This is a genomic window from Bacillus sp. FSL K6-3154 (assembly GCF_040869395.1).
Lineage (GTDB): Bacteria > Bacillota > Bacilli > Bacillales > Bacillaceae > Bacillus > Bacillus safensis.
The window spans coordinates 2587670-2818355 of the sequence record NZ_CP152033.1 but is presented as its reverse complement, the minus strand read 5'-3'; the positions used below and the strand labels follow the sequence as shown (position 1 = coordinate 2818355).

Genomic DNA, 230686 nt, shown 5'->3' with positions numbered 1-230686 from the left:
CCATTTTCAAATAGATTCGATACATGCCAGACGTGGTCAAGCTGTTCCTTAATGGCTTGATTGACCTTTGGGTGATTGTGACCTAAATTTGTAACAGCAATGCCTTGTATAAAGTCTAAATATTTTTTTCCATTTGTATCGATTGCCCAAGAACCTGCTGCCTCTTTAATTTCAACATTCCACCGTCCATAGTTTTGAAAAAGATGACTCACAGGACCGCCTCCTTTTGTTTCACGATTCTTGTTCCTTTAAAGGTTTCTCCTGTAAAGATACTGCCTTTGCCATTTACGATCATCACTTCATCTACATCACCTGATAAAGCACTCAAAGCGGATTGTACTTTTGGAATCATTCCCCCGGAAATAATGCCTTCATCAATGAGTGAAAGGGCTTCTTGTTCTGTGACGACATCTAATAGTTCACCATTTTTTAAAATGCCTTCAACATCTGTGACAAACATGAGCTTATCAGCTTTCATAGCTCCGGCGACAGCTGATGCAGCTAAATCAGCATTCACATTTAAGGTTTGGCATTCTTCCGTCATAGACAGCGGCGCAATCACAGGAATGAATTGTTTCTCCATGAGTGCTTCTGCCATTTCTGGATGAACTTCTTTGATTTCACCAACGTACCCGTAAACGTCTTGATCAAGGAAATCGGCGACAAGCATCTGCCCATCTTTACCGGATACGCCGACAGATGATATATCATGCTTTGCGAGCTCTGACACAAAGTATTTATTGACTGTTCCTGAGAGAACCATTTCGGCTACCTCTAGCACAGGCTTCGTTGTTTTACGCTGACCGTCAACAAATTCTGTTTTCACTTCTAATTTTTGCAGCATGTCGGTGATTTCAGGTCCTCCGCCATGCACGATAGCCAGCTTAAATCCAGCAGCTTGAAGTGAGCGGACATTTTCATAAAATGTATCTGAAAGTTCTCGAATGACACTGCCTCCACACTTGAACACGATCGTTTTATTCATGTCTATCTCCTTCTTTATGTGCGATAGCTCGCGTTAATTTTCACATAATCATAGGTAAGATCACAGCCCCATGCTGCTGCTTCACCATTTCCCTCACTCATTTGAATGAAAATCGTAATCTCATCCTGCTCTAGATATGCTTTTGCTTCCTCTTCTGAGAATGGCTGCGGTTCATTGTGTTTGAATAAACATTGTCCGCCTAAATAAACTTCTACCTCTTCCGGAGTGACGGAAGCTGCGCTATGACCAATGGCTCCAACGATTCGACCCCAGTTAGCATCCGTACCATATACGGCGGTTTTGACAAGACTTGAACCAACGATTTTTTTCGCAATGATGCCGGCTTCCAAATTATTTTTAGCACCAGCGACTTTCGCTTCAATTAATTTCGTTGCACCTTCTCCATCTCTCGCAATCTCTTTGGCTAAATCCTCACAAGCTAGTTTTAATCCTTCTTTAAACAAAGGCCATTCTGGATGCTCTTCATTGAGTACATCGTTTTCTGCCATGCCATTTGCCATCACGAGCACCATATCGTTTGTCGACGTTTCTCCATCGACGGTAATTTGATTAAAGGTCACATCTGTAATGTCACGAAGCGCTTGCTGTAACGCTTCCTGTTCGACATTTGCATCTGTTGTGACAAAGCCAAGCATTGTGGCCATGTTCGGGTGAATCATGCCAGAGCCTTTTGCTGCGCCTGAAATGATGATCTCTTTTCCGTCTATCGTAAGGGTGTATGTTGTATTTTTAATGACAGTATCTGTCGTTAAGATCGCTTCTTCAAAATGGCCTTTTTCGGCTTTTGCTTCTTTTAACTCGGCGATGCCCTTTTTGATTTTATCCATCTCCAGACATTCCCCAATGACACCAGTAGAAGAAACAGCGATGTAATCAGGTGCTACACCTAACATATCTGCACAGGCTGCCTGCATGTCGTACGCGTCTTTTAATCCCTGCTCACCAGTACATGCATTGGCGATGGCACTATTGACAATGACACCTTTTAATTGTCCTGTCTTTTTTAAGCTTTGTTGTGTGACTTTGAGAGGCGCAGCTTGAAAATGACTTTGTGTGTAGACCGCTGCACTTGCTGCTGGTACTTCGCTGACGATGAGGCCAAGGTCTTTTTTTGAATAGCGCAAGCCAATGTGAATCCCCTTCGCTTCAAAGCCTTTTGGTGATGATACGTCACCGTCTATTTTGACAATGCTTTTTTCATTCAATTCGATCATGTTTGTTGTCTCCCCTGTTCTCTTATGGATAAAGAGGTGTCATTGTGAGGCCCGCCTCTTCATGTAAGCCTTTGATGATGTTGAAGTTTTGAACCGCTTGGCCGGCCGCGCCTTTCATGAGATTGTCTATGACCGACACGATTGTAAGTCTCCCTGTTCGCTCATCTAAATGAAAGCCAATGTCACAGAAGTTACTGCCATATACTTCTTTCGTTTGTGGATAAACGCCGTGATCTCTCACTCTGACAAAATAGGAATCTTCATAAAAGCCTTTCATTCGCTTCATCAATTCTTCTTTTGTGACATCGGTTTTTAATTGTGTATACATCGTCGCCATAATCCCTCTTGTCATCGGGACAAGATGCGTAGAAAATGTGACGTTCGCCGTCTGCGGATTCCATTCTCTTAATATTTGCTCTATTTCTGGCGTATGCTGATGCTCATTCACCTTATAAATTTTAAAGTTATCGTTTAGTTCTGAAAAATGCGTTCCAAGTGAGGCAGATCGTCCGGCACCGGACACCCCTGTTTTTGCATCTATTATAATCATAGATTCATCGATGACATTCTGTTTGATGAGTGGTGCTAAACCGAGAAGAACTGCGGTAGGAAAGCAGCCCGGATTGGCAATCACTTCAGCTTGTTGAATTTTGTCACGATTCAGTTCGGATAAACCGTACACCGCTTGTTGAACAGATGCTTCATCCGCTGCCCTTCGTTTATACCAAGCTTCATAGGTGGCTCCATCTTGAATGCGCAAATCACCTGATAAATCAATGATCGGCACTCCTTGATTCATAAGCTTTGGCGTCAGTTCACTTGATACGCCTGCTGGAGTCGCTAAAAACACAGCATCTGTCTCTTGCACAATAGCAGCCGGGTCAATGGCTTTTAATGTTTGGTCAGTAATCGTTGTTAGATGTGGATAAGATTGACTGTATGATTGCCCATCACCACTTGATGAATACAATATACATTCCTCCACATGCGGGTGATGCTTGAAGATACGAACCAATTCCGCACCACCGTACCCTGTAGCACCTATAATACCTATTTTCAACGTCAATACACCCTCTTGATCTTTGTGAAATTATTTAACATTATAACATGTATAAAAATTAATTCAATTGTATATTTAATATTTGTTTTCATTTTTTTTCAACAAAAAAACCGCATATCTTCACGAGACATGCGGATTTATCTTTCGTTTTTGATATAGATGACCATGAGCGCACTGCATAAATATAATATAGAGCTTGCATAAAAAATGAAGTAAACGGTAAAGAAATCAGCGAACAGACCTCCAAGCATAATAGCGATGGATGAAAAAAGGGCTGTCCAAAAATGATAGTGACCGACTTCTTTCATTCTTTTGTTCTCTGTTGTGAGGTCCGTGACGAGCAGTTTCTCTCCGTGCTTTTGAAAGCCGCCAAGCGCACCAAGTGCCAGCTGAATCATATACACTTGCTCCACTTCTGTTATATGCGGAAAAAGCAGCAAAAGAAACGCCATACCGAACGAATGAATGATTAAAAAGAGCCGCCTGTCGGTGGTTTCGGGCAGTTTCCCTAAGAGTAAATGAATAAATGCTCCGCTTAAACCAAACAGGCCGTAGGCAAGACCAAACTGTGAATAGCTTGACCCAACATTTTTAATAAAAAGAATGTAAAAAGGGAAAATCAAACTGCTGGCGAAAAACAGCAGACTTTGTGAGTAAACGAACCATTTCATTGCTTTTGCATTCATTGTGTATTGTACCTCTCATAAAAGTAGTTGGTGAACGTGCCATCTGGATCTGCTTGTTTTTTCTTTTGGAAGAATACATCGGTTTTAGGATACGCCCGCTTCATTTGCGCTTTCGTTTGATAAGGCATATACGGTAAGTAATAGCTTCCATCGTGCTGCAGCGTGATATCTGTCATTTTTCGAATGATTCGCTCGGCTTCCGCCTTCTCTTCTTTTTCGAACCCGTAATTCACTAAAAGCACAAGTGCAAACATATCTTGTTTCGCATAGGAGAGATCCGCTTTTTCATTTTTTTGTACATAACGTATTGTGATATTCATTAGATTCAAATCTTCTTGTTGTAAAAAGGATCTCATGTCATCAATGTACGCACGAAAACGGTCAACTGGGACGAAATATTCCTGCAGCACATCTGTGTCAGATTCATTTTCATATTCTAAAAAGGCAGAGTCAGAACGCATCACATTGTTTCTTGTGATCAGCTGATCATTTTGACTTAAGAAATACTTTTTTTGCAAATTCCAGAGCAGATCTTTTCCCATATCAAATCTTCTTGAAAGGCCGAGCATAAATTTCAAAGGCATGACGAGTTGGTCTTCTTTCAGCTCTTGATATGATGCGATCCCTTGTTGTGAAGTGAGTGAATAATTCGTCACATACATCTCTTTCAAAAAGTTTGATTTCGCTGTTGAGATTCTGGCAAGATGCATGCGTACTTCTTTATTGTGTTTGACATGCTTTTGAAAATAATCCGTATACTCATCGTAATCGAGAGAGGTTGTCTCCATTTTATATAGTTCATCTTTTGTTAAAGAAAGCTCCACATCTAAAATGACGCCGAATAAACCGTATCCCCCAATGACGGCAGTAAATAAATCATCGCCTGGCTTTACTGTGACAATCTCACCGTCTGCTTTTAACAGCCTGAATGAGCGAACTGTGTCAATGAGTGACCCGTAACGAATGTCACGTCCATGTGCGTTTGCACTTAAAGATCCGCCAATTGTAAAGATATTCTGCGATTGCATTACCTTCACAGCAAGACCATATGGATTCACATATTTTTGTATATCATCCCATGTAGCACCGCTTTGAACCCGAATCGTTTTCTTTTTAGGATCAAACGCTAAAATCTGGCGGAATTCCGTCATATCGAGCACGATGCCGTTTTCATAATATGTGTGGCCGCCCATACTATGCTGTTTACCGGCAATAGAAATCGGCAGGTGTTTTGCTTTTGCTTCTTTCAATACTTCTTTTAACGTGTCTATTTCTTTCCCTTGAACAACTTTTTTGATTTTGACAGGCATGAGATGACTAACATCAGTAAAAGCCTCAAGATCCTGTTTTTTGTGTGTTTGGCCTTCTCGTATAGTGATTGATACAAAAAATGCAGTAGCATATACGATCAAAAGAACGACCCATAGCCATTTTCGTTTCATAATAGGTACTCCGTTCTATAAAATTACATCCATTATATCAAGCCATTCTCTTCCTCCACCTTAATTTTTCATAAAAAAACCTGGCATGAGTTTATCTCATACCAGGCATTTTTCATTTTGTGCTTATTGAATACCGAGCGCGATTTTTGCGTATCTTGACATTTTGTCTCGTGTCCAAGGCGGATTCCATACGATGTGAACTTCTGTTTCTTTTACTTCTGGAAGATCACTTAATGCTTTTTTGACTTCATCCACGATAATTGGTGCAAGAGGACAACCCATTGATGTTAAGGTCATGGTGATATCCGCTTTTCCATTCTCATCAAGATCGACATCATAGACAAGTCCAAGGTTGACGATGTCAACATTCAGCTCAGGGTCAATCACCTGTTCTAGGGCACCTAAAATATTTTCTTTCAATGCTTCATCCATGATATCCACTCCTTTTTCCATTAGTATAACGTACTTTTTCTTATGACTAAACGTTTGTGCTTTTCAGATGAGTCACAAACCAGTCAATCGTTTCAAACATCGCTTGTCTTGAGACCTTATGGCCAGCTTGTCCATCAGTGATAAAGCGAATCAGGTGCGGATCCTGCTTATATTGTGTGGACGCTAACTCATCGTATAGGGATTTTGCGTGCCGGTAAGGGACTACAGGATCATTTTCTGCATGCCAGAATAACAGCGGTCTTTTGTTTAATCGATCCGTTTGCAGCGTTAAATCATATGGGCGCAGGGCGTCTAATTGCAGATGAACCTCTTCGTCTGTAATGTCTTTCATCAACCCTTTGTGACGCATGTCCATGATCTGTGCTTTTAGAAACGTCGTATAGTTCGGACTCCCCATCAAGCTGACAGCGGCTTTGATCCAATCATGCTTGGCAAGTGCGCCAAAGGTGGTGATGCCGCCCATGGAAGTACCTGCAACGCCTATCAAATCGGCTTCAATCAATTGTTTTTCTTGAAAGTATGTTTTGAGTATATCGATTTCACGAATTTCGTTCAGGACAATTTCCCAGAACTTTGATGCCAGTTCCTCTAAGTTGAGGTTTTCTGATCTTACACCATGATAAGCACAGTCAGGCAAAATGACTCTCATGCCTTTTTCCGCCAGATGGAAGGCGAAGTGTAAATTATGCTCTCGTGCACTTGTAAATCCGTGAATAAAAAATACAAGCGGCAGCGGTTTGTCTTTATTTTCAGCTTTTACGATATGTAAAAATGGAATATCGCGCGTAATTTGCTCATCAATGGTGATCACAGCCTATGAATCCTCCTTTATCATTCCCGTCTTTGTTTATTTTAACATGTAGACAACAAAGATGTGATAAAGATACACTATAGATAGAGGCGCTAACATGAAATTGCCTCCTATCACTTACAGATCAAAGGAGATTTTATGGAGACTAAACCTTATCTAATCGCACTTGACCTGGATGGCACATTATTAAAAGATGATAAAACCATTTCTGCGCACACACTTGACGTCATTCAAAAAGTGAGAGACAGCGGTCATCACGTCTGTATATCAACAGGCCGGCCATTTCGATCCAGCTCTCCTTATTATCAGCAATTACAGCTTGATTCACCCATTGTGAATTTTAACGGAGCGTTTGTCCATCATCCTCTTGATGAGAAATGGGGCAGATTTCATACGTCACTTGATCTTCAAGTGGTCAAACAGCTTGTAGACATTAGTGAAGAGTATAAAGTGCACAATGTGTTAGCTGAAGTGTTAGACGATTTGTATTTCCATTATCATGATGAAAAACTCATTGATATCTTTAATATGAATGCAAACAAAGTCACTGTTGGAGACCTAAGGGACAACCTTGGAGAAAATGTGACGAGCGTGTTAATTCATGCAAAAGAAGAGGACGTCGGAGCTATTCGAAGCTATTTATCAGATGTTCATGCAGAAGTGATTGATCACAGACGCTGGGCTGCCCCGTGGCACGTGATTGAAATCATTAAAACTGGCATGAATAAAGCTGTTGGATTGCAAAAGATCAGTGATTATTACGGTGTTCCTAAGGAGCGGATTGTGGCATTCGGAGATGAAGACAATGATTTAGAAATGCTTGAATTTGCTGGATGTGGTGTGGCAATGGGCAACGGAATTGATGCCGTGAAACGTGTCTCAAATAAAGTCACTGATACGAATGAACAAGACGGGATTGCTAAGTTTCTAACGAATTACTTCTCGCTTTAATTTTTCCATTCATACATAGCAGATGGAAGCGGGCATACTACCGTTAGACAGGTTGTCCTGTCAGCTTGTGTAAAGGGGCGGATTCCGAATGGGTAAAAGAAGCAAATCGAAACGCTTTATACAACAAGGTAAAGATTCAGTCAGTCTTCATGACGCACGTTTTCCTTACCGTTCGACACTTGAAGAAGCGTCAGACAGAGGAAATATGAAGACTGATGCTTCTGGAGGTTCATTGTGAGAAACGAACTTTTTGATCAAGCCAAATCATTTACTGAAGAAGCTCTTACTTCTTCATTTTCATCTGGGTTAGAGCGTCAACAGGCAGTCAAACGAGCGAAAAATGCCGTATCCTCTGCATTTGCCAATTCAACAGATGCAGAAAGAAACCAGCTGCATACCTTCCAAGACTTGCTTGATGATCTCTGACATAAAAAAGCTGTCCACATTTGATGGACAGCTTTTTCTAATTCCCATGCTTATTTGACTTGGAATGTTTTCTTCTCCGTGATTTGTTTCAGCCCTTCTGCTTTTCCTTTAAACGTTACAACCGCTTCGTATGTTCCGGGCTTTACACCGTTTGACCACGTGTCTTGAAAATCATAGGCCTCGCCTTTTTTCAGCACAAAAGTTTGGATGGCCTGTGTGAACATACGGTCTTTCGAATAGCGATATTGTTCGTTCCCGTTTTCGTCATACACACTGAGCTCGAATTTTTGGCTTGTGTTAAAGGTAAATTCAATATCTCGATCTGATTCATTTTTCAGTGACATGTTAAATTGAACTGAAGAACCTTTCTGGACGGGGTCTACTGTGAGTACAACCGTTTTTTCTCCCATTTGACCGGAAACCTCCTTGTCTGGTTCATCCTTTTTTTGTTGTCCACAAGCGGCTAAAAACAATAGAATGAGAAGAAGTACCAACCCTTTTTTCATCTGCTACCCACCTTTTAATCTCGTCTGAAAAATCCAAGAATATTGGTTGTCTGCACAATATTTGTAAAGGCTTTTGGATCGACTTCTTTAATAATTTGTTCAAGTTCATACAGCTCATACCTTGTAATGACGATCACCATCATTTCCTTTTGCTCGTTGGTGAATGCGCCTTTTGCAGGTACAGTCGTAATACCTCTGACCATTTTTCCGTAAATGGCTTCTTTGATTTCATCTGCTTTTTTCGTCACAATCATCGCGGTCAGCTTCTCATGTCTTGTATGGATGGCATCAATGACCCTTGTGGTCACATATAATGTGACAAGCGTATATAATGCTTTCTCCCAACCTTGTAATAATCCTGCTGTAAAAATGATGATTCCATTTAAAATGAAGAAATACGTGCCAACTGGTTTGTCTTTCCATTTCGCTAATACCATAGCAACGATGTCGAGTCCGCCTGTCGATGCCCCGTATTTGAGCGTGATCCCAATTCCTACTGCGGATATGACACCGCCAAACACAGCATTTAATAAAATATCATGGGAAACACTCGTTTCTGGTAAAACGCCAAGGAAAATGGTTGTCAGTGCAACACTGATGATGCTGTACAAAGTAAAGGAACGGCCAACTTTCATCCAGCCTAAAATGCCGACTGGAATGTTTAAAATAAATAATAGAATCCCTGTTGATACATAAAATGGCGCATATTGATCGATTAAGCTGGATAGCAGCTGGGCTACCCCTGTAAAACCGCTCGCATATACGTCAGCTGGGATTAAGAATAAATTCAGTCCAATCGCATTGAGTAATGCACCAATTACGACGACAATGAGTTTTTTTGCTTCTCCAATGAACATGTTGTCATTCCTCCACTTACCATTCTCTCTATGGTTTTCCCTAAAATTTAGAATTTGAACACGAAAAGATGATTTCTATGATATAGTTAGGCTAAAAAGATGTAAAATATGGCTTATTTTTTTAGAAAGAAGGGATTTATATGACTGTTCATATCATAGCAGACAGTGCTGCTGATCTGCCTCTTTCTTATTATGATGAACATAACATAACACTCATTCCGCTCCGCGTGTTGCTTGGCGAGCAGGAATTTGAGGATTTGATCACCATTGAACCAAAACAAGTATTTGATGCGATGAGACAAGGAGCCAGTCCAAAAACGTCACAGGCTTCACCAAACCGGATCAAGGAAGCCTTTGTTTCTGCCGCTCAAACCCATACATCTGCCATCTATGTCGCTTTTTCATCAGAGCTTTCAGGTACATATCAGACAGCTGTGATGATGGCAAATGAAGTGAAGGAAGAATATCCTGATTTTGATTTACGAATCATTGATTCTAAATGCGCTTCACTCGGCTATGGGCTTGCTGTCAAACACGCTCAATCACTTGCCATTGACGGAAATACAATACAAGAAATTGAAACGTCTGTAAAGCATTTTTGTGAATCTTTACAACATATTTTTACTGTAGACGATTTAACGTATTTAGCAAGAGGCGGAAGGATCAGTAAAGCGTCCGCATTTGTTGGCGGTTTGTTAAGCATTAAACCCATTTTACATGTCGAAGATGGAAAACTCATCCCACTAGAAAAAATCCGCGGACGTAAAAAGCTGCTGAAACGTATTATTGAACTAATGAAAGAACGCGGAACGGATTGGCCTAATCAAACGGTTGGCATTAGTCATGGTGATGATCCTGCACTTGCAGAAGACATGAAACAACTGATTGAAGACGAATTTCATCCTAAAGAAATTGATGTTCATATCATCGGCGCCGCTGTGGGGTCCCATTCAGGACCTAGCACGCTTGCGATCTTTTTTACAGGCAAATGATCATAAAAAGCACCCTTCCCTGATACAACACGGGAAGGGTGCTTTTCTTATGAAAGTTTAAATCGCTGGACAGTTTCATTTAACCTTGCCGTCATACTCATCAATTCTTCGACTTGTTTGTTCATTTGATGGAACGATTGCAGCTGTTCATTGGCTGAGGCAGAAATTTCTTCGCTGCCAGCTGCTGTTTCTTCTACTACTGCACTAATATTTTCAATCGAGTGCAGTACTTGTCCGCCAAGTTCTGTTGATTGGATAATTTGGTCATTTAAGACCGCCATTTCTTGTTTAATATGCTGCGCTTTTGTTTCTATATCTTCAAAGGAGTGTGAGGTTTTGTCCATCGCATCCTGCTGCTGAAGTGAAAGCTTGACCCCTTCTTGAACCGTTTGACTAATGGATTGAATCCCTCTTTCAATATGACTGACCATGTCAAAAATTTGTCTTGTTGCATTTGACGATTCATCGGCAAGCTTGCGAATTTCATCTGCTACAACGGCAAAGCCTTTTCCAGCTTCGCCTGCCCTTGCCGCTTCAATGGCTGCGTTTAAGGAAAGTAAGTTTGTTTGATCCGCAATGTCAGAAACCGTTTTGGCCATGGCCGAGATTCCGCTGGCGTATTGCGTGAATTCTCCTGCTGATTCTTCGATTTGTCTCGTGGCATGTGTATTTTTTTCAATCGCTGATTTTGTTTCTGTTAACGTGTGCTTTCCGCTTTCTACGGCTTCGATGGCATCCTCTGTACTGCGGATGACCGTTTGTGAGCGTTCGGAATTTTTACGTCCATGCTGGTCCATTTTCTCAATCAAGCTGACGCCATGCTGGAGATCTTCTGAAATCGCTTGTGACCCATTGGCCATTTCGTCTGTTGAGACAGATACTTGATTGGCAGATTCCATCATCTTTTTATTTTCATCATTCAGGTGGATCGAGAATGTCTCTACTCGGCTTGAGACATGGCTAATTTCTTTAATCAAACTAATCAACTGATCTGTCATTTGATTAAAGGATTCATTCAAGCCGCCGATTTCATCCTTACGCTGAATATCTGTCCGCTCCACAGCAAGATTCCCTTCTGCGATCTGCTTTGCTCTGTAGGATAGTGATTTGATAGGTGTCACGATGGATCGCGTTAACCCCATATTCAAAAAGACGGCAATGACAATCAGTGTGAGGGCTGAGACGAGTGCACTTGTAATAATCCATTGTACATTGTCTGCTGCATCCTCTAGATTTTGTTTATACGCTTCTTCTGCTCTTTTATTCATCGTATGCACATCGTTTAAAACGCCATCAATTCTTGCTGCCACACGTCTTGCATCCGAGGCGTTTTTTTCACCAATGGCATTGTTTGCTTCTTTGGTCCATGTGTCATATTTTGAATTTAACCTTGTTAATGCCTCTTTGTTCAAATTTCCTGCATACTTGTTTAACGTTTGCAGCTGTTTTTTTGCTGTAGAAATATCGTTTTGAACGATCTCTAGCTGTTCATCTGAAAGTGTCATCGAATAATTGGTCATCGCTTGCTCGACACTTTCAAAGCTTGCCTTCGTTTTTTGTACGTTTAATAAGGTTTGGACATCTGCTTCATTTGATGATTGGATCTTTGTCATGCTGACAATGATAAAGGCAATGACACCAACTGCTAAAAGAAGTGAGATAAGTGAGTTGAGTAAAATTTTGACGCGTAAACTCATGATGCGCCCCCCTCTTCTTTTAGAAGCGTCTGCTTCAGACCATTTAATTTATTGGTCAGTGTGTCAGCATTTTTTAAGATCCGAATTTTTGCCATATCGATTCCATCATTGCTTAAGTCATAGACAACATGTCCGCTTTTAATTTGATTGTTCTTAACGACCTGTTCGCTGAATTGATAAACCACTTCATCGACTTTTTTCACCATAGATGAAATCACAGCTTTTTCCGCAGTATAGTACTGATCGCTGTCAACACCAATGGCATATTTGCCTTGCGATTGCGCTTCTTTTAATACACCAACACCTGAATAACCGGCTGCAGCATATAAAACGTCTGCTTTCTTTTTGATCATATCTTTGGCTATTTTACCGCCCTTACCTGCATCACTAAATGTACCGGCATAGGTAGATAAGATTTTGATTTTTGGATTGACTGATTTGGCGCCTTTTTGAAACCCTTTTTCAAAACGATGAATGACGTCTGCATCAACACCGCCAACAAATCCAATGACATCGCTTTTCGTTGTCATCGCAGCAAGTGCACCTGCTAAATAGCTGCCTTCCTCTTCTTTAAACGTCACAGAGGTCACATTTTTCAGCTCAGATACGGCATCGATCAGAAGAAACTGCTTCTTCGGATATTTCTTTGCGACTTTTTCTAGGTCTTCTTGCATACTAAAACCTACACCGATAATGAGATCATTACCATCTTTTACGAGTTCTGTCAGCCCTTTTTCATATGTATCAGTTTCTGCAATTTCTCTATAATCAAATTCAATGCCAAGCTCATCACGTGCTTTTTCTAATCCTTTAAATGATGAATCGTTAAATGATTGATCACCAAGACCATCATCTGTGAGCATAACGCCAATATGCTTCGCAGTTGATTTTGGCGACCCCTCCTGTTGATTACCGCATGCGGCGAGCACCATAAGCATGGCTGCCATCAGAAGCAATGAAATCTTCACTTTCATCCAAAAACACACTCCTTTTATCATCCTTACTCCTTTTTTATCGGATTTGAGGGGCGTTGTTTCAATGATATAGTGAAGGTTTTCATGACTTTTTTCATAGAAAAAATCCATTATTTAAGACAAAAATAAAAAAGTGAGCAAATGCTCACTTTTAGATCATTGACAAAGGGCTAAAATAAACTTTATTTTAGAACTTTGTCTTCTTTTCAGCGTGACCTGAAAACCTTTGCAGCCCTAGGAGGGACGAGTACCGGAGCGGAGCGAATTTGACATTCGTGAGCACCGGCACGCAGGACTGACACCGAATGCGAGGGTTTGTCTGCACGCTGAAGTGAGCAAATGCTCACTTTTTCTCGTATGTCCAGCCTTCTTTTTGATAAACGAGATCATTTTTCATCAGATGACCTAGTGCTCGTTTAAAGGCTGCTTTGCTCATTTGAAATCTTTCGCGGATATCCTCTGGATCACTTTTGTCTCCGTAAGGCATGGCGCCGTTTCTTGTTCTCATATAGGTTAAAATTTCTTCTGCATCGACAGATAATGCATCCTGTTTTCTAGGAAGCAGAGAAACGTTCACGGTTCCATCCTCTTTCACTGCAATAACGCGTCCTGTAACGGTCGATCCTAGTCTTGGCTCTTCCTTTCGTTCCGTGCGGTGAATAAACCCTCGCACGCCTGTATCTGTCAGCATAAAAGAACCTGTCGCAATTAAACGATAGATTGTTCCAGTAATTTCTTTGTTCATTAAGGTTTCTGGTGCCTCAGTAAACAATTCACTGATCACGTCTTCTGTGGCTGGTTTTGCGAACATTCTGCCGTAACTTGTGACTTTCAGCATACAGTAGAGTTTGTCTCCTTTTTTAGGCCATGCTTCCTCAAATGGCGGGAGGTGTTCTGTTGCCACAAGTGCATCCTTTGACAGTCCAACATCGACAAATGCGCCCATGTCTTCTACCACGTCTACAACTTCTACCCAGCCATATGTATGTGCGTTAATTGTAGGAATTTTCATTGTGGCAGCGAGTCTTTCTTCATGATCTACATATAAATAGACCTCTACTTCATCTCGGTCATCAAGATCCTCTGTCATTTCACTGCGGTGTAAGAGGACCGAATCTTCACCATCTGTCAAAAAGTAGCCGTATTCCATTTCGTTCTCTATTTGCAAGGTCAGTTGCTCACCTGGTCTCATGTTCTCTTCCTTCCTATCTGCCCATAAAAGAGCGTTCGTTCATCTTTTGATTCACTTTATTCTACTATACTTCTCCCCGCATGAACATCTCTAGTTCTGTTAGCTAAAGTGGACAAACTGGTCACGATTTATACCGCAGCCGGCTGAACTCTTTGCCTCATCTCTTCGATAAAGTTTCTTCTTCGCCTATTGGCATGATAAAATAGACGCAATATCAATACTTGGAGGTCATGTGTGATGGCAAAAGAAAGCTCATTTGACATTGTATCGAAGGTCGAACTGCCTGAGGTGCAAAACGCTGTTCAAGCAGCGCTGAAAGAAATTAAAAACCGTTATGATTTTAAAGGAAGTAAAAGTGATATTTCTCTCGAAAAAGAAGAACTTGTTCTCATTTCTGATGATGACTTCAAGCTTGAGCAGCTAAAAGATGTACTTGTGACAAAGCTGATCAAACGAAATGTGCCAACTAAAAACATCGATTACGGAAAAACCGAGCATGCTCTTGGCGGTACAGTACGCCAGCGTGCGAAGCTGATCAGCGGGATTGATCAAGACAACGCTAAAAAGATCAACGCACTCATCAAGCAGTCTGGCATCAAAGTGAAATCACAATTTCAGGATGACCAAGTGCGTGTGACAGGGAAAAATAAAGATGATTTACAAGAGGTTATTTCTCTTATGCGTAAGGCTGATTTGCCGATTGATGTCCAATTTATAAATTTTCGATAAATTTCAAATTTTCCATTGATTATTTCTGCATTTTTCGTTACAGTTGATGGAAGTTCAATTCATTGAAATGTTCATATTGCTTTCTTATCAAGAGAGGCAGAGGGACTGGCCCTGTGAAGCCTCAGCAACCGGTGTAGTAGAAATCTATTTTCTATGACCAAGGTGCTAAATCCAGCAAGCAACTGCTTGGAAGATAAGGAGAAGAATTACGATACAGCCAAAAAGTCTTCTTCTTATCAGAAGGCTTTTTTTGTTACATAGAAATAAGGAGGAATACAATGGGCCTATTACAAGACTTACAAAATCGCGTGCTGATAGCTGATGGAGCGATGGGAACACTTTTATACTCTTACGGCATTGACCGCTGTTTTGAAGAATTAAATTTATCGAAAGAGGATGAAGTGAAACGCGTGCACGAAGCATATGTGCAGGCAGGCGCTGACATCATCCAAACGAACACATACGGTGCGAATTATATTAAACTATCCCGCTACGGCTTAGAGGAAGAAACGAAACGCATCAATACAAAAGCGGTACAAATTGCAAAAGCAGCCGCTGGCTCTGCTTATGTTCTCGGAACAATTGGCGGCATTCGAACGTTTAACAAAAATGCCTACTCTATAGAAGAAATCAAACGAAGCTTTAGAGAGCAGCTGTACATCCTATTAAATGAAGAGCCTGACGGATTATTGCTTGAAACGTATTATGACATAGAAGAAGCGAAGGCTGTTCTCCAAATTGCTCGCAAAGAAACGACTCTCCCGATTGTCATGAATGTCTCTATGCATGAACAAGGCGTTTTGCAGGATGGTACCCCGCTGAAGGATGGTTTATCTGAGTTATCATCTCTTGGTGCAGATGTCGTCGGCATCAACTGCAGGCTGGGCCCTTATCACATGATTCAGGCACTCGAAGGCGTTCCACTTTTAGAAAATTCGCATTTATCTGTCTATCCTAACAGCAGTCTCCCCTCTCTTGAAGAAGGCAGACTCGTCTATGATACAGATAACGATTATTTCCGGAAAAGTGCACTTGAATTTAGAAATCAGGGTGCACGCATTATCGGAGGCTGCTGTGGAACAACACCTCAGCATATTAGCGCAATGGCTGAAGCGGTCAAAGGTTTAGCACCGATCACTGAAAAAGAAGTGAAAGTGTTAAAAGAAGAAATCATTTCCATCCAAGATCAGCGCACTGAACCAGGTCTTGATGAGCTGGCTGTGAAAAAACGATCGATTATCGTAGAGCTCGATCCACCGAAGAAGCTGAACTTCGAAAAATTTCTCGTTGCTGCAAATGAATTAAAGAATGCTGGCATTGATGCGTTGACTTTAGCCGATAATTCTCTTGCGACTCCGCGCATTAGCAATGTCGCTTGCGGCGCATTATTAAAGCAGCAGCTTGATATGCGTTCTCTTGTTCATATCACATGCCGCGACCGTAATTTGATAGGGCTACAATCCCATTTAATGGGGCTCGACACTCTTGGATTAACCGATATTTTAGCGATCACAGGCGATCCATCTAAAATTGGAGACTTCCCAGGTGCAACATCTGTATATGATTTAACCTCCTTTGATTTGATTCGTCTCATCAAGCAATTTAATGAAGGCCTTTCTTTCTCAGGAAAACCTCTTGGCAAAAAGACCAATTTTTCAGTGGCTGGCGCGTTTAACCCAAATGTGCGTCATATTGATAAAGCGGTCAAACGTCTTGAGAAAAAAATCGAATACGGCGCTGATTATTTTATTTCACAGCCTGTTTATTCTGAAGAACAACTTGTGAAAATTCATGAGGAAAGCCGCCACTTGGATAAACCAATTTACATCGGCATTATGCCGTTAACAAGCAGCCGAAATGCAGAGTTTATTCATCATGAAATTCCCGGCATCAAATTATCTGATTCTATTCGTGACATTATGGCTAAGGCTGGCGAGGATAAAGAAAAGCAACGAGCAGAAGGTTTAGCGATTGCCCGCTCTTTATTAGATACAGCCTGCGAATTGTTTAATGGCATTTATTTAATTACTCCTTTCCTTCGATCAGATTTAACAGCAGAACTGACCACCTACATCCATCAGAAAGAAAAGGAGTCTAACATCCATGTCAACTATCACTGAACAGCTCAAGAAACGCATCCTCGTCCTTGATGGTGCAATGGGCACAATGATTCAAAACGCCAACCTGACAGCAGAGGACTTTGGCGGAGAAGAGTATGAGGGCTGTAACGAGTATTTGAATATGACAGCCCCTCACATCATCCGTGCGATCCATAGGGAATACCTCGAAGCAAGTGCCGATCTCATTGAAACAAATACGTTCGGTGCGACAAAGCTCGTTCTTGATGAATATGGGCTTGGCCACCTTGCTTATGAACTCAATGTTCGAGCTGCGCAGCTGGCAAAGGCAGAAGCTGACCGTTTCTCCACACCCGAAAAGCCTCGTTTTGTTGTAGGCGCAATGGGCCCAACAACGAAAACATTATCTGTAACAGGCGGCACAACCTTCAGTGAGCTCGTCAGAAACTATGAAGAACAAGCCCGCGCTCTAATTGACGGAAAGTGTGATGCCCTTCTTTTAGAAACAAGCCAAGACATGCTGAATGTAAAAGCTGGTTTCAAAGGAATTCAGGAAGCCTTTCAGAAGGCAGGCATTCAATTACCACTCATGGTATCAGGTACGATTGAACCAATGGGCACCACCCTTGCAGGTCAGGATATCGAAGCCTTTTATATCTCTCTTGAGCATATGAAACCCATCAGTGTGGGCCTGAACTGTGCGACTGGTCCAGAATTTATGACAGACCACATCCGCACGCTCTCCTCCATCGCAAAGTCAGCGGTGAGCTGCTATCCGAATGCTGGTCTCCCAGATGAAGAAGGCCAATATCATGAATCCCCTGCTTCTCTTGCTAAAAAAATCGCCGCCTTTGCTAAGGAAGGCTGGTTAAATATTGTCGGCGGCTGTTGCGGAACGACACCTGCACATATTCAAGCATTGTCAGATGAAGTACGCACGATTCAGCCGCGTCATATCACTCGCGAATCACCGCAGCATACCGTATCAGGAATTGAGCCCCTTATTTATGAGGATTCAATGCGTCCTCTTTTTGTAGGTGAACGGACCAATGTCATTGGTTCTCGCAAATTCAAACGGCTCATTGCGGAACAAAAGTTTGAAGAAGCAGCAGAAATTGCTCGTGCTCAGGTGAAAAATGGCGCTCACGTCGTTGATGTGTGTCTGGCTGATCCAGACCGTGATGAGGCAGCAGACATGGAAGGCTTTTTACAAGAAGCCATGAAAAAGGTGAAAGCTCCTTTTGTCATTGATTCAACGGATAAACACGTGATTGAAAAGGCACTCACCTATTCTCAAGGGAAAGCCATCATCAATTCTATTAATCTTGAGGATGGCGTGGAACGTTTTGAAGAGATTCTACCTCTTGTGAAGCTATATGGCGGTGCACTTGTTGTTGGCACAATTGATGAAATAGGAATGGCTGTGACAGCAGAACGAAAGCTTGAAATTGCTATACGTTCGCATGATTTGTTAACGAAGAGATATGGAATTCCTGCAAGTGACATCATTTTTGATCCGCTTGTCTTTCCCGTAGGCACTGGAGACGAGCAATATATTGGCGCCGCTGAAGAAACGATCAAAGGCATTAAAATGATCAAGGAAACCCTGCCTGAGTGCCTCACCATTTTAGGCATCAGCAACGTATCTTTCGGACTTCCGCCTGTTGGCAGAGAAATCTTAAACGCCGTCTATTTGTATCACTGCGTGCAAGCAGGGCTTGACTATGCCATCGTGAATACAGAAAAGCTTGAACGCTTCGCTTCCATTCCAAAGGAAGAAATCAAACTAGCTGAAACCTTGCTTTATGAAACAAATGATCAAACACTGGCTGAATTCACCCAATTTTATCGCGGTAAAAAGAAAACGGAGAAAAAACCAAAGGTGTCCTTATCACTTGATGAAAGGCTGGCGCTCTACGTCGTCGAGGGAACGAAAGAAGGTCTCATCGATGATCTATCCCTTGCTTTGGAGCATTATGAATCGCCGCTTCATATCATCAATGGCCCGTTAATGCAGGGAATGGCTGAAGTTGGTCGTCTTTTTAATCAAAACGAACTGATCGTAGCCGAGGTACTCCAATCGGCAGAGGTCATGAAAGCATCTGTTTCGTTTCTTGAGCAATATATGGAAAAGCAGCATGCAAGCGGGAAAGGAAAGATTCTGCTTGCGACTGTAAAAGGAGATGTCCATGATATCGGGAAAAACCTCGTTGACATCATTTTGAGCAATAATGGCTTTCAAGTGGTCGACCTCGGCATCAAGGTGACTCCTCAAACATTGATTGAAGCTGTGCAAAAGGAAAAACCAGATATGATTGGATTATCAGGATTACTTGTAAAGTCCGCACAGCAAATGGTACTAACCGCTCAGGATTTACAAAAAGCAAACATTTCTGTTCCTATTTTGGTCGGCGGTGCTGCCCTTTCTCGTAAATTTACAAAGATGAAAATTTCGCCTCATTATGATGGGCCTGTTCTTTATGCAAAAGATGCTATGGACGGACTGTCATTAGCCAATGAGTTAAAAGCAAATCCACTCCAATTTCAAACAAAGCCGCCAGAAGAGCCAGCGGCACCTATCAAGGAAAAAGAAGGAAAGCAGCCGAAAGCTGTCATTGAATTACTAGAAAAACGCGCATCTCTCCCGCAAGCACCGGTATTTACACCAGAAAATACCACACGCCATTATGTGAGGGACATCGATTTGCATCATATTATGCCATATGTGAATGAACAAATGCTCATTGGTCATCATCTCGGTTTAAAGGGAAAGGTCAAAACCTTATTAGCTGAACAGCACCCAAAAGCATTGGAATTAAAACAGCTTGTCACAGATCTTCTAAACGAAGGCAGAGAGAAAAACTGGTTTGCGCCAGCATTTGTGTATCAATTCTTCCCTGCCAGTTCAGACGGAAATGATTTGCATATTTATGATCCCGAAGAACCTGACCGCATCATTGAAACGTTCCAATTTCCAAGGCAGGAGAAGCTCCCGTACCGCTCTATTTCTGATTATGTACGGAAAAGTGATGAAAACGAGAAAGATTATATTGCCTTATTCGCCGTCACAGCCGGCGCGCGTATACGTGAAGTCGCGCAGCAATTTAAGCAGGAAGGAGATTATTTAAAAATGCATGCTGTCCAAGCTCTGGCACTTGAACTTGCAGAAGGATTAGCTGAAAGAACTCACCAAGTGATTCGTGACAAATGGGGATTCCCTGACCCTGTCGATTTTACAATGGAAAAGCGATTCCAAGCGAAATATCAAGGGCAGCGCTATTCCTTTGGTTATCCAGCGTGTCCAAATCTTGAGGACCAGGAAAAGCTATTCAAGCTGCTTCAGCCTGAAAAAATCGGCATCCATCTGACAGAAGGATTCATGATGGAACCTGAAGCATCTGTTTCTGCGATCGTCGTTTCCCACCCTGAAGCTCGATATTTTAATGTTCATTAAGACTAGAACCTCCGTCATTGGGGGTTCTTTTTTCATACACGCTGAGAGGAAAAGGATCTTCCTTTTCCTTTTTCTTATGTCTTCATATGGTACGATACATATAGATGAAATCAGCTAAGAAGGAGTTGCGTGTATTGGAAAACGTTGTACAACGAACTTTAACACTTGATGACATACCCGATCTTATCGCATTGTCAAAAGAGGTCGACTGGCCTGATTACAATGAGGATGAGCTTACATCTCTTTTAACAAACGGATATTTTACAGGTTTTTCAACAACAGATGGACAAGTGATCTCATGTGCGGGACTTTTCCAATATGATAAAGCAGCATCAATTGGTGCCGTTATTGTATCTGAGACGCATCGCGGCTTAGGCCTTGCGCGGAAAATGATTGACACCCTGCTTCGCCGGAGCGATCAAAGTGTTCCTGTCGTTTTAACTGCTACTGTACAAGGACAGCCCGTTTACGAAAAAATCGGATTTCAAACGGCCGGCTATATTCATACATACAAAGCACAGACTACGAATCCATCGGCTTTTCGTGTGTCAGGCGGGATTCACCTTTCTCCTGCTGATGAAGCGGACCTTCCGTCTATTGAAGCACTTGACGAAAAAGGTGCAGGCACCAATCGATCAAGCTTTATAAGAAAGCGAATGGAACGAGCATCGTTCCGGCTGATCGCAAAGAATGAGCATCATGAAACAACTGGATTTGCATTTGGCATCGAAACCCCTGCTAATCTAATGATTGGACCGCTTACAGCAAACGATGAACAAACCGCTCTCTCGCTCATCCAATCACTCATCTCGTCTTATTCAGGGGCAATTCGTTTAGATATGCAGGAAGAAACTGCTGAACGCCTGCATGAAACACTTGTTGAAGCAGGATTTACGAAAACAAACGTAGCCCATTTTATGATGATTCGCGGGAAAGAAAAACTAAATGATCCCGCCCTTTTCTATTTTCTTGCCTCTCAAGCATTTTCTTAAAAAACAAACAAGCTGTAGACACTTAATGTCTACAGCTTTTCTATTACTTCTCCCCAACTGACGAAAGAACATGAGCGAGTGCATTTGTGACCTTCCCATGCTCTGATGCATGCGGGCGGTCATCTCCATCTCCATAGCCATAATCAATCATTCGATTACGATTTAAGCAAAGCTTTGTCAGCTTCGGCTGGAATAGATCAAATAATTCAAAACGGTCTTTTAGCTGCGGAAATTGCTTTTGATACTGCTGAATTTCTTCCGCAAGCAAACGCCAAAGAGTCGTTTCATCTAACAGATTGTGATTGTCTAATACGTTGGATACATAACGCAGATTGCAAATAAATAATCCTGTAAAGATAAATTGTACTAGACCTTCTGGCGGCTCACTGCGCAGCACTTCTTTTAAATCTTCTTCTAATGAAGCTAATTCAGGCAGCGGCTGGTCACTTATATTCACATCATCAACGAAATCTTTGATCGCCAAACGATGCGGCTGATGATTTTTTAACACAAGAATTGTATTTTGCCCATGCGGTGAAAAGACTGTGCCGTATTGATACATAAAGTGCAGCAGCGGCGGCATCACGACATGGAAGAACTTCGCCATCCATTCTTTTGCTGAGAGACCTGATTTTTCAATCAGCTGCTTGATATACGGCTCACCTTCATGATCCTCGTAAGTAAGTGCCGCAAGTGTAACAGGGCTCTCCCCTTCTTCTAAGTACGTATAAATGCTTTCTCTAAAAATGACACCGAGCATCTCAAGATATTGATACGGCGCACCAGGCAGTTTGCTGTAGTATGGATGATCGACATTGATACTTGCATTTTCACCTGGTAAAATGACGCGGCACACATCAGATAAAAATGAGTCTTGATCGGCAATCCCTTTAATATGCGCTGTAATGCGCGGGGCAATGACCGTACGTTCTGATGGGAGTCCACGGTACACGAGCGTATTTAAAATACTCATTGGCAGTTTAATATGATGCTTGTCTTTATTTGAGATATTTGTAAAGGTTCTGATCGACTGCTGCGGGATATATTGATCCAGCCCCTCTCCCAAATACACAATCCGGCGCAAGGCCAAATCTTCAGGGAAATGCTGAATAATCATATGCGTCCACTGCCACTGATGAACAGGCATCATATAATAGTCAGCTGCATTCAGTCCTTCATCCTTTAACACACGCTGAAATTGACGAATCGTGACTTCATCTAATTCTTTGGCGATCACCTGCTCATAGTTTTCATGATCGACTGCATGGAATGTCGCAAGCTCTCTATGTACAGCAATCCAAGACAGCTGCACACATTCCTGCCGTTCTGGTGCATAGGCTAAGTAATCATCATAGCTGAATCCTATACGTCCTTTGTTATACACAATCCAAGGATGGCCTGTCATTTCTCCTTCAATCCATGCATAATCCGTATCTGTCAGTTCATCCGCACGAAGTGCTTTTTTCGACAGCAAATGGACATCAGCTAACAAAGTATGGTGAAGCTCTTTGATAAGATGGCCTGTTGTGTCAGAGGACATTGGGATGATCGGCTGAATGTCTAGTAAAAACACAATGGCACTGACATCCTTTGACCATTTTCCATCTTGACAGCACTCAATTGATTCAGCGATTGTATCAAAACTATCAAACAACCGAGGTTTTGCCAGATAACGATATTTCTTATGTTCGTGAATGGTTAATTCATACTGCGCGATGCCATCCTTACAATCCAGCTCAACAGGATGAAGCATGTCCTCATACATATATTCAGACAGCATTTTAGCCACCATTCGCTGGTTTGCCTTTTTCCAAGCAGCAGGATTCACCGCTTTTTTCAATTCATCTTGTACACTCATCGCTTCATCCTCCTTATCCTTTCATTTCTTCAAATGTGTGTGCGTTCTTGTGTGTACCGAATGTCTGGAAGACGTGCTTTTGATAAAGTGGATACACAGTTTGACGAGCAAGTTCATTGATGATCACACTGTTTCGATAAGCCCCCAGCCCCAAATCTGGTGCGCCGACCCCATGAGTATGAAGCTCTGCATTTTGTACAAAAATATCATTTTCACCCATCGTATTTGTTTTCAAACGATATTCACGTTCAACTTGGAATCTCCCTTGATCATCCCATTGAATGTGATGAGAAATAGGGTTGATAAATGGCGGCAGAACGGATTGGTAGCCAGTCGCCAATACGACAATATCCGTCTCATGTGTAAAGGATTCTTCCTTGACCCATTGCGTGCATGAAAGTGATAACCCGCCCGCTATTTCCTCAATTAAGTTGACCTCTGTCATGGCTTGAAGCACTGTGTTCAGCTGGTTTCCGCAGGCAGAACGTTCATAAAGCAAATGATAAATATCACGAATCATCGCCGAACTGATACCTTTATAAAGCAAGTCTTGCTGTTTTAATAACGCATCCTTTTTGGCTTGCGGAAGCTCATAAAAGAAATCAATGTAGTCAGGGGAGAAATACTCAAGTCCAAGGTTTGAATATTCCATTGGGAAAAATCCTTTTGATCGTGTAAACCAGTGAATATCCTTTGCCTCATCATCTGATAAAATGTCATAAAACACTTCTGCCGCACTTTGACCAGAGCCGATAACTGTGACAGATTTCCCTTTGAAACAGCCTTCTTTTTTTCGTTTTAAATAGTCAGCTGAGTGAAAAAGCTTCTCTCCTAAAGCTGGCTGGAGCGATGCGGGTACCGCCGGCTGCGTGCCAATTCCTAAGACAAGATGTTTGCTTTCAAACACCTCTACAGTTTGGTCCTTTACATGACGGACATGCACTTCATACCGCTTTTCCCCTGCCTTTTCAATCAGTGAGACAGATTCGACGTTCATGCCAAATCGGCAAGAGTCTAACTGGTCAGCGACCCAGCGGCAATAATGACTGTATTCCTTGCGCGGGATATGGAAGTCCTCTAGAAAGTAAAATGAATACAAACGGTTTTGTTCCTGCAAATAGTTGAGAAAGCTATATTTGCTTTTCACATCTGCCATGCTGACAAGGTCCGCTAAAAATGGGACTTGCAGTGTCGTCCCTTCAATGAGCATCCCTGGGTGCCAGTGAAAGGCTTCACTTCTTTCAAAAAACAAAGCGTCGATTTCATTTACCTCTTCAGATAATGCGGCAAGCCCCAGGTTAAACGGGCCAATGCCGATCCCAATTACATCCACTATATTATTTTGCTTGTTGAACCGCGTCATGGTTATACTTCCTTTCGAATCGTTCTCGATCACAAAACATCAAAAGACCTGTTTTATCCGGTAATGTGACTGGTTTTACACGTTCGAAGCCGCATTTTTCAAATACATGAATCATTTTTTCATTGCGAATATCCGGCTCAGCAACGATTTTTTCTGTTCGTTTGTTCTGCTCAAATTGAAATGCTGTCATTGCCTGAAGGAGCGGCGCAGCAAATCCTTTTCCCACATAATCCGGCTCCCCTATTAACAGGTGGATGCCTTGATCATGCGGAGAAGGCTCATAGTAGGATTCAATGATATCCCCTTTCACGTTGTAAGCCTCAAAATAACTCATTGGGGTCCCATCAATCGTGCCTAAATAAAGGGTTTGATGCGGATCATGTATGGCCTGATAAAAATGCTTTTCAAAAGCAGGAAACGGAATATTCAAATGCCAAAATGGGTGAACGTACTCTTCTTGCATCCACTTATGGACAAGCTGGACATCTCTTTCATATTCAGCACGAATAAACCTAATACGATGCCTCATCCAATCAGCGCCTCCTTATGTAAAAAGAGCGGATTCAAGACAGCCGTGTAACGAGATTGTGTTTCCAGAGATCCGGTCAGCTCATCCATATCTTCAAATCGTGTCAGCAAATTCGCTTTTGAAGGAAGTTCTTTTGAGCGGAGAAGGCTGTTAGTCAGATCAGATGCTCCGTATGTCTCCTCATGAGCGAGTAATGTATCTCTCACAAGTGCCAGCAAATCTTCTTCCTTTGCAAGGCCTTCCGTGCCAAAGCCATTAATGAGACCAAATAAATGATTAAAGAAGAAATAATAACGAAGTCTCTCAACGGCTACTTCATCCGCACAAATGGTTTCACTTCTTACGCTCAAGTTTTGAACTAGATTCGCGAGCTTATCCTTTTTCGATTCACTATAATAGTAGCCTTGGTTGTCACGGTAATAGAAGGTCTCTGGATAACCATCCTTCATTTGCACAACAGCATTTTGCTGATGGGCCTCTAGTGCAAGACCATACGTTTCAAACAGCCAGAGCATCGGCTTTAACGAAATAGTCAAATATTGTTTAAACCAATCTTGGCTGACCGCTTCTGTTGACCTGCCTTCTGCGCCTGCAAGTTTATGAATAATTCCTGCTAATCTCGATTTTCCTCCATACGCATGATCCTGACACAGCCCAGCAATTAAGCTTGCGCCTTTTTCACGATGCAAGAATGGATTTTGACGAATGACCACTTCAAAGCCAGATTCCGCTTCATCTCCTCGAATAGAGAGATATGCAGGATCTTCAATGACCCGGAATCCAGAGAATTTTTCATATAAAGAAACGCCTAATTCTGTTTTTAAGATGCGGGACATCTCTACTCCTCGATCCAGTTCCTTTTGTTTATTGATGCGTAACGAGTTTGTAATTTTCACAGGAACAGAGAATTTGAGCATGTAAGCAGAATCCTTTTGATAGACCGTTCTAAAGGATGAGGTCGCTGTGTATTCAGACCCGAGCGGTCCTAAATAAGTCAGTTTCCCCTCCTCTATATAACGCTTCACGAATGTCTTCTCCATGACCACTTTGACTTGCAGCGGATGAATCGGAATGAGCACATATTCTCCGTTTTCTGTTAACCTATTCAGCCTCTCTGTTTCTTCTGGCACCTGACGCGAAAGCTCTTCTAACATGAGGCTTGCCGCAGATTGTGAAATAGACGAATCCTGTAGCACAATCGAATGGTGCGCTTTAAAGTAATGAAGCTGGAAAGCTCCTTTCAGCTCAGGAGAATAGACGGCTTCCTCCTCTTCTGTCATCCCTTGTCTGCTTTTTGGTGTAGGATGTGTTAAATGTCCAAGGAGAAGTGACTGCTCAGCCTCGATGTACTCAAAATCAGCTTGAGATAAAGCAGCTTGATCACTTTCTCTCTCCCGTAAAAATCGTTCAATATTTCGGCAGCTTAAAATGATGCGAAGCATGAATTCATCCTCTGCATCTGTGCGGCCATATGCAATGAGAAGCTCCTTTGAACATAATGCAACAAGTGTCGTGTAATCGACGACCGTTCCCTCTTTTTCGCTGCCACTTGGACGAAAGCGAATCGGAAAATCAAAGAGATGGCGGCCTACAGATGAAAAATATCGGATCGGAATCACAAGCTCAAGGTCTTGCTTTGCTAGTTTTGCCACGAATACAAGCGAACCATCTGCTTTCGTCTCTTTTTTTGCAGATCGGTCGATTCCTGTTTCACGTAAAAAACAGTTTAAAAAGCTTTGCATAGTTGCATTTTCAGCCATTAGTTTATATTGACTCAACGTAGTACCCTCCCGGATTGAATATGAGCGATCCCGATATCAACGATGTCAGAAAGGATTTCCTCAATATGTGTGATTGTCGTTCTCGGATTTAACAAAGTGAATTTTAAGCATGTTTGACCATCCACCACTGTTTTCGCAATGACAGCAGTTCCTGATTTGAATAACGTTCGATGGATGATTTTATTGATGTCATCCGCCCCCTTAAATCGAAACACAACTGCATTGATTTCTGGTTCAGGATTGATCACTTCAAGGTGATCATTTCTCTCGATAAGCGCAGCCACATCCTTCGCAAAATCAATGGTATGGTCAATAATGTCACCAAACCCTTCCTCCCCAATCAGACGAAGAGAAAGAAGCAATTTCAGTGCGTCGAACCGGCGCGTCGTTTGGACAGATTTATGGACAAGATGTAGTATTCCATCCAGTTCATCTTCTTTTGGATTAAGATAATCTGCATGATAATTGATCAAGCCGAAATGTCTCTTATCCTTCAGCAAAAATGCCCCGCAAGAGATCGGCTGATAAAATTGTTTATGAAAGTCAATCGTGATGGAATCAGCAAGCTCAACACCGTCTAATTTATCTCGGTAGTTTTCACTTAATACAAGCGCTCCACCATAGGCAGCATCTGCATGAATCCACAGACCATATGGCTTGACGATGTCATACACCTCTCGAACCGGGTCAATACTGCCAAAATCAGTTGTCCCGCAAGTCGCCACTACCGCAAAAGGCAGGAGATCCTGTTCCTTTAACTCAACAAGTTTCTTCTTCAAATCGTTGAGGTCCATGCGGTGATGCTCATCTGTCTCTACTAGAACAACTGCCTGCTCCCCTAAGCCTAGCTGTGATGCAGATTTTTTCACAGTGAAGTGAGCATTCTTAGAGCAAAGAATTCTCATGCGGTGAGCCTCACTCGGCAAGCCTTTCTGCTGAACATTCCATTGCCATGTGTTTTCACAAAATGCATCTCTTGCAAGCAGCAGTCCCATGTAGTTAGATTGGGTGCCACCGCTCGTAAATGTCCCATCTGCTAGATTTCCATAAGAAAACTTCGCACATAGCCACTTTAAAGTTTCCTCCTCAACCAAAGATGCAATACCGCTTTGATCGAAGGAATCCATTGATTGGTTAAAGGAGCTTACCATCACCTCTGCGGCAAGAGCAGGTATGAGCGGCGGGCAATGCAAATGTGCCAAGCATTTAGGATGCGATACATCAACAAGATGCGGCAAAAGATGCTGCTTTATATCTTGAAAAACAGATTCCATTGATTCGCCAGACGGTTGAAACTGAAATAAGGATTCGACACTAGCCGCTAATTTCCCAGGCAATATTCCGCTGTATGGTCCTTGGTCTTTTTGCCACTGATCCAGTAAGCTGTCGATAGATGTATGAAGAGCCGCTCGGAAGGACTCTCTTCCAAGCTGGCTTTGATTGATAAATAATGAATCCACAGAAGCTTTAGTTGATTGCATCGTAAACGGCCTCTTTGAAAATGGCGATGACTTGTTCAAGCTGTTCTTCTGTCATGATCAATGGCGGTAAGAATCGAATGACGCTACCGAAACGGCCTCCTGTCTCTACAATTAAGCCTTTGTCGAAGCAATTCTTTTGAATGAGACTTGCTAGCTCAGGATTTGCTGGATAACTTCCATCCACATCCTGCTTTTCATTTGGATTGACAATTTCAGCACCAATCATTAATCCTCTTCCTCGAACATCACCGATAGCAGGTACATTTTTTTGAATGTCTTTTAAATAAGCCTGCATGCGATTCCCTAACTGGTCTACATGATCCAGCAGATTGGTTTCTTTTATAAATTTAAGCGTAGCAGTTCCTGCAGCCATCGCCATTTGATTTCCTCTAAATGTGCCAATGTGTGCACCTGGATTCCATTGATCCAAATCTTGATCATAAATCACAACTGAAAGCGGCAGGCTTCCACCAATGGCTTTAGATAATACAATAACGTCTGGCACAATTCCTGCATGTTCAAAGGCAAACATCTTACCTGTTCGACCAATGCCTGATTGAACCTCATCGATAATGAGCGGAATGCCTTTTTCTTTTGTGATTCTTCTCATTTCTTTTATCCATTCAATAGATGCTGGAATTGAGCCTCCCTCACCTTGCACAGCTTCAAAGATCATACCTGCTGGCGGAAGAATACCACTTTCAGGATCATTTAATACACGCTCAATATAAGAACTGGAAATACGGTGTGAATCTTTCCCGCCAATACCAAATGGGCAGCGATATTCATATGGATAAGGCATGAAATGCACATCTGGAATTAACCCTTGCACTCTTTCCTTTGGAGACAAATTTCCACTTAATGACATCGTGCCATGTGTCGCACCGTGATAAGCACCGTGGAAAGAAAGAATGGAACGATTACCTGTCGCTGTCTTGACTAATTTAATCGCAGCTTCTATGGCATCACCGCCAGTTGGTCCACAAAATTGAATTTTCGCTCTCTTTGCAAACTCTTCTGGCAGGTGAGAAAAAATTTCATTCACAAACTCTTCTTTAATTTCTGAGGTTATGTCCAACGTATGCAATGGTCTTTTTTCATGTAGCATACGTTCAATAGCTTCTATAACAACCGGATGATTGTGACCAAGTGCAAGTGTTCCTGCGCCTGCCAGACAGTCATAAAACTCTCTGCCATCTGCATCTGTCACGATCATACCCTCGGCTTTTTGCATGGCTAATGGGAACCGTCTCGGGTAAGACCTTGCATTAGATTCTCTTTGACTTTGCTGCTCTAAAAATTGCTGATTTTTAGAAACGGTTTTGATGGACATAATAAAACACTCCTCCAATTGATAAAGATTATCATTTTCATTTATTAGCCTAGAGGATGTGAGATAGGAAAGTCAATTGTATTCAAAAAGATGATTCAAAAAGCATATGAATGCAATTTTCTCTTTTTAATGAGTATTTTCGAGTAATTTTTACAAACCTTACTGCCATAAGGAGATGGAACGCATGAGACGATTTGATATTGAAAAAAATTACAAATCATTCTTCCTGGTTCATTTGTTCTATTCAATTCAAAGCACTCATTTTATGCAGAAATTTGGATGAAATGAAGGTAGAAAATTGAAGAAATCACACTATTTTTTCTTGATATAAATGGTTTGGATGGTATAATTTCTCTGAAACATAAGGGGATGGAGAGGGGAATTTTGATGATTTTAACAAAGCAAGATCTTCACCATTACTTAACGCAGGATAAGAAAGCATTAGCTATCACGCGCAGAAGGCCAAAATGGTTTGGGGACGATATATGGAAATATCAAAGGTATTTACGAAAATATGAATACTATTCTAATAGCGGTGCTACATTGCGCAAATGGTTTTACCGCTATTTACATAAAAAGAAAGGGATGCAGCTTGGCTTTGATATCCCGATTGGCGTCTTTGGCCCCGGCCTTAGAATCAATCATACTGGCCTCTTAATTGTGAATAAGCACGCAAAAATTGGGGCATTTTGTGATATTCATCAAGGGGTGAATATTGGTCAAAACCATTCCGAAAAGGATGTACCAACCATTGGAGATCACGTATGGATTGGGCCCGGTGCTAAGCTGTTTGGAGACATTTATATCGCAAATCATATCTCAATTGGAGCAAATGCCGTGGTGAATCATTCCTTTCATGAAGAGGAGATCGTTATTGCTGGTGTGCCGGCTCAAAAGGTAAAAGAAAAAGGCCCTTCTTCATGAAGGCGCCTGATAAAAAAGAATTACACCGATTAAAACAGAGATGAGCAGCATGAGATAAAACAAGATGGTTAAAATCAAGATCGTCCAGCCCAGCCCCTTCCTCTCTGTCTTGATCAAATAAATACCGAGTACGATGGTACTAAAAAGCACGCCTAAAATGGCCCACAGCCATTTGTCTTTGTGATGCTTTGGCGCATCAAACCATAAATAGATAGCAACAGCAAGTGAAACGAATAGACCCGTTATTCTCAAGATTAAACTCCCCCTTATTATGTATACGCGCTCTCTATGATGCGTTTGAGTATCCGATGATCAGCAACAGGAAGTAAAAAACATAGACTAGCATAACAATAGAATAGATGATGATGGACACGATCAGAACTGTCCAGCCCAATCCTTTTCTTCCTGTTTTGATGAGGTATATCCCAAATGCAAAGAGCCCGAATAAAAGACCTAAAATAGACCATAACCATTTATTTTTCCCATGTTTTGGTGCATCTATCAATAGATAGATTGCGACTAGAATAGAAACAAACCATCCAGTTATCCAGCCCACATTCTTCTGCCACCCTTCTTCAGTTTATTTCATTATATGATTCTTTTTTCCTAAAAAATAATGATTCAGAGGATATTGCGCGGGAGGCTTCGCCATTCTTCTCTCAGCATTCCGTAGCGCATCGAATCATAATACTCTCCTTGATAATAACGGACCTTTCTCAGTCTCCCCTCAAGGACAAATCCGCATTTCTCTGCGCACCGCATCATCCGTTCATTCCCTGACCAAGTGGTTAGACCAATTCGAGGGATATCAATATGCGTAAATAATACATCAATCCATAGATTTAATGCCTTTGTCCCAACGCCCCCGCTCCAAAAGCGTGAGTCATAAATGACAATGCCGCATTCAAGCCACCGTGTACGTTCATTCTCCCAATAATATGATACGGTACCTTTGATATCACCGTCTATTTCAATACCATATAGCTTTTGGGGAATGGATTCATCCTGTAAGTAACGTTTCTTAAATGCAGAAAGCGGGATTTCGTGTTCATAAAAATAAGGGGCATTCCATTTTCTATAGGACTGGTCTGATGCTTTAAATTTTAAATGCCACACCGTCTCTAAGTCCGTTTCGGTTAATGGACGTATGTTCACAAGCTCTTCCTTTTCACTTTTCATCTGTTCACGTTCCTTTACTTTGTCGTTCTTTTTGCTAAATGACGGTACTCGATCGGCGTCATGCCTTCATTTTGCCGAAACAGCTTAGAAAAATAAGTAGGGTCGTCAATCCCTACATGATCTGCAATAGCAGCGATTTTTTCATTCGTTGAGGCCAGCATGCTTTTGGCTTTTTCGATTTTGAGACGATGGCTGTACTGGTTTGGCGTCAATCCATATACCGTCTGCATACATCTTGTCATGTAGTCAGGATGATAGTGCAGTTTCTCTGCAAGCTGCTCCATGTGTAATTTCTCCATAAAATGATGCTCAAGATAATGAACCACTTCTGATGCGACGGTCTCCTTTGCACTTGGAATATGGAATGCTTCCTTTTGCAGGTGAATGAGCAGTTCCTCAAATAGAAGCTGTTTTTTCAGCGGAAGTTCAGATGCACCATGATTTAGTGCTCTCATCGCTGAAAGGTGTTTTTCTAACACACTTCGTCCTTTCACTTTTCCTAAACGGGGCAGACTAAATTCATAGGTTGCCGGCTTTTCAAAGGTAGCTTGATTTTGTTTCATATCAATCCAATGTTCTCTCAGCCGGTTCGTCAGCTCAAATCGATCAATTGAGAAATGCAGCCATTCATAGTGGGTTTCCTCTTCACATGGCAGATGTCCACCATGAGACAGGCCCGGTGAGAGAATCGTATATTCACCTTCTTTTACATGAAAAGCCTCCTCGCCCTCTGTCATCCATAGTTCACCTTTTGTGACATAGAGCAGATCAAATACAGTGAAGGTTCTTGAGATATGTCTTTCTCCTTGATGAAATACCCCTTTACCTGATGCAATATAAGTAGGAAACGGCGGTACAGTAAATGTAATAAATCGATCCATATTCATCCCCTTATGAAGTCGGATTTCTCCAATAAGTTTCGGTTTCGTCTCTTCTTATTATAGTCGATGCACGGTACACTATAAATCGGATTTATACGAAAGGGGGCTATGTGATGAAATCTCAAACCCTGTCATATGAAAAGGTTCAAGCAAAAGATGAGAAAACACACCCTTCATTATTTGCATTAACTTGGCCTATTTTTATCGAAATCTCTTTATATATGCTCATGGGGAGCGCTGATACACTTATGCTCAGCCAATACTCCGATAACAGTGTGGCCGCAGTAGGTGTAAGCAACCAGCTCCTGAATTTATTAATTGTCATGTTCAGCTTCATTACAACAGGAACGACCATTGTGATTGCGCAGCTTTTAGGAGCTGACCGCAAGCAGGAAGCGACTCAAGTCGCCTATGTCTCACTAGGAACCAACTTCTTGATCAGCTTTGTCATTAGTCTCCTTATGTTTGTGTTAGCTGTTCCAATCCTGCACATGATGGGCTTATCAAGTGAACTCATGCCGGATGCGGCGGTCTTTTTACAAATTGTCGGCCTGCTTTCTTTTATTCAAGCACTCATTATGACGTATAGTGCTATTTTAAAAAGCTACGGATATACAAGAGACACGATGTATGTCACCATCGGAATGAATTTGCTCAACGTTGCCGGGAATTATTTGGTCATTTTTGGTCCGTTTGGCTTTCCGGTATTAGGTGTCATGGGTGTTGCCTTTTCAACCTCGCTCGCTCGATTGATCGGATTGATGGCGATGATCCTCATTGTCCGCCGCCGCATTGGATTGCGCTTTTCGCTGAAGAGTATGTTTCACATTCAGCGGACGCATTTAAAAAAGCTGCTGAAAATTGGCATTCCTTCTGCTGGAGAGCAGCTTTCTTATAACGGCTCTCAAATGATCATTACCCTGTTTATTACATTTATGGGGACGCAGGCTTTAGCAGCAAAGGTCTACACTCAAAATTTGATGATGTTCATTATGTTGTTTGGTGCAGCGATTAGCCAAGGGACACAGATTTTAATCGGACGCCATATTGGAGCGAAAGAATTTGATGCTGCCTACCGCAGATGTATGAAAAGCTTATACTGGGCCATTGGGATCTCTCTTCTTTCTTCCACTGCTTTATCTTTATCATCGACGCATTTGCTTACCTTTTTCACTAGCAATCATGAAATCATTCAAATCGCCGCCACACTTCTCCTATTGACGATCATATTAGAGCCGGGACGCTCTTTTAATATGGTCATTATTAATTCATTGCGGGCGGCTGGTGACGCGAAGTTTCCAGTGTATATGGCGATGATATCAATGTGGGGAATCGGGCTTCCGATCGCTTACTTGTTAGGCATTCAGCTTGAAATGGGTCTCATTGGGGTTTGGATTTCTTTTATCGTGGATGAATGGGTCAGAGGCATCTTCATGTATAGGCGCTGGCATTCCAGAGTATGGACGGAGTATCGCTTTTCTTCCACATAAAAAAGGACTGGGTGCAGTCCTTTTTTACGTAATATCTTCTAAAATAAGTGCTTTTTCCTGTTTTGAAATAAATGCTCGCTCTGTAAAGACGCGGTATTCGTTTTCTCTTGTTTTATCTAAAATGGCTTTATAAAAGTGAGCTGCTGCTTTCACCGGTATTCGTGAATACAGCGGGAATTCATGAAGATGGTCAAAAAACTCCTCGTAGTATGCCTCTGCCTCAAAGGCAATGTACTCCCAGACGTGCTGGAAGGCTTGATTCACAACCCCTTCCTGCAATTCTTGCTCTGTGTACCCGAATTGATCCATCACCTGCTTTGGTAAATAAATGCGGTCTCTTTCAGCCTGATCTTCCCCAATATCTCGAAGGATGTTGGTGAGCTGCATAGCAATCCCTAACGAAATGGCTGCTTCTTTTAGCTGCTCTTTTTTACGCGGTGCAATAATGGGAAGGAGCATGAGTCCAACGGTACTAGCAACATGATAGGAATAGATGAGCAGTTCATCTAATGTTTCGTATCGCTGCTGCTCTATATCCATCTCTTGTCCTTGGAGCAGGTCACGGAACGGGGCTTCATCCATCCGAAACTCTTGAAATGTATGCTCTAGCGCCACCCATATTGGATCATTCCGGTCTACCTCACCATGTAAAAATCGATCAAACGTCTCCCGAAAGGATGCAAGGTCCTCTTTTGGCGAAGGGGACTCATCTACAATGTCATCTGCTCTACGGCAAAAGGAATATACGGCCCAGACGGCCTGTCTTTTCTTTTTAGGCAGCATGGAAAAGGCCCGGTAAAACGTTTTAGAATGGGTTTGAATGGTTTCCTCACACACTTTTAATGCTGTTTGTACATCAACCACTTAGCTTCACTTCCTTTCTATCATTCAAATCTTTTAGTAGTACAGAGGCCATGAGCTTCGCACTTTGCATCACGATTGGCACCCCGCCGCCCGGATGGGTGGAAGCACCTGCCGCATAAAGATTATCTGTCTCGCTGACCTTCACTTGCGGGCGGAAGACACCTGATTGAAACAAATTAGGGGCAAGTCCAAAGCTGCCGCCTTCAAACAATCCTTCTCGCAAGGAATCATTTGGTGTTCTGACCTTTTTCCAAACAATCGACTCTCGCAATCTCGGAAAGCCTCTTTTCTCAAGGACATCCACCATGTTCTCGGCGAAATCTGTCTCCTCTTCCCAGTTGATATGATCTCCTGAAGGAACGGGAACGAGCATGTATAGAACACTACAGCCCTCTGGGGCAAGAGATGGATCAATGATCGATGGATTAAATGTATAAAATGACGGGTCTTGAGGAATCGTTTTCGTTTGAAAAACCTCTTTCATATGCTGATCAAAGTGTTCTCCCATAAAAAATTGATGAACAGGTGCTTCATGATACATCTTGTTTAACCCGAGATACACCATCACACAACCAGAGGACGGCACGTATTTCCGGCGATCTTGTTCGTCTAAACCAAACTGTTTTAACGCAGCTGGATAATCTCCATTGATCACAAATGCATCAGCAGCTACATGTTCATCATTTACTTTTGCTTTGACTGCCTGTTTTCCCTCAAACACCAATTGGGTGACTTCTTCATTTTTTCTTACATGCACACCCATGTTGATAAGCTGCCCTTCCAATATATCTACTAAACTCGCATAGCCGCCTTTTAAATAGTAGATTCCATGTGCGTGCTCACTATAGGACACAAGCGAATAAATAGCCGATGCTTCATACGGGTTTCCCCCAACATAGAGGGTTTGAAGTGCGTATGCATCTCGCAGGCGTTCGTCAGAGAAATATTTTTTCAGAGCGCTTTGTACGGTTCGATACGCCTTTAATTTCAATAAAATCTTCATATTCGCTTTTGTAAAAAATGTACGTTTTTCGTGAAATGATTTTTCTAGAAAGGCTTTCTGCCCTTCTTGAAACCGGTCCGTCATTTCTTCCATAAACCTCTGGAACCCTTGATCTTCTTTTGGAAATACACGTCTGATTTCATCTAACTGACGGAGTGCATCAGAGTATTTCGTATAGGAGGTTCCATCTTGATATTGAATGGTATACAGCGGATCAAGCTGCACAAGATCAAGAGATGATTCGTCAATTCCTACCTCATGTAAAATGCCTTTTAACATGTCAGGAAGTAGGACAATGGTCGGACCTTCATCTACTTTATATCCTTTCTCACGTACAAAAGCAAGTCTCCCGCCAAGCCGTTCATTTTTTTCGACAAGGGTGACATCATGTCCCGCTTTTTTTAAATAAAGCGCTGAGATCATTCCGCCAATACCGCCTCCTGCAATCAATATATGTTGTTTCATGAGGCGCTCCCCTTTTCTTGATGCGGCATTGTTTTGTGTGAATGTTTCTCTTTTTTAAGAATGGCATTTGTCGTGATACGTGCTGATTCTAAAATGGTTGGCAGTCCACTTCCTGGATGTGTTCCTCCTCCAACAAGCCAGCAGTTCTTTAATTCATCAAATTCATTGTGCGGCCTTAGGACCATCATCTGCGTCAGCTGGTGGCCGAGGTTAAATGTAGCTCCGTCATATACGTAAAGGTCTTCCTCCCATTGCTTCGGTGTGATCATCCGCTCGACTTCTATATGCTGTCTCACATCTTGAAAGCCGGTTTTCCGCTCCAATGTATCCAGCACAAGCTCTCTAAATTCATCTTGATGCGCTTCCCAGTCAATACCGCTTTGGTTATTGGCAACTGGAGCCAGCACATAAAGAGCTGATTTTCCTTTTGGAGCAAGTGAGTCATCGGTTACACTTGCATTTTGAATATAAATAGACGGATCGTCTGGCAGCTCATATGTTTTCGTAATGCCTTTGACAAATCTAGCATAATCATCGGAAAAAACGATGGTATGATGCGGCTCATCATACATGGTATCCAGTCCTAAATAAAGCATAAAGGTAGAGCATGAGAATTTTTTCTTTTTTAATTTTTTCTCGCTGTATTTCTTTAAGAGTCCTGGTTCGACAAGCTTTGTCATTACATGTGCAAAGTCTCCATTGACGACAACCTCATCCGCTTGTATTTCTTCCCCAGATTCTAAACGAATGCCTTTTACTTTCCTTCCCTCCGTGAGCAGCTTTTCAACGCCTGCTGACAGATGAATCTCCGCTCCAGCTTCAAGCGCCGCCTTTGCCATCGCTTCTGACAGCTGATTGACACCGCCCTTCGGATGAAATACACCTGTGTCATGTTCCATAAACGAAAGGATCGAGAACGCACCAGGGCATTCCCACGGCGACATTCCTAAGTACTTTGATTGAAATGTAAAAGCATATTTCACTGATTCATTCGAAAAATAGTTTGACAGCACATCATACAAACTTTTATTTAGTGAAAGCTGTGGAAGTGCTTTGATCACCTTCAGGCGAAGGTAATGATGAAAGCGGTCCATTTTACTTTGTAAAATTGGTGTCAGACGATCCATTTTGCGCTTTGTATCATTCATAAATCGTAAATACCCTTCGCCCTCACCAGATGCAAAGGCTTCTAATCGTTTGTACATTTCATCGCGATCCCGGATCATATCCAGCTGATTGTCTTGAAATATTAATCTATACATCTCTTTTAATTCAATCACATCAATATAGTCATAAAGATTTTTACCAGCAAAGGTGAACAGCTCCTCTGCAATATGAATCATGCTGAGAAAGGTAGGACCTGTATCAAACGTGAAATCACCAAGCTGAAACTTAGCGTTACGCCCGCCGATAAAGGGCTGCTTTTCGTATACATGAACGTCATGTCCTTTGCTTTGAAGCATCATAGCTGCTGCAAGGCCCCCTGGTCCCGCTCCAATCACAATGATTTTCATTATCCTTTTTCCTCCAAAATAATTCACTTTAAGTTAATTATACAAATTGAAAAGATTACATCAACTTTTGATGTGCTCAAAAAGCCTCATGTTATGTATCAAAAAAGCCGGCTTCCTTTCAACATGTGCAAGAAAGCCGACTCTTTATTACGCTTCTATATCAATTCGATACGTTTCAAACCAATGATGAATCTGTGCTAGATGGGCAATCAACTGCGGGCCCTTCATGAGCTGGCCATACCATGGCACATGAAAGGAAGCCCCTTCCGTTTCAATCAGCTGCTTTAATTGATGTGGATCTAAAAATTCGTGAAGTACAGAGTCTTTTTGCGCGAGGCAGTCTGTGAGCATCTCTTTCACAGCCTGAGTATACGCTGGATGATGTGTTTTCGGGTAAGGACTCTTCTTTCGATAAAGCACTTCATTCGGTAAAATTCCCTCTAATGCTTTTCGTAAAACCCCTTTTTCACGATTTCCATGCATTTTCATTTCCCAAGGAATATTCCACACATATTCGACAAGGCGATGATCTGCAAATGGCACCCGTACCTCAAGACTAGCGCCCATACTCATTCGATCTTTTCGGTCAAGCAATGTTGTCATAAACCAGATCATATTTAAGTAAAAAAGTTCTCTCCGGGCTTTATCGACTCCAGTTTCTCCATCTAAAAGAGGCGTTTCAGCCACCGTTTCTTCATATTTGCTTTGCGCATATTCCTTAAGTGACAGCTTTTTTTGCCACGAGTCTTGCAGGAGCTGAGTTCTTGCTTCTGTCGATCTCATCCAAGGGAAACTATTTGTTTCATTTGCCATGTGAAACCAAGGATAGCCGCCAAAAATCTCATCAGCACACTCACCTGATAAACCAACAACGAAATCCTTTTTAATTTCTCGGCAGAATATAAGTAAAGAAGAATCGATATCTGCCATCCCAGGTAAATCTCGAACCTCAACCGCTTCCTTCAAATATGCAGCCAGCTCTTTTTGCCCGATGATACAGTTGTGATGATTCGTTTGAAACGCTTTGGTCATTTGATCAATCCATGGGCCGTCAGCATTTGGCTGGAATTGACTTGCTTCAAAGAATTGATCATTTTCTTCGTAGTCAATGGAATACGTATGAAGCGGTGCTTTCCCTATTTTCTCAAAGTGCTTAGCGGCAATGGCAGTAATGGCACTAGAATCGACGCCGCCAGATAAAAATGTACATACAGGCACATCAGAGACAAGCTGTCTTGTCACGGCATCTGTAAAGAGATGCTTAATGTGCTGTGCGGTGTCATCAAGTGAGTCAGTATGCTCCTTGCTTTTGACATTCCAGTATCTCCACACGCGCAGGCCGTCTTTTGAAAAGGTCAAGGCATGTGCAGGTCTCAGCTCTTTTATCCCTTTAAACACGCCTTGACCTGGTGTTCTTGACGGTCCTAAGCCAAAGATCTCCGACAGTCCTTCATGATCGACTTTTGCTTTGATATCAGGGTGAGCAAGAAGTGCTTTGATTTCTGAACCAAATAAGAAGGAATGATGACGTTCTGTATAGAAAAATGGCTTGACGCCTAGCCGGTCTCTCCCTGCAAATAACAATTCACGCTCACTATCCCAGATCACAAATGCAAAAATGCCATTAAAATGAGAGACACACTCTTCCTTCCATTCTGTATAGGCATGAAGAAGAACTTCTGTATCAGAATGCCCAAGAAAGCGGTGCCCCCTTTTTAACAATTCTTTTCTTATATCCTCCGTGTTATAGAGCTCTCCATTGTATACAATCGTATAAGCATGGTTTTGATGTGTATATGTCATCGGCTGCTTTCCGCCTTCTACATCTACCACCGCTAACCTTTTATGCCCGAAAAGAACGTGCTCACTTTTCCATGTATTTGTATCATCTGGCCCTCTTTTAGATAATGTATCTGTCATTTGATTGATTACATGATCCTGTTGGATGAGCTGCTTTTTAAAGTCTGCCCAGCCTGTAATTCCACACATCATCATCAGCTCCCATCCGTTTTTCCTCAAGTGTTCTCATTCAGCCTTTCTTAGTTTATGCATCGTCTCCTTGATAGTTGATTTGTCCTTTTTTCCCGGCGTATAGGACAAGCTTGATTTGGTAAGAAAAGAAAGAGGAAAGGAGCTTTTGCAAATGGAGAATCGAATGAGGCAGCTTGAACGCTGCAGCAGAAGATGGTGTAATGGGTATTTGCTCATTGAAAACGGGCATTGCCTGATTGAAGATGATGAAGGAGAGATCATGCTGCCAGAAAGTCTTCAAAGCACAATGATCTGTTTGAAGGAAAAAGACCAATGGACAAAAGGGGAATTGCTCGGTTCTATGATTCTTCATGAAAACGGGCAGCTAATAGAAGTACAGGGAGGAGAAAACATTCAATATACGGCGTCTCTTGCCAAAGGCTGGCTTGATCTTCTCATGTTCGTACCGGAAAACGTTTTTGATCACATCCTTGACCAGATAGAGCAGCTTGGTTTTTCCGTCTATGATTGTGTTTTCTCTTCCTTTCATTCATTGCAGCGCGTCTCTTTCTTTCAGTTTTCGGCAGATACGCAATCACTTGCACTTCAATGTCACCATGAGCCAGCCGCCAGTCACATTCGTTTTGAATGGACCACTTCAGACGGACAACGGATCGTTTCACAATTTGATGCCACATAAAAAGGACACTGCTTCGTATAAGCAATGTCCTTTTTATATTAAAAGATATGGAAACCGATCGGCAGACGTAAACCGAGAAGAATGGTCACAATCGCAAATACGATAAAACCAATCAACACACCAGTCACCGATTTTCCTTTTTTCTTGCGCACTAGGACCATTTCCATGAAACCGATCACGAGGATACCAAGAATCATTTTTCCAATATACTCGCCCCCGTAACCTGGAATTTTCATTCCTGTGCGAACATACAGCTCTACGCCTGTTGCAATGATGATCAAGTAGAATAAACGAACGATCATATGCACAATTTTAGCGCCTTTGTCATTTTTACCTGCTAGAGCAAAGGCTACGAAGAATAAAATAATCCCCAGCACCCATGCTGTGATATGTAAATGTGTTCCCATTTGTGATTTCCCCCTTTATCAGAACAAGTACCTTCTCATCGTACCACGAAATAAGTCGAACACAAAGCGACAATCCTGTGTCATCACGCGCTTTATTTGACGTGATTTGTCAGCGTTCCAATCGGTTCAATCGTGATGTCAATTCGATCTCCAGAAGCTAAAAACTTAGGCGGTTCAAAGCCCTTCCCTACCCCAGAAGGTGTACCTGTTGCAATGATGTCACCCGCTTCTAATGTCATCCCTTTTGAAAGAGTGGAGACAATGTCCTCAACAGTGAAGATCATTAATTCCGTACTGGCAGACTGACGAACCTCTCCGTTTACCTTTGTTTCCACATGGAGCGCACCATGATCCTCGATCATTGACTTATGAACGATATAAGGTCCTATCGGGCAGGTTGTATCTAAGCTTTTGCCAATGAAAAATTGTTTATGTTTTTTCTGCAAATCTCTTGCCGTCACATCATTTAAAATGGTGTAACCGAATAGATAATCTTGGACCTCTTCAGGAGCAATGTTTTTCCCTGATTTGCCCATCACGATGGCAAGCTCTCCTTCATAATCCAATTCATTTGTCACATCTTCATGAAGGAGAATGTCCGCTTCGTGTCCAATGACAGAAGTAGGTGCCTTTGTAAAAATCATCACGTCTTTAGGAATATCCGCCGCACTTCCCATCTCCATCACATGATCTTGATAATTCTTTCCGACACACATGATGTTTTTAGACGGCTTTGGAATCGGGGCATGGAGTTTCACGTCCGAAAGCGGATATACATAAGAACCGCGGTCTTCTTCTTTTTTCTCAGCCCAATCAAGAAGCTGCCCGACATGTTCAACAAACTTGTCCCCCATTTTGATACACTCAGATAAAGAGTTTGGCAGTGTCTCAAGCTCAAATAATTTGGCTTCTGCCTTTTTGACGTCCATTACCCATTCATCATCAATGACTACCCCAATAAACATGCTGCTATGTATCTCACCTGTAAAAAACTTCATGTCTTCCCCTCACAATCTTCATTTCGCTAAGTTATGATGTCTCATTTTATTTCTCTATGAAATAAAAAAAACCCTTTTTTATCATACTCTCTTTTAAAAAGGGTTTCAAAAATGATGATTGAATGCCTAGCGGAAACGGCGGTATTCCCACATATTCCCTTGATCCCATTTACGCTCAACATTTCCTCTATTTCGGGATCGATGCGTTTTCTTTCCACATCTTCGGCAAGAGCGGCTGCGTTTATGGTGATGAGAACGTTTAGATCGATGGCTGCGGCGAGATTTGCGGCTCTTCTTATTGTGGGATCTATATTTGCTGCGATGTGACTTGCGGCAGCTTTTCTTATGATGAGATCTGCGTTTACTGCGGTGTGATTTGCGGCAGCTTTTCTTATGATGAGATCTGCATTTGCTGCGGTGTGACTTTTTCGGTTCACTCTTTTTGCTTCTGTAAGATTTTTTGCTTTTACATGACTTTTTGCTCTTCATGCTTTTCTTCGAACGATAGCTTTTCTTAGAGCGATAACTTTTCTTTGAACGATAGCTTCTGTAGCTTTTTTTACTGCGGCGTGATTTACGGTGTCCACCACCGCCAAAGAACCAATGACCGCGACTTGAATGACGAGAACGAGCTGACTTGTGCGAACGTCTCGATTCTGGTTCACGATCTAAGTGATGATCACGTCCCTCACTTCGAAGTGAAGCCACTGCATGTTCAATGTGTGAATGATCAAATGTACTCACGAACAATTCCCCTCCCAGTCTATGCTTCGACAAAACAAACAGACAAAGCTGTTTATCTTCTCTGCTTTATGTTACGAGACTCGGTAGACAAGTGTTCGTGACGAATGCCTCTTTCCTTTAAAACTCCATGAATACCTACCAGCCGGTACAGGACATTCCTTCACTTTCATATTGTAAAGAAGAGCATATAGGAGGCTGATGAACGTATGAACACAGAACCTTTAAAACAACTTGATATGTGGATTCATCCAAAGGACCTGATTGAATTAAAAAGAGACATTTGGAACGATGAACCTGTTGAAGCTATTCTAAAAACAGGCCAAACCAAATCACATATTTATGCTTCATACCGCGGATCACACATTAGAAAGCTTAAGAAAAAGTCCTATCAAATTGAATATCGAAAGCCGAAACAAAGACAAGGCGAATCGATCTTTCATTTAAATGCAGAGTACAATGACCCTTCGTTTATCCGAAACAGGCTGTCCTTTTATTTCTTTGAGCAGATGGGGGTGCATAGCCCCGCTGCTTCTCATGTGTTTCTCACCATAAATGGAAGAAAAGAAGGGATTTATTTGAAAATAGAATCCGTCGATGAGTTCTTTCTTCAAAAACGGCAGCTTTCAGGAGGCGGCATTTATTATGCGGTTGATGATGACGCGAACTTCTCCCTTTTGAGTTCTTTTGATAAAAAACCAAAAAAGCACCTTCTTCTCGGATACGAGAAAAAAACGGGAACTTCTCAACATGATCAGCAGCTGAGTGAATTTATTTACTTTCTCAACACAGCGAAAGATGACACTTTTGCAGAAAAAATTGAACAATACCTAGATGTGACACAATATTTCCGCTGGCTCATCGGTGTGGTATGCACACAAAACTTTGATGGTTTTGTCCATAACTACGCTCTTTATGTAAATGAACAAGGGAGGTTTCAAGTACTTCCTTGGGATTATGATGCAACATGGGGTCGTGACATTCATGGAGAAGAAATGCCGTTTGATTATATCCCAGTAAACGGATTTAATACATTAACTGCTAGATTACTAGATATTCCTTCGTTTAAAAGAGCCTATTACACACTTTTCCAGCATGTACTCGATACACATTTTGTAGAAGACCGGCTCTGCCCAATCATCGAGAAATGGCATGAATCGATTGAGAATCGAATTGGAGATGATCCATATACGAAAGATCGAAAAGACATCTTGCAGTCTGAAAGAGACTTAATTCGGCAGTATATCAACAAAAGACGACGCTATTTACAGACTGAGATCAAAAAAGAGATATTTGGTACGTAAGAACACTTTCGAATTTTGTCACTTTATTACTCATATTGACGAAACAGCTTTTTTTATAGAAAAATAGGGTATACTAACCATATCCTTCTATTTGATAAAAAATGTGAGAGTTGGCGTCCGTTATGATCAATTATGAAATTGAACAAAAAAGATTACATTTAATTGAGACTGCGAAAAAATTCGGGATGAATGCCGAAGAAACGATCAGGTGCAGTCAAGAGCTTGACACACTCTTAAATAAAGGCATCAAATCCACCTCTAAAGATTGCTCAAAAAAAGGGTAAGCCATACATCTAATTCCTCTCATCAAAAGCTTTCAAAAAGACAATCACACATTAAAAGACCCATCATAAGCTATGGTGAAACGCCCAAAACAAGTGCCCTAATTTTATAAAGGATGTGCACCGCTATGCCGGCTATTGTGGGAGCCTTTAAAGTAAATGCCGTCGGAACGAGCGGAGTCGTTCATGTTGGAGACTGCATCACCATTTCTCCAAATAGTCAGGTTAAAACGTTTGCTGGCGCAGGCAGTTTTAATACAGGTGATCAATTACAAATTAGCAACTACAAAAGTGTGACAAATACGTACGACAGTGATGTCATTGATCAACCGCTTGTTGGTAACTTGTAAGGAGTGAGGATCCGTTGAACTTCTATATTAATCAAGCGATACAAATTAATTATTTACGTGTAGAGTCTGTGAGTAACTCCTCTGTTCTGCAAATTGGGAGTGCTGGATCCATCAAGGCCCTTTCCAACCTGTATAACACGGGAAGCTATGTAGAAGCAGCGCCTGCCGCAGCAGGTACACAAGGAATTGAAGAATCTCAAGGCGCAAGCACAGCACCTTTTGTACCGCTTCAGTCACCAACAACTTAAGCCATCTGCAATCCCCGGAGGTGTATGTAAATGTATGATTATCAGAGCAACGCTTCACAAGTATATGGCATCATTCAAAAACACTCGCAACAAATCATGATGCTTGAAAAAAGGCTTAACGAGCTTCAGCAGGAAATACAAATGATCAAAGATAAACCGACAACGAATATTGAACGGATTGATTATCAATTTGATCAACTGAAAATCGAACGGCTGGAAGGAACGCTGAATATCGGCCTCAATCCATCTGATCCAAACAGTGTTCAAAACTTTGAAGTGGGCCAAACAACAACCCCGGGAATTGGAATGATGCAGCAAGAAATGGCTGGTCAATTTTTCAATCAAACACGGCAGCTTGTCGATGCATTTTTAAATGAAGAAGCACCAGAACTTCTTGAAGAACTAGAACAGCGATACGAAGGGTCCCTCGATGAAAGCAACAAACACCATATCATTGAGGATATTCGCAAGCAAATTGACAGCAGGATCAAATACTATGCGGGACAGCTGCCACACCGGGAAGATATGACACCGCTGCAGCGTTCAGAGCAAATTGCTGAATATGTGAAGCATGATGTAAAGCGGGCGATTGAGCACTTTTTAGCCCATATTCCAAGTGAAACGAAAGGAGAGGAAAACGGATGAATTTCACAGTTGTCAACCGCAACATCGAGACTGGAAGCATTAAAGTAGTCGGGGTATCGTCTTCTTCCCTATTTATCATCGGGGACACAGACCATGTACAATTATCCTCGATTTTTGATACACCGCCAGAATCTCTGATTATTGGCCCGTTTGTTCCTCTGGCGCCTCGATAATGATCAAGCGCACATCTCAAGTGAAGTTCTCAAAGGTGAATTCTGTCGGGATTTCGAGTGTGGTTCAAATTGGTGATACTCAGGAGCTATGCCCGAAAGTCAAGGTATTAGCTGTTCAACGAACCATTAGTTTGTTTTATGGCTATGAAGCAGAAAATTTAGATGCGAAAGAATTTGAAGTGTATTATGAGCCCATTCCTTTGATGCTGCCAGAGCGATCAGTGAGAACAGCATTTTACCATGAAAAGCCTGTGATTAAAGTGTCTTCAATCCATGTAGAAGGGGTATCATCGTCCTCTGTCTATCAAATCGGCTCTACTTGTAGAATGAATGGCGTTGCGCGAGTGAAGCATATTAGAGAGCTGTTTAGCAATGATGAAAGTCCGCAAAACTCACAAATGGACCTACCTGCGCATATGATGGTGATATGACTTCGAATAAAGGATGTCGATTATGCCAGCAATTGTCGGACCCATTTACATTAACTCTATTTCTGGAGGCGTCGTAAACGTCGGTGACTCATTCTACCTGTCGCCTAAAAGTTCGTCAAAATCTGCTTTAGGCTCTGGAGCGGGGAATACCGGAGATTTCTTGATATTAAATAATGGCATTAGCGCCACCAACTATGTGGATCCTGACTTAAATGATCAGAATATGGTAGGCAATGCATAAAGCAGCTCCTCTACATCCATTTCAAATAGAGGAGCGCTTTTTTATGCTTATTTCTTTCTGCGCTGTCTCGATTTTTTTGTTTTGACCAGCTTGCTTGCCGGCTGTTTCCGAATCCATTTGATGTACGAAGCAAGCTTTTCATCCTGCCTCAGCGCATCAATTGTGTTCAAACGTGCGGCAAGCTCCTGGTTTGTATAGAGGGCATGTACTTGTTTATGACAAGGGATGCATAGGTAGGCAGTCGGTAAAAAAGCCCCGCCTTCTTCTCTTGGGGTTAAGTGATGTTCTGTAAGCAGGACATCTTGTCTTCCGCACATTTCACATAATCCAATTGTTTGCTTTGCCACCCGTGTCATCACCTCAATATTTACATTAATTCCATTGAGACTGTTGTCCCTTTCCCGCTTGGATCTGCCGGATGGACAATCAGTTTTTTCGGCAGCCGCATTTTCAATTCTTCCACATGGCTGATGACGCCAACAGCTAAGTTTTGAGACTGTAATTTCTCTAATGCAGTAATCACTGTATCAAGCAAGTCTTGATCAAGGGTACCAAAGCCTTCATCAAGGAAAAAGAATTGCAGCGGGAACTCACCTCTCAGCTGAATCTGCGCTGAAAGAGCTAGCGCAAGCGCAAGCGACGTCAGGAAGGTTTCCCCGCCGGACAAGCTGGACACTGGACGTCTGACACCGCCATTCGCATCATCACGCATGACAAAACCGCCTTCTGAATCAACCTCAATCGCATACCTTTGTCTTGTCAAAATACCAAGACGGGCAGATGCATCACGACTGACACTTTCCAGCTGTTCTTCTGCTAAAAACTCAACAAATGTATTTCCTTTAAACACGGTTTGCAGCTTATCGAGCCGATCAATTTCTTGCTGCAGCTCCGCCAAACGTTCATGAATACTTGTAAATCGCTGGTGATTTTCTTCCATTACACGCAGATGTTCATATGCAGAGCCGCTCATCACTGTTGCTTCTTCCAATGCCTTTTCTGCCGCTTCTTTCCTCAGTTGAATGTCAGTCCATTGCTTTTCATCTAGTGACTCATCTTTCAGCAGTTCAGAAATTCGCTTTAAGTTTGCGGCACATTGCTTTCTTTTATCCTCAAATTCGTCAATTTCTTGTTTAACAGTTTGACGTACTGATTGATTCATGAAAGCAGATTCAATCTCTTGAGGCTTATCAAAAGGAGAAGACTCCGATTCTTTAGTCCATGCTTCACTAGCTTCTTGTTTTCTCCGGTCAGCCTCTTGAAGCTGACGCTCACAGCTTGAAAAATGACTTTGTGCTTCACTAAAGAGCTCCTGCGCTTGCTGTAATTGCTTGTACGATTGCTGTTCCATTTCATTGAGACGAGCAAGCGTGTGTTCAACCTCGATCAATTCATCAGAAATGGAGACAGCTTTCAATGGATATCTCCCTAAATCTGTTTCATATTGATGAATGAGCTGCTGCTGGCTTTCTAGCTGATGCGCTAGTTTATCAAGTTCCTTCTCTACATCGTATATGGCTGTTTGCAGCTGTTCTTTTGCCTGCTGTTTTTCTTCCAAAAATGAAATACTTTTCTCAATACGCTCTTTATAGCCTTCCGCTTGCTGGTCCTTTTCGTCGATCTGCTTTTGCATCTCTTGTACTTGGTGCAATGGAAAGTGCGGGAAGGTCTGTTCAAATTGAGACGTTTGCTCTGCAAGCTCAGATTGAAGCTCCTTGATCAGCCCGTCTAATTCTTCGATACGCTGCTGATCAAATGTCATTTGATCTTTCGTCTTGCTTATCTCTGCTGCTTGATCATATGTTTCATCCATTAAACGAGCTCGTTTACGTTCAACTTCTTGAATATCTTGTTTCAAGCCTTTCCATTCTTGCATGAGATTCTGCAAGGACTCCGGCTTTTGCACTGCTTCTACTGCTGCTGCAACTTCCGCACCTGGAGCTTTCTGAGATAAAAAAGCAAACTGCTTTACTAATTGATTGGCGTGCGTTTCCAATAACTGCTTGGCAGCATACATGTCTCTTGTATATTCCTCTGCCTGCTTGAGCTCTGTGTCCATCCGTTGAATCACTTCATCGATTTGTGCCACTGTTTCTTCATGGTCATTGTTTTCCAGTGCTTTTGGGTCATGATGAATCGATCCACAAACAGGACATGGCTCACCATCTACAAGCTCTGCCGCTAATTCTTTTCTTAATTCTGCCGCCCTAACAGCATCACGCTGTTTTAATTTTTCGAGCTTCTGACTTTGTTCTCTTTTACTCCATTCTGTAAAAGCCCGTTCGAATTCACATACATAGAAATAAAGCTGTTCAATCGCTTGAAACGATTGGTCTATTTTTTCATGATGGTCTTTTTGCTGTTTTTGAAGCTTTTCATATGCTGCTGCGGTCTGTGTTGATCGCTTTTTGAGCTCCTCCATCTTTTGTTCTTCCTTGTGTATGCTTTGGTGTATTCTTTGAATATTTTCGCTTAAACGCAAAGCATCCTGTACACTTTTCCGTTCTTTTACAGAGACTTGTAATTGCTCCAGCTCACGCTTCAGCTGTGTTTGTTTTGCCAGTGCACGTTCTAACAAAGATTGGAGATTGTCTGCTTCTTCTTTCTTTTGTAATAATTGCTGCGCTGTATCGTTTTTTCGCTGTTCGATTGCCGTCTTTTCCTGAAGAGCCGCCTCTTTTTTCCGTTCAATTTCCTTTAGCTGAAGCAGCTGCTCTTTCTTTTGAAGAAGTTCTGGCTCAGTTTCTATTTTCTTTTGCCTTGCTTGCTCATAGTTCTGTGTCATTTGATCATAGATCGTTCGTTGATGCAGCAGCTGATTTTCTGCTTCCCGCTTCTCTTTTAATGCTTGAGAAAGCTGATTTTCAGCCTTTGTTAATGCATCCGCATAAGGCTTTAATGCCTCTGCCTGCTCAGCAATATGAAGCTTGGCCTTTTTCTCTTCCATTGATGGTGCCAGTTGATTCAGATGGTTTAGTTCCGTCTCATAAGCTTCTCGTTCCTTTTGATACTGCCAAATTGTTTGCGCCTTTGTAAAAGCAGTGAACGCTTCATCCCGCGCTTGTTTTTTCTCATGAAAAATAGCCTTTGCCTGCTCAGCCGCTTCCTTTGCCTTTGCGAGCGCCTCTGGGCCAGCATCTCCTAAGCCATTCAGCTCAGCAAGCAGTTCATTTTTTTGTCCATACTGATTCTGCGCCTTTGCGCGCAAACGTTTAACGAGCTGATCCCCATACTTCTCTAGGTTAAACAAACGCTGAAGCATTTGTCGTCTATCGGCTCCTTTTAAAGAAAGGAATTCTGCAAACTTCCCTTGGGGCAAGACAACCGCACGCGTAAAATCATCAATGGTTAACCCGAGTAATTCTTCTATTTTACGATTGACCTCACTCGCTTTATCTGCAAGAACTGTCTGCGTATCCCCAATTTCAATCAGACGGCATAGTGTCGTTCTGACTTTCATTTCATCTGCCCGCTTGAAAGCACGTTCGACTTTATAAGAAATGTGGTGTTCCTTTTGTAAAGCGAACGTAAAGGAAACTGACAGCTTCTCTTCCGCTTGGTTCAAAATACCATGTGTATTATTTAACGCACGTTCCACTTTTCCATAAAGCGCCAGGGTCATGGCGTCTAATATGGACGACTTTCCGCTTCCTGTCGGTCCAAAAATGCCAAACACACCTGCATCACATAATGAGCTAAAGTCAATTGTTTGTTCTTCTCTGAAGCTATGAAGTCCTTTAATGGTTAGCGTAATCGGCTTCAAGTCGCTTCCTCCTCTTGCATTTCATTGGCGAGCTCCAAAAACAGCTTGACTGTTTTTTCATCAGGAAGACCGCCGCCTGTCTGGCGCTCATAAAATTTCACGAACCGCTCTTCGATTGAGAGCTTTTCGGCTTGTTTTTGTTCTTCCATTTGCTGAAGTTCTTTAAATTTCGGTCTAATATGGACAAACCCGCTATGCTGCTTTCGGAGCTGATGAATCTCTTCTATGGAGAGCTGATCTGTTAAATGAATCTCTAAATCAATCCATGCCTGAAGATCCCGTTTTTCATCCAGCCACTCGTGTACTTGGCTCAATCCTTCAGTTGCCTTCCATTTCACAAGTGGTTTTCCGCTTGATAACAACACTTCCTTCCAGCTTGCTTTTTCATTAGGTTTTGCCTCTACAATCGTGACTGATTTGGCATATCCTGATTCAGAAAAGCTGTAAGCAAGAGGTGACCCGGAATAGCGAGCAGTCGTTTTGGCACGTTTGATGGTTTGCGGGCGGTGCAAATGACCAAGGGCCACATAGCAGGCTGCTTCTGGCAGACTTTCAGCCGCAACGGTATATGCACCGCCTACTTCAATCGGTCTTTCTGAATCTGTTTGACTTCCTCCTGCCACATAAATATGGCTTGTTGCGATATTGACCGTATCGGCTTGAAATTGAGCGCTTAAATGTTGGAACGCTTGCTGTATTTTTAAATTGTAATGATCACGAAGCAATTTCTCTTCAAATGTTTCAGCCAGCACCTCGTTAAGTCTCGCTTCAGACGGATAAGCGAGTGCTGCAATGGATAAACGTTCACTCGAAGAAGGAACATCGACGCGGATGATGTCATTTGTCGGATATCCAATTAAATGAATCCCCTGATCATTTGTTAAAGGCGATGCGGCAGATAGTCGATCCGGATTATCATGGTTGCCTGAGATGACCACGACCTGACGTTTTCCTTTATCAGATAAGGCGGATAGACTTTCATAAAAAAGCTGTTCTGCTCTAGCAGGTGGATTCACTGTATCAAAGGCGTCTCCAGCCATGACAATGACATCAATGTGTTCGTCTTTTACGATTTGATACAGCTCATCTAAAAACTGCGCTTGCTCATCAAGCCGGCTCCGGCCTTCAAGGGTTTTTCCTAAATGCCAATCTGCCGTATGCAAAATCCTCATGTGATTCACCTCTCATTCCGATACATTTATAATGAAATTTCTAAATTCCCATCAAAGAAATAAAGAATTTTCTCCTCTAATGTTCTGTTTGTTAAACGTTCCACCGCTTGTGCATACAACGCTATTTGAGTTTCATAGCGCTTTTTCAAAATAGGTACAGCTGCTTCAAGACCGCCTGTATATCTGCCTTGCACTCTATCTGTTTTATAATCTAGTAAATATAGTTTTCCATCCGTTTCAAATAAACAGTCAATCATCCCTTGAATTAGGACAGGCTCCCCCTCTGCATCAATATGGCTGTATACCTCTTTAACAGGTAACACCATACTAAATGACATTTCTCGTTTCACCCAGTCCGCTTTCAGCAGCTTTTGACCAATAGAAGTAGAGAAAAAAGCGGAAATTCCTTCTTGATCAATTGACTGAACTTGCTCATTTGTTAGCAAGTCTCGCTGCTGTAAGGAATCGAGCAGCTGATGTATATGGATTTCATCGAGGGGCTCGTCAGAAGAAAGCGGAATATGCTGCATGACTGTATGCATTGCGGTGCCTTGCTCTGCGGCAGTGAGTGCTTTTTTCTTCATGAAAGCCGGCCGGTCATACAACGTTGCATGAGCTCTTCTAAGAGAAGAAGGAACACTGTACTCATCCTGTATTTCTTTCATTCTCTTTATCTCTGAAACAGACTGCTTTGTCCCGACTTGTGAGGCCGCTAGATACGGGTATCTCCATGAAAGTCTCTCTGCTACTTTCTCATCAGCATCACCATATCCTTCAACAGGTAAGCCGTCCATCAATGCTTGTACCACCTCATCTTGCTGCTTCTTTTCAAGTGACATATCTTCTTTTAGAAGATCAGAAGCTTGAGTAAATGAGATTGTGAATACTGATGGATGCGACAGAACGACATTACCTGTTTCTTCTAAAATAGATGACATCGCTTGGTGACGGATAAGAGCAGGACCAATAAAATCTAAGTATGTTTTCGATTGATAACGTTCAAAATCAGGGATCAGCCAGTCCTCTCCGTTTGCAGCATTTTGCCATTTGCTTAATGCTTTCACCTGATTTTTGACAGAACCGACCAGAAATAATTTTTCCTTAGCCCTTGTGAGCGCCACATATAGAACTCTCAGCTCTTCAGATAATAGCTCTTTTCTCATCTTTTTTTTCATCGCCACAAGCGGTAATGTTGCATAACTAATTCTCAGCTCTGGATGAATATATTTGCTTCCAAATCCTAATTCTTTATCAAGCAAGTAGGACTGGTTTAAGTCCATCATATTAAAGTTCCTGCCGAGTCCTGCGGTAAAGACGATTGGAAATTCTAATCCTTTACTGCTGTGGATCGTCATCATGCGAACAACGTCCTCTGTTTCACTGAACGTTTTTGCCGCACCAAGATCATCTCCACGCTCCTGCATTCTTTCAATAAAGCGAAGAAAACGGAACAGCCCTCTAAAGGCCGCTTTTTCATACTGCTTCGCTCGATCATAAAGAGCACGGAGGTTCGCCTGTCTCTGTTTACCTCCAGGCATCCCGCCAACGTAATCTAGATACTGCGTATCGCGGTATACTTCCCAAATCAATTCCGCTACTGAATGATTCATGGAGAAATCACGCCACTTGCGCAGCAACCTGAAAAATCGTTCTAGTTTTTTGCATGTAGGGTGATCTGAATGAGTCACACTCATAAATGCCTTCACAGCATCATAATAAGTGCCTTTCTTATCACTCGTACGGATCAGTGCCATTTCATTTTCGTCTAAATGAACAATTGGTGATCTTAATACAGCTGCAAGAGGGATATCCTGATATGGATTATCGATGACTTTTAATAGAGAAAGAATGACAGACACCTCTGTTGCTTCAAAATAACCAGAGGAAAGATTCGCATACACAGGGATTCCCTGTTTCTTCAATTCCTCCATCATTTGCGGGGCCCACGGCATGGAGCGAAGCAAAATCACAATGTCCCGATACTGCAAGTTACGGGTCAATTGCTGTTTTGCATCGTACACTTGAAATGGCTGCTCTACCAATTCTCTTATTTTTTTAGCAATGACTCTCGCTTCAAGCTGTACGGTCTCTAGTTCTTCTCGCTCTTCGTCACTTTCTGCTTCTTGTTGATCTAAATGAACAAGGAGCATTTCTGTCGTTGTATCTTTACTTTCTGGATAACTCGCTCCAAGCTTTAATTCAGCTTGTTCATCATATTCAATTTCTCCAACTGTTTCCCCCATCAGCTGTTTGAACAAAAAGTTCGTACTGTCTAACACATCTGAACGGCTGCGGAAGTTTTTATTTAAATCAATTCTCTTCCCTGTTTCTTTGCCATCTGGTTTAAATTGTTTATATTTGTTTAAAAAGAGCATGGGTTCAGCCAGTCTAAAACGATAAATGGACTGCTTTACATCACCAACCATAAACAGGTTGCCCTCTGCAGCATGTTCCCCTTTAGATACAAGCTTTAAAATCGTTTCCTGTACAAGGTTTGTATCTTGATATTCATCAACGAGCACTTCTTCAAACTGCTGTTGATAGTATTTGGCCGCTTCTGTTTCGATCAAATTTCCTTCCGCGTCCTGCTCCGCTAAAATGCGTAAGCAATAATGCTCTAAATCCGAAAAGTCCACGATTGATTTTTCTTGCTTCGCTCTTTCGAATCGCTGTCCAAATTGGATGACAAGCTCCACAAGTGTTTCGACCACTGGCTTCATTTCAGCTAAGCTTTTCAGATGCTGAGCGGGACTTCGCATAAAGTATTCATCTTTGAGCTTTTCTAATTGTTTTTTTGCTTGATTGCGTGCATCTGTGGCTTTTTCTAACAGCACAGGGTCATATTCGTCCCCTTTACATGTTTTGAGCCTTTTAAAATTGATGTTTGGCAAAAGCTCGTAAAGCTTCTCAAAATCATCTTGATGCCTGATTAATTCATTGACTTGCTCTAAATCATCTATAAAATTTTCCGCTCTCGGTGCTGGGCCGCCCGGTTCTTTTGATAGAGCGAGAGCTCGTTCGAGCAGTTCTAGACAGCTTCGAAAAACGAGAGAAAGATCCTCTTTGATATATGGGTAAAACGGTAATTGTTCTACTTTTGTTTGAGCATCTACATCATAAAGAGAAAGGAATGCCCTCATCCATTGGTCAGGTGAAGGGTGAGATCTGGAAAACTCATAAATTCTCTTCACAAGCCATTGCAAATCTAAATCATGCCGGTCAGAAGTGTAACGATCAACCAGTTCAAAGAACGCTGGCTTTCCAGCCTTATATTCATCCTCAAACAGTTCATCTAACACTTCATCTCCTAATAATTCTCCCTCTGTTTGATCAGCCAAACGAAAGCCTGGATCTAGGTCAATCTCATAGTAAAAGGTGCGCAGAACCTGCAAGCAAAAGGAGTGCAGGGTAGAAATATTGGCACGATTCATGAGTGACAGCTGTCTTCTCATATGAAGGGACCCGGGGTTTTTGACTAATTCCTTTTCAAGTGCTTCTGTGATCCGATGCTTCATCTCTGCCGCAGATGCATTTGTGAAAGTCACAACGAGCAGACGATCCACATCAACTGGATCTTCTGGACGGGTCATTTTTCGAATCAGCCGTTCAACCAAAACAGCTGTTTTACCTGACCCTGCCGCCGCCGCAACAAGGATATCTTGTCCTTCTGAAACGATGGCTTCCCACTGGTCATCCGTCCAAGTACTGTTATTCGGTTTTGGTATTTGCATACTGATCCCCTTCTTTTTTAATCCGGTCTATCACGACATCATCCTTTTCAGATGAAAGCACTCTAAATTCATTGTCCTCTATCGATTCATCAAATTGGCAAATAGACTTAAATGAACAAAAGCGGCATGGTGTTTGATCCTTTAATTTATATGGATTAATGGCTACCTCGCCATTTGTAATTCTTTCGCCTACCTCTTCAAACGTGCGCCGAACATGCTGTGTGAGTATATGAAAATGATCTTCACTTAAAACAGCAGAGTCAGAACGGAAAGACCCATCCTTTTTCAAACCGGCTTGAATGACTTGTGATCTTCCTGATTCAAGCGTTTGATCCATTAGCTTTACCGCTTCTACATCTTCAAGCAATAGACCTTTCATTTTAAACTTCTTGAATATTTCCTGCTCAATTTCATCCTCTGCAAGCGGAATCGGTGCTTGAATGAGCGGATCATGAATATGGAAATATAAAATGCCAGCTGGTGTTGCTTCTACGCCGAGCCATTCCTTCGAATACGTAATGGTCAGGTCTAAGTAAGTGAGCATTTGCAGGGCCAGCCCATAGTATACTTCTGCTAGATCAAGACCTTTCTCACTCGATTTGTAGTCGACGATTCTCAACAGCAGCCCTTTTGAGCCTTCTGCTTTATCCACCCGGTCAATTCTTCCGACAAGCTCCATCGTGCAGCCATTTTTCAATTGAAAAGTAAACGGCGGCAAAGGTCCTTGACCGCCAAAGCCTAACTCAAGCCCAACGGGAGAAAATCCACTCACTTTTGCATGCTCACTTAAAATAGAAGAGACTCGAATCAAGATTTTCTGGAGCTTTTCTTTAATATAAGCATGCCGATTAGAGCTTAATAGAATTTCCTTTTGAAGACGCGGAGCAAGCTGTTCGATTGCATGTCTTGAATAAGTGACACAGTCTTCCTTCGTTAGGTTTTTCCAATCCTTTTTTTGTTCAACAAGCGTATCTGAAATATGCTTTAAAGCTGAGTGAAACAGCTGGCCGATATCAGGTGCTTCCAGTTTATAAAATTGCCGGTCTTTTAGTTTTAACCCGTGGGAAGCAAAGTGAGAAAACGCACACGCATTGAATTTCTCCATTCTTGAAACACTGCCTTGAATGTGATCACCGTAAAGTTCTTTTGTGACGTTTGGTTTTAAGTGCTTCGCTCGATTTGTAAAAAACAAACTCGACAAGATATTTTTTGAAACATCCCGATGAGATGACGTCATCAAATAATTATAGACACTCCACCATACACCACTGATGGGATATTGATTGAGCCATTGCTGCAGCTGCGAGACGGTATAAGATAACGAGACATGCTCATTCGCTACAAATTTTAATTGCTCCTCGTCATCCAGCTGTTCCGGGTCTAACACATACAAAGCATGCTGATGATTCGGCATAAGCTCCTGACAATACTTGATAAGAGTCGAAGGCAATAGAGAGCGCCCCTCTTCATCTGACACCGAATAAGACAGATACAAATGATGGGATGGACTCGAAAGCGCTTGGTAAATTAAAAATTGCTCATCTAGCAGCCGTTCCTTTCCTGTCTCTGCAAGCTCTGCTCCTGCTCGCTTTAACCATTCCCGGTCATCCTCAGACAAAACACTTTCGTCAGAAGGGCGTGCGGGAATAACGCCATCATTTACCCCAATGATAAACATGCACTTCACTTGATACATTCTCGATAAATCCATACTTCCGATAAATACTTGGTCGAGTGAAGGCGGAATTAAAGCGAATTTTAGAGAGGCCAGTCCTGTATCCATCATCTGTTGAAATAAAGGAAATGAGAGCTCCTCCTCACCGAGCATTTCAACAAATTCATCCATTAATTGAATTACAGCATCCCATACTTGTCCATGCTGCATGGCTTCAGCTAATCTACCTGCTTCCTCAGCCTCCAGCCTCGCCTTTTCAAGTTTTTCTGGCACTTGTATTTCCTCTAAAAAGACATAGACTGCCTCCACCATGTCTTTGACCTTTTGTGCTTTTTTCAGCCTTTTTTGCAACTGGAAAAGCGGAGGTGCGATCCATTCCTTTACATCATTCAGCATCTGTTCCATTTCAATTTCTTGATCTGTTTGTCCAAAATCCTCATCTAAGGATTGGAATCGTCTGTAATGGAAACGGGAGCCGTTTGTCCAGCGTTCTCCTTTTACACCATAAGCAATACAGTAGTTTTCAAGCTGATCTGCCTGTTCTCTCGCTTTGTTTTTGGCAAGTTCGAGCGGAAATAAGAACTCTGTCTTCACGCAGCGAAACACGGCCTCATACCGCCAGTTTCCTTTTATGACATCCAAGCTCGAACGAATCAATTCAATGAGCGGATGATACTGCATCGATTCATTTCCATCAATAAAAAATGGAATATCGTAATCTCGAAAAACCTCTTTTAACGTATCTTTATAGTCGTCTACATGCCGCGCTACAATCGAAATATCTCGCAGTCTAAGTCCTTCTTCTCTCACTAAATGAAGAATTTCTCTCGCTGCTCCCTCAATTTCAGCTCGTTTACTTGCACTTTTAGATACTGTGAGATGAGGGGTTACTTCCTGATATGGCTGCACCGGTCTCTGCTCATATTGGCGTTCTAAATAAGCAAGATCTGGCGTATGAAGATGACGGTTATTTCCCTCCAAAATGTGCTCAGAAATGGCCGCTCCGCACTCTCTTGCAAGCTGATAGAGCTGGAAATACGTTTTACCTGTCATACGAAATAAATCAAGTTCATTTGGCTGCTTATCATGATAGGAACGATCCACTGTGAAAGCAGCCGTTATTTTCTCAGCATGCAACAGAAGCTGTTCAATGACGAGGAGCTGCTGTGGTGTAAATTGATAAAAACCATCTATATAAATGTGTGCTCCTTTTATTTCTTCAGATAAAGGAATTTGCTGCGTGAGAAGCGTCAAATAGTCTTCTGAGTGTACATATTCATCTTGTAAATGCTGCTCCATCTGCTGATAAAGAACATGCAGATCATGCAATTTCTCAGCTGCCCGTCTTTCTTCTGTATACTCTGAATGCATGCTCGATAATGAAATTTTTTCAATATCCTCCGGCAGCATGCAGTATCTCTTGAACTCAGCCATCGTCTTTTCGATTTGCTCCACAAACCCTGGCTTATCACTCGCTTTTTTGAATACCTTAAACTTTTCTTTCTCCTCTTCAATCACTTTTCTTAAAAGCATTTGAATTCCTGTGCTTGTCACAAATTGCCGGTTCGCTCCGCAAGTCTGCTGTAAAATAGACCAAGCAAGACGCGTGAAACTAAATACTTTGGCCCTGATCATCCCGCCAGCTTCAGACGTTTTTGCAAGCTCGTATTCCATTAAGAATGTCATTTGATCCGGGACTAAAAAAATGATTGGCGGACCCAACGGATCAAGCCGAAGCTGTTCTTTGATTTCCTCTAAGATTGCAGTCGTTTTCCCACTCCCCGATCTGCCTGCTAAAAACTGAATCTCCACGCTCCACAACACCTTTCTTATGTACTCATATTCTAGCGAAAATAAAAATAAATAGCTATTTTCCCCTTCTCCTTCCTAAAAAGATATAGGCACCTTTCCTTACTCTTCTCATATCATAAACCATCATGAACTCAAAGGAGGCTGGCAATATCATGTATTACAGTTATTATGACTACTCGCCATATGACATGCGCCAAAACACAAGAATCATTTCAGATCTTGAAAAAGCAATCAATGGTGAATATTCTGCGATCCAATGCTACGAAAAACTTGCCCAAAGAGCAAAAACTCCTGAGGCAAAAAAAATCATTCAAGAAATACGCCAGGATGAAGTCAGACACTATCAACTATTTTCAAAGCTATATTATTCTTTAACAGGTAAAAACCACAAACCAAGCATAACAGAACCTTGTCCAGATCAATTTAGAGAAGGGCTTCTTTTCGCATTTAAAGATGAACAAAGAACGGTCGATTTTTACTTAACGATATCAGATTATGTCCGGGATCAAGGAACAAAAGAGCTGATGAAACGTATCGCTCAAGATGAACAGCAGCATGCTGTATGGTTTTTATATCTTTTAACGCACCATGTGTCTTAGATAGTCCTATTTTAATAGGAGATCGTATGTTCCGTCAAAAAATGAAATTGTCTTTTTATTCATTCAATCTATAAAATAAAGGAAGGATTCTCAGCAAACCTCTCATCTCTTTCACTTTTTCAAACATGAAAACGACAATTTGATAAAAAAAACTCCTTTGCCACAAATAGCAGAAGGAGTTTTTTTCATGATCGCTTAATGAAATTTTGCTTCATTGCTTTGCTGCTGATGTTTTAGCATCCCATCAATGGACAGCATCTTACTGCCGCTAAGTGTTAAATAAAGCGCCATGACAAGCAGCGATAGTTCAAATTCATAACCGCCCACAAATCCTTTAGAAAAACCAACCGTCATAATCGCCACAGCCATAATGGGTACAAATAAGGCTGCGAAAATACGTGTTCCTAGACCTAAAATCAAGGCGATACCACCGACCAGTTCAATTGTCTTCACAATATAGGCCATAAATTCCGGTATACCGATTTGTCCAAAGAATGCCGCTGTTCCTCCCAGACCTCCTTGATATGCCTGAAGTCCGTGTAGAAAGAAGATGATACCTAAAATAACACGTACGAAAAGTGTTCCTATTTCTTGATTTGTTTTCATATAGTGATTTCCTCCTGTTTTTACACTACATAATGTAATGTTAATAAGTAAAAAAAATTAGTAATTTAGATTAAGCATAATGATTAAGGCCACCATGAGAATCGTTGATGTGACAATGGGAATGATGGGTACATTGAAAGGAATATTGTATGTTGGGTTTAAGATCTTCTGTATTCTTAAATTCAATGCCCGATCTCCAAAGGATACCGCAAACTTCGTTTGTTTTTGAAACTGCGTTCTCTTTTTAATCAGTTTCACAAGGGCTTGCCCTACTCCAAGCTCAGTGCCTGTCTGCCGAATCGCGTAGTCATCTGCGATCACTTCACGAAAAACGGAATAGCTTTGTCTCATATGCTTTAACACTGGAATGTACCAAATCACTTTTGTAAGCATTGAGAATGTGAAGGCCTTTAAAGGATCGTAGCTGTATTTGTGGTGCAATTCATGATGAACAACAGCATCAATTTCCTCTTCATCCAGCATGTCCATGAGAGACGTTGATAAGTAGACCTTTGGGTGAAGCATCCCCATGGCAAAAGCAAGCGGTTCATGACAATGAAATACAATGATGTCGTTTGCATACTTCTCAGATAAAGATTCGGTCGACTGGTGATCGACTGCAAGCATCAGATTTTGCTTGAATTGAATGTACGTTTTGATTTGTTTCGTCATATAGAAAATCGCAAATCCCAACGTGTAGAGGACTAAAGCATCAAGGAAATATTTCAAAGGAGTGAATCCATAGAATTCGAGAACAGACTGGCATACATGAATCAGATTATATGCTTGATTCCAGCCAAAAAAGCTTGAAAGCACGTAATACCCCATCTGATAAAAAATCGTTAAACCAATCAATATACCGCCTAAAAATAGCAGACTCGATTTCATTTTATTCATTTTGCTGCTCCTCTTTTTTGGATGCCAGCCTTGCTTCAAGCACTTTGAGTAATTCAGGGTCAGCACTTTCAATTGCATCCACCATATGATTCACTGCCAGTGGACCAAAATCGTCCATCAGCCCTTGCGTAATCCATTTTGTCTGCTCATTTAGAAATTCTTCTTTTGTTAAAATGGGATTATAAATAGATGAACGCCCTTTTGTTTTCTTCTCCACAATTCCCTTTTCGGTTAAGCGGTTCAGCACAGTCATCACCGTGTTGAAATTAATCGGCTTTTCATCTGACAGCTTCTGCTGCACTTCTTTAATCGGCATATCCTCACCTTGATAAAGGATCTCCATAATTCTTCCCTCTAAAGGACCGAAAAAACGATTCAATCCCTTTTCATTATATTTAAATGAAGGAATTTTCATGTAATCACCTCACACTAAGGATTGTAGTGTAATTGAAAATGATAGTCAACTGATAACTAAAATAGGGGAAAATCGTTGTATATTGTTTTTGTTTTTGGTAAAAATTATATCTTCACTTTTATCAAGAAGCTATCTTGCTCTTGATAAGATAATCTTATGAAAAAGGTAAAAAAATTCGTATTTTATTTATAAAGACTTTTGTATTATAGTAGAGATAACAACATTTCACTTACTGAACAAATTTATAGGAAGAAGGTTTACATGTGATGAAACAAGGAAACAGCCTTCGAACCGATCTCATTTTGATCGCGATAAGCGGTTTAGGTGGATTTCTTTTGTCTTTAACAGGAATGTCTATTGGCTGGATGGTCGGTACATTAATCACAGCTGCCTTTATTGCCATGCGACGTCCCACCCTGTTTCAGCGTAAAGGAAACAACACCTTGCGTATTCACAGCAGATGGCTACTCCTTGGTCAATTCATTCTCGGAATCGAACTCGGACAGAAAATGAACATGAAAGTTCTTCATATTTTCGCTGAACATTGGCTCCCTGTGAGTTTCATGCTCGTTTTTTCTATTCTACTGGCGATGCTCTCTGGCTTTGCCTTATGGAAGCTGAGTAAAACAGATATGCTGACCAGCTTTGTCGGAACAGCCCCAGGCGGTTTATCTGCTATGCCAGGGATTGCCCAAGAGGTTGGAGCAAATACAGCCGTTGTCAGTCTCGTACAAACAACACGTGTATTAATGGTGGTACTCACCATCCCATTTACGGTGTTCTATTTAAATACAAAAAATCCAGCGGATGCAGCTGCAGGCGTGCAAGGGAGCGCCTTTTCATCAGGCGTTTTCACCCTGTCAAATATCTCGTGGACTGCTGCACTTATTTTAGGTGCCTGGCTTATATCACGCCTCGCGGTTCGGCTTCATTTCCCTGCCCCTTGGCTGATTGGCAGCATGTTAGGAGTTGCAGCTCTTCAAGTAGGTGCAGGTGCGCTCATAGGTCATGATTTGATTCCTTATTGGCCAGCACAAGCGAATATCGCATCACAGGTATTTCTCGGTGCAACCATCGGTTCAAAAATGAATAAACAGATGTTTGTCGGGCTAAAAAACACGTTAATTGTAGCCGTCGTCAGCTCAGCAGGATTGATTGCTGCAACGGTTCTCAGTTCAATTGCCATTGCAGAGGTCACAGGCATTTCTGTCATTACAGCCATTCTTGCCTTTTCGCCTGGCGGTATTGCAGAAATGGCAACAACAGCAGTCACACTCCATGAGGACTCAACCTTTGTAGTAGCTGTACAAGTCGTTAGAATCATTCTTGTCATTGCGATGCTGCCACCGTTTTTTCGATTCTTACATCATGTCTGGGCAAAAAGACATCCTGAATATAAAGCCGCAAAATAAAAAAAGAGACGCTTTGCATATGCAGAGCGTCTCTTCTTTTATTCATCCTGATTTCTTTTGACACCAACTACTTGATCCTTTGAAATCGTTCCAAAATGCCGGCTGTCGAAGCTATGTATTCGGTTATCTCCGATTACGAAGTAATGGTTTTTTTTGATTTTATCTTGTCCTGTGATGGCTTTCAGCTGAAAATCTCCTGTCAGGACATTCCCCATTTTATGTTTTTTCTGCTCTTTTAAATAGGGTTCTTTCCATTTTTCCCCATTAACAAATAACTGATCATCTACATACTTGATCGATTCTCCTGGGAGCCCAATGACCCTTTTGATCAAAATTTGATTTTTGGGGCCGTGAAATAACACATAATCAAACCGGCTAATTTTCGTGAGTTTTGGCGAGAACTTGTTGATTAATAATTCTGTTCCATCTGTAAATGTGGGGTCCATACTAACCCCTTCTACTTTATACTTCACAAACATGAAATTCTTTACCTGGAACAATAAGACGATGCATGTAATAATCATCAACCATAGCAATGGCTTCTTTTTCATTAAGAGCCTCCTTTGTCCTCACGCTTGCTCATTCGAATATTCAACCTATTTTCTACTCTCTTTCCAACATACCATAATAAAACGATAACTAGAACCGCAAAAACACTTCTTAACGGATTCTTTACTAAAGCAGAAAGATCATAACCGATAAAACTAATGATAAAGAGCATGACACACTTACCAGCTAAAGCAGCTAATGAAAATTGCCACATGCTAATTCTTGATAAGCCTGCGACAACATTGACAGCCGCAGAAGGTGTAAAAGGAAAGCAGAGTAAAATAAATAACGGACCAAATCCCCGCTTCTCCACCCAAAGCATTAATTTCTTAATGGAAGGGTGTCTGCTGATAAAGTTCAGCATTCTCATCTGTCCAAATTTTCTGATCAGTAAAAAGACAAGAATAGAACCTGCACTTGCACCGATCCAGGTTAATAAAAAGCCTTCCCAAAGGCCGAATGCATTCGCATTTGCCACCGCAAACGCCACGAGTGGTAAAAACGGAAGAAATGCTTCAATCAGAGGAAGCAATATAGCGACAATTGGTCCAAAGGCCTTGTAGCTTTCAAAAAATGATGTGATATTTTCATGAGTAAATAGAGAAAGAAATGATGTCAACTTGTTTGACTCCTTCAAGGTTTGTCTACATTTCATTTTACATGGAAAACATAAAAATATACAAATGAATACCACTCGCCCCCTTGAGATTGTTTGACTCATTCGATATAATAAATAAGAACGTTTGTTCTATTTTTAAAGAAAGCAGGCTTGGACATGACGAGACTATCAAGAATACAGCTTCAGATGATGGAACAGGCCATCTTTCTCCCAATGGTCATCTCCATCCTCAATCGTGATCTGACACACTTAAAACAACATCAAACATTTAAATTAAATGAACCATACATTCAGCTTGTGACCTCCGTGTTAAAGGAAGCACAGAAAGCACTTTACGAACTGAAGCAGCATTTACGTAAAGAAAACATGAAGGTACAGCAAATTGAACACGATGAAGGATTTACAACGTATCTATTTATCATAAATGGCTATGAAGAAAAGCATAAATACTTTAATCCGCGTATACGTCACCGGGTAGAGGAACTGCTGACTGGATATTTTCTGCATCAAGCAAATTAACTTCTTGCTGAAATGCGGCGTGGTACCCATTCAAAGAAAAAAGCCTGCCGCGGCGGCAGGCTCCTTCTTATTTATGATAATTCAAGCTGTTTTCTCAGCTCTGTTCTAACTTCTTCTAATCCTGGTCCATCTAACTCAAAGTAATACACATTCCCAGGCTGATAATCATGGCCCTTTAGCTGAATCGTATCCACTGATTTCAATGAGCTCAGTAATGGAAAAAGACCGATGAACTGCTTCATGGAAAGATTGGTTGAGACATTATCACCAAGCGTATCAATGATGTTGTCATATGACGGGATCGAAGAAATCGATTTAGATTTTTCGAAGATGGCTTGAAGTGCCTCCATTTGGCGTTTTCCGCGCATGAGGTCACTGTCTGCTTTTCTCGTTCTCACAAAGGCTAAAGCTTCTTCACCATTTAACGTATGTGTTCCTGTTTGCACATGAACTTTCCCTTTTGAATCCTTTTCCATTTGTTTTGCGATGCCTTCATCTTTAATCGTTACGTCAATTCCATTTAGCTCATCCACAATGTCTTGAAACGCCTTAAAGTTCCCTGAAATCACATAGTCTACAGGAATGTTCAACAAGTTTTCGACCGTTTTGACTGACAAATCTGCACTCCCAAACGCATGGGCGTGAGCAATTTTATCATATCCTCTCCCCGGTATATCCACATAAGCATCACGAGGAATACTGAGAAGTTTAATGGTTTTGTCTGTTCGATTCACCGCCGCCAGTAAGACCGCATCACTTCTTGCTTCGTCTACCGTTTCACCTGGACGGCTGTCAATTCCAAGCAGCAGCACCGAAAAGCTGTCCTTTCCTGGATCAAAAGCTTTCACACGCTTTTGCGAGGTGTCTCCTCTTTCTAATGATACTTGCGCCTTATTCGACGCTTTTGAAATTTTATAGTATGCGTATCCAGTCACGGACACCGCCATCACCATGACAAATGCCATGATAAACAGCACGGCTTTTACCCAAGGCCTTAGTCTTCTTTTTGATCTTTTTTCCTTCATCCTTTCCGAACCCTCACTCTATCTTAGTCTATCAATGTAGGTTCCACTATAACATATTTTGATGAAAGTTTCCTGCATGCAACATATTTTTATGAATCCACAATAAAAAAGCCGCTCAAGATGAGCAGCTTTCGTCCATTATTTTTGGCTAATTCCTTGTTTTACTTCATCAATCATGGCAGTGAATGATTCAAGACCGCCGCCAGATAAATACCACATGTCAGAGTTCAAATACACCACATGATTGTTTTTGACTGCTTTCACTGATTTCACATAATCATTTTCAACAAGCTGTTTCGCAGACGTTTCTTCTCCGATCGCTGCGCCTCGGTCAACGACAAATAGATAATCTGGGTTCGTTTTGACCATGTATTCATACGAAATGCTTTGTCCGTGTTTATCAGATGGCTCAAGCTTTTGATCTGCCGGTGTGATACCAAACACATCGTGGATGAGACCGTATCTTGACTTAGGACCAAAGGCTGTCATTTTGCTGTCGTTCGCCATGATTACCAGTCCATTTTTCTTTAACTCTTTTGCTTCTTTCTTTAAAGCATCCACTTTTTGATCAATAGCAGCAAGTTCTTCTTTGACTTTGTCTTCTTTATCAAAAATCTTGCCTAAAGTTGTGGCATTCTTTTTAAATGATTCCATATAATTGGCATTGTCTACATCCATATAAATCGTAGGGGCAATTTCAGAAAATTCATCGAATGCATCTGCTTGACGGTGCTGGATAATGATTAAATCCGGCTTGATTTCTGCAATTTTTTCAAAGTTCGGCTCTTTTAATCCGCCGACATTTTCATATTTGTCTCCTTCATATTTAGATAAATATTTAGGCACCACTTGTTTCGGTAAAGCTGTTACATTCACACCTAGTTTGTCTAGCGTATCAAGGCTTCCCATATCAAACACAACCACTTTTTTCGGGTTTTTCTTGATCTTTACACCATCTTTATTCAGCATGTCTTTTACCGTCACAGTTTCTTCTTTAATTCCTTCTGTTTTTCCTTGATTTCCGCAGGCAGCGAGTACCACGATCGCTGTTAATACAGTCATCATCCATATCCATTTTTTCATACGTGATCACCTCTTTATTTTTTAAGAAAAATATAAGCAAATACGCTCACCGCGAATAACTTCAATCGGTATGCGCATGTCATAAATTTGTTCAAGTGCATCTGTTTGAATCACTTCGTCCACTCCACCTTCTTTAATAACCTGTCCATCTTTTAAGGCGACGATATGATCGGAATACACAGAAGCAAAGTTAATATCATGAAGAACCACAACAATTGTTTTCCCAAGATCTTTGACGAGCTGCTGAAAGAGCTTCATCATCTCGACAGAATGATTCATATCCAAATTGTTTAAAGGCTCATCTAAGAAAATATAATCTGTATCCTGCGCCAGCACCATTGCAATAAAGGCTCTTTGTCTTTGTCCACCGCTCAGTTCATCTACATATTGATGCTGGATATCAGCAAGCTTCATGTATTGGAGGGACACATCGATCATCTTCTCATCCTCTTTAGTCAGACGGCCCTGTGAGTAAGGGAAACGGCCAAAACTGACAAGCTCCCGAACGGTCAGCCGCACATTCATATGATTGGCCTGCTTTAAAATACTCATCTTCTTCGCAAGTTCCTGCGGAGGGTATGCGCTATATGGGTTGTCTTCTAAATAAGCTGCACCTGAGTCTGGCTGAATCAGCCGGCTCATAATGGATAAAAGCGTGCTTTTCCCCGCACCATTCGGACCAATGAGAGAGGTCAGCTGTCCCTTTTTCACACTGATTGTTGTGTCGTGAAGCACTGTTTTTCCGTTATACGTCTTACTGACGCCCTTCATCAAGACCATGAACGACTCTCCTTTAACAGTAAATAAATAAAATACAGTCCGCCGACTAAATCAATCAACACACTAAGCGGCGTTTGAAAAGTAAATACCTTTTCTACAAGAAATTCCCCGCCTACAAGGGCAATCACACTAATAAAAAAAGAGCCTAATAGCAAGTATGTATGCCGGTATGTCCGAAAAAGCTCTCGTGCGACGTTTACGACGAGTAAGCCGAGGAACGTAATCGGTCCGACAAGTGCCGTTGCGATAGACACAAGGACAGCTATTACGATCAGCATCTTTTTTGTGACACTGTCGTAGTCAATGCCTAGATTCACCGCATGCTCCTTACCAAGAGACATGACATCTAATTTGGAGCGGAATGTCCAAATGTACACACACAGCGCCGTAAATAAAACAGAAGCAATCAGTAAGATGTCCGTGTTCATGTGATTAAAGCTTGCAAAGGATTTATCCTGTACGACTTGATATTCATTCGGATCGATCAGCATTTCCATAAACGAAGAAAGACTTTTGAACAATGTCCCAAACACAATTCCAACAAGCAGAAGCAAGAAAATATGTTTATTTTTGCGTTTGAACATGACTGTATACAGCAGCACAGAAAATAGAATCATCAGCCCAACGCAAAGGAAAAAATTAAAATTCTTATTGACGATCATTAAATGAGTCGACCCAAACACATAAATAATCGCTGTTTGCAAAAACAAGTACAGTGCGTCTAAACCCAATATGCTCGGCGTTAAGATTCGATTGTTGGTCAAAGTTTGGAAAACAACAGATGAAAAGGCAATCGCGCCTCCCGTTAATGTCATCGCAAGCACTTTCTTTAAACGACTTGGGACTGTGTACGGCCAGTACCCCATTTGAAAGGTAATAAAAATTACGATCAACACGGCTGCAATGGCTGCAATCAGGCATAATATACGTTTCTTATGCATAGCGTTTCCTCCTTAATAACATGTACAGGAAGATCGCACTTCCGATGATGCCTACCATGAGTCCAACTGATATTTCATATGGATAAATGATCACCCTTCCGAGCAAATCACAAATCAGAACAAAAATAGCTCCTAGTAAAGCTGTATGCGGGAGGCTTTTTTTCAAGTGATCGCCGCGGTAGATCGATACAATATTCGGAATGATTAATCCAAGGAATGGCAGCATTCCGACAGTTAAAATGGTGACAGACGTAATCATTGAAACGATCACCAAACCAACCGCCATCACACGTTTATACGTTAAACCTAAGTTAACGGCAAAGCTCTCGCCCATGCCTGCCACTGTAAAGCGGTCAGCATATAAATACGCAATGATCAATAGTGGAACGCTCACATAGAGCAGTTCATAACGCCCTTGGACAATAAGAGAAAAATCCCCTTGAAGCCATGCGGATACGTTTTGGATCAAATCATATTTATAGGCTATAAACGTAGATATTGAACTGACAATCCCCCCAAACATTAAGCCGACTAATGGTACATAAATCGTATCGTTCACCTTAATATGCCGCAGGATTTTTAAGAAAAGAAGATTCCCAGCTAAAGTAAATAGAAACGCAATCCCCATTTTCATAAGCGGATTCGCTTGTGTAAAAACAAGCATTGCTACTAAAATACCAAGCTTTGCCCAATCCATCGTTCCTGCAGTGGTTGGTGATACAAATTTATTCCTCGTCATGCTTTGCATAATAAAGCCGCATAAACTAAGGCTCATACCAGCAAGCACAATACTCACGAGACGCGGGAGGCGGCTTGAAACTAACGTGTGCACTTGTTCATCTGTTAAATGAAACAGCTGTAAAATGGACAGATCCTGTACACCGACAAACAGAGATATACATGCCAAACATACAAATAACAAACTTAATTGATACAATTTCATACAAGTTTCTCACTTTCTATCAAGCTCTATCCGCCACAAATGATTATCATTATCAATTAAGCGACAGTTCATATATTATCACATCTAGTGAAATATTCAATAGCGGTATGAAAAAGACGCAAACTCAAAAAAACAGCCTGCGGCAGCGGCTGCTTTTTTCATCATGATTGAATAGTCAATTGAAATTGTCCCTTCAATTCCTCTTCTGCTTCTTGAAATAACTGACGCAAGCTCTCAGCATAATCACCAAGAGCGTGTTTGCTCGTTTGAAAATTCACCCATGTCAGCTCTACTGGAAGAGTCACCTCTCCTGTCAAACAGTCCCAAAGGGCATCAAGATTTTTTCCGTAATAGTCAGGAAGGTGTAAAACTGTTTTTAGCTGGTCATGAAGCTCTTCTTGCGACCTGCATGCTGCACCGTCAAGCTGCACTTTTTTCATGTTCATCTTCCCCTCTCCTCTCTATATTTTAAACGAATTGGAGGAGAAAGAGAAAGATGGACATCTTACTTTTGTTACTGCCCGGCACCTGAGATTAATAGAATGAGACAGGCAGCAAAAGCAGCTGGTGTTGGCTTGAAAGCAATCGAAGGGATTACTGCTAGGATTCGCCTGTACGGACGAAAGCATGATTCAAGAAGGCGTTCGCCGTTTAAAGAAAATCCTTCACATCTAAAAAAGCCTGGAAGGTTGGGACTGACCCCCGTTTTTGAGACAGGGATCAAAACACCTTTATAAAACAGCCAGTTGCCGAAACTCTTTTGGTGACTGGCTGTTTAATTTCAATTGAATTCGGATATTGTTATAATAATCAATATACTCCCTGACCGTTTTTTCTACAATGGCTGTTGTAGTGTTTGTCAGGTGGTGGAGATAGAATCCTTCTGTTTTTAAACTGGAGTGGAAGGATTCTATGGGGGCATTATCAGCGGGCATTCCCTTCCGGGACATGCTCATGGTAATGCTTTTTTCCTTTATCTCCTTTTGATAAGCATAAGAAGTGTAGACCGAACCTTGATCACTATGAAGTACGCAGCCTTTAGGTAATGTCTGTAACTGCTTCAATGTATCTAAAACAAGAGAAACATCCTGTTTATCACCAATCGTATAAGCCACAATCTCACTAGTATACAAATCCTTTATGCTGGATAGATAAAGTGGTTTTTGACCAAATGGCAAATACGTTATATCTGTCACCAGTTTTTCAAGTGGCTTTGTCGCAGTAAAATCCTGTTTTAAGTGATTTTCTGCAATATAGTAAGGTTGACCAGTCTGTTTACGCTTTTTTATTTTCACACGACACTGTAAACCGTAGGTTTGCATAATGCGTTGTACTGTCTTATGATTTATTCTCCTTTCTTTTCGCAGTAGGGCCGTTATTTTACGATAACCGTACGTATATTGGTGTGACTCACAAAGCGACGATATGAGGTCAATTAACACTTGCTGTTTTGGCAGGAGATCTTGTTTTTTCCAACGATAAAATGTTGATCTTGCGAGCTCAAACATCTGACAGAATGCACTTACACTTACTGTGTCTTTTACCGCATCATAAATCGACACGAATGCTTCTTTTTTCACTTCCTTTCCCATTCTATATACTTTTTTAATAGGTCAATTTGTTGCTTTAAATAAAGATTTTCTGTTTTCAACTTCTCGTTCTCATTTTGATATTCTGGTCCTTTCCCGTAGGTATACTGCTTTCCAACTGGTTGATGAAATCGATGGATTTCACCCTCGCGATACCATTTCATCCACGTTTTCACTTGTGTTCTATTCTTAATTCCTAACTTGTCCATGATTTCTTTTGTCGGGATTCCAGCTAACCTCATTTGAACGGCCTCTTCTTTTACACTAATCGGATAACTAACTCTTTTTCCCATACAAAAAACACCTCCAAATTGTTTTCAGATATGCTATACCCGATTTTTCAATTTAAAGGTGTTTTTATTTGTCTCACTTTATGGGGTCAGTCCCGTTTACTTCCAAGCTTTTTTAGGATGATTGCTGAATTTGACCTACTTCTTCAATAAATGCGGCTGTTTGCTGCAAGCCATCCTGAAAATGATGGGTAGCGGAAATAAACAGCTTTTCTTGATCGGGATGCTTCAAGAGCTTTTCCACCTTACTGATCCCTTTTTCAAAGGAAGCAAGTCCTGTCTTTAATTGTTGATCGGCCTTTTGATAAGCGGCTGGAACTTCTTGATGATCCAGCCCTTTTTGAATCACACGATCAAATGCTTTCGTCGCTTCTGTCAATTTTTTATTTGTTTGGATCTTTCCATGTCCATCTGAGATAAACTGATCGGTCATATTTTCATATGCTTTATTTAACTCATCCATATAAGACTGCACCCATTGTTCATAAGCAGCTTCTTTTGTGTCTTGCTTTGAAGGCGGCTGACCTGCTTGCTGACAGGCTGCTAGTAATGTCAAAGTTAGGATAAATAGTAGCACCAAATGTGATTGTTTTTTCATACAGAGCCTCCATTTCTTCATCCCATTCGTTCATATCGGTCAAATATAAGCATCCTTTACCACATAAGATTTCTTTTATTGTAACAGACAAGCTCTTATCACTTCTGTGATTTATGAGTAAATAGATGAAAATACGTCAAAGGATCCACATTTCCCTGTCATTTCCCAATACAACCAATAGACGACGAGACATACGTATTTGGTTTCAATGAATTCATCTTTATGATGCAGCAGCGTCTTTTTACATTGCATTCATGCTTGATAAGAGATCCAGCGGCTGCTCTGCCGCTGGCTTTTGACTAATATTTGTTACGAAGCTCCCTTAATATAAAATCGTATACGAGATTGAGCTGCTGTTCCTTTGGATACAGCATAAATTCTTGTTTCTTCGGAAGACCGCCATCAAGACGATCTTGAAATTTCGTTCGGAGATATGCTGTCCGGTGCACCTGACTCTCAAATGATTTATATGAGACATCAAGTTTGACGGTTTGCTCATTTGTAAAGGTGACCACCGTGTCTCCGAGGGATGATTCTTGGAAGGTATGAATGTATTTGTGGGAGATCCAGCCGCACTGAGGACGGTTGGATGAATAAGTTGGGAAGAAATACAGATGATTGGATGAGTCAATCACAATTGGGGGTTTGTGAGAAATTCCTGTTACTTCGTATGTTCCCGCCTTTCTGCCTGCATAGCTTGAGCCGAAGAATCTGCAGCTGCGTTCAATAATTTGCAGGGGCTTTAATTCAACGTAAAAGCTTGTCTCTCTTTCTATGACTTTTGAATATACTCTTTTTCCTTCTTCAACTGGAAGGACCGCCATTGTTGCTTGATTAATGACGTATGAATCTAAAGGTGTTTCACTAATTCCTGACACTTCATTTCCTCCTGTGTTAATATTTGGTTATTTAAGATACTATTAATCTATCACCAACATATAAGAAACGACAGGATTTTTTCAAAATTTATTAAAAATCATCTTTTTATCATATTTTTTAGTCCATTCGATCTATCGAAAAGCCATTTTTAAAGATATATCACATCCTGTCGATTGGACAAGAGGTGTCGATTCTGCTCAAAAATAAATTGTCTAAAAATTATAAATTCTTGTTGATTTTTTCTCCGCCAATCCATATACTATAAAAAAGGCATCGGGGGGATTCTTTATGAAAGAGAAAAAAACGTATGCTGAGCTCATGAAGTCCCGCAACACCCAAAAAACCGAAGAAAACGGCGTCACCATTTTAGACATCTATATTCAAATGGTTTTAGATGAGGCGCTTTATAAACAGCGCTTAACCTTCCTAAGAGAAGAGATTGATAAGGCACTGGATCAGCGTGATGAAAAGCGATTCAATGACCTGTCAGCTCAATATGCAGAACACTGCTTACATCAATCATGATGATTTTACTTGCGGCAGAGAGACAGCAACTCGTCTCTTTACCGCAAGTTTTTTGTTTATCCATTTAAAATGGTCCCGCCATTCACATGCAGCATTTGTCCATTCATATAAGATGAGTCTTCGCTCGCTAAAAATAAATAACTTGGCGCAAGCTCTACTGGCTCACCAGGACGTTCCATTGGGACATCTCCGCCAAATTCAGAGACTTCTTTTTCCGTAAAGGTTGAGGGAATCAGCGGTGTCCAAATAGGACCGGGAGCTACTCCATTCACTCTAATCCCTTGTTTAATGAGCGATAAGGATAATGATCTCGTAAAGGTTACGACCGCCCCTTTTGTGGATGAATAATCGATCAATGTTTCATGCCCTTTATAGGCGGTGACAGAGGCTGTATTAATGATACTGCTTCCTTTTTTTAAATGAGGAAGAACAGCCTTTGTTAAATAAAACATGGCAAAAATATTCGTTTGAAACGTCCGAAGAAGCTGATGCGAGGTAATTTGCTCAATGCTTTTTTGCGGATGCTGTTCCCCGGCGTTATTCACCAAAATATCAATGGAACCGAAGGCATCTTTTGTTTTTTTGACGACCTCATTTGAAAAAGCCTCATCCCCTAAATCACCTGCAATTAAGATGACACGGCCTCCCGCTTTCTCAATATAGTCCTTCGTTTCCTCAGCGTCACGATGTTCACTTAAGTAAACAATGGCGACATTGGCACCTTCTTTCGCAAATAAAACAGAAACTGCTCTTCCAATCCCGCTGTCTCCACCTGTCACAATGGCTGTTTTTCCTGCTAACTTTTTATCCTGCACCTCACGATCAAAGACAGGTCTAGGATTCATTTTATATTCAAGACCCGGACGTTCATTTTGGTGCTGAGGCGGCAATGTTTTCTTCGGCTGCTTTGTTGACACGTTAGTCCACTCCTTCCTTTTATCTTGTTTATTTTTATGTGCTGGCGGCTTTTTTATGTATGGCGCCCTTGTTTCCTTTCAGATGTATGATTTTCAGCATTGTGGAAAAATTATACACAACAAGTCAAGTGGAGGCGACAACATGGAACAAGAACATAAAGGAATGGAACAGGCAAAATCGTTATGGCTGGCCGGCAGTCAGAAATATTCTTTCCCTGCTGTCAGTGAAGATCTCACAGCAGATGTGATCATTGTCGGCGGCGGTATTACCGGTATCGCTGCGGCGTTTGAAATGACAGAGCGAGGACTAGATGTGATCATCATTGATGCCGAACAATTGCTGCAAGGCACGACCGGACACACAACGGCTAAAATCACCTCACAGCATGATGTGTACTATTATGAGCTGATTCAACAAATTGGGATGCCAAAAGCACGTTTGTATGTAGAAGCAAATGAGAAAGCAAAAGACCTCATTCAAGCTCGTATCAAAGAGCACGACATTGATTGTCAGCTAGAGATAAAAGATGCTTACCTTTATACAAAAGAAGAAAGCGGTGTAAAAAAGTTAAAGAAGGAATTAGATGCCTACAAACAGCTTGGTATTGACCGGGAATGGAAAACAAAGCTTCCTTTTGACACTGACATTAAAGCAGCCCTTGCGATGACCAATCAGGCACAGTTTCATCCCCTTCATTATCTCAATGCGCTAATCGACAAGCTCCTAGAGCGAGGTGTACGTATCTTTGAACAAACAACCGCTGTTGATGTAAAAGAAGGGAACCGGCCTGCTGTCGTCACAAAAAGCGGACATCATCTGACAGGGCGCTATGTCATTTCATGCTCACACTTTCCTTTTTATGATGGAAAAGGACTTTATTTCACCCGAATTCATCCAGAGCAATCCTATGTCGTAGCAGCTAGAACAACCAAACCACTCCCAGACGGAATGTACCTAGGAATTGACCAGCCTGCTCACTCTTTAAGAACGGCAGAATGGCACGGTGAAGAAGTAGTCCTCATCGGAGGAGAAGGCCATAAAACAGGACAAGGCGGAGATGAATCCGCTCACTATGAAGGACTAGAAACGTTTGGAGATGCCACCCTTGGAATAGAAGAAGTGCTGTATCGCTGGTCGACACACGATATGGTCACAATGGATCAAATCCCTTACATTGGCCGCCTGACCAAAAACCACCAGAATATCTTTGTAGCAACCGGCTTTAGAAAATGGGGCATGACCACAAGCCACGTCGCAGCCACTCTTATCGGTGATTTAATTGAAGGAAAATCGAATCCATATGAATCAATCTTTACGCCATCAAGACCTGTTACTGACTCTTTCGTCAAAGATTTCGTTAAAGAAAATGCCAATGTCGCTGCCAAGCTGATCAGTGGTAAATTCAAACGAACTGATCAAACAATCGATGATTTAAAACCAGGCGAGGGCGGCATTATCTCGTATGAACATAAAAAGTGCGGCGCCTATAAATCAGAGGATGGGAATGTCTTTCTAGTCGATACAACGTGTACTCACCTAGGCTGTGAAGTGGCTTGGAATAATAGTGACCGCACTTGGGATTGCCCTTGTCACGGTTCACGTTTTTCCATTACTGGAGAAGTAGTAGAAGGCCCTGCTAAAAAACCACTAAAAAGGTCATATAAAGAACAGTGAAATTTCACTCGTCCCCCTTTAAAAAATCCAATATTATCCGATAAAAAACATAAAGTCTGATATTTTTGATGATTATGGGGGGACAAACACATTGTTATTTAAAAAAGAACCGAAAAGAAAAAACACTGCTTTTTTCACACAGCAGGATGATGGGATAAAACGAATCAACTTCTCGAACAATACGGACATCGCCAAACAAATCAAAATGATTGACCTGACGCAGCATGACCTATTGATATTAAAACAGCTCAATCCAATTGTTCAGAATGATATTGCACATATTGTTGATAAGTTTTATAAAAATTTAGAAGTCGAGTCTTCCTTGATGCATATCATTCAAGACAATAGTTCTGTCGATCGTTTGAAAAAAACACTCCGCATTCATATTAGTGAAATGTTTGCAGGTGTGATTGACGAAGCCTATGTGGCAAAACGCATTAAAATCGCGCAAGTTCATTTACGGATTGGGCTCCAGCCTAAATGGTACATGGCAGCATTCCAAGACCTTCTGCTATCCATTATGGATTTATTCGCTAACCATATCCAAGATTTCAAAGAATATCAGACAGCGGTCAAAGCGACGACGAAAATTTTAAATTTAGAGCAGCAGCTTGTCCTAGATACATTCCAAAATGAATATTCTAAAATTCGTGATGAAGCAGAAGAGCAGCAGCAGGAGCTTCATACAAAAATCACAGAGACTTCAAATTCACTTGCTTCGCTCTTCTCAAACACAACAAGTGCAGTCGACAAGCTTGTCTCAAAATCGGATGAGATGGCGGACATGTCACAAGCTGGAACACAAATTTCAGCCCAGGTCGAAGAAAAATCAATCGGCGGTAAAAAAGAATTAGAAATTCAGCAAACACAAATGAACCAAATTGATGGCAGCATGACAAAGATTGAAACAGAAATTAAACGCCTTGAAGAAATCGCCAAACAAATTGAACAAATCTTTGGGATTGTCACAGGCATTGCAGAGCAGACGAACTTGTTATCTTTAAATGCCTCAATCGAATCTGCACGAGCAGGTGAACACGGAAAAGGTTTTGCTGTCGTTGCAAACGAGGTACGCAAATTATCAGAGGACACCAAGAAAACGGTTTCAACTGTATCTGAACTTGTCAACAATACTAATTCACAAATCGCCATTGTTTCTCAGCACATTGCGGACGTGAATTTACTTGTGACAGACAGTAAAGAAAAAATGACACAAATCAATTCACTCTTTGATGATATCGTCAGCAGCATGAACTTAAGCAAAAACCAAAACGGAAAAATTGAAATTGACCTTCAGACCTTCCTAAACGAATTGAAGGAAGTCAAACAAACGGTGTCTCAAGTCGCAAGTTCTGTCGAATCCTTAACAAGCCTGACAAATCGCTAATACAGTCTTTTTTCTTCTGCTTTAGTATAATAGAAGAAAAGATAGAAAAGGCGGGATTTGATTGACAACAATTTGCCTAGTCAGACACGGGGAAACAGATTGGAATGCAGCGAAACGAATTCAAGGACGAACAGATATCCCTTTAAACGACACAGGGAAATGGCAGGCTGAACAAACTGGACTTTACTTAAAGGATGTCCATTGGGATGTTGTCATTTCCAGTCCACTAACAAGGGCAAAAGAAACGGCACACTTGATTTTAAATCATGTCCATGCCCCACTTGTCATCATGGATGATTTTATAGAACGAGATTATGGTGACGCTGAAGGCATGTCGTTTGAGGAGCGTCAAAAGCTGTTTCCAGATAAACAATATCCAAATATGGAACCAATTGAGACGATTCAAAACCGAATGCTAGAAGGTATTGAGAAAGTCAGAGCCGCCTATCCAGATCAACATGTCCTGATCGTGGCTCACGGCGCTGCTATCCATGCTTTACTCACCACTTTGGCTGATGAACATATGGGTTTACAGAACACGAGACTTGTTAATGCTTGCTTAAATTATGTGGAATGGTCAGATGGTAAATGGAAGGTCCGTGATTACAACGTGGTCAGCCATTTAACTCAATCCGCCCCTTCTTAAAGAGCCTGTTATCTTAGCAGGTTCTTTTTTATGGCAAAAACAATGATAAAATAATATTTTTTTATATCGAAATTCGAAATAGATGCTAGACGATTCTACCTATTTTATGGCTTTTCGGGTATCGAATATTTAACCGGAAATGGATCATGAGAAAAAAAGCACACTCCCTTTTTAATAGATCATCGCTGAAATGATAGAATAAACATATTTTACCACCAGTTCCAAGTGACTTAATTCCCCAATTTTCGCTAGGACTTTCACAAAAATTCGGGTCTACTCTTATTTGCCTACTTCCCTTAAACTGAATATACAGAATAATCAAACGGATCATTCTTATAGACTACGGATGATTATTCTGAAATAAGAAAAAGGGATGTGGAATGTGCGTGAAAAAGAAAAATGTGATGACAAGTGTTTTATTGGCTGTCCCTCTTCTGTTTTCAGCAGGGTTTGGAGGCTCTATGGCAAATGCCGAGAAGGTCTCCAAAACAGATAGTGAAAAAAGCTATATTGTTGGTTTTAAAGCCTCTGCCACCACAAACAGCTCTAAGAAACAAGCTGTCATTCAAAATGGTGGAAAACTAGAAAAACAATACCGCCTCATTAATGCTGCACAAGTGAAAATGTCCGAACAAGCCGCAAAAAAACTTGAACATGACCCTAGCATTGCTTACGTAGAAGAAGACCATAAAGCAGAAGCATATGCACAAACCGTCCCTTATGGAATCCCTCAAATCAAAGCTCCAGCTGTACACGCTCAAGGTTATAAAGGTGCTAATGTCAAAGTAGCTGTCCTTGATACTGGAATCCACGCTGCACACCCTGACTTAAATGTTGCAGGCGGTGCGAGCTTCGTCCCTTCAGAGCCAAATGCCACCCAAGACTTTCAATCACATGGAACTCACGTAGCTGGAACCATTGCTGCCCTTGATAACACAATTGGTGTTCTTGGGGTCGCTCCAAGCGCTTCCCTATATGCTGTGAAAGTATTAGACCGCAATGGCGACGGACAATACAGCTGGATTATTAGCGGTATTGAATGGGCTGTAGCCAATAACATGGATGTCATCAATATGAGTTTAGGCGGAGCAAGCGGTTCAACAGCACTTAAAAATGCCGTTGATACAGCAAACAGCCGCGGAGTCGTTGTTGTTGCCGCCGCAGGTAATTCAGGCTCTAGTGGCTCTAGAAGTACAGTTGGCTATCCAGCCAAATACGAGTCTACAATTGCTGTTGCCAATGTAAACAGTAACAATGTCAGAAACTCATCTTCTAGCGCAGGTCCTGAATTAGATGTTTCTGCACCTGGTACTTCTATTTTAAGTACAGTGCCAAGCAGTGGATACACTTCTTATACTGGAACATCTATGGCGTCTCCTCATGTAGCAGGAGCAGCAGCGCTTATTCTTTCTAAAAACCCGAACCTAACAAATTCACAGGTTCGCCAGCGCTTAGAAAATACAGCGACACCGCTTGGTGACTCATTCTATTATGGAAAAGGGTTAATCAACGTTCAAGCTGCTTCTAACTAACCAAGTGTGATAAAAAAATCCGGCTGATCCAGCCGGATTCAGCGCGTAAACAAAACCTCGCATTCGGTGTCAATCCTGTGTGCCGGTGCTCACGAATGCTCAATTCGCTCCGCTCCGGTACTCGTCCTTCCTAGACTTCAAAGGTTTTCTATCACGCTGAAAAGAAGACAAAGAGCTAAAATCAAGATCATTTTAGCCCTTTGTCAACAATCTAAATCCGGCTGATCCTGCCGGATTTTATTTATTACTGCTTTTTCGGCGTTTTCTCTTTTTCCGCCGCTTTTTCCATATCCATGATTCTCTCCATCATGGTTGGGTGTCCATAGCGGAAGATCTTCACTAAAAACGGTGGATTTACCTGGGACAGCCCTGATTTTGCAAGCTTTTGAAAAGACGTTACGCCTGCCTCCCCGTCTTTTGTCATGTTCACCGCATATTCGTCGGCTGCCCGTTCTTGATGCCTTGACACTGCATTTGTAAAAGGTGAAGCTGCAAATGACAGCATCGATACGATGATTAAAAGAATCGGAAGAGCAGCAATGTCGTGTGACACCTTGAGACGAAATGTGGCTGCGCCTTTTTGATAAAGATAAAAATAAAGACGATCGATCGCAAATAATCCGGCCAATGACAGCACTAAATATCCTGCTAATCCAATATAGACATGTTTCATAACGTAATGTCCCATTTCATGCGCCATGATAAATAAAATTTCTTGGTCTTTCAGCTTTTGCAGTGTTGTATCCCATAAGACAATACGCTTATTTTCACCAATTCCTGTGACATAAGCGTTCATCGTATTCGTTTTCTCAGACATATTGACCTCATATACATGATCTGCCGGAATATGCGCTTTGTCTGCCAGCGTTAATATTTTCTTCTCTAGAGCTTGATCCTTTAGTGGATAAAAATTGTTATATAACGGATCAATGACGACCGGCTGTATAAAGAAGAGAAACAGCGTAACTGGGACTGTTAAACACCACGCATACAGCCACCAGTGTTTTCTTCTCTTTTGAATCAGCCAAAAGAACACAATAGCACAAAGGGCAAGGAGCGGAAATTGAATCCAAAAATCCAGTGTTTGATCTTTCAACCAGCTTGCCGTACTTTGAGCAGATACTCCGTAGTGCAAAGACAGCTGATAGCCAATCCACTTAATTGGCAATGAAATGATCATTGTTAGAAGTGACAGCACAAACACATACACAAGTTTGCTTAAAAACTTGAAACGAGCTGCTGCCAGGCTCCAATCTGCTATTTTCCGTGAAAACCCTGAAATGAGCAAAAGGAAAAAGACATACCAATCTAATGGGATGGTTATGAAATACAGCAGATTCCGTATGTTCGAGAAATTCTCGCTGATCACAAGCTCATGACTTGTCATAAAGGTATGCGGATCTGCACTTGTCCCTTTTACACTTTCAGGTACCGATGAATCCCCCATTAGAAACAGATACGAATAAATAAAAAGACCGTACAATATGTATGCTACCGTTGCAAGAGCCATCCATTTACGTACTCGCACAGGTCAGCCTCCTTTCCATCCCTCTCTCTATTCTAGTCATGCATTTTTTCGTTTAGAACCTGTCTCATGTGGCTCCATCATAGCATGCCCCATCAGAAAAAGCTTTCGCGAAAAAAATGATTATGCGACTCAAAAATCGGAGAAGCTACATGTAAAACAGTAAGTTGGAGGATCAAAATGAAGAAAATCCTTGCAGGAGTTGTGATTTTTGGACTTTTATTAATCACCTTCTTTTATGTGTTCAGCCGGACGAGCGAAATCTTTGATGAGAATCGAGCTGAAAAATTGCTGCTCTCACCTGCGAATGAATCCATCTCTTATGAAATAGATGATAAGGACACAGTAGAAGATTTAATTGAAGAATTAAATAAAGGCAAACAAACAAGCAATCATCTGAAGAAAAATTTAAAAAAGCCCGATTATATTGCCAAGGTGATGTTCGGACGAACAAACGGCACCACCTTCCAGCTTTGGACCAACCGATCACAGGTCGTTTTTTTAGTTGATGGAACGTTTTATGAACTGAATCAAAAACAGTCGAATTCTTTTCAGAGACAGTTAAAAGAAGCCATTCAAAAGAGCTAAAATGATCTTTGAGAGAAAACTTTGAATTGCGAGGATTTGTCTACATGCGAAGGGAGTCTCTTCATCAGAGACCCCCTTTTTTTATTTACTTTCTTCTGCTTGATACTTTTCTCTTAGCGCTCTTCTTAAAATTTTACCTGTTGTGTTTTTAGGAATATCATCTATGAAATGGATCGTTTGGGGCTGCTTATATTTTGCTAAATAGCGTGAACAATGTGTGATGATGTCTTCTTGATTGATGTGAGCATGTTTCTTAGGGGAAATGTAACAGACGACTGCCTCTCCCGTGTTCGGATCTGGCACACCGATGACAACGGCTTCTGCTACAGCTTCATGTTGATAGAGTACTTCTTCTACTTCTCTTGGATAAACATTATAACCGCCAACAAGAATCATATCCTTTTTCCGATCGACAATATAAATATATCCTTCTTCATCTCTTCTCGCCAAATCGCCAGTATACAGCCAGCCGTCTCTTAGTGCAGCTTCTGTATCTTCTGGCATTTGATAATAGCCTTTCATGATGTTTGGCCCTTTTGCTATCAGCTCTCCGACTTCATTTGGACCGACTTCTTCTCCTAGTTCATTCACAATTTTATTCTTCACATTCATAATGTCAGTCCCGACAGAACCTGGTTTTCTTTTTCCGTCAAGAGGATTGAATGCAGTCACTGGAGATGCCTCTGATAGCCCATAGCCCTCAAGGACCGTAACACCGAATTTTTTCTCAAAGCCATGGAGTAAGGCAACAGGCATTGAGGCACCACCTGATATACAGATCCTCACGGATGACATCGCTTCCTCATGCCCCTCCTGGCGGTACAAATAGTTATACATGGTGGGCACTCCAACAAATAACGTTGGCTTCTCTTTTTCCATCATGCGCAAAAGCTCTGACGGGCTGAAATGCGGCAAGACATAAATCGTCGCACCATGAATCAACGGTGCATTCATACAGACTGTTAAACAAAATACATGGAACATTGGCAAAGCGGCAATAACCTTGTCCTTTTTATCAATCGATAAATACTCAGCGACATCTCTGGCATTTGAATAAAGGTTGAAATGAGTCAGCATGGCACCTTTTGGTTTTCCAGTCGTGCCAGATGTAAATAAAATAACAGCAGTATCATCTGGCTGAATGGAAGGATGTACGTTTTCATTCGCAGCACCTGACACAAGCTTTCCAAAGAAAACAAGTCGATCAGATACTTCCTTGAAGCTTGATCTGCACGCCGATTCATTTTCTGCACAAATAATGACTCTTTCAATCGACGGAAGCTGCTCATACACCTGCTCGTAAACTGGCAGAAGCTGTTCAGGCGCCACAATACCTTTCACATCGCCTGTGATGAGCATATATCCAATTTCACTAGGTGTATACGTTGGGTTAATAGGTACAACGACAAGCCCTGCCTTTAATGCGCCAAAAAAAGAAATGACAAAATGCGGTGAATTTCCTAAAATAAGCGCGATATGATCCCCAGCTTGAAACCCTTCGTTGACTAATCCATCTGCAAAACGCTCGATACTTGTCATCAGCTCTCGATAGGTCCACTTCTTTCCTTCAAAGATCAGTGCGATATTTTCTCCCTTCGTCATCGCCGTCTGCTGAAGATTTTTGATCAAATCCATTCTCCCACCCCTTACATGTCATCAATGAATGAATGACCATTCATTTTATGGCCGAACATTCCTCCTTTCTATTATAATAGACAATCGAAAAAATCCACAAGATCAAATGTAAATCGCTTTCATTTCCTTCAATCAAAAAAGCACTGCTATCTCTAGCCGTGCTTTCCCGCAATTAATAAATCAAATCAAGAAAATCCTCTTTTGATACGTTGCCGAAATAGTGGCGCATATCCATATCTTCTAAGACATCACTGATCGTTTTACGATCATATTGCTGTCCGATGAGCCGCTTCTCAATATCGGCAATATCCCCTACACCAAAGAAATCACCAAAGATTTTGCAATCCTGGATCATCCCTTTTTTCACTTCTAATCGCAAATCAATGGAGCCTGCAGGGAATCTCTTAGAATGCTGCAAATTAAATTTCGGTGAACGGCCGTAGTTCCATTCCCATTTTTGATAGCGATCTCTAGAAATTTCGTGAATCTTTTCCCAATCCTTTTCAGTCAGGCGATATTGAGGCACGTCCCCATTTGTATCAAAAATGTAGCTTAAAAGAATTTTTCTAAATTCTTCTGTTGTCATTTTTTGATCCATCAGTTCACTAATATTGGCAACCCTGCTTCTAATCGATTTGATGCCTTTTGATTCAATTTTTTCTTTTTTCACATTTAAAGCCGAAACGACATGTTCAATTTCTGAATCAAATAGAAGTGTGCCATGGCTGAAAATACGTCCTCTTGTTGCGAACTGGGCATTTCCAGAAATTTTACGTCCATCTGCCATGATGTCATTTCTGCCGCTCAATTCAGCTTTAACGCCCAGCTTTTCAAGCGCTTTGATGACTGGCTCTGTGAACTTTTTAAAGTTATGGAAGCTGTCTCCATCATCTTTTGTGATAAAGCTGAAGTTTAAGTTCCCTTTGTCATGGTAAACTGCACCACCGCCGGATAAGCGGCGCACGACTTTGATTCCGTTGTCTTCCACATACTTTGTGTTGATTTCTTCTATTGTATTTTGGTTCTTTCCGATAATGATCGACGGCTGATTAATGTAAAACAGCAAATACGTTTCTTCTGGATCTAAATATTTTAAGCAATATTCTTCAATTGCCAAATTAATCATTGGATCATAATGTTGTTCGTTATCGATAAACAGCATCTCTATCTTCCTTCCTTGTTCCATCTAAGCCCTGAATGGGCAAGCTGTATACTGCCAGTATATAACGCCTGTGCTTCATTGACTAGGTCTTTATGACGACCAAAATGGGGCAGATGGGTGATGATGAGTTCCCCAACATTTGCTTCCTTTGCAATCTTTCCTACTTCCGTACTGTTCATATGTCCAGCACCTGATCCATCTTGTCCAGCGTAAAAATTGCTTTCGGCAATGAGCAGATCTGCCCCCTTGCTAAATGGAATAAATGCCTCCTGATAGCTTGAGTCTGCTGTATACACGACCACAGCATCTTCTGCCTGAATTCTCATCGCATAGCATTCTGCTGGATGAACCGTTTTCAAAAAATCAATTTGAAAGGGTCCGAGTTGAATCCCTTCTTCCGGCTGATAAGGCTTTGCCTTTGTATGTACATCATCAGAAAGCCGTCCAAATGCTTCTTGATCACCAGTATGTCCATAGATCGGAAGCGGGCCGCTGCTTTTTCCTAAATGATATCCCACTAGCTTCGCATATTGGAGTGGTCCGATATCTGCAATATGATCGTGGTGATAATGAGAAAGGAGAACAGCATCTAGTTCTTCTATATCAATGTATTGCTGAAGCTTTGAAAGAACACCGCTTCCGCAGTCTACAAGAAGACGAAAGCCATTTGATTCAAAAAGGTAGCCTGATGTCGCTTCACCAGCTGCCGGAAACCCTCCATAGCATCCAATTATGGTTAATTTCATCGTCATTTTTCCCTCCTTTTCTAAAAATCCCCTTCTTACAATATACCCATTTTTCATGAAAAAAGCATTCTTCCTGCCTATTGTTACAAAACAGATTGACAATTATTAATCTGTTATAATACAATAATAGCAACAAAACGTATAGGAGGATGACAAATGCTAGGAAAAATCACAGAGTTTTTTAGAAATTTGCCCTCAAAAAAATGCACAAAATGTGGAAATGATTTAATGGAACAGCACGAGTGTTATGGTAATGAATGTGAGGAATGCTCACAAGTAAGTTATCTTAAATAAGGAAATAAATTGAATAAAAAAGCACTTTTTTCCTCCTTCGTCAGTTGGAGTCAAAAGTGCTTTTTATTTTTTCTGAAAAATAGGTAAAAAGGTAAAACCCCTGTCACAAAAGGGTTTTTTAGTATTTTCATATGATGAGTTTTAGTTCTGAAGACACTTTTTATTGACTAGAAGCAATGAAGGGGGTTCTAAATGTCTATTTTTTCTAACAATTTTGTATTTTCTTAATATAATTTTATCGTGGACGAACCTCTTTAATTTTAGTTATACTTTAATTCATATATTAAAACTTAATATGATGGGAATATTCCTTTAATGAATATGTTAGGGAGGAAATCTATGAAAAAATTAAAATTTGGATTGGCTACTCAAATCCTAATCGGTCTTATTCTCGGTGTCGTTGTTGGGGCAATCTTTTTCGGTAACCCAGGTGTCGAGACATACTTAAAACCAATTGGAGACTTCTTCTTAAGACTCATCAAGATGATTGTCATACCAATTGTCGTATCCAGCTTAATTTTAGGTGTTGCAGGTGCGGGTGATGGTAAAAAAGTAGGGAAACTAGGTTTTAGAACCATTCTTTATTTTGAAATTATCACAACATTTGCGATTGTCCTTGGTCTTGTCCTTGCAAACTTTGTACAACCTGGTGCAGGCGTTGACTTTGGACATGCAGAAAAACAAGATATTAGCCAGTATGTTGAAACGGAAAAAGAGCAAAGCAGCAAATCAGTTGCTGATACGTTCCTTCATATCGTTCCAACGAACTTCTTCCAATCATTGGCGGAAGGTGATTTGCTTGCGATTATTTTCTTCACTGTGCTATTTGCACTTGGCGTTTCAGCGATTGGGGAACGCGGTAAACCAGTGCTCGCCTTCTTCGAGGGTGTATCACATGCCATGTTCCATGTCGTCAATGTTGTGATGAAAGCTGCACCATTTGGTGTATTTGCACTCATTGGTGTGACCGTATCAAAATTTGGTCTTGAATCTCTTATTTCATTAGGTAAGCTTGTAGGTCTTGTTTATTTTGCGCTCGCTCTCTTCCTTATCGTTGTATTCGGAATTATCGGAAAGATGATTGGCGTCAATATTTTCAGATTTCTTGCTTACATGAAAGACGAAATGCTTCTTGCCTTTAGTACATCCAGCTCTGAAACAGTTTTACCAAGAGTCATGGATAAAATGGAGCGCATCGGATGTCCAAAAGGCATTGTTTCGTTCGTTATCCCAATCGGTTATACATTTAATCTGGACGGTTCCGTCTTGTATCAAGCCATTGCTGCGCTTTTCCTTGCACAGGTATATGGCATTGACCTTACGATCGTCCAGCAGCTTACACTAGTTCTTGTGCTGATGGTTACATCTAAAGGAATGGCTGCCGTTCCTGGTACTTCATTTGTTGTATTACTCGCGACATTAGGAACGATCGGTGTACCTGCTGAAGGTCTTGCATTTATTGCAGGTGTGGACCGTATCATGGATATGGCGCGGACAGTTGTAAACTTAACAGGAAATGCACTTGCAGCTGTTGTCATGTCTAAATGGGAAGGGCAGTATGACCCTGAAAAAGGACATCGTGTGATGACTGGACAAGAGGCACCTGAGCCAACACAGCTTTCAAGCTAATCAAAAAGAACCCCATCTATCAGGGGTTCTTTTTTTATGCTGTGATTAATGGTGATTGAACATAGTAGTAAAGGAGATCCGCTGTATGGATAAGTGAATCTTCATGTGTTCTTTCAAAAGCATGCGAGGAGTCTATACCAGGACCAATCAGTCCATGAATGATATCATGCCCTGCTCTAATGGCTGCTGATGCATCAGAGCCATAATAAGGGTAAATATCAAGGCGGTAATCAATGTTGTTCTCTTCTGCTAATGCAGCTAAATGCTTGCGTAATCCATAGTGATAAGGGCCACTCGAATCCTTTACACAAATCGATACACTATATTCATCTGTTGATTGACCGTCACCGATCGCACCCATATCTACAGCTAGATATTCCACTGTTTCTTCTGGAATATTCGAGTTGCCGCCGTAGCCAATCTCTTCATTATTGGAAATTAAGAAATGCGTCGTATGCGGCAATGTGATCTTTTCCTTTTGAATCCGGTGGATGAGACGCAAAAGCAGCGCAACACTTGCCTTATCATCAAGATGTCTTGATTTAATAAACCCTGAAGACGTCACTTCCACTCTCGGATCAAATGAAATAAAGTCCCCTACTTGAATGCCAAGTGCTTTGATATCGTCTGCATTTTTCACCTTTTCATCGAGACGAATCTCCATATTTTCTTGATTTCGTTTCGCTTTTCCAGCATCCGCATAGACGTGTACGGATGTTTGATGCATAAGAATGGTCCCTGTGTATGTATGGCCTGATGCTGTTTCAATTTCACAATATTCGCCTTCAATTGAGTTATATTGAAAGCCTCCAATGAGTGCAAGACGAAGCCGTCCATTTGATTTAATTTCCTTAACCATCGCACCGAGCGTATCAACATGCGCTGTCAGCATGCGGTGTTCTTTGTCATCTGTGCCTTTGATGGTGGCAATTAATCCGCCTTTTCGATTTCGTTTTGTCTCAATATTCAAATCTTGTAAAAAACGTTCAACAAAGCCGATCACTTTTTCTGTATTTCCTGATGGACTTGGAATTGATACGAGCTTTTGAATCAGCTGAACGGTTTCGTTTACTTCAGTTGTCATTCGGCATTTCCTCCTTTGTCTGAAAAGCAATTCCTTCCATGTATGCCTTTTTCAGCATCTCTTCTTAAAATATATCGCTTCAGGTTCGAGATGTCTAATTTCAAATGAAAAATCCTTCCTCTATAAAGAGAAAGGATTCATAGATTAAGCTTCGTCCTGTTTCATTTTTCTTACGTTCCAAGCAAAGTATGCTGTTGTTGCTGCCATCATGATGATCGCAACTGTTCCAAGGATCGCTGCTTGGTGCCATAAATAGCTGTCATCACCGCTTGCAATAATCGTTCTAAATCCGTTGATGGTATACGTCATTGGAAGCAGACTATGAATGACTTGGAAGAATTTCGGCACAAGCTCAAGCGGGAATGTACCAGCACTTGCTGCGAGCTGAAGAACCAAGATAATAACGGCAATGAAGCGTCCTGGATTCCCCATAGTCGTCGCCAGCAGCTGAATGATCGCTAAGAATGTCAGACTGACGATAATCGCAAAGAGATAGAAGCGCCAGAGGCTTTCCACCTCAAGACCAAGCCCAAAGATGAGCATGGAGCTTGCAATAACTGCTTGCAGGATACCGACAAAGAGAAGCACACTATATTTACTGAAAAACCATTCAAACGCGTTTCTAGGGCGTCCAGCAGGGTCTTTCATTGGGAATACAACGGTGAGCATGAGAGCCCCTACAAAGAGTCCCATCGATAAAATATAAGGTGTGAGCCCTGTACCATAATTATCGATCTTTTTCGCTGTATCATTTTCTGTTTTCACGGGACTCGCAATCATATTGTAATTGTCTTGACCCGCATCAATTTCTCCTGTTTCATCAGCGGCACTTTTTAATTTATCGGACAGCTTACCTGTACCGCTCTTTAAATCTCCCAATCCTTTATCGAGTGATTTTGAGCCTTCAGCAAGCTTAGATGTGTTGCTTTGGATATTCGTTGAACCACTTTCCAGCTTATTTAACGCTGCACTCAGCTGGCTTGAACCATTCGCAAGCTTATCTGCACCGCTTTTCGCTGTATTCAGCTTTCCATTTGCTGTTTGCAGACCATCTTGTAATTGGCCTTGACCTGTTTGAAGCTTAAGTGCACCTTGATACAATTTATTCGTTCCAGATGTCATTTGATCAATCGCATTTTGTATCGCGACTGTAGATGTGTACAGCTGTTCCGTTTTCTTTGGCAGCTGTTTGACTTGCTGCAGCTGAGCTTTTGCAGAAGCAACCGCAGATTGAACCTCACTTGCATCAGGCAGTTCCTGCAAGGCCGCTAAGCTTTGTTCAAGTCCAGACAGATCTGGCAGTTCGTTTTTAGGCAGACTGTCAAGCTGATCCATTGCCGCCTTTTTCTCTTCATCTGTCATTGAGCTGTTTTGGATGATGCTTTTTACTTTAGCATCTCGATTCGATAGCGCTTCTTTTAATGAAGCAAGTTTTGTACTAAACGTTTTTGCGTCTTTTTTCACCTGATCGAGTTTAGGCGCCATCTTTTCAAGATTCGCTAATTCTGGTGACGACAAGACTTTTTCTACTGCTTCAATTTTTTCTGAAAAAGATTGTGCTTTGTTGTTTAGCTGCTCAATACCCGCTGTGAATTGCGGCATTTTAGAAGCGAGCTGCTGATGACCTTCACGGCTTGTGTTTAACCCTTCAGTCAATGTATCAATTCCTGTGCCAAGCTCTCCAAATTTCTGATCGATGGTTTGATAGCCTGTTAAGAGCTGGCCAAGTCCGCTGTCAAGAGATTGTATCCCTGTGTTCAGTTCACCCATTTTACCAGCAAACTGATGAACACCTTCGCTATAGGTTAATGTTCCTTCAGCCAATTTTGCTAAATTGTCCTTTAACTTGTTACTGCCATCTTTTGCACTTTTTGTTCCGTCATCAATTTTCTTCGCACCATCGCTTGCTTGATCTAAACCTTTTGCAATCGTTTTGAAGTTATCAAAAATGACCTCTGCGTAATTTTTTGTGACTTCCTTTGAAACCGAATCTTTTAATTTGATAATGGCATTATTCGCAATTTGTGACGCCGCATAGTTGGCGCCTGGATTCGTATAATATTTCAGATTCGATTTTTTTGGATGTTTATCAAGGACTGTACTTGCATTTTTCGAGAAATCCTTTGGTATTTCCACGACGAGATAATAATCCTCATTATTTAATCCCTTCACTGCCTTTTCTTCACTATCGACAAAGTTCCATTTGAAATTATCGTTTTTCTTTAATTCCTTCACTAAATCATCGCCGACATGCAGTGTCTTCCCGTCATAATGACTGCCTTCATCCAAGTTGACAACCGCTACAGGCAACTGATCGACTGTACCATATGGATCCCAGTACGCTTTTAAAAATACACCGCTGTAAATCAGCGGAATAAATAAGACAGCTAAAATCGGGATCAGTAGTTTTTTGCTCGTCACAATGTCTTTCCATTGATTCCGAATTAAATTCATTGCTGTTTTCCTCCCATAGATGAATGACTAAATTTAGAATTTGGTCATTTGAACTTAAAAAAAATTATGGTGCTACTAAAAGTCCTTTGAGAACATAAAGTTCCAGCGACTCGGCCACCTCTTCTTTTGTTAAAGGCTCGTATCGCTTTTCCCAATCAAAAATAAGTGCAATATATAGTTTCACCATCACAAATGCAGTCAATTCAGGATCACATGGCTTAATGTCGCCTTTATCAATCGCTTCTTTTACTTTCGTTTTGATATAGCGAATGATCATTTGCTCCATCTTCTCAATCATTTCCTTGACCGCTGACGTGCCAAGCTCCGCACTTTCCTGAAAGATTTTGATTGTGAGCTGGTGGTTTTTTCGAAATTCCAATATTGCAAAGAGTGCTAAGTGAAGGTTTTCAGAGAAACTTTTTTCCTCATCCATTGCTTCATCCGCAATTTTCCTCATCTCCATTAAAAGGGATGTGAAAATTTCATCGAACAGCTCTTCTTTGTTTTTGAAAAAGGTATAAATGGTTCCTTTTCCGACGTTGGCAAGCTTCGCCACGAGGTCCATTGTGGTGGCTTTATACCCGAATTGAGTAAATGCCTTCGTAGCCCCGTCTAAAATCATTTGTCTCCTATCAACACTCATGATTTTCACTCCCAAAATGACTATTTGAACGTTTTGGTCATTAAGTACAGAAAGTAATATACCATATCCTTTTCTCCAGATGCAACAACTTTGTTCACTTTTATGATTCACAACTCTTTTTGAATTATTCGAGCATGAAAAACTCCCTTTCCTTGATAGAAAAGGGAGTTTGTTTTATGAAAATAGATAAGATACAGCCTCTGAAATGGCAGCTTTTCCTTGATCAATACAATCAGGGATTCCGACACCTTCAAAAGCAGCACCTGTGATATAAACACCAGGATATGATTGCTTAAACGTTTCTCGCATGTTCGAAATGGCTTTTTGATGACCGACGTGATATTGCGGCATGCTCGTCTTCCAGCGAGTCACTGTCGTCAGTTCTGGATCTGCTTTAATATCCATGATTTTTTTCAAATCCTCCAGCACGATGCTGACGATTTGATGGTCTGACTGTTCGACAATTGATTCGTCGCCAGCCTTCCCTACATAAGCACGCAATAATGTTTTTCCTTTAGGAGCTGTATGCGGCCATTTTTTGTTCGTCCATGTACAAGCTGTAATAGAGAAATCACTGTTTCTTGAGATGACAAAACCAGTACCGTCATATTCATTATGAACATCCTCTTCTTTAAAACCGAGTGCAACCGTTGCAACAGAAGTAGATGTCATATCATGCAAGTACTCAAGCCCCGCTTCTTTTGGAAACATGGAATAGATCGATTGATGCGGAGTTGTCACAATGGCTGAATCAGCAAAAAGCGTTTGACCGCTGTCTAACTGCACACCGTAGCCCCCATCTGTTTTTTCAATCTGCTTCACTTTTGTCCCTTTATAAATCGTTGTCAGCTTGAGCTTGCTTTCTACTGCTTCAACAAGCGCTTGAAGTCCTTGATTGATCGTTTGGAACTGCCCTTGTTTTTTCGCTGTCACTTGCTGCGCTTTCGCATGCTGCTGTGATTTTTTCATCCCAAGAATCAAACTGCGATGCTTTTGTTCTGTTTGATAAAACTGCGGGAAGGTGGACATTAAGCTGAGACGGTCAATGTCACCTGCATAAATGCCTGATAGAAGAGGTTCGATTAAATTCTCAACTACTTCATCACCGACACGTCTTCTAAAAAATTCACCGAGCGACTGATCTTCTGTTTGCTTGCTTTTTGGCAAGACGAAATCCATTGCGGCTCTCGCTTTTCCTGCAACTGAAAAAAGACCGGTTGTGATGAATGGGCTGATTTGAGTTGGAATACCCATGACAGCGCCTTTTGGCATCGGGTGAAGAGTTTCATTGACTAGTACATATGCCTGCCCTGTTTCATTATTGACGAGCTGATCTGCGAGACCCACATCCTTCGCCAGCTGCGGTCCACTGACCTTTCTTTCTAAAAATGAATCAGGTCCACGTTCAATGATGTAGCCGTCTTTATATAATGTTTGTATTTTTCCACCTAGCCTAGGGCTCGCTTCAATAAGAGATATTTGAATGGGAAGACCTTTTTCTTCGACTTCCTTTTCCAAATAGAAGGCGGCGGCTAAACCAGTGATGCCACCGCCAATGATGACAAGGTGTTTTTGATTGTCATGCATAGGATCGCCTTCTTTTATATAATTACTTGCTTTCGTCAAGCTTCTTTAATACGACAGTTGCGAGAGCATCAATAAATGCTGGTTTCGCATTTGGCATTTCTGGACGATAGTAGGCTGCACCGATTTCATCTGTCACGACTTTACATTCATAATCGTTGTCGTATAACACTTCAAGATGGTCAGCGACAAATCCAACAGGCACATATACGAACGTTTTATAGCCTTTTTGTTCGAATAGGTCACGTGTTAAGTCTTGAACGTCTGGTCCAAGCCATGGATCAGGCGTGTTGCCTTCACTTTGCCAGCCTATTTCATAATGTTCAATTCCTGCACCTTCTGCAATCATTTTGGCAGATTGTGCGAGCTGATCAGGATATGGATCTCCTGCTGCAATAATCTTTTCAGGAAGGCTGTGTGCAGACACAATGAGTACGGCTGATTCTCTTTCCTCTTCACTCATTGATGCATACGTATCCTTCACTTGTTTCACCCAATAGTCCACAAACTTCGGCTCATCGTACCAGCTTTCCACAGACGTAATCTTCAGATTGCCAAGCTTGTCTGCCTCATCTTGTGCACGCTTGTTATACGATTTCACGCTAAAGGTTGAAAAATGCGGCGCAAGAACAATACTCACTGCTTCTGTGATGCCGTCCTTGTGCATCTCTGCAACTGCATCCTCAATGAACGGCTCAATATGCTTTAAGCCAATGTAGACATGAAATTCAATGTCGTCTTGGATGTCGTTCAAATGATCACACAAACCATTTGCCTGCTGTTCGGTAATTTTTGATAAAGGAGAAATACCGCCGATTGCCTTGTAGCGATCCTTCAAATCTTGCAGCATCTCTGGCTCCGGCTTTCTGCCTCTGCGGATATGTGTATAATAACGCTCAATATCTTCTTCTTTATATGGGGTGCCATATGCCATGACAAGAAGTCCCATTTTCTTTTTCTCCACAACCAACACTCCTTCAGATCATTTGAAATAGTTTAGATGGATGATTTTTTATGTTTCGCTGAATAATCGTGAATAAAATCTGTCAGCTTCTTTAACGTATCTGGTGAAACATCTGGAAATACCCCATGACCTAAGTTAAAGATAAAGTGATCTGATTTCATTCCTTGATCTAAAATAGCTTTTGCTCTCTCTTCAATGACTTCCCAAGGAGCAAGTAAAATGGTTGGATCAAGGTTCCCCTGTAACGTTTTTGTGAGCCCTTCTTTTCTTGCTTCGTCTACACTCATACGCCAATCCAGTCCAACCACATCAAGCGGCAGGTCATGCCAGTCTTTCGCTAAATGGCTTGCTCCAACTCCATACATGATCATTGGGACGTTTTCAGACTTCAGCTCTGTGAAAATTCGCTGCATGACAGGCTTAATGAATGTCCGGTAATCTGCTGCATTTAAAGCACCAACCCATGAGTCGAAAATTTGAAATGCACTGACCCCGGCTTTTACCTGCGCGCGTATGTACGTAATCGTCATATCAGCTAACTTGTTCATAAGCAGCATCCACGCCTCAGGATCACTGTACATCAGTGCCTTTGTTTTATGATAATTTTTAGATGGGCCGCCTTCAATCATATAGCTTGCCATCGTAAATGGTGCGCCAGCAAAACCGATAAGCGGAACATTCAGCTGCTCCTTCGTTAAAAGCTGAATGGTATCAAGCACATATGGCAGGTCTTCTTCAGGATGAAGTTCCCCAAGACGTTCGATATCTGCTTTAGATCGAATCGGTGCATCAATCACAGGTCCAATTCCATTTTTAATTTCTACGTCCACTCCAATAGCCGGAAGCGGGGTCATAATATCTTTATATAAAATAGCGGCATCTACACCATATTGTTCTACAGGAAGTCTCGTTACATAAGCACATAGCTCTGGCTGATGCGTAATTTCAAATAGCCCGTATTTTTCTTTAAGGGCACGATATTCAGGCTGTGAGCGTCCTGCCTGTCTCATATACCAAACTGGTACATGGTCTGTTTTTTCCCCTTTACACGCCTTTAAGAACGTGTCATTAAAAACCTTCGTTTTTCCCATTACCTTTCATTCCACCTTTCGCCTTATACTCTCTTTTTGTACAAGGCTCAAACCTGCTTTTACTATACCGTTTTTTCAAGGCACGGTATACTAAAGCGGCTCAATGTTCAAAAAATCGCCGAATATTAACGTCCAAAAGCCTCTGGCTTGACATATGGACTGCCTTCGCCTTCTTCTTGCGTTTGAGTATTATATGGAACAACCTTATACTCTGCATTTGAAAATACATTGGCATACGGCATTGTATAGCTGCCCACGCCTGTCACTGTGTCGATCAGCGTCTCGCTTCCATTTCTCTTTTCATAGATACGGTATTCAACGCGTTTATCCTCTTGATTGTCCCAATACAGCTCTAATGTAAACAATCCTTTGATTTTAAACGCATAGCGGGCTTCAAATCCTGTAAGTCCCTCTAAATGGATAGGCGACTCGAGCTCTTTTATCCCCTCTGGTTTTTCAAACGTTTCATTGGTGATTTGAGCTGCTGTTAAAATATCTTTAAACAGCTGTACAGGGTATTGACTGCCCCCAGTTAAATAGTGGCTGTTATCGGTTTTGTCATACCCCATCCAAATTGCACCCGTTGTACTAGGCGTATAGCCGGCAAACCAAGCATCTTTTGTTGCACCTTTCACACCTGAATATGTGGTCGTACCTGTTTTACCTGCTAAATCTCCAGCGTATGAACCGCTCTGGGCTGTCCCGCCCTTGACGACTTGCTGGAGCATTCTTGTCATATTCCAAGCATTCTGCACACTAAATACTCGTTCTTGCTGACTACGATTCTTTTCTACAGTTTCTCCTTCATCATTGGTGATTTTTTGAATAAAGAAAGGCTTTTTATATACGCCTTCATTTGCAAAAGTATGAAAGGCTCCAGCGATTTGTAATGGAGAAACTCCTTTCTCTAAACCGCCAAGCGCAATAGCTAAGCCTTTATCCGAGATATCTATCCCCATTTTCTCGAGATATGATTTCGACATATCAATGCCCAGCTGGCTTAATGTCCACACAGCAGCGGTATTTTTACTTTTCATGAGGGCTTCCACCATTGTGACCCTGCCTTCATACTGCCCATCGTAATTCTTAGGTGAATAGCCGTCATAGCTTTTTTCTTTGTCTTCAAGCAGTGAATAAGGTCTGAATTTTTTCTCCTGCATTGCCGGACCGTAGACTGCGATCGGCTTAAAAACAGATCCCGGCTGCCTAACAGCTGTCACCCTGTTGTAGCCTCTTGCCTGATATTCTCGTCCACCGATGGCTGCTTTCACTCCACCAGACTCGTTATCAATGAATACGGCGCTGCCTTCCGGAGAACCGCTTTTTCCCGGGAAATAACGGTTGTTCTTCATCGCATCATAAGCGGTTTTTTGCAGATTCATATCAATCGGAACTGTAATGGTATAGCCGCCTTGAAGCAATTGTTCATGCGAAATGGCATACTCTGATTCTGCTTCTTTAATAATGAGATCAACATAGCTGTCCACCCAAGGCGTTTCTGATTTCTTTTTTAAATGAATGCCTAGTGTTCTCCCTTTTGCTTCTACTGTTTCTGTTGAAGACAAATATCCTTGTTCGTTCATTAAATTCAGGATGGTGTCCCGCCTCTGTTTATTTTTATCAGGGTGTAAAACAGGCGAGTAAGAAGATGGTGCCTTTGGCATCGCAGCGAGTGTGGCACCTTCGCTGACCGTTAAATCTTTCACATCCTTACTAAAATAATAATTGGCTGCTGCCTGAATACCATAAACACCATGGCCAAAGTAAAGCTGATTCAAATACATCTCTAGCAGCTTATCCTTTGAATAATCTCTCTCTAAATTAATGGCAATAATGACTTCTTTCGTTTTTCGAAGAAAGGTTTTGTCATTTGTGAGAAAAATATTTTTTGCGAGCTGCTGGGTAATTGTACTGCCGCCCTCTACCTTCCCTCCTGCTAATATATCTCGATAAACCGCCCTTGAAATAGACTGTGCATCAATTCCGTGATGCTCATAAAAACGCTTGTCCTCGACAGCCACAAAAGCTTTTGCTACTTTATCAGGCACCTCTTTTAATGACACAGGGTCCCGATTTTCTGAATACATGCTTGTGAGTTCTTTTCCATTCTGATCAATGATTTTGGAGGAAGCATGAAAAACAAGCTTCTTTTCATCTATGACATAATGTCCTAAAAATAAAATCGTCAGATAGCCAATGAATGAGAGTACGATTGTACTTCCTGCAATGACTAATGGAATGATTATCTTCTTTTTCTTCAAATTAGGTCACCTCATTCCTTTATACGGATAGTATGGGATGTATTGCTTCATAATATGTTTTATGGATTGACTGCCAAAGAATTATATATCATTCTTTTGTTATACTATCAAGCAGGAGGCGGTTTAGATGAATTTCTATATTACATATGGAACAGCAGATTTTTTGCATAAAATCGCAAAGAAACACCATCTGGAAAATCTGCTTTATATGGTCGGAAAAGAACAAGCAGCTCTTTTTCATGAAACGGAGGGTGAGACTGTATTTAAAGCCCCTCATGCCTATGATGTGATTTATGCGAAAGGCGAGCTTGTCCAATCTGGTTTCGTCACCTTGAATCATATCCCTGTTAAGCTTGAAAGCAGAGCACTGTTTGAATCCACCTTTCAGAAAAAAACGAACATCTCAGAACATCAGCGCGGCTTCCAGGCTATTCGCGTTTTAAGACCTAAAAAAGATGAAGAAGTTTATTTGATTTTGACACTTTGGGAATCAGAGGACTTATTTCAAGACTTTCAAGAATCAGAAGCATTCTTTCAGCCACACGAGGATACAGGCTCCATTTTCTCTCGTCCAGCTTACCTCACATCCTACCATGCCGTCACAGACAATTAAGGAAGTGCTGCTCTCAGCACTTCTTTTTTTCATTAAAAAAAGCCCAGTCGCCTGGGCTCTTCATTTTATGAACTTGATTTCAGCTCGTACCGATGAATGATCGGCTGAAGCACATAGAAATTCAGCAATATCCACCCTAATAAGACCGGCCACTTCAACATAGGTGAAGCACCTTTCAATTGAATCAGCAGCACCAATAGTGGAATCAAGCAGATCATAAAAAAACTCATTTTTGAGACAAAGGTTTCTTTGATTTGATGCCGGCAGCTTGGACACATCATCATTTTCGTATGTGATAAATGAAATTTTTCGACGAAAGAAAATGTTTTTGAACAATTTGGACAGCTTCCCAACGCTACTCCTCCCTTTCCCTGCTTCATATCAACTTCGACTTTTATGTAAAATGACCTTTTGATACTGACCACGAAATCCTCTTCTGTTGAAAGATTCTAACAATTACCATACAATCAGTAAAAGAGCATGAAGGAGGTTTTCGATTCAATGACAATATCCACTTTACAAAAAAGCATCAATGAACGTCTTGATGAACATTATGAGGAAATGGTTAAAATTAGACGCCATCTCCATATGAATCCTGAACTTTCTTTTCAGGAAGAAGAAACAGCCGCTTTCATCGCCAGCTACTATGATACATTACAAATACCTACGCGCACCAAGGTGGGCGGTCATGGCGTACTCGCTTATATTGAAGGAGCTTCTCCGGGACCAACCATTGCCCTCAGAGCTGATTTTGATGCACTTCCCATCCACGATGAAAAAGATGTACCTTACAAATCAACAAAGCCTGGTGTGATGCATGCATGCGGTCACGATGGGCATACTGCGACACTTCTTGTATTAGCAAAAGTCTTGCATACGCATCGTGATCAATTAAAAGGAAAGATCGTCCTCATTCATCAGCATGCCGAGGAATATGCTCCCGGCGGTGCAAAACCGATGATTGAAGACGGCTGTTTAGACGGGGTCGATGTGATATTTGGTACGCACCTTTGGTCTTCAGAGCCTTGTGGCACGATTCTTTATAAAAGCGGGAACTTTATGGCAGCGGCCGATCGTTTCTCCATTCAAGTCCAAGGGAAAGGCGGACATGGTGCCCAGCCTCATTTAACCAAAGATGCCGTACTCATCGGTTCACAAATCGTCGCAAACCTGCAGCAAGTCGTTGCACGTAAAGTCAATCCAATTGATTCTGCTGTTGTTTCTGTTGGAGGTTTTGTAGCAGAGAATGCCTTTAACGTTATTGCAGATTCAGCTGTTTTAACGGGTACAGCACGATCCTTTGAAGAAAGTGCACGGCTTATTATCGAACGAGAAATTGAACAGGTGGTAAAAGGGGTATGCCAGATGCATGATGCTGCCTACACATATGAATACGTAAGAGGATACCCTGCTGTCAAAAACCATCCAAAGCCGACTGAATATATTGCTGACATCGCAAACCAGACAGAAGGTGTCACAGAAGTAAAAGAAGCGGAAACACAAATGGGCGGAGAAGACTTTGCTTACTACCTTCAGCATGTCCCTGGTACCTTCTTCTACACAGGCGCCATGCCGGAAAACAGCAAAGACGTCTATCCACATCATCATCCAAAGTTTGATATCAACGAAAAAGCAATGCCTATCGCAGCAAAGGTTCTCGCTAACGCCGTTCTTTCCTACAATGAATAAAAAAAAGCCGCTGTCATCAGCGGTTTCAGCGTGTAGACAAACCCTCGCATTCGGTGTCAGGTCTGCGCTCCGGTGCTCACGAATGTCAAATTCGCTCCGCTGCTCGTCCTTCCTAGACTGCAAAGGTTTTCTATCACGCTGTGCTGAAAAGAAGACAAAGGGCTAAAATAAAGATTATTTTAGCCCTTTGTCAACAATCTGAAGCCGCTGTTATCAGCGGTTTTTCTATTTCATTTCTTTCAATATTCGCAAGTGGAACACATGGCGTGCAACCTCTCCGAGCTGTCCTGTCAGCTGATGATTTGCCACCCCGCCAACAGCGGCTCCGACGACCGGCATTAATTGAAACAGCTTTACAAGATCAATGTAATCTCGATACTCCTGCTGAAAGCTGTACCAATCCATTTCCTCGCAGCTCGTTTCCCAATCATCTATGATCTTCATCATTTTTTGACGATGTGCACTGCTGGAAAAGGCGAGTTGAAATATACAGAGCAAAAAGAGTCTTTCCTCCTTTTGAGATAAATCAAAGCCATAAATACACGCCAGCTCATAAAGGCATTTCATCTTTATGCTCAGCAGCAGCGGAAAGTCTGCCATTCCGAGGAATAAACCGCCTGCACCTGTTCCAACCCCTTCGATAGCAGCCGCCTTTTGGTAATACTTCACTTTATCCTTTGCCAGTTCATTTCGTTCAACAATAGATAATTGTTCATCAATCACTGAAAATGAAGTAAAGTGTGATCCTGATACGGTTGATTCAACCATTGTTTTGACTGCACTTGTGATGACTTGATGAAACCTGGCAGGAATTCGGCGGTTCACCTGCTGCTGAACTCCTTTTGAAAACCGTTCGATCTTTGAAGGTTTTCTTAAAAAACGTGTTTGAAAAAGAATGGCTTCTTCATACAACTCCCGTTCAGCTGCATTCATCCGGTCCCCTCCTTGATGTCATCATACGCTCGCTGTAATTCCACTTATCTCATCTTTTTTAATCTGCTTTGTACGTAAGGCTTAAAGAGGACAAGCACAAACGCTACAGAAATGAGAAAGGCAAGTCCGCTTCCCTGCCAGCCTCCTGCTGGAAGTACCGCACAGCTCAGCAATATCGATTGGATGATGAGCACATTACGGACGAGAACAAAAAAGCTTCGATCCTTTTCTTTTTGAGAAACTGGATAAAGTGCCTGTAATGAAAGATGAGCAAAGTGCTTCGTTAACGGCACAAGCTGTACACCTGTGATAAATACTGTGAACAAGACTAGTAACGCACCCACCCAGCCTGCTGCACCTGTATACAAAATAATCAGGACAAACACGGCAGTTAATCTAAACACCAGACCAAAATAGTCATTTGAGCGTACAAACGCCCTCACATACATATAAGAAAAAGTTTTACGCTGATCGTAAGGAACAAACTTCAACATCCAGTCCATGTATGCTCTTCTTTTCACCTGTTTCTTTAAGTGAGGCACATCTGTAAATAAGTTTGCCAAACGATAAAAGCGCTGCTTCCGTTTTAATTCATCAGAAATATGCATTTCCCATTGAAAGGGCTGTTTTTTCACTGCATTTGTTAAGTAGACAAGATAGACACCATAGATAAGATAAAAAACGATTGCAATCGCATAGGCTGCCTGTAAGATGGTGTAGATCAACATCATATTTAATAGAAAACGAAGGGCTGCATCGAGCCATCTCACGTGTTTTCCTTGAAAATAAGTCATTCTCCATTGAATGGCTGTATTCAGACCCTTTATTAAGATCATTTGCGCCAATATCAGCACATACTCCGTGATGCCTCCTGAAGACACCGCCGAATAAAGCGGAAGTGCGACAATCGATACAGCAATGAGAGGAAACAGCTGAGAAATGAAGCTAAAGTTAAACGCTTGTTTTAAGTAAGGCTCCATCTTTCCTTCCAAAGGAAGCAAAAACACGAGATCGGCTTCTTTAATCAACGTACGTACGTATGAGCTTGTAAGTACCAATGAGAAAACAACTGCCATCACCCAGTAGGATGGGAAGTGAGCTGGAATATGTTTGAGCCAGCTGCTGTACCAGCTTGCTCCGCCTGCAAGGAAAAAAATGAGCACAATGACAAGATGATCGTTGAACATGTATTTTAAGTATTTTCTTGTTTCTTGTATGTGTTCCTCTAATCTTGATTTCCAAATAGTAAGCGTTGTTTTACTCATAGCTTTCTTCCTTTGTTAATTCCAAATAAAGATCATCGAGTGTCGCATCTCTCATATCGAACTGTTCTCTCAGCTCTGCCAGTGTTCCTTTCGCTCTGATTTCCCCTTCGTGCAAAATAATGAAGGAATCACAATAGCGCTCAGCTGTCGCTAAAATATGCGTTGACATCAGGACACTAGCGCCGCTTTTCTTCGCTGCATTCATCCGTTCAAGCAGTGCATTGATTGCAAGAGGATCAAGCCCTAAAAACGGTTCATCGATGATATACAGCTCTGGTTCCACAAGGAATGCACACATAATCATGACCTTCTGCTTCATTCCTTTTGAAAAATGAGCAGGGAACCATTTCAGCCTTTTCTCCATTCGAAATTCTTTCAGCAATGATGGCAGGCGTTCGTCTAATTGTTCCTTTGATAGACCGTAAGCCATCGCTGTCAGCTCTAAATGCTCTTTTAACGTTAATTCTTCATATAAAACAGGTGTTTCAGGAATAAATGTAAATTGTGAACGATACGCCTCTTGGTCGTCTTGAAGAGTTCGTCCATTCAATTCAATGACACCTTTATGCGGTTTCATGAGCCCGATAATATGGCGGATGGTTGTACTTTTCCCCGCCCCGTTTAAGCCAATGAGACCGACGATTTGATTTCTTTCTAATTCAAATGAAATATTTTTTAGAACGGGATTCTTCGTATATCCGCCCGTTACATCTTTTACAGTGAGAAGGGACATGAATTCGTTCCTTTCTTTCTTTTTTCCTTTATAGTAACAAAAACGAATGATAATTTGAAATGTTTACCTATAGACGAGTCATGAATAAAAAATAGGCGCTTTGGTCATCATAATGTATGTAGAAGAAATGAACTTGATGACCAATAAGTAAATGAGGTGTTTGTTAAAGGCAAAGAACCGCATGACAAGTTGGTTTTTCATCTAAAAACCTTAGCTTCTGTTTTGCTTCACTGATTCTTGATTTTTGTGTCCTATACAATATGTATTCGACAAACCAAAACGTCAAATGAGGTGTTTACGGCAGAAATAGCAGGCACATGAATTCTTTATTTCAGTAAATAGAGAATTCAAAAGGCATTCGAATGAAAGCATCAGCATTTCTTCTGCAGGAGCAGGATGAGCGACCAAAGGAGTTCGCTTGTCCTGTTTTCTTTTTTGCTTCTTTTTATGATACGATAAAGGAAAAATAGTGAGGAGTGACATGGCGTGAGCGACTGCATTTTTTGCAAGATCATTGATGGAGACATTCCATGTGCAAAAGTATATGAAGACGAGCATGTATTGGCTTTTCTTGATATCAGCCAAGTAACAAAAGGACATACCCTTGTAATCCCGAAAATACATAAAGAAAACATCTATGAGATGACACCAGAAGTGTCTAACCACTACTTCCAAGCGATTCCGAAAATTGCAAGGGCGATCAAACAGGAGTTTGAACCAATTGGGTTAAACCTCCTGAACAACAACGGTGAAAAAGCCGGTCAATCGGTGTTCCATTACCATATGCATATCATTCCGCGCTACGGAAAAGGCGATGGCTTTGGTGCCGTATGGAAATCACACCAAGATCAATACACGTCAGAGGATTTAAAAGACATTTCTTCTGCCATCCACACGCGGCTTACCTCATCTTAACAGATGAGGTTTTTCTTATTTTTGCCCCTTTTCCTCGCTTCCATCTCCTAATAGTAAGATATTTTGAACGATTCAAATTTTTTGTCCAAATGCTTCAAATTTGTGATAGGATGGTTTTATCTTTTGATCCATTAACGCGAGAAATAGGGAGAGATTGTGATGAAGCGAACGACGAATTTTAATGCTGGTCCGGCGGCACTGCCGCTAGAAGTTCTTCAAAAAGCACAGGAAGAACTTGTTGATTTTAAACAAACTGGGATGTCTGTGATGGAGCTTTCTCATCGCAGCGGTGAATATGAAGAAGTCCACAATAAAGCAAAAGCGCTTTTGGGGGAACTGATGCACATTCCAGAAGATTATGAAGTCCTCTTTTTACAAGGCGGAGCTAGTCTTCAATTTGCGATGATTCCTATGAACTTCTTACATGAAGGCGAAACAGCTCATTTCATTCAAACAGGCGCTTGGTCAGAAAAAGCATTGTCAGAAGCAAAAGGGTTTGGTCAGACATCTGTGCTTGCTTCAAGTGAAGATGACAACTACTCGTATATTCCAGAAGTAGATACTTCTGGTTTAACAGATGGTGCTTACTTGCACATCACATCGAACAATACGATCTTCGGCACTCAGTGGAAAACGTTCCCGAACACGTCACTCCCGCTCATTGCGGATATGTCCAGTGATATTCTCAGCAAAAAAATAGACGTTTCTTCATTTGATCTCATCTATGCTGGGGCACAAAAAAACCTAGGGCCTTCAGGTATCACGATTGTGATTGCACGCAAACGTTTATTAGAGAAAGAGAAAAGCAGCACGCCGAAAATATTAAAATATTCAACACATGCAAAAGCTAACTCTCTTTATCATACACCACCGACTTTTGCGATTTATATGCTGTCGCTTGTCCTTGAGCATGTTAAACAAGCTGGCGGTGTAGAAGCAGCGGAAAAACGCAATGAACAAAAAGCAGGCATTCTCTACGATACAATTGATCAAAGCGGCGGTTTTTATCAAGGACATGCGCGTGCTGACAGCCGTTCGCATATGAATGTCACCTTTACTCTTCGCGATGATGCACTTACTTCTTCCTTTGTGGAAAAAGCAAAGCAAGAGCAAATGGTTGGACTTGCCGGCCACCGTTCTGTCGGTGGATGCAGAGCATCTATTTACAATGCGGTCTCAATTGAAGACTGCCAAAAGCTTGCGGACTTTATGAAAAAGTTCCAGCAAGAAAATGAGTAAAAAGGCTTTTCTATAGGGAAATAAATTTGTTATAATAACGAGAAATATAAAGTCATGACTCTTGCAATAAATGATGAGCCATATTATTGGAGAGTCCTATAAGAGCTTAGCAGAGGAGAGCATAGAAATGAAAACAAAAGAATTAGTGATTATGTCATTGCTTGCAGCAATGGGAGCTGTTTTGCATACGATTTTCCCGCCCATCTTCTTCGGAATGAAACCTGATATGATGCTGGTCATGATGTTTTTAAGCATCATCCTTTTCCCAAAGGTTCAGCATGTCGTCGTGATTGCGCTAGTGACTGGAGTCATTTCTGCATTAACAACGGGATTCCCAGGCGGACAAATTCCGAATATGATTGATAAGCCAGTGACAGCCTTTATCTTCCTAGCCCTTTTCTTATCTTGCTCGAAGATAAAGAACAAAGTGGTGCTGACCGCTGTGTTAACTGCGATTGGAACCATCGTATCCGGCGTGATTTTCTTATCTGCCGCTTTACTGATCACCGGACTGCCAGCTGCATTACCGGCACTTCTTGTGGGCGTCGTCCTGCCAGCAGCTGTGATTAATACCATCGCTATGGTATTTGTCTTCCCAATTGCTCAGTCCATTTTGAGACGTGCAAGAATGATAGAAGTTGCTTAACGAATAACCGAACCTCTTCATCATAGATGAAGAGGTTTTTTCATGCTTTTATAAAAGAAAAAGGGTCAGCAGTAAAATGAGGAGCGAAATCCCTGCACCTGCCGCACACACAAGTGCTTTTTGTTTTAAGACATGTTTTGGCGGATAAGACCCTGCATACCCAAGCTGTCTTGCATAATGAATAGAACCACCTGTAAAAACGATGACGATACACATAAAAACGAACAGAAAGACAGACAACCTTCTCCCCTCCCTTTTCTTCAAAAGTATGCTAAAATAAAGCAAGCTATGTATGGAAGTTCAATGAAGCTGATCGTCAGCTCAGAGAGAACATGCGAATGTGTAAAATTTGACTAGAGGTGATTTGAATGGCTAGTGGACGTTCTTTATTAACAGGATTATTTGTAGGCGGTCTCCTCGGAGGTGCGGCAGTGCTCCTGACGACTCCCTCTTCTGGCAGAGATGTGCGCGGAAAAGTGAAAGACGGCTATGACAAATTCGAAGATACGCTGACAAAATTAAAAAGAGATGGACAAGCTTTAAAAGAGCAAATTGTGGAAACAGCAAAAGAAAGCGCAGAGGTGATTAAAGAAGTCGGATCTGAATTGCAAACATCGATTCAGCAATGGCGCGAAGAAATCAAACCTCATCAGCAGGACTTACAAAAGGAAATTCAGGAAATTGAGGAAAAGCTCAAACAACTGGAGAAAACCTTACAAAACTAATATACTCACAAAAAAATATTCGTTTACAAAAGTGTGCGGGGTGCGTATCCCGCACTTTTTTTGTTGAAAAAAGGTTATTTTGTCAATGTTTTTCATGACTTTTAAAAATTCTTGAATTTTCAGCTTTATTAATCTTTATTTTATTGGCATAATAGAATTACAAGAAAAAGAGAAGTAGGTGAAATGGATGAATCATTCGGAACAGCCTTTCGATGTAAAAGAAGCACTTTTATTCAGTCAAAGAATGGCCCAATTGAGCAAAGCTCTTTGGAAATCCATTGAAAAGGACTGGCAGCAGTGGATCAAACCGTATAACCTAAATATCAATGAACATCATATTTTATGGATTGCGTATCAATTAAAAGGAGCTTCAATATCAGAAATTGCAAAGTTTGGCGTCATGCATGTATCAACGGCGTTTAACTTCTCCAAGAAACTGGAGGAACGAGGATTTTTAAAATTTTCTAAAAAGTTAAACGATAAACGCAATACGTATATTGAGCTAACGCCAAAAGGCGAAGAGACATTCCATAAACTACTCGAAGATTTTGACCCGGCACGAACTGGTATTGTCAAAGGCGCACAGCCGCTTCATGACATTTACGGAAAATTCCCTGAGATTTTAGAAATGATGTGCATCATCCGAAACATTTATGGTCAGGATTTCATGGAGATTTTTGAGAAATCGTTTTCAAACATTGAGAAGGACTTTTTGAATGAGCGAGGAAAAGTCACGAAAAAGACTGAGGAACTTGAAAACTCAGCTGAGGCAGCAGAAAAAGCGGCTAACACAAATCAAATTGTTTAATGATCTTTATAAATTCATTCATTAACGGCTGAAATAGTCCTTGATCATGCAAAGCAAATATGGTCTCATGAACATCCAGCTTTTCAATTAATTGTCCCGCAAAAAGCGCGAGGAGATCGTCAAACATGACGTAGCCTTGTGCTTTTTGCTTATCCATTTCCTCTGAAAGCTCAGCACAAATACGCTCAATTTCCTCTGCCTCTTCTTTCGATACACGCTGCCTGATCAATAACGCATAATATGGATAACGGCTCATATCGGTTGCCGTCAATAAAAGTTCCATATAATATTCAAGCTGGCTCATTCGTTCCTCAATACTCATGTACGTTCCCTCTTTCTCTTAGTCCTTCTATTTTAGCCGAAAATACTCATTGACGAAAGAGACGAACCTCCCCCTTCAGTTCTTTTTTCTTGAAAAATCCAAAGTTTCCTCTCTTTATTCCATATGAAGGCACCATTTTATTTTTTTTCATCAAAACCATTGATTTTTATCCTCAGGAAGAGTAAATTATCTTGAGATATTCAATTCGATTTTTAGATTGGAAGGATGAAAAATGAATTGTTGGAAGACCATTAATCTTGAAAAGGATTATGGTTATACGAGAATGATGATTTCTGCCATAAGTCTTGCTATCCTTTTTTTCATTATGGCATTTTTATGTTTTCAACTGACTCATCCTGAAACGAGGCTAAGCAGCCATAACGCACCGCTTTTTGCCGTGCTCTTACTTGTGACATTGCTTGTCCACCGTGTGGTTCACTTGATCCCAGTGATGAAAAATAAGAAAAAAATGACGTTATTAATGAAACGAAATTGCTGGCAGCGCGTACCTAAGAAAGTGATGCTTTTTTCACTTCTCAGCCCGTTTTGTGTCATCTCACCGGTTTACTTTGTGTTAGGCGTGGCGTTTCCTATGTACGCACACTATTTTATCATCATCGCAAGTATACATGCAGGCTATTGTTTGCCTGACTTTTTATTTGCATGGAAGCTGCTCAAAGCACCTAGATCCTGCATCATCGATCAAGCTCAAGACGAGTTTGATATTTTAGTTGACCAAACTTCCTCATCATGAGGTTTTTAAAGCCAACTTCTATCTTTTTCATAAAAAATTTGGTAATGTAGTATGGGAATAGCATAGAGAGGGGGGATCTCCGATAGTTTTATTTTACTTCATCGTCTTTGCCGCGTTTATTGTGTATTCAATAAACAGGCTTACTAATACATTATGCCTTGTCAGAGAGATTCCTGAAGAACGGCAAGATAAGGTGTTTCGCTTTATCAACGTATCAATACTGATCTTACTTATCTCATCATTTGTTCAAATTAACATTTCCATTTAAGATCAAAGCAAAAGCTGCCAGTTTGAGGGCAGCTTTTTGTGTATATTTGAATTAGCAAATCCAAGATGCACCGATGATGATCAATAAAATGAATAATACGACGACTAGTGCAAAACCGCCAGCAAAGACTTCTCCTCCCATGTGAAAACACCTCCTGCCAGTTCTTCCTCTGTTCTAAGCTCAGTGTATGCAGAAAAATAAAAAACGTTTAGGCACCTGTCATCGTTTGAAAAAAGAACCGCCCTCACGCACGGCAGGACGGCTCCCTTCTGTCACAGCGATTTAATTAGTAAAGATATGCTGCACCAACGATGATCAGCAAAATGAATAGCACGACCAATAAAGCAAACCCATTAGAATATCCTGCTCCCATATAATTCAGCCTCCTTTTTGTGATCACTATATGTGTATGTCGCGCGCAATTTTTTGACTAGACGAATGCCCTTCCATTTGCATTTCTTTTTACAGCGTGTCACAATATGTTATGATACAAGCAATGATAAATAAATTGGAAAGATTAGGAGTGTTTTTTGAATGAAAAAAATGGCTTTAGCAGCTGTAACAGCAGTAAGTGTTTTAACTCTTGGCGCATGCAGTAGCGGTGATAAAGATGTGATCGCCACAACGAAATCAGGAGATGTCACAAAAGGAGAACTTTATACAACTCTTAAGAAACAAGCAGGTGGAGATGCTCTAAACCTACTTGTTCAACAAAAGGTTCTTGCTGACAAATACAAAGTATCTGATAAAGAAATTGATAAGAAATTGGAAGAATATAAAAAGACACTTGGTGAAGATCGTTTAAAACAGCTTCAAGATGAATTCGGTAAAGATTACATCAAAGATCAAGTGAAATATGAGCTGCTGACTCAAAAGGCTGCCAAAGCTAACATCAAAATCACTGATAAAGAAGTAAAATCGTATTACGATGACCTTAAAGGAAAAATCCGTGCAAGCCACATTTTAGTAGCTGATAAGAAAACAGCTGACGAAGTGGAAAAGAAATTAGATAAAGGTGAAAAATGGGATTCCCTTGTCTCTGAATATTCAACTGATACTGCTTCAGCAGCACAAGGCGGAGATGTAGGCTGGTTCGCAAAAGAAGGCCAAATGGACGAGAACTTCAGCAAAGCTGCTTTCAAACTAAAAGTAAATGAAATCAGCAAGCCAGTAAAATCCCAATTCGGCTACCATATCATTAAAAAGACTGAAGAACGCGGTAAATATGATGACATGAAAGCAGACTTGAAAAAAGAACTGCTTGACCAAAAACAAGCAGACACAAATGAAATCCAAAACATCTTAAACAAATTAGTAAAAGATGCTGATGTGAAAGTAAAAGATAAAGAGCTTCAAAAAACGTTCAAAGAAAAATCTGAACAGCCTGCACAAAATCAGCAGACACAACAGAACCAGTAATCACAAAAAACCCCTCTGCCGTAATCGTGCAGAGGGGTTTTTGTATGACGAGATTAAGCAATTGAATGATCTTCATGTGCCGCAGTATCCTGTGATCTTTTCACCTGCTGATTCTGGCGTCTGCGCTCTCTTTCCTGTTCCATTCGCTCGATAAATATTTCTCCTTCCTTTTCAATAAAGGATTGATCAATTTCTTGCTCCTCTTTGGCTGTTGTCATTAATTTATACGCACAGAAAATAATGCCGATAATACATGCATACACCCACCACGGAAAAAACAACATTTTTTCATCGCCTCCTTTTCTTAAGGACATTCCTCTCTTCCTTTGTGTTACATGCTTATGCGAAAAGAAGACAAGTTATGAAAAAAACGCCCGCATAAACGGACGTTTTGACATGATTATTCGTGATGGAAGGTTGGTTTATAAAACGAACGATTCTCAAGTGCAAAAATACGTTCTGTATATTCTCCTGGCTTCACATGCTCAAGTGCACGATCCATCATGTTCATTTTCGCATCTAAATTATCAATATAGTGGAGAATTTCAGCTTCTTTCACCATTGGTGGTTTCGGGCTGCCCCATTCTCCTTTTCCGTGATGACTCAGGACTAAGTGCTGTAAAATGAGAATTTCCTCTGAATCAATGCTAAGCTCTTCCGCAGCTTTCGCAATTTCTGTCACCATAATGGAAATGTGGCCAATTAAATTCCCTTCCACAGTATATGTCGTGGAGACTGGACCCGAAAGCTCTTTGACTTTCCCTAAATCATGAAGAATGATGCCTGAATATAAAAGATCTCGATCTAGTGATGGATATAGGTCAACAATTGATTTTGCTAAATGCAGCATAGACACAACGTGGTAGGCGAGTCCAGAGACAAATTCGTGATGATTTTTTGTCGCTGCTGGATAATCAGCAAATTCCTGTCCATATTTCTTCAGCAAATGCCTTGTAACACGCTGAATATTAGGGTTTTTCATATCAAAAATATATTGCATAATCGTATCCATCATATCGTGTTTTGGAATAGGAGCTGTTTCGAGAAAGTCATCAATTCGAATTTGCTCGTTTTCAGCAACAGGGCGTATATTCCTAAGCTTCAGCTGATTCCTCCCGCGATAATGATGAATGTCGCCTACTACCTTCACGATGGTTTGCGGACCGTAGGTGATTTCATCATTCTGCTTTGCATCCCATAGTTTCGCCTCAATATCTCCACTTTGATCTTGAAGAATGAGCGTTAAAAATGGTTTGCCATTACTTGCAATCCCTTTAGTAGATGATTTAATTAATAAATGCAGGTCAACTTGTTCGCCGACATCATAGGTCATGATCCCTTTAGCCATTCAATAAAAGCTCCTTCCATGTTTCTGCTCATATAAGTATAACATAAGTCATTATTTGTCAATCATTCAACTGCTAAACTCGTAATCTGTCCATCTTCTGCTGCCTGCGTCATATGCTGATGACAGGTGAAATAAAACAGCTGTGTTTCAAAACGCGTGAATTCATTCATCAACTCCAGTACTCTTCCTAGACGAACATGATCAAAATGAACGAAGCTGTCATCCATCATAAACGGAAGCTGACATTCATGCTGATGAGACAAGGCGAGTGCAAAACGAATGGCCAGATAGACTTGTTCACAGGTTGCTTGTGAGAGCTCCTCTGGGCGGAATATTCGTCCGTCCATCCTTTTCACGATCAGCCGGTCATCCTCGGGTGAAAATAAAATGGCTTCATATCGATCATTCGTTAACGGCTGAATAAAGCGGGAGGCTGTTTGCAGCAGTGCTGGCAGCCTTTTTTCTTTATGTTCATTCAATTTTCCTCGAATGACGGAGCGAACAAGCTGAACCGCCGCCCATTTTTTCGCAAGATGCTTTGCATGCTCCTGCTCAGCTGAAAGCTGATGAGTCAAATCAGACACCGTACCTGAAGCTTCTATTTGCCGGATTTCCACTGCTCGTTCTGCCAGACGTTTTTCCATATTTGCCGCATTCGTTTGTATGTTATTCAGGTGCTGCTTTGCTTCCGCACACTCTTCTTCAAGAAGACGCAACCCTTTACGAACAATCGATTCTTCCTCATCAAAGCAGCCGCTTCTATGCAGCTCTTGATTCAGCTGCTGCAAATGGGAAAGCCGTTCCCGATATTCTTTCGATAGATGGGAAAGAATTTGGTAATCTTTTTTGGACTCTGCCTCTACTTGACGAAAAAGCGCGTCCATTTGTTTTTCGTAATAGTCAATTTCCCCTTCTAGCGCCGTGATCTGCTGTTTCACATGTTGAATCGATACATCCAATGTCTGACGTTCTTTTTCTCTTTTCGCCTCATCTTTCAAAATCTCTTGAAAGGCCGAGATGTTCTCTTGAATGGTGCCTTCCTTTCGTTGCAGAAGACTGCTTAACGCTTCCACCCTGTGCTCATAATTGGATTGCTGGCCGGCAAGCTCGTCTATTTCCCGGCTAAGCTCCTCATATTCCGCTGTATCCGTTTTTAATTGCTTCAGAATAAGAAAGGCTTCTACTAGGAAAGAAAGCTCTGAGGACAAGCCAAGCTGTCTTTTCTTTTCCTCTACTTGCTGCTGGACAGGTTCCAGCTCCTGCTCCCAGTCTTCATATTGCCTGATGATCCTTTCGTACAAAAGCTCCTTCTGCCTCACAAGCGTTTCAGCTGAAGCTGTCTGTACTTGGAAGGAATCGAATGCTCCCCTGCCGCTTCCCTGTTTCACCTGTGCCGATTTCAAAAATGGGTAAATAGCAAAGAAGACAAAAACAGAAAACCCTGCAAATAAGAAAGTAACCCACCACTCTGTTAAAAAGAAAAGGACAAGCAGAAATGCAGCATCAAATATCACCATCACAGGAAATAACCACGCCCGGGAATGAACCTGTTTCTCTTTTGTTCTAGTTTCCCCAGCTTCCACTGTACTGTGCGATTTGGCCTGCTGTTCCTTTAATCCTTTTAAAGCGGTTTCCGCTTCCTCCAGCTCATGTCTTGCATGATCAAACCGGTCATCCAGCTGTGCCTTTCTGTCCATTAAACGAACGTATTGGCTGACAGCCTCCTTTAATTCCCACTCAAATTCAAGGGAGTCGTCAATCTGATCAAGCTTGACTGAACGCTGCCACTTTAGCTTCGCTGCGGCTTCGTCCATTTTTTGTTTCAATGAATCACGTTCTGCTTTACATTCAGCTAAGCGGTTTTTGACACGTTCAGCATGAGAAGATTCATCAACGACACGCTTCATCTCCAGTAATGTATCCTTGTCATAAAGCAGTTGAACTTGTGCCAGCGAGGTTTGCAAATGATCTAATTTTTGCTTTAGTGCAGTCATTTGAGCCTTTTTCGGGTGAAGGTGTGATTCTAATTTATCCAATTCATGCTCTGTTTCTGCTCTAAAGCGTTTGACTCGTTCTGGATAACGGGCTAATTCTTTTTTTAACTCCATCTTCTTCTCTATCATGGGATAAAGTCGAATGTGTTCGTTTAACTGCTGAATCTGTTCTTCTGTCTGCTTCATTTCCTTTTGAAGCGCTGCGATATTCTCTATTAATTCAGAATGCTCCCGTTTTTTCTCTGTATAACGGCCTTCTGCCAATCTAGCTTGTTTCAGCTGGGCAGCCAGCTCTTTTAAACGATCAAGCTGCTGGTTTAATTCCGGCTTGCGTCCATTTGGTTTAAACAGCTGCTCCTGCTGCTTAAGCAGCCTGCTATCCATCTTAGAGGCAGCATCTGAGCCAAATAAACTTGAGAAAAGGAGAAATTCACCGATTTGATCTTCGTTTAAGGCTTGGACATTTTGCAGTCCAAACACATCAAATGAATAGATTGATTGGAATAATCTGCGATCTGTTCCCTTTAAAAGAGTTCGTAGAAATGCTTCATCTTTCACTTCACCATTCGGTAAAAACACCTGTGCTTGACCGCCTCGATCGGACGATCTCTCAATGTGAATGACACCTAATTCCTCATCTAAGCAAGTGAGGGAGCCGCCATAGAAAGATCCTTGTTTCGGCTTGTATATCTTGTTTTTTGAAAAACCAAATAACATCGACTCAATAAACGCCTTCAATGTCGTTTTCCCCGATTCATTCAGGCCGTAAACTAGCTGAAAACCGTCATCAGAAAAGTGAAAGGTTCGATTTGAAAATTTCCCGAAATTCGCTATATGGAGTGAACGTATTTTCATCATACCTCTCCTTTTCTCATAATTGCTTCAGCTGTTCCGTCAGCAGCCTTTGTGCTTCTTCTTTTATATCCAATTCATCCTCTTTTGTGAGCGCTTTTCCTGACTTTCTGTAGATTGGGTGACGCTTGATCGGTAGAAGCAGCTCTTCATATGACTCAAACTGTGCAATTTCTGCCGTTAGTTCCTTCAAAAAAGAATCCTCTGGATAGATCACATCCTCATTTGTTCGGCAGTCAATTGACATCACCCAAACGAACACGTCTTCGTCTTCCTCCTGCTCATGAAAAACAGTCAACAGCTCTTCGAGGACCTCAAGCTGCGTATGCTCAAAGTAAGAAGGTGCATCACCTGTCAATTCAATTCTCACAAAATGAGGAACGCCTTCCTCTTTCAGCTCATTGATTTTGCCTTCCACTAGTGTGACAAGATCCGTCATATGAACCGTTTCTGTGATGTCTATGGCCAGTTTCTCAAAGATGATATCTGCACAGCTGATAAAATCCACTGCCCGTGAATCTTCGGAGAGGTGAATCAAGTAACAGCCTTTTTCACCCGTTTCTTTAATATGTCTGCCCTGCACATTACCAGGGTAAATAATAAATGGGTCTTCATGCAGAAGGGCTCTTTTATGTATATGTCCGAGCGCCCAATAATCGAAATCCCGTGCTATGAGCTGCTGAAGCTGAAATGGGGCATATGCATCATGTCCTTCTTGTCCGGCTAATGTGCCGTGAAGCATTGCAATGTGATAGGCAGCATCTGTTGTTTTGACATAATGAGATGTCATATTTTCATAGACAGCCCGCTCTTTGTAGCTAAATCCATAAATACTCGCGACAAGCTGCTTCCCTCGATAATAGGAGTGCTCACTTGGTGTACTGCTCGAAAAGACATGTACATTCTCGGGCCACTCAATCGGTGTCCATTCACCGCCTAAATGATCATGATTCCCATAAATAATAAAGACTTCAATCCCGTGCGTTTGCAGTCTTACAAACTGATTTCTTAAAAACAGCTGTGCTTTTAAGCTGCGATTGGATTCATCAAATAAATCTCCGCTCAGCAGCACAAAGTCTACCGCCCGCGCAACGGCGAGATCAAAGATGTTCTTAGCACTTTGAAAGGTACTTTCTTTGAGCCGCTTAAATATAGAATTAGGTATAGTCGACATTCCTGCAAATGGACTGTCTAAATGTAAATCTGCGGCATGAATAAAGGTGAGCTTAGTCAAACGTCTATCTCCTTGTCCGATACTGTCATTGTCCATATTTTATCATGCCATTTTTACGAATGCACGTTCTATCACTCTCAATCTAAAAAACACATTTTTAAGAGCTAAAAAAGAGGTTTTGTCTTATTCCATGTTTAATTACATTAAAAAACAGAGGAAAGGAAGATGAGGCATGGAGAAGACATACTTTTTAACCGTATTTGACCGGTCGGGTGAGACTTTATTAAATGAAAAAATCACAGCGGATAGTGACAAGAAGGCAAAGGAATTAGGACGTCATCGCTTAATGGAACAGCAATACACAAAGCATTCTCATCGACTCGTTGATCAAGCAGGCAAGCTGCTTTTATTTGAACGTTAAAAAAGCCGGCTTTCGCCGGCCTCATGTTCATTTATGCTTTTTGAAAGACAGGACGTCTTTTTTCTAAAAAGGCTTGTATACCTTCCTTGTGATCATGACTTTTTCTCAGTCTTGCCTGTGCGGCTCTTTCTTTTTGAAGAACGGCTAAGAGCTTTGATTCTGACTGCTGGAAATAGATCATCTTCGTTTCGATAAAGGCTTGAAGCGGCATGTTCATAAATGGCTTCACACACACTTTTTGGTACGTATCGACCTCATCCTGAAACACCCCGTCTGCAAGGCGCAGCTTTAACGCTTCTTCAGCCGGCAGCTTTTGTCCGCTCCAAATCAATTGTTTAGCGGTTTGCTCACTCACTCTTTTTGTGAGGAAAAAATGCCCCCCGCCATCAGGAATTAATCCTACTCCATTAAAATTCATGGCGAGTTTTGCATCCTGATGCATAAACAAGTAGTCACAGCTTAGAGCAAAGCTAAAAGCGAGGCCTGCTGCTGACCCGTGGACAAGCGCAATCGTCACTTTTTTCATACCAGCTAGAGAAAGTGTAATTCCCTCGATCAAATCCATCACACGATGAAAATCTTCTTCACTTTCCTGCTTGAGCATCATCCCAATATCTCCGCCTGCTGAAAATCCTTTTCCCGCTCCCTTGATGACAACGACTTTTGCACTGCTTTCCTCCGCTGCATCACATGCTTCTTTGAATTCAGCAAACATGTCCACATGAAAAGAATTATAAGCTTCAGGCCTATTGAAAACGATTTCAAAAATATCCCCGTCTAACTGACAATTGATATATGTCATCATCCATCCCCCTCTTCTTTTAAAAGCTCATAACTTACTTCCATTTCCATCATGTAAAACCTTTTTCTCTAAACAAAAAATTTCAAGATCAATTGATACTAAAATAAGCATAATGATTGAAACAAGAAATATATTTTTATATAGTAAAAAAAGAAAGAAAATAAATTTGAAAGGAGGAGGATGATTGGTCAGATGTTCCATCATGATATTGGTTAGCTTCATCGTCATGTTTTCTCCTTTTTCAAATGTCGTTTTTGCTTCACAGGCAGAAGCGAGCACACCTAGCCTGATTTCTCCATCCATTTATGATGAAGAAATCAATGCTGTGAAGACACCTTCGTTTTCAAAAAAACACGCTTCATCCATTCTGTTGAAAGACAGATTATCAATGATGGATGCCAAGACTTTTCTGCCAAAGCCTGCCCCATCAGCTGCATTGTCCATTGATCTATGTTTTTTGGAAATGAAGTGTGCGATCCCCGTTATGTATCAATCTAATTACCTCTACTGATTCATTTTATTTCATCCGCATTTACTATATAAAAACACAGACTATCAAATTCGGAGGGATAAAATGAACATTAAAGAAAATGATCTTCCTGGGATCGGAAAGAAATTTGAAATTGAAACGAGAAATAGAGAAAAGATGACGATTGTGATTCATGATGATGGCAGACGGGAAATTTATCGTTTTGACGATGATGATCCAGATGAAGTGCTGTCTACCATTTCACTCGATGATGCTGAATCCCGGCAAATCGCTGCTATTATCGGCGGTATGGTGTATAAACCGCAGGCACTAGAAACCATTGAAATGGCCTTCAACGACTTGATCATTGAATGGTTTAAAGTGGAAAAAGGTGCAAAAGCGGTTGGACATACACTCGGTGATTTAGATGTGAGACAAAATTATGAAGTCACCGTGATTGCGATCATTAAACATACAAATGAAAAATTACTCAACCCTGGTGCCGATTCGATTATTCAAGCAAATGATACGATGGTCATTTCGGGCGAAAGAAAACACTTGAAACGATTGGTACGTGATTTTCTTTCTAGAGGGGGAGAGTGATGAATGGATCATTTAGTCTTTGAAGTTGGGACGGCGCTAATTCTTATCGCCATCGCCAGCTTAATCGCCAATAAAATTAAATTTTCTATCATCCCTTTTCTCATTGTCCTCGGAATGATTGTTGGGCCGCATGCTCCAACTATCGGGATCATTGATTTGAAATTTATCGAAAGCACGGAGATCATTTCGTTTTTTGGCAGAATGGGCGTCCTGTTCCTTCTTTTCTATCTTGGACTTGAGTTCTCTGTCGGAAAACTCATTAAATCGGGTAAATCTATTGCAGTCGGCGGATCTATTTATATTTTGATCAACTTCAGCTTAGGACTGCTCTACGGTTTTATCACAGGGTTTGGATTCCTTGAGATTCTCATTATGGCAGGTGTGATCACCATTTCATCCAGCGCCATTGTGGCCAAGGTCCTTGTCGATTTGAAACGGACGGCAAATCCTGAAACAGAGTTAATTCTAGGGATTATTATGTTTGAGGATATTTTCCTTGCCGTATATTTATCTGTCGTATCAGGTCTTGTCCTTGGAGATGCCACTACTGTTGGCGGTGCCTTATTATCGATTTTAATCGCTTTTGGTTATATGATGCTTTTCTTTATCATTGCGCGGAAGCTGCCAAAACTATTAAATAAGTTGTTTGATATCCGTTCGAACGAAGTGTTTATCATTGTGATTTTTGCCGCTTTGTTCTTTGTCGCTGGTTTTTCAGAAACAATTCATGTAGCAGAGGCTATTGGAGCTCTCTTACTTGGTCTTGTTTTCTCAGAAACAGAGCACTCAGACCGCATCGAGCATCTCGTGGTTCCGTTTAGAGATTTCTTTGGAGCGATGTTCTTTTTCAGCTTTGGTCTCAGTATCGATCCGTTTACATTGGGTGATGCCTTCTGGCTTGCGATCGGCGCTGTGATTCTTACCTTAATTGGGAACTTCACTGCCGGAATGTTCGCTGGACGGAGAGCTGGATTTTCTTATAAAGCCTCTTCTAATATTGGATTAACCATCGTATCGAGAGGAGAGTTTTCAATCATTGTTGCCGAGCTTGGCATCGCCGGCGGACTTGCCGCTACTTTGAAGCCCTTTGCTGCATTGTATGTCTTAATCCTTGCGATCTTAGGACCGCTCGTAACGAAAGAATCTAAGAAAATCTATCAAATCCTAAACAAAATGTTCAAATGGAAACCTGAAAAACCAAAAGTAAAAAAAGAAACGACGATCTAATGAAAAAGGGCCCTATGCTTGGGCCCTTTTCTATGTTTTATTCAAATTGCTGAAATGCAGTTTCTTGCTTAACTGGCGCTTCCTCGGCCCCGCGAATGGTTCGAATGACTTTCTGGTTGCGGTAAATCGATAGTTTCAAATTGGTTGCCGCTGTTCCATGAGAATGATCAAGATTCGTGAATGTAAATAAATGATTTGAGCGTTTGTCTTTGAACACAAGCCTGAAGTCGTCTGTCACTTTAAAATGCTCATCACTTTCCCATTCAATCAAAGGTTCATATGCACTAAACCATTCAGGAATATTCGGTGTGTATCCTGTAGCCAATACAGCATGATCTACAGTTATGCTTTTTTCTTTCTTCAGCTGCCACTGTTTGAGATGCAGCTCCAAAGGCTGATGCTCTCCTCTTTGAATCGCTTCAAGCTCTGTCATTGGCTGAATGAGCACAGATGGCTCTTCACCTGAAACAGAGCGATGATACAGCTCCTGATAAATGCGCGAAAGCGTTGATGCATCGATGCCATTTCTTAATCCTGTCAGCCTAGGCAATGTGTTCATACGTTCTTCATAAGGAAGCGAATGAAAATACTCGACATACTTTGGTGTAAAAAGTTCTTGGCCAAGCTCTGCCGTCTCCAGTTCTCTAAATTCACTAGAACGCGTAAACCATGAAAGCTGCTGTCCTTTCTTTTGATGCTGAAGCAGGTCTAAGAAAATTTCAGCTGCACTCTGCCCTGAGCCGATTACCGCCACCGACTCAGCTTCGTGAAGTGCTTTCTGCTGATCTAAATAACGGCTGCTATGGGTCACATATGGGTATGCTGCTTCAGGCACATCGACTGGAATCATTGGTTTGCTTCCTGTGCCTAACACGACATTCTTTGCACGATATTCAGAAAGCGAACCATCGTTCAGCCGTCTGACTTTCACAAGGTAGCCATCTTGGCAGTCCGTCACTTCTTCTACCTTCATCCCGAACTGACAGCTGTCTAATTCCCCTGCCACCCATGATAAATACTCATTGAATTCTCTCCGCGGGATATCAAACTGTTCAAATGTATAGAACCGGTGAAGTCTATTTGATTCATGTAAATAATTTAAAAATGTATACCTGCTCCTTGGATTCGCCATTGTGACAAGGTCTGCTAAAAAGGAAACTTGCAAATCCGTTCCTTTGATCAGCATACCAGGATGCCAAGCAAACTCAGACTCTTGTTCAAAAAAACAGCATGAGACATCCTCATACTCCTCTAACAAAGCGGCCAATCCTAAATTGGCGGGCCCAATCCCAATTCCGATCACATCTATCATATGTACACCTGCTTTAACTTTTTATCACTTATATACCCTTTTACAAATGAAAAAAACACTGCGTCATCGCAGTGTTTAAACGTGAGAAACAAATAATGATTCAAGGAATTGAATTTTCTCTTCTGTATAGTGTTCATACCGGTCATTATACGATTTTGGATCTTTTGGATTGGCATACTGCGTAATTTTTCCTGTCCGTGGATCAATGAATTTACTCGCTGCACCGCACCCAATGCCAATGATTGTCTGTACTTCTTCCATGATAATGATATTATACAAACTTTCCTGTCCATCTAATGAATACCCGACATTTTCGAGATTTCCCAAAATATTTTTTTGTCTATATAAATAATACGGGTGATATTGATGTGCTTTCGTCCAAGAGACCGCTTCATCCATCATACGTGTGATTTCTTCTCGGTCTGCTACTTGGTATTTCTCCTTATTGCGCGTCATTTCAGATGCTCTTTTAAAGGAGAGTGTATGCACGGTTAAAGATTCAGGCTTGAGCTCTTCAGTCTGCTGCAAGGAGTGCTGAAATTCTTTGAGCCCTTCTCCCGGCAATCCAATGATTAAGTCCATATTGATATTATTCATGCCGTACTGTCTTGATAAGTGATACTTTTCAATCGTTTCTTCCACACTATGATGCCTGCCAATAGCCTTTAGTGTTTCATTCTCATACGATTGCGGGTTAATGCTAATCCGGTCAATATTGTAGCGGTTTAGCACCTCTAGCTTATCAGGCGAAATCGTATCAGGACGCCCTGCTTCGACAGTCACTTCCCGTATATGCTTCACATCAGGGAACGAGCGATACATTTCTTCATACAGCAAGTCCATTTCTTCCGCTGTGATGCTCGTTGGCGTGCCTCCGCCAAAGTAAACAGTCGTCACTTTGATCCCATGTTCTTTAAGCCATGCGCCCATTTTTTGCATTTCATAATGCAGACCAAACAAAAACGTTCCCACTCTGCCAGCTTGTCCTTTAATGGCGTAAGCAGGGAACGTGCAGTAAGCACATTTTGTGGGACAGAAAGGAATGCCAATATAAATACTCACTTCCTGCTGAAGGTCATACAGATCTGGAATGGCTTTAAGCTGACGATCGACAATCTCCTGCATCAAATTGATTTTTTCATCATGAATCAAGTAATCACGCTTTAACGCCTCATGTGCATCTTCCTTTGACATGCCCTCTCTCAGCATCTTATGAAGTAATTTCGTCGGACGTATTCCTGTGAGAATCCCCCACTTTTGTGTCATTCCTGTGTGCTCCTGAAGCAAGTGTAAATAAACAGACAGCACTGTGTTTTTGATTTGTTTCCAGCGCTCCTTATCGTTCAAGCTCTCTGGGACATCCCGCGAAAAACGACTGGTGATGTCTGATCCATCGATATGACCAGATGCTTCCACCATGCCATTTTCTTCCTTCCAGCTAAATTCCATGATCAAACCATCATCCAGTTCACTTGGTTCAAACATCACTTCACTATCTTCTTCAAATAAATTGGCTATATTGACAAGCGGGCGATGAAATCGTTCATCTGACAGCCCTTTAATTAAAATTCGCATCATATCACCTTTATCTTCAAACTTGTTTCATTTTACAAAATTCATGTAGGAAAAGCAATGAAGGGAACAGACGAAGGCCCTGTCATTTCTTGATTGACAGGGCCTTCACTGTATTATCTCTTAATATCAAATTGATGTAAAAATCCTTCTCTTTGCTGCATTCTAAAGTATTCCTTGATCATATAAGCCACACCCTGTTCATCATGCGAGCGCGTCACCCAATCGGCTTTACGCTTGACATCATTGGGGGCATTTCCCATAGCAACGCCTAAACCAGCCAATTCAAGCATTGGAATGTCATCTGTTCCATGACCAATGACAACCGTATCTTCTAAAGTAAAACCGAGTGCAGAGGTTAAAAGAGAAAGTCCCGCTTCCTTCGAAACCCCTTTGCATACAATATTCATTTTCTCATCACTGATCCTAATAAGATCAACAGATGGGAATGCTTGTTGAATGGTCCTGTGAATCTCGGGCTGAAGCTCCGCGGTCGAATATACTTCAATCACTGGAGTACTGACTGGTTCATCCATCAGCATATCACTTAACGATTCAACAAATTGGACAGGATAGAAAATTGGATCAGACGGATGAATGAGCGTCTTTCCCATCAGCTGAGACTGCGTTTTTTTCCGGTTGCCGATCGAGAATTTTTCATGCAGCAAGCGGACATTACAATCGAAGCTTTCAAGGATTTGCACAAGATTAAATGTCTTTTCTTCCGTTAATTTTTTCACATGAAGCGGCTCATCGAGTTTATCGGCGATAAATGCACCACTATGCGTCACAAGGGTTGATGTTGGAATCTTCAACGCCTTGGCAATTTTTTGAGCGGAACGAAAATGCCGGTTGGTGACAATCGTCACGTAAACCCCTTTTTTCTTTACATATTCCACAGCTTCTTTTGTAGCGGAATGGATTTTACCATTGGAACGAAGTAACGTCCCATCTATATTGAGTGCAAGTAGTTTTTTTGACACTGAGGCATCCCCCTTCTTGATGACTGTACTTACGATGAGGATATGCCCTAGCTTGGCGCTTTAGAACATGCAGTTGAAAGAGCCCAAAGTTATGAATGATTGATATAAATAAAAAAAGCCTACCCCTAGGCTTTTTTTTATGTATGGTTTGGATGCGTTACAATGGAGTGATGAAGCTCCCCATGATCCCCTTATCATTTACACACCAAAGCATTGCTTATATCAGATCCCCTTATGATGCTTTGCGTTTCTCCCAGAAGCGCTTCTCTCTCGTTTGGCTCACCGCCATAAATCCCAAGTGAAACGCACCCAATTGTCCCTTGAGAGTGCCTTTTTGAAAGCACTTTCAATATAAGTATTATCGCAGAATTTATGAGCTTCGACAACCTTTTTTTAAAAGATATAGAGGAGAAAAGATAAAACAAAAAAGGGCGAATGACATCGCCCTTTCCATTAGTTTTCTTCTGGATTCCCATAAAGCTCTTCAAGTGGCTTCATGATAATTTTATTTAACTCACCGATAAGAACACTCACACGTTGTTCTGCTTCCATCAACTGAGAGATTTTGTCGTGCTGCTGAACAAGAGCAACTGTTTTTTGAGCTTGCTCCACTTCTTCTTGTGTGATCTCTTGACCAGTCATTTGTTTTTGTTGAAGGTTTACTTGAATGTCACGGAAGTTCTCAAACATTCTTTTAGAGGACTCATCCGCGTTTACCTCATCATAAAGATTTCTTAAAGTTGAATATTCTTCGCTATGACGCAATGCTTTTTCAAGGTCATATGCAACATCATAAAGATTTACAGACATGTTATGTCTCCTTTCTATCCGTTATCACCGATATGATCGGCGGACACCACTCCACTATAACAAACTATGGCTTTCGTTTCACATATATACAATGAATTCATTAAAATTTCTATAGCTTGTCTTAGAATAGCGCCACAAAAACAGCCTGGATAGCACCAATCATCCCGCCTAAAAGACCGCCTAGAAATGTTATCATCTTCAGCTCCTTATTAGAGATGCTGACTACAAGCTCTTCCATTTTTTCAAGCGGGAAAAGTTCAATTTGTTCACGAATGATATCTTCAAATTGCAGCTTTGCAAGCAGACTCTCTAAAGCATTTGAAGCCGCTTCGATCCCCTTATCAATCAACACTGGCGCAAAATGTGTTTTAAGGTCATCCGCTACAGCACTGACATATGTTCCAACTGGTTTGTCTAATATCAGCTTTGTAGAGAAATGAGAAAGCAATTGATTTTTCACACTAAAAATAAGTTCCTTCACATTCCATTTTTCATCAAGCTCATGAAGAGAAAATAGCTTCACCTTGTCCCATTCTTGAACAAGTAAATCTGATAAAAATCTTTTTGTTTCTGCGTTTCTTAAAAACTTGATGATTTCGGGATGTACACGATCAATTAAGCTTGAATTCCCTAGAAACATTTGGACCATACTGCCAAGCATTCCCCGTTCTTTTAAGAAATCATCAATCATATTGCCAAGCCTGGCTTTGCCTTCATCACTTTCAAAATAATGAATGCCTCTCTTTAAAATATAATCTGCTGCATCTGGAATTTTTGATGATATTTTGGTTTCCACTTCTACCGGGAGCAATTCAGATAAAGTTTGCTCGTTATATGTTTCAAGCAGTGATTTGAGCTTCTGATCAGACCACTGATGGAGCCATTCATCTGCTTTGACATCAGCCTGTGAAACGCCGAATTTTTCTAGCAGGGAGAATACGGTGATCTCCATATTTGCGCCTTTGTCAATATATTGATGGACTGTACGCAGGATCTCCTGCTTTGCCTCCGATGATTCAAATCGCTTTTGAATACCTTCTGGCGTGAGCAAATGCTCCATAACCATGACACCAACCTGCTTGGCTACTTCGTCTCTTCTTTTAGGGATAAGCCCTGGTGTAAATGGAAGCTGTTTTCCGAATAAGTAATATGGCTTATAAGGCCGGAAAAGCATTTTAATTGCAAGATGGTTTGTCGCTGCTCCTATGACTGCGCCGATAACAATCATAAAGATAAACGTTGTGAATATATTCAAAGTCGTCATCTACCTTTCAAACAACACCCGAGGTTTATTGTTTTGATCTATACGTATTATAGTTGTTGTCAAGTTCCCAAGCAAATGAAGCATGCAGCGAGACATATGATCAAGCGATCTGTCGTAATGATAAAGGAGCGTAAGCTTTATGTAAAATCATAAAAAAATGTTTTTTGATGGTAAAAAAAGAAGTTGAAAAGAAGGTGTTTTTTAATGACAACATTAGGTATTGCGAGCCTTTCTCCGCAGTATGAAGAGGCATTCACACGGCAGCTCGCCAAAGCTGCCTCTTCTTATCGTTTAGAGGTTGTTCGTTTTACACCATTTGATTTAAAGCCGGCTTCAAATATGATACAAGGCCAAACATATACGAATGGCCAAGGGTTTGCCGACGCACAATTTCCGATTCCCGACTTGATTTATGACCGATGTCTTTACCGGCATGACGCACAATCTAAAAAAGCAAAACCCATCATGGAATGGCTAAAAAAATATCCAAAAACAGATTTTTTGAATACCGGCATTTCAAATAAAATGGTGCTATTTGAGCAGCTCCGTCTCCTCTCTGCTTCACAGCCATATTTACCTGGCTGCTTTTTATTAAAAGAGCCCTCAGACCTGATCAATATGGTAAGGGAGTACGGGGCTGGCGGTTATTGTAGAATGCAGCCTCTCTCCCATCAGCATGCAGCATCTATTTACTTCATTTCCTTTGATGGCAAATCAACATTTACTGTTCAACTAAGTTCCAATCAAACCATTACATTTTCTCGTACGTCAGAGCTGGAGCGCTGGTGCAAAAAATATGCAGGCCGGTATTTCCTTCAATTTTTCAACACGAATGATCAAAAAGAAATTTTATTCAATGAAATCAAGATTTTCCTTATGAAAGATTCACAAAATCAATGGAAACGCATGGGAATTCACACAAAATCACCTGCAGAAAATAGTCTTTTAAGTCATACACAAAAATCAGCTCCTGTGATAGGCTTTGAACACTATCTAAATACATTGCAGCCACACATCAAGGAACTCCTTTTAGATGATATGGCATCCATTCAGGCATCAATCCCAGCTTATATAGATAAAACTTACTCTCCTTGCTTTGAATTCGCAGTAGACTTACTTCATTCAAGTGAAGGCAGACTTTTCATATCAAATATCAGATCAAAGCCAGGGCGGTCCGCTTTTTTAAAAGTTTATCCTGAGAAGGAACACGAATTGATTCGTATCATTCTTGAACATGCGCAATCGATAAAGTCTCAACCGAAGGAGGTTTCTTATGAACAGAAAGCACTGCATCATCGCCCCACACCTCACAAGTGAAAAAACAATTCATCTTCCCGTCCATTATAAACAGAAAGATGCCATCTATTCTCTTGCTCTAGGGTCTCGTTTAGTAGATGGCTTCAACATTTCCTATCATCAGCATCCAAATAAAATTTTATTATCTGAAGATTTATACAGAGGTTTACTGATTCCTTACCAATCAAAAGCTGATGTGATCATCATTGACCATACACTTTTTATAGGGCCGTTGATGGGCATTTTCACTGCAGGTTTTGAGCAAAGTACACAGCCATTAGGAACGAGATCAGAATTTTTTATCAAACTGCTGCACTCTTTCAGGCAGCATCCTGGTTTTGCCTATCTTTTTGGGTCACATTCTATTGATTGGGAAAAAGGAATTGTAGAAGGACTGTTGTACCACGAAGATTCATGGGTTAAAAAACAGCTTCCCCTTCCGTCAGTCATTTATGACCGGCTTCCAAATAGAAAAGCTGCTCAGTCGGCACTCATTCAAGAAACGAAGCGAAAACTCACCCAAGACTATGATATCCCTTGGTTCAATCCTTACTTTTTTAATAAATGGGAGATTCATGAACAGCTATTAACAGATGAAAAAACATGGTCCTTTCTCCCACATTCTGTACAATTAGATCCCGTGGACGCTCTAAGTAAAATTGAAACACTTCTCCATCTGCATCAAGTTATATACTTAAAACCGACAAACGGAAGTCATGGAGACGGGATTTATCAGTTAAAAAAGGAAAACGACGGAATCACTGTATCCTCAAATTTCGGAAATTCTATTCCATATGATTCAATAGATCAGTTTGTTCAAAGGCTGCGAAAGGATCATGCAATTCATGATTTTATTGCACAACAAGGCATTGAGCTTCTTCAAATAGACAATCAACCGATGGATTTCAGAGTTCATACGAATAAAAATAAAGAAGGTGATTGGACAGTCACAGCAGCAGCAGCAAAGGTTTCTGGAGATCATACCATCACGACTCACCAGTTACACGGGGGAACGGTGAAAACACTTTATGCTGTCTTTCCAGAAGAAAAGAAACGTTTGCAGATTTTACAGCAGCTTTCTCATACTGCCATCATGCTTAGCCAGGTGATAGATAAAAAAATGACCGGGCATATTGGTGAAATCGGTTTTGACTTAGGCATTGATCAAACAGGTGCAATTTGGATGTTCGAAGCCAATTCTCGCCCTGGCCGAGAGATTTTCCAGCATGTCTCTTTGAAAAAATCAGAATGGCTGATTGGGAAAAGAATCATGGATTACGCATCTTACCTTTCAAAAACGGCACTCACCACTTCAGATCACGCGAACGTCTACTGACGCTTTTTTGTCACATGTCAGTGCTCTTAAATCTATGCTTTTTCTATGCTCTTTTCATGAGATGAGATACAATAAAATCAAGTTCAAGGTTGTTTCCGTGTTGTCGTGTTTGTTTATTGTTTCATCAATAAAAGCAAGGAGGCAATGATGATATGATTTCTCATTTTCAATGGAAACCCCTTTTTAAGAAAGCACAATTGCCAGGCTGGAAAATATCCTTTTTCCACAATGGTGCACACTATGAAGGCATCTACCACAAAACAGGTGACATTGAATGGGGCTCTCAGCTTCCGCCCCATGAAGTAGAACCAACTTTAAAAGAAGAAATCCACGAATTAATGCTGTTCCATGTCTATGATTAAACTGTTTAAGGAGCCCCGCCATGTTAGAAAAATTAAAACTTGTTTACGGAGACCATATCATCAGCACACCTACTCATGACAAACAAATTCTTTGGTATCAAACAGACGAAGGTGAAATATTTGGAGTAAACAAATCGGAGCTTTCAGAAAGAGAAACACTTCTTCTCAACTCTTTTCTTACACCAATTGATCTATTTCAAAAAGCGCAGACCGAGGATGAACAAAAATGGTTCAGCTATCTTTTTGAAAACAAACCACTAACTGTTCAACATCCCGTCCGTGTTTATTATTTTCAAATGATCCATCAAGAAGAACAAAGACAGCAAATAAAAGAGGCTGTGAATAACAGCCTCGAACATACTCATTTCATATGGACAGGCCCTGAAACAGCTATGCTGATTCAACCAAATGCCACATCAGAAAACAGTCAATTAGATCAGTTAAATGATTTGTCTCTGGCTATTACAAGTGATTTTTTAACAGACTCAGTCTTTATACAAGGACAGCTGCATTTGCCAAATGACCATTTACAGATGAGGTTATTAAATGAACAACAGCTATTTTTATACCATATGCAGCGAGAAAAGCTTAGATCAGGGGCTGCCACATTTTATCAATGCCTGCCTTCGTTCATTTGTTATGATGCATCCGCACTCTCTCATGCTATTTCAGATGCTTTTAAAGAAGCGGTCTTTGACCGGGATGTTTACCGAACTCTCATGACCTATATGCAATGTAATTTAAACGCATCCAAGGCAGCAAAAGCGTTATATGTTCACAGAAACAGTCTTCAATATCGAATTGATAAATTTATTGAGCGCACTGGGCTAGATATACGACATTTTCCAGAAGCATCCGCTGCTTATTTGATGATGACTCTACTCGATCTTTCATAAAGAATGAAGACTTGAGCACCCTGCCCAAAAATGAAAATAGGATGTTGTGCACGTTGTCCATTTACAGACTCTTCCTCATTTTATACACTTTATTTACTAGTAAAGCGCTTTCAAAAACAGAGGGACTGGGGAGGCTGACATCTAATGGCTGAAATGATGCTCAATCAAATTTATAAAGTATACGATAACAAGGTAACAGCAGTAGACAACTTTAATCTACATATAGAAGATAAAGAATTTATTGTGTTTGTTGGTCCATCAGGCTGCGGAAAATCAACAACCCTTCGCATGATTGCAGGTCTAGAAGAAATATCACAAGGAGACTTTCTGTTAGATGGAAAACGGATGAATGATGTAGCGCCGAAAGACCGGGATATCGCAATGGTTTTCCAAAACTATGCATTATATCCTCATATGAATGTATACGATAATATGGCTTTTGGATTAAAGCTTCGGAAGTTTCCAAAAGCAGAAATTGATGAGCGGGTTCGAAATGCCGCTAAAATATTAGGGCTTGAGCAATATTTAGACAGAAAACCAAAAGCACTGTCTGGCGGTCAAAGACAGCGTGTTGCACTTGGCAGAGCGATTGTACGTGATGCAAAGGTTTTCCTTTTGGATGAGCCGCTTTCTAATTTAGATGCAAAACTCCGTGTTCAGATGCGTGCTGAAATTTCTAAGCTTCATCAGCGTCTGCAAACAACATTTATCTATGTGACACATGATCAGACTGAAGCCATGACAATGGCAACACGCCTTGTTGTCATGAAAGATGGTTTTATTCAGCAGGTAGGAGCGCCGAAAGATGTATATGAAAACCCAGAGAATGTGTTTGTAGGTGGATTTATCGGCTCACCTGCGATGAACTTTTTTACAGGAAAGCTCTCTGACGGTGCGATTGCGGTTGGAAAAACTCATATTCGTGTACCAGAAGGAAAAATGAAAGTATTACGCAGCCAAGGCTATATTGGAAAGGATGTCATTTTAGGCATCAGACCAGAAGATTTTCACGATGAACCAGTATTTATAGAGGCGTCTGAAGGCACAAAAATTCATGCTGACGTAGAAGTAGCTGAATTAATGGGGGCAGAAACGATGCTTTATTCTTCTATTGATGGTCAATCGTTTATTGCACGTGTTGATTCTCGTACCGATGTACAAGCCGGACAGTCTATCCCTCTTGCGATTAATATGAACAAAGCCCATTTCTTTGATTCGGATACGGAGCTGCGCATTCGCTCAGCAGAATAAAAAGATATATAAGCAGCACCATCACTCATCATTGGGTGATGGTTTTTTGTATGTTAACACAACATTTACCATGTTCTTTTTTCGTATGTTTTTTTCGGAAATAACCATAATACTTAGTACAAAGCAGTTACTTCATTGGGTTTCGCCAAGTGGCAAATGACTTGATCATTTCGCTGGTGCGATTCCAGCAAACCCAACCAAAAAAACAAATCATATACAAAAAGGAGAATCACATCATGGCTAATTCTAATAGTTCAAACCAATTACTAGTTCCTGGAGCAGAGCAAGCGATCGATCAAATGAAATACGAAATCGCTTCTGAATTTGGTGTAAATCTTGGAGCAGAAACAACATCTCGTGCTAACGGTTCAGTTGGTGGAGAAATTACAAAACGTCTTGTGTCTTTCGCTCAACAAAACCTTGGCGGAACAAAAGCTTAATTTCATATCTGGATCATAGAAGGCACCTCTTATGGTGTCTTCTTTTTTTGTTTTTATCCCTCACCAAACTCCTTTCAGCTCATATCATGTAGTAGAAAGGAGCGGATCTTCATGGACATTTTTTCTGGTATGAACTTTGAACTTTTACAATTTGTAGGGATCTCTCTATTATGCGAATATGCTCATAGTATTCGGTCCTTTCATCTTTATAAAAAAAGCATCACATAAAAGTTGTACCAATTTGGGTTCTTTTCACTTATAGTATGTAGTGGAGGGATCGAACAGATGAAAATAGCTCTTTTCGGTGCTCATGGACGTGTAGGACAAGCATTTCTTCGTTTCGTTCAAGTAGATGAGCGTTACATGGTTCGTTCATTGATTCGGACAAACCGAGAAGAAATGCTTGCGGGTATGTTTCAAGTCACCGGCAATTCAAGAAATCGAGAAGATGTGCTTGAGACAATCAAAGGAGCAGATATTGTTGTGAGCTGTCTATCAACAGATGGTGATGATACATTATCTGTTTCAATGGAGCATATCGTACAAGCCATGAAGCAAACGAATACATCAAGAATTATTACAATTGGTACAGCAGGCATTTTAAAAGCAAGGCAGCAGCCGGAGCTCTACCGTTTTGAAACAAATGAATCAAGACGGACCACTTCCCGAGCAGCTAAAGAGCATGCGAAAGCGTTTGAAATCCTTCAATCGACTGATCTAGATTGGACCATTATTTGTCCAACCTATTTACCAGATGGAGAAGTGACACGGTCATATCGCTATGAGAAAGATTTTCTCCCTATAGATGGAAAGAAAATTTCAGTTGAAGATACCGCACACTTTTTATATCAGCAGTTAAATTCGAAGGAGTTTGTACATCAACGCGTCGGCATCGCTTATTGATGATGATGCCTGTCCAAACAATATAACCAGTAAAAGTCGAGGACAGAACCCTCGACTTTTTCATGCAAAGGAAAGAGCCTCTTCCAATTGAATGAGGCTCTTTTTTCTACTATTCATCAGCTGTTTGCAACAGCACCTTTTTGCAGTTCATACATTTGTGCATACAGCCCTTCTTGCTGCATGAGTTGTTCATGACTGCCACGCTCGACGATTTCACCTTTTTCTAACACCAAGATCATATCGGCTTTTTTAATAGTGGATAATCGGTGAGCGATCACAAAAGTCGTTCGTCCTTCTTTAACTACATCAAGCGCCCGCTGAATGATCGCTTCTGTTTCTGTATCAATGTTCGCGGTGGCTTCATCTAAAATTAAAATCGCTGGATCGTACGCCAATGCGCGCGCAAATGAAATCAACTGACGTTCCCCTGAGGAAAGGGTGCTTCCCTTTTCAACGACTGGTTCATCAAAGCCTTCTGGCAGGTGCTTCAATAACTCTGCGGCACCTACTTGCTTTAATGAGGATTCAATCGTTTCTCTTTTGATGTCTTCATTCCCTAAGCTCACATTGGAAGCAATCGTTCCAGAAAATAAATACGGGTCTTGCAGCACAATGCCCATTTGTTTACGGAGCGTTTGGCGCGACTGATCATAAATGCTTTCGCCATCTATGAGAATGTCTCCTTGCTGAACGTCATAAAAACGCAGCAGCAAGTTCATGATCGAGCTTTTCCCAGAACCAGTATGCCCCACAAGTGCAACCGTTTGACCTTTCTTCGCTTCAAACGTAATGTTCTTTAAGACATTTTTCCCTTCATTATAAGCAAAGGTGACATCTTTGAACTGAACGTGTCCCTCCAGCTTCTTCTGAACAGGTTCTTCCACTTCTGTTCCTGGTTCATCTAATAATCGGAAAACCCTTTCTGATGAAACCCTTGCTAATTCCAACCTAGAGAACTGATTCACAATGCCTGTAATCGGCTGGAACAATCGATTTAAATAATCGACAAACGCATAGAGCACACCAATGGACACAATGCCTGTCGCACTTAGCGACGCACCGCCAAAATACCAAATGAGTGCCACATATGCTAAATTTCGCAGCAAGTTAACCAAGTTATGTGAAAGAAGTGAATTTAAATGCAGCATCTTTCGCTGATATCGAAAGTGATTGTTGTTCAGCTCATCAAATTCCTCTTGCGTCGCTTTTTCATGACGAAAGGCTTGAATGATTGTCATCCCTTGAATGGCTTCATTTAGTTTGGCATTGATTTCACTGATGATCGAACGAATGCGGTGATTGTACACTGATGCAAACTTTCTATAAGTCATCGACCATAAGAAAATAATCGGTACAGCGACCAAACAGATGAGTGCCAGCTTCACATTTAATAAAAACATGGCAATGTAAATCCCGATCATGTAAATAGCACTCGTCACGAAATTTGCAAGGACTGTTACATATAAATCACGAATGGTTTCCGTATCATTGGTAATCCTCGCGACAACTTTTCCAGCCGGTAAATTATCAAAATATCGGATCGGCAGCGTTTGGATGTGCTCAAATACGTCTACCCTCATTTTTTGAATAATTCGATTTGCAATCCTTTGGAGCAAATAATGCTGCCCATACTGAAAGAAAATCGCAACGATGAGCAGTCCTAGATAAAATAGAACAAGCTGCACCAAACCACTGATTTCCGGCTGATAAAAAGCGAAAATCTCCTCTTTTGATAAACGCTTTACCTCATAGGTTTCACGCTCGTTCCCATTATCAATGGTAAGCTGATCTCCCGATATTTTTCTGTTTCCATCAAAACGAATCGGCTCATTCACAAAATAGTAACCGAACCCGACTTGCACTACATTGATTTGCTTTCCAGAATCCATTTCATTATTTAATCGATCGCTTCGTATATAGTTATTTCCCTGGTAATAAACGGTTTTGTCTGTCTTTTCATTGACCTCGACATACGGTTTTTCTACACCTAAAATATGATCATCAATCATTTTCTTCCCAATAAACGGCCCTGTCAGCTCAGCACCAACTGCAATCATTAGAAAGATTAAGGCAACAGACAATACTTTCTTATATAGGAGTGCGTAGGCAAGGAGTCTTCTTCCTGTTGTCATGCCTCATCCCCTCCTTCCAGCTGATTTGTTAGCTGCTGACGCAAAAATTGTTCTTTGTACCACCCATCCTGCTGGATGAGCTCGTTGTGGGTGCCCTTTTGGACAATGCGTCCTTCTTCCATGACAAGAATGAGATCGGCATGTTCAACAGCTGATAGGCGATGAGTTGTAATAAACGTCGTTTTGCCATGACGGTTTTGTCTTAGATTTTCTAGGATAGCGGTTTCTGTTTTTGCATCTACCGCAGACAATGAGTCATCCAGAATTAAAATGTCTGGATCAATTAATAAAGCACGTGCGATGGATATTCGCTGTTTTTGTCCGCCTGACAGCGCCACACCTTTTTCCCCAACCATGGTTTCCAGACCCTCTGGCAAAAGGCGTAAATCCTTTTCAAAGTAAGCATCTTTGATTGCTTGTGCTAACTCATCTTGTTTCGCGTCACGATAACCAAAGCGCATATTCTGTTCCACGCTTTTTGAGAAAAGTATATGATCCTGCGGTACATATCCGATCCATTGAAATAACTGATCTAATTCAATGTCTTGGATCGGAACACCTGATAGCAATATTTGCCCATCACCTGCCGGGTACTGGCGCAGAAGCTGTTTGACAATGGTCGTTTTGCCGCTTCCCGTTTTGCCTGTAATCCCAATTGTCTGCCCTTTTCGAACGGTAAAGGACACATCAATGAGATTATCTTTAGATGAGGTTGGATATCTGAATGTCACATGATCAAACTCAATATCTCCAGGCTCTTGTAACGTTTTCGGCTGAGCAGCATCTGTTACGTCCGGCTTGTAGCTGAGTGTATGATTTAACCGGTCTAACGACGCATTTCCTCTTTGCATAATATTAATCAATTCGCCGATCGCAAACATTGGCCAGATCATCATGCCAAGATAGACGTTAAATGCAACAAGCTCCCCAATGGTTAAATCACTTTGGAACACGAGATAGGCTCCGTAGCCGATTCCGATTAAGTAGCTGATCCCCACAAGTAATTTCACTGTCGGCTCAAACAAAGAATCAATGATCGCCACTCGCATATTTTTTTGAAATACATCATCTGTCATTTCTCGAAAGCGTTCGACATCTTGTTTCTCCTGCACAAAAGACCGAATGACCCGGACACCCGCCACTGATTCAAGAACGCGATCGTTCATATCACCAAATGCATCTTGAGCGACTGTAAAGCGCTCATGGATTTTGCTTCCATAAAACGCAATCAAGAGCGCCATCAGCGGCATAGGAATAATCGCCATTAAGGTTAATTTCCAGCTAATCGTCAGCCCCATCGTAAAGAAGATCATCAGCATATAAGCAGTGGAATCAACCAAGGTCAGAACGCCAAAGCCTGTTGTTAAGGCCACAGCATTCAAGTCGTTTGTACCTAATGCCATTAAGTTACCCGTTTTTTTCTTTTCATAAAAAGTAGGCGTCATCTTAAGCAAGTGACGCATCAGTTTCCCACGCATCACACGCTCCATGACATTTGCGCCGCCAAATAACTGATACATCCAAAAATATGTAAGTGTATAGACGACGACACCTAGTAAGCAAAAAATGGTCATATAAAACACAATACTGGATGTTGTAAATTGACCAGAACGAATGTCATCAACTGCCTGGCCAAGGTATCTTGGCGGCAGCATTTCAAGCACATTCACAATGAGCAGGAGCGTAATAGCAATCGTATAACGCCTCCACTCTTGTTTAAAGAACCAGCCTAATTTCGCAAATACTGAAAACATGTTTGTCTCTCCTTTTCAAGCTAGCCGCTTTCTAAATTTTCCTGCAAGTCACCTTGTTTCGTTTTTTGAGCTTTTGTCATTTGTCTTGATTTTGGCATGTTCACATGCTTTCACTCCTCTTCATTTACTTGTTGTTTTTCATCCCTTTATTTCGAAATGCGAAATGAATTCAACAAAAAAAGAGGCCACCAGCTGGCTGGTACGCCTCTTTTCGTCATGTAAAAAGGCGCATGTTGACAAATACGCAACATACGCCTTGATTCATCCGATCAATTGGAACAGACGAGTTCCTTTTCCATGACCAATGAAGGTGTAATTGTCACGTGAATCAACCCATTCATGCAGTTTGATTTCATTCTTCCAATGTTGCACATGACATTTCCTCCTTTTGGCTCTTGAATCTTTTTTTATCTTATAGTGGCTGTCACTATTTTGTCAATAAATATTTTTCAATAAATGAAATTTTCTAACAAAAATCATTCTCCTTCATGTGTATCTTTTTCTATTAACGGGTATACCATGAGTGTAAAGACTCCTTTTGAAAGGAATGAGGACATTGTTTCAAGCTGATCGGATGGTCGTAGCGTTTGATGGACATGAAGACAGTAAGAAAGCATTAAAAAAGGCAATCGCTTTAGCTAAAACCTTACATGCCAAGCTGACCGTTACCTATGCACATGATGGCAAAACAGACAGACAGGTGTTTGATGTGCCGCGCCCAATGACTGGCGGAGCTTATATCGGCGGCGGTACGGCAGATCTTCAAACACCCCCTGTATATGTACCTCATGATGAACAGCAAAGTCCCTTGATTTTTGAAGACCATACAGAAGAGGTCGTTGCGGAAGCAAGAATGCTTTTAAATGAGGAGCAGTTTGAGGCTGCCATTGAAATTGTAGAGGGAGAACCAGCGGAAGCGATTATCGAATATGCGGAGGAAATATCAGCAGACCTCATCGTCATGGGAGCACGTGACCAAAGCAGATTGAAAAAAATGCTGTTTGGCAGTGTGAGTGAAAAGTTATCAGCAAAATCAGATATACCTGTGCTTATTGTGAAATAAATGCATCACAAAAGGCTGTAAACATTAGTTTACAGCCTTTTTTATTTATGAAGAGATCGATGCTTCACTTTCATGTTTAATTTTTTGCTGGAAGCCTTCCTGTACGCGCTTTGTCAGCTTGCCCGGAACGCCTTCCCCTACTGGCTCGCCATCTATTTCAACAATCGGAATGACTTCAGCTGTCGTCGAGCTGATGAAAATTTCCTGAGCGCGCAGCAGTTCTTCTTTGCTTATACGAGTTTCTTCAACAGTACACCCTTCTTCCTCACATACCTCCAGCAGCTTTCTACGAGTAATGCCGTTTAAAATGAGATTGTTTGCAGGGTGAGTACGAATCACGCCATTAATCACGGCATATACATTCGAGGAGGTTCCCTCGGTCACAAAACCGTCTCTCACAAGGATTGCTTCAAACGCACCAGCTTCAGATGCTTTCTGCTTTTCCATGATGTTATATAAAAGGTTTAAGCTTTTGATATCACACCTTAACCAGCGAAGATCCTCAGATAAAATGGCCTTTGCCCCAGCTTTCTGCTCTTGAACAGGCTTTTTCACCTGGAACGTATATGCCGTGATTTGAGGAGTAAGAGAATCACTATATTGATGTTTACGAGGGGCGACACCCCGCGTGACTTGAATATACACACCGCCATCTGTTAATTGATTGTGAGCGACGAGCTGTTGTAACTTTTCTTCCATATCAGATACTGTACCTTGCAGATGAATGCCAATTTCCTTTGCACTCTTGAACAGACGCTCTGTATGCTCTTTTAACGTAAACAAAGTACCATTGTATACACGGATGACCTCATAGACTCCGTCACCAAATTGATAGCCTCTGTCCTCAATATCAACATGTGCATCCTTTTTTTCAATGAAATCTCCATTGTACAATACTTTCATATGGAATCTCCCCTTCGCTTTGCATTAATGGTTGAATCTGATGCTATCTTAGCGGATAAATGGGTACGTTTCAATGATTATTCAGAATTATTTCACATCATAAGAAATGGATAACCTTCTATTGTAACAAATATAGATTCATAACCAAAAAGATTCCAATTTTTTAGCAACTTCTATATTCATAGGCTCTTTTTTCCTGTATACTGACACCATATAAACATGACAAAAAACAGCGGAAAAAGACAGAATCTACTACATGATTCGACACAAATTTTTGATTTATTGGAGCGATTGTAATGCAACGGGTTAAAAAAAAACAGACACCTTCAAACACAATGCTGCTCTCAAAGGCGATTGGTTTTGTCATCCTGACACTAATCCTCTTTTTTATTTGGGATATGTCCAAAACCAATATGCAGGCAGCAGATCAGCCGGCGAAATTGTCTGCGAGCAGTCAATTTAGGGACACAAGTACTAGTATGAAAGCAAAAGATGCTTCTCGGAAAACATTAGATGCACATTTTAAGATCCATTCAAATAAACATGTAACGGATCAAACGATCTTTTTAACCTTCGATGATGGTCCATCAGCGACTTCAAATCAGCTGTTAGATGTGCTAAAAGCGCATCAAGTGAAAGCCACATTCTTTATGCTCGGACCGCAGATTAAAGAACACCCGGCAGCTGTGAAAAGACTCCATCAAGAAGGTCATCAATTAGGGCTTCATGGTATTACCCATGATGTGAAACGCTTTTATCAAAAAAGTGATTCTCCTGTTAACGAGATGAAGGAAGATCAGCGCATTTTGGCTTCTGTCACAGGTGAGTATACCCATCTTGTAAGAACACCTTATGGCAGCACCCCAAATTTAACCGATCAGCAAAAAGCACGTTTAAAACAAAAAGGCTTTGTCTACTGGGACTGGACCATTGACAGTCTTGACTGGAAATATAAAAGCTCAAAATATGTACCAGAGGTATTAAATCAGCTGCAAGTGCTGGAGACAAAATATCCAAAAGAACCAAAAATCATCTTAATGCATGATCAGCCGGCGACGGCAAAATACTTAAGCAGCTTAATCACGCAGCTAAAGGCAAAGGGCTATACATTTGAAGTCCTTGATGAAACAATGAAGCCGCTGCAGCAATAAAGTAAAACCCGCACCTTTAGGATGCGGGTTTTTTAATGATTTATAAAGCTTTCACGAGATCGCCAATTCGCTCATGAAAGACAAGATCAAAAAGCGGATCGAATTCTGTTTCACTCAAATTCGTCATCACCATGAAGATGGAAGGATCATGAGCTGCATCTTCTGGAATATATCTTGCTGGCGCTACTTCTAGGGAAGTCCCCATGACGAGCAGCATGTCCGTTTTCTGAAGTGATGTCTCCACTTGATCAAGATGTTTGACCATATCTCCAAAAAGAACAACATCTGTTTTTAGCACACGTCCACACGTACTGCCGTCTGGGGAAACCCTTTGACAGACCGGCACCTCTTCTTTTAATAAATAAGGCAGATCATATACCGCCTGACACGATGGACAAGTGGCCGTTTGAATGGAGCCATGGAGTTCATATACATGCTGGCTTCCCGCCTTTTTATGAAGACCGTCAATATTTTGGGTAAAAATATCCACATGCTTCCCTTGTTGCTCAAGGCTGGCTAAAAAGGTGTGCCCGCTATTTGGCTCATATTCTCCACTCATTTTCATTTGAAACAATTCTTTAAATTTTGGCCAGAATTGATGAGGGTTTGATAAAAAGTAGGACCGGCTCATCGCCTCCATGCGGGAAGTATCTTCTGTCCACAGACCACCCGTTGATCTAAAATCAGGAATACCCGATTCTGTACTCATACCTGCACCTGAGAGTACTGTGATATGTGAAGCCTGCGATAATTTCTCTCTTAACACATCCACCTTTGTTTGGTCCACTCACCATTCCTCCTTTATTCACCCAGCTGCTTCTCACCTTTTTGTTTCATATAAATGGCCTGACCAGGGAAAGCAAATTCTACGCCTTCCTCGTGGAAAATATCTATGATGCGATAGTTAATATCCTGCTTAATATCAAGGTTTTCAGACCAAGCTGTCGTGTTTGTGTAAAAGTTGAAAAACAAGTTCAAATAGCTGTCTGCCAGTACATCGAGATTTACCATGATTGTCTCCTTATGCACACCATCATGCTCGTGAAGCATCTGTTTGAGACGCTTAATACACTGATCAATATTTTCCTTTGGTGTATTGTAAGAAACGCGAACAGAGAACGTGATCTGACGTTTATTCATTCTTGTCCAGTTTGTGATTGGCTCCTTTGAAAGCGTAGAATTCGGAACGGTCACGACGGCTTCAGCAGGTGTTCGAAACCTTGTACTTCGAAATGTAATGTCCTCCACAGTCCCAAGAACACTTGGTGTCTCCACAAAGTCGCCCATCGTAAAAGGCTTCTCTGTAATGATAACAATCCCTCCAAAAAAGTTAGCCACTGTATCCTGCGCGGCGAGCGCAAAGGCTAGACCACCTAGACCGAGACCTGCCACAAGTCCATTTACGTCATAATTAAATTCTTGTGCAATGACACTAATACTCAGTGCAATAATAATGAAGCGAAGTACCTTTGATAAAAATGGTGCTAAAATATCATCCATATCTAATTCAAATTTCGAATTGACCTTTTGAAACAAGAAAGAAGATGCAGCGGTTAAATTACAAAGCCCCCACGTCAGCATCAATATAATAGAAGATCTATACAATTTAATGATGACATCCATATGATGCTCAAAGTATGGCGCTTGTCTTAACGCAAAATATAAACCAAGTGCCACGAAAAACAGCCTGGCTGGTTTTTCAAATGCCACAACAATTTGGTTAATGACCTCTGTTTTAGACCGATTCGTCAGCCTAAACAGAAGCTGAAATAAATACTTCGTAAATACTTTCCGAAGCAATAAAAAAAGCAATAAAATACAAAGGCTAATACCAATTTGGATCGCAATATCTACTGTAAAATATGTATCCATCCATTTTTGTGTAAACATGTCTGTCTCTCTCCTTTAAAACAATCCTCTCTAGTTTATAATATAACCTTCGTTCATGTCCTCTCTTAAATGTCTGACCTCTACATAAAAAGCCTCGGGACTGATCCCGAGGCATGAAGTTCAAATATGAAATTTTGGCTAGAGACATATCGACGGGCAGCAAACTACTTTTTCTTCTGTGCCTGATCAAGGAGAGTCGCTTTAAACATTTCAGCATCCGTTTCGGCCTTAATACGTTCTTCCACTCTAATTCTCCCTTTACCCAATCATCTCGCCTCCTTTTCATCATTATAAAACATCAGAATTTTCAGTCAACATGACGAAAGCACTAATATTTTGACGAACGCTGACGATTTGGACAAAATTGATCGAAGAAAAAATGATGTAGTTCAGATTTACTCAATAAGAGCTTGGGATATTCCTGCAACTTTTCACCTTTCATACACGATGCTTTCTCACCATATGCCATGTTCCATTACATACAGCTCTCCCTCGTACCATATAGTAAAGAAGGAAAAACAGCAAAAATTTGATATGATAAGACCAGAACTTATGTCAGGAGCTGGAGCATGTGTATATTATCGCGCATAGAGGGTCTTCAAGCGCTGCCCCAGAAAATACAATCGCCGCATTTGATTTAGCTGTTCAGCAGGGTGCGGATTATATTGAGTTAGACGTCCAGCTGACAATGGATCAGCACGTAGCCGTCATCCATGATGATACTGTTGATCGAACGAGTAACGGAAGCGGCTTAGTGAAAGGTTATACACTTGATCGGCTGAAGAAATTGGATGCAGGAAGCTGGTTTCATTCTCAGTACGCCAACGAACGAATTCCCACCTTACAGGAAATTCTTGAAAGATACAGTCAGCGTGTCGGGATACTGATTGAGATCAAGCATCCAAAACGGCAGATTGGGATTGAAAAGGCAGTTGTCGACATCATCAACCGGTTTGCCTATTCCCGTCACATCATGGTTCAATCTTTTGATGCCAATGCACTTCAAAGAGTCAAAGCTTACGCCCCTTCTCTTCGAACAGCTTTTATTATAAAACCCTCTGCCTTTAAACTGACGAAAAGGAAATTAGCGGAGTACAGCTCCTTTGCGGATTGTCTTAATATGAAGAAAACGATGATCAGCAGATGGTGGATTGATCGCATCCACTCATTTGGAATGGATGTCTTTATATGGACAGTGAAAGATCAAAAAACAGCCGACAGGATGAAAACATACCACATTGATGGAGTGGTGACGGATCACCCGCCATTTTTTCTAAAGGAGAAATGATGTAAATGAAAGCATATCTCGCCGTATTTATCGGTGGATTGGTTGGTACTCTTTGCAGATATGAACTTAGCCAATCCGTTGTCAGCCAGACATTCCCCTATGCAACACTGATTGAAAACATGACAGGCAGTCTGCTTCTTGGCTTTTCAACAGGGTATTTTATGTTTCGGAAAGGAAAAAAATATCTTGCTGCTTTGATCGGAACAGGATTTTGCGGTGGTTTTACGACAATGTCCACTTTTTCTAAAGAAACGGTTCTCTTATTACAGGATGGACTGTTCACATCAAGTATCATGTACATTCTACTCTCAGTGATTGCTGGAGTGGGCGCTGCCTTATGTGGACTGATCACCGCTCAGCGCCTCTTTCAACAAGATGAGCAGCCGAAAGGAAGCAGATAAATGATTGTATTTTATACAGCTGTTGCCGGCGGGATAGGCAGTGCCCTTCGTTTTTTCCTCAGTCAATCGATTCAGAAAACCAAGTTTCATACTCGTTTCCCGTATAGTATTATTCTCATCAACTTACTCGGCGCTGCCGGTTTAGGTTTACTGACAGGTGCAGTAACTGATAATGATCCGCTGCTAATGATCATTGGTACTGGGTTTTTCGGTGGTTTTACAACCTTCTCTACATTTAGTGTAGAGGCTGCGTCCATGCTGCATGAGCGGCAAATTGGACAACTTGTTGTCTACTTATTGGTCACAATCATCGGGTCTTTATGTCTCTTTGCTACGTTTTATCAAATAGGACAGCATCTTTAAATATTGGTAATAGCAGCTAAGCTGATGAGCAGCTGATCCATCAGCTGGCGCTTCATCAAAAAGAGTGTTTTTTCACTATAGCCAATTTCCATTGCACACTTTGCCATCCGCCAATCTCGAAAATATTTGTAATCGATGAGCTGCTGCTCTATTTCGTCCAACTCTTTTAATGCCGTTTCAATACAAGCAACGATGAGTTCATACTGATTTTTTTGCTCTTCTAACTTTTTCCGTGTCATGTGGTCGAGATGATGCGGGCTTCTTTTTTCAAGCTGCCTTTCGATATTTAAGATTGCTGCTTGATAATTTTTGAAATTCTTTAAATGAAACTCAATTCGTTTCATTGAGGTTTTTTTCTCCGTGATACTTGCTGTTTCATACCAAAGCATGTCCATCCCCCTCTATCGAACGTTTGTTCTTATTATATACCGAACGTACATTCGTAAAAAAGAGACTAAATACCTAAAAAAACCTTGAGCTTATTTTTCGCTCAAGGTCATTTCGTTTACTAGCAGCGGCTCCTTTATATCAAGCCCAGTGCGTGCACTGCCTTTTTCTGCCGATGTGACGCCTTTTTTCAAATCAATCTTTTTAACGTAGCGTCCATCCATTTCCAGCACTTTCATTCGAATATCATCAAGATAGACGGATTGTCCTTCTCTGATATCAATATTCTCTTTTAAGATGAGTCCCCCGATTGTATCAATTTCCTCATCATGATAAGAGATCTCGATCAAATCTTGAACTTCATCTAATCTCACTTTGCCATCTAAAACATAATGATGATCGGCTCTTTTTTGAATCACTGGCTGTTCATCTTCATCGAATTCATCTCGAATATCTCCGACAATCTCTTCTAAAATATCCTCCGTTGTGACAAGTCCAGACGTTCCGCCATATTCGTCAGTTAAGATCGCCATATGCATTCTATCACGCTGCATCTTGACGAGAAGCTCTTGAATAGGAATCGTGTCGATAACCTCAATCACTGGATATATATAATCTTGAATTTTCAGTTGATCTTTTTCACCTTGATACACAAGATCTGCAAAGAGCTGCTTTTTGTTCAGCATGCCGATGACATGGTCTTTATCTCCTGAAAACACAGGGAAACGTGTATACTTTTCCTGCGTCATGATGGCGAGGATATCATCTAACGGCATATCTTCTGGAATCGCACAAATTTCTCGCCGCGGTACCATGATCTCTCTGGCAATTCGATTATCGAAATCGAAAATCTTGTTCATATAATTATATTCTGAAGGGTTGATTTCCCCATTTTTTAAGCTCTCAGATAATAAAATCTTCAGTTCCTCTTCAGAATGGGAATGTTCTTTTTCAGACCCCATATCGATGCCCATCATTTTAGTTAGCAGACGTGCTGACCCGTTTAACACATAAATGAAAGGGAACATAAGGATATAAAATGCATGCAGCGGGCCTGACAGCCATAGTGTCATTTTTTCCGCCTTTTGAATGGCAAGCGTTTTTGGTGCAAGCTCACCTACAACTACATGCAAAAAGGTAATAATAGAGAACGCAAGTGTTGCTGAGATCAGGCTGATTGCTGAATCAGGAATGTTTGTCAAACCAAAACCTCGAACCAAAAGTTCTTTCACAGCCGGCTTACCAATCCACCCTAAACCAAGGGATGTCACTGTAATACCGAGCTGACAGGCTGACAAATATTCATCTAGCCTTGATGTCACCTTTTTCGCCATGATGGCCTTTTTGGACCCTTCGGCAACAAGCTGATTAATTCTTGAACTTCTCACCTTTACTATGGCAAATTCAGATGCAACAAAGAAAGCTGTTAAAGCAATCAAAACACCGACTATACTCAGATTAACAATATCGTCCATTTAACCTTGCTCTTTCTTAGAAGAACAAGGAGTCACCTCCTGATTGATGATGTTATGTTTTGCAAAACGGTTAACTGATTAAATAAGACTACATTGAGGGCCCCACTTAACCACCTCCGGTTCACGTAAAATTCCGCCTCTCTACATATATATGAAACGGTATTCATTTTATCTTACCATAAATAATCTGAAAATTCCTGTATCATCATGCTGTTTTTGACATGACTGACTAAATTGAGGGAAATCCTCCTCTGTTTCTTCTTATTGGCAGGAAATATGAACAATTAACTTGTGTTTCAGACTAGAATTATATTAAACTATTTTCATAAACTATAACGTGACGGTTAGGAGGAGATGTTCAGATGGGGCTGAGAAAAAGTATCGTATTGGTGAACTAGCACAGATTGCACAGGTGACGAAACGAACTGTAGATTATTATACAAATCTAGGTTTGCTTGCGCCTGTTAGATCTTGCTCAAATTATCGTTATTACGATGAATATGCTTTAAAACGATTACAATTAATCGTTCTTTGCAAACAGCAGAGATTGGCTCTTTCTGACATCAAATCCAGATTAGATGAACAATTCCCTTCTCAAAAGGAAGATCATGATGAACTTGTCCATTTAACCTCTGATATCGATCGGATGAATGAGCATATGGACCGCATTTTGGCACGTTGTAAGCAGCTTCAGCCAGAACAACGTGAAAAACTAAAAGAGCAGCTTACTCCTGAAAAAATGACGGCTGTCCAATCATTTTTACTGCTGTTAAGTTAAAATTTTTACTAAACAGGAGGTGTTACCTTCGTTCTCAAAGTCAGAACGAAGGCCTTAATTGGACATAGTTAATTTACTCATAGTTGCTTTACTTATAGCTTTAACCGCGTTTTTCGTTGCATCAGAGTTTGCGATCATTCGCTTAAGAAGCTCAAGAATTGATCAGTTAATCGCAGAAGGTAATAAAACAGCAGTTGCTGTCAAGCATGTAACGACTCACCTTGATGAGTACCTATCAGCCTGTCAGCTTGGTATTACCATTACCGCCCTTGGTATTGGTTGGTTAGGGGAAGAAACAATTGCGCATATGCTTGCGCCGCTCTTTGCAGAGTTGTCCATTCCTCAATCAGCTAGTTCTATTGTCACTTTTATTATTGCGTTTAGTATCATGACGTTTTTACACGTTGTCGTTGGAGAACTTGCACCGAAAACACTCGCCATTCAAAAGGCTGAGCAAGTATCCCTTCTTTTTGCTAGACCACTGATGATCTTTTACAAAGTGATGTTCCCGTTCATTTGGGTATTAAATGGATCTGCTCGTTTGTTAACGAAAGCGTTCGGTCTTCAGCAAGTATCTGAGCATGACATGGCGCACTCTGAGGAAGAATTGCGGATTATTTTATCAGAGAGCTATAAGAGCGGCGAGATTAACCAGTCTGAATTCAAATATGTAAATAAAATTTTCGAATTTGATGACCGTCTGGCGAAAGAAATTATGATTCCTCGTACCGAAGTTGTCAGCTTCCCTCATGATATTACCATTGAGGAAATGCTGAAGGTAACAAAGGTAGAGAAATATACACGTTATCCAATTGAAGATGGCGACAAAGACAACATTATCGGTGTTCTTAACATTAAAGAGGTTCTCACTGCCTGCATTAGCGGTGAGTGCTCTACAAGCGATACGATCGAAAAGTTTGTAAATCCGATTATTCATGTGATTGAAACGGTTCCTGTTCATGATTTACTGCTCAAGATGCAGCGTGAACGTGTACACATGGCCATTTTATCAGATGAATATGGCGGTACAGCAGGTCTTGTGACCGTTGAAGACATCCTTGAAGAAATCGTTGGTGAAATTCGTGATGAGTTCGACATTGATGAAATCAACGAAGTGCGTAAACTTGGAGAAGACCATTACATCTTTGATGGCAAGGTTCTTGTTGATCAAGTCAACCTGCTATTAGGTACACAGCTTGATAATGAAGAGGTCGACACAATCGGCGGCTGGTTCCTTACTCAGAAATATGAAGTAGAGAAAAATGACGCCATTCGTGAACAAGGCTATGAATTTATTATTAATGAAGTCGATGGACACCATGTGGCATACATCGAAGTAAAAAAGTTAAATGAACAATTATTAGAAGCAGCTGAAGAAGGCGCTTCGTAACAAAAAACGCCCACTTGCTTAAGCAAGTGGGCGTTTCACATTGTGGACAAAGGGCTAAAATGATTTTTATTTTAGCCCTTTGTCTTCTTTTTCAGCGTGATAGAAAACCTTTGAAGTCTAGGAAGGACGAGTACCAGAGCGGAGCGAATTGAGCATTCGTGAGCACCGGCACGCAGGACTGACACCGAAAGCGAGGGTTTGTCTACACGCTGAAACGACCCTTGCCTAAGCAAGCGGTCGTTTTTCTTATGCCTTTTCCATTAATTGAGCTTCTAGCTCTTTGATTCTTGTGTTTAATACTTCTGTCATGGCACCTAATCTTTCTTTTGGCGGCAGATGGTCAAATTCAGACAGCTCAATCGGTTCACCGATGATTAAGCGCATTTTCCCTTTTTTGAAAAGACTTTTCGCATTTGAAGGTCCTTTGTATGCGGCTGGAACAATTGGCGCTTTACCGAGCTGCGCAATGGTAACCGCCCCTCTTTTTAGAGGAACATCCTCTGTTGTACGTGTTCCGCTTGGAAAAATCCCAACGATCTTTCCCTCTTTTAATAATTTAATGGGCGTTTTAATACTACTTGGCCCAGGATTCTCTCGATCAACAGGAAAGGCATGAATCTTTTTTAAAAATCCACCGATCCATTTATTTGCAAACAATTCTTTTTTCGCCATGTAATGGATCTCAAACGGAAGAATTCCTGCGCCTAATGCAAGAACATCCACAAAACCCTCATGTGTACAAGCAATGACAAAACCCCGATCAGTTGGCAGATTCTCTTTTTGATATACTTTGATTCCACCTCGGAGACCAAATAATAGTTTGACGGTATAGCCTGAAAATTTATACATAGTGCACTTCCTTTGTTTGAAGAATGAAGGATTTGTCTCTATTATAACAAATTTTTTATTACCTGGTACTAAAAATTTGTACACAGTCCAATCCTCCCTATTTTTTTCGTTTAAAAATGAACGTTCTGCCTGTATTCAAGCACAAGGTTTTAGGGGAGAATAGAATAGGAATTGTGTCCAATTTTGTCGTTTTTCGATGTTTTTTCCTGATTTGTTCTATTGAAAATACTTTATAAATGATGCAAATTTCGCTATGATAAGGAGAAATGATTTTGATTCGGCGAAAGAAATGAGTAATGTACGGTAATGAGAAGTTTCGTGCAACTTTATGCCTTTCTTATGCGTGTATAACATAGAGGGGAGAAAAATCAGTGACGATCGATGAAATTTATCAAATGTATATGAACGATGTTTACAGGTTTCTGCTCTCCATGACAAAAGACAAACATTTGGCAGAAGACTTATTGCAGGAAACCTTTATGCGTGCGTATATACATATTCATTCCTACGACCATAGCAAAGTGAAACCTTGGTTATTTCAGGTGGCACGAAATGCTTTTATTGATTATGTCAGGAAACATAAAAAAGAAGTGACCATATCGGATGACCTCATTGGCGGTCTTTTACAAACGTCTGTACAAAGCCCTGCTGAACAGGTTGAAATAAAGGAAGTCCTCACCATGTATTTAGAGCAGCTTCCAGATAACTACAAGGAAGCGTTGACATTGTATTATTTAAAAGAACTAAATTACAAGGAAGCATCCAAGGTCATGAATATTACTGAAGCAAATTTCAAAAGTGTTTTATTTCGTGCAAGGCAGCGCCTAAAAGCACTTTACAACAGAGGTGTTAATGATGAATGAAGAGTTTAACAAGCGATGGGAACAATATAATAATGGTGAGATGAATGAGGAAGAAATGATAGCGTTTGAGGAAGAGCTTGAAGAAAACGAAAAACGCTTAAGCCAGGAACTGAACGACTCGGATTGGACAGATTTTTCCATCAGTCCTGAGAAGCAAAAAGCCATTCTACAATACGGAAAAAGAAAGTCATATTTACGTATTTCCGTACTTGCTGTCATATCAACACTCATTATTTTACCGCTTTGTACATTAGGAAGTTATTTATACTACGGCGTTGGCGGAGCCGAGAGCAAAGGCAATCACTTCATGGAAACAGCGGCTGTCACCGTCGCTTTGACCAAACCAAACGTGGCCATTGATATGAAGGATTTAAAAGGTCAGGTCAAGCTTTTTGGAATGAACACCGAATTGAAGCTGCAAAAGCAAATTGGCAATAAAACAGAAGCCATTGGCAGTGAACAAATCGAGATGTTTTTCGATAAATTAAAGCAGCCTACTATCTCTTATTATGGTGACAGCGCACGCGAAACGGAGGGTTTCTTTACCCATCCTTCGGCGCAGGCAGATGCCTCAAAAAAACAAACACTCACTACGTTAGACAAGCTTCCTGAAGGAACAGTAAGTGAAGTGTATGTATCCTATGACAGAGCTTACACACCAAAGGATATTTATTCCTTTGCTAAAAAATATGATATGAAAGTGCTGTGGAATGCGATTAAAACAGAGGATTCATTAAGTGGAAATCAGCGGCCAATCGGCTTTCCTGGGAAGGACTCTGAATTTTTAAAAGAGCTTCAGCACACATCAAAAACTGAGGTAGATCAATTCAAAGATGCCCTTGCTTATGTTAATCAGCACCCGACATGGGCAACAACGATCTCTGGCAGACCTGATCTTGATCTGTCTAATCGTATACGCTATATCGATCAAAATGGCGTCACCGTTTATGGCTCTGTGGTCACTGGACCTTCTAAAGAAATTGAGAAATTTGTAAAGACAAAACGCATTAAAACGGCAAAAGTGAGCGAGGTGGAATTATGGAATTGGTAAGAATTTTTAAAGAGCATAATGTATTTGGCTGGATTTCTGTCGGCACAGCGATATTATCCCTGCTCATGCTAAACCTCGCCATTATCAGCAACGTGACATTTTATTCTTTTCAAATGCTTCCTTTTGCAATGGCCGCAGTTCCATTTGGCATTATTGAACTGTTCATTAAAAAAGGCCGTACGGGTCCAGGTTTCCTCGGTGTCGTACTGAATATCTTTGTCATTGTTTGTGTCTATGCCATCGTATCAATCGATGTCGATCTTCAATTAGGTTTTTAATCAGCACTCAAAAGCAAAAGCCCATGTTACTTGACTAATGCCAAGCAGCATGGGCTTTTTTCATTTACTTTTTATTCAATTCTGAATGCTTTCTTGAATATAAGAAATACACAACCAGCCCAATGGCAAGCCAGATTAAGAAACGAACAAAGGTGATTGCACCAAGCTTATAAATGAGCAATCCGCAAGATAGAATAGCCAAGATCGGAATAAGCGGAACTGCTGGGCATCTGAAAGCTCGTGGTAAGTCCGGCTGCGTTTTTCTCATCACAATGACCGCCACTGAAATCAAAATAAATGCTGAAAGTGTCCCGATATTCACTAGGCTTGCCAGCTCATCAAGTGGAATAAATCCACCCATTAATGCTGACAATGTACCGAAGAACAGTGTATTGATGTAAGGTGTTTTATGCTTTGGGTGAACTTTTGATAATACCTTTGGCACTAAGCCATCACGAGACATAGCAAACATCACGCGTGTCTGGCCGTACAGCATGACAAGCATTACGGTTGTCATCCCTAGAATCGCTCCGACATCCACAATACCAGCCACCCAGTTTTGTCCGGCTACTTGTAAAACGAGAGACACTGGATGTGATACTCCTTCAAAATTCATGAAAGGAACGATGCCCGTCATAATCGCACTGACAACGACATAAAGCAGTGTACAAATCAATAAGGAAGTAATAATCCCTCTAGGCAGGTTGCGTGATGGATTTTTTGTCTCCTCTGCCGCAGAAGCAACTGCATCAAACCCGATAAATGCAAAGAATACGAGGGCTGCTGCACTTAAAACCCCTGATGTCCCAAATGGAACAAATGGTGTCCAGTTTTCAGGTTTTACATATTTCACAGCGACTAAAATAAAGAGCAGAATCACAGCAATTTTCATAATAACCATGATGTTATTGACTCGTTTTGATTCTTTAATACCAAAGTACAGCAGGAAGGTGATGACCATTAAAATAATAAATGCTGGAAGATTAAAATATGTCACTTGCCCTTTTAAACCACCTGGTGCTGCTGTTAACTCAACTGGTATATGAATCCCTATCCCATTTAAAAAAGACACAAAATAGCCTGACCAGCCCGCTGAAACGGCACTAGCGGCCAGCATATATTCTAATATTAAATCCCATCCAATGATGAATGCTAGAAATTCCCCCATTGATGCGTACGTAAATGTATACACAGACCCTGATACAGGCACTGTGGAAGCAAATTCCGCATATGACAGTGCTGCAAACAAACAAGCAAGACCTGCGATGACAAATGATAGCACAAGTCCTGGCCCCGCAGTGACGGCTCCTGTACCTGTTAGAACAAATATCCCTGTCCCGATAATGGCTCCAATGCCCAGCATGGTTAAATCAAATGAACCCAATTCCTTTTTTAATGCTTTTTCCCCTTGTGTTGCCGCAATGAGCTCTGAAATGCTCTTTTTTCTAAACAATGAATTGCTCATACCATCACTCCCAAAACTTAGTATCAGTCTAAAGACGCCACATTCATATAATTCACAATATTTTCTGAATATTTAGATTAAATTTAGCGCAATAAATTGGTGGCGTAAAATTATTATATATGAAAATTAAAAAATGAAAACACTTTTTTTAAAAATAGAGTGAAAATTCTTATATATCAACGAAAATATTGTCAATAAAACGGTTAGATTTTCTTCAATCCTTATTCAATTGATAGTTTGTCTCCCGCTATTTATTATACAACATGGAAGATTATATTTTTTTCATATACTTATTATTCAACAAAAATAAGACCCTTTTTTTAAAAGCGGGTCCACAATTATGTTATTTTAAAGCCTTTAGACTGATAGTGATCTATGAGAAAAAGACCAGTTCTGCGGCATAAATGATATATGAAAAAAGAGACTGCTTCATAGCAGTCTCTTAAAATGAATTAGTTTACAAATGTTTTCGCTCCAAGATAAATAGGCTTCCAATAGCTTGATGTCATATCACTGATCGTTACACCGTCAGAAGCAGCATGGATAAACTTATTGTTCCCAAGGTAGACACCCATGTGAGATGGACCCGATTTATACGTTGTAAAGAAGACAAAATCTCCAGCCTTTGGTTTGGATACACTTTTCATCGATCCCCAGAAACCTTCAGTTGTTTGTCTTGAAATCTTTTTTTGTTTGTTAATGATATACCACATAAATCCGCTGCAATCAAAGCCCTTCGGTGTCGTTCCACCCCATCTATATGGAGTACCGTTTTGCGCTTTAGCATCTGCTATAAGCTTAGACGTGTTTAAGGAAGAAGTAGAGACTGTTTTTTCTTTCACAGGTTTCGTCTTTACTTTAGACGTCTTTTTCACCTTTAGCTTTTGCCCGATTTTAATGAGGTCTGTTTTAAGTTTATTTAACGATTTCAACTCTTTCACAGTCATCCCGTATTTTTTGCCAATCTTAGATAATGTATCACCTTTGACAACTTTATGAGTGGCAGTTGCTGAAGCCGTTTTTACTTTTGTTGTTGTTTTTGATGTCTTCACTGCTTTTTTCGAAGAAGTGCCATTCACTTTTAAGGTTTGTCCAACATAAATCACGTTAGATTTCAGCTTATTGTCTGATTTAATTTTGCTCACGCTTGTTTTGTATCTTTTCGCTAGAACAGAAAGAGAGTCACCTTTTTGAACTTTTACTGATTGTGCTGAGGCAGCTCCGGCAAATAATGTCGTCCCAAGTAGAACTGCACTTGCAGCTGTGATCAATTGTTTTTTCATTTGTTCCTCCTGTATGTATCTATCTGATCCGAATTTTTATCTACTCCCTATTATAAGGATCAAATACCAGAAGAAATAGTCTTGACTTCCTACGACATTATGCTTATTAATTCGGCAAAATTTATTTTTTTTTAGGGTTCTTTTTATTTCATTTTTATTACACAATCATGACAAAATAATCGCATCTTGTCATGGATAAATGATACATTCATTTCTCTTTTTGGTTCATTCTATGTAAAGTGGACCTTTACAATTTTAAAGTGAACTTTACGGTGCTGTAAAAAGGAATCCACACTTCTGCTCTACCATTGTAAACGTAAGAGCGATACATAAACAATGAGGAGGCAAAATGAATGAGTGTGTTGAAAAGCTCGAAAACGAAAATCGCTGCAGTGGCAGTAGCATCTGTGCTATCGATTGGCATTTTTTCAGGGATTGAATTTGGACAAGCTGACAAAGCTGAGGCTAAAAAGAAGCCGAAAAATGACGTGCAAAATGTGATCGTGCTGATTGGAGATGGCATGGGAACACCTTATCTTTCAACTTACCGCTCATTTAAACACAACGGTGACCTTTCAAAGCAAACAGCGTTTGACCCTTACCTCACTGGCATGCACAAAACATACCCTGACGACTCTAAAAATAACATTACCGATTCAGCAGCAGCTGGTACAGCCATGGCAACTGGTAAAAAGACATACAACAATGCCATTGGTGTAAACAAAAACGGCAAAAAACTAAAAACCGTTTTAGAAGAAGCCAAACGAAAAGGAAAATCGACGGGTCTTGTCGTGACATCTGAATTAACAAATGCTACGCCTGCTGCGTATGCCGCTCACGATGTGTCTAGGAAAAACACTGCAGCCATCGCTGATGACTTCTTCGATGAGAAAATCGGAAAACAGCATACAGTCGATGTCATGCTGGGCGGAGGACTTGTCGACTTTGTCCGAAAGGATCGTGATCTGACGAAGGAATTCAGACAAGCCGGTTATGATTATGTCACCAATAAAGCCGCCTTACAAAAAAACAAAAATGAAAAAGTGTTAGGCATTTTTGCCGATGGAGGTCTCGATAAAGCCATTGATCGTGATCAAACGACCCCTTCCCTGCAAGACATGACATCCTCAGCCATCAAACAGCTGTCTAAAAACAAAAAAGGATTTTTCCTTATGGTCGAAGGCAGTCAAATTGACTGGGCTGGACATGATCATGATATTGTCAGTGCGATGAGTGAAATGAAGGATTTTGAAAAAGCATTTGAAGAAGCGATTCGTTTTGCGAAAAAGGATAAAAACACGTTAGTCATCACGACCGCGGATCATTCAACTGGCGGACTTTCCTTCGGAGCAGACGGTTCAGGGAGCTGGGATTACAAACCGGTAAAAGCAGCGAAAAAAACGCCTGACTTTATCGCAAACAAAATTGTCAGCGGCATGCCTGTCGAGTCAGCCCTGAAACAATATATCAATCTTGATTTCACAAAAGAAGAAATAGCATCTATTCAAAAGGCCGCTGAAACAAAGGATACTGTTAAAATTGATGATGCGATTGAAGAAGTGATCAATACAAGATCCCATACAGGCTGGACAACATCTGGCCATACCGGTGATGAAGTTCCATTCTTTGCGTATGGCCCAACAAGCCAGCAGCTAAAAGGTCTAATGGAAAATACCGATCAAGCAAAACACATTTTCAAACTGCTGAAAAACCAATAAAATGGACAAAAAAGATGTCTGCTAAGAGACATCTTTTTTGGTCTTTTTCATGCAAGATATTTCCTATGAACCCCTTTTCCATCATAAGAAAACATCACTTCTTTTCCTTCAAGAACGGACTCGATATGCACACTTCTTCCCCACAGCTGATATAAATACGGAAGGACTTTTTCTAAGTATTTCAGATCAAGTTCAATGCCTTCATACCAATGCTTGATATAAAGTTCGTTATTTTTTAAATAGTCGCCATCGATCACGGTCAAATACGGAAAGCCGCCATTCACTCTCATACTGACTAACTGATCACGAACCGCCTTCCATTCTTTATCAATGACTTTATAGTCTCTCCCCTGCTTTTGAAACAAGTACAAATCTTCTCTCATCACAAGGTCTTTCGTTAAGTAGTTTCGAATAAAGGAAATATCTGACTCAATTTCTCTGACTTCAAACATTTTACTGCGGCCAGATCCTTCTGTGACCCCTGCTTTTTTTAATTCTTCACACGGGTTGTTATAGCGCTCTTCGATATCTTCAAAAATCTTCAGCCCTAAATAGTAAGGATTGATGCCTGTTTTAGATGGCTGCACCACACCTGCATTTAATTTCGCAAACTCTATCGATTCACTTGAATCCAAATCAAGCTCCCGCATAATTCGCTGGTGCCAATACGATGCCCAGCCTTCATTCATAATCTTTGTTTCCAGCTGCGGCCAAAAATAGAGCATTTCTTCTCTCAGCATGGTAAGGACATCCCGCTGCCACGGCTCCAGCTCGCGGGAATGCGCCTCAATAAAGAGTAAAAGATCCTTTTCCGGCTTTGGCGGAAACTGCTTTACGGTTTTCTTTTTCTCACGCGTTTTCGGCTCATCCATTCCCCACAAATCATCATATGGCGTTTGACGTTTTGGTTTATCATCTTCACTTTCTTCATCGTCCATATTCCAGCTTAATTTTGATCGAACAAGGGACGGATCAATATGCTCTTGGATAGCCAATACGGCATCTAAAAAGGACTCGACTTCTTTTGTCCCGTGGATATGCTCATATTCTTTGATCCGCTCTGCCGCTGCTGACATGCTTTCGACCATATCTCGTTTTGTGTTTTGGAAACGGCAATTATTTTTGAAGAAATCACAGTGTGCCAATACATGAGCCACAATTAATTTATTTTGAACAAGCGTATTGTTATCAAGTAGAAAGGCGTAGCAAGGATTTGAATTGATGACAAGTTCATAAATTTTACTTAACCCTAGATCATAATGAAGCTTCATTTTATGAAATTGCTTCCCAAAGCTCCAGTGGCTGAATCGTGTTGGCATTCCATATGCACCGAACGTATAAATAATTTCCGCGGGACAGATTTCATATCTCATCGGATAAAAATCTAGACCAAATCCTTCTGCAATTTCTGTAATTTCATCAATCGCTCTTTGTAAAAGACGTTTTTCAGATACGCTCAAGGAAACCATCCCTCCTCATCGGACTTATCCCTACTATATGAGCGTATGTAAAAAAACATGATGTTCCTCCAACCGTTTAGACGACTTCCATTTCTTTCGTGGATTGCCCGCCAAATGCTTCGAAATGAATATGGTCTGTTGGAATTCCCAGCTCTTTTAAAATATGAATGATCTCCTGTGTAAACACCGGGGAACCGCATAGATAAAATTGGCCTTTCCCTTCTCCGATCACCGATTGAAGAAATGGACGATCAATGCGGGAAACCGCTTTCTCAACAAGCTCACCCTTTCCAGACTGCGCAAATTGTTCATTACATAGAATGATGCGCCCATAGGAAGCTGAAGCTAGAACGCGTTCAAACTCATTTTCAAAAGCGTTTACATCCTCTAATCGATCTGCATGAATCATCGTGAATGTCTGGCTGTTTTGTGCGGCAGTTTTCACTAAACCAATCATTGGTGTAACACCAGACCCAGCACTGATGAAATAAACAGGCTCTTTTATGTCATCTTGCAAACAGAACATTCCCTGCGGCATACTCACTTGAAGAACGTCCCCTTCTTCCATTTCATCATGCAAAAATGTAGACACATGACCGTCACGCTTCACTGTAATACGGTAATAAGATGGATGATGCTCGTCTGATAAGCTGTATTGTCTGCTGCACATATAGGCTTCTCCTGGCATATCTGCCTGAACCGTAATGTATTGACCTGCTTTATACATTGGCAGCTCTGATTCATCTTCTGGTACTAAATAAAAAGAGATAAGGGATGGAGATTCTTGCTTCTTTTTCTTAATCACAAACGGCTTCACATCTGCCCATCCGCCTGTCTGTTTCACATTTTCATCCATCATTTCTGCTTCTATGGTCATGAAAATATTCGCAATGATGTCATATGCAGCTTTCCAAGCTAATAAAGTGGCATCTTCTTCTCTTAAGCCAAACACCTCTTTCATCGCTTCAATCAGGTGATATCCGACAATTGGGTATTGTTCTTTTTTGACCATGACACTGACATGCTTATGGGCAATTTGTTTGACCGCAGAAAGTAATTCCTCTAACCGATCAATGTGCAGTGCAGCTTGATATAGTGTCGCAGCAAGTGCCTCTGGCTGACTTCCGTTCATCAGATTTGTTTTATTAAATTGATTGAGCAGCTCCGGGTGCTGGCGAATCATATTTTGATAAAAAACAGTGACAAGTTTGGTTCCCTCGGCTTTTAGTAGAGGAGCTGATTGCTTTATTGCATTCATTTGATCTTTAGATAACATCGTCATTCCTTCTTTCAAAAGAAGTATTTTAAATACATCTTTATCGTAATAGATGACAGTCTCTAAAAGCAATATTTATAATACATGTTTTAAATGTTGTCACATTTTACACTTTCTCGAACAGTTTTTGTCTAAAATGTGTTACGATGATACAAAACTCTATTAGGTTTAGAGGTCGTCAAAATGAAACTTACGAATTACACAGATTTCTCATTAAGGGTACTCATTTATTTAGCTTCGAGAGAAAATAATGAACTGTCAAATATTCAGCAGATCGCCGATGTTTATGGCATTTCTAAAAATCATCTGACGAAGGTGATTTATCATCTTGGAAAACGCGGGTATGTGGAAACGATTCGCGGAAGAAATGGCGGGATCAGGCTTGGAAAAAGCCCAGAAAGCATTAATATTGGAGAGGTTGTCCGTTATACAGAGGATGATTTAGTCATGGTTGAATGCTTTGATCCAAAGAAAAACAGCTGCATCATCTCCCCAATTTGTTCATTAAAGCATGTACTTCATGAAGCACTCACTGCTTATTTAAGCGTTCTAGACCGATACACACTAAACGATTTAACACAAAACAAAGATGCTCTTAGAGAGCTCCTGCTTTAAGGCGAAAGAATTTATTCTTTCGTCTTTTTCTTTACCTTCTTGTAATAATAATTTATTTAAAATTATTATAAATAAATATTGACTATCATGTTTGATTCAATATAATTAGGGTATATAGATTGCTAGAAAACACTTTTTTGTTTACAGGAGGAGAAAAGAATGACAAATTCAAATCATAAAAATTTGACAACGAACCAAGGCGTGCCTGTTGGCGATAACCAAAACTCAAGAACAGCTGGTCACCGCGGACCTACCTTTCTTGATGATTACCATTTGATTGAAAAACTTGCACACTTTGACCGTGAACGTATTCCAGAGCGCGTCGTTCATGCAAGAGGCGCCGGCGCTTACGGTGTGTTTGAAGTAGAAAACAGCATGGAGAAACATACAAAAGCAGCCTTCTTAAGTGAAGAAGGAAAACAAACAGACGTTTTTGTTCGCTTCTCTACCGTTATTCATCCGAAAGGTTCACCTGAAACATTGCGTGACCCGCGCGGCTTTGCTGTCAAATTTTATACAGAAGAAGGAAACTATGATCTCGTTGGTAACAACTTGCCGATCTTCTTTATTCGTGATGCATTGAAATTCCCTGATATGGTTCACTCTCTCAAGCCAGATCCTGTAACCAATATTCAAGATCCTGACCGTTATTGGGATTTTATGACCTTAACGCCTGAATCCACTCATATGCTCACATGGCTTTTCTCTGACGAAGGAATCCCTGCAAGCTACGCTGAAATGCGCGGTTCTGGTGTGCATACATTTAGATGGGTGAACAAATACGGCGAAGCAAAATATGTGAAATATCACTGGAGACCTTCTGAAGGTATTCGCAACTTATCTATGGAAGAAGCAGCGGAAATTCAAGCAAACGATTTCCAGCATGCGACAAGAGATTTATATGACCGCATTGAAAAAGGCAACTTCCCAGCATGGGACTTATATGTTCAGCTTATGCCGCTTAGCGATTATGATGACCTTGATTATGATCCATGTGACCCAACAAAAACGTGGAGCGAGGAAGATTACCCGCTTCAAAAAGTAGGACGCATGACACTCAACCGCAATCCTGAGAACTTCTTTGCTGAAACAGAACAGTCTGCTTTCACGCCAAGTGCATTTGTTCCAGGAATTGAGGCATCTGAAGATAAACTACTTCAAGGCCGTCTGTTCTCATATCCTGATACTCAGCGCCACCGTCTTGGTGCGAACTACATGCGCATTCCGGTTAACTGCCCTTATGCACCTGTACACAATAACCAGCAGGATGGCTTTATGACAACGACTCGTCCAAGCGGTCATATTAACTATGAACCAAACCGTTATGCCGATCAGCCAAAAGAAAACCCTCACTACAAAGAAAGTGAGCCAGTTCTTCACGGTGACCGTATGGTGAGACAAAAAATTGAAAAACCGAACGATTTGAAACAAGCTGGAGAAAAATATCGAAGCTACTCTGAAGAAGAGAAACAAGCATTGATTAAAAACCTAACAGCTGATTTGAAAGATGTGAATGACCAAACAAAATTACTTGCAATCTGCAACTTCTATCGTGCCGATGAAGATTACGGCCAGCGATTAGCAGATTCACTTGGTGTGGATATTCGCGCTTATCTTCAAGGTAGCATGAAGTAATTCCATTTCGAAATAAATTGTTGGACAAAGGGCTAAAATGATCTTAATTTTGGCCCTTTGTCTTTTTTTGAGCGTGCTAGTAAAGGCAGTTATTGAGGGTTTGTCAGAACACCTCAAGCACCTTTTACAAAAAAAGGTGCTTCTTTATAGTCGAAACACGTTAATACTAATCAAATGACCGGTCACCGGATGAAAATAAATTTCTGCATGTGCGGCAAAGCGAGTTGAGCCTTCCTTAACAGTTACGCGAAACACATCTTTTGTCTGCTCATCATTTACTTCTGTCCGGCCAATGTAATGATAATCGTTTAAAGCGGCACCTTTATATTCATCTTGCAACGCTGTGTACGCGAGTCTTTCCCAATTTTCAAACGGCTGCACCGCTGCTTTTGATGCAGGATGAATCATCAAACTGCCAAGCAAAACGATTCCTGCTGCAATAAGCATCCACCATTTCGACTGCATGATATCATTGATCTCACTTTCATATATGTTTTGTTTAGCTTTAGCTGGCTGATCCTTTTTCATACATGAAGCAATTATTCAGCCTATAATTCCCGGTACGCAATTCATGCGGACACCAACTTTTCCCCTGAAAAAGTCGATATGTTCCGAGCAAACTAATGAGGACTTCTCAAGGGAAAGGAGAAGGTTTAATGAATGTGGCGGATTATGATAAAGCACTTTATTATACGCATCGCTCGCAATGGGATAATTTACTTATTCTTATGGTACGTACGCAAGATGATTTGCTCTCGAAACGTATTGAGCATTTCTTACATGCGTATCAATTTAACCGGAACGATGCAGATGTTGAAAAATGTTTATATGGGCTCCTGCAGTACATTGACCACGCTTCAGAGGCTGCTGCTGCTGAAGTTTATTCACAACCGATGTACACATAAAGAAAAAGGGCTAAAATGAATTTTTTTAGCCCTTCCCTTTTCCATACAATTAGCAGTGCTCAGTGCTGGGAACATAAAGTGGCTGATATGAAATAGACGGAAGCGTTAGAGATAATGTATGGATCACAAGCTTATTAAAGCTCTAATTTGTCATCACTTACTAATTCATATGCCTCCACTTGATCCCCTCAGATTTTACATTCACCTTTGATTGACCAGCTCATCACCTCCTTTAGAATAAAAAAAGACTTGATGAGCATACTCTCATCAAGTCTTTTATTTGTTTTTCTATTAGAAATTAGGCTGTTCATACTTCTCTTTTTACGCAAAAGGGCACGTCAAATAACCAACTCTTTATTCAATTCACTGAATTGAATGTGCGCTTAAAAGTTTTAGTCTGTCATAGCAGCTCTTTTGGCTGATTTTTTTGATAATCCACTGCATACAGAGCCGCTTGGGTTCGATCTGCCAGCTCTAATTTTGATAATACATGGGATACGTGCGTTTTGACAGTCTTTTCAGAAATAAACAGCGATGAGGCAATTTCTTTGTTGCTTTTGCCCTTTGCAATCTCAAATAAAACATCTCGCTCTCTATTGGTAAGCTCTTTCATCAATGCCCATTTCTGTTCTTTTGGCTCTGTCAGATGCTGCACAAGAAAAGTCGTGATATGACCATCTAACTGATAGGTGCCATTTTGTACTTCAATCATGGTCGAAAGCAGCTTTTCTGGTGCTACATCTTTTAATTGATAGGCTTTCGCCCCTGCTTGAATGGCGGGAATCACATAATCTTTGTCCGCATAGCTTGTCAGGATCACAATGCGGGTGTCCGGCATTTCCAGCGTCATTTGTTTCGTTGCCTCAATGCCATTCATGACAGGCATAGACAAATCCATTAAGACAATGTCAGGCTGAGTATCTCTGACAACCTCTAATGCCTCTTGCCCATTGGACGCCTCACCAACGATGTCCACATCAGGCTGTGTCTGTAAGAAAAACACCAGGCCCTTTCTCACAATATGATGATCATCTGCAATGACAACTCTCATGACGATCCCTTCCTTTCTTGTGAAAATGGCACTTTTACATGAATCGTTGTTCCTTTTCCTAACTCTGAATGGATACAAAATGTACCACCTGCTCTTTGGATGCGGTCAGACATCCCTTTCAGCCCAAGTGAAGGAAGGCTCATCTGCTCGTCATATTGAAAACCTTTTCCGTGGTCAATGATTTTCATCTCCAACGTGTCTTTTGATTGCTCAAGCTTGACCTCGACTTCTTCTACTTCCGCATGTTTTTGACAGTTATTCAGTGCTTCTTGACATACCCGAAACAAAGTTTCATTGTGTGAATGATCCATTTCTATACAGCCTAATAAAGATAAGTTGCAGCGTAATCCTAAAAGCTGTGCATACTCTTCAATTGCTGTCGTAAACCCCTTTTCAAGGCCTCTTGGTCTCAGCTGCCAAATGAGTGACCGCATTTCAATCAGAGCGTCTTGTGACAAATGCTGAATAAAATCAATCATTTCTCCTAAATTCTGATCGCTTGTCATTTGCCGTGCAGCCTTTGCCGTCAGACTCACAGAGAACAGCATTTGGTTGACAGAATCATGCAAGTCCTGTGCGAGCCGGTTTCTTTCTTCCAAAAGTGCGTGCTGCTGTTCATTTTGCACAAGCTTCATCCGCTGAATGGCAGTGCCAATTTGAAGTGCAATGCTTTCAAGCAAATTCAGCTCTTCTTGCGTAAACGTAACTTTTCCTTTTGCTGCCACATTTAATAAGCCGAACGTACGCTTACACGCTTGTAGCGGTACGGTCGCATGATGAGTAATTCCTTCTGTATCCCCAAGCTTTTCTTCAATCGCCGTTTCAATCCGTTTGCAATTAATAATATTGGTGGCTGATTGCAGTGTGCCTTTTGTGTAACGGTTGATGCAATAACAATCATTTTGACACATGAGCTGCTTTTGATGCTTTGCGAGTGCTTCAGGTAAGGAAACCTCTGCCATCAGTTCATATGACCCGTCTTTTTCTATAAAATAAATCCATGCTGAATGAAAGCCTGTGACATCCATCAGCATGTGGAGTACTTCATGGAGCGTTTCTTTCATTTCCATGCCTTCATTTAGCTTTTCAGCAATTTCTTTTAACGTTTTTAATGTTTCAACCTTCTCTTGGTATTCTCCCATAATGTTTACCCCCGGCATTTGCAGCCTTCACTTCTCATTACGCTCATTATACCATGAGCCCTCTCGTCGCTCTTTCTCCAAAAGAATGATTTCTTCTCATCCTTTTGGCTGAGAAAAAGCCATCATGTATTCATACACGATGGCCTTGTCTTTCGTTATTTCGCTGTTTCTTCCACAATATCATAAACGACTTTCATCACTTCTTCTGACAAATGCTTTAACTTTTCTTCACTATCTGTTAAAGACGTGCCTTTGACTGCAATATAAAATTTCACTTTAGGCTCAGTGCCGGAAGGTCTTAAGCAGAACCACGAACCATCCTCAAGGAAGTATTTCAGCACATTTGATGCTGGCAGGTGAATGGTTTCCTCTTTCTTTTCAGCCACAAGTTGTCTTTGACTTGATTGATAATCCTCAATCACTGTGATGCGCTGCCCTGCGATGGCAGCTGGCGGGTTTGTTCTAAAGGTATGAAGGATCGCTGAAATCTGCTCTGCTCCTTCTTTTCCTTTTAAGGTTAACGACTTTAATCCTTCCCGGTAAAATCCAAACTGCTTGAAAATATCAACAAGCGCTTCGTACAAGGACTTGCCCTGCTTTTTATAGAAAGCAGCGACTTCAACGGCTAAAAGTGCCGCTTGCACCGCATCTTTATCTCGGGCAAAGTCACCGATCAAATAGCCATAGCTCTCTTCATAACCGAATTGAAACGTGTATTCTCCGCTCTTTTCAAACTGCTTAATTTTTTCTCCAATAAATTTAAAGCCTGTGAGTGTGTCTATCGTGTCGGCACCAAAAGCTGATGCTACAGCGCGCCCAAGCTCACTTGTAACAATGGTTTTCATCACAACGGGACGAGGCGGCAGCTGACCCAGCTTTTGTTTTTCAGATAATAAATAATGGAGCAGCAGAGCGCCTGTTTGGTTGCCTGTTAAGACGGTAAATTCTCCTTCGTGATCTCTGACCGCAATGCCTAACCTGTCAGCATCTGGGTCTGTGGCAATAAGGATATCTGCATTTTGTTTTTCACCAAGCTTGATGGCGTACTCAAATGCTGCATGCTCCTCTGGATTCGGCGAGGTCACTGTTGAGAATTGTGGATCTGGTTTTTCCTGCTCAGGCACAACAGTGACATGCTGATATCCAAGAGCCTGCAGCCCGTTTCTGACAGGGTGATTGGCTGTCCCATGAAGCGGAGTAAACACGACTTTGACATCGACCTCATGTGCCAGCTCAGGGTGCACACTAATGGTTTTTAATTTTTCAATATAAGCATGGTCGATTTCTTCTCCGATTATTTTGATCAGCCCTTGCTGTTTCAACGTTTCTTCAGAGTCAACTGAAATCGACAGTTCATTTTCAATTGCATCTACTTCTTGAATGACTTGATCTGCTTCAAATGGAGGCAGCTGCCCGCCATCTTCACCATACACTTTATAGCCATTATATTCTGGTGGATTATGACTTGCTGTCACGACGATTCCAGCAAATGCATGCAGCTCACGAACCGCAAAGGAGAGCTCTGGTGTCGGACGCAATTCATCAAATACGTACGTTTGAATGCCTTGTGAAGCAAGTGTTTTAGCTGCTTCCATCGCAAATTCAGGCGATTTATGGCGTGAATCATATGCAATGGCGACGCCTCTATTTTTTGCATCCTCTCCATGTTTCGCAATATACGCAGCAAGACCTGCTGATGCTTTACGAACAGTGTACACATTCATTCGGTTCGTGCCTGCACCAATCTCACCGCGCATTCCTCCAGTGCCGAACTCAAGGTTTTTGTAGAAACAGTCTTCAAGTGCCTGGTGGTCATCTTGATGCGTCTCCAGCCATTCCTTTAGTTCAGTATCCAGGTGCTTCTCATTGATCCATCGCTCATAATTCGTCTTCCAACTCATGGTCGTCCTCCTATTTATTGCCATCATTATAAATAATATCTACTTATATTTTATATCGAATCATCCTTAATGTCATGCTATATCCAAAATTACGATGGACAATTAAAAAAGCCGATGCATGATCGGCTTTTCTTTTTATTCAGCATCAAGCGGTACGACTGCTTCATGGAATAGTTGATCTAATTCTGTTTGATGTTTCTGTTTTGCTGCTTCATCCCAGCCAAAACGCTCTGCCATGTAGTCAACAACAGGCTGTGCGTATTTTTTTGCCCAATTGATATTAAATAATAGGCTTCCTGTTCTTCTTAAGAAGAAATCGACAGGTGTTACAGCTAGTTCTTCTTCGATCGCATAGACAAGCTCTGCCAGCACATATGCTGGAATGTTTCGTTTGTCTGCTTCCCCTTGAAGCTGCTCTACTCGTTTGTAGACACTGCTGACGTTTGAACCATATTTTTCAGCTAGTTTTTGTGCAATCGGTTCTGTTAAACCAACAGATGCGCCTTCTGCTGTTTTCGCTTGAACAAAGGCTGCCATGTTTTTAGATCCGCCTACATGGCCGCCTGAGATTGGCATATGCTTTGTTTTACATGGTCCGTAATCTTTGCCCGTTTCCTGTTTCAATCCATCACGTACTAGATCGACAATATGCTCAGCCATTTTACGGTAGCCTGTTAATTTACCGCCAGCAATGGTGATTAAGCCTGAAGATGATGTCCACACTTCATCTTTACGAGAAATTTCTGAAGGATCTTTGCCCTCTTCATGAATGAGCGGACGAAGACCGGCCCAGTTGGATTCTACATCTTTTTCTGTAATATTGAGGTCAGGGAACATGTACTGAATCGCTTGGATGACATAGTCACGATCGGCTTTTGTCATACGCGGGTGCTCCAGCTGTTTTTTGTACACTGTATCTGTTGTTCCAACGTACGTTTTGCCTTCTCTTGGAATGGCAAAGACCATACGTTTATCAGGCGTGTCAAAGTAAATCGCTTGTTTTAATGGGAAGACCGATTGGTCAAATACTAAGTGAATTCCTTTTGTATGCTGTAAGTGTTTTCCTTCTTTTGAGTGGTCCTTGTCTCTCAGCTGATCTACCCATGGACCTGTCGCGTTGACGATCTTCTTCGCATACACATCGTATGTTTTCTGCGTCATGACATCTTCAATGACAACACCAACCACTTTGCCTTTATCATAAATAAATTCTTTTACTTTCGCATAGTTGACCGCTTCCGCTCCGAATTTCACAGCCTCTTTCATGACTTCAATTGTGAGGCGTGCATCATCTGTACGGTATTCAACATAGTAGCCGCCGCCTTTTAAGCCGTCCTTTTTGACAAGCGGTTCTTTTTCAAGTGTTTCTTTCGCACTTAGCATGCTTCTGCGTTCGCTATGCTTTACGCCAGCTAAAAAGTCATACACTCTCAGTCCAATAGAGGTTGAAAACTTACCAAATGTCCCGCCTTTATGCATCGGAAGAAGCATCCATTCTGGCGTTGTCACATGAGGACCATTTTCGTATACAATGGCACGCTCTTTACCGACCTCTGCGACCATTTTTACTTCAAATTGTTTTAAATAACGAAGTCCGCCGTGCACTAGTTTCGTTGAGCGGCTGGAAGTACCTGCTGCGAAATCCTGCATTTCTGCAAGACCGACACGCATTCCGCGTGAAGCCGCGTCAAGTGCTGTACCAGCGCCTGTTATACCCCCACCAATGATAAACACATCATATGGTTTTTTTGTCATTTCCTGAAGCATTTGTTCTCTTTCTAAGCTAGAAAAAGTCATCTCTTGTTCCTCCCATGTTGTACGGTAAAGAAAAAGAGACCGCAAACACCCAAAGCGTATTTCTACACTTCGGTGCCTGCGGTCTCTCCAGTTCTCCAACCGTTCTATTAACTTACTTGAAGTATACCATACTTTTGGTTTATTTGAAAGCTTGAGCTGCTTTTACAGCCTTTTTCCACCCGCTGTATAACGAGTCACGGCTGTCCTCTTCCATTTTAGGGTCAAAGCGCTTGTCAAGGTTCCATTGTTTTGCAATGTCTGAACGGTCGTTCCAGAAGCCAACTGCTATTCCCGCAAGATAGGCCGCACCGAGTGCCGTCGTTTCATTAATTTCTGGACGCTCTACTGGTACATCCAGCAAATCACTTTGGAAGCCCATTAAGAAATCATTCTTTACAGCTCCGCCATCCACACGCAAAGTTTTTAATGAGATGTTTGAATCCTTTTCCATCGCATCTAAAACATCCTTCGTTTGATAAGCAAGTGATTCTAACGTTGCACGGACAAAGTGCTCTTTAGAAGTACCGCGTGTTAATCCGAATACAGCGCCTCTGACATCACTGTCCCAGTATGGTGTGCCTAGACCAACAAATGCTGGAACGACATATACGCCATCTGTTGACTCAACGCGCTCCGCATAGGCTTCGCTGTCTTTTGAGTCTTTAAACATTCTCAGTCCGTCGCGCAGCCACTGAATCGCTGAACCAGCTACGAAAATACTTCCTTCTAAAGCATATTCAACTTTACCGTCAATGCCCCATGCAATTGTCGTTAATAAACCATGATCCGACTTAATTGCTTTTTCCCCTGTATTCATCAACATGAAACATCCTGTGCCATACGTGTTCTTCGCCATTCCTTCTTCAAAGCAAGCCTGACCGAATAGTGCAGACTGCTGGTCTCCCGCCGCTCCTGCAATCGGGATATTTCTGCCGAAGAAGTGATAGTCTGTTGTTTCACCATAGATGTGTGAAGATGGTTTCACCTCTGGAAGCATAGAAGCAGGTACGCCAAGGATCTCAAGTAATTCTTCATCCCATTTCAGATCGTAAATGTTGAACATTAACGTTCTTGACGCGTTGGAGTAATCTGTGACGTGTGATTGACCGCCTGTCATCTTCCAGATGAGCCATGTATCAATTGTGCCAAACAGCAAGTCGCCATTTTCTGCTTTCTCACGAGCACCTTCTACATTGTCTAAAATCCATTTTACTTTTGTCCCTGAGAAATAAGCATCAATGAGAAGACCTGTTTTATTTCTAAACGTTTCATTGTGTCCTTGCGCTTTTAACTCTTCACAAATGCCAGACGTTTGTCTAGACTGCCAAACAATTGCATTATAAACGGGTGCGCCTGTATGTTTATCCCAAACAACAGCTGTCTCACGCTGGTTCGTAATTCCGATACCGGCGATTTGATCTGCTTCAATGCCTGATTCAATTAAAGCAGTTGAAATGACGGATAGAACAGAACTCCAAATTTCATTTGCATTATGTTCTACCCAGCCTGGGTTCGGAAAATATTGATTAAATTCCTTCTGAGCTGTATGTGCAATTTTGCCTTCTTGATCAAATAAGATCGCTCTTGAGCTTGTTGTCCCTTGATCTAAAGCGAGAATATATTTTTCTTTTGCCATGGTGTTTTCCTCCCCTTACATACTTTCATTTACAGCATTTGTTTGATTTTTCGTAGAGACATAGAGTCCTAACAATACCACAACTAAAATAACGCTTACAATCCAAAAGGCTGGTGTGATGTTCGCTTTAAAAGCTGCATTGTAGAAAACACCGCCAAATGCGCCGCCTAAAATTGGACCAACGACTGGCACCCAAGCATACTTCCAATTCGATGGACCTTTACCTGGAATCGGCAGAATCGCATGTGCAATTCTCGGACCTAAATCACGTGCAGGATTGATTGCATAACCAGTTGTTCCACCTAAAGAAAGACCAATTGCGACAATTAAGAATCCAACAATCAGCGGATTGATTCCGTCTGCGAATTTATTTGCACCAATCGCTAAGATTCCTAGAACCAATACAAATGTACCGATGACTTCACTAAGTACGTTTGCAAAAGTATGCGGAATCGCAGGACCAGTTGAGAATACACCCAGCTTTGCACCTGGATCGTCTGTTGCTTTCCAGTGCGGTAAGTAATGTAAAAAGACAATAATAGCTCCTATTAATGCGCCAAGCATTTGACCGGCAATATACATTGGTACATCAGCCCAAGGAAAACTTCCTTCTAGTGCAAGCCCAATTGTTAGTGCTGGATTCAAATGTGCTCCGCTGATTCCACCTGTTGCATAAGCTGCTATGGCTACTGCAAATCCCCATCCGAAAGCGATTACAATCCAGCCGGACTGATATGCGAGCGATTTCTTTAAATTGACTGCCGCACATACACCGCCTCCAAAAATAATGAGAAGCATTGTACCTACTACTTCACCCCAAAATGGTGTCATGAAAATTCCTCCTCTGGTTCAGTTGCCATCCCCTATGAATGTGTAAAAAAAGATAAAGAAAAAAGATCCACAACAAACATACTTTACATCAGGGTCATTTGTCACCTAGTAAAGCGCTGTTGTGGATCTCCGTTTCTCCATCACATGATATTAACTTAGTGCTATAGTATCAGAGGATGAAAACGTTGTCAATCAATTTTCACATTTTATCTTTTTCACTTTTGGAACGCTTTCCAAAGGGCTGTATTCGATGTTGTCACAGCTGTAGCTCCCGCTTCAAGCGCTCTTTCTACATCTTCTTTTGTACGGATAAACCCGCCTGCAAATATTGGAATTCCAGCTCGCTCGCGCACTTCTGTAATTAAATCCGGTACGACCCCTGGCAATACTTCAATAAAATCTGGGCGGTGTTTTCCTACGAACTCCATGCTTTTTTCCATCGCACTTGTATCAAGTAAAAACATTCGCTGAATGGCATATACCTTTTTTTGCTTGGCTTTTACTATGACAGAAGACCTAGTAGAAATAATTCCTGCCGGCTTCATTTCCTGACAAATAAATTCCGTTCCATACTCATCATGTTTGATCCCATGAATGAGATCGACATGGACAAACATTTTTTTATGATGGGCATTTGCCTCATTCATGATGCCCTTTAGCCGGCCTAAATGCACATCAAGTAAGACCCCATATGTAAATGGACTTTTTAAAAATTCCTCAAATTGCTTCATATTGCGAACAGCAGGTAGAATGGGTTGATCATGAAAACTCATATGCCGTCTCCTTCTAAAGTGTATTGGTTCAGTCTTCTCCTAACAGTAATAGAATCTCTTCTATTTTTCAATACACCTAGTGTATCCAATGCCGATTTCACCTAGCAGATCTTAATGTATGTGCTCTTCCCATAGAAAAAAGCAGAGAAATCTCTCTGCTATAACTGTGCCATGCTTTCTTTTAGCGTGTTGATAATAAATGAAGCGTCTTCGGCTGTTATATTTAGCGGCGGTGCAAGCTGGGCAACGTTATTATAGCCGGCAACCGTATCACCATTTTTCCCGATGATCAGTCCGCGTTTTTTACATTCTGCAATCAATTGACCGACCACCTGTGGATCAGCCGGTTTTTTAGACTGTTGATCCTGAACAAGTTCAATACCAAACAGCAGGCCTTTCCCTCTGACATCACCGACAAATGGATGCTCTTTTAACTCTTGCAAACGTTCAAGCATGTCTTGCCCAAGTGTGTCAGACCGTTCTACTAATTTCTCGGTTTCCATGATCTCTAGGTTGGCAAGGGCCACCGCACAAGAAGCAGGGTGACCGCCAAATGTATTTACATGGCGCAGCCTGTCATACGTATCTTCCCCTGCATAGGCTTCATAGATTTCTCGTTTCACGCACGTTGCAGAAAGAGGTAAATAGCCGCTTGTGATCCCTTTTGCCATTGTGATGATGTCCGGCTTTACATCTTCATGCATAAAACCAAACCGCTTCCCTGTCCGGCCAAAGCCGCAGATGACTTCATCCACAATGAGAAGCGCTCCATGAGCCTCACAGATGTCTTTGACCTTCTTCAAATACCCTTTTGGCGGCATTAAGATACCGCCGCCTGTAATAATCGGTTCCATAATGACCCCAGCAATGGTCTCACTTAGTTCCCACGTCATGGCTTGATCGATTGCCGTTGCACTTGCCAAAGTCTCTTGATCCTCAGGATGACGATACATATCAGGCGGTGCGACATGGATAAAGCCTTGACCTAATGGCTCATATTTATATTTACGCTGCGCCTGCCCCGTTGCAGCAAGAGCTGCTGCGGTATTACCGTGATACGACCGATACCTGGAGATGAACTTTGTTCTTGTGCTCTCTCCTTTTTGCGCATGATATTGTTTGGCGATCTTAAAAGCGGCTTCATTGGCTTCAGAACCGCTGTTAGAAAAGAAGATGACATAGTCCCCGCCAAGCCATTCATTTAGCTTTTCAGCCAGCTGAATCGCTGGCACATGGCTTTGCGTCAGCGGATAGTAAGGCATTGTATTTAGCTGCTCATATGCCGCTTCTGCAAGCTCTTTTCTGCCATAACCGGCATTTACACACCAAAGACCTGACATCCCGTCTAAATAGCGATTCCCATGAATATCAGTCACCCATGCGCCTTCTGCCTTGTGAATGACCATGCTTTCATTTTCCTTGTTTGTCCCTTTCATATGATGCCAGATCAACTGATCATCTTTCGCCTGAAGATTTTGAGCCTGCTCATGTATTTTCATCTTCCCGACCCCCATGTATCCGTTTTCATCATTAAAGAAGCTTAAACCGGTTCAGCAGCACATTGCCCCTCTATTCATTATATGGCTGAAAAGGGAGGCATATGAAACTGAAACTAGGCCGCCCGTAAGAGAGAACCAACCATTACTTTCATTATAAAAAAGGGGCCGGGCCCATTACATTAGACAGATCGTCAACTGATTGAAAAGAACCGTAAGACACTCTACTAGGATGCTTAGCAAATCTAACATACCTCGTTAACGGTCATTTCCTTGCAGGAATTCATATGCAAGAATCGCAAATTCAAGCGCCTGTCGTTTCGGTGCCTGCATCATATCCTCGCCAAGCAATGCTTGCAGTTTATCTAGTCTATGATAAAGCGTCTGCCTGACAATATAGAGCTGGCTTGCAGTTTCCTTTTTAGAACCGTTTGTCTGTAAAAAGATATTCAGCGTTTGATAAAGTCTGCCGCTATTTTGCTTATCATATAAAATGACAGGCTCCAAATACTCTTTCACCATACATTCAAGCAGTCCGCTTTCCTTCATGACAGGCATGAGACGGAGCATATGCAAATCTTGATAAAATGGGCTTTCCACACGCTGGGGCATCACTTTCTTTAAATGCAGCACTTCTTTGGCTGCTTGAAAGCTTTTTCTCATATGCTGAAACTGTTCACAATATGGACCGATGCCAAAATTGATCACAGTTCCGCGGGGCTGCTCGCGCTCATACAATTGTTTGATATCGCTCGCAGCCCTCTCTGCACGCTCTTTCCAATCCTCCTTCTTTCTCGTGTTCAATAAAATAAACAAGGTTTGTCCTTGATGCTCATAAGGAATCAAATGGAAACCCGCTCGCTGAAAGATAGAGCGGCAAGATACGAGAAAATAAAGATTTCCTGCGATTTCTTCGATTTGATGATGCTTTTGAAAGAGCATCACCACACAGCCGGTTGGCTTTTTCAATCCTTCTGTTTCTTCAAGATGCTCTAAAATATCTCTTTCTGTATGCTCTTCTTGGAACCATTTTTGCAGCCATTCGTTCTCTTTTGTCTTCTTCAGCTCTTCTGTATAAAGCTCTCTTAGCGTTTGCTGGGCAAGAGCATTTGCCCCTTTATCCATTACGAGCAGTTCGAATTCTGAGAGTGTGTTTGTTTGATGAATGAGCACAAGGTCTGCAAATGTCTGCTTGAGTGCAAGCACTTCTTTTTTGGTCACTTCGTATCCTTTTGGCAAGGAAGCAAACTGTAAATAATTCATGACCAGCTCTTCGGTTTGTTTGGAGGAATCACATAAAATAATCGGCTCCCCCTGAACAGGAATGAGTAAAAGAATGCCCCTTACGTGCTGATACACTTGATCCAAAATATCCATCTGCGGATGCGGAGTCAGCAAAAGCTCATTCAGTTTTGATGACAGTGCTTCTAAATCAGCCATCATTTGATACTGGCGTTCAATCATCATCGTATGGAGATGCTGTGTGATGTTGACGAATTTCACTTCTTTTGTAAACAAAATCAGCGGAAAATCTCTTTCTTCTGCATACGCAATCAGTTCTTCCGGCACATCGAATCTGAGCGGAACAAATTCAATACATAAGCCTGCCGCACCAGAATCGATCAGCTGTTTTAAAAATGCTTGAAACACATCCAATTGATCATGAAAGCCTGCGGCTGTGGTTAATATGAGCTCTCCCCCATTTAACAAATCTTCTACAGCAGGCACTTCTAGCACATGGACCCATTTGACCTGCCGAAACAATCCCTTTTCTCCTGCTAACACTTTTGCATGGGCAAAATACTTTGTTTTCAACACATCACTCACTTGAAAATGAACATCTGCATTCATTGATATGTCCCCCTTTGTTTGCCGCCTATCCCCTATCCCAGAGGGTGCATAGATAAAATCCATAATAAAACTGGTAATGTCACAATGCTTAAAACGGTACTGAGAAATGTCGTGCTTGAGACAAACTCAGGCTTCGTTCGAAATTGTACAGCCATCAGCGTGGTATTTGCTGCTGTCGGCATGGCTGCAACTAAGATCATAATTTGTTTCACTAGATCATCTACCGGTAAAATGAGTGTAAAGCCAAATGCGATGAGTGGTGAAATAAACAGCTTCAGCAATACAGCATAAGAAATATTGCGATAATCCACTTGCTTAAAAGAAATGACGGCAAGCTGCATGCCTAAAATAAGCATAATCGTCGGTATGGCGGCATCTCCCACAAGCTGGATACCCGTCATCACCTCTTTAGGTAGTGTAAGATCCATCAGCTGAAATAATAGACCGAGGAGTGCCCCATATGCAACCGGCATACGCAGCACTTTTTTCAGCACGACCTTCCCATCCCCTGCATCCTCTCCGCCCTTTGCTGCATAATACATACCGATCGTACTCATGACAAGCTGCTGCAGCACCATTAAGACGATGGCAATATCTAAACCTGCCGCTCCGAAGACAAGCAGGACAACAGGCGTGCCGTAATTCCCATTGTTCATAAATGCTGACGACAGAATCATGGCACAATACATTTCCTTCGAATAACCATAAATACGAGATAAAATAAAGACACATAAAACAAGTGAAAGACAAAGTCCGACGACAAAAATAGATAGGTACACATAGTCCATCGACACTTTGTTTTGATAAAAGGTTTCAAACGCAAGAAATGGTGACATTAAATATAAAGACATTGATGAGAGCGTATGTATGTCAAAACCAATGGCCTTCTGCCCAATATACCCGATAAGGAAAATACCGAACACTGGCAGTAAGACAAGTAAAAACTCCATGCTGCACCTACTTTTCTCTAGATGAATTCCTATTCTTCCTCATAATCATACCACTGTTAAACAATAAAAAAGAAGCACCCTTATGAAAGGCCGCTTCTCTCCTCATCCAAATAGAACACTTCCCACAAATGACCATCAAGATCCTGAAAGCTCCAACCGTACATGAACCCATGATCCTGCTTTTCCTTAAACGGTGACCCGCCTGCTGCCATCGCCTGCTCCACCAGCTCATCGACCTCTTTTCGTGAATCAACCCGCATAGAGACAATGACCTCTGATCCCTGCCTTGCATCCACCAATTGTTTTTCTGAGATGGTTTGAAAATGCTTATGGGTTAACAGCATGACCGTAATGGTGTCACCAATGACCAAACAAGCTGCCTGATCATTCGTCAGCTGCTCTTGAAAGTCAAAACCCAGCTGCTCAAAAAAAGCCTTTGATTCCTTGACATGCTTTACCGGTAAATTGATATACAAATGTTTAGCTTGTCGTCCCATGTTCCTCTCCTTTTTGAACACATGATCTCCTTTCAGTATATTCAGATTTTGCTCCGGCATCCCTTTATCGCATGAAAAAATAAGCTCTCCATCTTATTTAAGCAAAAAATGATGATGAATCTTGAACAGGTAGCAGCGCTCGTGCTGCTACTGTGTCTCTTAATCAAAAAAAAGCGCCTTGTGACAGGCGCTTCTTTTCAGCGTGATAGAAAACCTTTGCAGTCTAGGAAGGTCGAGCACCGGAGCGGAGCGAATGAAACATTCGTGAGCACTGGAGCGCAGATCTGACACCGAATGCGAGGGTTTGTCTGTGCGCTGGAGCGCCTTGTGACAGGCGCTTCCTTTCATTATTTCTTATATTCAATATGGTACACGTCTCTTCTTCGGTCTTTGAGCTGACGTACCGTTCCATCTTGCCGCTGTCTTCTTAAAATTTCTAAATCGACATCGCCAACGACGACCATTTCTATATTCGGATTACATTCTCCTACAATCCCATCTCTTGCAAATTCAAAGTCAGATGGGGCAAAAATCGCTGACTGTGCATATTGGACATCCATATTTTCGGTTTGCGGAAGGTTTCCGACAGTTCCTGAGATAACGGTATAAATCTGGTTTTCAACCGCTCTAGCCTGTGCACAGTAACGCACTCTTAAATAGCCTTGGCGGTCTTCTGTACAGAACGGAGTAAAAATAATTTTCGCTCCTTTATCAGCTGCAATTCGAGCAAGCTCAGGAAATTCAATATCGTAGCAAATTTGGATTGCAATTTTACCACAGTCTGTATCAAATACCCGAACCTGATCACCTGCTGAAATCCCCCACCATTTTCTTTCATTCGGTGTGATATGGAGCTTATATTGCTTTTCAATTGTTCCATCACGTCTAAATAAATAAGCGATATTGTAGATTTTCCCTTCCTCTTCAACGAAATGGGATCCGCCAATGATGTTAATGTTGTACTTCACAGAAAGGTCTGTGAACAAATTAATGTAGTCCTCGGTATATTCTGTGATCCTTTGCACTGCAAGACTTGGGGAGCGCTCCTCTAAGTAAGACATGAGCTGCGTTGTAAAAATTTCTGGGAATACGGCAAAGTCAGCTGACGCATCTGATGCGACATCAACATAATACTCCACCTGATTCATGAATTCCTCGAAGGAATGAATTTGTTTCATCGCATATTGAATGACGCAAATACGAACTGGGAATGCCGATTTATAATATCTCTTCGATTGCGGACGATAATCGACGTTGTTCCATTCCATTAACGTGGCATATGTGCTCGATGCCTTATCATCCGGCAAGTAATTCGGATTGATCCGCATGAGGCTGAATTCATTTAACAGCTGAAAAGATAAAACAGGATCATAAATTTGGTGAAGCATGACCTGCTCCACATATTGACGAGGCGTCATTTCCTCTTGGTATTTATGATAATTCGGGATGCGTCCGCCAATGATGATGCTTTTTAAATTTAATCTTCTCGCTAAGTCTTTTCTTGCTTCATATAAACGATGGCCAATTTTCATGCGGCGGTATTCAGGACTAACCATCACTTCAATTCCATACATATTCATCCCATCTGGATTATGGTTAGTGATGTACCCATCATCTGTGATGTCCTGCCAAGTATGACGGTCATCGTATTCATCAAAGTTAATTAATAAACTTGAACAAGAGCCAATGATTTCTCCCTCAAATTCAGCACAAAACTGACCTTCTGGGAAATGCTCAAGATGGCTTTCAAGGTGCTCTCGTTTCCAAGGGTCCATGCCCGGAAAGCATACCTCCTGCAAGGCGATGATTCGGTCAATATCTTCTTCCCGGATATTACGGATCACCATTCTTTTTTCAAACCGCGTTAAATCGAGTTTTTCTGCCATGATGTTTTTGCCCCCTTACTGATCCTCTTTTTCAAGCTGATGGAATAGCTGGAGCAATTCGATTTCAGCCATGGATTCTAATCTGACATCATATTCTTCAAACTGCAGCGTGCTCGTCACTTTGTTTGGGACGATGACGCATTTCATGCCTGCGCGTTTGGCAGCAATTGATCCATTCACTGAATCCTCAAATGCCACACAATCCTTTGGCTCTACACCTAAGCAGCTTGCGGTTTGCAAATAAAGCTCTGGATGAGGTTTGACTTCTTCCACATCATCTGACGTGCGGATACATTCAAAGTAATCGAAAAGACCAATTTGCTTCAGGTGATCAGACACCCATTTATAGTCTGAGCTGGAAGCAAGTCCAATCTTGATTCCAAGCTCCTTCGCTGCCTGTAAATAAGCTTCTACGCCAGGTCGTGCTGATTCATCCTTCATTCTCTTTTGAAAACGAGAACGCCGGTCCGCTGTGAGTGCCTCATGATCGAGCGTCTTTCCTAGCTGCTTTTCTAAGTATTCAAAAGGCTTAAAGCCTGCCTGCGTCCCGATGACGTTGCCCCATACAGAAAGAGGCAGCTCCGACTCATGCTCTGCAAACATTTCTTGTAAAACTTCATATTCATGTGTTTCTGTATCTAAAATTAATCCGTCAAAATCAAATATAATCGCCTTTACCAACGAGGCCACTCCTTTTTTACGAAAGTCTTTAATATGATACTCAATGCTATCATATCGTGAATAAAATTGACTTTCAAAGATGAATGTCTGCTAAAATCATTATGTATAAAAGGAGCCTGTACCATTTTGTCAGGCTCCTACCCGTGTTCGGTTATTCTGCAAGAGATCCAAGCGCTCCGATTCGTGGAGAAATAGGCAATGTTGAAAAAGAGCGGGTTTGGTATTACAGATCTTAAGGTTTCTCCGTTCCCTTAAAAATAGTATGTGCGGCAGCCTTGTAAGTTAACAAGGAAGTTCACACCAACTTTTACGCATTTTGAAGACGGCGGCTGGCAAAATCGTCTAAATCAAACGGAAAAGAAAAGCCGCATGCATTGACCTGATCACGATTTCGCTCGAATAGCTCACGATCACGCTTTGTAATATGGCGTTTAGGTTTTACAATAATGGTATGTAATAGCTGAAGTCCCGATAAAATACGAAAAGCATCGTCCATCGTTCCGTTATAAACCCCTTCAACAAAGGTCAGCGGGCGTTCTTGTTGACGCGCAGCTGGGTTTTCACCGACAGCATGGGATAGAAGATCTTCAACATCCTTTGATATTTCTTCAATTGCCTGCTCTTGCATGTCTGTAGCAGCTTTCATTATTCTCACGTGGCATCTACCTCTCTGTCGTTATTTCTCCATTCAGAATAGCACAGAAAAAAAGGCGTTCGCCAAGGTAAGTGTTTCCTATATATACCCAAAGAAAGGAACGGATATCATGAACATTAACGGACACACGCTCTCGCTAAAAGCAGGTGAGCACGATCATGACACTTCACTGAGTCAGTTTTTAAAAACAGCCGTGTCGGCCTCAAAACCGATTATCCATTTTTGGATGGAGCATCAAAAAATACGTTTAAATCAAAAGCCTGCCCATCACGCGGCAAAGGTTAGTACAGGCGATCACATCCTGATCGATTTATTTGAAACGGAAGAAAGTGATGTGACGCCAGAATATGGTGAATTAGAGGTGCTCTTTGAGGACGAGCACTTATTGATTGTGCAAAAGCCCGCTGGACGACCAACGCACCCGAATGAAAAGGGACAAACGGGCACACTGGCAAACCTTGTGGCCTTTCATTTTCAAGCAAATGGCGAGGAAAAGCGAGTGAGACATATCCACAGACTCGATCAAGACACAAGCGGCACGGTCATTTTTGCCAAACACAGATTAGCTCATGCTGTGCTTGATCAAATGCTTTCTAAAAAAACGATCAGCCGAACCTACATCGCTATCGCAGAAGGACTTTTCAAGAAAAAGAAAGGCACTATCGAGGCAGCGATCGGCCGTGACAAGCATCATGCCGTCAGACGAAGAATCTCTCCTACTGGTCAAAGTGCTGTCACTCACTTTCAGGTTATGGACACTAATAAACGTCTGCAAATGACAGCTGTTAAGCTGCAACTTGAGACCGGAAGAACACATCAAATTCGTGTCCATCTTAGCAGTCTCGGGCATCCTTTAGCCGGGGATTCACTTTATGGCGGCGCTCGCGCTTATATCAACAGATGCGCTCTTCACGCCAAACAAGTAGACATGACACATCCTTTTACAGGTGAGCAACTGAGCATAGAAGCACCGCTTCCACTAGATATGGCTCAGCTCATGGACGAGATCATTCATTAAAAATGAGCCTGCTTTTGATAAGCAGGCTCTTTCTTCATTAGACAGATGCTCTTTTGGCATAAATAATGTACCGCTCTGGTGCATTGCCGACGAAATGAAATGGATAGCATGTCGTTAACACGAGCTCTTCCTTTTTATTCTGCAAAGTAATAATGGATGTATCATGCTGATCCACGATTTTCGTATGTGTGATTTCATAAACAAACTCACCATACGGCACAGTGATTTTCAGCTGATCGCCAATATTCAATTCACCTGTTCGGCGAAATACCGTGTCACGATGGCCAGATAGGACGATTTGTCCCTTTTGATCAGGGTAATAACTGCCTTTGTAATGCCCGACTCCTTTGGCAAGATCATCCGCATCTGTCCCTTCGACAATGGGTAGGTCTGCTTTTAATTTCGGAATCGTCAGGATGCCAGAGGCTTTCCCCACTTCAGGAGAAAACTGCTTCTTTGACATCCTTTGATCGTCCGCTACCGCTTTCTTCGCGTCTTCTAATGATTGTGCTGTTTGAAGGTGCGTAGAGGCGATTTGCCAAATTCCCCAGCCAAGCAAGAAAATTCCTGCTGTCATCACAGTAAGTGCAAGCCACTTTTTCATGCTTAAACTCCTTTACCTGTTACATTTCTCTTAGATGATACGCTTTTAGCTTGCTGCTTTTTCTTCTTGTTTTGCTTTTTGAATGCGTCCCTCTTTTTGATACACAATGGAAGCTCCTTCAAAGCTCTTCACAAAAGCGACAGTGGCTTCTAAATCCTCTGGGCCTGTTTCAGGATTTTTCCCCAGCCTTCCTATCGGTGCATACTTACTGCCAGTTGCAGTTGCCATAAAGTTATTCACCGTGAGTGTATATGTTTGATCAAGCGCAACGGCTGATCCATCTGGCAGCTTTAAGTCGACTACTTTATATGTTACCGGATCATAGGAATATGAAAAGCCCGAAATGCTATAATCTGGTCCAAATTGAGGAGAAATTTGCGCTTCAATGATCTCAGCCAAGTCTTTTCCCTTAATCTCAAGTTTAACTAATACGTTGCCGAAAGGCTGAATATTAAACAGATCTCCCCACGTAATCGACCCTTTTTCAAGGTTTTGTCTGATGCCGCCGCCATTCATCATAGCAAAATCACTTTTCATAGAATACCTCATGCCATCAGCTATCAAATTACCGAGCGGCGTGTCTCCATCATTTGAATAGCCGCCTTCCATTTTGATACCAGCTTCTCCAACTACCTCACTAATAATCGGCTCAACTTTTTTCCCGTAATGAGCCAAGATGCCGGCTGCTTCCTTGTCCTTTTCAATACCAGACTGGTCTACGTACTGGATATTTGCACTCTTTTTGACAATATCCTTCGTTATGCGGTCAAGTGTTACATTGACCTCACCAATGGCCTTCCCATATTCAAAGGCTTGAACAATTAATTTCCCATTGACCTCTCCGTTTACGACTTCGTGATTATGCCCTGCAAAGATGACATCAATTTCATCATCGCCTTCTTTGGCAAGCTTCGCACTTTCTCCAGTGATGGTGTCTCCATTTTGTGAGGCTGTCATATGAGCTAAAACCGCTATGGCCTTGATCCCTTTTTGTTTTAGTTCCTTAGCGGCTTCATTTACGGCTTTGACTTCATCTGTAAACTGAATGTCTTTAATCCCTTCTGGCATGACCATTCCTGCGGCTGACTTTGTCACAACACCGATAAATGCTACAGGAATTCCTTCGACATCCATGATTTCATAAGCAGGTAAAAGTGGTTTGCCTGTATCCTTGTATTCACAGTTTGCACAAACGAGCGGAAAATTCTGCCCGTCATATCCCTTTGTGCCTTTAGGATGATCTCCGCCATTTATGATACGTAATAGCTCGTCCACCCCTTCATCAAATTCATGGTTGCCGACCGTGCCAACATCAAAGCCAATGTTCTCCATGAGTTCAACTGTTGGTTCATCTTGCAGAAGAGACGATATTGGAGAGCTGCCGCCTATCATATCTCCAGCATGGACTGTGATCGTATTTTTGTTTGCTGCTTGTTTCTGTTTCATATAAGCCGCCACATAATCCATCCGCCCGTACGTTCCTTTATTACCATCACCTTTTAGATCCAGCTCGTATTGTTGATCAATTTTTCCGTGTAAATCATTCATGCTTAAAATGGTTAACGGGACTTCCCCAGCTTCCTCTGCCGGCTGATAGCCAGCCTGTTCTGCTTCTTCTTTTGAAGCAAAAAAGATGCGTTTATCTACAGCGATTTCTTTCCAGCTGTCAGGCGATACGTACGTTTTCGCTGATGAATCACCGACGTAGCGTGTCAGTCCTTTTTTCTGTTCACGTGCTCTAAATTCAAACGGTTGTTCCAGCAGCGGATCCGCTTCATTCCAAATACCCAGCCCTTTTTCTTTTGCCTCTTTGACCGCTTTTTGGAACGTCTGATAGTCCTTTTCATCTCCAACCGGCCAGATGAAATACGTAGGGGCATATCCTTTTTTCACAAGCTCTAAATTCGTATTGACCCCTTTTTTAGTTTTCACTTGAGCTAAAAGACGTCCATAGGCGTCCTTCGCTTCAGGACCAATCTTTAATGTGACTTTATCTCCGCTTGAAAGAAGCGTATTTAAATAGTCCGCCGCCTTTTGTCCAAAACGCAGCTGGTTTTGATCTAATTCATTTTTTGGCTTATGGTACGTTTCCGGCGTGTCCATATTCACAAAGCGCACCTTTGTTGTACCAAGCACAGGCTTCTTTAAATGAATCGTATCTCCATCTACCACCCGGTCAACCGTTGCCTCGTATTCTTTCTTCATTTTTGGCGGCTTCGGCTGGCGTTTCAGCAGACTGACATCACCTTTGTGTCTTGGAAGCACCTGCAGCGTATCATATCTGCTTAACACTCCTGTAAACTCATACCATTTCCCTGTCTTTACTTCATCAATGGCACTAGTATCCACCATCACTCTAAGGATGGTGCTGTGATATTTTTTATCAATGACTACTACATTGTATCCACCGCCAGCCGGCTGCTCTGGTTTTGATTCAACATAGCCTTTGACCTTCACAAGTTTTCCTTCATGTTTACGTGCCTGATCCGTTTCTAGTTGTTTCACGGAGACTCGCTTCGGTTTTGGCAAAGTTTGATTCACACCATCGATCTTTAGACGGTCTCGATCCGGCACAATTTCAATCAGTCCTTTATAAGACGTGATCTTCCCCGTTACTGTCACCTTCATGCCTGCTTTTAGTTCTGGGAAATTGCTTTGCTGTGCTGAATAAATATTGATTCCAGCTGATTTGTCTTGAATGTACGTTGACAGTTTCCCATTGCCTATAGCCGATTGGTCTGCTGTCACAATTCCACTCACCGTCACCGTCTCTCCGATCAGCTGACGGGCTTTCTTGATTTTCATTGGCTTCTTTTGGTTCCAAACCGTTTCCTTCTTTTCAGACGCAATGGCTTGTTCTGCTGTGATCATGCCAGGCAGTAAGGATTGCAGACTAAAGATCACTAAAACCAGACAGCAGATCATTCGAATGGATCGAACACGTTTCATTAGACCCTCCCCTTCCGAGCTTTTTCTCTCATAGTGTACTAAGTAAATATTGATGGTAGATGGATTTCTTGTAAATCTTATGTCTGTCAGCTCATTGGAAACGTAATAATCACTCGTGTCCCCTCAAAGCTTTTGCTTTCAAAACGAATGCTGCCGCCATGGCTTTCAATGATTTTAATCGTCATCATTAAACCAAGGCCAGTCCCTTTTTCTTTCGTTGTATAAAAAGGTTCACCCAGTTTCCCTATTTCGTCTTCTGGTATGCCCTTTCCCTGGTCTTCAAAAATCAGCATCATCTGATTATGTTCCAATACGGATGTGACTTGAATGACACCTGTCACACCATCCATCGCTTCAATACCGTTTTTAAGAATGTTTAAGAAAACTTGTTTCAGCTCATTTGGTATACCTTGAATGTTTGGCAGCGACGGAGATAAATTCTTCTGAATAGACACGCCTTTTAAAACCGCCTGTGATTCAACGACCATGATCACTTCTTCGAGCAGAAGATTGACATGTACCGGCTCAAATTTCACCGATTTGCTTCTAGAGAGCACAAGGAATTCATTAATAATCGCTTCAAGCCGATTAAATTCAGACATCATCACATCTGCATAATCCTTCTGATATTTCTTACTTTGAATCATCAGCTGTAAAAATCCCTTTAACGACGTCAGCGGGTTCCGTATCTCATGGGCGATGCCGGCTGCAAGTTGACCAACTGCGGACAGCATCTCTGACTTCATCAGCATTTTCTCTGACTGCTTTTGATTGGTAATGTCCTCTGAAATCCGCATCACGGTTGACTGCATTTTGTCAGGATCATCAATTCGGTGTAAAGAGACTCTCTCCCATCGTTCACGGCCTGATAAATCCTGAAAGTACAGCTCACCAGTCCAGCTGCCTTCTTTTAAACAAACGTCCCATTGCTTTTCTAAATCATCACATTGACACAGCGAATGATAGACAGAAAAAATATCTTTGCCGATCAGGTCATATTCATGCTGCTGTACAAACTGGCAAAAGCGCTGATTCACGCATTGGATGACCCCTTCCTCAGTTGCAACAACAATATGGATATGGCTATTATCCAGTGCTGTTACCGCTAGATGGAGTGACTGTTTGATTTTTGTCATTTCCGTCATTTTAATCCACGTCATCACCGCTCCCTCATGATCTTGATCAAAGATAGGTGTGATGTGAACAGTGAATTGTTCTCCTTCATTCGTTTCAATTTCTCGTTCGATGACGCGCCTGTCCGAGATAACCGATTGTATGTCATGATAGAGCGTTTCCTGCGTAAGCTTCTTAGCCATCGCCTGAAAGGATTGCTGTTGCCTTATTTGAGCTGAAGTAAATAAAGAGGCGGCTGTAGGAGTGTAATAGCGAATATTCATGTCCCGGTCCACAAACAACGTCGCAAGCTGGGGCTTAACAGAAGGTCTATACAGTTCTTCCCTTGTTACCCTTAAGTTGTTTATGATATTAATAAAATGTTCATGTTTTTTCTCAAGCTCCGCTATTTGCGTGTTTTTCACTTTTAATTGAGCCCTTGCCTCCTGCTCTTTTTGTTTAATTTCATTGAGTTCATTTTCTAAATCGACAATACGCTGTTGATAAACTGAATTCTGATCTGGCATCCCTTTTTCCCTGCTGTTCTTTTGAATTTTCCCTCTCTCATTCATTCGAATGAGAATGACGTATACCCCTTTAAAACGGTGATCAAAACTCTTTACAATAAAATCCGCATACTGCTTTTTTCCTTTTTCCGAAATGAGGACATGCTGAAACACAACCTCTGTCTCGTCCGTCCATACCTTTTGAAAGGTTTGACTCAACATCTCTTTCAAATAATCAGGTGTCACATATTCACATGATTGATCTGACACTTCTGTACGGTCTAAGAAGGAATAGGCCCCATTTGACATCGCCAGAATTTTGTCACAATCATTGATCACCATGCATGCGTCATATTCTTCGCTCACTTCTTCCATATATTGAGCAGCTCGCTTTTTTAACTCGGCATCACGAGCGTCACATACCCAAGGGACACTAGATGCAGGAACATTTGAATAGGTGTAAATGTTCCACTTCTCATTGAATAATTGAAACAATCGAGGAATATTGGGAACAGTTTCATTTGGCCCTAAGATTAACACCCCTTGATCTTTTAAAGCATATTGGAATCGGGATAATACTCGTTTTTGTACTTCTGGCTCAAAGTACATCAGAACATTTCGGCAACTGATAAAATCGAGGTGGATAAAAGGTGAATCAATCAATAAATTGTGAGGAGCAAAAACAATATGTTTTCTAAGCGACTGCTTCACAATAAAAGCGTCACCTTTTTTTTCGAAATATCGCGCCCGCCATTTTTCCGGTATGCTTGCCATAGACTCTATCGAATAAAGACCTTTACTAGCTATTTGAATGGCTTTTCGGTTGATATCTGTCGCAAAGACTTGAAGTTCAATGGACACATCTCTTCGCTTCATTTCTTCTAAAAATAAAATCGTAAAAGAATAAGCTTCTTCCCCTGTCGAACATCCCGCAGTCCAAATTCGGCATCGAGATTTCCCGTTGTTCATCGAATGGTCAATGATTGACGGGATCACCTTCTGTTCACATACTCGAAAAGCCTCCATATCTCTAAAGAAAGCAGTCGTGCCGCTTAGGAGCTGGGCATGCAGGCGGTCAAGCTCATCTGGTTCTCTTTCTAATAGACGATCGTACTCTGTTAATAATGACATCGGTTCGTCTGCGGTGCGCATGCGTTTTTGAATAACAGAAAGCAGCCTTTTCTTTTCATAGGTTGAAAAGGCAATCCCTTTATACATTTCGAGACGTTCAATGATTCTTAGTAAAGCTGGATCCGTCTCATCCGCATGCGGGACATTGATGATATTGGCCATATAAGCTGCAAGGGTGGATGGATTTTTGAATGTGTGATGATACATGCTGTCAAAACCACTCTCTACCTCACTGCATGATAAAGCTGTACCGCCTTGCTCAACCAACCGAAGCAATCCACTCCCCACACAATGACCTTTTTGAAAAAAGATCGCAAACGCCTCTTCCTTTTGAACACTGGCAAGTGACTTAAAAAGCGAGTCGACAGAGCATGCCTTGTTTGTTGGCAGCTGTTCTGATACATGAAGCCGATGATCTTCTGTTAACGTCACAGCCGCATGCTGCGGACAAAAATAGATGGTCTTCTTCATGACTTTCTCACCATGTTTAATCGTTTTTGCCCGGTAGCCAATCGGTAAAACAAGTGCTTCTAAATCTGTTATACAATCGCCTGTCACATGATTTTGCACAACAATAAAAGAGGCATTTAATTCATGTGGCAACGATTGAAAAAAAGCCTCAAGATGATGCTGTTCAAACGGCGAAACACCGATGCCGATCACTGGTGCCTGCACATGTTCGTCTTCTATCAAACGATTAATGATTTTGTCCTGCATCTGGTACCCCCATGTTCATTCGTCTGATACTTTTTTTCGACAAAAAGAAAGAAAACCCTCTAATTGTAAATAATGTTTTTTGCATGAAAACGTGAAAACATCCTCACATTAAAACAGATTGTATAAACAAAAGGAGGAATCTCAATGCAAAACGATCAGCAGCCAATGTTTCAAGGAAACGCTGAGCAGCCTGAACTCAACCATGGCGGGCATGAGTTATTCGATTTACATGAAATTTTAGCCGGCACGATTAATATTTTGGATCAATATATGATCCTGCGGCAATTTATTCAAGATCCTGCATTATCCGACATCCTGGATCGACAATATCAATTCGTTTTATCCCAGTACAATGTCACTGTAGATTGTTTTTCTACAGGCCAAAAGCCTAGTGAAGAAACCGCTACTTATATGATGAAAGAACACACACAAGTGACATACGGAATCAAACCTACTCAGCCGAAGAAGCCGAATCAGTCCTTACAGGATGTAAAAGACTTAGGCATCACAGGACATATGCTCAGCCTAGTCAAATCACACGCTGGGTTACTTTCCATGTCCGCATTAGAAGTTACAAACCCTGTTGTCAGACGTGTGCTTGCTGCGCAGATCCCGAACTTTATCGAAATGGCCTATGAAATTTTCTTGTATCAAAACAAGCATGGCTACTATCAAGTTCCTCAGCTTTCCAAACAAGACATGACAGCCATGACGACAGCTTTTGCACCGCTTCAAGGGCAGGTTCAAATGCCTCCTAGTAAGGCCGATCAACAAAGGCCTCTTCATTAAAAAAACGGCTGACCCCTTCTCTGGTCAGCCGTTTTTTCTTTGGTACATCACTTTGAACTGTTCTTCAAAATCTGTGAGCCTCTCCCCAGTCGCCTGTTCAAAGCCGCTAGCAAATTGGCCCGTTTTCGCAGTTTCCTCCATGATCTCATGTATGACATCTCGTCCGTAAAGCTGCACCAGCTCATAGATCATATAATAGCTTTGTAAATAAACATCTGTCTCATACGTTACCCGGGAGTTCTGCCAGTCCTGATCAGAATGAAGAGAGTGAAATGGAATCACGTCGAAGCGTTCAGACGTAGCATTTAACACGTCATAGGCCGTCCACTCTGCTGTTCCCTCGTGGAACCAAAGCGGAAAAATGCCTGGAGATACTTCATATGAATGGACCTTTTCATAGAAAACAAAATGAGCATACTCATGAATAAAAAGCGAATTGAAAAAGTATAAAGGCAGTGTCTCTTTCTTCAATAATGCTTCCCGTTTATCTGGATATAAACCAATCATTTGATCATGATCAGAGTAAAATCCGGTTATATGCTTAATTCCAGCCATTTGTTCGATCGTCTCTTTATCATCAAAATAAATAACGTCTAAAGGTCTGTCAGCTTCAAACTGAAACACTGACGCTGTTCTCTTCTCTGCCTGTTTCATGGCCTCTATGGTTATATCAACAAAAGCATCCTCTTCCTCTGCATAGTAGATTCGAATATGTTCATAGACTTGCTTATTGAGTCCCTCCGTAATAACCGTTTTAGGAGAAGACTGCTCCAAATATTGTCCTGTCAGCTGAAACGCAACATAAATCAAGTACGCGGTGAAAGCATAAAAAATCAGACCTGCTGCAATCATCCCGCTTACAAGTTTTTTATGAATCAATGACGGCCTTGCTTTCATTTGCTCCCCACCTGAATTCATCCTGCACCCTCTTTCTCTCTCTATGAAGAAACAAAGATCAACAAGAGGTGATATATTTTTTACTTTATGCAGTCAGGTGCGCGAGGTGCGGTTCCAAACAAAAAAGCCGCATATGACATACGGCTTTTGTCGTAGCTATTTTGATTCAGGGAAGACACGTCTAACCGTTTCAGTAAATTCATCGAAAAATCCTGAAATCGGCTCTCCGCTTTTAATACGTTTTCCATAACCTTGCATACGATCGACAAAGTCTGGATTAGCAGATACATACACGTTGTCGATTTGTTGATCGGTTGATTTGACTTTGTCTGAAATTTTCTTTTTCAGATCGTCCGTCACATCACCGCTTTTATTGCCTTCAAGTACAACGGCAACAAATGCATTTTTTCCTGTGACAAGTACGTTCGCTGTTTTCACTTCAGACATATTGGCTACGAGCTCTGACGCCTTATCTGACACTTTGACCTTCTGAGGTGTTTGAACATCTGGCTGATCCTGCCTCATGTTGTCATTCTTATATGTGACATTTTCATACTGCCGTTTCATTGTTCCTCTACGCTCATCGCCTTGGTTGTTCATTCCACACCCAGCAGTGATTAAGGTTGGCACGAGCAGTAAAGATAGCATCCATTTCTTATTCATCAATTATTCCCTCCTTTTGCTCATAGGTTTTTCATCCAGCCGGCTTTTTATGCACATATCCTCTCTTTCCGCAAAATGAATTCATAATTCAGCTGTGATTGGTCATCCTAAACTTGATGAAAGATCATCACGATCAAATGGAGGGATTCGTTTGTTTAAAAAAAGAAAAGGTATGAGCACTGGCGCAATGATCGCAGTATCAACAGCTATCATTGCATTATTCTCCCCGGTTTTACGAAGAAGGCTGAAAAGCATGACACAAATGAATATGTCTTCAATGATGAAAGGCGCAAACCATCAGCACCAAGATTCATCTCGTCATGAGTCCCGCTCACATAAGGAATCAAAAGGAACAGGTGAAGTTGGCCAAATGATCAAGCAGGCATTCACAGCTGTCCAGCCAAATCAAACGAACCAGCACCAATCACCATCAAGAACTCATCAGCCAAGAGAGTCTTATGCGCAATCTCTACACATTGATGAAAGTGTGATGAATGTGATGGATGATGAATCGATCCAGCAAGTCATCAATGACATCGAGCACAAATAATAAAACAGGAGCCTTCATAAAAAGAGGCTCCTGTTTATTCTCCTGAAAAATGTTCTTTGACCATAAGACAAAAGGAAGGTAGAAATGTGATTTCGATTGTTGTAATGAAGTCGTCATGATGCTCTAATATCAGCAAAAGCTCCTTTTCTTCCTTCCGATCTTTTTTAATCTCTACATGCTGCACTGTTTTAAAATCATATATTCCTAAAACGGATTCGGTCTTTTTTCGAACGACGTTTAAGCTAAACTCCTTCATAGCAAGCGACATGTTCACAACAAATTGCTCCTCTTGATTCTCGAACCGAAAAGTCAAATCTTGATATTCAACCGGCATTTCTTTTTCAAATCCGGCATCTGGCATTTTTTCAAAAAAAGAAAGCCAGTCCGTTTGATCTGGAAAGCGTTTTCCTCGCATTTTCTTCAATTCCTCATCATTAAAATTTTTATTAATTATCTTTTTTCCCCTTTTCTTTTGCAACAAATTTTAGTAATTTTAAAAAGGTGATTCTATTTGCTAAGAGACCTCTTTATTAATTTAACAATTCTTGTTACTTTCCATTACTTATTTATACTTGTGTTTAAAGAGAATTTTCTAAAGAAAGAAGATACCTTGCTCAGACAAATATGCAAAGGCATGCTTTCTGGGTTACTCGGTGTCCTTTTAATGTTCTTCTCTATTAAAACAGGGCCAGCGATCATCGATTTAAGACATATTCCCCTTATTTTAACAGCCTTTTATGGAGGCATCGCTCAAACAATGATTGCGGCCTTTGTTGTCATCATTGGCCGATTATTAATTGAAGCCAACATCGCTTCTTCCATCAATATTTTTTCCATGATGTTTATCGCAGCCGCTTCTTTTTTGATTGCAGAGCGTCATATGAATCATGTTGTGAAAATGCTGTTATCCATTACGATTGGTAATGTGGTTGCCACAAGCCTGTTCATCTTGATCGTGCATGAGACATCATTTCAACTGCATTTTACTTATTGGGTTTTCTCATATATTGCTGGGTTGTTTAATTTTTATATCATTGAGCATCAAACAAAAGCATATCAGCTGTTAAATTTGTATAAATTCCAAGCTCATTATGACTTTTTAACAGGTGTTTTAAATAAACGGAAGTTCGATGAGGTATTAAGTGATGCTTTTACTAAGAAGTTGAAGCAGCCTATCCATCAAATGTCCCTTATTTACCTAGACATCGATTACTTCAAAACCATCAATGATCAATATGGGCATCATGAGGGAGATATTGTTTTAAAAGAAATCGGTACAAGACTGATTAAAAACACAAGAAGCTCTGATTATATTGGTCGGATTGGCGGTGAAGAATTCGCTGTCCTTCTACCAAATTGTACAATTGAAAAAACATGGCAGATTGCAGAACGCTTGCGAAAAAAAATAGCCGATCAGCCGATTTATTTAAAAAACGGTCTGTCCATTCACACTACGGTATCAATTGGATGTGCTTATTCTCATGGAACTGGTGCAGACATCAAGCAATTACCGATTATAGCTGATCAGGAGCTCTATAAAGCGAAGGAGTCCGGCCGAAATCAAGTGAGCTTTTCAGAGAGAAAAAAAGACCATTTGACATAGGCATTTTCCTCAATTTGTTAGCACTAATTATTTTTAAAAAAGTTTTCGTATAACAGTTGTTTTTTCCCGCAAACACTGGTAAAGTAAAGGTAATTATTTTTGTTCGTATCATCTTTAAGAAGAAAGTTTTGAAAGAGTTTTCGTCTTTGAAGTTTGTGTAAGAGCAAGAATAGTGAATTTAAGCGTTAAGATCGCTTTAGGAGGAAATTTCATGTTAGAAGGTAAAGTAAAATGGTTCAACTCTGAAAAAGGTTTCGGATTCATCGAAGTAGAAGGTCAAGACGATGTATTCGTTCACTTCTCTGCTATCCAAGGCGAAGGCTTCAAAACTTTAGAAGAAGGTCAATCAGTTTCTTTCGAAATCGTTGAAGGTAACCGTGGACCACAAGCTGCTAACGTTAACAAAGCGTAATTTAAGAGCATCTGCTCTTTTAGCACTTTATAGAGTGAAGGAAAACCGCCCGGCTTCTGCCGGCGGTTTTTTTGTACCATAAAAAAAGAGAACCTGATGAGAGGTTCTCTTTTTTATTTGTCCTTCTGCTTTAGCTTCTGCAAAGCAGAACGATACATATCATCATTCATTTTTGTCTCTGGTTCTTCTTCTTTGACAGGTGGTTCTGGCTGCTTAAACTTTTGAAGCGCCTGTCTATAGAAATCGTCGCCAGACGCAGCATCATCCGTTTGAGAAGGCTCTGACGCTTTTTTTTCAACTTCAGGCTCTACATGTCTCGCCACAGCTTCTGGCTCGCTATGCGGCACGTCAGGCTGTTTGGAGACATCTTCTTTGATCTCTTCCTTATCGGCTGATGCGTGTCTGACATTGAACGCTACTAATCCAATAATGACTAGAACAGCAGCTACTAACGCTACAATAATCGTCGCCAAAAGAACCCTCTCCTTATCGCTTAAATGATGCAGTGACTGATGCTACACGTCTTCCTAGTGCTTTTCCAAGTTCAATGCCTTCAGTCGAAATCAATTCATCTGAATCGATCGGACATGTCACACCAGCTCCATAGTAAGAGCCGTATAAAGCATTCTCTGGAACATTTCCAGGAAGGCCGACAACAAGCATTCCTTGGTGGAACATTGGTGTGATCAAATTATGCATTGTCATTTCTAAACCGCCGTGTGTTGTAGCAGTTGTACAGAAAACAGCACCGACTTTATCGATTAGTTTTCCTTCTGCCCATAAGTAGCCGAGACGGTCAATCCATGTCTTTAACCCAGAACTAATGGTACCAAAGTGGCCAGGGCAGCCCCAAATGATCGCATCCATTTGATCAAGCTTGCGAATATCCGCATCTTTCACGTGATCAATGAATACTTCAGCTTGCTCTGTTTCACCCGCGCCTGCTGCAATCGCTTCTGCAAGTGCTTTTGTATGGTCACCTTCACTATCGTATACAACATAAATTTTCATGTACGGTCCCTCCACACTTATCTTGCATCTTGGTTTGCTTCCTTAGGTGCTGGAAGCAGTGATATTTCTTGTTTCTTATGCTGCTGTTCTTTTCGCTTTTTATCCTTACGAACATCTCGCAGGAACAAGCTGAGAATGACACCAGCCGCACAGAATAATGTCACCCACATATAAGCATCATTGATACCCATCACGTTTGAATCGATCTGTGCTTTCGTAAAGAGCTGGGTGGATACATATTTTTGAGCAGCTTCTGCTGTCATACCCATATGATGCATCACATTCGATACAGCCGCCTGGAATGAATTCATAAAGAACGGGTCCGCTGTATTTGTTTGATCCGCCATATTGGAATAATGGAATGTCGTCCGATTCGTATAAATCGTTGTGATCAAACTCGTACCGATGGAACCGCTAATTTGTCTTAATGTATTAGACATCGCTGTACCATGGCTGTTTAAGTGCTGCGGTAATTGGTTCATCCCTGCTGTCATAACTGGCATCATCAAGAGTGACATACCAAATGCACGTACTGCATACATGAGCACTATGTGACTATAGGAAGTATCAATGGTCAGCTTTGTAAACTCATATGTCGTGACAACGGTAATGAGCATCCCCACTATGGCAAGCGGACGAGGTCCAAATTTATCAAACAAGATTCCTGAAATCGGGGACATAATGAGCATCGCAAGTGCCCCTGGAAGCATTAATAGCCCAGATTGCAATGCCGTAAACCCAACGAGGTTTTGCAGATAAATCGGAAGTAAGAACATCCCTGTATATAAAGCAACCGTAATAATGATGTTAATGACACTTGATAATGAGAAAATGCTGTATTTAAATACGCGGAAATCAAGCATCGGATTATCAACTTTCAACTGTTGGAAAATAAAGAGAATGATCGCAATCGCACCAATAATAATCGTAGATAAGACGATCGGATCTGTCCAACCATCACTTCCTGCTTCACTCACTCCGTATAGAAGGGAAGCAAAACCAACGATTGAAAGAATCGCACCAAGACTGTCCAGCTTGATTTTTTTAGGCTCTACAATATTTCTAAACATAAAGAAAGCCGCGATAATGACAATCGCACCGATTGGCACAAGTCCATAAAACATAATACGCCAAGAATAATGTTCAATAATGTAACCAGATAATGTTGGTCCTACTGCAGGAGCAAACATCATCGCAAGACCAAAAATCCCCATTCCTTTCCCTCTGTTTTCCGGAGGGAAAATAAAAAGGATTGTTGTCATGACAAGCGGCTGTAAGATACCGCCGCCGACAGCCTGAATCAAACGGCCGATAAGCATCGTTGAAAAGTTTGGCGCAATGCCGCAAATAAATGTACCTAGTGTAAACGAGATCATAGCCACTAGGAATAAGCTGCGCTGTCCAAAACGTGTGATTAAAAACGCAGACAACGGAATCAGCACACCGTTGACAAGCATGTAGCCTGTTGTCAGCCACTGAATCGTCGTTGCACTCACATTAAATTCTGTCATTAAATGGGGCATGGCTACGTTCAAAAGCGTTTGGTTTAAAATCGCTACGAACAAACCGGCCATTAAAATGATCAGTAAAGACAAGGAGCCTGTTCCCTGTTTTGTCGCTGCAGGTTGATTTGCCATCTCAGACAACCTCCTTTCATTTTTTGATATCAATCATCATTAAGATGAAATTTTGACAGAAGCATTCATACCTGGAAGTACTTTGTCTGATGGGTTTTTAATTGAAATTTTCACTGCTACTTTTTGTGTTACTTTTGTATAGTTGCCACTTGAATTAGTTGCTGGCAGCATATTGAATGTTGAGTTTGTCGCATAACCAATTTGTTCAACAGTTCCTTCAAATGTTGTATCAGGATCTCCATCTACAACGATGTCGACTTTGTCGCCTTTTTCAATGTTTTTAATATCTGTTTCTTTAATATTTGCTGTGATGTAAAGCTTGCTTAAATCGATTGTTTCACCAAGAACTGTACCAGGCTGCACTTGTTGGTTGTTTTGGATTTCTTTTTTGACTAATGTGCCATCAGCCACTGCTTTAATGTTTGTTTTTGTTTGTCCTTCAACTTTTGCAACTGTGCTGTCTTTATCCACTTCGTCACCTTCGTTGATATCCCAGCCTTTGATTTGTCCAGCTGCTGGTGCTGTAATTTGATACATGTCACCTGTCACTTTTGCCTCATCTGTTTTAACAAAGTTTGTGCTTTCGTAGTAGTAATAAGCACCTCCGGCAATAATGGCAAGAATCACAATAAGGCCAATAATGTTCGTTAGCAATAAACGCCCTCTGTTCATGTTTTGTTTCTCCTTTCATGTATAAAGATATAGTGTCATCTGCTTTAGCAAACTTAGAATGCCCATCATCTGACAGAATATGAAACAAGCTCAACAATCTGTCCTTTTCCCTTCATCTACTCCCGCCCCTATCATGGTGTGCAGCCCATTTATATTTATTGTTCACTTATGAGCAAAGAGCAGAAAAAGAAGAAAAGACGATCGGCATCTTTTTTGAAAAACTTATATTTAACAAGATTAAATATTAATAAATGAAAATTGAAATGTCAAAGAGAAAGTTTTACTTTTTTTCTGGCGATCCTTTCCTTCTCCACACAAAAAACCTTTCAGCCCTTATGCTGAAAGGTTTTTTCAAATGTGCTCGTTATGAATGAACTTCTTCCTGCTGAAAAAATTTTTTTAGTGCGAGAAAAACGTCTGATTTTTGCTTCAAAATATAATGCTTAAATTTCTCATCCTGAATATGCTTATATGCTGACATTAACGTAGAATGGCGGTTGTATTGATTCACTTCACCATAGCAGAATAAATTGGCTTTTTTCATGATCTCAGAAACAAGTTTCACACACCGGGCGTTGTCTGAGGTCAAATTGTCACCATCAGAAAAATGAAAAGGATAAATATTATATCGCGACGGCGGGTATCGTTCGTCTATGAGCTCTAGTGCCTTTCGATAGACAGACGAGCAAATGGTCCCCCCGCTCTCACCCCGTGAGAAGAAATGTTCTTCGTCTACCACCTTCGCCTCTGTATGGTGGGCAATAAATTCAATATCGACCGTCTCATACTTTGTCCGTAAGAAACGTGTCATCCAAAAGAAAAAACTTCGCGCCATATATTTTTCCCAAAGTCCCATACTTCCACTCGTATCCATCATTGCCAAAACGACGGCTTTCGACTCTGGTTTGGTCACTTCATTCCACGTTTTATACTTGATATCCTCTGGGTAGATTGGATAAAAGGAAGGACTGCCTGTCATCGCATTTCGTTTAAATGCCGACAGCATCGTTCGTTTTTTGTGGATATTTCCTGTTAACCCGGTTTTGCGAATATCGTTAAACTCAATTTGTTCGACAATGATGTCGTCAAGCTCCTTTTGCTTGAGGTTTGGCAGCTCCAGTTCACGAAACAGTGCTTCCTCGAGATCCATTAATGAGACTTCTGCTTCGTAATAATCCTCACCAGCTTGATCTCCAGCGCCCTGGCCCTTTCCTTGGCCCTGCTTACTGTCTGAGCCGTCGCGCGCAACAACATCTCCAACCTCACTGTCTCCATCGCCTTGACCTACATGCTTATTTTTGTCGTAGTTATACCGAATTTTATATTCATCTAATGAACGGATCGGAATTTTCACAACATCTTTTCCATTCGACATGATGATGCTTTCTTCTGTGACAAGATCCGGCAAATTGTTTTTAATCGCCTCTTTGACTTTTTTCTGATGACGCTGCTGGTCGTCATAGCCTTTTCGATGGAGGGACCAGTCTTCCTGTGACACAATAAACTGACTTTTTTCTTGCCGGGACATCCATCCCCCTCCTCACCTATTTGCACAATTCTTCTAACCATCGATTCCTTTATTCTATGCTGCTTGTCATCCAAGTTGACGATCATTTCTAAAAAAGACATTACCGGTGCTGATGCGCCAATAATGCCTCCTTCATTTATTAACGGTTCAGAAGACTGCCTACATATTTTAAAAGTTCATTTGCACTTGTTGAATTATAGCCATGCTCATCAATCAATCTAGCCACTACTTCATTGACCTTCTTCAGCTGCTGTTCATCCGGTGTCTTCGTCGATGTCGTGATTTTCACCACATCTTTTAGATCAGCAAACAGCTTCTTCTGAATGGCCTCCCGCAATCTCTCATGCGAATTATAATCAAAGCGTTTTCCCTTTCTCGCATAAGCCGAAATACGAATCAGAATTTCTTCTCTAAATGCCTTTTTGGCGTTTTCAGAAATACCGATCTGCTCTTCAATTGAACGCATGAGCTTTTCATCAGGATTCATTTCTTCACCAGTTAACGGATCACGCAGCTTGTTTTTATTGCAGTATGCCTCGACATTATCTAAGTAATTATCCATCAGCGTTTTCGCAGACTCCTCATAGGAATACACAAAGGCCTTTTGCACTTCCTTCTTCGCAATATCATCATACTCTTTTCGCGCGACTGAAATGAAATTCAAATAACGCTCCCGGTCCTCGCTGGAGATAGACGGATGCTGATCAAGCCCTTCTTTTAAGGAGCGAAGAACATCCAGTGCATTGATCGATTCCATATTCTTTCGAATAATGGTAGATGAAATTCGGTTAATCACATACCGCGGATCAATTCCGCTCATCCCTTCGTCATGAAATTCCTTTTTCATCTCATCAATGTCGACTGATTGGAAGCCTTCGACACTTTCTCCGTCATACAGACGCATTTTTTTCACCAAATCAATATCAGAACGCTTCGGCTCTTTTAATCTCGTCAAAATGGAGAACATTGCTGCTACCTTCAGCGTATGCGGGGCAATATGCACATCTGAGACATCACTTTCTGAAATCATTTTATGATAAATGCGTTCTTCTTCTGTGACCTTTAAGTTATAAGGAATTGGCATCACAATAATTCTTGAATGGAGCGCCTCGTTCTTTTTATTTGAAATAAACGACCGGTACTCGGTTTCATTCGTATGGGCGACGATCAATTCATCTGCACTAATCAAGGCGAATCTTCCTGCCTTAAAATTCCCTTCCTGCGTTAATGACAGGAGGTGCCAGAGAAATTTCTCATCACACTTTAACATCTCCTGAAACTCCATCATCCCTCGGTTTGCTTTATTGAGTTCTCCATCAAAGCGGTAGGCGCGGGGATCTGACTCTGATCCAAATTCAGCAATGGTTGAAAAATCGATGCTGCCTGTTAAATCGGCAATGTCCTGAGATTTCGGATCAGACGGACTAAAGGTACCAATGCCGGTCCGTTTATCTTCAGAGAAAAAGATCCGCTCGACCCTTACATCCTCAATTCTGCCGCCATATTCCTCTTCCAGTCTCATCATGTTCAGAGGCGACAAATTCCCCTGCACACGAACCCCATATTCTCTATAGAAATCCTCCCGCAGATTTTGCGGAATGAGATGAAGCGGATCTTCATGCATAGGGCAGCCTTTGATCGCATAAACTGCGCCATGATCTGTCAATGAATATTCTTCAAGTCCTCTTTTCAATCTAGTGACAAGCGTCGATTTCCCCCCGCTTACTGGTCCCATCAGTAATAAAATACGCTTCCTGACGTCTAGCCGCTTTGCAGCAGGGTGAAAATATTCCTCTACTAATCTTTCGAGTGATTCCTCTAACCCAAACAGCTCCTGATCAAAAAATTTGTAGGTTCTGACCCCATTCTCCTCTTCAATCCCGCTGTCTTTAATCATATGATAAACGCGAGAATGAGCAGATTGAGCGACAAGTGGATTTTCCTTAATAATGTCTAAATAATCGCTGAATGTGCCTTCCCATTTGAGACGCTGCTCTTCTTCTCTGTGCTGTTCGATTTTCTTTAAAATATCCATATGAACCTCCTCTTTCAAGATTGAAGCTAGAAATCAGATACTGTTTTACAATCTATGCGGAGGCGTCCTATTACATGCTTTCGTTCTTCAAAATGACGAATTGGCAAACTGAATTGACAACCATCCGCAAGACCCTTCATAATAAAGGAAAAATAGGAGAAAAATGATTTTCTTCTCCTGCTTTTCAAGGTGAACTTCACATCATATGAAACAGGCAGCGAACGGAACAAAGGGATAAGGGGGAGCTTATATGAGAACGGTCATTATGATGGGCGTCATCATTACGTTTTTAGTATCCATTTTCACTGCTGGCTACGAAGGCAAGCCTGGTAAATGAAAAAAAGGATGTTCCATTTGCGGAACATCCTTTTCATTTTCAACATGTCAAAAAAAGTGATTTCACATAAAAAAGCCGAGTTCAGTATCTCGGCTTTTATCATGATCTTATGTGAGATCGCGATATTGCTGCTGGCGAAGTGCCTCATATACAAGAATGGCTGCCGTATTCGACAGATTCAGAGAACGAACATGCTCTGTCATCGGTAAACGAAGACAACGGTCCATATTTTGTTCAATCAAATCTTTCGGCAATCCACTTGTCTCTCTTCCAAACACAAAGAAATAGTCTTCATCCAGCTGAGAGTAATCAAATGTTGTGTGCGGCTTTTGGCCAAATTTAGTGATATAGAAAAATTGCCCCTTCGGATGTGCCTCAAACAATTCATCAAGTGAATCATGATAGACCACATTGGCAAATTTCCAATAATCGAGTCCTGCACGCTTCAGCATTTTGTCATCTGTCGAAAAACCAAGCGGACGAATCAGATGAAGGGTTGTATTTGTTGCTGCACATGTACGCGCAATATTTCCAGTATTAGCTGGAATCTCTGGTTGATATAAAACGACATGAAGTCCCAAAAAAGTTCACCTCTAATTTTCTTTTCCGCTCAACATTATACCACTAACTATCCTTCGCGGCATCGTCCAAAATGTGAAAAAACATATATCGAATAGCAGGTGTATAGGCAGTCGAATCCTCATATGACCAATAACGCATGCGGCAGTCATACGTCTGTGCATTCACAAGAGGCATTCCGCCTTTGTCATGATCAACGACAATGGTTGTATGATTATACCTTCCATCACCTTCAAAATCGTAGCAAATGACATCACCAATTTGAAGCTCGTGCGCTTCTTTAAGTTTCTTTGCTCTCAAACCCGCTTTTGAATTCGCTAAATAATTTTTCATCGAATGAGCCACCGTCCAGCTATAGCTCCACGTATGCGGACGCACCCACCAGCCAGACCCGCGGTTCGGATACCCTCTCGTTGGCGCATTCCCTGCTTTCAAACATTGTGAAATAAAATTTGTACAGTTATCTTCAAAGTTTTTATAGGCTGGATTCCGTTTATTCCAATATGTCTCCGCATACTTCACGGCAGCCCGCCGGTCATAATGAAAGGCTCTCCCAAATTGATCTTCGGTCTGAAAGCGCTCATCCAAATGCTCTTCCCATTGCCGTTCTTCTAACATCATCCGATCTTTGACAAGCATGTTGTTATAAAGAAATGCTTCTCTTTTTTCCACCTGTTCCTCTAAATAAAAAGAATCGTCTACATCCTTGCATACATATGTGAGATGAGCAAGGTACTGCACATGCTGAGCCCCATCATCTTGAATGGCTGAATCGAGAAGTTTTGTTTTTGCTTTTGCCTTCACAATCTCAACCTGTCTTCTAGCAAAAAGCTCTTTTTTCCGCTCTACTGCTTCCACATCAGACATAAGCTGCGGCTGTTTGATTGCACGGTCATTGATTAAATACGCCAGCCTGTCTTCTAAAGTTTTCTCTAATAATTGTTTCACACAGACACCACCAAACATTTTTTAAAATCTTTGTTTGGTTCATTCTATGTTCACAGGGATGTTATTTAGTATTTAAAGGTGTCTGTAAAAGCTCAATCCCTTTCACAATCTCCTCTTTCGCTTCTTCATCACTTTCCCGCTCAAGGGCCTTTTCCAGCTCTGGGAGCTGCTGATCATCACCAATTTTGCCAATTGCCCATGCAGCCGTTCCTCGAATGACCGGCCTTGGATCCTTGTGCATCAACTCAATTAATACTGGTAAGGCAGATGTATCTTTAAAATGAGCGAGTGCCAAAATTGCATTCCGCTGAATGGGCTTTTTCCCCCGCCATGAACCTGAAACATGACCGTATTTTTCCTTAAACTCACGATTGCTGATCGTCAGAAGCGGCTTTAACAGCGGCTTCGCAATTTCAGGGTCTGGCTCCATTTCAGGATGCAGATGAAAGTCTTTTCCTTTATTGATCGGGCAGACAGTTTGACATGTATCACACCCGTACAATCGATTCCCTATTTTCGAACGAAACTCATCAGGTAAAAAGCCTTTTGTCTGCGTTAAAAATGAAATACACCGCTGAGAATTCAGCTGTCCTGGATTCACCAGCGCACCCGTTGGACACGAATCCACACATTTATTGCAAGTTCCGCACTGGTCTTCAATTTTCTCATCCGGTTCAAATGGGACATTTGTGATCATTTCAGCCAAATACACATAAGATCCAAACTCTGGCGTGATAATCATACAGTTTTTTGCACTAAAACCAATGCCAGCACGTTCCGCTACAGCACGATCAGACAATTCTCCTGTATCCACCATTGATTTTGTCCGTATATCAACATGTTTGCTTCGCAAAAATTCTTCGAGCATATCAAGCTTTTTTTTCAGCACAACATGATAATCCGTTCCCCATGAAGCCCGGCAAAAAATCCCCCGTCTCGCATCCTTTGTACTTCGAGGAGCATCTTTCATTTTGGAAGGATACGCGAGCGCTATCGCAACAATTGATTTGGCCTTCGGAAGCAGCAAAGAAGGGTTTGTCCTTTTTTCAATATCAGGCTCTTCAAAGCCTGACAAATACCCTAACGATTCATGTAAGATGAGGCGGTCCTTTAATGAATCAAATGTGTCGGCACTTGCAAATCGAATTTTATCGACACCAATTTCTTTCGCATATTGAATCAATTCTTCTTTTAATTCTCCAACATGAATCACCTTGCAAACCTCCTTTCTTTGTTTCTTCTGTTGTTTTCAGTATAATACGAGTGTATCATGACCGATTGGAGTGAGTCACTGTGAAGATACATATGGAAATTTCTCATCCTCAAAACCCGTCTATCCATGTTGGACAGATTGAATATTCGCATATTGAAGTGGGTACATCACCTCAAATGTTAAAAGGCCGATTACGCCTGTTTCAAGAATCCCTATTTTTTGAATACGAAGATAAAGTTTTAGAAGAAGTATCAGCCATCAAAGAATGGACGGATATTTTAAAAGACGTTCCTTTCCTTCCACTTCTTTCTAACATCCAAAAGGAACAATTTATTGACTCGACCAATTCCGTACAGGATTTGTCGATATTTTTCTCACTAAAATATTTCTTACCTATCCTGACTTTAGATGCCGATCGCATCAAAGGACCGCTTTCAGTGGCAAAACATGAGGCTGGTCACATCGAATGGCAGGACAGCGCAGGACTGAATGGATTATTTTCTCAAGCAAGTAAAGCACAAATTTCTCAAGACACAAAGAACATTCTTCAAATCATCCTTTTCCCGCCATCTATTTCCCGGGAAAAGAGTGAAGCTCTTATTCAATCCTTGACGAAGATGTTTGTACAAATACATGGCGGAGAAAGCAAATATGAACTCATTGAAAAAGCACTGTAGCCTGACAGTGCTTTTTCACATTATACTGACATAATAAAAAACGCAACACTTCGTTTATCTAAGAAACGAAATACTGCGTTATAAACAAAGTTATGTATTGGAGCGGGTGATGAGAATCGAACTCACGACATCAGCTTGGAAGGCTGAGGTTTTACCACTAAACTACACCCGCATCAATCTTTTAAAAGCAACGTCATCGCGTTGACTTTTATTATGTTACAACTTTCTTAACAATTCGTCAAGAGAATATGAAGATTTTTCGTCAAAAAACTTCATATTCTCCGTATATATTACGATAGTTATTTATCTAGCTGGATATAAAATAAGTATGCATGTGACTTATTTTTCAGCGCTTGCTTTGGATTCTTCTGAATTTCCTCAAGCATTGGTGAATTTCCATCCTTCCCCATTGCCGCTGTATACGCAATCAGTGCCTTTCCTCCAGAAGCAACTTTGACAGTTTCAGATTGTGCAGAAAATACATAGTCACTTACTTTGAACGGAAAGCTTGATGTCGCTTTCGTCATCCCATCATTCTTTTTATTTGACCAAATACTAAATTGTGATTCATATGTATCTTTCTCATGATGTAATTGAAGAAGTACATTCACCGTTTGGTCGGTTCCATCCTGGTGTAAAGTAAAGGTAGCAGATGATGCTTCCTTATCCACTAATCGTCCATTTTTGTAATGACTCCCCATAAACGTAATACTCTTATTCTTCTTCGTTAATCCTTTCAGTGTCAGAGCCACCTTTTCATTAGTCGTTGCTGCTTCTAGTAAGTTTTTTTCTTTTTTTGAGAGTTTCATTTGTTCGATGGTTACTTGGTTTTTAGTGGCAGGCTCTGTTTTTATTGTCGAAACCGTCTTTTCGGTTGTCGTGGTTTCTTCGGCCTTCTCGCCGCATCCTGCTAATAGAAAAACTGTGAATAAAAGAATGCTCCATTTTTTAAACATTGTGATCCCCTTTGATGTTTTTTATTTCTTATTATACTAAAATTTGGTCGTAACACAAAAAAAGGTTAGGAGAATTCTCCTAACCTTTTGCTTTTTTCTGTTTCATGGCTGATAGGAATGCCACAATGAGAAAACTCACAGCAAAAATCACCATCATATAAATAAAAAAGTTTGGCTTGATCTGAAAAGTAAATGCGGAAGAGCCTTCCATCTCAAAAGCGAGACTGTTAAATAATAAAGCATCATTCGTTTTTGATTGAAATAAATGATAGAACAGTACACCGATTGTCAGCATCGGAAAGCCTAAGAATCCTAGAAAACTACCAACTATCGCGCCTTGTTTCATCGCCTGTACGTTCATGATCGTTGTCCTCCCATTCCCCCAAGCAATAGCTGCTTCATAATGGACTTACCATCCCCCATAAACGGAAGAAGATAGAGTAATTGAATAAAATACGTGATTGAAAAGATGAAAAAAGCTGTCGAAACCGGGTTTTCTTTTAGAAATAAAATGGTGACAATAATGCCTGCTGCGCCAATCACACCGGGAACAAGCGGTCCAAGCAGCGTAATCCATACCTGCTTTTTCTGAAATGGGTCTAATACAGGCCTTACAAACTTCACTGACATCATGTCACTCGCAAAAAAGCCTTGAGGACCATCCCGTCCTGCAAATTTTCGATGCGCATAGCCATGTGCCGCCTCATGTAAGGCGGTTCCGGTAATTAACCCGAAATAAATAATCGTAAAATAAATCGCAATGGCTGCAATCGACGGATCAGGAATGAATAAAAAAGCGATCCCTGCCATGACCATAAAAAGCATCCAGAAAAAGATGATTTTACGCGTCACCATGAGCAAAGCCGTCCCAAAAATGTGAAGGAACGAGTGACCAGTACAATCAAATCGTTCCTTCATTTTGACTTGATACTGCTTGAAAAATTGACAGCAGGCTGTCACAATCCGATATGGTGAATGATAATGAATAGACAGCAAGTGATGCTGATTCAATCCCATCATCAGCTGATAAAAATCACGAGCAATCACCGACTCATCGACCTGAAACAAATCGGCGAGCTCTGCGGTAATACTCGCTTCAGTTCTTTTACCGTCCACTTTCGTTAACATATGATAGGCACTTTCATTGATCGGGAGTGTGCTTCCATACTGCGTATCCGTGAGATGCCTTTTTTGTAAGGTCACATACGGCGCTAGTGCCGGTACCCGCTCAATCTTTAGCTTATTGTTAAGAAGTTGAATCATGTGAATACCTCCATGAAAAACCTTTGTATATGGCAAAGATGAGCAGACCCTCAAATGCAGCCACAAGCAGCCATTGAAGCGTTTGACTCGACGCCCCTATGACATAGTTTCCAATAAAAACAATCGGAATCATGAGTAAAATAAGCGCTCCAAATGAAAAAATGCCTGTATAGGGATTGTTTCGATCAAGAGGAAGTAAAATACCTACCATATAAAAGAGCGCAGTCGCATTGCATAACACAGCGGCACCAATCAATGCGTGCCAAATCTGATCAGGAAGCGTCAGCGTTGTCAGCATGAATAAAACAATTTGCAGTACACCTACGAGCAGAAGGCCGATAAACTTATACAAAGCCACTTCCCACGATCTCAGACCAAATGTTTTATACATGCCCAGCATTCGTTTATCATTGCCAAACGAATTGAAGGCTGTTAATCCAGCAAGAGCGCATAGAACAAAAAATGCTTCCTCTTCAAAGCGGAATCCAAACTGATAACGAACGAATAAGATCACAATAAGAAGAATAAGAAAGTTTAAAATGTTTTCTTCATTCCGTACCTGTGACTTCATTTCCTTCATAATAAGTGACCACTTTTTTGAAGAAGAGAATGGTAGCTTGTGTAAAAAGGTTAACGCTTTTTTCTCTGCCATAATCGGCATCATCGCAAGAGAAACAAATGCGCCGCCTGCCGATAAGAGGATGAGCAGAATCAAGATCCCATAATTTACCCCTTCAGGAGGCATTCCTTGTGCGGCTAAGAAAAACGGTGCTGTCAAATACATCAAATGATAATCAAACTGAATATATGATTGCTGAATTTGGCTAATATCAAAGTGCGTCAATCCATACGTGACAACGAGTGCCAATAAAACAAAGATCGCTGCAAATTTTTGCAACGGTAATCTTAATTTCAAAACGAGCAAATAAGTGATATTGTAAATAAACTGCAGCAGCATTAAGACAAAAAGCGACTGCAAAAGCACCATCAAAAAGAAAGTAAAGATAAAGAAAATACCTATTCCCTGGGCAATAAAATTAGGTAAAAGCAGGATGCCGATAAAAAATAAAACAAGCCCTGCCACCACTGTCACCATCGGAATGAAGTATCCAAAACTTTTCTGAAAGGTAGAGAGCGGGAACCAGCTGAGCTGCATAGAAAACCGGTCTTGTTCAGGTGTTCTGACCTTGATCAAAACGAATAACAAGCTTGTAAAAATAGAGGCATTGATCGCCATTGACACGACAAGTAATCCAAGTGAACGTTCATCTCCATTTAAGAAAGCCTTCATAAAGACACCTGTAAAGCTGTATCCGATAATGGCTCCCATTGTGACGGCAAACAAAAAGAATAAGACCACAATGATTCGCTTCGTTTGAGTATCAAAGAGCTTATACATCTCCTGCTGCCACATTTTAAGCATCATTTTAGAAATGATTAATGATTTCATCAAAATGTGCACCCCTATCACTTAACATTGAAGCTTTCAGAAACACCTGTTCCAGTGTGCTTGATTGATACTTCTCCTTTAAGGCTGAGACCGTCCCTTCATCCATTTTATTTCCTTTAGAAATAATGGCGATTTTGTGGCACAGCTCTTCCGCTGAAAGCATATCATGCGTTGAAAGCAAGATCGCACCATGGTGCTCGGCATACCGCTTCATCAGTTTCTTTGTGTTTATAACCGCTTCAATATCAAGTCCTCTAAAGGGCTCATCCATGATCACCAATTGACTATCAAGCATAAATGCAGCAATCAACTGTGTCTTTTTTTTCATTCCATGTGAATAGGTTTCGATCGGTCTTGATAAAGCCGAGTCCATATCAAACAGTTCAATTAGTTGATTTCTTCTGTGAATTGTTTTACATTCATACATAGAAGAAACAAAATCTAAATATTCAGCACCAGTCAATGCTTCAGGGAGCAGCAGGTCATCTGGAACATAGGCTACTTGTTTTTTAAAGGATGGTTCATCATTTGGGACGTCCTGCAAGTGAATCCTTCCTTCTGTATGCTTAATAATGCCGAGTATACAGTTAATCATCGTTGTTTTACCCGAACCATTCGGTCCAGCAACAGCAACGATTTGATGAGGGTCGATCTTTAAATGAAAATCATTGACAGCAGTCACGTTATTTTTATACGTCTTGGTTAAATTCTCGATCGTAAACATATAACCTCCAAGTGTCTGCATATTCTTTAAAAACAGATTAGGCTAAACCGCCCGCCACAGACGGTTTAGCCCTGGTGTCTTATCTAAGAAGCAAAAAGATGAATCCTAAGTATAGCTACTTACATTCAATTTTGACTTTTAAGCCACTTTCCCACTGAACGGCTCCTGTAAAGCTACCCTTGCCGTTTGCGATACACCAAACTGCTGCTCCTAGAACGACTGTTGCTCCCAATCCAAGAAGGACAGCAACAAATACTAAGAACCAAGCTTGGTCCATAATAGCAGGTTCCATAGTGGAATAGTCAACTTGCGGCGCTGCATAAGTCATACTTTTCACCTCCCAGCTTATGATGATCGTATCATAGGCGTTACACTCCAAACATCTACAGAACATCCCATTTTTGACCGAACATACATTTGATTAAAATGTGACTTTTTATTCAATTATTCCCTTTCATCTGTTTAAACCCTCTCTTATTTACTAGATTTTGACACCCCATAAGAACCACAAAACCCATTTAATGTCATTTGCACCATCTTTTTTCTCCTTTTTTTCAAATAGTCCATATTTATCATCTATCATATTTATTCTTTCTTTTTTGTGAGATAGAAAGAATTCCCCCGATATATCAGATAAAAAAGTCCTGATTTTATGTCGCAATAATGCCAATTATGAAATATTTACTGATCATTCTGATAAAAGAGTGGGCATATTTCCCTTCTTTTCTTGACTCTATAAATGTGTATATACAAGAAAAGCGATTGGGAAAAAAGCCCTTACTTTGTTCAGCAGTACACAACATAAGACTCCCGCTATTCTATGAAAAAAAGCAAAGCAGCCATCGCAGACTGCTTTGCTTTTTCATATTTATGAGGAACTAGCAGCAGAGGGAGCATCTGGGAAATGATTGTTCCCAATAATTTCACCAGCTGGCACAGAGAGTCCTGTAGCCCCTGATCTCTTGAATGGAAGGAGCGGGAAAACAAGCTCTGCTAAATAATAAGCTTCTTCTAGATGCGGGTATCCAGAAAAGATAAATGTATCAATGCCTAGAGACTGGTATTCTATGATACGATCTGCTACTGTTTGCGGGTCTCCGACGAGTGCTGTTCCTGCACCGCCGCGTACTAAACCAATGCCTGCCCAAAGATTTGGGCTGATTTCAAGTTTGTCTTTCCTCCCTTGATGCAATTCCACCATCCGTTTTTGACCTACTGAGTCCATCCCCTGTAAAACTTTTTGCGCCTCCTCAATTGTTTTCTGATCTAAATGACGAATCAGATGTTCCGCTGCCTGCCATGCCTCCTCTTCGGTATCTCGCACAATCACATGAAGACGAATGCCAAACTTCACCGTTCTTCCTTCCTTTTCAGCCTGTTTCTTCACTTGAGCAATTTTCTCTTTTACTTGTGCAGGCGGTTCGCCCCAAGTTAAATAGACATCTGTATGCTTGGCGGCTGCTTGAATTCCTGCTGCTGATGATCCGCCAAAAAAGACTGGTGGATGGGGTGTTTGAGCTGGTGGGAATAACAGACGGCCATTCTCCGCTTGTAGATGTTTGCCATGAAATTGTACATTTTCTCCATTCAATAACCGCTTCCAAATTGTCAAAAATTCTTCTGTTGCCTCATAGCGTTCATCATGAGAAATGAACAGCCCATCTCCTTCAAGCTCCTCTTTACTTCCCCCTGCTACCACATTAATCAACAGTCTCCCGCCTGAAAGACGATCTAATGTAGAAGTCATTCTAGCAGCAACAGACGGCTGCATCAGCCCTGGTCTAAGAGCCACGAGGAACTTTAAATGAGTGGTTTCCGCAGCTAAAGCAGCTGCCGTCAGCCATGGATCTTCACATGATCTCCCAGTAGGCAGCAAGACCCCTGTATACCCAAGCTGATCAGCTGCTTGAGCAATCTGTTTAAAATATGGATAGTCTGCCTGTCTTGCCCCTTTTGCTGATCCTAAATAACGGCCGTCTCCATGCGTTGGAATAAACCATAAAATATTCATAACATCGCCCCCTGTTATTATTCACCTTGATAACTAGTGCGCCACTTGAGCAGACGCTTTTCTAACAGACGTACAAATGAATCTGTCAGCTTACCAACTACTGCAAAGATGATAATTCCTACAAACACTTTATCCGTTTGAGAGAATTGCCTTGCATCCATAATCATATAGCCTACCCCGCTGCTTGAACCCATCAACTCAGCTACCACTAAACCAAGCCAAGCAATTCCTAATGACAGTCTCACGCCCAGAAGAATATGAGGAAGAGCAGCCGGTAAAATTAGCTTTGTGATGCTTTGATACACATTAAACTCTAAGGCGCGAGCCACATCAAACAGCTTATTGTCTACACTGCGAATACCTAGAAAAGTATTAATATAAATCGGAAAAAAAGCCCCAAGTGCAATCAATAAAATTTTCGCCGTTTCATCAAAGCCAAACCAGAGGATGAATAAAGGAGTGACCGCTAAATGTGGAACGGTTCTCAACATTTGCAATGTCGGATCTACATACTGCTCTGTTTTTTTAGAAAACCCTACGCATACGCCCAGCAAAAGACCTAAGCCTCCCCCTAGTAAAAATCCACATATCGCTCGATAAAGGCTGATGTATAGATGGCCAAACAGTTCACCAGAACGAATCAACTCTCGAAAGGATTCTGCAATCAAGACAGGCGAAGGCAAGACAGTGGAAGAAACGATTTGAGAACCAGCTATGATCTGCCAAATTGCAATAAGTAGGACAGGTAATACCAGTCCCTTTAACTTATATAAAGAAGAAGCTTTTCTCCTTTTTTTGTTAGACCGCTCAATTTTAGATGCTAAAGCCGGGTTCGAAATAGCTTTCATTTATTCATCTCCTCTTTTAGCATTTTTTCAATAAACGAATTATCTACAACCTGATTGACATCAATTTTCCGCTTGATCGCTTTTGTTTGATATTGAAAATCAGCGGTATGCTGCTGAGCATTGATGATCTTCTTCGAAATGGGCTTATTGAGTGGTTCCGTATTGTTTAATACTTGTGTGACGACCTTCTTATCTAAATTTTTTACACGCGCATATAGAGTAACAGCCTCTTTTCGATGTGCCTTCTGCCATTTCACCGCTTGGTCATAAACCTTTAAAAATTTCACTACTAGTTCAGGATGCTGATCAGCAAACTGAGTTCGAACAAGTGTGAAACCTGGAGAATATAAATCGGTCGCTTCCCCATTCACTAGCAGCTTTGCTCCCTTCTTTATCGTTTCAAGTGATAAGAACGGCTCCCAGATCGACCAAGCATCAACGGACCCATTTTCAAATGCTGATATCGCTTCATCTGGCTGAAGCTGAATGATCTGAACATCCTTCGCAGATAAACCTGCCTGATCTAATACTTTGTATAAAAAGTCAAAGCCACTGCTCCCTTTAGCGACAGCAATTTTTTTCCCTTTTAAGTCTTCTACTTTTTGAATCTTACTGTTCTTATTCACTAAAATACCGTTCGCTTTCAGCCCATCCTGAGATAAACCAATTTCCTTAAAATCAATACCTGCTGCCTGACCTCCTATGACAGGTGAGTTTCCAACTTGCGAGAAATCTAATTGATTTGCAGCAAGTCCTTCAAATTGGGGAGGACCACTTTGAAACTCCACCCACTTTACCTTCACTCCTTCTTTTTCAAATGATTGTTCAAACCACCCTTTTTCCTTTGCTAAAAGCAGCGGGCTCAAACTTTGCTGAATCCCAATCCTAATTTCTTTCACCTTGTTTTCTGAGCCATCTGCTGCTTGATCACACCCTGCTAAAACAAGCAGAAGAGTCAAAAAGATAACGATCATCTGTTTCTTTTTCATGCGATTTCCCCTCCCTAAATCCCTGATCCATCAGTTAGTAACAATTCATCTGTTTTCTCAAATTCTGAAAGCACCTTTTGTCTTAAGCTTTGAAAATCGGTTGACGTTCTATCACGCGGAAAAGGCAGGTTCACAGGAAGAATTTTATGGATTCGGCCAGGTCTCGCTTGCATTAGCACAATTTCATTTCCTAAATAAATCGATTCATCAATATCATGAGTAACGAGAATCATTGTTGTTTTTTTCTCCTGCCAAATGTCCAGCAGCACATCCTGCAAGTGCTTTCGTGTGAATGCATCCAGCGCACCAAATGGTTCATCCAGCAATAAGATTTCCGGATCACGAAGGAGTGCTCTCGCAATGGCAACCCGTTGCGACATTCCTCCGGAGAGCTCATGTGGATAAGCGTGTGCAAATCCTTTTAAACGAACAATTTCAATCAGTTCATCCACTTTGCGGCGTACATCCTGTTGTTTTAAATTGAAATTGGCCGCTATATTTTCTTCGACTGTCAGCCATGGAAACAGGCGGTGTTCCTGAAAGATAAAGCCCTGTTTCATTCCTGGTTCTGTGACCTGTCTGTCTCCTATCAAAATTTGCCCATCATACGCTGTGTCGAGCCCGCCTATGATTTTTAGCAACGTACTTTTCCCGCATCCGCTCGGACCTATTACTGTTATAAATTCACCAGGAATGATGCTCAATCTTAAGTTTTCAAGTACCCGAATGGACTGTTTGTTTTTCCAAAAGGATTTATCCACAATATCAATTGAAATCGTCATTGAAACCTTCACTCCTCTTGCGATCAGATAAATACACAGAAAGGCCCTTATCCCAAAAAGAGATAAGAGCCTTCGCGTTGTCCGATCAGCTAATTATATTGATTTGTTAGCACCATCCTAAATCATATTAATCCCATAAATCAACTCAAATTTATAAAATGGTTATTTTGTCCTTGTATGTTTTTCATCGATCCGATCGTAAATCGCTTCTATTCGTTCCTTGCTGCTGTAAATCTCATATTTGTTCCGCTCAATCAATATGTCTAGTGTGAGATCCATGTGTTTTCTGTATTTTTTTCGTTTTTTCTTTTTTTCCATCTTCATCATCCTTTCTTTTTTCAAATAAAAAAAGGCTCTTCACTCATGCTTGAGTGATAGAGCCTTCGGTTGACCGATCAGCCATTCTTGTTCGTGTTTTCAGTATGCTCATGTTAATACACACTATTCCTACCTGTCAACTATATTTATTGTTTTTTCAGATTTATCTAAAAAATGATTGACCGAGCAGGGAACAAGATTTATAGTCTTATTAAATATTTCTTATCAAAACAGTTGGTTTTATCTAACAAAAGGAGGATTTACACATGTCAGAGGAACGTCCATTTCGTTTAGAAACAAAAGCCATTCACGCAGGTCAGGAGCTTGATTCAGCGACCTATTCAAGAGCCGTGCCTATTTACCAAACGAGCTCATTTGGTTTTAGAGACAGTGAGCATGCAGCGAATTTATTTGGTCTTCAGGAACCGGGAAATATTTATTCACGTATTATGAACCCTACAAATGACGTATTTGAAAAGCGTATCGCTGAGCTTGAAGGTGGAATTGGTGCACTTGCTGTTTCTTCTGGACAAGCAGCGACGACTTATTCTATTTTAAACATTGCAGGAGCCGGAGATGAAATCGTTTCCTCAAGCAGCCTTTATGGCGGCACCTACAATTTATTTGCCCATACACTCAAAAAACTCGGAATTACTGTAAAATTTGTCGATTCATCCAACCTTGAAGAACTCGAAGCAGCGATTACAGACAAAACAAAGGCAGTGTATGCAGAGAGCATTGGGAATCCAAAAGGCGACATTTTACATATTGAAGCCATCTCAGCCATTGCACACAAGCATCATATCCCGCTTATTGTGGACAATACACTCGCCAGCCCTTATTTATTAAGACCTATTGAGTTCGGTGCTGACATTGTCGTCCACTCAGCGACAAAATTTATTGGTGGTCACGGTACATCAATTGGCGGCGTCATCGTTGATAGCGGCCGATTCCCTTGGGCTGACAGCGATAAGTTCAAAGGACTGACTGAACCAGATCCAAGCTATCACGGTCTGACATATACAGAAGCGATTGGAGAAGCGGCTTATATCACAAAAGCACGAGTACAGCTATTACGTGATTTAGGGGCAGCTCTGTCACCATTCAACTCATTTTTACTTCTGCAAGGCTTAGAAACATTACATCTTCGTCTTGAGCGGCATAGTGAAAATGCCTTGAAAACAGCACAATTCTTACAGGATCACCCTCTTGTCGATTGGGTAAGCTATCCGGGTCTTGAAAGTCACGAATCCTATGAGCTTGCTCAAACCTATTTACCAAAAGGACAAGGCGCAATCCTCACATTCGGTATTAAAGGTGGACGCGAAGCAGGTAAAAGGCTCATTGATTCTGTGCAGCTTTTCTCCCACCTCGCAAACGTGGGCGATTCTAAATCCCTCATCATTCACCCTGCCAGCACAACGCATCAGCAATTAAGCGAAGCAGAACAAAAAGCGACAGGTGTCACACCAGAGCTCATTCGTTTATCTGTTGGAACAGAAGCGATTGAAGATATTCTTGCAGATCTTGAACAGGCGATTACAAAAAGTCAGTCTGAATGACATAGAAAAAAGCACACGGCTGTGTGCTTTTTTATTGTTTCTTAATGATTGAGTAATCGAATGTCTTGGAAAGGATAAAATACAAATGAGGTAGTTCCTTGAATATCACGCTTTGTAAAAAGACCTAAGCCGTTGCGGCTGTCCATTGAATTTTGGCGATTGTCCCCCATGACAAAGTACTTTCCTTTTGGAACAGTCAGAGGGCCAAAATCAGGTGTCAGCAAAGTGCCATCTGCAGCTGCTTTCTTTTTGTTTGATGCTAAGTAAGGCTCCGCCACTTTTTTTCCATTAACATATAGCTGATCATTTTTCATTTCAATTTTATCACCAGGTAAACCAATCAATCGTTTGACATAATGAGTGCTGCGGTCTTCCCCATCAAGAACAATGATCTGTCCTCGTTTATAATCACCGAAATAATCAACCGTTTTATTCACAAACACCCGCTCTGTATCATGCAATGTCGGATACATGGAAGATCCTTTGACAATGTATGGCGCGAATAAAAAGTTTCGAATGATAAAAACAGCAATAAATGCGATTAAGATGGCTTTGATCCAGCCCCATAATTCTGATTTCTTTTTTTGTGTTTTTGTATTTGTTGTCATAAGCTCCTCCTGAATTCCCCAAGGACGAAATGTGTGTCACCAGCTGCCAGCCGGCGTCACGCTTGTTTCTCCCTAAATATAAACATATTTTGCCAACAAATCAAGCGAAGAGAGAGAAAAAGGCAAGCACCTTTCTGTGCTTGCCCAAAACTCAGTTAGTTAGCAGAAGAATCCGCTTCTTTTTCTTTGTTTGCTTTACCATAGAAATAATCCGATGGATTCACTGGTTTGAAATCAGATAACTTATGGAATCGAAGAAGATCCCTATAGAGCACTTTATCTGAAAGACTTAACTGATTATCAACACGGGCTTTAATCGCCTCTGTCTTTTTATTTTGTTTCACCACTTTACCCGTTTTCGTATCATAAACGGTATTATCGACAAGTGTATATTTCGGTGTCACATAGTTTCCATTACGGAAGGCAACAGTCTCATCATGCTTTTTAGAGAATAAGTCTGTTCCAAAATTCACGAATTCATTTGAATCGATACCTTGTAAGTGAAGAAGTGTTGGCATAACGTCGACTTCACCACCATACGTATGGTTCACGCCGCCCTTCTTACCAGGAATACGAATCATGAGCGGAACACGCTGGTTTTGTGCATTTTGATAAGGAGTGATTTCTTTCCCTTGAATTTCACTCATTGCACGGTTATGGTTCTCAGAAATACCGTTATGGTCACCATATAATAAAATGACTGAGTCTTTATACATACCTGATTTTTTCAAGTCTTTGAAGAATTGCTCTAATGACTCATCTAAATATCTTGCTGTTTGGAAATAGTTATCGACTGTTTTATCGCCAGTTGTTGCCTTAGCGATTGTCGCATCTTTTTCATCTAAATTAAATGGATAGTGATTTGTCAGTGTCATTAAATGTGCATAAAATGGCTTTTTCATTGATTCTAGCATTGGAATTGATTCTTTGAAGAACGGTTTATCCTTCAGACCCATATTCACAAGGTTTTCTTCATCCATGTTGTAATAGGAAGCATCAAAGAATTGATCAATTCCCATATGTTTATAAATCGTGTCACGGTTCCAGAAAGATTTATAGTCCCCATGAAGTACTGCACTCGTATAGCCTGCTTTTTGATCTAGGATGGCAGGTAGTGATTGGAAGGTATTTTCACCCTTTGTCACAAATGCTGCTCCCTCTGGCAAGCCAAACATACTATTATCCATCATCAGCTCAGCATCTGATGTCTTCCCTTGACCTGTCTGATGGAAGAAGTTATCGAAATACGTAAAGTCGTCTTTCCCATGAGCCAGTTTGTTTAAGAATGGAGTCACTTCTTCTCCATTTAATTTGTAGTCAATTAAGAAAGACTGGAAGCTTTCTAAATGAATTTTAATAATGTTTTTGCCTTTTGCTTTACCAAAATACTCTGCATTTGGCTTCGCATAGTGAGATGACGTATAGTTCACAACATCCGTTAAATCTTCACTGCTTGCATTTGCTACCTGTGTTGCGTTTTGTGCTGCTTGTACCCCATCATAAATCGTATAGTTATAAACACCTAAGTATTTGACAACATACTTATGATCAAAGGTTCTCGTTAATAATTCTGGACGATCCTTTTCAGCCAAATGAAGGTTTACAAAGAACAGTCCAATACCTGCAGCTACAATCAGCAGTGCAAACGTCTTTTTCATTTGGAACTTCTTCACTTCTGGTCTCCAAATGACAATCGCAATCAAAATGATAATATCAAGGAAGTATAAAAGGTCATGCGGCTTAATGCTTGCTAGCACACCGCCAGTCATGCCTCCCCCAAGATTTCCTGCCTGCTTCATTGTTGAGAAAGTCAAAAAGTCATCAAAGAAACGGTAATACGCTACATTTGCATATAAAAGTGCGGTCATAATAAAATCAATAACAATTAAAACAATGGCAGATTTACGCCCCTTCAAAAAGAGAGCAAGTCCAAAAAACACGATGGCTGAACTAAATGGATTCAATAAGAGAAGCCCCTCTTGAAAAGAACCTTTTACTCCTAAATTAAAGTCCATTTTGTAGGCTGTGTACGATTTAGCCCAGAATAAAAGGACAGCCAAAACAAAAAAGCTATATTTGTTTGCAAATATTTTTTTCATAAAACCTCTTCTTTCTTATCATCGTTCTGATATAAATGAAATCATAAAAAATTTACATTCATTTTGCAAATGTAAATCTTCTTCGCCAAGCATGCCGATGCTCTGTCTCCGCCGGATACATGCGCTCCTTTAATATAACGAATGAGAAGCATCATAAGTTTCAAAAAAAATACGAGTAAATAAAAGGAAAAATATCCATTTACATTAAATTTACGCACACTTCATGTTTTAGTGGATGAAGAAGGTTTTGTAAATCACTCAGTATTACTTTACTTTTTTCATCTATTCGTGTCAAAGTAATTATAAAGAAAAGGAAGAATCACCTAGGCTTTTCGACTCATTTACCCAAATTTATACAAAATTCGATCCTTGCTTCTTTTATTGTGACTCAACCTCCATTAATCCATGTACCTCCCTAAAAAACAGTTTTAAACAAAAAAAGCTTGATTTCCCCTACTGATGTGCGGTGTGATAAAGAGGTAGAACTTGATCACAACACTTATATGTTCATGACAAAAAAATCAGGCTGGAGGACATCACATGAAGATTAACAAACAAATCAACACTTTTGAAGAGAGATTTTCAGAAGATGTAGTCACTATCATTGCTGTTACAGGACCTTCTGGCGTAGGGGCAGGAAAAGCAGGCCAGGCACCTCTTTGGACCGCTTCTATTCCACTGATTGCTTGGAAAGAAAACGGCCGTATCACAACCGAAAATGTAAGACTTTGCTGGTTAACAGATGACGAGGGATTAAGGGAAAAACAGGCACAATTACATAAAGAATCAATCGTTACACTTCAGGTTCGAAAAGGCGAAGGTGAATTCATGCTTGTATCTTTGATCAATACAGACACAAAAGATCAAGCGCTTCAAGAAATTTTAGAAGAAGCCCAAAAGCCTGTGTATTATCATGATGATACACTTGGCACCTTTGAGTTAGTGAAAGGACTAGACTTATTTGAAAAGACGATCCAATGGAGCAATGAAGAGTGCCTTCTCTACTTCAACCTCGAAGAAGATGAAAAAATAAATGACTCTCTTCGAACAGCAAACCAACTTATGCAAGAGCAAGCCAAATGGGATTCTTCTATTAAATCATTTGCCGCGAATCAGCTGATAGATCTAGCAAAGGATTGGCAGGAACAAGACGAATCAGCTGAAAAGCAAGAAGAACTCACACTGAATCAATTTATAAGCCGCATTTCACTTGAAAGCCTGCATGTTTACCCTGAGGGAGAGTTTGAAGTCTACTATCATGACGGTGATTTATTTTGGGGTCATGTCATTATTGTCACAGGAAATATAAATGGCACATTTCATGATGCACACATTGCAGGCTAAAGGCTGGAGGAATAACCCATGGAAATCAAAGCTTTTCAAGAATTAAATCTAATCGGGAAAACGCCAGCCATCGCCAAAATTGGCGGCTTCCGTCCTGATCCAGCTATACACAGCTGGTTTGCCGGCCATTTTTTCATCGATCCTAACCAAGGCTGGCCGACAGATCAAGATGGGGCCATGATTCCGATTTTACAAATTTATTTACCAGAAGTGCCAGGAGGAATGAACGGCTTCAATGAATGTAAGCTGATTCAAATTTTTCTTAATCAGAAAACACTTCCGATTGATATCACCAAAAACGGTGAAGGCTGGAAGCTCATTGAATATGCATCAATCGAAGGTTTAGAAGTAGCTGAAACTCCTGAAGAAGTGAGAGGGCTCAAAGCCTTTCAAATCCAATGGAACGAAAATGAGCAAAGGGACTTCCCTTGCTGGGAAGAAGCATGGTCATACGTCGATTTATCAGAAGTCAACGAAAGTGAAGAAGCCACAAACCACTTCTTTAATCAATACACAAATTATTCGTTCACAAAAATCGGTGGATATGGGGCGTATATTCAATCCCCGCCCCATCAACAACAAGGCGAATTCATGCTGCAAATCGCCTCAGAAGAAAAACCTCGTTTCATGATTGGTGATAACGGCACGATGTATTTCTATTATGACAAAGAATCAAAAGAATGGTTTATGCACTGGGATTGTTTTTAACGTTTATTGAATGAAACCTCGCCTTCTCCTAAGCGTAATGAATAACAATGAAAGGAGGAAGCAAAATGGGATTCATTTTAGACATCTTTTCACTTGCTGTGTATATCCCTTTTCTACAAGTGGATGAAGAGGATATCTCGAGGAACGCAGCACATCTCAAAAAATATTACTGGTTTCAAACACTATTACATGATCAAACTTGCAGAGAGCTCATCATTTATGATCCCGATGTTCGACGTGTCATAGGCAGGTTTAAAACGGAGAAACTCCATAAGAAGCGCTACAACTTAAGATGCAAACGTAAATTACTACAAGCATTACAGCATGCAATGTAAACTGACAACAAGAGCCGCACTTTCCTGTGGCTCTTGTTTATCAATTGAATCGTTCCTTTTGAAGAAAACATTTGACGCCTGGACAACTCTCCCCGTATATTATGTATAAATCCATCTTTTTCAAAGAAAAGGAGGCCTCACATGCGCTTGTTTAAGAACTGGAGAAAAAAGCAGCCTGCACAGCAAATCACTTCAGAAAAGCAAGTAGACAGCATTCCAATCAATTTCTCCACACTTCCCTTTGGCACAGACACCGTCGATGATTTTTTGTTCAATCTAGACCTGACCTCCAAGCTCACAGATCCCTATAAAGAAACAGATACGAACAAGCTTACCTAGATCTTCGTAAATCCTCATCCAATACTGGATGATTTTTTTATACTCAATGAAAGGTGTATCCAATGAAAACATTTTATATCGTCAGACACTGCCAAGCAGATGGACAATCTAAAGATGCAGCTTTAACACCACAAGGCATCACTCAATCTCATGAACTGGCACAGTTTTTTTCCAGCATTCATCTCAATCAAATTATCACAAGTCCTTATAAACGAGCGATCCAAACTACTGAGCCTCTTGCTCATGCAAAACAGCTCGAGATAAAAATCGATCAGCGCCTCTCTGAACGTGTATTAAGCAGCAAACCAATAGACGATTGGTATGAGAAACTAAAGCTCAGTTTTACAGACTTACATATGACCTGTGAAGGCGGAGAATCGAGCCAAGAAGCCATGAATCGTATTGTAGAAGCACTCCACGAACAAATAAAATTAGAAACAGATCATACCCTATTCGTCACACATGGCAATATCATGAGCCTGCTTCTTAAACATGCCGATCCAACGCTTGGATTCGAGGAGTGGAAGAAACTAAGCAATCCAGATGTCTATACCCTGAGATATTTCAAACCAAATCATGTAGAAATAGAACGAATATGGCATAAATAAACGGCAGAATGAACTCTGCCGTTTTCTCATCTATTGCTGATAATAAAAGGACTCTACCCACTCATACGGTTTCTTACGCTCCGCACACCATTTCATAAAGCCTCTTGTCTCCGTCTGCTGAAACGTCATCCAGTCCGTTAAAAGTTGGCCATAATAGACGGCTTGTTTTTGAACATTGGTTCGAATTCTTTTATCTTGAATCAGCATCATAACACGTTCAATCCCTTGAATTCTCTCTTGATCCTTCTCATAGGTGCTTAAATAAAGATCTTCATGTATATGATGAAACGAATACCACAAGGCCGATAAATAGGTTTCGCAAATTTGAACAATCACACGCTGTTCCTTGCTGCCCCCAAGCTCTAGTGCCTTCAATAAATGAGGCAGCCCTTCTCCCTGATGCACAAACAAACCTTGCCAGCGATACGGTCTCACATCCAATGGATCAACATTCTCCCACGTTTGAAAAACAGGCTGGATTACCCCATTTACCAGCGGATACACAAGCAGATGATGACCATCCTCAAACCGTTCAATCCACTCAAACAGCCAAGCAGCAAATTCCCGCTGTACTTCAAAATCGTTCTCTTTCATCTCTTCAATAAAGGCCTGAAGAACGTTTAGCGCATCTTTACGCAGGCCCTGTTCTTTTCTCACACAGTACTGTCTAAAAAGAGGATAATCATTTACTCCCTCGTCTTGAATGATAGCCTGTAATATCGTCTTCGTTTGCATAATCACAACGCCGCCTCTTTACATCCATTCTTTTCCATGTTCATGAATAAATTGAATGTCTTTTTGATAATGTTCAAGATGTCCTTCTTGAATCATGTTTTGAAAAGCGATATCCCCCTCACTCGCTTTTCGTTTCATATACTGACATAATCCTTCTAAACGCAGCAGCACCATATCCAAATAATCTTCTGCTATTTCCTCACCATAAGCTTCAAAAAACAGTTTCACTCTATGCTTTATCTGGTCTGCATGGTCTGATGAATGATAGTTCACGATGTCTCCTGTTTTGGTGCGAAAAAACCTACTGATAGGTACACATGTATACAGAGTATATGCCATATCCCAAAGTCTTGGACCAGGAGCAGCTACATCAAAATCAATGATACCTACTGGTTTTTCATTATTGAAAATGATGTTGTACATTGCAAAATCATTATGACACACAACCTCTATTTCGACAGGCGTATTGTCCATTCGTTCCCAATCGTCTGAAATGGGAAAATCATGAACAGCATCATGATACAGTCTAAGCATTCTCGCTATTTCTTTTAAGGCATGGTGAGAGCACATATATTCTTTTAAAGGCTCATGACCGGCTACGCCTTCAATGAAGGACAATATCTCTCTACCTTGTTCATCAACCCCTAAAAACTTTGGAGCATAGGAGAAATTCTTTTTTTCTAAATGCTTTAGCAGCTTTCGTATATTGATATTGTCTGACTTTACTTCTCGACGAACCGTATCTCCCGAACGATATACGTTCGAGACATTTCCACCTGTCAATAACTCTTCATGAGCATTTTGTTTTTTCATCAATTCTCCCCTCAAACTGGGTCACCATGTTGATGTCAGTTAAAGATGTGTATGTACCCACAAATATTCAAATTTAGTTACTCAAAGGTAGTACAACAGTTTTATGTGAATGTGCTGCTCCATTTTGTTTCCTTACATGGTTAAATGTATCTTATCAAATGTTGCAAATCATCTAAAGATTATTCTGCTAAAAGAAGTACATACTCATTATGTTCTAATAGGTTCCTATTTTTTATCTAAATAACTCATTTAAACCACAAAAAAACGTTTTACCACGAGGGTGAAACGTTAGGTTCATGGAAAAACCAATCATGAAACTTTTAACAGATACCGGTGGCCGGGGTCGAACCAGATGATAAATTATTCCAAAAAGGCAAGGTATACCCTCTTATAGTAAAGCACCCGTTAATGAATGAAGAATTAAAGCTCTTCCTGATATATTTCTGATTTTATCGGCTTTAAACTCAAAGGTATTTTAAACTCATGAATACTTTCAATATGATAAAAAAAATGATCGATATCGTCATAATCCATTGACCATTCTTCTACCACCTTTAACTTTTTTAACTCGCTTGTTGGTTTAAATAAAAATTCACAGTGTAGTTGTTCCATGTGAGAATAATCATCTTCTTCATAAACTGTAAACTGACGTACAAAGTCAAAATGAAATACTTCCTCTCCTGTAAAATCATAGACACCACACTGAAATAAAATTTCTTTATCTTCTTCGCCCTCAACTGTCTCCTTTGAAAAAGCCTTAAATGTTTCCCAAACCTTTTTTATATCATCGGTATCTTCACCAATGCTATCTTTAAGATAACTTTCAGCATTTTTAACCGTAATCATTACAACACCTCTTATGTACAATTTATATCCAATCCTTCTTCAATTATCCTGCCTCTTTAGTTTAATCATAAGGTAACCATCAATAAAGTAAAAGTAATCTCCTTAATATGTTCCTCTGTCATATTGCTGTTAGAGAATTAAGAAACGCCTTAAAAATTTATTACTCACAGTCCTAAACAAATAATTCAATAGCTTCCCGAAATGATTCAACATAAGACTTAGTTTCCTTTTCTAAAATTGCCAATTCACCTTGGTCTAAGATATTTTTACGTCTTGCCATTTAGCTAGGTCCCCTTTCAGCAGTGAAACGATTTGAAGTAATTTTATCGTGTGAAAAATCAGCTAAAAAACAAATAAAAAACGCCCTCCTACAATTTGTAGAAAGACGTTTTAAACGTTGATATTCTTTAATTCTTCTGTGATTGACGATAATAAAGAATATCGAAAACTAGATACCGGTGGCCGGGGTCGAACCGGCACTCCGTGAGGAACACGATTTTGAGTCGTGCGCGTCTGCCAATTCCGCCACACCGGCATGATCATTAAAGAGCGCAACTTATATTTAAAAACAATGGTGCCGAGGGCCGGACTTGAACCGGCACGGTAGTCACCTACCGCAGGATTTTAAGTCCTGTGTGTCTGCCAATTCCACCACCCCGGCAGTCTTTTCAAAAAAGGCGACACCCGGATTTGAACCGGGGATAAAGGTTTTGCAGACCTCTGCCTTACCACTTGGCTATGCCGCCATTATTGGAGCGGAAGACGGGATTCGAACCCGCGACCCCCACCTTGGCAAGGTGGTGTTCTACCACTGAACTACTTCCGCACATCAACTGGGCTAGCTGGATTCGAACCAACGCATGACGGAGTCAAAGTCCGTTGCCTTACCGCTTGGCTATAGCCCAATAATAAAATGGGGCGATTGATGGGAATCGAACCCACGAGTGCCAGAGCCACAATCTGGTGCGTTAACCACTTCGCCACAACCGCCATAGATGTAATGAATTATAAAGTATAATTGGCAGGGGCAGTAGGAATCGAACCCACACCGGAGGTTTTGGAGACCTCTGTTCTACCGTTAAACTATGCCCCTATGAAAACAAAAAATGGTGGAGGGGGGCGGATTCGAACCGCCGAACCCGGAGGGAGCGGATTTACAGTCCGCCGCGTTTAGCCACTTCGCTACCCCTCCACTTTTGAAAAACAGTGCCGGCAAGAGGACTTGAACCCCCAACCTACTGATTACAAGTCAGTTGCTCTACCAATTGAGCTACACCGGCAAATAGTGGTGGCTCGGGACGGAATCGAACCGCCGACACACGGATTTTCAGTCCGTTGCTCTACCAACTGAGCTACCGAGCCAAGTATTCTTTTGAAAAATGGCGGTCCGGACGGGACTCGAACCCGCGACCTCCTGCGTGACAGGCAGGCATTCTAACCAACTGAACTACCGGACCATTTTGGTTGCGGGGGCAGGATTTGAACCTGCGACCTTCGGGTTATGAGCCCGACGAGCTACCGAACTGCTCCACCCCGCGACGATATAAAAGATATGGTGGAGGATGACGGGCTCGAACCGCCGACCCTCTGCTTGTAAGGCAGATGCTCTCCCAGCTGAGCTAATCCTCCGAATAAAAAATGCTGGTGTATATTCTATAAAAATGGTGACCCGTACGGGATTCGAACCCGTGTTACCGCCGTGAAAGGGCGGTGTCTTAACCGCTTGACCAACGGGCCCTTTATTATGTAAATTGTGGCGGAGAGCAAGGGATTCGAACCCTTGAGACGGGGTTACCGCCTACACGATTTCCAATCGTGCTCCTTCGGCCACTCGGACAGCTCTCCAAATTGGCTCCGCAGGTAGGATTCGAACCTACGACCGATCGGTTAACAGCCGATAGCTCTACCACTGAGCTACTGCGGAATGAAGAAAGCCTGGCGATGTCCTACTCTCACAGGGGGAACCCCCCAACTACCATCGGCGCTGAAGAGCTTAACTTCCGTGTTCGGTATGGGAACGGGTGTGACCTCTTCGCCATCATCACCAGACAATTTAGTGACAAAAGATATTATACTATGTATTGAAAATAAATCAAGAGATATTTTAAAAATATTCTCTCAAAACTAGATAACAATGTTCATGCTTCACATTAGAATATAGGTTAAGTCCTCGATCTATTAGTATCTGTCAGCTCCACGTGTCACCACGCTTCCACCTCAGACCTATCAACCTGATCATCTTTCAGGGATCTTACTTCCTTGCGGAATGGGAAATCTCATCTTGAGGGGGGCTTCATGCTTAGATGCTTTCAGCACTTATCCCGTCCGCACATAGCTACCCAGCGATGCCCTTGGCAGAACAACTGGTACACCAGCGGTGCGTCCATCCCGGTCCTCTCGTACTAAGGACAGCTCCTCTCAAATTTCCTGCGCCCGCGACGGATAGGGACCGAACTGTCTCACGACGTTCTGAACCCAGCTCGCGTACCGCTTTAATGGGCGAACAGCCCAACCCTTGGGACCGACTACAGCCCCAGGATGCGATGAGCCGACATCGAGGTGCCAAACCTCCCCGTCGATGTGGACTCTTGGGGGAGATAAGCCTGTTATCCCCGGGGTAGCTTTTATCCGTTGAGCGATGGCCCTTCCATGCGGAACCACCGGATCACTAAGCCCGACTTTCGTCCCTGCTCGACTTGTAGGTCTCGCAGTCAAGCTCCCTTGTGCCTTTACACTCTGCGAATGATTTCCAACCATTCTGAGGGAACCTTTGGGCGCCTCCGTTACATTTTAGGAGGCGACCGCCCCAGTCAAACTGCCCACCTGACACTGTCTCCCTGCCCGATAAGGGCAGCGGGTTAGAAGGTCAATACAGCCAGGGTAGTATCCCACCGATGCCTCCACCGAAGCTAGCGCTCCGGTTTCCAAGGCTCCTACCTATCCTGTACAAGCTGTACCAACATTCAATATCAGGCTGCAGTAAAGCTCCACGGGGTCTTTCCGTCCTGTCGCGGGTAACCTGCATCTTCACAGGTACTATAATTTCACCGAGTCTCTCGTTGAGACAGTGCCCAGATCGTTGCGCCTTTCGTGCGGGTCGGAACTTACCCGACAAGGAATTTCGCTACCTTAGGACCGTTATAGTTACGGCCGCCGTTTACTGGGGCTTCAATTCGCACCTTCGCTTACGCTAAGCGCTCCTCTTAACCTTCCAGCACCGGGCAGGCGTCAGCCCCTATACTTCGCCTTACGGCTTCGCAGAGACCTGTGTTTTTGCTAAACAGTCGCCTGGGCCTATTCACTGCGGCTTCTCGGGGCTTTAACACCCTAAGAAGCACCCCTTCTCCCGAAGTTACGGGGTCATTTTGCCGAGTTCCTTAACGAGAGTTCTCTCGATCACCTTAGGATTCTCTCCTCGCCTACCTGTGTCGGTTTGCGGTACGGGCACCTCTCACCTCGCTAGAGGCTTTTCTTGGCAGTGTGGAATCAGGAACTTCGCTACTAAATTTCGCTCGCCATCACAGCTCAGCCTTCACGGGAAACGGATTTGCCTATTTCCCAGCCTAACTGCTTGGACGCGGATATCCAATACCGCGCTTACCCTATCCTCCTGCGTCCCCCCATTGCTCAAATGGTGAGGAGGTGGTACAGGAATATCAACCTGTTGTCCATCGCCTACGCCTTTCGGCCTCGGCTTAGGTCCCGACTAACCCTGAGCGGACGAGCCTTCCTCAGGAAACCTTAGGCATTCGGTGGACGGGATTCTCACCCGTCTTTCGCTACTCATACCGGCATTCTCACTTCTAAGCGCTCCACCAGTCCTTCCGGTCTGGCTTCACAGCCCTTAGAACGCTCTCCTACCACTGTTCGTAAGAACAGTCCGCAGCTTCGGTGATACGTTTAGCCCCGGTACATTTTCGGCGCAGAGTCACTCGACCAGTGAGCTATTACGCACTCTTTAAATGGTGGCTGCTTCTAAGCCAACATCCTGGTTGTCTAAGCAACTCCACATCCTTTTCCACTTAACGTATACTTTGGGACCTTAGCTGGCGGTCTGGGCTGTTTCCCTTTCGACTACGGATCTTATCACTCGCAGTCTGACTCCCAAGGATAAGTCATCGGCATTCGGAGTTTGACTGAATTCGGTAACCCGGTAGGGGCCCCTAGTCCAATCAGTGCTCTACCTCCGAGACTCTTACCTTGAGGCTAGCCCTAAAGCTATTTCGGAGAGAACCAGCTATCTCCAGGTTCGATTGGCATTTCACCCCTACCCACACCTCATCCCCGCACTTTTCAACGTGCGTGGGTTCGGGCCTCCATTCAGTGTTACCTGAACTTCACCCTGGACATGGGTAGATCACCTGGTTTCGGGTCTACGACCACGTACTCATGCGCCCTATTCAGACTCGCTTTCGCTGCGGCTCCGCATCTTCTGCTTAACCTTGCACGGGATCGTAACTCGCCGGTTCATTCTACAAAAGGCACGCCATCACCCGTTAACGGGCTCTGACTACTTGTAGGCACACGGTTTCAGGATCTATTTCACTCCCCTTCCGGGGTGCTTTTCACCTTTCCCTCACGGTACTGGTTCACTATCGGTCACTAGGGAGTATTTAGCCTTGGGAGATGGTCCTCCCGGATTCCGACGGAATTTCACGTGTTCCGCCGTACTCAGGATCCACTCTGGAGAGAATGACATTTCAGTTACAGGGCTGTTACCTTCTTTGGCGGGCCTTTCCAGACCTCTTCGCTTATATCATTCCTTTGTAACTCCGTATAGAGTGTCCTACAACCCCAAGAGGCAAGCCTCTTGGTTTGGGCTGTTCCCGTTTCGCTCGCCGCTACTCAGGGAATCGCATTTGCTTTCTCTTCCTCCGGGTACTTAGATGTTTCAGTTCCCCGGGTATGCCTTCTCATACTCTATGTATTCAAGTATGGATACTACTCCATTACGAGCAGTGGGTTTCCCCATTCGGAAATCTCCGGATCAAAGCTTGCTTACAGCTCCCCGAAGCATATCGGTGTTCGTCCCGTCCTTCATCGGCTCCTAGTGCCAAGGCATCCACCGTGCGCCCTTTCTAACTTAACCATTTCTTACTTTAGAAAGAATCACTATGTGTGATGAACTTTGCATTGCATTCAATGTGAATGTATTACTTATTGTTATCTAGTTTTCAAAGAACAATCCTGTCTCGCTAGAGACATGTTTTGAAGGAATGATCCTTCAAAACTAAACAAGACGAAAACGCACGCTGCTCCATATATCCTTAGAAAGGAGGTGATCCAGCCGCACCTTCCGATACGGCTACCTTGTTACGACTTCACCCCAATCATCTGCCCCACCTTCGGCGGCTGGCTCCATAAAGGTTACCTCACCGACTTCGGGTGTTGCAAACTCTCGTGGTGTGACGGGCGGTGTGTACAAGGCCCGGGAACGTATTCACCGCGGCATGCTGATCCGCGATTACTAGCGATTCCAGCTTCACGCAGTCGAGTTGCAGACTGCGATCCGAACTGAGAACAGATTTATGGGATTGGCTAAACCTTGCGGTCTTGCAGCCCTTTGTTCTGTCCATTGTAGCACGTGTGTAGCCCAGGTCATAAGGGGCATGATGATTTGACGTCATCCCCACCTTCCTCCGGTTTGTCACCGGCAGTCACCTTAGAGTGCCCAACTGAATGCTGGCAACTAAGATCAAGGGTTGCGCTCGTTGCGGGACTTAACCCAACATCTCACGACACGAGCTGACGACAACCATGCACCACCTGTCACTCTGTCCCCGAAGGGAAAGCCCTATCTCTAGGGTTGTCAGAGGATGTCAAGACCTGGTAAGGTTCTTCGCGTTGCTTCGAATTAAACCACATGCTCCACCGCTTGTGCGGGCCCCCGTCAATTCCTTTGAGTTTCAGTCTTGCGACCGTACTCCCCAGGCGGAGTGCTTAATGCGTTAGCTGCAGCACTAAGGGGCGGAAACCCCCTAACACTTAGCACTCATCGTTTACGGCGTGGACTACCAGGGTATCTAATCCTGTTCGCTCCCCACGCTTTCGCTCCTCAGCGTCAGTTACAGACCAGAGAGTCGCCTTCGCCACTGGTGTTCCTCCACATCTCTACGCATTTCACCGCTACACGTGGAATTCCACTCTCCTCTTCTGCACTCAAGTTTCCCAGTTTCCAATGACCCTCCCCGGTTGAGCCGGGGGCTTTCACATCAGACTTAAGAAACCGCCTGCGAGCCCTTTACGCCCAATAATTCCGGACAACGCTTGCCACCTACGTATTACCGCGGCTGCTGGCACGTAGTTAGCCGTGGCTTTCTGGTTAGGTACCGTCAAGGTGCGAGCAGTTACTCTCGCACTTGTTCTTCCCTAACAACAGAGCTTTACGATCCGAAAACCTTCATCACTCACGCGGCGTTGCTCCGTCAGACTTTCGTCCATTGCGGAAGATTCCCTACTGCTGCCTCCCGTAGGAGTCTGGGCCGTGTCTCAGTCCCAGTGTGGCCGATCACCCTCTCAGGTCGGCTACGCATCGTCGCCTTGGTGAGCCATTACCCCACCAACTAGCTAATGCGCCGCGGGTCCATCTGTAAGTGACAGCCGAAACCGTCTTTCATCCTTGAACCATGCGGTTCAAGGAACTATCCGGTATTAGCTCCGGTTTCCCGGAGTTATCCCAGTCTTACAGGCAGGTTACCCACGTGTTACTCACCCGTCCGCCGCTAACATCCGGGAGCAAGCTCCCTTCTGTCCGCTCGACTTGCATGTATTAGGCACGCCGCCAGCGTTCGTCCTGAGCCAGGATCAAACTCTCCGAGGTATGCAGGATGCATATCACACATGCGCTGCTACACGATGTAGCGAACTTAGCATGTGATCACTTCCTGCCTCGCCAGTTTGACTGACTACCTATGAAGTTTCATAGGATTTTTTTATAAAAACTCGAATTAACAGGTACGTTTTGTCTTGTTTAGTTTTCAAAGATCATCTTCGTTATCGCTCAGAGGCGACTTTCTTAATATAACATTTGAGCACCGTGTGCGTCAAGCGTTTTTTAGAATTTCTTTTTGTCAGCTTTTCTTTCAAAGCAACTCAGTTGCTCGTTAGCGACGTTTAATAATATACCATCATAATATTCATGCGTCAATATCTTTTTTCACAAAATATCCTCGATGATAGATTTTTTGTCCCTTTGTCTCAATCGGCTCCACTTGAACAATTCCTTTTTCCACAAAGAAATCAATCATGACGCTAAGGTCAGGCGTGAAATACTTAAGATCAGGATGTGCAAGAAGCTCACCAAAAAGCCATATATCCTTCTGTTCCATGACATGACGCAAATGAGCGGCACCAATTTCTGCTTTTGAATGGATCAAAAAATCATTTGCTAAAAATAAAAGTTCCAAACGTTTATGCAGACTTTCATGGCTTTCAATCAGTTCTGAATAAAGTTTGTATACTTCCGGCTCCATGTGACGCACTTGGTTCCAAACGGTCACTTCTGGGTGGAAGCCTTTATCAATTACTTCAATACGTGCTAAGTGATGCAGGGCATGCACAATGGAATTATATGCATCAAGGAATTGATTTGACTCAAAAAATGCTTTTCCTTCTATATATCTGCGAATGAGCTTGCCATATTCTAAACCGATTTTGAGCTTGCGGTTTGAAAACGGGAATGTACTTAGTTCATCAATTAAGTTGAAGATATATTCATTTCGATCAAACAGGACTTTTCCATTCAAAATCCAATCGATGATTCGGCGGTTAGTACCGAGGGTGATCCATTCCTTTAGTTGATCATCTGTGACAACGTTTAAAGAAGCTGTTTGGTGATCGGATTCATAGTGCTTGATAAATAACGGCTCTTCCGCTTCTTTTACGATGACTAAAAGTGCTGCATCAAAGTTATCCGTTTCAGAAGATACTTTATGTCTTCTTTCTACTATAATCACAGCTAATGTGTCTGGATGGCTTGCTCTCTCTTGATAAATAGGACGGAGAAGATTTTCCATAGTGATTCCTCCAATACTCGGGTGTAAAGTTCTTCTCTAATGCTATGTATTTCTCCTCATAGAATCAAAATTCCTTCAATACATGAAAAAAGATCATTGAATCATTATAAGCAATTTATTCACAAAACTCTATAACTAATTCAAACGGAAAGGTAAAATGTGCTATATTGGAGATAAGGGGGACTAGGGATGGCGAAATACTCCAGTAAGATTAATAAAATCAGAACATTTGCACTTAGTTTGGTTTTTGTTGGCTTTCTGATCATGTATATCGGTGTGTTCTTCAAGGAATCGATCTGGCTGTCGACTTTCTTTATGCTGCTTGGCGTCTTATCGATTGGATTAAGTACAGCCGTTTACTTTTGGATTGGTATGCTTTCTACGAAGGCTGTACGTGTCGTTTGTCCAGGCTGTGAGAAGGAAACAAAAGTGCTTGGGCGTGTGGACATGTGCATGCATTGCAGAGAGCCGCTTACACTTGATCCAGCATTAGAAGGTAAAGAGTTTGATGAATCCTACAATCGAAAAAAGTCATAAAAATAAGCTGACCATTTAAACGGTCAGCTTTTTTCATTAATGATTTTCTTTTTTCGCACATTCTTGACAAGTTCCATAGATCTCCAAGCGATGATGACTGACTTTAAAGCCCGTCACATGGGATGCAAGCTGTTCAACTTCATCAAGGCCAGGATAGTGAAAATCTACGATTTTTCCGCAGTTTTCACAAATCGCATGGTAGTGGTCAGATGTCGCAAAATCAAATCGGCTTGAGGAATCACCATACGTTAATTCCTTTACTAATCCAGATTCCCGGAAGACTCGTAAATTGTTGTAAACCGTTGCGACACTCATGTTTGGAAATTTTCCTTCAAGTGCTTTATATATATCGTCCGCGGTTGGGTGAGTCATAGAATTTACGAGAAACTCCAAGATGGCATGGCGCTGCGGAGTAATTCGAACACCGGTTTCTTTTAGAGCATCTAAAGCGTCTTTTAGTTCGTGAGCAGCCATTTCATCATGCACCTCTCTTCAAAAATATTCTTATATTATAATCTTTATAAATAGTGTACCCCCAGAGCCGAAACTTTGTCAATTACAATCCTCTTTTTTACCTATTCTTCTTTACAAAAAAGACCGGCATGACTGCCGATCTCATCCTGTGAGGATATTAAGCGTGAGCTTTCAATTCCTCAAGTGCTTCCTCTACGTGGTCTTTCACCTTTACTTTTCGCCATTCTTTCACAAGCGTGCCTTCTTTATTAATAAGAAACGTTGAACGCTCGATTCCCATATATTCTTTGCCAAAGTTCTTTTTCAGCTTCCATACCCCAAAGGCTTCAGACAATTTCTGTTCATCGTCTACAAGAAGCAGAAACGGCAAATCATGTTTTTCTTTAAACTTTTGGTGCTTGTCCTGACTGTCTGGGCTTACACCGATAATGACAGCATCTAATTCTGCAAAGCTTTGATGGCGGTCGCGGAAATCACATGCTTCTGTTGTACAGCCTGGTGTCATATCTTTTGGATAGAAATAAAGAACAATATGTTTTCCTTTAAAATCAGAAAGCTTTATTTTCTCCCCGTTGTCACCGGTTAATTCAATGTCAGGTACTTGCTGCCCTACTTCGATTGTCATGACACAATCCCTCCAACCTATTTTTTAATTAGCCTATCCAATTTTGAGAGGATATTCAACTAAGGACGCTTGCATCGGCATGTTAAAATAATGTTAGACGACGTGATACGTTGAGATAGGAGGCTATTTATGAAATTCACAGAATCAGAAAAATTACATCAAGAGGCGCTGGAGCACATTGTTGGAGGTGTCAACAGCCCGTCTCGTTCATATAAGGCAGTAGGCGGCGGTTCACCCGTTGCGATGGAAAGAGGAGAAGGCGCTTATTTTTGGGATGTTGACGGAAACCGCTATATTGACTATCTAGCAGCATACGGTCCAATTATTACAGGACATGCCCACCCGCATATTACAAAAGCCATCACGAAAGCGGCTGAAACAGGTGTCCTTTACGGAACACCAACGAAGCATGAAGTCACTTTTGCTAAAATGCTGAAGGAAGCCATGCCTGCTTTGGACAAAGTTCGTTTTGTCAATTCAGGTACAGAAGCGGTGATGACAACGATTCGAGTGGCACGCGCATATACAGGCAGAACAAAAATCATTAAGTTTGCCGGATGCTATCACGGCCACTCTGATCTTGTGCTTGTGGCAGCAGGCTCTGGTCCTTCCACTTTAGGAACACCTGATTCCGCGGGTGTACCAAAAAGTATCGCCAATGAAGTCATTACCGTTCCATTTAATGATATTGACAGCTATAAAGAAGCATTAGATCGCTGGGGTGATGAAGTAGCAGCTGTCCTTGTCGAGCCAATTGTCGGGAACTTCGGCATCGTAGAGCCTAAGGACGGTTTCCTGCAGCAGGTCAATGACCTCACACATGAAAAAGGCGCACTGGTGATTTATGATGAAGTCATTACCGCTTTCCGCTTTATGTATGGCGGTGCACAGGACTTGCTTCAAGTAAAACCTGACCTCACTGCATTAGGAAAAATTATTGGCGGCGGACTTCCTATCGGAGCTTACGGCGGTAAAAAAGAAATTATGGAACAAGTGGCCCCGCTTGGACCAGCCTATCAAGCTGGCACAATGGCAGGAAATCCTGCATCCATTCTTTCAGGTATTGCCTGCTTGGAAGTGTTAAAAGAAGACGGTGTTTACGAGCGTCTTGATCAGCTTGGCGCTATGTTAGAAGAAGGCATTTTAGCCCATGCCAAAAAGCATCAAGTAGATATTACAGTGAATCGCTTAAAAGGAGCGCTCACAATTTATTTCACAACAGAAACGATTGTGAACTACGAGCAGGCTGAAAATACGGATGGCGAAATGTTTGCCCGTTTCTTCAAATTAATGCTCGCCCAAGGCATTAACCTCGCTCCTTCTAAATATGAAGCTTGGTTCTTAACGATCGCACATACTGAAAAAGATATTTCTGAGACGCTAAAAGCAGTAGATCATGCATTTGCACAGCTAAAACAATCATAATGAAGTCCAAAACAGGCGTAAAAACATGCGCCTGTTTTTTTATTTACCAACTCTTGTTTGTCAAAAGCGTGCGAATCTGTTACATTTCTTCTCAATACCTTCTTTAGATGTTTTCATGAACTTTCAAAAATCACTTGAATATTTCGGAAGACCGCTGTATATTACTTAGTTGTTTCATCAAAATATGAATGATAAATGACGAGTGATCATCTATTATCGAAAAGAAAGGAATGCAGGGACAAAACCAATGAAACTTGGAGCCCGTATTTTAAAAACTGGTATTGCCATTGTACTCGCGCTTTACCTGGCAACATGGCTTGGGTTGCCAACGCCCGTCTTCGCGGGAATTGCAGCTGTATTTGCTATCCAGCCATCAATTTATCGATCTTTTTTAACCATTGTTGATCAAGTGCAAGCCAATATTATTGGAGCAGCGCTTGCCATTACGTTCGGTCTGCTTTTTGGCACAGGACCAGTCATTATCGGTTTAACCGCCGTCATGGTCATCGCCATTAATTTAAAGCTGAAAATTGAACACACCATTCCAATTGCACTTGTAACCGTCATTGCGATTTTAGAAAGTGCAGGGGATCATTTCCTTTCCT

At 41.4% G+C, this 230686-nt stretch carries 221 protein-coding genes, 17 tRNA genes, 3 rRNA genes and 1 riboswitch (2 of these 242 cut by a window edge); of the genes, 80 read left to right on the top strand and 161 right to left on the bottom strand.

The genetic code is table 11. The annotated features are described in order from the left end of the window. From MHH61_RS14440 to MHH61_RS14405, 8 genes are all read right to left on the bottom strand, one after another. A protein-coding gene (locus MHH61_RS14440; RefSeq protein ID WP_034621780.1) for an acetylornithine transaminase crosses the window boundary here: on the bottom strand, positions 1 to 212 show its 5' portion. Its footprint begins 940 nt before the window's first position; 212 of the gene's 1152 nt are visible here — the first part of the coding sequence; its start codon is at positions 210 to 212; its stop codon lies beyond the left edge, outside the window. Continuing rightward, on the bottom strand, positions 209 to 985 hold the full coding sequence (gene argB / locus MHH61_RS14435) for an acetylglutamate kinase (protein WP_025093396.1): 777 nt from the start codon (positions 983 to 985) through the stop codon (positions 209 to 211). Before argB ends, MHH61_RS14440 begins: the two co-directional genes overlap by 4 nt. A gap of 14 nt (positions 986 to 999) precedes the next feature. Beyond that, entirely contained in the window at positions 1000 to 2220 is a 1221-nt protein-coding gene (argJ, locus tag MHH61_RS14430) for a bifunctional ornithine acetyltransferase/N-acetylglutamate synthase (RefSeq protein ID WP_039177764.1), read from the bottom strand. Positions 2221 to 2242: 22 nt separating this feature from the next. Then, positions 2243 to 3280, bottom strand: coding sequence for an N-acetyl-gamma-glutamyl-phosphate reductase (gene argC / locus MHH61_RS14425; RefSeq protein WP_047201777.1), 1038 nt, complete (start codon positions 3278 to 3280; stop codon positions 2243 to 2245). Between the two features lie 137 nt (positions 3281 to 3417). Beyond that, on the bottom strand, positions 3418 to 3966 hold the full coding sequence (locus tag MHH61_RS14420) for an MFS transporter (protein ID WP_039177758.1): 549 nt from the start codon (positions 3964 to 3966) through the stop codon (positions 3418 to 3420). Continuing rightward, on the bottom strand, positions 3963 to 5408 hold the full coding sequence (locus MHH61_RS14415; protein WP_125586511.1) for an FAD-binding oxidoreductase: 1446 nt from the start codon (positions 5406 to 5408) through the stop codon (positions 3963 to 3965). The genes MHH61_RS14420 and MHH61_RS14415 overlap by 4 nt, the downstream gene beginning before the upstream one ends. A 123-nt stretch (positions 5409 to 5531) precedes the next feature. Next, positions 5532 to 5840: a metal-sulfur cluster assembly factor gene (locus tag MHH61_RS14410; protein ID WP_024425066.1), complete on the bottom strand. Its 309-nt coding sequence runs from the start codon at positions 5838 to 5840 to the stop codon at positions 5532 to 5534. 46 nt (positions 5841 to 5886) lie between these two features. Further along, complete coding sequence (locus tag MHH61_RS14405) at positions 5887 to 6672, bottom strand: alpha/beta fold hydrolase (protein ID WP_039177751.1); 786 nt, start codon at positions 6670 to 6672, stop codon at positions 5887 to 5889. Positions 6673 to 6810: 138 nt separating this feature from the next. On the opposite strand from MHH61_RS14405, the gene MHH61_RS14400 reads away from it, so the two are divergent. The 3 genes from MHH61_RS14400 to MHH61_RS14390 all read left to right on the top strand — a co-directional run bounded on the left by MHH61_RS14400 (position 6811) and on the right by MHH61_RS14390 (position 8049). After that, positions 6811 to 7623 (top strand): Cof-type HAD-IIB family hydrolase, encoded by an 813-nt coding sequence (locus MHH61_RS14400; RefSeq protein ID WP_125586513.1) that lies wholly within the window; start codon positions 6811 to 6813, stop codon positions 7621 to 7623. Between the two features lie 88 nt (positions 7624 to 7711). Beyond that, positions 7712 to 7861, top strand: coding sequence for a hypothetical protein (locus MHH61_RS14395; RefSeq protein ID WP_024425069.1), 150 nt, complete (start codon positions 7712 to 7714; stop codon positions 7859 to 7861). Next, positions 7858 to 8049, top strand: a complete 192-nt coding sequence (locus tag MHH61_RS14390; RefSeq protein ID WP_024425070.1) for a DUF3813 domain-containing protein — start codon at positions 7858 to 7860, stop codon at positions 8047 to 8049. Before MHH61_RS14395 ends, MHH61_RS14390 begins: the two co-directional genes overlap by 4 nt. A 50-nt stretch (positions 8050 to 8099) precedes the next feature. On the opposite strand, the gene MHH61_RS14385 is transcribed toward MHH61_RS14390, so the two are convergent. Both MHH61_RS14385 and MHH61_RS14380 read right to left on the bottom strand, forming a co-directional pair. Next, on the bottom strand, positions 8100 to 8555 hold the full coding sequence (locus MHH61_RS14385) for a BsuPI-related putative proteinase inhibitor (RefSeq protein ID WP_039177744.1): 456 nt from the start codon (positions 8553 to 8555) through the stop codon (positions 8100 to 8102). Between the two features lie 14 nt (positions 8556 to 8569). Further along, positions 8570 to 9412 (bottom strand): YitT family protein, encoded by an 843-nt coding sequence (locus tag MHH61_RS14380; RefSeq protein WP_039177740.1) that lies wholly within the window; start codon positions 9410 to 9412, stop codon positions 8570 to 8572. A gap of 140 nt (positions 9413 to 9552) precedes the next feature. On the opposite strand from MHH61_RS14380, the gene MHH61_RS14375 reads away from it, so the two are divergent. Beyond that, entirely contained in the window at positions 9553 to 10404 is an 852-nt protein-coding gene (locus MHH61_RS14375) for a DegV family protein (protein ID WP_064498286.1), read from the top strand. Positions 10405 to 10451: 47 nt separating this feature from the next. Here MHH61_RS14375 and MHH61_RS14370 read toward each other — a convergent pair whose 3' ends face one another. The 3 genes from MHH61_RS14370 to MHH61_RS14360 all read right to left on the bottom strand — a co-directional run bounded on the left by MHH61_RS14370 (position 10452) and on the right by MHH61_RS14360 (position 14267). Then, the gene (locus MHH61_RS14370; RefSeq protein ID WP_107163855.1) at positions 10452 to 12101 is read right to left on the bottom strand and encodes a methyl-accepting chemotaxis protein; all 1650 of its coding nucleotides are present in this window, start codon (positions 12099 to 12101) and stop codon (positions 10452 to 10454) included. Then, a complete protein-coding gene (locus MHH61_RS14365) occupies positions 12098 to 13075 on the bottom strand; it encodes a BMP family protein (RefSeq protein ID WP_107163854.1) in 978 nt (325 codons plus the stop codon). Before MHH61_RS14365 ends, MHH61_RS14370 begins: the two co-directional genes overlap by 4 nt. 343 nt (positions 13076 to 13418) lie before the next feature. Then, a complete protein-coding gene (locus MHH61_RS14360; protein WP_041089776.1) occupies positions 13419 to 14267 on the bottom strand; it encodes a S1 RNA-binding domain-containing protein in 849 nt (282 codons plus the stop codon). A 237-nt stretch (positions 14268 to 14504) separates the two neighbouring features. Between MHH61_RS14360 and MHH61_RS14355 the strand changes: the two genes are divergently transcribed. The 4 genes from MHH61_RS14355 (at position 14505) to MHH61_RS14340 (ending at position 21520) form a co-directional block, all read left to right on the top strand. Continuing rightward, on the top strand, positions 14505 to 14996 hold the full coding sequence (locus tag MHH61_RS14355; RefSeq protein WP_012009527.1) for a YajQ family cyclic di-GMP-binding protein: 492 nt from the start codon (positions 14505 to 14507) through the stop codon (positions 14994 to 14996). A gap of 81 nt (positions 14997 to 15077) precedes the next feature. Then, positions 15078 to 15196, top strand: a riboswitch (SAM riboswitch). A 78-nt stretch (positions 15197 to 15274) separates the two neighbouring features. Then, positions 15275 to 17116 carry a bifunctional homocysteine S-methyltransferase/methylenetetrahydrofolate reductase gene (locus tag MHH61_RS14350; protein ID WP_047202326.1) on the top strand — a complete coding sequence of 614 codons (1842 nt, stop codon included), beginning with the start codon at positions 15275 to 15277 and terminating at the stop codon, positions 17114 to 17116. Further along, a complete protein-coding gene (gene metH, locus MHH61_RS14345; protein ID WP_125586515.1) occupies positions 17100 to 20528 on the top strand; it encodes a methionine synthase in 3429 nt (1142 codons plus the stop codon). Before MHH61_RS14350 ends, metH begins: the two co-directional genes overlap by 17 nt. Positions 20529 to 20662: 134 nt before the next feature. Continuing rightward, entirely contained in the window at positions 20663 to 21520 is an 858-nt protein-coding gene (locus MHH61_RS14340; RefSeq protein WP_070325692.1) for a GNAT family N-acetyltransferase, read from the top strand. A gap of 43 nt (positions 21521 to 21563) precedes the next feature. Here the strand turns inward: MHH61_RS14340 and MHH61_RS14335 are convergent, their stop codons facing one another. From MHH61_RS14335 to MHH61_RS14310, 6 genes are read right to left on the bottom strand one after another with little or no spacing between them, the layout of a single operon-like run. Further along, on the bottom strand, positions 21564 to 23378 hold the full coding sequence (locus tag MHH61_RS14335) for an IucA/IucC family siderophore biosynthesis protein (protein ID WP_125586517.1): 1815 nt from the start codon (positions 23376 to 23378) through the stop codon (positions 21564 to 21566). A gap of 13 nt (positions 23379 to 23391) precedes the next feature. Next, on the bottom strand, positions 23392 to 24741 hold the full coding sequence (locus tag MHH61_RS14330) for a lysine N(6)-hydroxylase/L-ornithine N(5)-oxygenase family protein (protein ID WP_125586519.1): 1350 nt from the start codon (positions 24739 to 24741) through the stop codon (positions 23392 to 23394). Beyond that, a complete protein-coding gene (locus MHH61_RS14325) occupies positions 24716 to 25270 on the bottom strand; it encodes a GNAT family N-acetyltransferase (RefSeq protein ID WP_024426511.1) in 555 nt (184 codons plus the stop codon). The genes MHH61_RS14330 and MHH61_RS14325 overlap by 26 nt, the downstream gene beginning before the upstream one ends. Continuing rightward, positions 25267 to 27048 (bottom strand): IucA/IucC family siderophore biosynthesis protein, encoded by a 1782-nt coding sequence (locus tag MHH61_RS14320; RefSeq protein WP_125586521.1) that lies wholly within the window; start codon positions 27046 to 27048, stop codon positions 25267 to 25269. Before MHH61_RS14320 ends, MHH61_RS14325 begins: the two co-directional genes overlap by 4 nt. Continuing rightward, positions 27045 to 28532: an aspartate aminotransferase family protein gene (locus MHH61_RS14315; RefSeq protein WP_125586523.1), complete on the bottom strand. Its 1488-nt coding sequence runs from the start codon at positions 28530 to 28532 to the stop codon at positions 27045 to 27047. The genes MHH61_RS14320 and MHH61_RS14315 overlap by 4 nt, the downstream gene beginning before the upstream one ends. Then, positions 28519 to 29865, bottom strand: a complete 1347-nt coding sequence (locus tag MHH61_RS14310) for an aspartate aminotransferase family protein (protein ID WP_024425084.1) — start codon at positions 29863 to 29865, stop codon at positions 28519 to 28521. Before MHH61_RS14310 ends, MHH61_RS14315 begins: the two co-directional genes overlap by 14 nt. Positions 29866 to 30252: 387 nt before the next feature. Between MHH61_RS14310 and MHH61_RS14305 the strand changes: the two genes are divergently transcribed. Continuing rightward, entirely contained in the window at positions 30253 to 30789 is a 537-nt protein-coding gene (locus MHH61_RS14305) for a serine O-acetyltransferase (protein ID WP_039177702.1), read from the top strand. Here the strand turns inward: MHH61_RS14305 and MHH61_RS14300 are convergent. From MHH61_RS14300 to MHH61_RS14285, 4 genes are all read right to left on the bottom strand, one after another. Continuing rightward, positions 30784 to 31041 carry a hypothetical protein gene (locus MHH61_RS14300; RefSeq protein ID WP_039177699.1) on the bottom strand — a complete coding sequence of 86 codons (258 nt, stop codon included), beginning with the start codon at positions 31039 to 31041 and terminating at the stop codon, positions 30784 to 30786. The genes MHH61_RS14305 and MHH61_RS14300 overlap by 6 nt on opposite strands. 34 nt (positions 31042 to 31075) lie before the next feature. Next, positions 31076 to 31345, bottom strand: a complete 270-nt coding sequence (locus MHH61_RS14295) for a hypothetical protein (protein ID WP_039177697.1) — start codon at positions 31343 to 31345, stop codon at positions 31076 to 31078. A gap of 65 nt (positions 31346 to 31410) precedes the next feature. Further along, a complete protein-coding gene (locus MHH61_RS14290) occupies positions 31411 to 31968 on the bottom strand; it encodes a GNAT family N-acetyltransferase (protein ID WP_125586525.1) in 558 nt (185 codons plus the stop codon). 14 nt (positions 31969 to 31982) lie between these two features. Then, complete coding sequence (locus MHH61_RS14285; RefSeq protein ID WP_024426517.1) at positions 31983 to 32849, bottom strand: AraC family transcriptional regulator; 867 nt, start codon at positions 32847 to 32849, stop codon at positions 31983 to 31985. Positions 32850 to 32962: 113 nt separating this feature from the next. Here MHH61_RS14285 and MHH61_RS14280 point away from each other — a divergent pair, with 113 nt between their 5' ends. Then, positions 32963 to 34339: an MATE family efflux transporter gene (locus tag MHH61_RS14280; protein WP_125586527.1), complete on the top strand. Its 1377-nt coding sequence runs from the start codon at positions 32963 to 32965 to the stop codon at positions 34337 to 34339. A 24-nt stretch (positions 34340 to 34363) separates the two neighbouring features. On the opposite strand, the gene MHH61_RS14275 is transcribed toward MHH61_RS14280, so the two are convergent. The 4 genes from MHH61_RS14275 to asnB form a co-directional block, all read right to left on the bottom strand. After that, on the bottom strand, positions 34364 to 35203 hold the full coding sequence (locus MHH61_RS14275; RefSeq protein ID WP_125586529.1) for a phytoene/squalene synthase family protein: 840 nt from the start codon (positions 35201 to 35203) through the stop codon (positions 34364 to 34366). Continuing rightward, the gene (locus tag MHH61_RS14270) at positions 35196 to 36671 is read right to left on the bottom strand and encodes an NAD(P)/FAD-dependent oxidoreductase (RefSeq protein WP_125586531.1); all 1476 of its coding nucleotides are present in this window, start codon (positions 36669 to 36671) and stop codon (positions 35196 to 35198) included. The genes MHH61_RS14275 and MHH61_RS14270 overlap by 8 nt, the downstream gene beginning before the upstream one ends. Beyond that, positions 36668 to 38185 (bottom strand): NAD(P)/FAD-dependent oxidoreductase, encoded by a 1518-nt coding sequence (locus tag MHH61_RS14265; RefSeq protein ID WP_125586533.1) that lies wholly within the window; start codon positions 38183 to 38185, stop codon positions 36668 to 36670. Before MHH61_RS14265 ends, MHH61_RS14270 begins: the two co-directional genes overlap by 4 nt. Positions 38186 to 38332: 147 nt before the next feature. Continuing rightward, complete coding sequence (gene asnB, locus MHH61_RS14260) at positions 38333 to 40174, bottom strand: asparagine synthase (glutamine-hydrolyzing) (protein WP_125586535.1); 1842 nt, start codon at positions 40172 to 40174, stop codon at positions 38333 to 38335. A gap of 154 nt (positions 40175 to 40328) precedes the next feature. Here asnB and MHH61_RS14255 point away from each other — a divergent pair, with 154 nt between their 5' ends. Further along, positions 40329 to 40856, top strand: coding sequence for a DUF2777 family protein (locus MHH61_RS14255; protein ID WP_125586537.1), 528 nt, complete (start codon positions 40329 to 40331; stop codon positions 40854 to 40856). Between the two features lie 38 nt (positions 40857 to 40894). On the opposite strand, the gene MHH61_RS14250 is transcribed toward MHH61_RS14255, so the two are convergent. From MHH61_RS14250 to MHH61_RS14240, 3 genes are all read right to left on the bottom strand, one after another. After that, on the bottom strand, positions 40895 to 41263 hold the full coding sequence (locus MHH61_RS14250) for a YisL family protein (RefSeq protein ID WP_024426524.1): 369 nt from the start codon (positions 41261 to 41263) through the stop codon (positions 40895 to 40897). Positions 41264 to 41355: 92 nt separating this feature from the next. Continuing rightward, positions 41356 to 42261, bottom strand: a complete 906-nt coding sequence (locus MHH61_RS14245) for a fumarylacetoacetate hydrolase family protein (RefSeq protein ID WP_024426525.1) — start codon at positions 42259 to 42261, stop codon at positions 41356 to 41358. Between the two features lie 41 nt (positions 42262 to 42302). Beyond that, entirely contained in the window at positions 42303 to 42698 is a 396-nt protein-coding gene (locus tag MHH61_RS14240) for a hypothetical protein (RefSeq protein WP_169510685.1), read from the bottom strand. A gap of 513 nt (positions 42699 to 43211) precedes the next feature. Here MHH61_RS14240 and MHH61_RS14235 point away from each other — a divergent pair. From MHH61_RS14235 to MHH61_RS14200, 8 genes are all read left to right on the top strand, one after another. After that, a complete protein-coding gene (locus MHH61_RS14235; RefSeq protein ID WP_125586541.1) occupies positions 43212 to 44306 on the top strand; it encodes a CotH kinase family protein in 1095 nt (364 codons plus the stop codon). Positions 44307 to 44428: 122 nt separating this feature from the next. After that, positions 44429 to 44590, top strand: coding sequence for an aspartyl-phosphate phosphatase Spo0E family protein (locus MHH61_RS14230; RefSeq protein WP_029707539.1), 162 nt, complete (start codon positions 44429 to 44431; stop codon positions 44588 to 44590). Between the two features lie 125 nt (positions 44591 to 44715). Further along, positions 44716 to 44937, top strand: coding sequence for a spore germination protein (locus MHH61_RS14225; RefSeq protein ID WP_024425506.1), 222 nt, complete (start codon positions 44716 to 44718; stop codon positions 44935 to 44937). Positions 44938 to 44951: 14 nt separating this feature from the next. Beyond that, complete coding sequence (locus MHH61_RS14220) at positions 44952 to 45185, top strand: spore germination protein GerPB (RefSeq protein WP_003210877.1); 234 nt, start codon at positions 44952 to 44954, stop codon at positions 45183 to 45185. Positions 45186 to 45215: 30 nt separating this feature from the next. Beyond that, positions 45216 to 45830, top strand: a complete 615-nt coding sequence (locus tag MHH61_RS14215) for a spore germination protein GerPC (protein ID WP_024425505.1) — start codon at positions 45216 to 45218, stop codon at positions 45828 to 45830. Beyond that, positions 45827 to 46003 (top strand): germination protein GerPD, encoded by a 177-nt coding sequence (locus tag MHH61_RS14210; protein ID WP_003210893.1) that lies wholly within the window; start codon positions 45827 to 45829, stop codon positions 46001 to 46003. The genes MHH61_RS14215 and MHH61_RS14210 overlap by 4 nt, the downstream gene beginning before the upstream one ends. Next, positions 46003 to 46434: a spore germination protein GerPE gene (locus MHH61_RS14205; protein WP_024425504.1), complete on the top strand. Its 432-nt coding sequence runs from the start codon at positions 46003 to 46005 to the stop codon at positions 46432 to 46434. The genes MHH61_RS14210 and MHH61_RS14205 overlap by 1 nt, the downstream gene beginning before the upstream one ends. 22 nt (positions 46435 to 46456) lie before the next feature. Further along, positions 46457 to 46675 (top strand): spore germination protein, encoded by a 219-nt coding sequence (locus MHH61_RS14200; protein ID WP_003211468.1) that lies wholly within the window; start codon positions 46457 to 46459, stop codon positions 46673 to 46675. 47 nt (positions 46676 to 46722) lie between these two features. Here MHH61_RS14200 and MHH61_RS14195 read toward each other — a convergent pair whose 3' ends face one another. From MHH61_RS14195 to addB, 5 genes are read right to left on the bottom strand one after another with little or no spacing between them, the layout of a single operon-like run. Next, on the bottom strand, positions 46723 to 47022 hold the full coding sequence (locus tag MHH61_RS14195; protein ID WP_024425503.1) for a hypothetical protein: 300 nt from the start codon (positions 47020 to 47022) through the stop codon (positions 46723 to 46725). Between the two features lie 20 nt (positions 47023 to 47042). Then, the gene (locus MHH61_RS14190; protein ID WP_125586543.1) at positions 47043 to 50438 is read right to left on the bottom strand and encodes an AAA family ATPase; all 3396 of its coding nucleotides are present in this window, start codon (positions 50436 to 50438) and stop codon (positions 47043 to 47045) included. Beyond that, on the bottom strand, positions 50435 to 51610 hold the full coding sequence (gene sbcD, locus MHH61_RS14185; protein WP_024426531.1) for an exonuclease subunit SbcD: 1176 nt from the start codon (positions 51608 to 51610) through the stop codon (positions 50435 to 50437). The genes MHH61_RS14190 and sbcD overlap by 4 nt, the downstream gene beginning before the upstream one ends. 26 nt (positions 51611 to 51636) lie before the next feature. Beyond that, the gene (addA, locus tag MHH61_RS14180; protein WP_125586545.1) at positions 51637 to 55341 is read right to left on the bottom strand and encodes a helicase-exonuclease AddAB subunit AddA; all 3705 of its coding nucleotides are present in this window, start codon (positions 55339 to 55341) and stop codon (positions 51637 to 51639) included. Further along, the gene (gene addB, locus MHH61_RS14175; RefSeq protein ID WP_125586547.1) at positions 55319 to 58828 is read right to left on the bottom strand and encodes a helicase-exonuclease AddAB subunit AddB; all 3510 of its coding nucleotides are present in this window, start codon (positions 58826 to 58828) and stop codon (positions 55319 to 55321) included. The genes addA and addB overlap by 23 nt, the downstream gene beginning before the upstream one ends. A 152-nt stretch (positions 58829 to 58980) precedes the next feature. On the opposite strand from addB, the gene MHH61_RS14170 reads away from it, so the two are divergent. Then, a complete protein-coding gene (locus tag MHH61_RS14170) occupies positions 58981 to 59427 on the top strand; it encodes a ferritin-like domain-containing protein (protein WP_024425498.1) in 447 nt (148 codons plus the stop codon). 195 nt (positions 59428 to 59622) lie between these two features. On the opposite strand, the gene MHH61_RS14165 is transcribed toward MHH61_RS14170, so the two are convergent. The 3 genes from MHH61_RS14165 to MHH61_RS14155 are packed head-to-tail and all read right to left on the bottom strand — an operon-like array spanning position 59623 to position 61345. Beyond that, positions 59623 to 60033: a DoxX family protein gene (locus MHH61_RS14165; protein ID WP_024425497.1), complete on the bottom strand. Its 411-nt coding sequence runs from the start codon at positions 60031 to 60033 to the stop codon at positions 59623 to 59625. A gap of 57 nt (positions 60034 to 60090) precedes the next feature. Next, positions 60091 to 60930, bottom strand: a complete 840-nt coding sequence (locus tag MHH61_RS14160) for a M56 family metallopeptidase (RefSeq protein WP_024426535.1) — start codon at positions 60928 to 60930, stop codon at positions 60091 to 60093. Further along, entirely contained in the window at positions 60923 to 61345 is a 423-nt protein-coding gene (locus tag MHH61_RS14155) for a BlaI/MecI/CopY family transcriptional regulator (RefSeq protein WP_024425495.1), read from the bottom strand. The genes MHH61_RS14160 and MHH61_RS14155 overlap by 8 nt, the downstream gene beginning before the upstream one ends. Positions 61346 to 61611: 266 nt before the next feature. Between MHH61_RS14155 and MHH61_RS14150 the strand changes: the two genes are divergently transcribed. After that, positions 61612 to 62757, top strand: a complete 1146-nt coding sequence (locus MHH61_RS14150; RefSeq protein WP_024426536.1) for an AbrB family transcriptional regulator — start codon at positions 61612 to 61614, stop codon at positions 62755 to 62757. A gap of 38 nt (positions 62758 to 62795) precedes the next feature. On the opposite strand, the gene lepB (MHH61_RS14145) is transcribed toward MHH61_RS14150, so the two are convergent. Further along, positions 62796 to 63308, bottom strand: coding sequence for a signal peptidase I (gene lepB / locus MHH61_RS14145; protein ID WP_024425493.1), 513 nt, complete (start codon positions 63306 to 63308; stop codon positions 62796 to 62798). Further along, entirely contained in the window at positions 63308 to 63925 is a 618-nt protein-coding gene (locus tag MHH61_RS14140) for a TVP38/TMEM64 family protein (RefSeq protein ID WP_024425492.1), read from the bottom strand. The genes lepB (MHH61_RS14145) and MHH61_RS14140 overlap by 1 nt, the downstream gene beginning before the upstream one ends. Before the next feature lie 156 nt (positions 63926 to 64081). Between MHH61_RS14140 and MHH61_RS14135 the strand changes: the two genes are divergently transcribed. Next, complete coding sequence (locus tag MHH61_RS14135) at positions 64082 to 64444, top strand: hypothetical protein (RefSeq protein ID WP_024425491.1); 363 nt, start codon at positions 64082 to 64084, stop codon at positions 64442 to 64444. A 71-nt stretch (positions 64445 to 64515) separates the two neighbouring features. Here the strand turns inward: MHH61_RS14135 and MHH61_RS14130 are convergent, their stop codons facing one another. The 9 genes from MHH61_RS14130 to MHH61_RS14090 all read right to left on the bottom strand — a co-directional run bounded on the left by MHH61_RS14130 (position 64516) and on the right by MHH61_RS14090 (position 72571). After that, entirely contained in the window at positions 64516 to 65469 is a 954-nt protein-coding gene (locus MHH61_RS14130; RefSeq protein ID WP_024425490.1) for an LCP family protein, read from the bottom strand. Positions 65470 to 65607: 138 nt separating this feature from the next. Then, complete coding sequence (locus MHH61_RS14125) at positions 65608 to 66552, bottom strand: siderophore ABC transporter substrate-binding protein (RefSeq protein ID WP_025093359.1); 945 nt, start codon at positions 66550 to 66552, stop codon at positions 65608 to 65610. A 21-nt stretch (positions 66553 to 66573) separates the two neighbouring features. After that, positions 66574 to 67332 carry an ABC transporter ATP-binding protein gene (locus MHH61_RS14120; RefSeq protein WP_024425488.1) on the bottom strand — a complete coding sequence of 253 codons (759 nt, stop codon included), beginning with the start codon at positions 67330 to 67332 and terminating at the stop codon, positions 66574 to 66576. Beyond that, the gene (locus MHH61_RS14115) at positions 67323 to 68273 is read right to left on the bottom strand and encodes an iron chelate uptake ABC transporter family permease subunit (RefSeq protein WP_056766094.1); all 951 of its coding nucleotides are present in this window, start codon (positions 68271 to 68273) and stop codon (positions 67323 to 67325) included. The genes MHH61_RS14120 and MHH61_RS14115 overlap by 10 nt, the downstream gene beginning before the upstream one ends. Further along, positions 68266 to 69216 carry an ABC transporter permease gene (locus MHH61_RS14110; protein WP_125586549.1) on the bottom strand — a complete coding sequence of 317 codons (951 nt, stop codon included), beginning with the start codon at positions 69214 to 69216 and terminating at the stop codon, positions 68266 to 68268. Before MHH61_RS14110 ends, MHH61_RS14115 begins: the two co-directional genes overlap by 8 nt. 161 nt (positions 69217 to 69377) lie before the next feature. Beyond that, the gene (locus MHH61_RS14105; protein ID WP_125586557.1) at positions 69378 to 69656 is read right to left on the bottom strand and encodes a barstar family protein; all 279 of its coding nucleotides are present in this window, start codon (positions 69654 to 69656) and stop codon (positions 69378 to 69380) included. A 291-nt stretch (positions 69657 to 69947) separates the two neighbouring features. After that, positions 69948 to 71098 (bottom strand): IS3 family transposase gene (locus tag MHH61_RS14100; RefSeq protein WP_125587610.1). Its coding sequence is split into 2 segments (ribosomal slippage): positions 69948 to 70828 and positions 70828 to 71098, totalling 1152 coding nucleotides; the frame shifts between segments, so codons are not numbered across the junction. Between the two features lie 112 nt (positions 71099 to 71210). After that, complete coding sequence (locus tag MHH61_RS14095; RefSeq protein ID WP_024425482.1) at positions 71211 to 71693, bottom strand: hypothetical protein; 483 nt, start codon at positions 71691 to 71693, stop codon at positions 71211 to 71213. Between the two features lie 299 nt (positions 71694 to 71992). Next, positions 71993 to 72571, bottom strand: a complete 579-nt coding sequence (locus MHH61_RS14090) for a competence protein ComK (protein ID WP_125587308.1) — start codon at positions 72569 to 72571, stop codon at positions 71993 to 71995. Between the two features lie 289 nt (positions 72572 to 72860). On the opposite strand from MHH61_RS14090, the gene MHH61_RS14085 reads away from it, so the two are divergent. Next, positions 72861 to 73097: an IDEAL domain-containing protein gene (locus MHH61_RS14085; RefSeq protein ID WP_008348804.1), complete on the top strand. Its 237-nt coding sequence runs from the start codon at positions 72861 to 72863 to the stop codon at positions 73095 to 73097. 56 nt (positions 73098 to 73153) lie between these two features. On the opposite strand, the gene MHH61_RS14080 is transcribed toward MHH61_RS14085, so the two are convergent. Continuing rightward, complete coding sequence (locus tag MHH61_RS14080; protein WP_024425480.1) at positions 73154 to 74014, bottom strand: SDR family oxidoreductase; 861 nt, start codon at positions 74012 to 74014, stop codon at positions 73154 to 73156. Between the two features lie 142 nt (positions 74015 to 74156). Here MHH61_RS14080 and MHH61_RS14075 point away from each other — a divergent pair, with 142 nt between their 5' ends. The 4 genes from MHH61_RS14075 (at position 74157) to MHH61_RS14060 (ending at position 79254) form a co-directional block, all read left to right on the top strand. Beyond that, the gene (locus tag MHH61_RS14075; RefSeq protein ID WP_125587309.1) at positions 74157 to 75689 is read left to right on the top strand and encodes an FAD-dependent oxidoreductase; all 1533 of its coding nucleotides are present in this window, start codon (positions 74157 to 74159) and stop codon (positions 75687 to 75689) included. A 91-nt stretch (positions 75690 to 75780) separates the two neighbouring features. Continuing rightward, positions 75781 to 77076 carry a globin-coupled sensor protein gene (locus tag MHH61_RS14070; RefSeq protein ID WP_048238411.1) on the top strand — a complete coding sequence of 432 codons (1296 nt, stop codon included), beginning with the start codon at positions 75781 to 75783 and terminating at the stop codon, positions 77074 to 77076. A gap of 61 nt (positions 77077 to 77137) precedes the next feature. After that, positions 77138 to 77722, top strand: coding sequence for a histidine phosphatase family protein (locus MHH61_RS14065; protein ID WP_024426547.1), 585 nt, complete (start codon positions 77138 to 77140; stop codon positions 77720 to 77722). 380 nt (positions 77723 to 78102) lie between these two features. Next, the gene (locus MHH61_RS14060; protein ID WP_125587310.1) at positions 78103 to 79254 is read left to right on the top strand and encodes a serine alkaline protease SapB; all 1152 of its coding nucleotides are present in this window, start codon (positions 78103 to 78105) and stop codon (positions 79252 to 79254) included. Between the two features lie 244 nt (positions 79255 to 79498). Here the strand turns inward: MHH61_RS14060 and MHH61_RS14055 are convergent, their stop codons facing one another. Continuing rightward, positions 79499 to 80764, bottom strand: coding sequence for a M48 family metallopeptidase (locus MHH61_RS14055; RefSeq protein ID WP_211484865.1), 1266 nt, complete (start codon positions 80762 to 80764; stop codon positions 79499 to 79501). A 195-nt stretch (positions 80765 to 80959) separates the two neighbouring features. Here MHH61_RS14055 and MHH61_RS14050 point away from each other — a divergent pair, with 195 nt between their 5' ends. After that, complete coding sequence (locus MHH61_RS14050; protein ID WP_024426550.1) at positions 80960 to 81367, top strand: hypothetical protein; 408 nt, start codon at positions 80960 to 80962, stop codon at positions 81365 to 81367. An 81-nt stretch (positions 81368 to 81448) separates the two neighbouring features. On the opposite strand, the gene MHH61_RS14045 is transcribed toward MHH61_RS14050, so the two are convergent. From MHH61_RS14045 to MHH61_RS14035, 3 genes are all read right to left on the bottom strand, one after another. Next, positions 81449 to 83002, bottom strand: a complete 1554-nt coding sequence (locus MHH61_RS14045; protein ID WP_025093351.1) for a fatty acid--CoA ligase family protein — start codon at positions 83000 to 83002, stop codon at positions 81449 to 81451. Between the two features lie 172 nt (positions 83003 to 83174). Then, positions 83175 to 84164 (bottom strand): lipoate--protein ligase, encoded by a 990-nt coding sequence (locus MHH61_RS14040; RefSeq protein ID WP_024425472.1) that lies wholly within the window; start codon positions 84162 to 84164, stop codon positions 83175 to 83177. A gap of 2 nt (positions 84165 to 84166) precedes the next feature. Then, positions 84167 to 84910 (bottom strand): MBL fold metallo-hydrolase, encoded by a 744-nt coding sequence (locus tag MHH61_RS14035; protein WP_024426552.1) that lies wholly within the window; start codon positions 84908 to 84910, stop codon positions 84167 to 84169. A gap of 156 nt (positions 84911 to 85066) precedes the next feature. Between MHH61_RS14035 and yhfH the strand changes: the two genes are divergently transcribed. Both yhfH and MHH61_RS14025 read left to right on the top strand, forming a co-directional pair. After that, on the top strand, positions 85067 to 85204 hold the full coding sequence (gene yhfH / locus MHH61_RS14030; RefSeq protein WP_008359029.1) for a protein YhfH: 138 nt from the start codon (positions 85067 to 85069) through the stop codon (positions 85202 to 85204). A 339-nt stretch (positions 85205 to 85543) separates the two neighbouring features. After that, positions 85544 to 86833 (top strand): cation:dicarboxylase symporter family transporter, encoded by a 1290-nt coding sequence (locus tag MHH61_RS14025; RefSeq protein ID WP_024425470.1) that lies wholly within the window; start codon positions 85544 to 85546, stop codon positions 86831 to 86833. A 34-nt stretch (positions 86834 to 86867) separates the two neighbouring features. On the opposite strand, the gene MHH61_RS14020 is transcribed toward MHH61_RS14025, so the two are convergent. The 7 genes from MHH61_RS14020 to MHH61_RS13990 all read right to left on the bottom strand — a co-directional run bounded on the left by MHH61_RS14020 (position 86868) and on the right by MHH61_RS13990 (position 96914). Next, complete coding sequence (locus MHH61_RS14020) at positions 86868 to 87917, bottom strand: M42 family metallopeptidase (RefSeq protein ID WP_025093349.1); 1050 nt, start codon at positions 87915 to 87917, stop codon at positions 86868 to 86870. 144 nt (positions 87918 to 88061) lie between these two features. After that, positions 88062 to 90371, bottom strand: a complete 2310-nt coding sequence (locus MHH61_RS14015) for a YhgE/Pip domain-containing protein (RefSeq protein WP_125587312.1) — start codon at positions 90369 to 90371, stop codon at positions 88062 to 88064. Between the two features lie 64 nt (positions 90372 to 90435). Next, complete coding sequence (locus tag MHH61_RS14010; protein WP_169510857.1) at positions 90436 to 91014, bottom strand: TetR/AcrR family transcriptional regulator; 579 nt, start codon at positions 91012 to 91014, stop codon at positions 90436 to 90438. A 174-nt stretch (positions 91015 to 91188) separates the two neighbouring features. Beyond that, entirely contained in the window at positions 91189 to 92601 is a 1413-nt protein-coding gene (gene hemY, locus MHH61_RS14005) for a protoporphyrinogen oxidase (RefSeq protein ID WP_044333704.1), read from the bottom strand. A gap of 22 nt (positions 92602 to 92623) precedes the next feature. Further along, entirely contained in the window at positions 92624 to 93562 is a 939-nt protein-coding gene (hemH, locus tag MHH61_RS14000) for a ferrochelatase (RefSeq protein WP_024426557.1), read from the bottom strand. Between the two features lie 32 nt (positions 93563 to 93594). Continuing rightward, a complete protein-coding gene (gene hemE, locus MHH61_RS13995; RefSeq protein ID WP_041117026.1) occupies positions 93595 to 94653 on the bottom strand; it encodes a uroporphyrinogen decarboxylase in 1059 nt (352 codons plus the stop codon). 125 nt (positions 94654 to 94778) lie between these two features. Continuing rightward, positions 94779 to 96914: a transglycosylase domain-containing protein gene (locus MHH61_RS13990; protein ID WP_125587313.1), complete on the bottom strand. Its 2136-nt coding sequence runs from the start codon at positions 96912 to 96914 to the stop codon at positions 94779 to 94781. 127 nt (positions 96915 to 97041) lie between these two features. On the opposite strand from MHH61_RS13990, the gene MHH61_RS13985 reads away from it, so the two are divergent. Then, positions 97042 to 97527, top strand: coding sequence for an antibiotic biosynthesis monooxygenase (locus tag MHH61_RS13985; RefSeq protein ID WP_024426559.1), 486 nt, complete (start codon positions 97042 to 97044; stop codon positions 97525 to 97527). A gap of 65 nt (positions 97528 to 97592) precedes the next feature. Here MHH61_RS13985 and MHH61_RS13980 read toward each other — a convergent pair whose 3' ends face one another. Continuing rightward, positions 97593 to 97880 carry a hypothetical protein gene (locus tag MHH61_RS13980; RefSeq protein ID WP_225315487.1) on the bottom strand — a complete coding sequence of 96 codons (288 nt, stop codon included), beginning with the start codon at positions 97878 to 97880 and terminating at the stop codon, positions 97593 to 97595. Between the two features lie 148 nt (positions 97881 to 98028). Between MHH61_RS13980 and MHH61_RS13975 the strand changes: the two genes are divergently transcribed. After that, complete coding sequence (locus MHH61_RS13975) at positions 98029 to 99216, top strand: M20 family metallopeptidase (protein ID WP_125587314.1); 1188 nt, start codon at positions 98029 to 98031, stop codon at positions 99214 to 99216. A 225-nt stretch (positions 99217 to 99441) separates the two neighbouring features. Here the strand turns inward: MHH61_RS13975 and MHH61_RS13970 are convergent, their stop codons facing one another. The 3 genes from MHH61_RS13970 to MHH61_RS13960 are packed head-to-tail and all read right to left on the bottom strand — an operon-like array spanning position 99442 to position 102147. Continuing rightward, entirely contained in the window at positions 99442 to 100149 is a 708-nt protein-coding gene (locus tag MHH61_RS13970; protein WP_125587315.1) for an EcsC family protein, read from the bottom strand. A 44-nt stretch (positions 100150 to 100193) separates the two neighbouring features. Beyond that, positions 100194 to 101414 carry an ABC transporter permease gene (locus MHH61_RS13965; protein WP_125587316.1) on the bottom strand — a complete coding sequence of 407 codons (1221 nt, stop codon included), beginning with the start codon at positions 101412 to 101414 and terminating at the stop codon, positions 100194 to 100196. Beyond that, positions 101407 to 102147 (bottom strand): ABC transporter ATP-binding protein, encoded by a 741-nt coding sequence (locus tag MHH61_RS13960; protein ID WP_024426563.1) that lies wholly within the window; start codon positions 102145 to 102147, stop codon positions 101407 to 101409. The genes MHH61_RS13965 and MHH61_RS13960 overlap by 8 nt, the downstream gene beginning before the upstream one ends. Before the next feature lie 486 nt (positions 102148 to 102633). On the opposite strand from MHH61_RS13960, the gene MHH61_RS13955 reads away from it, so the two are divergent. The 3 genes from MHH61_RS13955 to MHH61_RS13945 all read left to right on the top strand — a co-directional run bounded on the left by MHH61_RS13955 (position 102634) and on the right by MHH61_RS13945 (position 104947). After that, complete coding sequence (locus MHH61_RS13955; protein ID WP_024425457.1) at positions 102634 to 103062, top strand: HIT family protein; 429 nt, start codon at positions 102634 to 102636, stop codon at positions 103060 to 103062. Between the two features lie 159 nt (positions 103063 to 103221). Then, the gene (gene serC / locus MHH61_RS13950) at positions 103222 to 104301 is read left to right on the top strand and encodes a 3-phosphoserine/phosphohydroxythreonine transaminase (protein ID WP_024426564.1); all 1080 of its coding nucleotides are present in this window, start codon (positions 103222 to 103224) and stop codon (positions 104299 to 104301) included. A 127-nt stretch (positions 104302 to 104428) separates the two neighbouring features. Further along, positions 104429 to 104947, top strand: a complete 519-nt coding sequence (locus tag MHH61_RS13945; RefSeq protein ID WP_039177586.1) for a tryptophan transporter — start codon at positions 104429 to 104431, stop codon at positions 104945 to 104947. Between the two features lie 48 nt (positions 104948 to 104995). Here MHH61_RS13945 and MHH61_RS13940 read toward each other — a convergent pair whose 3' ends face one another. Then, complete coding sequence (locus tag MHH61_RS13940) at positions 104996 to 105187, bottom strand: hypothetical protein (RefSeq protein ID WP_024425454.1); 192 nt, start codon at positions 105185 to 105187, stop codon at positions 104996 to 104998. A 128-nt stretch (positions 105188 to 105315) separates the two neighbouring features. On the opposite strand from MHH61_RS13940, the gene MHH61_RS13935 reads away from it, so the two are divergent. Next, on the top strand, positions 105316 to 105672 hold the full coding sequence (locus MHH61_RS13935) for a YtxH domain-containing protein (RefSeq protein ID WP_024425453.1): 357 nt from the start codon (positions 105316 to 105318) through the stop codon (positions 105670 to 105672). A 187-nt stretch (positions 105673 to 105859) separates the two neighbouring features. After that, positions 105860 to 106480: an HTH-type transcriptional regulator Hpr gene (locus tag MHH61_RS13930; RefSeq protein WP_039177583.1), complete on the top strand. Its 621-nt coding sequence runs from the start codon at positions 105860 to 105862 to the stop codon at positions 106478 to 106480. Here the strand turns inward: MHH61_RS13930 and MHH61_RS13925 are convergent. Then, on the bottom strand, positions 106458 to 106802 hold the full coding sequence (locus tag MHH61_RS13925; protein ID WP_058838794.1) for a YhaI family protein: 345 nt from the start codon (positions 106800 to 106802) through the stop codon (positions 106458 to 106460). The genes MHH61_RS13930 and MHH61_RS13925 overlap by 23 nt on opposite strands. 232 nt (positions 106803 to 107034) lie before the next feature. On the opposite strand from MHH61_RS13925, the gene MHH61_RS13920 reads away from it, so the two are divergent. Together MHH61_RS13920 and MHH61_RS13915 are read left to right on the top strand one after the other, a co-directional pair. Next, on the top strand, positions 107035 to 107556 hold the full coding sequence (locus MHH61_RS13920) for a DUF3267 domain-containing protein (protein ID WP_024426567.1): 522 nt from the start codon (positions 107035 to 107037) through the stop codon (positions 107554 to 107556). 82 nt (positions 107557 to 107638) lie between these two features. Next, positions 107639 to 107824 carry a hypothetical protein gene (locus tag MHH61_RS13915; RefSeq protein WP_080652927.1) on the top strand — a complete coding sequence of 62 codons (186 nt, stop codon included), beginning with the start codon at positions 107639 to 107641 and terminating at the stop codon, positions 107822 to 107824. A 51-nt stretch (positions 107825 to 107875) separates the two neighbouring features. Here the strand turns inward: MHH61_RS13915 and MHH61_RS13910 are convergent, their stop codons facing one another. Next, the gene (locus MHH61_RS13910) at positions 107876 to 107965 is read right to left on the bottom strand and encodes a YjcZ family sporulation protein (RefSeq protein WP_017360317.1); all 90 of its coding nucleotides are present in this window, start codon (positions 107963 to 107965) and stop codon (positions 107876 to 107878) included. 145 nt (positions 107966 to 108110) lie between these two features. Continuing rightward, positions 108111 to 108197: a YjcZ family sporulation protein gene (locus tag MHH61_RS13905; protein WP_008361129.1), complete on the bottom strand. Its 87-nt coding sequence runs from the start codon at positions 108195 to 108197 to the stop codon at positions 108111 to 108113. Between the two features lie 161 nt (positions 108198 to 108358). On the opposite strand from MHH61_RS13905, the gene MHH61_RS13900 reads away from it, so the two are divergent. After that, positions 108359 to 109243 (top strand): peptidylprolyl isomerase, encoded by an 885-nt coding sequence (locus tag MHH61_RS13900; RefSeq protein ID WP_024425449.1) that lies wholly within the window; start codon positions 108359 to 108361, stop codon positions 109241 to 109243. Between the two features lie 53 nt (positions 109244 to 109296). On the opposite strand, the gene MHH61_RS13895 is transcribed toward MHH61_RS13900, so the two are convergent. From MHH61_RS13895 to MHH61_RS13880, 4 genes are all read right to left on the bottom strand, one after another. Further along, entirely contained in the window at positions 109297 to 109527 is a 231-nt protein-coding gene (locus MHH61_RS13895) for a sporulation YhaL family protein (protein ID WP_024425448.1), read from the bottom strand. 116 nt (positions 109528 to 109643) lie between these two features. After that, positions 109644 to 110591 carry a 3'-5' exoribonuclease YhaM gene (gene yhaM, locus MHH61_RS13890; protein ID WP_024425447.1) on the bottom strand — a complete coding sequence of 316 codons (948 nt, stop codon included), beginning with the start codon at positions 110589 to 110591 and terminating at the stop codon, positions 109644 to 109646. 62 nt (positions 110592 to 110653) lie between these two features. Beyond that, positions 110654 to 113440: an AAA family ATPase gene (locus MHH61_RS13885; protein WP_125587317.1), complete on the bottom strand. Its 2787-nt coding sequence runs from the start codon at positions 113438 to 113440 to the stop codon at positions 110654 to 110656. A gap of 16 nt (positions 113441 to 113456) precedes the next feature. Further along, entirely contained in the window at positions 113457 to 114671 is a 1215-nt protein-coding gene (locus MHH61_RS13880; RefSeq protein WP_125587318.1) for a DNA repair exonuclease, read from the bottom strand. A gap of 172 nt (positions 114672 to 114843) precedes the next feature. Between MHH61_RS13880 and MHH61_RS13875 the strand changes: the two genes are divergently transcribed. Continuing rightward, positions 114844 to 115032: a YhzD family protein gene (locus tag MHH61_RS13875; RefSeq protein WP_024425445.1), complete on the top strand. Its 189-nt coding sequence runs from the start codon at positions 114844 to 114846 to the stop codon at positions 115030 to 115032. Between the two features lie 31 nt (positions 115033 to 115063). Here MHH61_RS13875 and MHH61_RS13870 read toward each other — a convergent pair whose 3' ends face one another. After that, a complete protein-coding gene (locus tag MHH61_RS13870; protein ID WP_125587319.1) occupies positions 115064 to 115837 on the bottom strand; it encodes an enoyl-CoA hydratase in 774 nt (257 codons plus the stop codon). A gap of 181 nt (positions 115838 to 116018) precedes the next feature. Here MHH61_RS13870 and MHH61_RS13865 point away from each other — a divergent pair, with 181 nt between their 5' ends. The 3 genes from MHH61_RS13865 (at position 116019) to MHH61_RS13855 (ending at position 118133) form a co-directional block, all read left to right on the top strand. Further along, positions 116019 to 116345, top strand: coding sequence for a potassium:proton antiporter (locus tag MHH61_RS13865; RefSeq protein WP_241218606.1), 327 nt, complete (start codon positions 116019 to 116021; stop codon positions 116343 to 116345). A gap of 63 nt (positions 116346 to 116408) precedes the next feature. Beyond that, positions 116409 to 116906, top strand: a complete 498-nt coding sequence (locus tag MHH61_RS13860; protein ID WP_024425442.1) for a cation:proton antiporter regulatory subunit — start codon at positions 116409 to 116411, stop codon at positions 116904 to 116906. Positions 116907 to 116909: 3 nt separating this feature from the next. Then, entirely contained in the window at positions 116910 to 118133 is a 1224-nt protein-coding gene (locus tag MHH61_RS13855; protein WP_125587320.1) for a cation:proton antiporter, read from the top strand. A 37-nt stretch (positions 118134 to 118170) separates the two neighbouring features. Here MHH61_RS13855 and MHH61_RS13850 read toward each other — a convergent pair whose 3' ends face one another. The 5 genes from MHH61_RS13850 to MHH61_RS13830 form a co-directional block, all read right to left on the bottom strand. Continuing rightward, the gene (locus tag MHH61_RS13850) at positions 118171 to 119445 is read right to left on the bottom strand and encodes a lysine N(6)-hydroxylase/L-ornithine N(5)-oxygenase family protein (protein WP_125587321.1); all 1275 of its coding nucleotides are present in this window, start codon (positions 119443 to 119445) and stop codon (positions 118171 to 118173) included. Between the two features lie 75 nt (positions 119446 to 119520). After that, the gene (locus MHH61_RS13845; RefSeq protein ID WP_125587361.1) at positions 119521 to 121020 is read right to left on the bottom strand and encodes a coproporphyrinogen III oxidase; all 1500 of its coding nucleotides are present in this window, start codon (positions 121018 to 121020) and stop codon (positions 119521 to 119523) included. Positions 121021 to 121133: 113 nt separating this feature from the next. Further along, positions 121134 to 122000 carry a Cof-type HAD-IIB family hydrolase gene (locus tag MHH61_RS13840; RefSeq protein WP_039177545.1) on the bottom strand — a complete coding sequence of 289 codons (867 nt, stop codon included), beginning with the start codon at positions 121998 to 122000 and terminating at the stop codon, positions 121134 to 121136. Between the two features lie 453 nt (positions 122001 to 122453). Next, positions 122454 to 122810 (bottom strand): YlbF family regulator, encoded by a 357-nt coding sequence (locus MHH61_RS13835; protein WP_024425750.1) that lies wholly within the window; start codon positions 122808 to 122810, stop codon positions 122454 to 122456. 121 nt (positions 122811 to 122931) lie between these two features. Further along, positions 122932 to 124065: a DUF445 domain-containing protein gene (locus MHH61_RS13830; RefSeq protein ID WP_125587322.1), complete on the bottom strand. Its 1134-nt coding sequence runs from the start codon at positions 124063 to 124065 to the stop codon at positions 122932 to 122934. 213 nt (positions 124066 to 124278) lie between these two features. On the opposite strand from MHH61_RS13830, the gene MHH61_RS13825 reads away from it, so the two are divergent. From MHH61_RS13825 to MHH61_RS13795, 7 genes are all read left to right on the top strand, one after another. Beyond that, on the top strand, positions 124279 to 125391 hold the full coding sequence (locus MHH61_RS13825) for a YheC/YheD family protein (RefSeq protein ID WP_125587323.1): 1113 nt from the start codon (positions 124279 to 124281) through the stop codon (positions 125389 to 125391). After that, the gene (locus MHH61_RS13820; RefSeq protein WP_125587324.1) at positions 125348 to 126706 is read left to right on the top strand and encodes a YheC/YheD family protein; all 1359 of its coding nucleotides are present in this window, start codon (positions 125348 to 125350) and stop codon (positions 126704 to 126706) included. Before MHH61_RS13825 ends, MHH61_RS13820 begins: the two co-directional genes overlap by 44 nt. Before the next feature lie 152 nt (positions 126707 to 126858). Further along, positions 126859 to 127068 (top strand): YheE family protein, encoded by a 210-nt coding sequence (locus MHH61_RS13815; RefSeq protein ID WP_003211787.1) that lies wholly within the window; start codon positions 126859 to 126861, stop codon positions 127066 to 127068. Positions 127069 to 127088: 20 nt separating this feature from the next. Next, on the top strand, positions 127089 to 127964 hold the full coding sequence (locus MHH61_RS13810) for a helix-turn-helix domain-containing protein (RefSeq protein WP_024426580.1): 876 nt from the start codon (positions 127089 to 127091) through the stop codon (positions 127962 to 127964). Between the two features lie 144 nt (positions 127965 to 128108). Beyond that, positions 128109 to 129215 carry an ABC transporter ATP-binding protein gene (locus MHH61_RS13805; protein ID WP_024425745.1) on the top strand — a complete coding sequence of 369 codons (1107 nt, stop codon included), beginning with the start codon at positions 128109 to 128111 and terminating at the stop codon, positions 129213 to 129215. 236 nt (positions 129216 to 129451) lie between these two features. Next, entirely contained in the window at positions 129452 to 129655 is a 204-nt protein-coding gene (locus tag MHH61_RS13800; protein WP_024425744.1) for an alpha/beta-type small acid-soluble spore protein, read from the top strand. Between the two features lie 285 nt (positions 129656 to 129940). Further along, a complete protein-coding gene (locus MHH61_RS13795; RefSeq protein ID WP_024425743.1) occupies positions 129941 to 130558 on the top strand; it encodes an NAD(P)-dependent oxidoreductase in 618 nt (205 codons plus the stop codon). A gap of 116 nt (positions 130559 to 130674) precedes the next feature. On the opposite strand, the gene MHH61_RS13790 is transcribed toward MHH61_RS13795, so the two are convergent. Then, positions 130675 to 132690, bottom strand: coding sequence for an ABC transporter ATP-binding protein (locus MHH61_RS13790; protein ID WP_125587325.1), 2016 nt, complete (start codon positions 132688 to 132690; stop codon positions 130675 to 130677). Continuing rightward, the gene (locus MHH61_RS13785) at positions 132687 to 134444 is read right to left on the bottom strand and encodes an ABC transporter ATP-binding protein (RefSeq protein ID WP_125587326.1); all 1758 of its coding nucleotides are present in this window, start codon (positions 134442 to 134444) and stop codon (positions 132687 to 132689) included. Before MHH61_RS13785 ends, MHH61_RS13790 begins: the two co-directional genes overlap by 4 nt. 556 nt (positions 134445 to 135000) lie before the next feature. On the opposite strand from MHH61_RS13785, the gene MHH61_RS13780 reads away from it, so the two are divergent. Continuing rightward, positions 135001 to 135507 carry a universal stress protein gene (locus MHH61_RS13780; protein WP_025093324.1) on the top strand — a complete coding sequence of 169 codons (507 nt, stop codon included), beginning with the start codon at positions 135001 to 135003 and terminating at the stop codon, positions 135505 to 135507. Between the two features lie 45 nt (positions 135508 to 135552). On the opposite strand, the gene dat is transcribed toward MHH61_RS13780, so the two are convergent. After that, positions 135553 to 136410: a D-amino-acid transaminase gene (dat, locus tag MHH61_RS13775; RefSeq protein ID WP_125587327.1), complete on the bottom strand. Its 858-nt coding sequence runs from the start codon at positions 136408 to 136410 to the stop codon at positions 135553 to 135555. A gap of 296 nt (positions 136411 to 136706) precedes the next feature. Between dat and MHH61_RS13770 the strand changes: the two genes are divergently transcribed. Continuing rightward, positions 136707 to 137561: a polysaccharide deacetylase family protein gene (locus MHH61_RS13770; protein WP_034282235.1), complete on the top strand. Its 855-nt coding sequence runs from the start codon at positions 136707 to 136709 to the stop codon at positions 137559 to 137561. 40 nt (positions 137562 to 137601) lie between these two features. Here MHH61_RS13770 and MHH61_RS13765 read toward each other — a convergent pair whose 3' ends face one another. The 3 genes from MHH61_RS13765 to MHH61_RS13755 all read right to left on the bottom strand — a co-directional run bounded on the left by MHH61_RS13765 (position 137602) and on the right by MHH61_RS13755 (position 139717). Beyond that, entirely contained in the window at positions 137602 to 138348 is a 747-nt protein-coding gene (locus tag MHH61_RS13765; RefSeq protein WP_125587328.1) for an NAD-dependent protein deacylase, read from the bottom strand. Between the two features lie 14 nt (positions 138349 to 138362). Beyond that, a complete protein-coding gene (locus MHH61_RS13760; protein WP_024425736.1) occupies positions 138363 to 139451 on the bottom strand; it encodes a mechanosensitive ion channel family protein in 1089 nt (362 codons plus the stop codon). A gap of 164 nt (positions 139452 to 139615) precedes the next feature. Beyond that, entirely contained in the window at positions 139616 to 139717 is a 102-nt protein-coding gene (locus MHH61_RS13755) for a YhdX family protein (protein ID WP_017360338.1), read from the bottom strand. Between the two features lie 305 nt (positions 139718 to 140022). Between MHH61_RS13755 and MHH61_RS13750 the strand changes: the two genes are divergently transcribed. From MHH61_RS13750 to crcB (MHH61_RS13740), 3 genes are read left to right on the top strand one after another with little or no spacing between them, the layout of a single operon-like run. Beyond that, positions 140023 to 140739 (top strand): glycerophosphodiester phosphodiesterase family protein, encoded by a 717-nt coding sequence (locus tag MHH61_RS13750; RefSeq protein ID WP_125587329.1) that lies wholly within the window; start codon positions 140023 to 140025, stop codon positions 140737 to 140739. A 5-nt stretch (positions 140740 to 140744) separates the two neighbouring features. Next, the gene (gene crcB, locus MHH61_RS13745) at positions 140745 to 141140 is read left to right on the top strand and encodes a fluoride efflux transporter CrcB (protein WP_024425734.1); all 396 of its coding nucleotides are present in this window, start codon (positions 140745 to 140747) and stop codon (positions 141138 to 141140) included. Further along, complete coding sequence (gene crcB, locus MHH61_RS13740; RefSeq protein WP_125587330.1) at positions 141141 to 141503, top strand: fluoride efflux transporter CrcB; 363 nt, start codon at positions 141141 to 141143, stop codon at positions 141501 to 141503. Here the strand turns inward: crcB (MHH61_RS13740) and MHH61_RS13735 are convergent. Both MHH61_RS13735 and MHH61_RS13730 read right to left on the bottom strand, forming a co-directional pair. Beyond that, on the bottom strand, positions 141500 to 141892 hold the full coding sequence (locus MHH61_RS13735) for a hypothetical protein (protein WP_024425732.1): 393 nt from the start codon (positions 141890 to 141892) through the stop codon (positions 141500 to 141502). The two genes, crcB (MHH61_RS13740) and MHH61_RS13735, sit on opposite strands and share 4 nt — an antisense overlap. 90 nt (positions 141893 to 141982) lie before the next feature. Further along, positions 141983 to 143365: a hemolysin family protein gene (locus MHH61_RS13730; RefSeq protein WP_025093319.1), complete on the bottom strand. Its 1383-nt coding sequence runs from the start codon at positions 143363 to 143365 to the stop codon at positions 141983 to 141985. Between the two features lie 337 nt (positions 143366 to 143702). Here MHH61_RS13730 and MHH61_RS13725 point away from each other — a divergent pair, with 337 nt between their 5' ends. Further along, a complete protein-coding gene (locus tag MHH61_RS13725; RefSeq protein WP_034667702.1) occupies positions 143703 to 144143 on the top strand; it encodes a MerR family transcriptional regulator in 441 nt (146 codons plus the stop codon). A 58-nt stretch (positions 144144 to 144201) separates the two neighbouring features. Beyond that, complete coding sequence (locus MHH61_RS13720) at positions 144202 to 145533, top strand: hemolysin family protein (RefSeq protein ID WP_087975657.1); 1332 nt, start codon at positions 144202 to 144204, stop codon at positions 145531 to 145533. 246 nt (positions 145534 to 145779) lie between these two features. Here the strand turns inward: MHH61_RS13720 and MHH61_RS13715 are convergent, their stop codons facing one another. Next, a complete protein-coding gene (locus MHH61_RS13715) occupies positions 145780 to 146382 on the bottom strand; it encodes a 1-acyl-sn-glycerol-3-phosphate acyltransferase (protein WP_024425286.1) in 603 nt (200 codons plus the stop codon). Positions 146383 to 146753: 371 nt separating this feature from the next. On the opposite strand from MHH61_RS13715, the gene MHH61_RS13710 reads away from it, so the two are divergent. From MHH61_RS13710 to MHH61_RS13700, 3 genes are read left to right on the top strand one after another with little or no spacing between them, the layout of a single operon-like run. After that, positions 146754 to 147245: a sigma-70 family RNA polymerase sigma factor gene (locus tag MHH61_RS13710; protein ID WP_024425287.1), complete on the top strand. Its 492-nt coding sequence runs from the start codon at positions 146754 to 146756 to the stop codon at positions 147243 to 147245. After that, positions 147238 to 148296 carry an anti-sigma factor gene (locus MHH61_RS13705; protein WP_024426591.1) on the top strand — a complete coding sequence of 353 codons (1059 nt, stop codon included), beginning with the start codon at positions 147238 to 147240 and terminating at the stop codon, positions 148294 to 148296. Before MHH61_RS13710 ends, MHH61_RS13705 begins: the two co-directional genes overlap by 8 nt. Continuing rightward, positions 148284 to 148574, top strand: coding sequence for a hypothetical protein (locus MHH61_RS13700; RefSeq protein WP_024425288.1), 291 nt, complete (start codon positions 148284 to 148286; stop codon positions 148572 to 148574). Before MHH61_RS13705 ends, MHH61_RS13700 begins: the two co-directional genes overlap by 13 nt. 64 nt (positions 148575 to 148638) lie before the next feature. Here MHH61_RS13700 and MHH61_RS13695 read toward each other — a convergent pair whose 3' ends face one another. Together MHH61_RS13695 and MHH61_RS13690 are read right to left on the bottom strand one after the other, a co-directional pair. Next, complete coding sequence (locus MHH61_RS13695) at positions 148639 to 150039, bottom strand: amino acid permease (protein WP_024425289.1); 1401 nt, start codon at positions 150037 to 150039, stop codon at positions 148639 to 148641. A 452-nt stretch (positions 150040 to 150491) separates the two neighbouring features. Continuing rightward, positions 150492 to 151322: a C40 family peptidase gene (locus MHH61_RS13690; protein ID WP_024426592.1), complete on the bottom strand. Its 831-nt coding sequence runs from the start codon at positions 151320 to 151322 to the stop codon at positions 150492 to 150494. A gap of 353 nt (positions 151323 to 151675) precedes the next feature. Here MHH61_RS13690 and MHH61_RS13685 point away from each other — a divergent pair, with 353 nt between their 5' ends. After that, positions 151676 to 153040 (top strand): alkaline phosphatase, encoded by a 1365-nt coding sequence (locus tag MHH61_RS13685; RefSeq protein ID WP_125587331.1) that lies wholly within the window; start codon positions 151676 to 151678, stop codon positions 153038 to 153040. Between the two features lie 47 nt (positions 153041 to 153087). Here the strand turns inward: MHH61_RS13685 and MHH61_RS13680 are convergent, their stop codons facing one another. Next, a complete protein-coding gene (locus tag MHH61_RS13680; RefSeq protein ID WP_024425292.1) occupies positions 153088 to 154500 on the bottom strand; it encodes a SpoVR family protein in 1413 nt (470 codons plus the stop codon). A gap of 76 nt (positions 154501 to 154576) precedes the next feature. Then, positions 154577 to 155776, bottom strand: coding sequence for a globin domain-containing protein (locus MHH61_RS13675; protein ID WP_125587332.1), 1200 nt, complete (start codon positions 155774 to 155776; stop codon positions 154577 to 154579). Between the two features lie 183 nt (positions 155777 to 155959). Here MHH61_RS13675 and MHH61_RS13670 point away from each other — a divergent pair, with 183 nt between their 5' ends. Together MHH61_RS13670 and MHH61_RS13665 are read left to right on the top strand one after the other, a co-directional pair. Then, positions 155960 to 156391, top strand: a complete 432-nt coding sequence (locus MHH61_RS13670; RefSeq protein ID WP_024425294.1) for an Rrf2 family transcriptional regulator — start codon at positions 155960 to 155962, stop codon at positions 156389 to 156391. Positions 156392 to 156550: 159 nt separating this feature from the next. Then, positions 156551 to 158026, top strand: coding sequence for a catalase (locus tag MHH61_RS13665; RefSeq protein WP_125587333.1), 1476 nt, complete (start codon positions 156551 to 156553; stop codon positions 158024 to 158026). 144 nt (positions 158027 to 158170) lie between these two features. Here the strand turns inward: MHH61_RS13665 and MHH61_RS13660 are convergent, their stop codons facing one another. Further along, entirely contained in the window at positions 158171 to 158434 is a 264-nt protein-coding gene (locus tag MHH61_RS13660; RefSeq protein ID WP_224929232.1) for a YqzG/YhdC family protein, read from the bottom strand. Positions 158435 to 158682: 248 nt separating this feature from the next. Between MHH61_RS13660 and MHH61_RS13655 the strand changes: the two genes are divergently transcribed. Further along, positions 158683 to 158931 (top strand): YhdB family protein, encoded by a 249-nt coding sequence (locus MHH61_RS13655; RefSeq protein ID WP_024425297.1) that lies wholly within the window; start codon positions 158683 to 158685, stop codon positions 158929 to 158931. Positions 158932 to 159331: 400 nt separating this feature from the next. On the opposite strand, the gene MHH61_RS13650 is transcribed toward MHH61_RS13655, so the two are convergent. The 14 genes from MHH61_RS13650 to MHH61_RS13585 form a co-directional block, all read right to left on the bottom strand. Next, a complete protein-coding gene (locus MHH61_RS13650) occupies positions 159332 to 159982 on the bottom strand; it encodes a response regulator transcription factor (protein WP_039177456.1) in 651 nt (216 codons plus the stop codon). Then, entirely contained in the window at positions 159979 to 161124 is a 1146-nt protein-coding gene (locus MHH61_RS13645; protein ID WP_125587334.1) for a GAF domain-containing sensor histidine kinase, read from the bottom strand. The genes MHH61_RS13650 and MHH61_RS13645 overlap by 4 nt, the downstream gene beginning before the upstream one ends. Before the next feature lie 155 nt (positions 161125 to 161279). Beyond that, positions 161280 to 163025, bottom strand: a complete 1746-nt coding sequence (locus tag MHH61_RS13640) for a phospho-sugar mutase (protein WP_125587335.1) — start codon at positions 163023 to 163025, stop codon at positions 161280 to 161282. Between the two features lie 135 nt (positions 163026 to 163160). Then, on the bottom strand, positions 163161 to 164822 hold the full coding sequence (glpD, locus tag MHH61_RS13635) for a glycerol-3-phosphate dehydrogenase (RefSeq protein ID WP_024426602.1): 1662 nt from the start codon (positions 164820 to 164822) through the stop codon (positions 163161 to 163163). A 139-nt stretch (positions 164823 to 164961) separates the two neighbouring features. Further along, positions 164962 to 166458, bottom strand: a complete 1497-nt coding sequence (gene glpK / locus MHH61_RS13630; RefSeq protein ID WP_024425302.1) for a glycerol kinase GlpK — start codon at positions 166456 to 166458, stop codon at positions 164962 to 164964. A gap of 15 nt (positions 166459 to 166473) precedes the next feature. Then, a complete protein-coding gene (locus tag MHH61_RS13625; RefSeq protein ID WP_024425303.1) occupies positions 166474 to 167289 on the bottom strand; it encodes an MIP/aquaporin family protein in 816 nt (271 codons plus the stop codon). 215 nt (positions 167290 to 167504) lie between these two features. Beyond that, positions 167505 to 168062 (bottom strand): glycerol-3-phosphate responsive antiterminator, encoded by a 558-nt coding sequence (locus MHH61_RS13620; RefSeq protein ID WP_024425304.1) that lies wholly within the window; start codon positions 168060 to 168062, stop codon positions 167505 to 167507. A 158-nt stretch (positions 168063 to 168220) separates the two neighbouring features. Then, a complete protein-coding gene (locus MHH61_RS13615; protein WP_125587336.1) occupies positions 168221 to 169561 on the bottom strand; it encodes an aspartate aminotransferase family protein in 1341 nt (446 codons plus the stop codon). Positions 169562 to 169816: 255 nt separating this feature from the next. Continuing rightward, on the bottom strand, positions 169817 to 171409 hold the full coding sequence (locus MHH61_RS13610; RefSeq protein WP_125587337.1) for a PucR family transcriptional regulator ligand-binding domain-containing protein: 1593 nt from the start codon (positions 171407 to 171409) through the stop codon (positions 169817 to 169819). A 32-nt stretch (positions 171410 to 171441) separates the two neighbouring features. Continuing rightward, positions 171442 to 172359 (bottom strand): AEC family transporter, encoded by a 918-nt coding sequence (locus MHH61_RS13605; protein WP_125587338.1) that lies wholly within the window; start codon positions 172357 to 172359, stop codon positions 171442 to 171444. 80 nt (positions 172360 to 172439) lie between these two features. Then, positions 172440 to 172856: a VOC family protein gene (locus MHH61_RS13600; RefSeq protein WP_024425308.1), complete on the bottom strand. Its 417-nt coding sequence runs from the start codon at positions 172854 to 172856 to the stop codon at positions 172440 to 172442. 347 nt (positions 172857 to 173203) lie between these two features. Continuing rightward, a complete protein-coding gene (locus MHH61_RS13595; protein WP_012009394.1) occupies positions 173204 to 174742 on the bottom strand; it encodes a bifunctional GNAT family N-acetyltransferase/carbon-nitrogen hydrolase family protein in 1539 nt (512 codons plus the stop codon). Between the two features lie 15 nt (positions 174743 to 174757). Continuing rightward, complete coding sequence (locus MHH61_RS13590; protein ID WP_034282284.1) at positions 174758 to 175423, bottom strand: HAD family hydrolase; 666 nt, start codon at positions 175421 to 175423, stop codon at positions 174758 to 174760. A 307-nt stretch (positions 175424 to 175730) separates the two neighbouring features. Then, positions 175731 to 176078, bottom strand: coding sequence for a DUF5365 family protein (locus MHH61_RS13585; RefSeq protein ID WP_041109882.1), 348 nt, complete (start codon positions 176076 to 176078; stop codon positions 175731 to 175733). A 109-nt stretch (positions 176079 to 176187) separates the two neighbouring features. Here MHH61_RS13585 and MHH61_RS13580 point away from each other — a divergent pair, with 109 nt between their 5' ends. After that, positions 176188 to 177096, top strand: a complete 909-nt coding sequence (locus tag MHH61_RS13580) for an RluA family pseudouridine synthase (RefSeq protein WP_125587339.1) — start codon at positions 176188 to 176190, stop codon at positions 177094 to 177096. 37 nt (positions 177097 to 177133) lie between these two features. On the opposite strand, the gene MHH61_RS13575 is transcribed toward MHH61_RS13580, so the two are convergent. The 3 genes from MHH61_RS13575 to MHH61_RS13565 all read right to left on the bottom strand — a co-directional run bounded on the left by MHH61_RS13575 (position 177134) and on the right by MHH61_RS13565 (position 184116). Further along, positions 177134 to 177700 (bottom strand): class D sortase, encoded by a 567-nt coding sequence (locus tag MHH61_RS13575; RefSeq protein ID WP_125587340.1) that lies wholly within the window; start codon positions 177698 to 177700, stop codon positions 177134 to 177136. Between the two features lie 45 nt (positions 177701 to 177745). Then, positions 177746 to 180649, bottom strand: a complete 2904-nt coding sequence (locus MHH61_RS13570; protein WP_125587341.1) for a 5'-nucleotidase C-terminal domain-containing protein — start codon at positions 180647 to 180649, stop codon at positions 177746 to 177748. Between the two features lie 86 nt (positions 180650 to 180735). Further along, on the bottom strand, positions 180736 to 184116 hold the full coding sequence (locus MHH61_RS13565) for a CheR family methyltransferase (RefSeq protein ID WP_125587342.1): 3381 nt from the start codon (positions 184114 to 184116) through the stop codon (positions 180736 to 180738). Between the two features lie 144 nt (positions 184117 to 184260). Here MHH61_RS13565 and MHH61_RS13560 point away from each other — a divergent pair, with 144 nt between their 5' ends. Further along, positions 184261 to 184905: a spore coat protein gene (locus MHH61_RS13560; protein WP_125587343.1), complete on the top strand. Its 645-nt coding sequence runs from the start codon at positions 184261 to 184263 to the stop codon at positions 184903 to 184905. Positions 184906 to 184929: 24 nt separating this feature from the next. Here MHH61_RS13560 and MHH61_RS13555 read toward each other — a convergent pair whose 3' ends face one another. Together MHH61_RS13555 and MHH61_RS13550 are read right to left on the bottom strand one after the other, a co-directional pair. Then, positions 184930 to 185802 carry a hypothetical protein gene (locus tag MHH61_RS13555; RefSeq protein ID WP_125587362.1) on the bottom strand — a complete coding sequence of 291 codons (873 nt, stop codon included), beginning with the start codon at positions 185800 to 185802 and terminating at the stop codon, positions 184930 to 184932. A 156-nt stretch (positions 185803 to 185958) separates the two neighbouring features. Next, a complete protein-coding gene (locus MHH61_RS13550) occupies positions 185959 to 186465 on the bottom strand; it encodes a YhcN/YlaJ family sporulation lipoprotein (protein WP_034623898.1) in 507 nt (168 codons plus the stop codon). A 151-nt stretch (positions 186466 to 186616) separates the two neighbouring features. Here MHH61_RS13550 and MHH61_RS13545 point away from each other — a divergent pair, with 151 nt between their 5' ends. Further along, complete coding sequence (locus MHH61_RS13545; protein ID WP_024426613.1) at positions 186617 to 187015, top strand: hypothetical protein; 399 nt, start codon at positions 186617 to 186619, stop codon at positions 187013 to 187015. Between the two features lie 34 nt (positions 187016 to 187049). Here MHH61_RS13545 and MHH61_RS13540 read toward each other — a convergent pair whose 3' ends face one another. Further along, positions 187050 to 187430, bottom strand: coding sequence for a hypothetical protein (locus MHH61_RS13540; protein ID WP_125587344.1), 381 nt, complete (start codon positions 187428 to 187430; stop codon positions 187050 to 187052). Positions 187431 to 187526: 96 nt separating this feature from the next. Here MHH61_RS13540 and MHH61_RS13535 point away from each other — a divergent pair, with 96 nt between their 5' ends. Beyond that, entirely contained in the window at positions 187527 to 188618 is a 1092-nt protein-coding gene (locus tag MHH61_RS13535; RefSeq protein WP_125587345.1) for a diguanylate cyclase, read from the top strand. A gap of 211 nt (positions 188619 to 188829) precedes the next feature. Beyond that, a complete protein-coding gene (cspB, locus tag MHH61_RS13530; RefSeq protein ID WP_008349061.1) occupies positions 188830 to 189030 on the top strand; it encodes a cold shock-like protein CspB in 201 nt (66 codons plus the stop codon). 113 nt (positions 189031 to 189143) lie between these two features. On the opposite strand, the gene MHH61_RS13525 is transcribed toward cspB, so the two are convergent. From MHH61_RS13525 to queG, 9 genes are all read right to left on the bottom strand, one after another. Next, positions 189144 to 189503 carry a hypothetical protein gene (locus MHH61_RS13525; RefSeq protein WP_025093303.1) on the bottom strand — a complete coding sequence of 120 codons (360 nt, stop codon included), beginning with the start codon at positions 189501 to 189503 and terminating at the stop codon, positions 189144 to 189146. Between the two features lie 13 nt (positions 189504 to 189516). Continuing rightward, positions 189517 to 190041: an NAD(P)H-dependent oxidoreductase gene (locus tag MHH61_RS13520; protein ID WP_024425322.1), complete on the bottom strand. Its 525-nt coding sequence runs from the start codon at positions 190039 to 190041 to the stop codon at positions 189517 to 189519. Positions 190042 to 190058: 17 nt separating this feature from the next. Beyond that, a complete protein-coding gene (locus tag MHH61_RS13515) occupies positions 190059 to 191678 on the bottom strand; it encodes a DHA2 family efflux MFS transporter permease subunit (RefSeq protein WP_125587346.1) in 1620 nt (539 codons plus the stop codon). A gap of 39 nt (positions 191679 to 191717) precedes the next feature. Next, on the bottom strand, positions 191718 to 192350 hold the full coding sequence (locus tag MHH61_RS13510; protein ID WP_125587347.1) for an HlyD family efflux transporter periplasmic adaptor subunit: 633 nt from the start codon (positions 192348 to 192350) through the stop codon (positions 191718 to 191720). A gap of 364 nt (positions 192351 to 192714) precedes the next feature. Continuing rightward, complete coding sequence (yhbH, locus tag MHH61_RS13505) at positions 192715 to 193878, bottom strand: sporulation protein YhbH (RefSeq protein WP_034282299.1); 1164 nt, start codon at positions 193876 to 193878, stop codon at positions 192715 to 192717. A 139-nt stretch (positions 193879 to 194017) separates the two neighbouring features. Further along, the gene (locus MHH61_RS13500) at positions 194018 to 195913 is read right to left on the bottom strand and encodes a PrkA family serine protein kinase (RefSeq protein WP_368004453.1); all 1896 of its coding nucleotides are present in this window, start codon (positions 195911 to 195913) and stop codon (positions 194018 to 194020) included. Between the two features lie 444 nt (positions 195914 to 196357). After that, positions 196358 to 196831 carry a tRNA (uridine(34)/cytosine(34)/5-carboxymethylaminomethyluridine(34)-2'-O)-methyltransferase TrmL gene (trmL, locus tag MHH61_RS13495; protein ID WP_125587348.1) on the bottom strand — a complete coding sequence of 158 codons (474 nt, stop codon included), beginning with the start codon at positions 196829 to 196831 and terminating at the stop codon, positions 196358 to 196360. Positions 196832 to 196874: 43 nt separating this feature from the next. Beyond that, positions 196875 to 197777, bottom strand: coding sequence for an amidase domain-containing protein (locus MHH61_RS13490; protein WP_125587349.1), 903 nt, complete (start codon positions 197775 to 197777; stop codon positions 196875 to 196877). A gap of 61 nt (positions 197778 to 197838) precedes the next feature. Beyond that, the gene (queG, locus tag MHH61_RS13485; RefSeq protein ID WP_024427417.1) at positions 197839 to 198987 is read right to left on the bottom strand and encodes a tRNA epoxyqueuosine(34) reductase QueG; all 1149 of its coding nucleotides are present in this window, start codon (positions 198985 to 198987) and stop codon (positions 197839 to 197841) included. Between the two features lie 83 nt (positions 198988 to 199070). Between queG and MHH61_RS13480 the strand changes: the two genes are divergently transcribed. Then, the gene (locus tag MHH61_RS13480; protein WP_241218609.1) at positions 199071 to 199667 is read left to right on the top strand and encodes a hypothetical protein; all 597 of its coding nucleotides are present in this window, start codon (positions 199071 to 199073) and stop codon (positions 199665 to 199667) included. 98 nt (positions 199668 to 199765) lie between these two features. Here MHH61_RS13480 and MHH61_RS13475 read toward each other — a convergent pair. The 12 genes from MHH61_RS13475 to MHH61_RS13420 form a co-directional block, all read right to left on the bottom strand. After that, positions 199766 to 199839 (bottom strand) — tRNA-Gly (locus MHH61_RS13475). Between the two features lie 127 nt (positions 199840 to 199966). Further along, entirely contained in the window at positions 199967 to 200623 is a 657-nt protein-coding gene (locus tag MHH61_RS13470) for a hypothetical protein (RefSeq protein WP_125587350.1), read from the bottom strand. Positions 200624 to 200702: 79 nt separating this feature from the next. Then, positions 200703 to 200984, bottom strand: a complete 282-nt coding sequence (locus MHH61_RS13465; protein ID WP_024425332.1) for a hypothetical protein — start codon at positions 200982 to 200984, stop codon at positions 200703 to 200705. Continuing rightward, positions 200981 to 201886: a PqqD family protein gene (locus MHH61_RS13460; protein WP_025093297.1), complete on the bottom strand. Its 906-nt coding sequence runs from the start codon at positions 201884 to 201886 to the stop codon at positions 200981 to 200983. Before MHH61_RS13460 ends, MHH61_RS13465 begins: the two co-directional genes overlap by 4 nt. After that, positions 201870 to 203336: a hypothetical protein gene (locus MHH61_RS13455; RefSeq protein WP_125587351.1), complete on the bottom strand. Its 1467-nt coding sequence runs from the start codon at positions 203334 to 203336 to the stop codon at positions 201870 to 201872. Before MHH61_RS13455 ends, MHH61_RS13460 begins: the two co-directional genes overlap by 17 nt. After that, positions 203314 to 204060: an ABC transporter ATP-binding protein gene (locus MHH61_RS13450; RefSeq protein WP_025093295.1), complete on the bottom strand. Its 747-nt coding sequence runs from the start codon at positions 204058 to 204060 to the stop codon at positions 203314 to 203316. Before MHH61_RS13450 ends, MHH61_RS13455 begins: the two co-directional genes overlap by 23 nt. 115 nt (positions 204061 to 204175) lie before the next feature. After that, complete coding sequence (locus tag MHH61_RS13445; protein WP_024425336.1) at positions 204176 to 204388, bottom strand: hypothetical protein; 213 nt, start codon at positions 204386 to 204388, stop codon at positions 204176 to 204178. Between the two features lie 540 nt (positions 204389 to 204928). Beyond that, positions 204929 to 206071 carry an FMNH2-dependent alkanesulfonate monooxygenase gene (ssuD, locus tag MHH61_RS13440; protein WP_125587352.1) on the bottom strand — a complete coding sequence of 381 codons (1143 nt, stop codon included), beginning with the start codon at positions 206069 to 206071 and terminating at the stop codon, positions 204929 to 204931. Positions 206072 to 206088: 17 nt separating this feature from the next. After that, positions 206089 to 206919, bottom strand: a complete 831-nt coding sequence (locus MHH61_RS13435) for an ABC transporter permease (RefSeq protein WP_024425338.1) — start codon at positions 206917 to 206919, stop codon at positions 206089 to 206091. Then, on the bottom strand, positions 206916 to 207908 hold the full coding sequence (locus MHH61_RS13430; protein WP_125587353.1) for an aliphatic sulfonate ABC transporter substrate-binding protein: 993 nt from the start codon (positions 207906 to 207908) through the stop codon (positions 206916 to 206918). Before MHH61_RS13430 ends, MHH61_RS13435 begins: the two co-directional genes overlap by 4 nt. Positions 207909 to 207922: 14 nt before the next feature. Next, a complete protein-coding gene (locus tag MHH61_RS13425; protein WP_125587354.1) occupies positions 207923 to 208690 on the bottom strand; it encodes an ABC transporter ATP-binding protein in 768 nt (255 codons plus the stop codon). Between the two features lie 162 nt (positions 208691 to 208852). Beyond that, positions 208853 to 209008 (bottom strand): FbpB family small basic protein, encoded by a 156-nt coding sequence (locus MHH61_RS13420; protein WP_029706872.1) that lies wholly within the window; start codon positions 209006 to 209008, stop codon positions 208853 to 208855. Positions 209009 to 209274: 266 nt separating this feature from the next. On the opposite strand from MHH61_RS13420, the gene MHH61_RS13415 reads away from it, so the two are divergent. Further along, positions 209275 to 210570: a homocysteine synthase gene (locus MHH61_RS13415; protein WP_034624044.1), complete on the top strand. Its 1296-nt coding sequence runs from the start codon at positions 209275 to 209277 to the stop codon at positions 210568 to 210570. 41 nt (positions 210571 to 210611) lie between these two features. Here MHH61_RS13415 and lepB (MHH61_RS13410) read toward each other — a convergent pair whose 3' ends face one another. After that, the gene (lepB, locus tag MHH61_RS13410; RefSeq protein ID WP_024425343.1) at positions 210612 to 211178 is read right to left on the bottom strand and encodes a signal peptidase I; all 567 of its coding nucleotides are present in this window, start codon (positions 211176 to 211178) and stop codon (positions 210612 to 210614) included. Between the two features lie 155 nt (positions 211179 to 211333). Beyond that, a complete protein-coding gene (locus MHH61_RS13405) occupies positions 211334 to 213277 on the bottom strand; it encodes an LTA synthase family protein (RefSeq protein WP_024427404.1) in 1944 nt (647 codons plus the stop codon). Positions 213278 to 213817: 540 nt separating this feature from the next. Between MHH61_RS13405 and MHH61_RS13400 the strand changes: the two genes are divergently transcribed. From MHH61_RS13400 to MHH61_RS13380, 5 genes are all read left to right on the top strand, one after another. Then, positions 213818 to 214621: a DUF2262 domain-containing protein gene (locus MHH61_RS13400; RefSeq protein ID WP_125587355.1), complete on the top strand. Its 804-nt coding sequence runs from the start codon at positions 213818 to 213820 to the stop codon at positions 214619 to 214621. Positions 214622 to 214639: 18 nt separating this feature from the next. Then, the gene (locus tag MHH61_RS13395; RefSeq protein ID WP_125587356.1) at positions 214640 to 215329 is read left to right on the top strand and encodes a DUF1963 domain-containing protein; all 690 of its coding nucleotides are present in this window, start codon (positions 214640 to 214642) and stop codon (positions 215327 to 215329) included. A 65-nt stretch (positions 215330 to 215394) separates the two neighbouring features. Further along, positions 215395 to 215664, top strand: coding sequence for a hypothetical protein (locus MHH61_RS13390; protein ID WP_125587357.1), 270 nt, complete (start codon positions 215395 to 215397; stop codon positions 215662 to 215664). Between the two features lie 141 nt (positions 215665 to 215805). After that, positions 215806 to 216003 (top strand): hypothetical protein, encoded by a 198-nt coding sequence (locus tag MHH61_RS13385; RefSeq protein WP_125587358.1) that lies wholly within the window; start codon positions 215806 to 215808, stop codon positions 216001 to 216003. A 62-nt stretch (positions 216004 to 216065) separates the two neighbouring features. Beyond that, positions 216066 to 216611 carry a histidine phosphatase family protein gene (locus MHH61_RS13380; RefSeq protein ID WP_125587359.1) on the top strand — a complete coding sequence of 182 codons (546 nt, stop codon included), beginning with the start codon at positions 216066 to 216068 and terminating at the stop codon, positions 216609 to 216611. A gap of 30 nt (positions 216612 to 216641) precedes the next feature. Here the strand turns inward: MHH61_RS13380 and MHH61_RS13375 are convergent, their stop codons facing one another. The 23 genes from MHH61_RS13375 to MHH61_RS13265 all read right to left on the bottom strand — a co-directional run bounded on the left by MHH61_RS13375 (position 216642) and on the right by MHH61_RS13265 (position 227020). After that, on the bottom strand, positions 216642 to 217346 hold the full coding sequence (locus tag MHH61_RS13375; RefSeq protein ID WP_024425350.1) for a hypothetical protein: 705 nt from the start codon (positions 217344 to 217346) through the stop codon (positions 216642 to 216644). An 18-nt stretch (positions 217347 to 217364) separates the two neighbouring features. Further along, positions 217365 to 218159, bottom strand: coding sequence for a phosphotransferase (locus MHH61_RS13370; RefSeq protein ID WP_125587360.1), 795 nt, complete (start codon positions 218157 to 218159; stop codon positions 217365 to 217367). Positions 218160 to 218579: 420 nt separating this feature from the next. Next, positions 218580 to 219005, bottom strand: a complete 426-nt coding sequence (locus MHH61_RS13365) for a hypothetical protein (RefSeq protein WP_029707812.1) — start codon at positions 219003 to 219005, stop codon at positions 218580 to 218582. Between the two features lie 453 nt (positions 219006 to 219458). Continuing rightward, positions 219459 to 219540 (bottom strand) — tRNA-Leu (locus tag MHH61_RS13360). Positions 219541 to 219577: 37 nt separating this feature from the next. Next, positions 219578 to 219666: transfer RNA gene (locus MHH61_RS13355), tRNA-Leu, on the bottom strand. Positions 219667 to 219680: 14 nt separating this feature from the next. Further along, positions 219681 to 219751 (bottom strand) — tRNA-Cys (locus MHH61_RS13350). A gap of 5 nt (positions 219752 to 219756) precedes the next feature. Continuing rightward, positions 219757 to 219831: transfer RNA gene (locus MHH61_RS13345), tRNA-Gly, on the bottom strand. Positions 219832 to 219838: 7 nt separating this feature from the next. Beyond that, positions 219839 to 219910 (bottom strand) — tRNA-Gln (locus MHH61_RS13340). 9 nt (positions 219911 to 219919) lie between these two features. Continuing rightward, positions 219920 to 219995, bottom strand: a tRNA-His gene (locus tag MHH61_RS13335). A 29-nt stretch (positions 219996 to 220024) separates the two neighbouring features. Next, positions 220025 to 220098 (bottom strand) — tRNA-Trp (locus tag MHH61_RS13330). Positions 220099 to 220112: 14 nt separating this feature from the next. Continuing rightward, positions 220113 to 220197 (bottom strand) — tRNA-Tyr (locus tag MHH61_RS13325). A gap of 15 nt (positions 220198 to 220212) precedes the next feature. Beyond that, a tRNA-Thr gene (locus MHH61_RS13320) sits at positions 220213 to 220285 on the bottom strand. A 6-nt stretch (positions 220286 to 220291) separates the two neighbouring features. Continuing rightward, positions 220292 to 220367: transfer RNA gene (locus tag MHH61_RS13315), tRNA-Phe, on the bottom strand. Between the two features lie 18 nt (positions 220368 to 220385). After that, a tRNA-Asp gene (locus MHH61_RS13310) sits at positions 220386 to 220462 on the bottom strand. A gap of 4 nt (positions 220463 to 220466) precedes the next feature. After that, positions 220467 to 220543: transfer RNA gene (locus MHH61_RS13305), tRNA-Met, on the bottom strand. A 15-nt stretch (positions 220544 to 220558) separates the two neighbouring features. Further along, a tRNA-Val gene (locus tag MHH61_RS13300) sits at positions 220559 to 220634 on the bottom strand. 33 nt (positions 220635 to 220667) lie between these two features. Continuing rightward, positions 220668 to 220742: transfer RNA gene (locus MHH61_RS13295), tRNA-Glu, on the bottom strand. A gap of 17 nt (positions 220743 to 220759) precedes the next feature. Continuing rightward, positions 220760 to 220850, bottom strand: a tRNA-Ser gene (locus MHH61_RS13290). Between the two features lie 4 nt (positions 220851 to 220854). Next, positions 220855 to 220929, bottom strand: a tRNA-Asn gene (locus MHH61_RS13285). Between the two features lie 9 nt (positions 220930 to 220938). Beyond that, positions 220939 to 221054: ribosomal RNA gene (gene rrf, locus MHH61_RS13280) — 5S ribosomal RNA — on the bottom strand. 109 nt (positions 221055 to 221163) lie between these two features. Then, positions 221164 to 224094, bottom strand: a 23S ribosomal RNA gene (locus MHH61_RS13275). A gap of 182 nt (positions 224095 to 224276) precedes the next feature. After that, positions 224277 to 225825 (bottom strand): 16S ribosomal RNA (locus MHH61_RS13270). Together the 16S, 23S and 5S rRNA genes with 16 tRNA genes alongside form the textbook arrangement of a ribosomal RNA operon. Before the next feature lie 316 nt (positions 225826 to 226141). Continuing rightward, complete coding sequence (locus tag MHH61_RS13265) at positions 226142 to 227020, bottom strand: nucleotidyltransferase-like protein (RefSeq protein ID WP_024425790.1); 879 nt, start codon at positions 227018 to 227020, stop codon at positions 226142 to 226144. Positions 227021 to 227209: 189 nt separating this feature from the next. Between MHH61_RS13265 and MHH61_RS13260 the strand changes: the two genes are divergently transcribed. Continuing rightward, a complete protein-coding gene (locus tag MHH61_RS13260; protein WP_024425201.1) occupies positions 227210 to 227557 on the top strand; it encodes a YgzB family protein in 348 nt (115 codons plus the stop codon). A gap of 36 nt (positions 227558 to 227593) precedes the next feature. Here the strand turns inward: MHH61_RS13260 and perR are convergent, their stop codons facing one another. Then, positions 227594 to 228031, bottom strand: coding sequence for a peroxide-responsive transcriptional repressor PerR (gene perR, locus MHH61_RS13255; protein WP_012009347.1), 438 nt, complete (start codon positions 228029 to 228031; stop codon positions 227594 to 227596). A gap of 157 nt (positions 228032 to 228188) precedes the next feature. Next, positions 228189 to 228656: a thioredoxin-dependent thiol peroxidase gene (gene bcp, locus MHH61_RS13250; RefSeq protein WP_056766971.1), complete on the bottom strand. Its 468-nt coding sequence runs from the start codon at positions 228654 to 228656 to the stop codon at positions 228189 to 228191. 129 nt (positions 228657 to 228785) lie between these two features. Between bcp and MHH61_RS13245 the strand changes: the two genes are divergently transcribed. Both MHH61_RS13245 and MHH61_RS13240 read left to right on the top strand, forming a co-directional pair. Next, entirely contained in the window at positions 228786 to 230081 is a 1296-nt protein-coding gene (locus MHH61_RS13245; protein ID WP_024425792.1) for a glutamate-1-semialdehyde 2,1-aminomutase, read from the top strand. A gap of 247 nt (positions 230082 to 230328) precedes the next feature. Continuing rightward, a protein-coding gene (locus MHH61_RS13240) for an aromatic acid exporter family protein (RefSeq protein ID WP_024425203.1) crosses the window boundary here: on the top strand, positions 230329 to 230686 show its beginning. The gene runs 716 nt beyond the window's last position; the window shows 358 of its 1074 coding nt (coding positions 1-358); the start codon lies at positions 230329 to 230331; the stop codon falls past the right edge of the window.

Excerpts from the sequence above, each read along its gene's own strand:
- argB (WP_025093396.1), bottom strand. The coding sequence starts at position 985 with ATGAATAAAACGATCGTGTTCAAGTGTGGAGGCAGTGTCATTCGAGAA.
- argJ (WP_039177764.1), bottom strand. The coding sequence starts at position 2,220 with ATGATCGAATTGAATGAAAAAAGCATTGTCAAAATAGACGGTGACGTA.
- MHH61_RS14420 (WP_039177758.1), bottom strand. The coding sequence starts at position 3,966 with ATGAATGCAAAAGCAATGAAATGGTTCGTTTACTCACAAAGTCTGCTG.
- MHH61_RS14415 (WP_125586511.1), bottom strand. The coding sequence starts at position 5,408 with ATGAAACGAAAATGGCTATGGGTCGTTCTTTTGATCGTATATGCTACT.
- MHH61_RS14410 (WP_024425066.1), bottom strand. The coding sequence starts at position 5,840 with ATGGATGAAGCATTGAAAGAAAATATTTTAGGTGCCCTAGAACAGGTG.
- MHH61_RS14400 (WP_125586513.1), top strand. The coding sequence starts at position 6,811 with ATGGAGACTAAACCTTATCTAATCGCACTTGACCTGGATGGCACATTA.
- MHH61_RS14395 (WP_024425069.1), top strand. The coding sequence starts at position 7,712 with ATGGGTAAAAGAAGCAAATCGAAACGCTTTATACAACAAGGTAAAGAT.
- MHH61_RS14385 (WP_039177744.1), bottom strand. The coding sequence starts at position 8,555 with ATGAAAAAAGGGTTGGTACTTCTTCTCATTCTATTGTTTTTAGCCGCT.
- MHH61_RS14380 (WP_039177740.1), bottom strand. The coding sequence starts at position 9,412 with ATGTTCATTGGAGAAGCAAAAAAACTCATTGTCGTCGTAATTGGTGCA.
- MHH61_RS14375 (WP_064498286.1), top strand. The coding sequence starts at position 9,553 with ATGACTGTTCATATCATAGCAGACAGTGCTGCTGATCTGCCTCTTTCT.
- MHH61_RS14370 (WP_107163855.1), bottom strand. The coding sequence starts at position 12,101 with ATGAGTTTACGCGTCAAAATTTTACTCAACTCACTTATCTCACTTCTT.
- MHH61_RS14365 (WP_107163854.1), bottom strand. The coding sequence starts at position 13,075 with ATGAAAGTGAAGATTTCATTGCTTCTGATGGCAGCCATGCTTATGGTG.
- MHH61_RS14360 (WP_041089776.1), bottom strand. The coding sequence starts at position 14,267 with ATGAGACCAGGTGAGCAACTGACCTTGCAAATAGAGAACGAAATGGAA.
- MHH61_RS14355 (WP_012009527.1), top strand. The coding sequence starts at position 14,505 with ATGGCAAAAGAAAGCTCATTTGACATTGTATCGAAGGTCGAACTGCCT.
- MHH61_RS14350 (WP_047202326.1), top strand. The coding sequence starts at position 15,275 with ATGGGCCTATTACAAGACTTACAAAATCGCGTGCTGATAGCTGATGGA.
- metH (WP_125586515.1), top strand. The coding sequence starts at position 17,100 with ATGTCAACTATCACTGAACAGCTCAAGAAACGCATCCTCGTCCTTGAT.
- MHH61_RS14335 (WP_125586517.1), bottom strand. The coding sequence starts at position 23,378 with ATGAGTGTACAAGATGAATTGAAAAAAGCGGTGAATCCTGCTGCTTGG.
- MHH61_RS14330 (WP_125586519.1), bottom strand. The coding sequence starts at position 24,741 with ATGACGCGGTTCAACAAGCAAAATAATATAGTGGATGTAATTGGGATC.
- MHH61_RS14325 (WP_024426511.1), bottom strand. The coding sequence starts at position 25,270 with ATGAGGCATCGTATTAGGTTTATTCGTGCTGAATATGAAAGAGATGTC.
- MHH61_RS14315 (WP_125586523.1), bottom strand. The coding sequence starts at position 28,532 with ATGCAATCAACTAAAGCTTCTGTGGATTCATTATTTATCAATCAAAGC.
- MHH61_RS14310 (WP_024425084.1), bottom strand. The coding sequence starts at position 29,865 with ATGTCCATCAAAACCGTTTCTAAAAATCAGCAATTTTTAGAGCAGCAA.
- MHH61_RS14305 (WP_039177702.1), top strand. The coding sequence starts at position 30,253 with ATGATTTTAACAAAGCAAGATCTTCACCATTACTTAACGCAGGATAAG.
- MHH61_RS14290 (WP_125586525.1), bottom strand. The coding sequence starts at position 31,968 with ATGAAAAGTGAAAAGGAAGAGCTTGTGAACATACGTCCATTAACCGAA.
- MHH61_RS14285 (WP_024426517.1), bottom strand. The coding sequence starts at position 32,849 with ATGGATCGATTTATTACATTTACTGTACCGCCGTTTCCTACTTATATT.
- MHH61_RS14280 (WP_125586527.1), top strand. The coding sequence starts at position 32,963 with ATGAAATCTCAAACCCTGTCATATGAAAAGGTTCAAGCAAAAGATGAG.
- MHH61_RS14270 (WP_125586531.1), bottom strand. The coding sequence starts at position 36,671 with ATGAAACAACATATATTGATTGCAGGAGGCGGTATTGGCGGAATGATC.
- MHH61_RS14265 (WP_125586533.1), bottom strand. The coding sequence starts at position 38,185 with ATGAAAATCATTGTGATTGGAGCGGGACCAGGGGGCCTTGCAGCAGCT.
- asnB (WP_125586535.1), bottom strand. The coding sequence starts at position 40,174 with ATGTGTGGAATTACAGGCTGGGCAGACTTTAAAAAGCAGCTCATCCAA.
- MHH61_RS14255 (WP_125586537.1), top strand. The coding sequence starts at position 40,329 with ATGGAGAATCGAATGAGGCAGCTTGAACGCTGCAGCAGAAGATGGTGT.
- MHH61_RS14250 (WP_024426524.1), bottom strand. The coding sequence starts at position 41,263 with ATGGGAACACATTTACATATCACAGCATGGGTGCTGGGGATTATTTTA.
- MHH61_RS14245 (WP_024426525.1), bottom strand. The coding sequence starts at position 42,261 with ATGAAGTTTTTTACAGGTGAGATACATAGCAGCATGTTTATTGGGGTA.
- MHH61_RS14235 (WP_125586541.1), top strand. The coding sequence starts at position 43,212 with ATGAACACAGAACCTTTAAAACAACTTGATATGTGGATTCATCCAAAG.
- MHH61_RS14230 (WP_029707539.1), top strand. The coding sequence starts at position 44,429 with ATGATCAATTATGAAATTGAACAAAAAAGATTACATTTAATTGAGACT.
- MHH61_RS14225 (WP_024425506.1), top strand. The coding sequence starts at position 44,716 with ATGCCGGCTATTGTGGGAGCCTTTAAAGTAAATGCCGTCGGAACGAGC.
- MHH61_RS14215 (WP_024425505.1), top strand. The coding sequence starts at position 45,216 with ATGTATGATTATCAGAGCAACGCTTCACAAGTATATGGCATCATTCAA.
- MHH61_RS14210 (WP_003210893.1), top strand. The coding sequence starts at position 45,827 with ATGAATTTCACAGTTGTCAACCGCAACATCGAGACTGGAAGCATTAAA.
- MHH61_RS14205 (WP_024425504.1), top strand. The coding sequence starts at position 46,003 with ATGATCAAGCGCACATCTCAAGTGAAGTTCTCAAAGGTGAATTCTGTC.
- MHH61_RS14200 (WP_003211468.1), top strand. The coding sequence starts at position 46,457 with ATGCCAGCAATTGTCGGACCCATTTACATTAACTCTATTTCTGGAGGC.
- sbcD (WP_024426531.1), bottom strand. The coding sequence starts at position 51,610 with ATGAGGATTTTGCATACGGCAGATTGGCATTTAGGAAAAACCCTTGAA.
- addA (WP_125586545.1), bottom strand. The coding sequence starts at position 55,341 with ATGCAAATACCAAAACCGAATAACAGTACTTGGACGGATGACCAGTGG.
- MHH61_RS14170 (WP_024425498.1), top strand. The coding sequence starts at position 58,981 with ATGTATTACAGTTATTATGACTACTCGCCATATGACATGCGCCAAAAC.
- MHH61_RS14165 (WP_024425497.1), bottom strand. The coding sequence starts at position 60,033 with ATGAAAACAAATCAAGAAATAGGAACACTTTTCGTACGTGTTATTTTA.
- MHH61_RS14160 (WP_024426535.1), bottom strand. The coding sequence starts at position 60,930 with ATGAATAAAATGAAATCGAGTCTGCTATTTTTAGGCGGTATATTGATT.
- MHH61_RS14155 (WP_024425495.1), bottom strand. The coding sequence starts at position 61,345 with ATGAAAATTCCTTCATTTAAATATAATGAAAAGGGATTGAATCGTTTT.
- MHH61_RS14150 (WP_024426536.1), top strand. The coding sequence starts at position 61,612 with ATGAAACAAGGAAACAGCCTTCGAACCGATCTCATTTTGATCGCGATA.
- lepB (WP_024425493.1), bottom strand. The coding sequence starts at position 63,308 with ATGAAAAAGAAGCCATTGCTATGGTTGATGATTATTACATGCATCGTC.
- MHH61_RS14135 (WP_024425491.1), top strand. The coding sequence starts at position 64,082 with ATGACGAGACTATCAAGAATACAGCTTCAGATGATGGAACAGGCCATC.
- MHH61_RS14130 (WP_024425490.1), bottom strand. The coding sequence starts at position 65,469 with ATGAAGGAAAAAAGATCAAAAAGAAGACTAAGGCCTTGGGTAAAAGCC.
- MHH61_RS14125 (WP_025093359.1), bottom strand. The coding sequence starts at position 66,552 with ATGAAAAAATGGATATGGATGATGACTGTATTAACAGCGATCGTGGTA.
- MHH61_RS14120 (WP_024425488.1), bottom strand. The coding sequence starts at position 67,332 with ATGGTCTTGATGAAGGGCGTCAGTAAGACGTATAACGGAAAAACAGTG.
- MHH61_RS14115 (WP_056766094.1), bottom strand. The coding sequence starts at position 68,273 with ATGCATAAGAAACGTATATTATGCCTGATTGCAGCCATTGCAGCCGTG.
- MHH61_RS14110 (WP_125586549.1), bottom strand. The coding sequence starts at position 69,216 with ATGAAATTGTATCAATTAAGTTTGTTATTTGTATGTTTGGCATGTATA.
- MHH61_RS14105 (WP_125586557.1), bottom strand. The coding sequence starts at position 69,656 with ATGAAAAAAGTGCAGCTTGACGGTGCAGCATGCAGGTCGCAAGAAGAG.
- MHH61_RS14095 (WP_024425482.1), bottom strand. The coding sequence starts at position 71,693 with ATGAAAAAACAATCACATTTGGTGCTACTATTTATCCTAACTTTGACA.
- MHH61_RS14085 (WP_008348804.1), top strand. The coding sequence starts at position 72,861 with ATGAAAGAGAAAAAAACGTATGCTGAGCTCATGAAGTCCCGCAACACC.
- MHH61_RS14075 (WP_125587309.1), top strand. The coding sequence starts at position 74,157 with ATGGAACAAGAACATAAAGGAATGGAACAGGCAAAATCGTTATGGCTG.
- MHH61_RS14060 (WP_125587310.1), top strand. The coding sequence starts at position 78,103 with ATGTGCGTGAAAAAGAAAAATGTGATGACAAGTGTTTTATTGGCTGTC.
- MHH61_RS14055 (WP_211484865.1), bottom strand. The coding sequence starts at position 80,764 with ATGGCTCTTGCAACGGTAGCATACATATTGTACGGTCTTTTTATTTAT.
- MHH61_RS14050 (WP_024426550.1), top strand. The coding sequence starts at position 80,960 with ATGAAGAAAATCCTTGCAGGAGTTGTGATTTTTGGACTTTTATTAATC.
- MHH61_RS14045 (WP_025093351.1), bottom strand. The coding sequence starts at position 83,002 with ATGGATTTGATCAAAAATCTTCAGCAGACGGCGATGACGAAGGGAGAA.
- MHH61_RS14040 (WP_024425472.1), bottom strand. The coding sequence starts at position 84,164 with ATGCTGTTTATCGATAACGAACAACATTATGATCCAATGATTAATTTG.
- MHH61_RS14035 (WP_024426552.1), bottom strand. The coding sequence starts at position 84,910 with ATGAAATTAACCATAATTGGATGCTATGGAGGGTTTCCGGCAGCTGGT.
- yhfH (WP_008359029.1), top strand. The coding sequence starts at position 85,067 with ATGCTAGGAAAAATCACAGAGTTTTTTAGAAATTTGCCCTCAAAAAAA.
- MHH61_RS14025 (WP_024425470.1), top strand. The coding sequence starts at position 85,544 with ATGAAAAAATTAAAATTTGGATTGGCTACTCAAATCCTAATCGGTCTT.
- MHH61_RS14020 (WP_025093349.1), bottom strand. The coding sequence starts at position 87,917 with ATGACAACTGAAGTAAACGAAACCGTTCAGCTGATTCAAAAGCTCGTA.
- MHH61_RS14015 (WP_125587312.1), bottom strand. The coding sequence starts at position 90,371 with ATGAATTTAATTCGGAATCAATGGAAAGACATTGTGACGAGCAAAAAA.
- MHH61_RS14010 (WP_169510857.1), bottom strand. The coding sequence starts at position 91,014 with ATGAGTGTTGATAGGAGACAAATGATTTTAGACGGGGCTACGAAGGCA.
- hemY (WP_044333704.1), bottom strand. The coding sequence starts at position 92,601 with ATGCATGACAATCAAAAACACCTTGTCATCATTGGCGGTGGCATCACT.
- hemE (WP_041117026.1), bottom strand. The coding sequence starts at position 94,653 with ATGGGAAAAACGAAGGTTTTTAATGACACGTTCTTAAAGGCGTGTAAA.
- MHH61_RS13985 (WP_024426559.1), top strand. The coding sequence starts at position 97,042 with ATGAATTTCTATATTACATATGGAACAGCAGATTTTTTGCATAAAATC.
- MHH61_RS13975 (WP_125587314.1), top strand. The coding sequence starts at position 98,029 with ATGACAATATCCACTTTACAAAAAAGCATCAATGAACGTCTTGATGAA.
- MHH61_RS13970 (WP_125587315.1), bottom strand. The coding sequence starts at position 100,149 with ATGAATGCAGCTGAACGGGAGTTGTATGAAGAAGCCATTCTTTTTCAA.
- MHH61_RS13965 (WP_125587316.1), bottom strand. The coding sequence starts at position 101,414 with ATGAGTAAAACAACGCTTACTATTTGGAAATCAAGATTAGAGGAACAC.
- MHH61_RS13960 (WP_024426563.1), bottom strand. The coding sequence starts at position 102,147 with ATGTCCCTTCTCACTGTAAAAGATGTAACGGGCGGATATACGAAGAAT.
- serC (WP_024426564.1), top strand. The coding sequence starts at position 103,222 with ATGAAGCGAACGACGAATTTTAATGCTGGTCCGGCGGCACTGCCGCTA.
- MHH61_RS13945 (WP_039177586.1), top strand. The coding sequence starts at position 104,429 with ATGAAAACAAAAGAATTAGTGATTATGTCATTGCTTGCAGCAATGGGA.
- MHH61_RS13935 (WP_024425453.1), top strand. The coding sequence starts at position 105,316 with ATGGCTAGTGGACGTTCTTTATTAACAGGATTATTTGTAGGCGGTCTC.
- MHH61_RS13930 (WP_039177583.1), top strand. The coding sequence starts at position 105,860 with ATGAATCATTCGGAACAGCCTTTCGATGTAAAAGAAGCACTTTTATTC.
- MHH61_RS13925 (WP_058838794.1), bottom strand. The coding sequence starts at position 106,802 with ATGAGTATTGAGGAACGAATGAGCCAGCTTGAATATTATATGGAACTT.
- MHH61_RS13920 (WP_024426567.1), top strand. The coding sequence starts at position 107,035 with ATGAATTGTTGGAAGACCATTAATCTTGAAAAGGATTATGGTTATACG.
- MHH61_RS13910 (WP_017360317.1), bottom strand. The coding sequence starts at position 107,965 with ATGGGAGGAGAAGTCTTTGCTGGCGGTTTTGCACTAGTCGTCGTATTA.
- MHH61_RS13905 (WP_008361129.1), bottom strand. The coding sequence starts at position 108,197 with ATGGGAGCAGGATATTCTAATGGGTTTGCTTTATTGGTCGTGCTATTC.
- MHH61_RS13900 (WP_024425449.1), top strand. The coding sequence starts at position 108,359 with ATGAAAAAAATGGCTTTAGCAGCTGTAACAGCAGTAAGTGTTTTAACT.
- MHH61_RS13895 (WP_024425448.1), bottom strand. The coding sequence starts at position 109,527 with ATGTTGTTTTTTCCGTGGTGGGTGTATGCATGTATTATCGGCATTATT.
- yhaM (WP_024425447.1), bottom strand. The coding sequence starts at position 110,591 with ATGGCTAAAGGGATCATGACCTATGATGTCGGCGAACAAGTTGACCTG.
- MHH61_RS13885 (WP_125587317.1), bottom strand. The coding sequence starts at position 113,440 with ATGAAAATACGTTCACTCCATATAGCGAATTTCGGGAAATTTTCAAAT.
- MHH61_RS13875 (WP_024425445.1), top strand. The coding sequence starts at position 114,844 with ATGGAGAAGACATACTTTTTAACCGTATTTGACCGGTCGGGTGAGACT.
- MHH61_RS13870 (WP_125587319.1), bottom strand. The coding sequence starts at position 115,837 with ATGATGACATATATCAATTGTCAGTTAGACGGGGATATTTTTGAAATC.
- MHH61_RS13860 (WP_024425442.1), top strand. The coding sequence starts at position 116,409 with ATGAACATTAAAGAAAATGATCTTCCTGGGATCGGAAAGAAATTTGAA.
- MHH61_RS13855 (WP_125587320.1), top strand. The coding sequence starts at position 116,910 with ATGGATCATTTAGTCTTTGAAGTTGGGACGGCGCTAATTCTTATCGCC.
- MHH61_RS13850 (WP_125587321.1), bottom strand. The coding sequence starts at position 119,445 with ATGATAGATGTGATCGGAATTGGGATTGGGCCCGCCAATTTAGGATTG.
- MHH61_RS13845 (WP_125587361.1), bottom strand. The coding sequence starts at position 121,020 with ATGCGAATTTTAATTAAAGGGCTGTCAGATGAACGATTTCATCGCCCG.
- MHH61_RS13835 (WP_024425750.1), bottom strand. The coding sequence starts at position 122,810 with ATGTCTGTAAATCTTTATGATGTTGCATATGACCTTGAAAAAGCATTG.
- MHH61_RS13825 (WP_125587323.1), top strand. The coding sequence starts at position 124,279 with ATGACAACATTAGGTATTGCGAGCCTTTCTCCGCAGTATGAAGAGGCA.
- MHH61_RS13820 (WP_125587324.1), top strand. The coding sequence starts at position 125,348 with ATGAACAGAAAGCACTGCATCATCGCCCCACACCTCACAAGTGAAAAA.
- MHH61_RS13815 (WP_003211787.1), top strand. The coding sequence starts at position 126,859 with ATGATTTCTCATTTTCAATGGAAACCCCTTTTTAAGAAAGCACAATTG.
- MHH61_RS13810 (WP_024426580.1), top strand. The coding sequence starts at position 127,089 with ATGTTAGAAAAATTAAAACTTGTTTACGGAGACCATATCATCAGCACA.
- MHH61_RS13805 (WP_024425745.1), top strand. The coding sequence starts at position 128,109 with ATGGCTGAAATGATGCTCAATCAAATTTATAAAGTATACGATAACAAG.
- MHH61_RS13800 (WP_024425744.1), top strand. The coding sequence starts at position 129,452 with ATGGCTAATTCTAATAGTTCAAACCAATTACTAGTTCCTGGAGCAGAG.
- MHH61_RS13795 (WP_024425743.1), top strand. The coding sequence starts at position 129,941 with ATGAAAATAGCTCTTTTCGGTGCTCATGGACGTGTAGGACAAGCATTT.
- MHH61_RS13790 (WP_125587325.1), bottom strand. The coding sequence starts at position 132,690 with ATGACAACAGGAAGAAGACTCCTTGCCTACGCACTCCTATATAAGAAA.
- MHH61_RS13785 (WP_125587326.1), bottom strand. The coding sequence starts at position 134,444 with ATGTTTTCAGTATTTGCGAAATTAGGCTGGTTCTTTAAACAAGAGTGG.
- dat (WP_125587327.1), bottom strand. The coding sequence starts at position 136,410 with ATGAAAGTATTGTACAATGGAGATTTCATTGAAAAAAAGGATGCACAT.
- MHH61_RS13770 (WP_034282235.1), top strand. The coding sequence starts at position 136,707 with ATGCAACGGGTTAAAAAAAAACAGACACCTTCAAACACAATGCTGCTC.
- MHH61_RS13760 (WP_024425736.1), bottom strand. The coding sequence starts at position 139,451 with ATGTTTACACAAAAATGGATGGATACATATTTTACAGTAGATATTGCG.
- crcB (WP_024425734.1), top strand. The coding sequence starts at position 140,745 with ATGAAAGCATATCTCGCCGTATTTATCGGTGGATTGGTTGGTACTCTT.
- crcB (WP_125587330.1), top strand. The coding sequence starts at position 141,141 with ATGATTGTATTTTATACAGCTGTTGCCGGCGGGATAGGCAGTGCCCTT.
- MHH61_RS13735 (WP_024425732.1), bottom strand. The coding sequence starts at position 141,892 with ATGCTTTGGTATGAAACAGCAAGTATCACGGAGAAAAAAACCTCAATG.
- MHH61_RS13730 (WP_025093319.1), bottom strand. The coding sequence starts at position 143,365 with ATGGACGATATTGTTAATCTGAGTATAGTCGGTGTTTTGATTGCTTTA.
- MHH61_RS13715 (WP_024425286.1), bottom strand. The coding sequence starts at position 146,382 with ATGTATAAATTTTCAGGCTATACCGTCAAACTATTATTTGGTCTCCGA.
- MHH61_RS13705 (WP_024426591.1), top strand. The coding sequence starts at position 147,238 with ATGAATGAAGAGTTTAACAAGCGATGGGAACAATATAATAATGGTGAG.
- MHH61_RS13700 (WP_024425288.1), top strand. The coding sequence starts at position 148,284 with ATGGAATTGGTAAGAATTTTTAAAGAGCATAATGTATTTGGCTGGATT.
- MHH61_RS13695 (WP_024425289.1), bottom strand. The coding sequence starts at position 150,039 with ATGAGCAATTCATTGTTTAGAAAAAAGAGCATTTCAGAGCTCATTGCG.
- MHH61_RS13690 (WP_024426592.1), bottom strand. The coding sequence starts at position 151,322 with ATGAAAAAACAATTGATCACAGCTGCAAGTGCAGTTCTACTTGGGACG.
- MHH61_RS13685 (WP_125587331.1), top strand. The coding sequence starts at position 151,676 with ATGAGTGTGTTGAAAAGCTCGAAAACGAAAATCGCTGCAGTGGCAGTA.
- MHH61_RS13675 (WP_125587332.1), bottom strand. The coding sequence starts at position 155,776 with ATGTTATCTAAAGATCAAATGAATGCAATAAAGCAATCAGCTCCTCTA.
- MHH61_RS13670 (WP_024425294.1), top strand. The coding sequence starts at position 155,960 with ATGAAACTTACGAATTACACAGATTTCTCATTAAGGGTACTCATTTAT.
- MHH61_RS13665 (WP_125587333.1), top strand. The coding sequence starts at position 156,551 with ATGACAAATTCAAATCATAAAAATTTGACAACGAACCAAGGCGTGCCT.
- MHH61_RS13660 (WP_224929232.1), bottom strand. The coding sequence starts at position 158,434 with ATGATTCATCCTGCATCAAAAGCAGCGGTGCAGCCGTTTGAAAATTGG.
- MHH61_RS13655 (WP_024425297.1), top strand. The coding sequence starts at position 158,683 with ATGAATGTGGCGGATTATGATAAAGCACTTTATTATACGCATCGCTCG.
- MHH61_RS13650 (WP_039177456.1), bottom strand. The coding sequence starts at position 159,982 with ATGAGAGTTGTCATTGCAGATGATCATCATATTGTGAGAAAGGGCCTG.
- MHH61_RS13645 (WP_125587334.1), bottom strand. The coding sequence starts at position 161,124 with ATGGGAGAATACCAAGAGAAGGTTGAAACATTAAAAACGTTAAAAGAA.
- MHH61_RS13640 (WP_125587335.1), bottom strand. The coding sequence starts at position 163,025 with ATGAGTTGGAAGACGAATTATGAGCGATGGATCAATGAGAAGCACCTG.
- glpD (WP_024426602.1), bottom strand. The coding sequence starts at position 164,822 with ATGACTTTTTCTAGCTTAGAAAGAGAACAAATGCTTCAGGAAATGACA.
- glpK (WP_024425302.1), bottom strand. The coding sequence starts at position 166,458 with ATGGCAAAAGAAAAATATATTCTCGCTTTAGATCAAGGGACAACAAGC.
- MHH61_RS13625 (WP_024425303.1), bottom strand. The coding sequence starts at position 167,289 with ATGACACCATTTTGGGGTGAAGTAGTAGGTACAATGCTTCTCATTATT.
- MHH61_RS13620 (WP_024425304.1), bottom strand. The coding sequence starts at position 168,062 with ATGAGTTTTCATGATCAACCCATTCTACCTGCTGTTCGCAATATGAAG.
- MHH61_RS13615 (WP_125587336.1), bottom strand. The coding sequence starts at position 169,561 with ATGAAAATACATGAGCAGGCTCAAAATCTTCAGGCGAAAGATGATCAG.
- MHH61_RS13610 (WP_125587337.1), bottom strand. The coding sequence starts at position 171,409 with ATGAATGCAGATGTTCATTTTCAAGTGAGTGATGTGTTGAAAACAAAG.
- MHH61_RS13605 (WP_125587338.1), bottom strand. The coding sequence starts at position 172,359 with ATGGAGTTTTTACTTGTCTTACTGCCAGTGTTCGGTATTTTCCTTATC.
- MHH61_RS13600 (WP_024425308.1), bottom strand. The coding sequence starts at position 172,856 with ATGGGACGACAAGCTAAACATTTGTATATCAATTTACCGGTAAAGCAT.
- MHH61_RS13595 (WP_012009394.1), bottom strand. The coding sequence starts at position 174,742 with ATGGCAGAAAAACTCGATTTAACGCGGTTTGAAAAAAGAATGGTGATC.
- MHH61_RS13580 (WP_125587339.1), top strand. The coding sequence starts at position 176,188 with ATGAACATTAACGGACACACGCTCTCGCTAAAAGCAGGTGAGCACGAT.
- MHH61_RS13575 (WP_125587340.1), bottom strand. The coding sequence starts at position 177,700 with ATGAAAAAGTGGCTTGCACTTACTGTGATGACAGCAGGAATTTTCTTG.
- MHH61_RS13570 (WP_125587341.1), bottom strand. The coding sequence starts at position 180,649 with ATGAAACGTGTTCGATCCATTCGAATGATCTGCTGTCTGGTTTTAGTG.
- MHH61_RS13565 (WP_125587342.1), bottom strand. The coding sequence starts at position 184,116 with ATGCAGGACAAAATCATTAATCGTTTGATAGAAGACGAACATGTGCAG.
- MHH61_RS13560 (WP_125587343.1), top strand. The coding sequence starts at position 184,261 with ATGCAAAACGATCAGCAGCCAATGTTTCAAGGAAACGCTGAGCAGCCT.
- MHH61_RS13555 (WP_125587362.1), bottom strand. The coding sequence starts at position 185,802 with ATGAAAGCAAGGCCGTCATTGATTCATAAAAAACTTGTAAGCGGGATG.
- MHH61_RS13550 (WP_034623898.1), bottom strand. The coding sequence starts at position 186,465 with ATGAATAAGAAATGGATGCTATCTTTACTGCTCGTGCCAACCTTAATC.
- MHH61_RS13540 (WP_125587344.1), bottom strand. The coding sequence starts at position 187,430 with ATGCGAGGAAAACGCTTTCCAGATCAAACGGACTGGCTTTCTTTTTTT.
- cspB (WP_008349061.1), top strand. The coding sequence starts at position 188,830 with ATGTTAGAAGGTAAAGTAAAATGGTTCAACTCTGAAAAAGGTTTCGGA.
- MHH61_RS13520 (WP_024425322.1), bottom strand. The coding sequence starts at position 190,041 with ATGAAAATTTATGTTGTATACGATAGTGAAGGTGACCATACAAAAGCA.
- MHH61_RS13515 (WP_125587346.1), bottom strand. The coding sequence starts at position 191,678 with ATGGCAAATCAACCTGCAGCGACAAAACAGGGAACAGGCTCCTTGTCT.
- MHH61_RS13510 (WP_125587347.1), bottom strand. The coding sequence starts at position 192,350 with ATGAACAGAGGGCGTTTATTGCTAACGAACATTATTGGCCTTATTGTG.
- yhbH (WP_034282299.1), bottom strand. The coding sequence starts at position 193,878 with ATGTCCCGGCAAGAAAAAAGTCAGTTTATTGTGTCACAGGAAGACTGG.
- MHH61_RS13500 (WP_368004453.1), bottom strand. The coding sequence starts at position 195,913 with ATGGATATTTTAAAGAAAATCGAACAGCACAGAGAAGAAGAGCAGCGT.
- MHH61_RS13470 (WP_125587350.1), bottom strand. The coding sequence starts at position 200,623 with ATGTTTAAAAAATGGAGCATTCTTTTATTCACAGTTTTTCTATTAGCA.
- MHH61_RS13465 (WP_024425332.1), bottom strand. The coding sequence starts at position 200,984 with ATGAACGTACAGGCGATGAAACAAGGCGCGATAGTTGGTAGTTTTCTA.
- MHH61_RS13460 (WP_025093297.1), bottom strand. The coding sequence starts at position 201,886 with ATGATTCAACTTCTTAACAATAAGCTAAAGATTGAGCGGGTACCGGCA.
- MHH61_RS13455 (WP_125587351.1), bottom strand. The coding sequence starts at position 203,336 with ATGAAATCATTAATCATTTCTAAAATGATGCTTAAAATGTGGCAGCAG.
- MHH61_RS13450 (WP_025093295.1), bottom strand. The coding sequence starts at position 204,060 with ATGTTTACGATCGAGAATTTAACCAAGACGTATAAAAATAACGTGACT.
- MHH61_RS13445 (WP_024425336.1), bottom strand. The coding sequence starts at position 204,388 with ATGACTTATGCAGCGCCGCAAGTTGACTATTCCACTATGGAACCTGCT.
- ssuD (WP_125587352.1), bottom strand. The coding sequence starts at position 206,071 with ATGAATATTTTATGGTTTATTCCAACGCATGGAGACGGCCGTTATTTA.
- MHH61_RS13435 (WP_024425338.1), bottom strand. The coding sequence starts at position 206,919 with ATGAAAGCTATTTCGAACCCGGCTTTAGCATCTAAAATTGAGCGGTCT.
- MHH61_RS13430 (WP_125587353.1), bottom strand. The coding sequence starts at position 207,908 with ATGAAAAAGAAACAGATGATCGTTATCTTTTTGACTCTTCTGCTTGTT.
- MHH61_RS13425 (WP_125587354.1), bottom strand. The coding sequence starts at position 208,690 with ATGACGATTTCAATTGATATTGTGGATAAATCCTTTTGGAAAAACAAA.
- MHH61_RS13420 (WP_029706872.1), bottom strand. The coding sequence starts at position 209,008 with ATGGAAAAAAAGAAAAAACGAAAAAAATACAGAAAACACATGGATCTC.
- MHH61_RS13415 (WP_034624044.1), top strand. The coding sequence starts at position 209,275 with ATGTCAGAGGAACGTCCATTTCGTTTAGAAACAAAAGCCATTCACGCA.
- lepB (WP_024425343.1), bottom strand. The coding sequence starts at position 211,178 with ATGACAACAAATACAAAAACACAAAAAAAGAAATCAGAATTATGGGGC.
- MHH61_RS13405 (WP_024427404.1), bottom strand. The coding sequence starts at position 213,277 with ATGAAAAAAATATTTGCAAACAAATATAGCTTTTTTGTTTTGGCTGTC.
- MHH61_RS13400 (WP_125587355.1), top strand. The coding sequence starts at position 213,818 with ATGAAGATTAACAAACAAATCAACACTTTTGAAGAGAGATTTTCAGAA.
- MHH61_RS13395 (WP_125587356.1), top strand. The coding sequence starts at position 214,640 with ATGGAAATCAAAGCTTTTCAAGAATTAAATCTAATCGGGAAAACGCCA.
- MHH61_RS13390 (WP_125587357.1), top strand. The coding sequence starts at position 215,395 with ATGGGATTCATTTTAGACATCTTTTCACTTGCTGTGTATATCCCTTTT.
- MHH61_RS13385 (WP_125587358.1), top strand. The coding sequence starts at position 215,806 with ATGCGCTTGTTTAAGAACTGGAGAAAAAAGCAGCCTGCACAGCAAATC.
- MHH61_RS13380 (WP_125587359.1), top strand. The coding sequence starts at position 216,066 with ATGAAAACATTTTATATCGTCAGACACTGCCAAGCAGATGGACAATCT.
- MHH61_RS13375 (WP_024425350.1), bottom strand. The coding sequence starts at position 217,346 with ATGCAAACGAAGACGATATTACAGGCTATCATTCAAGACGAGGGAGTA.
- MHH61_RS13370 (WP_125587360.1), bottom strand. The coding sequence starts at position 218,159 with ATGAAAAAACAAAATGCTCATGAAGAGTTATTGACAGGTGGAAATGTC.
- MHH61_RS13365 (WP_029707812.1), bottom strand. The coding sequence starts at position 219,005 with ATGATTACGGTTAAAAATGCTGAAAGTTATCTTAAAGATAGCATTGGT.
- MHH61_RS13265 (WP_024425790.1), bottom strand. The coding sequence starts at position 227,020 with ATGGAAAATCTTCTCCGTCCTATTTATCAAGAGAGAGCAAGCCATCCA.
- MHH61_RS13260 (WP_024425201.1), top strand. The coding sequence starts at position 227,210 with ATGGCGAAATACTCCAGTAAGATTAATAAAATCAGAACATTTGCACTT.
- perR (WP_012009347.1), bottom strand. The coding sequence starts at position 228,031 with ATGGCTGCTCACGAACTAAAAGACGCTTTAGATGCTCTAAAAGAAACC.
- bcp (WP_056766971.1), bottom strand. The coding sequence starts at position 228,656 with ATGACAATCGAAGTAGGGCAGCAAGTACCTGACATTGAATTAACCGGT.
- MHH61_RS13245 (WP_024425792.1), top strand. The coding sequence starts at position 228,786 with ATGAAATTCACAGAATCAGAAAAATTACATCAAGAGGCGCTGGAGCAC.